This window comes from Pseudanabaena sp. PCC 6802, assembly GCF_000332175.1.
GTDB lineage: Bacteria > Cyanobacteriota > Cyanobacteriia > Pseudanabaenales > Pseudanabaenaceae > PCC-6802.
On the sequence record NZ_KB235914.1, the window covers coordinates 931,692 to 1,162,377 of the forward strand.

Here is a 230,686-nt window from a genome sequence, read left to right on the forward strand (position 1 = left end):
ACTGAGCGAGCCATCGCTCGGTAGAGGCGCTCCCCCTGATGAAACGCTTTACGACACGATTAAGTCCAGCGAAAGATATACATTTAACGATGAGATCCGCCTCCAACTCCTGAGCGAGTCGCCAGTTGACCTTTCCGATGTAGCTTCGACTGATGCCTATAAGGTTTCCAACACGGCTTGGAAGTACCCCATCGACACGGATAACAATGGTCTGTTTGACTCCATGGCTGTTTACAGCATCCAGTTCAGGGCGCGGCCTCTCACGGCTACATCAAGAGGTGTAGCTGTGACAGAAGCTCGCACGCCACCCATGGATGAAAACAATCTTACGGGTGAGTGTCAATTTGCTTCCGGTGGCGGTCAAGCATCGGGTTGGTTCAATCGCGGTGGCAAGCTCAAAAAATCATTTTTTGTCTATGCCGCTACCGTACCGATTACACAGCTACCCATGCCCGGTGCAACCGCCGATGTTAGTAGATACGAAATTTACAAGGGCAACCAGGGATTTAGCGCCTTAGAGTTGCAGCAAGACCGCGCTCGCGAAGGTCTCAACAATACGTCAGTGTGGTTTGAGAACGATCTGGAGCTTTCGCAAGCACCCGCTTTTCGACTGAATGGCAAGGTGTTTACTAACGCCAACCTGATGATCAGCGCGCGTCCGGGCGACTCCGCACAGTTCTACCAGATTAGCAGTCCTTTTTCTTGTCAATACAAAGAAGAAAATTCGCAAGTGTTGGTAGCAGGCAATGTGGTCTTTGGCGATGCCATGACTATCGATACCAGCACAATTAATCCAGTTGACTTTGACCTCTTCCAAGGTGAAAGTACTCCACCCACTAGCAATACTGCTGACACTAAAATTAATACTAGTACGCGCACCGTTAATAATACTGGGCCGGAAGCGGCATCCAATGACTTTGCTTACACCAGACGCCTCGATGCCCTGGTGCAAGCTGCCCAAGCCCGCACTGTAACGCCTAAATACCCCGACTCAGTACAAGATGACATCGATACCAACGGGGTCTTGGAAGCTGACGCGCTCAGAACCTATTTTAAAAATCGCTTGCGAAAAGTGCCATTTAAGGAAGTATCCTTCGGCAGTAGTGACTCTGTTATTTTGGGTGGCTGGAATTCAACAGGTTCTAATAGTATTGCTAGTTTCCTCAGTGGAACAGGCGGGACATATTCCGGCAGTTCGGTTAACAGCGGTAATGGCGTAGTAGATGTCGGTGGAGGCAAAATTGAATTCGTGCCACCGGAAAAGTGGGTAATCCCACCATATAATGCTGCTCCTGGAGGTTATGCCATCGGGCAGGGTGTTAGTTTTCCAGATGATACTGCCAACTTAACTTTTGCCACTGGTAACCTCCCAGCAACCGATCCAAATACAAGGAAGGCTAATTTTGACAAGCAAGATCGTTTGGGCGATCGCGTTTTAGTCGGCAATAACTTGCCAGCACTGTGGTACAAGTCCGACGAGGCGAACAAATTTGCGGACAGAACCATCGACTACAAGCTCGGTGATAACAAGAACTGGAGCGATACAGGTTTACCACGTACAATTAACACAAGGGTAGATACTCTCGCCGATCTGGGCGATCCAAGCCGAGGAGGTTATTGGGAAAAGCAAGCAGCCGCTTCACCTACATCTGCTGACGATCCTAGTAATATCGATGTCGCTAATCGCACTTGCTCTACTACTGGCGGTTGTAACGAGATTTCACCTGTGCGCGGCGGCTTGCGCGCGATCACTGGCGCGGGGATTTTCAGCCGTCAGACATCGCAGTCTTTTCTACCCGCACCACCCAGTTTGACCAGCGCTACCAATACTAAAATCGATGTGGTTGCTGGAATTGCGATAGACGAATCCAAGCTCAACGCCGATTCAACTTCCACCGATGCGACATTGAAGGCTGGTTTTGTGGTGTGGCCCGACTCCATGCCCATGACAGGTGCTGTGAAATGGAGTGGCAGTGCCTACCAGCGTTGGGATGGCAGTGCCTGGACTACCACAGGTGGTAGCAACACGGACTACAGCAATCCGCTCGATAGCACTGGGGTGGCAAAAAAAGGCGACCTGCAAATGCGGGCTACTGCCGTTTACCACTACAAAACCAGCGTCTACGATCCCCTCACGCCTGGTACGTATCAAACCCCAGTTGCCTGCGTCAGCAGCTACTACGATCCCTCCACAACGGACACAGCTAAAAATGGCAAATACGGCGTTACTAGCCTGCCATATAACTACGATGACAAGGGGCGATCTAACAATGGCATTACCTATGCAGTCGGTCAAACCGCTGTTAACATCACTAGCGGTATTGGCTATGAAAGCTCTGGTACTTACCAAGGGTTCTTTAAAAATGGCAGCAGTTATGGAGAACCAAACCCCGTTGGCACGACTGGGAACCTAGCTGCACGACTGGTTTATCAGGCAAACCTGGTCTATCCCAATGGCAGATTTGTCAACCCGCAGTTGCGCTCCGCATTGTACAAAGCTGCTACCACTGGTAGCGGCAGCATTGCCGCCGGTCAACTTTCCTTGTCAGAACAAGCAGCCGTGGACTCCAGTCTGTGCGCCCTGCAAATTTTGGATGGTACGCTCACGGTCAGCACAACACCCACTAGTGGAGTGAACGTACCGCACGGTACTTTCAAAGAATCTACTTTCCTCGACGGTAGAGAGGTAAAATCGCTCAATCAAGATGAATCTCTCAGCGGTAGCGATCCCAGTCTCTACGACCTCGAAATCGAGCAGCGCCAACCCATAGAAATTCGCGCTACAGATATTGACTTCAATCTCTTGCGCAGTAGCACCGTGGCGGGAGCGATTAATAATGACAGTACGAATGGCATTCCCACCGAATATTTATTGCCCTACAGCGGCATAATCTACGCATCTCGCGATGATGCTCTCGAAGATCTCAGCGACAGCTCGACTACGCTCGATTCGAGGGAACAACTCAGTCCCACCGACTTTCTTCTCGATCCCACCCGTCGCCCCAGTTCGATCAGACTGATTAATGGTTCCAGACTGTGGCGCGGTACTGGTACCTCGCAACCCCCTTGGTCGCAAGCTACCAGGGGCGAAAAGGGCTTGGTGCTTGCCACTAATCTGCCAGTGTATATCAAAGGAAACTTTAACCAGCACACCCAGCAAGAGTTTTCAACACCTCTAGCTGCTGACTGGGATAACTTCTACGATCGCAACGATCTCAATAATAACTTTGCCTGTCGTCCCAATTCTCCCAAGACTGGTTGTTCGACTGGTGACGAATGGCGGGCTGCCACCATCATTGCCGACGCGCCTACGGTTCTATCTGCCAACTCCGTTGATGGTTATCGCATTGATGGCGACTTCGATCTGAGGAATAATGCCGACACCTCATCGGTTAGCAGTACTGTCGCCCAAAGCCGCCTCAGAATGGGTCTGTGGAACAATAACTTTGTTGCCAATACTGACTATCTCAACAGTAATAACATCGGTACGGGTGGTAGCCCGGAACTGTATGCCGATGTGTTCCCTGGCGATCGCAAAACCACTTACCTTGCCAACGGTACCACCCCCGTACAACGGCGCGGTAATTCCTACGAGTACAGTATGGAAATTTGCCGGAAGCTGCCTGCATCGGAGTGCGGGCCTAATGACTGGACGGGTGTTGGCGCTGGAACGACCGTCATGCCTACCCTGGATGGCACTCCCACCGCCACCGAACCCTGGGGTACCGGATCTAATGCTACGCCCAGCAGCTCTTTGCGCTACATTCACCCGGACGATCTGCGCTTCCCGCGTCGCGTTCACTTTATGCGCAGTAGCGACTTGTTTGACGATGGCAGCAAAGCGCTGGTCATGACCAGTACTTGCGATACGGCTCAAGCTAGTTACCCAATTCCAATTGGAGTAACCAACGGCAATGCCGCATCTGGCGGCACGACCTATGGCTATCTCAATACAGCCACAGCTTGCGATGCGGCAGCAAGCTCCGCTTCTGCCAGTTCCGAATCTGCCAGTTCCGAGTCTGCGAGCGTTTCCTCGGCGAGCGTCGCCTCTGTCAGTTCTGCGTCTGCTAGCAGTGCCTCCTCTGTCTATGTATCAGCTAGCGCCTCCACCGCTAGCGAAAACTCTGCCAGTGTTTCTTCGGCCAGCCGATCTTCTGCGAGTTCTGCTTCTGCCAGTGTTTCTTCGGCCAGCAGTGCTTCGCGCAGCAGTCTTTCTGCTGCAAGCGCCTCTGCCAGTAATGCCTCGGCGAGCAGTGCCTCCTCCAGAGCTTCCAGCGTCTCGGCCAGCAGCGCCTCTGCCAGTAGTGCCTCTGCCGCTAGTCTTATCTCTGCTAGTGCTTCGCGTAGCAGTACCTCAGCAGCTAGTAGCGCCTCAATTAGTAGTGCCTCTTCTGCTAGCAGCGCCTCGCGTAGCAGTGCTTCGCGTAGCAGTGCTTCCGCTGCATCTAGTCTCTCAGCCAGCTCCCTCTCGCGCAGTTCTGTCTCTGCTAGTGCTTCACGTAGTGTTGCCTCTGCTGCCAGCAGTGCCTCACTTAGCAGTGCTTCCGCTGCATCTAGTCTCTCAGCCAGCTCTCTCTCTCGTAGTGCTTCAGCTAGCAGTGCTTCGGTCAGCAGTGCTTCCTCTGCCAGCAATGCTTCGGTCAGCAGCGCTTCCTCTGCCAGCAGTGCTTCGGCCAGCAGTGCCTCCTCTGCCAGTAGGGCTTCGCTGAGTGCTTCCTCTGCCAGTAGCGCCTCGCGTAGCAGTGCTTCGGCTGCCAGTGTTTCGGCTAGCAGTGCTTCGGTCAGCAGTGCTTCGGCTGCCAGTGCTTCGGCTAGCAACGCCTCCCGCAGCAGCGCTTCCTCAGCTAGCGTAGCTTCAGCTAGTGCATCTTCAGCCAGTTCGTCCTCGCGTAGCGCCTCGTCCGCCAGTTCGTCTTCGCTGAGTTCGTCCTCGCTGAGCGCCTCGTCTGCCAGTTCGTCTTCGCGTAGTGTTGCTTCTGCCAGCACCTCGTCTGCCAGTTCTTCGCTGGCAAGCTCGATCTCTAGCTCGGTTGCCAGCTCGCGGTCTAGGGCAGGAGCTATGTTGAGACCTCTGACGATCGCAGCAGTAAGCAAACCTAGCTTAGCGATCGCCAGCGGCGGCACCATGCCCAGGCTGCCAATTGCGGCCATGCTCCCTCGCGTCAACATGGATTTAACCAATCCTCTGGCAGCCCTGTATACAGGACCCAAATTGGATGGTACTAGCGCTGCTAAAGATGCGCGATCGGCTCCAGCCAAGGAATATCTAGGTATGACCACTGGCACCAATTCCTTCTTCGGTAAAACCACGCCTTCTACGGTTGCTAGAGCGCTGTGGTATAGAGTGGTAGGCGACCCCAATGACGACATTCTCAGTGGATCTTCTGATGCCTTGGGCGATCCTACTAAGGTGCGCTACGACTCTAGCACCACCAATCGCCCGCTGTATATCTACACGGCTGCACCTGGGGCTGGAAATAGTCTTTCCAAGAGTGCAGCTCCCAAGATATTACTTCCCGATACATTGAACTTTAATGTTGCTAGTAACATTGGTGAAGTAAGTACCTCCGGTACCTACAGTCTCAATGCCACCACTGCACTATCGGCATCGGACTATGCAATTTGTACGACGGGCGCGGGTTCCTATCTGAACAGAGCCAGAAAAACCGCAGATATTGCAGGTAGCGGCTCTTGCAGTGGCTTGACTCAGGCTACAACTTTCCTGGGTGGCTTGAGAAACATTTCTAGCGAAGGCACTGGCTTGCAAGCACTGAAAACTACTAGAGTTATTACCAAAACAAGCATTGCGACTGAAGAAATAGGTCTTGATGAAACTGATGGCTACCCAAATGTATCGGTAGTAGTAGTTAACATGCCAGCCACTATTGCCACCACGAGCGACGTGACATTAACGCTGAAGGATACTAGAACCACCAAGCCCAAAGACACCATGTTTGTTCTGAAGTTACCCAACAGCACGACCATTGGGAAAGCAGACCCAAATCCCTCAACCGCTGGTACTTCCGCTGCCTATGGCTTCAAGATGAAGCTAAATGGGGTCAGTCCGAACAACATTTTCTGGGTAGTGGGTACCAGTAGTTCGGCTACGCTCACCCTGGAAAACACCTCTAAGAAAGATGATGCTAGTGGCAATGCCATACACCGTACGGTTTTGATGGGTAACTTTATCGGTGATGGTGCAGCGCCTACGATCGAAAATAACGTTGAAATTAGAAACGGACGCTTCCTTGGGTTTAGCAACGCGCCAGTAGTAGTTTATCAAGAGGATACAACTACTCCGAAAACTGGCAGCCCTGCTGGTAGTAAGCCCTATCAAGATCCAAACGGCGATCCTAATGCTGCGATCGTCGCTATGACCAGCGATGCCGAACCGCTAGTTTTGCCTGTGCTTCAGGTACACGCACCAGAAGTTGCGATCTCTGCGGCTGGCACGACAACCCTAGCACAGGATGAAGGTGCAACCAACGACGAGGATGCCAGGTGGGTAGAAGTTGCCACCGATACAGAAGTAAATGCCTACTTTGTCGCTGGCAATACACCATCCCGCGCCTTTGTCACGTACTCAGCTTCAACCAACCCCGCTGGGTTCACTGCAGAAACAGGCGGTGGGTTGCACAACTTCATTCGTTATATGCAGAGTTGGAGAAATACTAACTCCCGGATTTCCGGTGGTTTTATCCAATCTCGTCGTAGTGTATTTGCGACGGCACCCTTCTCATCCACTGCTCCTTATACTAACCTCGCCACTGCTCAGGATAATGCTAGTGGTAACAGTAGTGCGATTACCAGCTTGTTTGGTGCTGCTTCTGATGGCATTACCCGGAAATACTATCAATCTCTGACAAACCAGGCGTTGCCTTTCTACCGTCCACCTCAAAGACAATGGGGTTATGATGTTGGGTTACTAACACAGCCTTCTGACCTGTTTGCGCTCAGGTTCTCCAAAGCTTCGCCCGATCCCAACGAGTTCTTCCGCGAAGTAGGGAAAGACGATCCGTATATCCAAAATCTGTTGTGTGCTTTGCAACCTGCTAATGCCACTACCACAGTTACCGATAGTGCTAGAAAAGGTATAGGAACCGATGCCGAAATTGCCGACTATACTGTACGTGCCCTACCTGGTGCTGTTACCTGCCCAACTCCCACATACAACCCGTAGTACGGAGATCGATTATGTTGATGATTAATCGGAAAAGCGACTTAGCCACCCAAGCGCGAGGGCAAAAACTCAAGCACGAGATTGGGAGATCGATCCGAATGCACATCGTTGCATCGTCTGAGGTACCTAAACAATCGGGATTTACGCTGCTGGAATCCCTAATCGCTATGGTTGTGGTCAGTACTTTATTGGTGGGCATCGCGCCCATGCTTGCTTTAACCGTTGCTGCGCGGGTGCAAGCTCGCAGAGTCGATCTAGCTACTCAGGCAGCCAGAGCTTACATGAATGGCGTGAGGGCAGGCTCGATTACCGTTCCCGCTGTCCCCAGCGGCGTGACTGCCACCACGACCGCCATCAATTTGTACAACGCTGCTGCTCCAACTACTGCACCTACAGATAGTTCGACCAGGGTAGATACCAATGGTAATGGATTTTCATTCGACGATCCTAACGATCTGGTCATTCAGCCAATTCGTAACGGGCAGACGGTCAGTACTACGGTTACAGAGGCTGATGTCAGAAAACGCGGATTCGATCTAGTAGTCAGGGTCTATCGTGCTGATGCTTTTAATTCTTCTGGAACTGCAATTAGTACGTTGCAGAAAAACTCACCTACTTCTAGCGCCACTGCTTCCCCCTTTACCGGCACTCTGGGGTCGCGGACGGCACCTCTAATAGTAGCCTCTGCGAATGCGATCGACTCTACAACTAACATGAGCGATTACGCCAACTGCAATCCTAACGATGCTGATGCTACTATTGCTGCCAGTTGCCAAAGTCGCCTTCTCGGACAATAAATAGATTTTGTGATTATTTTGCTGTTACTTCTGCTTTCACACTATGCTTTCATAATGAAACCGAACATATGAAAAGGATCTTTTTACAGCGACTATTACTAAGAACTGCCAGAGTTTCTAGAGGAACAAGTGGTTTCACGTTACTAGAGCTGCTGGTTTCTGCCATTATGGCGGTAATTATGGTAACAACGCTGATTACCTTTGCCACTAGCATTTTGGAAACAGATCGCAAAGAGCAGGCTAAAGTTGCCACCCAAGAAGAGATTCAGGCAGCGCTCGACTACATTGCCGATGACATGCAAGAAGCCGTTTATATCTATGATGCCGATGGTATAGCCGCAATTACTTCAGGTACCAATAGTGCAAATAAGTTGCCAACAGGCACTGACAAAACCCCTGTTTTAGTGTTTTGGAAGCGGACACTTTTAGAGCGAGACTCTGAAGTCACTTTAGCCATTGATGGGACAAAGAGGTTAGTTAAATGTCTTGGAGTAGCAACTCCTGCGGCTGATGGCTCTAATTGTTACGGCACCGATCAATTTGTCTATTCGCTAGTTGCTTATTACCTGGTGAAAGACGCTACCCCTAGTGCAACCTGGTCAAAAGCTGCTCGCATCGAAAGATGGGAGGTCAAAGATGGCATTGTCAATCCTAACTGTGCGTCTACGGATGCTACTTGTACTACTGGTGCAAGGCGCAGCGATGGATATCAAACCGTTGATACAAATTATTACTATGTCAAACCAGATAATGGTTTTGTAAGGTTCGATCTGAGTGCCCAAGCTACTACCCTATCAGGCAAAATGAACCTATGGAAAGAGACTGCGGCAGTTGCATTTAATTCCTATAGTGCTCAAACCCTAGTAGACTATATTGACGACACGCCACATGCCTCTAACCAGGATGACGGTAGTGGGAGCGGGATATTGAACATCCCTATTCGTTCCAATGCGACGGCTTTGAATTCGACTAATAATGCCAATTTGGACTGCGAAAGCAACGCAGCCGATAGTAAAGGTGGTACGGGTGGCGGTTCTGTGCGCGTACCCGCAGACTTTGGATCTGCAACTATTAATCCCACAGGCTTAACTAGCTTTTATGCTTGTGTAAATTCCAGGCTAGATCGCCCCGTGGCAAGGGTATTTATTCGAGGCAATGCGCTGGCGCGTTTGTTTGATGACAAGAGTTTCCGTCCGTTAGGCAATGCCAACAACAATACGTTTATTCCCACAGCTAATACCCTGATATTTGGCCGCAGCGTCGTCGTGCCCAATTAGTTCCTAACTAGAGTCCGATCGGCGGTTTAATATTTGGTTACGATTACAGGATAAGGAGAAATATTTTGAGAAACTGGCGATCGCTCATCTCCCATACTTAACAAAACTGCTATGGCAAAGTCAAAATCACCAACGGCAAAGCCTCCTAAAAAAAATGGTCAAAGGAAGACTAAAAATAGATGGTGGATAGCGATCGTCGGTGCTATTCTCCTAGCTGTTGCCATAGTAGCAGTCACCTACATCCAGTTCCCCTGTAGCCTGAGCGATTATTGCAAAAATCCAGATATAGCCAGAATTCTGACCGGACATCAGGGAGACGTGCGTTATGTCATTTTCAGCCCTGATGGCAAAACACTTTACAGTTCGGCACGGGATAATACAATTCGGGTTTGGGATCCGTACTTAGGTATTCAATGGCGCAAACTAGAGGGGCATACCGACTGGGTTTATGGGTTGGCAATTAGCCCAAATGGCAAACTACTTGCAAGCGGAAGCAAGGATAAAACGATCAAAATCTGGAATACCCAAACAGGAGAATTACTGCGTACTCTAACTGGGCATACAGATACGGTTATAGATTTGGCGATTAGCCCGGATGGCAAAACCCTAGCGAGCGGCGGTTGGGATAAAACTGTCAAAATTTGGGATCTAGACAGTGGTAATTTGATAAATACGCTGACAGGTCATACTGATATCGTTCCTGCTGTGATTTTTAGTTCCGACGGTAGCAGAATTGTTAGTGGTAGTAATCCAGAGATTAAGATTTGGGATACCAAAACTGGTCAGCTCCAAAAAACGCTAAAAGGGCATAGCAATCTGGTGCTATCATTGGCTCTCACTCCTGATGGCAGAAAAATAGCGAGCGGTAGCGATGATGCCACAATTAGAATTTGGGATCTCAACTCTGGGGAGCTTTTAAAAACAATTTCAGAGGTAAATAATGTTAAGTCTGTAGCGATTACTCGTGATGGGCAAAGACTGGTTGCTGGGAATACTCTTCCTACAGTTACAGTTAGGAATTTCAATACTGGCGATCTAATTAAAGATTTTAAGTGGCATGACAACATTGTATGGTCTGTAGCAATTAGTCCAGACGGTAAGCGGGCGGTGAGCGGCAGTCGAGATTCAAAAATTATCGTATGGAAATTAGATTAGTCAAATTCCAATAGCATTAAACAGGTATTTGGGAGGTAGTGTGATAAATGAATAATATATTGCGATCGCAACTTCTAAAGCACGTAGCTGCTAATAGTAAATCTAAAGCATCTGGTTTTACCATGATAGAGATACTAGTTGTGGTAATTATTATTGGTGTGTTGGCAGCGATCGCTGGCCCTAACTGGTTAGCATTTAACAACAGACAAAAACTCAACTCCGCCACTAATAAGGTATTTACTGCTCTGAAAAGTGCACAAAGTCAGGCTAAGAAGGAAAATCGTCCTAAAACAGTTACGATCGATGTAGCCAATGGTACGATTACATCTCCCAATGCCCAGGAATCGCTTGATAGTACAGTTAAGATAACTAGCATAACGAGAGATAATCCAACCGTTTCGATTATCTCTAGTAACCAAGCAACAATTCTATTCGATGAAAAAGGCACTCCATATAAATTGGATACTACATTTACTCCCAATACGCGTTCCAAAGACAACCTGATACCTATTCAAATCAAGCTAAAGCACAATTTGATCGGACAAGAGCAATGCGTAACTATTCGGACATTACTTGGCTCAGTTGATACAAATTGCTCTCTATAGCGATCGATAGACGTGAGAACTGACACCCTGTTCTATCAGTTGCTGAAAACCTTTCAATCGCTCCTGTTTGAGCTAACCGAGCAGCCAATTCCCAGTGTAGACGATTATGAGTTTGTTTCTGTCGAAGTAAAAGAAAAAGCGTTTCGATTTGATGGCGTTTTCTTACCCAAAACTGGCGATAAACCGATCGTCTTTACCGAGGTGCAGTCCCAGCGCAAAAACAATTTCTACAGCGCGTTCATGGCGGAGATTTGCATGTACCTCAGCCAGTACGAGCCAGAACAAAATTGGCAAGCGGTGGCCATCTTTGCCCGTCGCAGCTACGACCCTGGTGAAGCCGAGCATTTTCGCGAACTATTTGCCAGTAATCGGATTCGGCGGGTTTACCTGGATGATTGGCAGGAGCGCGAAACTGATTCCTGGGCAATTAAGATCGTGCAGTTAATCGTGACACCATCGGCGACAACTCCTGAATTTGTCGAGAACCTCAAGGCAGAGGTGGAGCAGAGATGTTTGCCAGAGCTAAAGGCGACTGTAGTAGAATTTATGGAGACTGTCCTAGTATATAAGTTCCCTCAGTTAAGCCGGGAGGAGATTCAAGCGATGTTTACATTAGACGACCTGCGGCAGACTCGGGTCTATCAGGATGCCAAGCAAGAGGGTATGCAGCAAGGTATGCAGCAAGGCATGCAGCAAGGCATGCAGCAAGGTATGCAGCAAGGCAGACAAAATGAGGCGCGATCGCTTTTATTACGCCAACTATCAAAAAAGCTTGGCATGCTAAGCGATCGCCACCAAACCCAAATTAATAATCTTACTCTCGCACAAATGGAATCTCTCAGTGAAGCGTTGTTAGATTTCAATGATATTACCGACCTCGATCGCTGGTTGAATGAGAGCTAGGAGCGCGATCGCCACATAACCACCATGACGATCTCGCAGTAATATGGATAAATACACACGTTAAAGTTACCAGATATCTTTTCCGGCTCCTCGATCGGGAAATCCAAAGACTGAATATAGATTGGGAGATTTTTTACGGTGATGTGGGGATTCGCACCAAACTGACTTATGCCCGAATTCCCGATATCGCCATTGTCGAAGGTGCAGTATGGAGATCGCTCGGCAATCGATCGTCTGCTGTACTGGAAACCCCGATGATATTAGTAATTGAGGTGGTTAGTCCTGGTGAAGAAAGTCGAGAGCGCGACTATCTCAAGAAAAAAATAGAATATCAGGACATGCAAATTCCTGAATATTGGATTATCGATCCACAACTAGCTCAGATTTCCATCTTGACGTTGATTAGTAATGTCGATACTCAAGATGGCGATCGCTATGACGAGAAAGTTTACAGAGGTGAAGATCTCATTCTGTCCCGCACCTTCCCCCAGTTAAAACTTTCTGTCGCCCAGATTTTAGGGTGCGATCGGAATTTTGTGTATCGAGCCTCTGAAACAGCGTAAATACGTACTTCAGGACTCAATTTACACAAAAATCTGAACACTCTCGATTTTACAAGCAGGCTCAGTATGACAGCCTATCAACAGTTATGCTAAGTTAGCTCTAGTAATGCGATCGCAACATAACCACCATGACGATCTCAACTGACATACTAGACCCCCTAAATACAATTGAATATCCCGAAGAGGACGATCTACCAATGGCAGAAGGCGATGCCCAGCGCGAGTATCTCAGCTATGCCACTATAGTATTGCGGATTTTCTTTCAAGCTCGTCAAGATGTCTACGTATCAGGTAATTTATTAATCTACTACGAAAAAGGCAATAAGGATGCGTGTGTTGCCCCAGACACGTTTGTAGTATTTGGCGTAGATAATCGCGATCGCGGTAGCTACAAAGTCTGGGAAGAAAACAACACCATCCCCGCATTTGTTCTGGAAATCACTTCAGCTGCAACTGCTGCAAGAGATAGGCGTGATAAACCCAAGCTATACCAAAAATTAGGCGTAAAGGAATACTTTCAGTACGATCCAACTGGTAAATACCTAAAAAATGACTTTTTGCAGGGCAAAAGTCTCAAACAAGGAAAATATTGGGATATCACTCCCTCTACTTTGCCAGATGGCTCTTTATGCCTATTTAGCCAAACCCTCAATTTAGAATTACGGTTATATCCAGACAAAGGCTTACGTTTCTACGACCCAATTTCTGGCGAACTGTTGCGATCGCACAAAGAAGCAGAACAAGCCAGACTGTTAGCAGAGCAAACCGCACAACTAGAGCGACAAGACAAGCTAGCAGAACGGCAACGAGTTGATAGGCTGGAAGCTTACCTGCGATCGCTTGGCATCGATCCCGATAAAATAGTATAGATTGATACATTTAGCCGATCGCGCCTCAAGGAGTAACAGCCGATGATTGAGATCGCTTCCCATCTCTTGCTTTAGAGCGATCGATCGCCGCTAAAAGGTGTTGAGCATTGGGGGGGACTTCAGCAGATAAGCAGTTTCCATTAAGCTGGACAAATCGGACTCAGCAAGAAGAACAACATTTTCCTTACCCTTACGGTTAATCACAACTATATTCCGCAGGCAGGTCGGTCACCTTTTCCAATAATTCAAAAAACTGTTTTCTTGCCTCGGTGGGAGTAGCAGTCTGAAATGCTAGCATAAACATGTACCTGAACCACGTACATAATATTATATTGCAATCCAAAATGATTTGTGCAAGCTAGCGGTCAGACATATCTAAGCCCATCTACTGGACAAATTTTGCAAACGGATGCAGAATAATTGGTAGATGTTTTGGGTATTGCATTGCTAAAGCAAATCGCTAGGAAGTTAGGGAGGACAAACCTAGAGGCAAAGCTAGGTAAGCATTTGCTGTTGACAGATGGATTTACCCTGATTGAGATTTTAGTCGTTATTGCAATTATTGGGATTTTGAGCGCGATCGCAGCTCCGGGGTGGTTGGGATTTATCAATAGACAAAAGTTAAGTGCCGTTCAAAATCGTACGTTTACGGCTTTTCGCACCGCTCAAAGTAATGCCAAGCGCGATAAACTCGTATGGCAAACCAGCCTCCGCAATGCCTTTGATGGTACGCTCCAATTAGCTATTCATAGACCTCTATCCAATACTCCCTCTGCTTCTGATATCAATGGATTACCCTGGATTGTCTTAGAAAATAGCGTTTCCATTAGAACATCCAATACTTGTCCCGCATCGCCTGTCCCTAAAAGCTGCACGACTATGCTGACTAAAACGGTAGCAGGTGCAGGGACGATCTACACGGTTCAGTTTGATAAAGATGGATTTCCCGAACGCGGTCTTAACGATCAACGCCGCGTGACTTTCGCCCTCAATGGCACTGAAAACGAACCAAATAGCCCCCGCGTGTGCGTTGTGGTATCGACTCTATTGGGTGCCATGCGAACTGGAGAGGGACAGGGCTGCGATCGCACTTAATTATAGCTATAGCCAACAGGCTGAGGACGGGGTGCAGGGGTTCCACCCCTGCGTGGGGGCGCAGCCCCCACACCCCCTGTCCTAACAGATCTGTCTATGGCTATAATTTCTCAAAGTCGTTACATAATAGTTGTTATAGCGCTTGTCAGATCGGAAAGAGTAGGGGGTTTGGGGGCGTTGCCCCCAAGAAGGGGGTTCTACCCCTTCACCCCAAAAATAAAACCTGTTCTCAAGTGAAAACCGCTATAAGGCACATATTTGCTTCGCGCTAGCTAGCGTCTGACCTATGATTGCTATAACTGCTAAAAAAATTACTTTTGCCGAATATTTAACCTACGATGATGGTACAGACAACCGTTATGAATTCGTGGACGGGGAACTCGTACTGATGCCCCCGCCCACTGGAAAACATGAGGACATCGTTCATTTTGTATTTTTAGCTTTTTATCAGGAGATCTTGCGGCTGGGGTTAGATTTAGTTCCCAAAGTCGGAAATACAGGTGTTCGCACTACTTCTAAGCGATCGAGATTTCCTGACGTTGTGGTCATAACTAAAGAGCAAAACCAGTCAATTCGTGATGTATCTTCCGTACTGGAGTCAGCTCCATTATTAGTTGTAGAGGTAGTTAGCTCGGGTAATCCCGAAAATGACTATCGCTATAAACGCTCGGAATATGCCGCTCTTGGCATTCAAGAATATTGGATTGTGGATGTTTTTCAACACAAAGTTTCTATCCTGTCTCTGGTGGATGGCTTCTATGAGGTTGCTGAATTTTTTGGCAGCGATCGCATTGTCTCGCAAGTCTTTCCAGAACTTACTCTAACTGCGATGCAGGTTCTAGAAGCAGGAATCCAGGCTAATGGCTATTAACATCCCCTTCACCATCAGCCACCGAAAAGCTGACGGCTGACGGTGGAGTGCTTGTTTAACCTTATGATTCGATCGCAGCAGTTTACAGCATAAATGCATGGGTGTAGTTAACCGAAATAACCTGTGGGCGACAATTGTCGCGGAAGAGTTGTATCGCTCTGGAGTACGTACGATCTGCGCCTCACCTGGTTCGCGCTCTGCCCCGTTAATTACTGCCTTTGCGGCGCACCCTCACCTTGAAGTGCTCGTGCATATTGACGAGCGTTCCGGCAGTTTTTTCGCCCTCGGTCACGCCAAACAAAATGCGGTGCCTGTAGCGTTACTATGTACCTCCGGCACTGCGGCGGCAAATTATTACCCCGCTGCGATCGAAGCATTTTATAGTGGAATTCCCTTAGTGATTCTCACCGCCGATCGCCCACCTGCCTTGAGAAGTTGTGGTGCGGGTCAAACCATCGACCAGATCGAGCTTTATGGCAACTACACCCGCTTCTTTTTTGAGGTTGGCGTACCGGGGGTGTCGGAGTTTCAACTGCGACATTTGCGATCGCTCGTCAGCCATGCCGTCGCGGTAGCAATTGGTGCGACCAAATTACCTGCGGGGCCAGTCCATCTAAATTTTGCCTTTGCCGATCCGCTCGCCCCCATACCCTTACCAAATGACGTGCCCGCAGATCTAGCAATATCCAGTCCTTTAGCCTGGTATGGCAGGGATGCACGTACAGATTCAGGCGCGTACAATCGCGTAATTTCTGGTAAGACCGTGCTGGGGACAGAGGAGATCGCCGCCATTGCCGCTCGAATCACGAATAATCCCAAGGGTGTAATTGTAGTGGGAGTTTACGATGCTCCGTCAGGTTTTAACGATGCCGTAAAAAGATTGGCTGAAGTGACTGGCTATCCCCTACTGGTAGAGGCGACTGGATGCGATCGCCGTGGAGCGATCGGCAGGTATGACAGTTTTCTGCGATCGCGAAAATTTGCCAGTCAATACGCTCCTGAATTGATAATTCGCTTCGGTGCGATGCCAACTTCTAAAGCCTATTTGCTGTGGTTGGAACAGCATATTCAATGCCATCAAATCATAGTGGGTAATGGCGACAATACCGATCCTACACATGGCTTAGTGCAGTTCGTTCATGCCGATACTACGATTTTTTGCGAACAGGTTTCCGACTACCTGAACTTGCATGCATTGCCAGGTTGGCAAGATAAGCAGTGGCGATCTGTCTTTGAGCAGGCGGAAGCGATCGCTGCCGATGCGATCGATCTTTTTTTGGCATCTGTGGATGTTTTATTTGAGGGCAAGGTATACGCCGAGTTGGCAAAATGGCTGCCCGATGATGTTTGTATTTACATTGGCAGCAGTATGCCTATTCGCGATCTCGATACTTTTTTACAGCCCCAACAACGCTTGTCCGTTCTGGCAAATCGCGGGGCGAACGGCATAGATGGTACGGTTTCCAGTGCTTTGGGTGCAGCATGGCGACACGCACAACCTGCGATCTTAATCTGCGGCGATCTAGCGTTTTATCACGACCTCAATGGTTTGATGGCGACAAAGCAATTCCAGATTAACTTGACGATTATTCTGATCGATAACAATGGCGGCGGCATTTTTGAACTGTTACCGATCTCTAATTTCGAGCCGCCGTTCGAGCAATACTTTGCAACACCGCATGGTCTGGATTTTGCCCCTATCGTCACTGCCTATGGCTGCGGATATACGCTAGTTGAGGATTGGCAGCATTTTAAGCAGTTGGTATTGAGATCTCTAACTCAAACTGGTACCCAAGTAATTGAAATTAAAAGCGATCGCAAGCGAGATAAACAACTGCGCCAGGAACTCTGGCAAAGTGCGATCGCTCAGATCGACAAACATTTGATTTGATTATCGTATGCATAGATAAAATCTAATGCATTGAGATTCTTGCATATCGTAAATTTGCACATCCCGATCGCTTCTCTTTGTATTTCGCAAATATATCTATCTTAAGTAGTAGATTCGATCGGGAAAATAGTTACTAAAAATAAGTCTTTAGATAGATTTAGAGCGATAAAATGCCAGATCGCAACTTATTTACAAGTAGTAATACTTGATGAATTTAATTATTTATAGTTCCTGAAATAGTCTATAAATTTACAGCAATACACTGCCATTCAGCCTCTATAGCAACTAGATAGGGCAATTCACAATCGTTTTTTATGCTTTTTATTAAGCCAAGATCGAGGGACAGGAAAAACTTAACTAATTTTATCAACTATTACAAATACACGGTGAGATCGTTAACTGGCAAGCATTTGCGCGGCCAGCATTTCTTGTGCTTAGATCGCTATTTGCCCATATCTATACCAGGGTTGAGTTGACAAAACTATAAACAAATGATTAAAGTTCTTCACAGGCGCTTAATTGATTAGTGAATAAGTGACTGAGTCACTTTAGTGTTTATTACGCTCATTATGTTAATTAATTCTGAGTCTAACCTTACCAACTACCTTAACTAACAATTCAGGGAGGTTTGTATGTGGATTGCCCAGATCGAGTCCTTGTGGGAAAGAGTCCCGCCATCAACCTATGACATCAGATCTACAAAAAATTCTGCCATAGGTGTTATCCAAAAAAGATTTATTAGCTTTATTAGCTGAAATCGAGCTGAGATTGCCAATAAGTATCCGATGCCTTTGGTGATTCTATATAGTCCGGATAACTTGGAATCAGTTCGTTCTTGACTTTCGATCGCTCGGTTTCTCTGACTGCGCGGGCAGTCATAACAGTTCGTAACAAGCAATATTGCTACAGCGGTATTGCGATCGCTTTGGATATCCTTATTACTCTTGCCTAAGAGTTCTTCAAGAGGCATCCTTAGCTCCAACAGGAAGGCGCAATCGCCTTCGCTAGCTCCATCACACAATTAATTATATTTGAGGTTATAGGGTATGTTGAATTTAAACAGGCAGCCCATTGCGCTAATTTCCGACCATGCCGATCCTGCTGCCAATATTGGTGCAGAAGAAGCAGGTGGACAAAACGTCTACGTGCGCCAAGTTGGCGAGAAACTGGCAGCTTTGGGCTGGCAAGTGGATATGTTTACACGCAAATCTAATCCCGAAGATGCGGATATCGTCGAACATGCACCCCACTGCCGCACGATTAGATTGAAAGCTGGCCCCTTAGAATTTATCCCTAGAGATAAGTTGTTCGATTACATGCCTGAGTTCGTGCAATCTTTTCGAGCTTGGCAAGCAAAGCAATCGATTAACTATCCTCTCGTTCATACTAACTACTGGTTATCGGCATGGATAGGCTTAGAACTGCGCAAGCACAGCCAGATACAACTAGTGCATACTTATCACTCGCTTGGAGCCGTAAAGTATCGCTCTGTGAACGATCTGCCCGCGATCGCAGATGTTCGCCTCAGCGTAGAAAAGCAGATTCTCGAACAGGCAGATTGTGTCGTGGCAACCAGCCCGCAGGAGCACGAAAACATGCGCGATCTGGTCTCGACATTGGGCAATATCGAGGTCATCCCTTGCGGTACCGATACCAGTAACTTCTATTTGATGCCAAAGTCTGAAGCTCGCGATCGCTTAGGTTTCGATCCACATGACAAGATCGTTCTCTATGTCGGTAGATTCGATCCTCGTAAGGGAATTGAAACTGCTGTAAGAGCGTTTGCCAAAATGCAACCCGAGCTTGATGCATTCAGATCTGAGAAGTTCAAGCTGGTTATCGTAGGCGGAAGTTCCCACGATCGCACCGATGGCATAGAGAGAGCTAGAATCGAGCAAATCGTGCGGGAAGAAGGCATATCAGAGCAGGTTGTATTTGCCGGTCAAATCGGTCACGATCTCCTACCTCTCTACTACTCTGCTGCCGATGCCTGTGTAATTCCCAGCCATTACGAGCCGTTTGGTTTAGTGGCGATCGAGGCGATGGCATGCGGTACTCCTGTGGTAGCTTCTAACGTCGGAGGGCTAAAGTTTACGGTGTTACCTGAAGAAACTGGCTTACTGGTGCCGCCGAAGGATGTAGCAGGGTTTGCTCGTGCAATCCAAAGGATTTTGGGTGATGAGGTATGGGCAAGAAAGCTGAGAAGACAAGCTTCTGCTAACGTCAGCCAGCGATTTAGTTGGAACGGTGTCGGCATTCAGCTTAGCAACCTGTATCGCCGCATGTTGGCGCAGTCGATCGCGCTAGAGCCTGTAAGTGCAAAGCTGTCCGGCCTCAGAGAAACCCCTGTCGTACCTTTAAAAGGCAAGACCGTGCGGACAAAGCTATCTGGTGCGGTTTAGCTGGCTAAGCTTTGGGGTATATTGTTTAGGAATGTACTACATGTCCTGAATCCTAAAAATCTAGATGAAGCCGACCGTCAGTCTGCTCAGTACGCATAGCTATGCAATTGATTCCCTCGCGATCGCTCTAGAAAAGTTACTGGAGCCTTGCGGGGGAATCGGTACTATGGTTAAACCCGGCGATCGCGTTTTGCTGAAGCCCAACCTGCTCACGGGCGCTCGCCCCACCAAAGAATGCGTGACTCGCCCCGAACTCATCTATTGCGTGGCAAAGATGGTGCAGGCAGCAGGCGGCAAGCCCTTTTTAGGCGACAGTCCGGCGTTTGGTAGTGCGATGGGGGTGGCACGGGCAAATGGCCTAGCAGAAATGGCAGCGGAGCTAAATTTGCCGATCGTAGAATTTCACGGACATCGCTATGAAACTGGCGGTGAATTGCAGCATCTCCGCCTCAGTAAGGAGGCAATGGGCGCTGACGTGGTAATTAATTTACCGAAGCTCAAATCCCACATGCAGCTTACTTTGACTATGGGGGTGAAAAACCTCTTCGGTTGCGTGCCTGGCAAGATGAAAGCCTGGTGGCACATGGAAGCAGGTAAAGACGTGCATAAGTTTGCCAATATGCTGATCGAAACCGCCCAGGCGATCGCGCCGCAACTCACGATTATCGACGGCATCATCGGTCACGAAGGCAACGGGCCTAGCGCTGGCGAACCGAGAGACCTGGGCGTATTGGGGGCAGCAACAGATGTTTTCGCCCTGGATCGGGCGATCGCCGCCATCCTGTGTGTCGATCCCGATCGAGTACCGACCATAGCCGCAGCCATCCGCATGGGTTTGTGTAGCGAACGCATTGAGGAGCTCGAGGTCGTAGGCGCAACGATCGAGCAATTGCGCGTTCCTGACTGGAAATTGCCAACGGAGATTATACCAATCGATTTTGGCTTACCTCGGATAATGCGATCGACCTTTAAGCATCTTTACATCAAATTTATTAAAGAGCCAATCAGTGCCTACGCCCGAACCTAGCTCCAAGCAACTTCCCACTTTATTAGTTGTAGAAGATGCCCCAGATAACCTGGCATTGATCGAGCAGATCTTTGACGGTTCAGATTACATCATTCAGTCGGCACACGATGGTATGGCTGCGATGGCGTGGTTAGAACAAAACATGCCAGACTTGATCCTGCTCGATCTGTCGTTACCAGCGATGGATGGTTGGGAAGTTGCCCGCCGCCTCAAAGCCGACGATCGCACGAAAGATATTCCCATTGTGGCAATTACTGCAAATGCGATGTTGGGCGATAAAGAAGCGGCGATCGCGGCAGGCTGCGACGACTATTTACCCAAACCCCTGGATATCGAGCAACTAGAAAATCGCGTCACGTATTGGCTGAGTAGATCGAGCGATCTAAACAAAGCTCGTTGACTCGTAGAAAATAGGCATTTGCCTTCACCCTTCCTGTATCCTCGTCAATCCATTGTTTCCGTAATAGTGCTCGATAAGCGGTGGCATTATCTGGTAGAGGGGCGAACTGGCTCATACTTGATTCAACCATTCCAACCACTGCAAGAGAATAGAGCTTGTCACTTCTCGTTCTATTGCATAATTGTTGCCTAACTCGTGATAAAGATAGGCTTGCTGGTCGGCGCGAGCAGGACAAATCAACCTGACTTCGCATTCTGGTTCTAACCTGCTCCATATCAGGCGAATGCTGCCTTGCTCATCTGTAGAAACCGATGCTTTGGGGAAGCGATCGCCCATTGCATCATAAGCCTCTACCACAAATCGCATTGCTAGCTTAAACGCAGCTTGACTTGGTTGTAGAATGCCATACTCATCTACCTCATCCTCTTCTAAGAGAGCGACGAGGCGTTTCAACGTCACTGTAATTGAACTACTGGATGGTTTTGTCGATTGAGCAATTGTCATATATAGCTATAGTCAACAGGCTTAGGACGGGGTGCAGGGGTTTCACCCCTGCGTGGGGGCGCAGCCCCCACACCCCCTGTCCTAACAGATCTGTCTATAGCTATAACATTAAGCCACATTGCAAATGGTATTTCACTTACTCATTTTCTAACTCTAAACATGCCAAAAGCGGATGTGTAGCCGTGCAAAAAGGTCGTACCGCCTACCGGCCCAATTTCTCCGCTACAGAAAAACCCGCCTACCGGGATGTTACCCATATATTTGCCGAATAGGGCGGAGTCAAAATTAGGCTTGCCATATAGCCGTTCTCCCCTCCCCAAGCAGGAAAACATCACAGCCGCACTGGGTGGGTTGGCACCAACCTGATTGTGGTAGCGGGTCAGTGCCTCTTCTAGATCTTCTTCGGAAGCTTTTGCATCCCGCAAATGCAACTGGATTCTCTGCCCGGGACGCATGCGATCGCCAACCGCAATCGCCCCAGTTTTAGGATCGACACCAATAATATTGCGAATGAGGAAGTCGCCTTGCTCGGGCATAAGTTTAAATTCATTCATCACCACGCCAATAAATAGCGAGTGCTGCGCCAGATCGCGATCGCTTGGGCTAAGCTCGCTAACCACATCTTGCAGTACTTCTAAGGGCGATTTATCGTCGAGTGCCAAAATAATATTGCGATCGCAGTCCGATACTTGTAAAGTCTGTCCGATAGGGCGGCATCCCTGCGCCACTACGGCATCAATTGTAATATCACCTTGTAAAGCTACCCCCACCAGACCTTGCCGATGCAACTTATAGTTGCCATTGCGATCGCTGCAAAACAGGGCATTGGCACCAAGACCGCCGCTGCTACCCAATCCCCCCACCTTGACGGCGCTAGGGTAGGCAAAATCAAGACCGCGCAAGAAATCAGTAATGGGGAAAGAGAAAGGATCGCCGAGGATCACAAAGCTAGGCTGTTCTCTCGGATCAGCACCGATTAGTGCTTGCCACGTATCCGGTGGGCTGTCTAGATCCGGTAATTCTTCCTCAACAATATGAAATGTCTCGATCTCCACATTTGGCAGGCTGGCGACCAGTAGTGACAGGGCTGGGAGCTGTTCCAGTTCCTGACCGTCGCCAACAATGCCGCCCCCCGAACAACCAACCAGATGCTTAATGTTAATTTTTTCTGCAACTAAAGGCAGCAAGCGGGGATATTCACTGGTAAAGGTATTAGAGACAAACAGAATACCCAAGTCCGGCGATCGCCCCTCTAAGCCACTCAGAACCTGCTGAGTAACCTCCTGTACGGCAGCTTCTAGAGATACTCTTGTAGATAGGCTACCAACCCATTTCATATACCCGTCCTTGCCAATTCTGCTAAAGTCAAACTGTGTTGTAAAGATTCGATAAGTCGCTGTGTAGCGAAGTCCTGTATCTTAAAAGAATATATAAGACCGACTCAAAAAACAAAAAATTAAGGGAGCAATTTTTATGCAAGATGCCGTAACATCTCTGATTGGCAACTACGATGCTATAGGCCGTTATTTTGACCGCAATGCGCTCGATCGCCTGCAATCCTATTTTGGCACTGGTGCTGCCCGTTTAAAAGCTGCATCGGTAATTACAGCTAATGCTTCTTCTATTGTGCGCCAAGCTGCCTCAAAGCTATTTGAGATCGTGCCAGATCTAATTGCTGCGGGGGGCAATGCTTATACAACTCGCCGCTATGCTGCTTGCTTGCGGGATATGGACTACTACCTACGCTATGCCAGCTATGCCTTAGTCGCTGGTAGTAATGACGTACTCGATGAAAGAGTTTTACAAGGATTGCGGGATACCTATAGTGCCTTAGGGGTGCCAATTGGTCCTACGGTGCGGAGCATTCAAATTATGAAAGATTTGGCGATGGAGTTAGCTGGTGAAAATGCGGATTGGTTGGCCGAACCATTTGACTACATGAGCCGCGAGCTAAGCGAAAAGAATGTTTAGGCCATAGCTATAGCTATAAGAATGCTGCTGTTTTTATAATTCTTTACAATGTATCTGGGGTAAGTGTTGCACTTGCCCCATGTTTGTACGTGCATTTTCAGGTTTAATATAGCCATAGATAGATCTGTTAGGACAGGGGGGTGTGGGGGCTGCGCCCCCACGCAGGGGAGGCAGGGCGGTCTTGGGGGTTCCCCGCTAGAGCCACTGCCGTGTAGAACCCCTGCACCCCGTCCTAAGCCTGTTGGCTATAGCTATAGATGCAATAAATGCAATAAATGCGCTAATTTCCGCTAATATTCAAAGCAAATTGCTGAGATTGCTGAGAGGCAGTAATTATGAGACAGACTAAACCTAAATTTCCTGGTATGTCTGTACTAACCCTTTTAGTTGGCTATGGTACGTTCGGGTGGCTCTTGGCCATCTATGGTGCCGATTGGCGCGTTTGGACAATTACTGGCGCGATCGCGTTTGGCATTGAGTGGTTTTTAGCATTGGTATGGGCTGTAGCAGCGATTTTGCTCATCTTTGCGGCTAAACCTCATGCCTTAGCCTTAGCGATCGGCATTAGCTTGATCTGGGCTTTACTAATGTATGTCGCCAGAATTGAAGTGCGAGCTTTTAGTAACAATAAAATCGAGAGTTTCTTTACCTTGGCACTAATTGCCGGTCTGGGTATGGCTCTGGGTTGGTTTACCGACAACACGTTTTTCCCCAGCATTGGCAAGGCGATCTTGAAAGTAGGGCAATAATTGTAGCGACTTCTGCATATTTCGATTTCTGGTTCTTTGTTTCGTTAGAGCACCCTTAAAGAAGTTTTAGAGGTTTTTATGATCGACCTCATTGAGTCTATTGTCAGTAGCAATGAGAAAAAAGATTTTCAACAATTTTTGCACCAGCTCAGACAACAGGAAAAACGCTACTGGCTGCGAAATGACATCTTGACAGCGTTTAACGAGTATTGCAGCCGTCTGGACAAGCCCGAACCGTTTTGCCGATCGTCTAATTTAGGACAACTGATCTATTACACCCAGGAAATTATCCTGGAGAGCGAGTGTTTTTGTTTGGTAGTGCGACCCAAGATTGCAACCCAGCAGACTTTTCGCCTGACGGACGATCTGGCCTACGAGCCAATGACCGTCCAGGAGTTATTAGATTTGCGCGATCGCCTGGTCAACTGCTACCACCCTGAAGAGGGAGACCTGCTGGAATTAGACTTCCAGCCCTTTTACGACTACAGTCCCGTAATTCGAGATCCCAAAAACATTGGCAAGGGCGTGCAGTTCCTCAACCGCTACCTCTCTAGCAAGCTTTTTCAGGCCGAGCAATCAGGCGAGAAATGGCTGGAGGCAGCCTTTAAGTTCCTGAGCCTGCATCATTACAATGGCTTCCAATTGTTGATTAACGATCGCATTCGCAACCAACGGCAGCTATCCGATCGCGTCAAGGCAGCTCTGGCTTTTATGGAGCGCTACCCGGATGCGGAACCCTGCGCCAACTTTCGCTTTGAGCTGCAGGTGATGGGATTCGAGGCCGGTTGGGGCAATACAGCGGGGCGGGTCAGAGAAACCCTGGAACTGCTCGATGCCCTGATCGACTCTCCTGACAATCAAACCCTCGAAACATTTCTCTCTCGCATTCCCATGCTCTTCCGCATCGTTTTAGTATCCGTTCACGGCTGGTTCGGTCAGCAGGGCGTGTTAGGAAGGCCGGATACGGGTGGGCAGGTGGTTTACGTTTTAGACCAGGCGAGGAGTTTGGAGAAGCAATTACAGGAAGACATGGTTCTAGCGGGTCTGGAAGGCTTGGGCATCGAACCCAAGATCGTTATCCTCACGCGACTCATTCCCAACAGCGACGGCACTCGCTGCAACGAGCGGTTAGAGAAAGTCTATGGAACCGATAACGTCTGGATTTTACGCATTCCCTTTCGCGAATTCAATCCCAACGTCACTCAGAACTGGATATCTCGCTTCGAAATTTGGCCTTACCTGGAGACATTCGCCCTCGATGCGGAAAGAGAATTGCTAGCCGAACTTCGCGGGCGACCGGATTTAATTGTAGGCAACTATTCTGATGGCAACTTAGTAGCGTTCCTGTTAGCTCGGAAGTTGAAAGTAACTCAGTGCAACATCGCCCACGCTCTAGAAAAATCCAAATATCTGTTCAGCAACCTTTACTGGCAAGATATGGAGGAAGATTATCGCTTCTCCCTTCAGTTTACGGCGGATTTAATCGCTATGAATGCCGCTAACTTCATCATCAGCAGCACGTACCAGGAAATTGTGGGAACTCCAGACAGTGTCGGACAGTACGAATCCTATAAGTGTTTCACTATGCCGGAACTGTACCATGTAGTGAGTGGAATCGAACTATTCAGCCCCAAGTTCAACGTCGTCCCGCCGGGGGTCAACGAGAACTTCTTCTTCCCCTATACCAACACTCAAGACCGACTCCTGGGAGAACGGGAGCGCCTGGAAGATTTGCTATTTACCCTCGAAGATCCGGATCGCGCGATCGGCAAACTTGAAGATCCCAACAAACGCCCGATCTTCTCCTTAGCCAGGCTGGATCGGATTAAGAACCTCACGGGGCTGGCAGAATGTTTTGGCAAGAGCGAGGCACTTCAGGCAACCTGCAACTTAATCCTGGTGGCGGGCAAGCTGCGAGTCGAGGACAGTAACGATCGCGAGGAGATCGGCGAAATTGAGAAGCTCTATCACATCATCGATTGCTACAACCTCCACGGTAAAATTCGCTGGTTGGGGGTGATGCTGCCCAAAGCTGACGCTGGCGAGATTTACCGCATTATTGCCGATCGCGGGGGTATATTCGTCCAACCTGCTTTGTTTGAGGCTTTTGGCTTGACCGTCCTGGAGGCGATGATTACGGGACTGCCGATGTTTGCTACCGAGTTTGGCGGCCCGAAGGAAATCATTCAAAACCGAGTCAATGGTTTCCTGATCAACCCCACCCATCCAGAAGAAATGGCGGAAACTATCATCGATTTTCTATCCAAGTGCGATCGCCATCCCGATTACTGGCAGGAAATCTCTCGGAGAGCGATCGAGCGCGTCTACAGCCACTACACGTGGAAAATCCATACTACTAGCTTGCTATCCCTGGCTCGGATTTACGGCTTCTGGAATTATACTTCCAAAGAAAATCGAGAGGAGTTGCTGCGCTATACCGAAACGCTGTTTTATCTTCTGTTTAAACCAAGAGCGCAATCCCTCCTGGAACAACACATGCAAAGATAAAAGCAACCTCATAACCTCATAATTGCAGTAGGGTGGGCAATGCCCACCCTACCAAGCTTCTTTAGTCAACCTGCAAGCTCAGCTTATGCCTCTACAGGTTCCTCTAAAGAAAGTTCAGTGGCGATCGTCACGGTCATGCTGGCAGGAGGAGTATTCATCTGTTCTCTGTACTTGGCAGCCATTTCTTCGGCACCAGCATAGACAATCTGAGGATCTCTGACCATATCACCTGCCTCGGCTTCCAGTTGCTTGGTCGATAGCGAGATGCGTCCGCGCTCTGCATCGAGGTCGATAATCATGACCTTGACTTCGTCGTTGACGTTGAATACGTTATGCGGCGTATCGATGTGATCGTGAGAGATTTCGGAGATGTGCAACAGGCCGCTGACCCCACCAATATCGATAAAGGCACCGTAGGGCTTGATACCGCGCACAACGCCGACTACAACTTCGCCAACTTCAAGCTTGTTCATCTTGCGCTCTACAAGGGCGCGGCGGTGGCTGAGAACGAGGCGGTTGCGGTCTTCATCCACTTCTAGGAATTTTAAGGGTAACTCTTCGCCAACTAATTCTTCCTTGACCTTGCGGGTACTGATGTGGGAACCAGGAATAAACCCGCGCAGACCCTCAATTCTGACCAGGGCACCACCACGGTTGGTGGCGAAAATTAAGGAACGGACGGTAGCATCTTCCTGTTGGAGTTGGCGCACTCTTTCCCAGGCACGCATGTATTCGATGCGGCGAATGGACAGCGTCAGTTGTCCTTCTTCGTTTTCATCGGTGAGAATGAAAAATTCGCGGGTGTCGTTGTTTTGCAATACTTCTTCGGGCTGGTCGATGCGGTTGATCGACATTTCCTGGATGGGGATATAGGCAGCAGTTTTTGCGCCGATATCAATTAGAGCACCTCTGGGTTCAAGACTAAAAACTGTGCCTGCTACAATGTCGCCGGGGCTGAAATGGTAGTCGTATTTGTCTAGTAAGGCAGCAAAATCTTCGTGTGTAAAGCTGACATTGGCAGTAGTTTTTGTCTTATTAACCATACTAAAGTTTTCCTAAATTATTCATCCTGTGTAAATGTGCTCCTCCAAAAATGTAATAGCAACTACATGGGCAGCGCGGTTTACATCCAACGTCGTACCTTGGTTACATCTGGGTTCCAGGTTAAACATAGATAGACATAGGTTTTTAATCTTAACATAAATTTAGCGTGTCGACATGCGTATTTCTGATATTTGCCGCGATCGCCAGCCAGTCACGATGCTATTCTAGAAACTTAAAGTTTTTCTAGCCTCGCCATAAAAAAGCCATCCATATCGTGGTGGTGCGGTATGACTTCAATCCATTGCGATGGCGTAAGAAATTGGGCGGCGGGATGCGTGGGGGCAACTTCCCCCAACTGCCAGTCGGAACGACCTGCTAAAAATTGCTGAATTACCAATTCATTCTCAACTGGGTGCAGCGTACAGGTGGAGTAGACAATACTGCCGCTTGGCTTCACCCATTTCGAAGCTCGCTCCAGCAATTCTATTTGGATTTGATGAAGCTTGTCTGGTTCATTGGGAGTTTGTCGCCAGCGAGCATCGGCGTGGCGGTGCAGCGTGCCCAAGCCCGAACAGGGTACGTCAAGCAATACCCGATCGCTTGAATTCTCAAAATCGGTAAACTTGCGGCTGTCTCCGTCACGGATTTTGATGTTGGTTAACCCCAGGCGATCGCAGTTTTGTTGCAGTTTTTGCAGGCGTTGGGCGGAGCGATCGCACGCCCAGATCTTCCCTTCATTGCCCATCAGTTCGGCAATGTGGGTCGTTTTACCACCGGGGGCGGCACAGGCATCGATTATGACCTCATGGGGCTGTGGATCGAGTAGCAGGGCAGCAAGTTGAGCGCTGGCATCCTGCACCGACCACCATCCTTCGTTATAGCCAGGTAGATCGGCGATCGCACCCGCACCTTGAGGCAAGCGCAAGGCATAGGGTATATGAGGCAGGGGTATAGCCGTTATGCCTGCTTTGGCAAATGCAGATAAGACTGTTTCTGGATGCGATCGCAGGCGGTTAACGCGCAGATCGATATGGGGCGATCGGTTGAACCATTGGCATAATTTCTCGGTTTCATCTGCGCCAAATTTGTCCTGCCATAGCTGTATTAGCCAATCAGGGAAACTATGTTTAATCCCCAACCCTTTATCTTCGAGATATGACCATAGGGTATCGTTTTGTTTGGCTGTGGAGATCGCTCGCAATACTGCATTCACCAAGCCAGCCAGCCCCGCGAGCTTGTTATGCTTGGCCAAGTCTACGCTGGTATTAACGGCGGCAGAAGGTGGAATCAGATCGAGAAAACAAATCTGATAGATGCCCAGTTGCAAAATTAACCGCAAATCTGGAGGCTGTTTGTGGGCGGGCTGACGGGCAAAGCGATCGATCAGGGCATCGAGCGTGCGTTGACGGCGGGTAACCCCGTAGACTAACTCGGTGGTGAGGTGGCGATCTCGTGGTGTCAGGTCTTGAGATTGACTGTGGGACTGGGATGGATTGTGCGATCGGCTCAAAACGCGATCGAGGGCAACGTCAGCATAAGCCCCCCGCTGGCTAATCGAACGGAGGGCTTCAAAAGCTAATTGTCTAGGACGAGACGACATTAGCGGTTTTCACGTAACAGCAAGAGCTGGACTAATTGCAAGACCGCATACAATGCCGTAGCGACATAGGTAAAAGCGGCGGCGTTAAGCACTGCACGGGCTGCCTGATTTTCTTTACCCTGGAGGATGCCATACTCATCGATCAGTTTCAAGGCGCGGCTAGAGGCATCGAACTCTACTGGTAGCGTGACTACATGGAACAGAATCACCGCCGTGAACAGGGCAATACCGATGTTGATAAAAATTCCACCCGCTGCACCGAGGAAGAAACCAACCAATACCAGCATTGGCCCGAGATTAGAGCCGATATTAGCAGCAGGCACGAGGGCGGCACGCAAGTTCATAGGTTTGTAGCCCTGGACATCTTGCAGGACGTGCCCGCATTCGTGGGCTGCCACGGCGGCGGCGGCAAGGGAGTCGGATGCGAAAATACCTTCAGACAGGCGAACAGCTTTAGCACCTGGATCGTAGTGATCGGTGAGTTCGCCCTGTACTGGTTCCACGGTGACATTGTGAACGCCCATGCGTCGCAGGATTGTTTTTGCCACTTCGGCACCAGTCATGCCCATACTGGAACGGACATCGGCATATTTACGATAGGTACCCTGAACCCGGCTTTGTGCCCAAAACATGAGCAGCATACCTGGAATCAAAATCAGATAGGACGGGTGAAATATCATATGTTCCCTCTTGCAACCTGTAATCTTAAAGAGTCGCTAAAAGCTCTGTTATTCAACGATTTGGCAGACGCGATCGCATTGACTTTAACAAAGACATTTTAACATCGACAACTCTTACGGTTGGGGGTAGCGATCGCCGTATTGAGGTGTGGTTAACCAACCAAAGCGCCGATCGAATGGCCAAAATCTGAGGCAGGCACGACCGATGATATTTTGCTTGGGCAGAAATCCCCAAACATGGGAGTCATTGCTAAAGTTACGGTTATCTCCCATGACCCAATATGCATTAGGCGGGACGGTCAAAGCTTGAATGTCGTACTTCGGGACAGCGGCGATATATGCTTCTGTTAGCGGACGATCGTTAACAAATACTTTCCCAGATTCTATCCTGATGCGATCGCCAGGTAACCCAATTATGCGTTTGATAAAGGGCTGGCTAGTATCGTCAATTGCTGGCGATTGGGGAGGGTAGAAAACGACAATCTCTCCCCTTTGAGGTTGGTTAAATAGGTAGGAGACTTTATCGACAATGATGCGATCGTTAACGAGCAGGCTCGGTATCATCGAGCCGGAGGGGATGTAGCGCGGCTCGGCAACGAAAATTCGTAAAATGAAGGCGATCGCCAGGGCAATGACAATGACCTGAATATTGTCCCGCTGACTATGCCACCAAGAAGTTGGTTTTTCAGCTTTGTCTTTTTCTAGTTTTTGTTCTGCAGTCATGTGGGGAAGAAAAGTGAATGCTTTAATACTGTGGTGTTATTAGTTCACCGGTGCGCCGATCGAAGGGCCAGTAACGCAAGTAGGCACGTCCAACAATATTTTCCTGCGGCAAAAAGCCCCAGACATGAGAGTCCTGGCTGTTGTTCCGATTATCTCCCATTACCCAATACTTACCAGGGGGCACTGTGAAGCTAGGAAGGTTGCCATCCTGGATGATGGTGCTGGGTTGAAAGCAGTTAGGGCATTGAACGGGTTCTTGGGCGGGCAAATCGTATTGAGGTGGTTGAGCAATGTACGGCTCGTTTAGGGCTTGACTATTCACGTAAACCTTACCGTTTTGAATGGAAATGCGATCGCCCGGCAAACCTATTACTCTTTTGATATAAACCTTTGAGGTATCTTCTACAGCGGGATTGGGCGGTGGATTAAACACAACGATTTCACCCCTCGCAGGTTTGCGGAAGTAGTAGGATAACTTTTCAATGATCAGGCGATCGTCAATCTGTAACGTTGGCTCCATCGAACTGGAAGGAATGTAGCGCGGCTCCGCTACCAGCCATCGCACACCCACAGCCAGTAAGACTGCTACACCTACGGTCGGGAGATTGTCTACAATCAGCTCTTTAAGCCGATCGCCCGTTGATTTGGGTACGCTGTTCTCGTCTGAGAGCCGATCGGAGGGTTGCTTAGAGGACATAAATTAATTTAGGCATTGCATGACATTTTAACTTTCGCGATCTCTAACATTATCAACGGTTATCTCTAACCCTGTTGCTTATCTCGATACCGCTCCCGGTACTGATATCGATTTCTCGCCTTCTAGCTCGAAGGCTTGGTGAACCACTTTCAAGGCAGTCTCGGCGACATTCTGGGCAATTACACAACTAACCTTAATTTCAGAGGTGGCAATCATTTCGATGTTGATGTTTGACTGGGCAAGTGCGTCGAACATCGTAGCTGCTACCCCCGTTGCTTTCATCATACCCGAGCCCACAATACTGACTTTGGCAATTTCGCGATCGGCGATCGCCTCGCCACACCCCAACTCTGACGCAGCTTGTTTGAGATAGGTTTCAGCGATTGCCGCATCACCAATAGGCACGGTAAAGGCTATTTCATTCACGTCCTGACTGGACTGGGACTGGATGATCGTGTCAACGCAAATACGGCGATCGGCCAGGTACTGTAATAGTTTAGCCGCTATGCCAGGTCGATCTGGCACCTGCCGTACTGCCAGACGGGCGCGGTTAATATCCAGGGCTACACCGCGTACAGGTGGTAAATCTGTGGGCTGGCTAGCTCGATCGCCGTGGCGATCGCTGACATCGGGCACGTTAAAAGATGACATCAAAGCCGCAATAGCGCGATCGCTACCAGCTTCATCAATTACACAACTAACTTTAATTTCCGATGTTGAAATCATTTGGATGTTTATACCAGCTTCAGCCAAAGCCGTAAACATCTGTACTGCAATTCCCGGTCTGCCGACAATTCCGACACCCACAATACTGACTTTGGCCACCCGATCGTCCACCACAATTGCCTTTGCACCCAGATCCAGGCTGCGAGTAACTGCTTCCGCCCGCTCTAGTTCCTGTTTTGGTACGGTGAAAGCAATATCGTTCACGTCTTTTGGCTCTTGTACGGCCTGGACGATCAAATCGACGTTGATACCTTGTGCCGCCAAAGCTTGAAATATCTGGGCGGCAATGCCGGGACGATCTGGCACCTGGAGCAGCGCTATTTTGGCTTGATCGCGATCGAGCAATACACCATCGACAAACCGATTTACCTCCAGTGCCATGCGATCGCCATTGCCCAAAGCTGATGAAGTCACGATCGTGCCCGGATCGTCCAGCCAACTAGAGCGGACAGCCATCTTGACCCCAAAATTACGGGCAATTTCCACCGATCGCGGATGCAACACCTTGGCACCCATACTCGCCAGCTCCAGCATTTCATCGCTGGTAATCTCCGCTAGCATCCGAGCCTTGGGCACGATACGCGGGTCTGTGGTCAGAATGCCCGGTACATCGGTATAGATCTCGCACAGGTCGGCTTCGAGGGCGGCGGCGATCGCCACGGCTGAGGTATCCGAGCCGCCACGTCCTAGAGTGGTAATTTCGGAAGTAACCTTTTTGGCAGCCATATCCTTGGCGACACCCTGAAATCCAGCCACCACAACCACCTCGCCCAGATCGAGGTGCTGGCGGATTAGTTCGGTTTCTACAAATAAAATACGAGCGCGGGTGTGACTGTGCTCGGTTACAACTCTAACTTGACTGCCCGTGAAGGATATGGCTGGTTGCCCCATAGATTGCAACGCCATAGTCAGCAGGGAAATGGTCACCTGTTCGCCCGTGGCAAGCAACATATCTAGTTCGCGCGGGTTAGGCGTTAGTGCTGCTGGTTCGACTAGAGGCTGATGCGACCGATCCGGGTCGTTCCGATCCTGGCGATCGCGATCGTCGTCCTGCTCCGGTCGATCTAGCGGTTGCATTACGGCTTTGGCAAGATTAATCAAGCCATCTGTGGTCTTCCCCATCGCCGAGACCACTACCAACACCTGGTGCCCTGCTTCTACGGTGCGCTTAACTCGACTAGCAACCGCCTGTATCCGCTCCGCATCGGCAACGGACGAACCACCATATTTTTGTACTATTAATCCCATTTTTATCGATCGTAAATTTCGCCATCTGTCAATTTTCCATATGCGCTATACGTACGGGCAGGTTTAGCTAGAAGTTCTCGATTTTTACCAGTGACGATCGTACAAAACCTGCCCCTACCCCAATGGATTAACCTTAAACAGGTACTCCCAGCATCTCCTCAACGGCATTGATGATGTCTTGAGGTTGCACGATCGTCAAGTTTTCCAGGGTTGTATTGTAAGGAGTCGGTACGTCTAACGAGGCAAGCCGCTTGACTGGGGCATCAAGCTCGTCGAAGAGGTTATCGTTGATGGAAGCAATGATTTCGGCACCGATGCCACCACAACGCATGTCTTCTTCGACAATAATGACGCGATGGGTCTTGCGCAACGATGTCGCGATCGCTTCCATATCCAATGGCTTCAGCGAAATTAGATCGATAACCTCGGGGTCGTAGCCCTTCTTGGTTAGGGTTTCCACCGCCTTGAGAACGTGATAGCGCATGCGCGAATAGGTCAGGATCGTGACATCTTTACCCGGACGCACGATTTCAGCTTTATCGAGCGGCAGCCAATATTCCTTATCGGGTAAATTTTCTTTGAGGTTGTACAGCAGGACGTGCTCGAAAAATAGAACAGGATTGTCATCGCGGATTGCTGACTTGAGCAAGCCTTTGGCATTGTAGGGCGTAGAGCAGGCCACAATTTTGATCCCGGGCACGGCTTGGAAATATGCCTCCAGGCGCTGGGAGTGTTCCGCACCAAGGTTTTTGCCAACACCACCAGGCCCGCGTACGACAACGGGAATCTTGAAATTGCCGCCGGACGTGTAGCGCAACATTCCGGCGTTGTTAGAAATTTGGTTAAAGGCTAGCAGGAGAAACCCCATATTCATGCCTTCGATCACGGGGCGCAAGCCAGTCATGGCAGAACCGATCGCCATGCCTGTAAAGCTGTTTTCGCAGATCGGCGTATCTAGCAAACGCAGGTCACCATATTTTTTGTAGAGATCTTTAGTAACTTTATACGAGCCACCATAGAAACCCACATCCTCGCCCATTACATAAACTGTGGGGTCGTGTGCCATCTCCTCATCTAATGCTGCTCTGAGGGCGTTAAAAAAGGTAACCTCTGCCATAAATTAAATTTTGAATTTTGTAAATTCCGTTGCTTGCAAATTATATCCCCTATGGGGTATCAGGATTGCTGTGTTAGCTATGGCCCGATGACAGATTGGCGATCGAGCGGGCAAAATAGGTTAATTACGACAAACGCGAGGGTACGCGATCGCTTTGGGTTTTCAGGGGAAAATAACGCGATGTGCAACTTTCCCCCATTGCCCTCACCCTAAACTCCTCTCCCAGAGCGGGAGAGGGACTTTGACCGATTTTGGCTCCCCTTCTCCCAAGATAGGAGAAGGGGCTGGGGGATGAGGGAGTACGTTAGTTGCACATTGCGTAAAGTATTAAAATTAATCCAGACGGGAATTATTTACTGAGCATTACAAGGTCAGTTATGTACAAAACTAAGTTGCAGAAGTCTTGAGGAGCTATAGCGGTTTTCATCTGAAAACGAGAAGGGGGTTTGGGGGCGTTGCCCCCAAGAAGGGGAGGCAGGGCGGTCTTGGGGGTTCCCCGCTAGAGCCACTGCCGTGTTCCACCCCTTCACCCCGTCAATAAAACCTGTTCTCAATTGAAAAACGCTATAGAAGCTTGCTTACATTATCTAGATTAAGTTCTACATTGACAAAACTTAGTTTTGGTGATTTCTATAGCAAAATAAATCAAAACTGCGATTAACGTGCTTAATTTGTAAATCTAAGCACCACATGAGACCAAAGTCAGTTCTTGCCACCAGATAGAGTTAACCATATGGGAAATAGTACACCGCCAGATCGTCAACGCGATAATGACTTTCTCGAAACAGAAGACGAGGATCTAAGCAATATTGATTGGTCAATGCTAACGGATTTGAGTACTAAGATTACTAACTCTAATTTGGATGCAGCGACAGCCAAACAATCACAGTCCAGTGCATCTAGTTCTCCTTTTGATTTACCCGGCTGGGCTGAGGAGGTGGAAGATACTGAGGCATCTTTAGCTGAAATGCTGGGTTTGGAAGGCTTAGATGATAGCACTCTAGAAGATGTCAGTGGCGATCTCGCAGCGGAATTGGGGTTGGAGAACTTCGACGATCGCTTTTCTGCTCGAGAGCGATCGGGCGATAATTTCGATCTCAACCTCGATTTAGATTCCCCTATTAATTTGTCTAGCAATTCGTCAAGTCATGAAAGTGCAGATGCAACGATAATTACTTCTAACCCGGTTAGCTCTAACCCAGCAGTTTCTGACCCGGAAATCTTTAGTAATGACGAGCCTGAGAGCGCTGGCTCGATCGACCCTGTGGATGAACTACTAGCAGAAGCAGCAAATATCTCTGACTTTCCCCTAGACGAAGATGAGAATCTAAACTGGAACATTACCGATCGGGATCTACAAGCTTACACCAATCCAGCCAATATCGGGTACAACACGTATACAACAGATGAATCTGGTTGGGGAGATGACTCAGGGGGCGATCGCGAAGACTACGCTTCCTACGAGTTCGATCCTGATTATGGAACCAATGCCAATGCCTCTGATGAGAAAAGAGCGACAGACGTACCAGATTACTACGCCGATGAAGTCGAGCCAGCATCTCTCGATCGATACGCAACTCCGTTATCAAGTCAAGACCAAAATCTGGATTTCGATCTTGGTAGCTCGGGCGATCCGTTTGCAGAATCACCTCCCATGCCCCAGGATATCCTCGGGATGCAACCAGCAGAAAATATGGCGATCGCGCCTGATAAACCTCAACAAGCTAGTAGATGGGAATTTTCAAGTGCGTCAGATGTAGGGATTGACGAGCTGGATATCGATCGCGAATTTAGCGATCTCGATGCTATGGATGAGAACTTTTCAGATAGTACTAAGATCGAGAACGATAGTAGATTTGGCAGCGAAAATGATGCCTCTGCGCGTTATTCCGCAGACTGGGAAGAAGAATTAAGTAGCAGTTACTATTCTGATGTAACCGAGCAAGAGTTAATGGAGGCTCTCCATCAGAACAGAGCAGATCGAGATCGCGGAATGGAATCTGCCGATATTGCCGACGACGATCTATTTGGCATCCCATCCGATTATGTAGAACAGCAGGAAGCCCTTGACGAAGAAGACAATACAGGTCTAGCTAACTCGATATCGCTGCCATCACCTCCACCATTGCCTCCGTTACCTTCCCTGCCTCCACTACCTCCTCTGGATCGAACTAATCGAACTCGACCAAGCAATAGTGCGACACCTCGTCAAGATAATCCTAGCACCAAAACCAGGCAGCAGAAGGATTTCGAGCAGTTCGAGTCATTCGATCTCCCTGACGTGGAGTGGGCGGAAACAATTAGTCCGAGGTTGGGAGAAAATACGGGATTGCGGGAAGAGCGCCCGTCAAATCCCATACCACCTCATATGGTTCCTAAGAACATCAAGTCCAATCCCGTTAAGGGATCGTCTGAGTATAAAAAGCAGTTGTCAGATAACATCAGCAACGATACGAGCTGGTCGGAAATACTCGATCGCCAGCCAGATATTTCTGAAGAGATGAATAATACTGGTTATGGGGCTGCTAATACCGTTAAACCCGATCGCAGCGCTTTCATACCAAACGCATCTAAACAAGATCGCCAGCCAGATCGCGATTTGCCTGTAGATAGCATAGGACAAATGGGAGCTTTTGATGATTATGACGACGATATAGACGATTATGAGATTCCCAAATTCACTCAAGCTAGCGATCTGTCGGATGCGGATTTTCAGCGTCGCGCTAAAAGAGGCATCAATCTAGGCGAGCTTTGGCAATATTATGGGGGATATCTAAAAATCCCAGCTATTGCCATTGGAGCGATCGCCGTGGTTTGGGGGATTTTCTCTATCCCACCGATCAAACGATTTTCCACAGAAATCGGTTTGAGAACTGGTCTGAATCGGAATGCAGCAGGTCAGGACTTAGCAGGCATTAACCTCAAGGGCAGCAATCTAGAAAAAGCTAACTTCGATAATGCCAATCTCGCCAGTGCCAATTTAGAAGCGGCTAATCTCAAGGGTGCTTCCCTGATTGGGACGAAGCTGAATGGTGCTAATTTGCAGAAAGCCGATCTAAAGGGGGCGAGGCTAGTCAATGCCAATTTAGTGCTGGCAAATCTAAGCAATGCCGCACTTAATCAAGCAGACTTGAGTAGCGCTAATTTAGCAAAAACCAATTTGACTAATGCCAACATGAGTGGAGCTTTATTGAAGGATAGCCAGATCGACCTGAACGATCCGAAGTCTCCGACCAAGATAGACGATGAAGATCTATTGATGTGGCAAATCGTGAACGAACCCAGGGGCAATCGCAATTTAGCAGGTATCAATATGACTGGATTTAACCTGAGTTCTGCCAAGCTGCAGGGAGCAAATCTAGTTGGGGCAAAGCTGGCGTGGGCAGATTTAAGTTTATCGGATCTGAGCAATGCCAAATTGGATGGGTCGGAGCTATCCGGTGCCAATCTCAACGGTGCTAACCTGAGAGGGGCTAATATAGCTAGTGCCACCTGGGCAAAAGATCGAACTCCTAAAACTGACGGTCAAACCACTTGTCCCAACGGCACTCCAGGGCCTTGTAAATTCTAGTGTTGCCAGTCATAAACTTGGCAACATGAGGGAGTGGGAGTTGACCTCCCAGAAGGGTTTCATCCCCTTCTGCCCCTTCAAAACTTTTGTTTCTGCGTACTATAGCCGTATGCAGATCTGTGAGGACAGGGAGGGGGATTGGAGGCTGTGCCCCCACGCAGGGGTGGAACCCCTGCACCCCATCCTAAGTCCGTTGAGTACAGCTATAATTTCATTAAAAAACGTCATGACCGAATCGGCATCCCCAAAAATTGCACTGATCAGCGTATCTGATAAAACTGGAGTCATCGATCTTGCCCGATCGCTAGTGGAGACGTGGCAATTTCAACTAATCAGTAGTGGTGGTACGGCAAAGGTACTGAAAGATGCCGGTCTGCCTGTAACCAGGGTGTCCGACTATACTGGCGCTCCCGAAATTTTAGGTGGTAGGGTCAAGACTCTCCACCCCAAAATACATGGGGGTATTTTAGCTCGTCGGGATCTTGCCGCCGATCGCGAAGATCTAGAGGCTAATGGCATAGCAGCGATCGCTCTGGTAGCAGTCAATCTCTATCCGTTCGAGCAAACTATCGCCAGGCCGGACGTATCGGTTGATGAGGCGATCGAGCAAATCGACATCGGCGGCCCTGCTATGATGCGGGCGGCTGCTAAAAATCACCAATACATAACCGTCCTTTCTAGCCCCAATCAGTACGATCGTTACCTCAAAGAACTTGCTGACCATCATGGGGAAACAAGTCTGGAATTCCGGCGATCGCTAGCCTTTGCCGCCTTTCAGCACACGCAGCTCTACGATCGGGCGATCGCTAATTATCTCGCCTCCCAAACGCGCGGTTGCTCCCAGTTACACTTGGCACAGTCCTATGATTTAAAAGGTATCGATCCCAAGCCTTTGCGCTATGGCGAAAACCCCCATCAAAACGCCACCTGGTATCAGGTAGGCGATCGATCCAGCGGCTGGTCGGCAGCGGCACAGCTACAGGGCAAAGAACTTAGCTATAACAATCTTTTAGATCTTGAAGCTGCCCGCAGTATCGTAGCGGAGTTTGTTGACGATCGCCCGTGCGCCGTTATTGTCAAGCACAATAACCCCTGCGGTGTAGCATTAGGGGATAGTTTAGTCGAAGCCTACCAAAAAGCTTTTGCAGCGGACTCAACTTCCGCATTTGGCGGCATTGTGGCGCTCAATCGCCCCCTAGATCCCGATACCGCCCAGGCCATGACTGCAACATTTTTAGAGTGCGTAGTTGCACCCAGTTGCCAACCGGAAGCAGCAGCGATCCTGCAAGCTAAGTCAAATCTCAGGGTGTTAGTCTTGCCCGATTTGACAACTGGCGCGCCAGAAACTGTGAAATCGATCGCGGGTGGTTTGCTAGTGCAGCAAAGCGACGATCTACCCGTCCAGCCCGACGACTGGAAAGTTGTTACCCAACTGCAACCGACAGTGGAGCAGATGCAGGAGATGATATTTGCCTGGAAAATCTGTCGCCATGTTAAATCCAATGCGATCGCGGTGACAGCTAACAGTACTACCCTGGGTATTGGTGCCGGGCAAATGAATCGGGTGGGTTCGGCTCAACTTGCGATCTCCCAAGCAGGCGATCGCGCTCGGGGTGGTATCTTAGCTAGTGATGGCTTTTTCCCGTTTGACGATACGGTCAGGTCGGCGGCGGCAGCGGGGATTAGAGCGATCGTGCAGCCCGGTGGCAGCATCCGCGATCGAGACTCCATTAGTGCCGCTGACGAGCTAGGCCTGGTCATGGTTTTGACCAACAAGCGCCACTTTTTGCATTAGTTTTTACGTAACGTATGTAAAGATGGCGGTTTTCTCGAATGGCAAAAACATAAAATATAAGCTTACGATCTTAACCTAGAGTCGATCTAACCTCTGCCTGTTAATCCTGGAACCTATGCAAAACTTTCGCAACTATTACGACATTCTTGATGTACCCAAAACTGCTTCTATTGATGATATTAAGAAAGCATATCGTAAGCTAGCTCGGAAGTACCATCCAGACTTAAATCCGGGTGATAAGATCGCTGAGGAAAAGTTCAAAGATATTGGTGAAGCCTACGAGGTACTTTCTGACCCCAACAAACGCAAGCAATACGATCAGTTCGGTCAATTTTGGCGGCAAGGCGGCTTTCAGGGTGGCAGGACTTCATCGCAGAGCGATTCTTGGAATCCAGATTACGATCGAGGCTACCCCAATGATGTTGACTTTAGCCAGTTCAGCGATTTTCAGGAGTTTGTCGATCAGTTATTAGGTAAGTTCCGCACGAACGAGCCGCCACGACCCAGTGGTTCTTCCACTTACAATAATTACAGATCGACGACGCAGGCTCCACCGCGCACCAGTACGCGCCGCGATGCCGAAGCACTACTCAACCTTCCGCTCGAACGGGCATTTGTGGGTGGACGGGAACGGATTCGTCTCGAAGATGGGCGATCGCTGGAAGTCAATATGCCAGCGGGCGTGATGACAGGACAGCGCATCAGGTTAAAGGGTCAAGGTCCTTCAGGAGGGGATCTCTACCTGAAGATCAATCTCCAAACCCATCCATTCTTTACCCTGGATGGCTACGATATCCGTTGCCAACTGCCCGTTTCGCCCAGCGAGTCGGTTTTGGGCGCGCAGGTGGAAGTCCCAACCCTGAGCGGTATAGTTAAACTCAACATCCCAGCAGGGGTAAAGTCCGGACAGCAGTTGCGATTGGCAGGCAAGGGATTCCCTAAGGACAATCGTACCTTTGGCGATCAATACGTTGAAGTTCAAATTGTCGTTCCCAAAAAACCATCCAATCGCGAACTCGAACTATACGAGAAACTACTAGAAATTCAGTCCTTCGACCCCCGCGAAAACCTGGCAAAAATGAAGTAATCGCAATTATTTGAAGTGAACGTTATAAACCGTTGGCTGAAAAGCGGGGGGGATTTCCACATCTGAAGTTGATTCCTCAGAGATGATTTTTACCTCATTTCTGAAGATGGCAAACTTAGTGGTGCTGGTTGATGAAATCAGCAATCTTGGCCCCTTGACCGTTCTGGCATCTACTATACTCGTGACGTTGGCAAATGCTGTCTTGCGGTCTGGCGAAACTCTTATTTTTACGTCATGATAGAGAAAGTCAAAGCTATCAATGTTGACAAAGCTTTCCTGCGTAGCTTGTCTTTGTTCCTCGGCACCTTTTAGAACCGAAACTATTTCCTTTGCCTTGCCAGCCGTCCACAGCCGCACCGTGTTCTTGGAAGTGGCAAAAGGGATTAAAAATTTGACTATCCCATCAACGTCTTTACGCTCGGTTGCTGCCACCATGTCATCGAAAATTTGTTGGATTTCAGCCTCGCTAATCTTGCGATCGCTGCGATCGGGAGACTCAATAAACAGTTGTTTGTTTTTCTCGACCGCGATCGCTGGAGCCAGACAAACCATCCCCATTGCAAGCGTCGCTGGCACAACTCCAATTAGCCGTCTAAAGTTCATGCGTTACTCCCAATTGTTGCCTAATATCGATAAAACTGCACTATATAAGAGCATACAGCAATACCAACCACACAACAAACCCGAGCTGGTGCTAGAATGGGCTGGCGGATGTAAAGTTTTTTAACAAATTACGACTAAAATAAATGCGAATTATTTTAATGACAGGTAAGGGTGGCGTAGGCAAAACATCCGTGGCAGCGGCTACTGGGTTGCGCTGTGCCGAGCTTGGCTATAAAACCCTAGTTCTGAGTACGGATCCCGCCCATTCCCTGGCGGATAGCTTTGACATGGAGCTAGCTCACGATCCTAGAGAGGTACGTCCAAATCTGTGGGGTGCGGAATTAGACGCGCTGCGAGAGTTAGAGGGAAACTGGGGGGCAGTTAAGCGTTATATCAGCGAAGTGTTGCAGGCGCGGGGACTGGAGGGCGTGCAAGCAGAGGAGCTGGCAATTTTACCCGGTATGGATGAAATCTTTGGACTGGTGCGGGTGAAACGACACTACGATGCCAAGGACTTTGAGGTATTGATTATCGACTCTGCACCCACTGGCACGGCGTTGCGGCTGCTATCGCTGCCCGAGGTGGCGGGCTGGTACATGCGCAAGTTTTACAAACCGTTACAGGGGATGGCACAGGTACTCAGTCCTGTATTCGAGCCAATTTTTAAGCGGGTTACGGGTTTCTCTTTACCAAACAAGGATGTGATGGATGCACCTTACGAGTTTTATGAGGAACTGGAAGCATTGGAGAAGGTGCTGACCGACAATACCACCACCACGGTGCGTCTGGTGACCAATCCTGAAAAGATGGTGATTAAAGAATCTCTCAGGGCGCATTCTTATCTCAGTCTCTACAATGTGGCTACGGATCTGGTGATTGCCAATCGCATTATCCCCGACACAGTTCAGGATGCTTTTTTCCAGGCGTGGAAGGAATCTCAAAAGGAATATTGCCAGCAAATTCATACTGATTTTCATCCGTTGCCGGTGAAACAAATTCCACTCTATTCTGAGGAGATGTGCGGGCTGGCTGCGCTAGAAAGACTGAAAGAGACTCTCTACGGCTCAGAAGATCCGACCCAGGTTTACTACAAGGAGAACACCCTGCGAGTGATTGAGGAAAACGGAAAATATCGCCTCGATCTCTATCTACCAGGCGTACCCAAAGAAAAGATTGAATTAACTAAAACCGCTGACGAGTTAAATATCCGTATCGGCAATCATCGTCGCAATCTAGTACTGCCCCAAGCTCTATCTTTATTACAGCCTTCAGGAGCCAAGATGGAAGATGATTACCTGAAGATTCGCTTCGCCTAATTGGCGATCGCATAGCTCAGATATCCCACCGTCGTCGCGATCGGCGATCGCTGCTAGCTCCCTTATTGTGTTATTGTCGTGAATTAATAGTCAAGTTCCTGGTTATAGCGGTTTTCAGATCGGAAGGAGTAGGGGGTTTGGGGGCGTTGCCCCCAAGAAGGGGTTCCACCCCTTCACCCCAAAAATAAAACCCGTTCTCAATTAAAAACCGCTATAGTGCTGATTTTTTGCTAGTTGTCCGTGCCTGCGATCGCATAGCTACCAAATACTTTTAAAGTTTCGGTAAACTCCAATAGTTCGTGCAGAGCCGATTGGACTCGTTCTTCTTCTACTGCTGCTTCAATATCGATAAAGAAGATGTAGTCGCCCAAGGTTTTTTTGGCTGGACGCGATTCAATACGGCTCATGTTAATGTTGCGATCGGCAAATACGGATAATGGGCGCACCAGCGCGCCGGGAATATTCTGTTTAGTACTGAAAGCAAGCGATGTATGCGTACCGCGAGTCGTCGGTGGGGTTAGTCCTAGAACCCAAAATCGCGTGCAATTGTCGGGGTAGTCGTTGATCGGAGAGGCTAATATCGGCAGATCGTGCAATTCGGCGGCGCGTTGCGAAGCGATCGCAGCTACGGTGGAGTCGTTAGCGACAAACTTTAGACCCTCCGTAGTTGAATCGGTTGGGATAATCTGTACTTGAGGAAGAAAGCGTTCTAGCCATTGCTGACACTGGGCAAGTGCTTGGGGATGCGAGTAGACAACCTTAACCTGGTTAACTTCTGAAGCGAGCGCAATCAGAGCATGGTTAATGGGAAGTTCTAACGCCTGTTGAATTTGCAGTTTATCCCATTGCCAAATACCATCTAGGGTCATCGTCACGCCGCCTTGAATCGAGTTCTCCACTGGGGCAACAGCAACATCGACCTCACCTGTAGCTGCGGCTCTCATAGCTTGCGCGATCGTGGGATAGGGACAGAGCTGGGAATTATCAAAGCGATCGTCTGGGTTGCTATAGCATAACTTTAAATACAGCAGCGCTGCTGCTTCGGCATAGGTACCAGGTGGGCCAAGGTAAGCAATTGATGGCATAAATAATGATGAAACATGCGAAAAGCGCCACTAATATAGCATTCGGATGAATCCGATCGCCATCAGCGGGGATGGCAAAAGCTAAGCAGACTTCGTTTGTGTAGGCGCGAATTTATTCGCCAGCGCCCATCAACTGTTGTCAGTCAACCAGCACCTCTTATAGCCGTAGACAGATCTGTTAGGACAGGGGGTGTGGGAGCTGCGCCCCCACACAGGGGTTCCACCCCTACACCCACCCCGTCCTAAGCCTATTGGCTATAGCTATAACTCTGAAAAATAGCAATTGTAGTGCTAGCTAAATTAGGTGGCGCATGATAGACTATCGCCCGAGTTTCTACCTCACGTCTTCGCTTGCAAATTTGGGTGCAATTAATGCTTATGCTGAGAAATTATGCTAAAAGTTTGTTCGTAGTTTTGGGGCTAGGTCTAGCGTCATTAGCTAGTACAACAACTGTTGCCGCCCAAAATTCTTCTTTCCCTCAGGATGCCGGAACTCCAAGCCCCAGCAGCTATAATGCGGCTAGTCAATATTTGGTCTACGTACCGAATACCGATCCCGCAACCGTACAGCAGGTTAAAGCGATCGCGCCCGAAGCTTTTCGGAGCCAGCTCAGTTCTGGTGAAATGGTGATGCAGATCGGTCGATTCAATAATATGAATCTGGCCCAACATCGAGTTGAAGAGTTAAAAAGTGCTGGCATCATCGCGCAGGTAACTCAAGTCTCAACCAAGTTGGCTACCGCACCGAGTAGTTTCCCAACCGCTACACATCCAACTGCAACACCACCAATTACCCAAGCCCCACTACCAAGCAATCCTAATACTGGCATACCGAGTCCTAGCGATAATGTCTCGGCACTGCCAGGAGTTCCTTCCACGCCGAATCAAGGTCAAACTATTGATATCTCCCGACCTGGGCAGACTGTCTCCCCAGATACTTCCACTGCTGTCAATCCACCACCAACACTTTCGCGCAATCGCTATTTCGTGATCGTGCCTTCCTCCGTAGAATCAGTGCTGCAAAAAGTGCGAACCATTGCACCAAATGCTCGCTTGACGGCTTCCGAACGAGGAACTTACATTGAGGCACAGGGATTCCCAGATCGCGGGAGCGCAGAGGCATTGAACACAACTATGCGATCGCAAGGGTTAGATTCTCGCGTGATCTATTTCTAGCGAGTTATAACAAGCGAGTCTCTATTGGCTACCCCTCTTTTCTTGAAGTCCGCGCAGGCGGACTTTGCTTGTGTAGCCGCGACTTTCAGTCGCCAGGCAATATTAGGAATAATTAACCCGGACTTAGTATTACAACCATTTTGTTAGAAGATATCGGTCATGGTCGATGAATCCCGATCTCCGATACAAAGCCTGAGCGTAGGTATTTTCGCGCTCTACCTCTAAATGCAAAGCTTGAATGCCTTGGGTCCGACAAATCTCCTCAGCCAACTTTAAACTCTTCTTTCCTACACCTTGTCCGCGATACTTCTCCTGAATATAGATTTCATCAACGAAAGCATCGCGCCCGCGAAACTCTAAGCTGAAACCAAATGTCACGACTAGATAGCCAGCGATCTCGTTGTTAATATAGATCAAGTGGATCTGACCATACGCATCGTTGTCAAAGATGAGTTTTAGTGTCGAGCGGGCAGCCTTTTCCTCGAAGGGTAAACGTTCGTGTGCGTAGAGTTCGCTCATCAAATTGACAAGTATCTCTGTATTTGAAGCAGATGCAAGCTTGAAGACAGGTTCCATATCTAAGAGTTTACCAGTAGTTCCTACGGGCGATCGCCATGCCAAACAAAATTTCCCTGCTGCTAGCTTCTATCTACCTATTTACAGGAGCTTCCAGCGCTTATGCCGATTCTAAAGATTGGCTCGAACTTAGTCGGAGTTCCAATGGCATCATCTATATGGGTAGCAAGCCGTCAAGAGTTCCGAAGCAACGAGATCTTGTCAACTACTCTGCTCTAATCGTACCCATCAAACCATTTGAAGGGGTGATGTACAGCGCCATGATTCAATTTCGAGGTTCTTGTAAAGCGCCCCAATTTACAAAAGTGCAGAGCGTATCAGCTTTTGATGCCAAGGGCAATCCTTTATTTGATGTATCTGCTACTTTACTCGGTAGCAAGGTATCTACGTTTGAAACTATGTCTCCTGGAAATGGTAACGATCTTTTGTTGCGCAAAGCCTGCGAGATGAGCAACAAGTAGGTTTCGAGCAATCAAATAAAAATAACGCTTAAGAAGCATAAAAGCCCTGCCAAGCAGAGCTTTTACTTTTGTAATTTGTCAGTGTATTAACAGGTTTAACGAACCGTCAAATCTAGCGGTGCTGAGTTTGCAATGGGCGTAACATCCAAAACCGCTGACTTGGCGGACTGCAAGAATTTAGTTTCTTGGACTGACTGGTTTGACGCTGTAAATAGCGGATTGGAGGCAATACCAGCAAGACTGGTAAATACCAGCGTCAAGACGATCGCTACTTGTAGCGGTCTCATGCCGATTGCCGACCAGGCTTTACCACCTGTGAGATCGGGGTAGTTTTGCACGGAAACAGACATCTCGGTAGGTTCCTTCACCACCATCATCTTGATCACGCGGATGTAGTAGTAAATGGAAACCACGCTCATGACTAGTGCCAAAATCACCAGACCATATGCTTTGGCTTGCCAGCCTGCCCAGAAAATATACAGCTTACCGAAAAAGCCTGCCAGAGGAGGAATGCCACCCAGAGATAGCAAGGAAATACTCAAAGCCAGGGTCAAGAGCGGATCTTTTTGATATAAGCCGCTGTATTCGCTAATCTGGTCGGTGCCCGTGCGCAGAGAGAATAGGATGACGCAGGCAAACGCTCCCATATTCATGAACAGATAAACCAGCGTGTAAAAAACCATGCTGGAGTAACCAGATTCCGTGCCAATCAGTAGACCGAGCATCACGAATCCTGCCTGCCCGATGGAGGAATAGGCAAGCATGCGCTTCATACTGGTTTGGGCGATCGCCACCACATTGCCCAGCACCATACTGAGAATGGTTAAAACTACAAACACGTAATGCCACTGCTCCGTGATGTTGGGGAACACCGTCACCATAAACCGGATCGCAAGTGCAAATCCCGCCACCTTAGAGCCAATCGACAGAAAAGCGACAACAGGCGTAGGCGAGCCTTCATACACATCCGGCGTCCACTGGTGAAAAGGAACTGCCGAAAGCTTAAAGGCAATACCCGCAACCACAAAAACCATTGCTAAAATTAAACTGATGCCGCTGTGTGGCAGCTTAGCTGCAATATCGATCAGGTTCGTCTCTCCACCAGAGAGGCCGTACAGTAAAGACATGCCATACAGGAATATGGCAGAGCTGGAGGCCCCAACTAACAGGTATTTCAGTGCAGCTTCATTAGAACGAGGGTCGCGCTTTGTATAGCCCGTGAGCAAATAAGAGGAAATACTCAGGGTTTCCAGGGCAACAAATATCATCACCATCTCGTTAGAACCAGCCAGGAACATACCACCTAAGGTTGCTGCTAACAGGATGTTGATATACTCAGCTAGCACGACTCTTGCTTGGTGCAGATAGCTGACTGAAATCAAAATTGTCAACAGGGCTGAAAGAGCAATGATGATACGGAAGATAATGCTGAGTTTATCGCCGTAGAAACTACCAATAAATGAAGCAGGATTATCTAAACTCGTCCATTGCCAATAGAGGGCAGCCACAGCTCCTACCAAACCAATGCTTGCCACGTAGGGCAGGAATTTAGCTGATTGGGCACTAGTGATAATCAGATCGATCGTTAGCACCACAACAAGCGTTGCAGTCACGATCAGCTCAGGTAATATGACACCAGCATTAAGCAGGGTGCTGAGATTTGCAAAATCCATTTTTTTTTAACTTTATCTCTCATCAAGCATTCTAGCTGCGAAGTGCGTCAATTTTTGCAACAAAAAGTAATAATTACCTAAATTTAAGGCACATGCAGGGATGCAATTATTCTATGGTTGGGATAGGGTTTGTTTATGGGGGTAACGAATCGCCAATGCGCCTTACCTCTGGTTAATTGCCTCGGATAAATGATCTGCTACGGCTTGCACGGAGGCGATCGCTCGTTCGTAGGCTAAACGGGTAGGGCCGAGCACGCTCACACTGCCCGCTACCGTACTTTCATTATTATTGAAATTACTGTAGGTGCAGGAAATCAAGGTACAGTTTTGAATTGGTTCCAGGCTGATTTCGGAGCCGATTTTCACCTTAACTCGCCTGCGATCGTTGGTTGAGTCTGGTTGCTCGAAAATTAATGGAAATAGATCGGCTTGATTTTCCTCTAGCAACTGCACGATCGCTTTTACCTGACTGAGCTGGCTAAACTCGGGTTGGCGCAACAATTCCGTCAAACCGCTGATAAAAATCTGCCCCATTTCCGGTGGGTTGCAAGCACGGGTTAGTTCTCGTAAGGGCTGCTCCAGGACAGTAGCGTATTTGCGAAATTGAGCGTCCAGGTCGAGCCAGTTCAGGTTAGCCAGGTCATGCCACTGGCGATCGCGTAAGTGCGCGTTTAAGAATTTATTGAGTATCTGCAGTTCCTCGCTTAGAGAACTGGTATCAGGAGAGGCAGGTAGATCGACTAACACCGAAGCCGTGTGATAGGAATCGCTAACGGCAACGATCGTGACTTTGCTAGCGTCGATCTCGATCAGTTGAATGTGGCGAATTTTAGAGGAATGTACGTGCGGAGCCGTGATTAGGGCAATACAGCCGCTCAATGTTGCCAAAATATGTGCCACGCTACGCAAGAGCATTTCAAGGCTGCAATTTTCCGTTAAATGCATCGACTGCGACAGTTGCTGGTGCATATGAGACGACAAATCGTCAGGGGGGCTAATTAGATCGTCTACGTAAACCCTATAACCCGAGTGTGAAGGAATTCGTCCGGCGGAGGTATGGGGTTGATAGAGTAAGCCAAATTTATCCAGCACACCCATAACATTACGAATAGTGGCAGCACTGATATCAAATTTATATTCCTCTACCAAAACTTTAGAACCAACTGGTTCAGCCGTAGCAATATAGTGATTCACCGTTGCCCAAAGCACCTTTTGTTCTCTAGTGGTTAAGTTTGCCTTCGTAATGTTTGAGGAGCTTTGCACCATTGAACGCACCATTAAAAATTGCCAAAAACAAAAAAATAATTAAAAAAGCTTTAATGATTAATAGAATAACCAGATTCGGTGGAAATTAGGTACTTGACGAACATTAAGAACTTTAAAATCTTAGGACTGCCGAGCGCGATCCCAAGCTCGACGCGAGCAAAAGTTGTGCTACGGTGTCAGTACGGTTTCAGCGCCTAAGATACTTAAATTATGCTCTTAATTATGCTTCTGAATACGTGCAAAAAAGCTACCATTAACTAACCGCAAGCAACTAGCAATAGAACCCGGCCAACTACGCTATAAAAAACACAGCAAGAAGGTATAACAACATTTAAGGGTCTTAGTAGGGAAAAACAGGTTTTTTAGATGAATAGAGACGATCAATCCACTCAAGTTCCACAACTCTACCTTTGGGCAGTAGGGCTAGATGTCGAAGCATTTCCCCCAGGCAAGATGTTGGGCGATCGCTACCTCATACACGATTCTCAAGTGGTAATCGACACGCAACAATACCGTTTACCTGAAAGTCCTGACGAGATTCCCTCCTATGTTGTCTCTTACCTGAAGCTGTCAAGATTGCCCCTGCACTTACCCCGACCCTATGGGTTATTGCGATGGGGTCAGGAACTTAGCTTATCTGAGGTTTTGCTCTTAGAAAATATCCCGGTCAGTGTAGATGGACATCTGCTGCCAACCTTAGCATCAAGTTGGGCAAAGGCTTCGGCATTAAGGCAAATCAACTGGCTGTGGCAAGTTTTGCAACTTTGGCAGCCTTTAGCCGAACAAAATATGACCCGGACGTTGCTCAAAAGTGACCTGTTGCGGGTGGATGGATCCTGGGTACGCCTGCTGGAATTGCAAGCCGACGTGACTGAGGCAGAACCTTCACAGTTAGGCGATCTGTGGAAAGAATGGTTACCTCAAGCGCAGCCGGAAATTGCCGAGTCGCTGGCCGATTGCGTTTATGCCCTGGCTCGCAAGGCTGTGGATGTCAATGAAGCGATCGCTCAGTTAGATGAATTGGCTAATGCCCAATTCCAAACTAAACCCTTCTCGGTGCGGGTTGCCAGCGGCACCGACCAGGGCCCCAGCCGCGATCACAATGAAGATACATGCTATCCCGATCCCAAGCAACAGGATCGAATGCAACACAATGAATTCCTGCGCGATCGCGTCGCTATCATTTGCGATGGCCTGGGCGGTCATGAAGGCGGTGAAGTAGCTAGCACCATGGCTATTAAAACCATCGAGCAACAGCTCCAAATTCTCTTACATCAAGTCGAGAGCGACTCAGAGCCGTTCTCTCCCGCCGCCTTTTCCAGACAACTGGAGTCAATCATCAGAGTCGTTAATAATCAAATCGTAGCGCTTAACGACCAGCAGCAGCGCCAGGCACAACAGCGCATGGGTACTACCCTGGTAATGGCGGTCATACCGCGCTCGCAGGGACAGGTCTGCAATCAAGTTTACATCGTCCATGTCGGAGATAGCCGGATCTATTGGGTAAGTCCGCAGAACTGCAGACAGGTTACGCTCGACGATGATGTAGCTACCCGCGAATCTGTTTTGGGATACAACTTTTACATTTATTCGCACCAGCGCGTTGATGGTGGAGCGCTAATTCAAGCTTTAGGTACCAGAGCTTCGGATAACCTCGTGCCCAGGATTCAACGCTTCCAAATTGATGAAGACTGCCTGCTCCTGTTGTGCTCCGATGGCTTGAGCGATTTCGAGCGCGTCAACGAACTATACGATAGCCACATTCGACCGATTCTGACAGATAACTTACTGCTGGGGTCGGCTTGTCGAAGTCTAATTAACGAAGCAAACACTCGTAACGGTCATGACAATGTTACTGTAGCTTTGATGCGCTGTCGTCTTACGCCGTTGGATCCCAATGATGATATACAGTTGGACAATGTTGAGGATAGCGTTCCTACGGAAATACCCAGCGTTCCCACCGTAATTCCGGCAGATTACGCAGTTAATAGCGAACCAAGTAGCAACGTTGAGAATTTTGCAGGCGATGTTAAAAGCGATGTCGAAGACATCAACCCCAAGGCATATCAAGCCACAGACATCCTTCCACAAAAACAAACGGGAGAATCCGAAGATATCAATCTGGACGAAACAGAGGAGGATGAAGATGATTCTGAAGACTCTAGCGCACCAGAGCAAACAAGTTTGATATCAATTATCCTCATCGTGGTAATTGCTTTTCTGATGGGCTGTGGTATCTTTGCTGCCATCCAGACCCCCTTTGTCAAACAGTTAATGCAACCTCAAAGTACACCTCAGGTTCCCCAAAAATAACACCTGACAAGAAAAGGATGGCTTTGGCAACCTCCATTCAACCATAAACTTATAACAAGGCACCACCACAACTCGAACCACTGCCTGCCGTGCAGCCATAGCAATAGGATGCCGTTTGCACTGTTGAAATTAGATCTAGATTATCCAACTCCAATAACTTGCTGATACTAAGTAATTCCCCATTCCCAGCCCTAGCTGGCAAACCCACCATCTGATTAAAATCGCAATCGTAGACATTACCGAGATAATCGATGGATAATTCATTCCGACACATCAAATTCTCAACTGTCTGTTCGTTAAAGTTGGACTCCAGAAACTCCAGATAGGGTTGATACAGGTTGAGGCGTTCTAGGTGTAACCCAGTGCGACCTATAGGCAAATTGGTAATCGCAAACAGGCGATTGAAGTCGATCCCGTAATGCTCCCGCAAGTGCGCTTTGTAGTCCTGCTCCAGTTTGCTTTGGTTAGGAGCAAGCGAGAACTTTGTCGATACAGGTAGTGGTGGATTGTAAACCAGATCGAGAACTAAATTCGGATTCGTACCATAACCCAGTCTATTAAGCCATTGGAGCGCTCGAATTGAGTCGTGGAATACGCCCTTCCCTCGCATTTTATCGACATTATCTTCCAGGTAGCAGGGTAGAGAAGCTACAACTCTTAGTTGAAGTTCGGCGCAATATTCCGGCAAATCGCCGTAGCCATCCTCAAAGTAAATAGTCAAGTTAGAGCGGACGATTACTTCTTTATTCAAGGCTCTGGCAGCGGCGGCGATCGCTCTAAATCCATAGTTCATCTCCGGTGCCCCCCCTGTGAGATCTACGGTTTGAATCTGGGGAAATTTTTGGATGAGGGTAATTAACTGTTCGCAAATCTGAGGCGATAACTCTTCTGTGCGCTTGGGGCTAGCTTCGACATGGCAATGATTGCAGGTAATATTACAGCGCCTACCGAGATTAATCTGCAAGACCGTTATCTTTTGTTTAGTGAGAGGAACACCGAGCTTTTGGTCAAATGGCGTGGTGTTATTTACTGTTTGCAAGTGCATTTCTGTTTAAGAATATCAATCTTGATTTGGATCTAAAGCCTGGAGGAGGGCTTCAAACTTAATCGCAGTTTCATCAAATTCGGCATCCAACTGCGAGTCAGAGACAATGCCTGCCCCTGCATAAATCCTGGCTTTGTTATCGCTAAAATATCCAGAGCGAATACCGACAGCAAACGCGCCTTCGCCATTACTATTCACCCACCCAATGGGAGCGGCGTACCAGCCGCGATCGCACACTTCCCACTCCCGCATCAGATGTAATGCCGTGGCTTTAGGATCGCCACCCACGGCAGCGGTGGGATGGAGTTGTGCCAGCACGTCAAACGCTGCCAACCAATTTGTATTAGCTAATTCCGCCACGATCGGCGTGTACAGGTGCTGCACGTTGGATAACTTCAGTAATTTTGGTGGTTGCAGAGGGTGCAGGTTAGCCCCCACCTTATGCAAGCAGTTGCAGATAGATTCGATCACGATTTCGTGTTCGCTGCGATCCTTATGACTGTTGAGGAGGCGATCGCCCAACTGCACGTCCGCATCGGCAGACGAACTGCGCTCGATCGAACCTGCCACTGCTTCGCTACTAAGCAGCAAGCCACCATCGCGGGTCTGAAATTTCAGTAACATCTCTGGCGTAGCTCCTAGAAATGCCGTTCCCATACCAAAATCAACCAAAAAAGCGATGCACTCAGGGTAGCTCTGTCGCAGGCGATCCAGTATTTCTAACGGATCGTAGTTTCGGCTGGCAGTCACCTCTAAGGCTCTTGCCAAAACTACTTTATCTAGCTTGCCGCACCGAATGCGATCTACCGCCTGCTGCACTATATCTGCCCAGGGCAAATCCCCGACGATTTCGGCAATTTGTAATTCACCGGGCAGTTGGTTTTGGGATGGATCGAGCAATTGACTGAGGGAGTGCGATTGGGCAAAGATCGCGCTTCGCGATCGCCCCGTTACCATCTTTGGCTGAAAATCTTGACGCAGGTAGGCGATCGATTGCTGCATCGATACTTCAATATCCTCTGGATCGTCCAGGGGATAGACACAATGATTAATCGTTAATGTCGGATCCGACAACGCACCGCCTGCATCTATTGTTGTTTGCCGCATCAACCATTGCGGAATAAACAGCTTCACCGCCGGAAACCCATACCAGGTTTCTCGATCGACATCATGGAAGGAAAACCCACCCAATACATAAGCACCCGGCAATACCCCCCGATCGGCTCCTGGCTCGACTAAATTAGGTTCCCCACCTACAACCGCATGGGTTAGATAGCGTTGGGCAAAACGCTTGGCCAGGTCAAATCTTAAATCTGGCTGCTCTAGAGTGGCAGCGCGATCTGTATCTGCAACCATACCGCCTGCCGCCAAAGTGAGTCCCTGTTCTGGCTGCTGCCAATAAAACCTGTATTGCCCCACCTTATGCTTGGCAGCTAGAAATGCTAGAGGGTCTACGTGCTGCCATGCCTGCGTATAGCTAAGGATTATCGGCTGCTCCAGATGCTTAGCGCGAGCGATCGCCACTCTAATCAAATCTTGCAGAGACGCGGGATGGGTGATAGGTTTGACGATTCGCTGCTCCAGTTGCATAAAAACATTTTAATGCCCATCCTGCGCAAGAATTCACTATCTACTGAAAAATTACCTACACCTATGCCCCAAATCCCGTCGGCTTAGCAAATTTATGCCAGATGGCAAGGCCACCTCGATCGTTACCCGCCGCCAGTTTGCACTGCTGGGGATGCCATTGCAAGCAAGTAATTTCCGAGGTCGAGGCATCAATTGACTGCTGCCAATCCGACGCATCTTGCCACAAGCTAATGATGCCATCCTCCCCGGCTGAGGCCAACAAATTTGTATGGGGTTGAAACTGCACCAGATTGACATTGCCAACATGCCCTCGCAGCACTTCGCCTTCCCAACCAATATTGGGGTTGGCGTGCTTGCGCCAAACTACCGCCTCATCGCCGCTAGTAGTCACCAAAATCGGCTCTGCTCCTGCCTGTAATTCAGACCAGGCAAATGCCCTGATCTTGCCCGGAAATCCTTGCATGCGCCAGGGTTGCGGGTCAAAGTTCCTACCCAGCCACTGGATCAACACCACAGTTTTATCGAGTGTATTAGCGGCCAGGTATTGCCCTGTGCTATCCCACGCTATAACGCCCGTAGCAGTGGGCATTTCAAAGTAAATCGGATCTTCGTACCAGTCCGATACCTGCCACATTTTAATACCCTGATAACCGCCGACAGCCAACCAGTCACCGCTGGGGTGCCAACTCAGCGCCAGTACGGATGAAGCATCAAAATTCACCGTTGTCACGATATCCTGACTTTCAGCACTCCAAACCTGGACGTATTTGCCCAAACTAAACGCGAATTCGGCGCGGCTGGGGTGCCAAGCCAGGCGATCGATCCATTCATTTCCCTGTTCTAGCGTAGTAACGAGTTGAAATTCATTATTTTCCACCTGCCACAAATAAATTTTGCCATTTTGACCCGCCGCCGCCAGCCATTTGCCATCCGCTGAGAATCCCACGCAGTCTATAGACTCATCAGTTGGCGATCGCAGAGCAGTCAATCTCTGAGCCAATGGCTTACTTTCCTGGTAAATGACAACCTCGCCCGCCGCTGTCGTCCCCGCCAGGAATTGTCCGTTGGGCGACCAGGCGATCGCCGTGACATATTCGCCCAAAGTCTCTTGCCACTGGGGTTTAGGCGTTAATATTTGCTGTTTCCTGGCGATCGGCATACTAGCAAGACGTGCAATATTGTGAGGTGCATTATTCACTGTAGCAGGGATAATTCGTATGGATTGGGTATTAACTATAGCAATCCTATTTCATGCGTAAATACCTGTAGGGGTTAGTGCCCCCGTGCCTACCCCATCCGCTGTGGCGATTCCCTTCAGGATGCGTACCGCCGTGGAGGGATTGCCCCTCCACGATGCGATCGGAATAATTTGCAAACCATTTAGGATTGCTACATCAAACTTCAGGCAGTTTGTAACGCGATATAACGGCTCAAATCAGCGGCGGCAGATAACCTTGAAGCACCAGCGTCTTTCGTCCGTTCGCTGCCACGCAGTGTTAGCTGGCGGTTCAAGGGAATAACTCAAAGTAATTGCAGTGACTTGGACGTATAATCGAAAAATCTCGGCGATCGAGCGTATAAACACGAGTAATATCAAGCCTTTCAGCTATAGCAACGATCGCCGCATCGGTAAAATCAAGCTGATTATCAGAATACTGCTCCAAGATCTGATGCACTCGTACCAAATCTTCTGTGGTCACAGACTCAACCTGAACCGCATCAGGTGTGATATTGGATACAAAACATCGCCTTGGTCAGTTAGCGCAAACAAAAAAGTGGTGTCGAGGAGTGCTGTCATGCCGTTTCACTCGGCTTGAGACTCCAGCCATAAATCGGATCGATTTCGTTACGTAGAATCTCCTCATCTCGTTCTGAAACATCAGGTTGTCCAGAGTTACCCAAACCTGCAATTGCAACTAGAAAGTTGGAAGCACTATTACTATAATCTCTTCGCAAAATTGACTTGTAACGAAGATAATCAAGAAAACTAGCAAGTTCAAGCAAAGCTTCATCAGGGAGGGTACTGACTACCTCAATTAGCTTTTGTCGTTCTACAATAATTCCGTCCATCGCTAAACCTTAAGGAAAGGGATTGTCCCTATTTTACTCCCTCACTGAAGGACATGGTCGATCCGACCATAGTTACCCAACAGACCAGTTCCAAGCACTGTCTCCGCTCAAAAAATGAGCCAGCTAACGTCCCCGTTCACCCGCCGCTAGTAATCTTTCGGATTCAGCGACCAACTTGATACGGTCGGCGTGCAACGGGATTGTTAGCAGTTGTTACACACAGACTGTTCGCGCTAAGGAACTCGCTATATGGTGGCTTAGTTCTACGGGTACAGCATTGCCAATCTGCCTCATTGCTTCTGTCCATGAACCCCAAATTTTATAGTCATCTGGGAAAGTCTGAATTCGTTTAGCCTCAAAGGTCGTGTAGTAGCGAACTTGACCATCTGGATATCGAATCATATTTTCTCCTCCAGGAACTCCATGATCTCCTGCTTTCAGTGCTTTAGAAGGCATGTCAATATAACTGCCAGTATGTCCAAGATATGATTTTGCACCCTCTCTAAGAACATGCTCACTGTCAAAACTACCTTCAAAATCAGGTTCTGGGAGATCCCCAATTTGATCTCTCACTGTTTTCCAAGGCTCCAAAGATGGTCTAAATAAAGTAGGCTGTTGAATCAGTCGATGAACTCTTTGCTGATTTCTTGTATCTAGGTGTTCAATTGCTGAAGGCTTGATCTTATGCCGTTCCCAATAATCATAGCTAACAAATTGCGACCATAGCAATGAATCCAAAGAGTGCGTTTCTTTTGGAAAAGCCCATTCTATATTTAAGTCTTCTCTTATACCGACGATGAAAACACGTTCACGGCGTTGTGGAATACCATAATTTGCTGCGTCTAGTAGCCGAAAAATTACATTATATTTAATGGAATCGAATTTCCCAGATGTATGGATTTTCTCAAGCCTTCTTAGATGATCTTCCCAGTTTTCTGAAGTTTTGGGCTGAACATCAGGATAAGTTAATCTTAGAATAATGTACTCAAAGTAACTATTAAATGATTTTCGTAAGAGTCCTTTGACATTTTCAAGAATGAAAATTTTTGGCGTATAAGTGCTGATGGCCTTGCAAGCATAAGGGAACATATCTCGCTGATCCATATTTCCTTTATGTTTTCCCCCCATTGAAAATGGTTGACAAGGAGGCCCTCCTGAAACTATGTCAATATGACCAAACTGCTCAAACTGGAATGAGCGAATATCTACATTATGAACAAGCTTGTTGCTGTAGTTATTTATCAGTGTCTGGCAGGCATCCTTATTGCATTCGATTAAAGCTTTATGCTTAACTCCAGAGAGTTCTAGCCCTTTTGCTAGTCCACCCGCACCAGCAAATAGCTCTAAGCAAGATATTTCAGGAATTTTCTTCATTTAAATTTCTTAAAAACTCTTCAATACTTTGGACAAGAATTTCTTTGTTTGCAGGTACTCCCTGACACTTTTCTGCCCAAGCACGTCCTGGATGACAGACATCCCAATCTGACTTTGCTTGCTCGTACCTACCCTTTCCAGGATCATGATTACCAAAACCATCAATCAAAGTATTCCATATTGGTTTGTACTTTCGGATTAGGGCTGCTTCGACAGTGCCTATCAAATCGCTTTCTTTCCCCTCAAGAATCATAAAACGGCAGAAAAAATCTGAGATATTCAAACCGTCCCCAATGTCGATGCTGCGGCTATGCTCTTTGATGCGATTATATAGCTCATAAACTTTAGCGTCTACAGAGGGTAATAGCCTAGATTGTCGCCATCCTTTTGGAACAGCCTTTCCAACATAAATTGGCATACGAAATTCAGTTCTATTTACCAAATGGAACTTTGAATAAATTCCAGATTTGGCAATGCAGTAGAGAGCATATACGCCTGTACCATGAAAACGCTCTGGAGTGGGAATTGAATGTACAGGTGTGCCATTAAAAAAACGTATTGTGTCTTTTATAACCTCATCAAGATCGGGAGAGACATAAACATGGTCAGAACGATGAAAAACATTCATGTTGGCTGAGGCTTGGAGCGATCACCATAAGGACGCTCTATTATACTTGATTTCCGTGATGCTGATAACTGATGGATCAAAGCCGCTCAAGCACTGAGCCAACGGGGTTTCCTAGACTGCTAACTATATTTTAGACTGATTTTTTCTACCTAAACACCTATTTAAGACGATTAGCCAGACTTTTTCTGCCTAACTACCCTGGATAGATGGTTAGCCAGACCTTTTCTACCTAACTACCCCGTAAAGGTGATTAGCCAGAACATTTCAGCCTAATCACCCATTTGGGTGTGTTAGACAGATTTTTTCTGGGTAACATCCCGTATAGGTGATCTAGATAGATAATTTCAGCCTAACATGACGACTACTGTTGAGCAACGCCCCAGAAAATTGTTGGATCGGGTTCGCGATGTTGTTCGCGCTAAGCACTACTCCTACCGAACCGAAGAAACCTACGTGCAATGGATTCGACGTTACATTTTGTTTCATAACAAACGTCATCCTTGTGAGATGGGTTGTGAGGAGGTCAATGCATTTTTAACCCACCTTGCAGTTGAAGAACACGTTGCGGCTTCTACGCAGAACCAAGCTTTATGCGCAATTTTATTTTTGTATCGTGAAGTTTTACAGCAGGAAATCGGACTGGAATTAAATGCCATACGTGCAAAGCGATCGCGCTATTTACCAACAGTGTTAACAACTGAGGAGGTTAGAGCAGTAATCTGTAATTTGTCTGGTGTATACCAACTGGTAGTCAAGTTGCTCTATGGCTGTGGTTTAAGGCTAAATGAAGCACTATAGTTTCGCCACGCATTTGCTGCAAAATGGCTACGATATCCGTACCGTCCAGGAATTGTTGGGGCACAAAGATGTCAAAACGACGACGATCTACACGCATGTCCTCAATCGTGGGGAGAGAGGCGTACGCAGCCCACTAGATGTATAGATATCCGGATGTGGGTATAGATTAAACTTCAGGAAGTTTGTAACGCGATACGATGCGCTTGGCATATTCCGGTACGTGTGCTTCTAATTTCTGGGGATAGTTGCGACGCACGTAGAGATAGTTGCGAATAAAGTGGGAATCAATCGAAAAACGTCCGTATTCCAATCCCTTGGGGCCAATTTTATTCACCACGAAACTAATTACCCACGCCAGCCACATGGGAATTGTGGTGGCGTTGTCGTAGGCGGCTATACCTTGCTGCACAGCAGCGGTGCGATCGCCGCTTGACATCACTGGTTGCGTAAATAACTTATCCTGTACCAGATCGAGCATTTCTTTACCCGTGTCGTTGCGCACCACAACCCACTGCCAACCAAACGGCGCGCCCATGTAGCCGACCACCAGATCGGCAAGGGAATTGACATAGTCAAAACAGGTCATGCAGGAAGGGGCAAATACATCCTTGAGTTCCTTAGTATTCAAGCCAAAAAACGGCACCTTCTCGATCGCGCCATCTTCGTGCTTAAAATGCACGTTGAAGTCCTGCATGAATTCGTAATGCACTACCGTCTCCGGCGATCGGCTGGTAGTTTCTAAGAATTTTTGCAACCCAGCCCGACTGACATTATCAACGCAGGGCGTACCCAGCACGTAGAGTTTTTCTAAGCCCAGTTGCTTTTCTACGGTACGCAACGCCTGAATTTGACAACCAACCCCAATTACCAACAAGCGCTTCATGCCTGAGCGCTCGACTTGTTCTAACACAGATAGGTTGGGCGATAGGGTGGGCTTATTCACCCTGGCTGCCAGAATCTCTTCCGGTGTGGTGGCAATAATAGGCGTGGGTTGAAAGCGATCGCTCTGGCTAGATTGCACGCACACCACCCCCTCAACTTTCCCTTGTTGCAGCATTTCAATCGCAATGCTGGACACAATTCCAGTCCACTGCGCGCCAGGGATCGGGTCTTTTTTGCGCGCTGCCATCATCTCCTGATGCACGCCAAAATACAGGTCGCGATCGCGATCTAGATCGCGGGTACGTCCGTGGGCTTCCACCTCCATCTCGCTAATGTGCTGCGTAATAAACGCACAGGCTTCCTTCACGTAGTGAATGTAATAAGTGTCACAGAGACCGCATTCACTACATAGAGCTTTAGCAGGGCGGCGCTTGACAGTGGGTAAGGCTTTGGCTTTGTGGTGAGCAGGAGTAACGGACATGGTCGAGGTAATTTTTGCTTACATGGCTATCTTAATGCAGTCTGGTACAGGGAGTTCGAGATCGCCAGAGGGATCTGCGATGCGCGCATCGCCCCTAACTTCTCAAACTGACCTGGAATTTCTCTTCCAGCATGTCGCGAATCTTTTGATGGACTGGATTAATGTCATCTTCCGTCAGCGTACGATCGCTTTTGCGATAGGTCAGGCGAAAAGCGAGACTGCGCTGTCCGGCTGGTACGCCATCGCCCACATATCGATCGAATAGCTGGACCGATTCTAATAACTCTCCACCAGCACGGGCGATCGCTTTTTGCAAGTCGGCAACAGACACCTTAGTAGCAGCAAAAAAGGCTAGATCGCGATCGCTCTTGGGAAAACTAGAAAAAGGTTGGAATACAGGAACGGCAAGCCGATCCATTGCCTCCAGGAGAACGTACAGATCTAGCTCGAACGCGTAGACCTCATCGGGCAAGTCTAGCTGCGATCGCAGTTGGGGATGAAGCTGTCCGAACGTTCCCAATCCTTGACCGGCAATCCATAAAGAAGCCGTGCGACCGGGGTGCAGGCGCGGATCTTTGTGGTCGGGCTGATATTCCACATTTACACCTAGCCTGTGGAAAACTGTTTCCAATACTCCCTTAGCGGCATACCAGTCCATCGGGCTGGAGTTATGCTGCCACGCCCCGACTGTGGGATCGCCGCCTAAAATGCCAGCAATGCGATCGGCTTCATCGGTTCCGGCTTCATCCGACCAGAATACGCGCCCAATCTCAAAGGCATTCAGACAACCATTACCCTGACTGAGGTTATAGACGCAGGCATCGATCAAGCCCGACATTAAGTCCACCCGCAAAGCGCTATATTCCACAGCCACGGGGTTATTGATCGTGACTTGCCGACTTGCATTAGGGCTGCAGAGTGAATTATGCATCACCTCGGTTAACCCCACACCACGAAAGCTTTCACGGATCTGACGAATCAACACCTGATCGACCGATAGATATCCCAGTTCCGTGCGCGACGGTAATGTCTCGCAGAATTTGTCATATCCATAAATGCGAGCGATTTCTTCGATTAGATCGATTTCGCGCTCGACATCAGCGTAGCGATAGGGTGGCACGGTCACGCTCCAGATCGTATCGTCGCCTTCTTGATTCGTCGTCGAATTGGGAGTTAATTCAAAGGAAAGCGATCGCAGCGTGGTTTCCACCGTTTCGGCGGATAAATCCTGTTCTTCATCGCTGTCGGTAGCAATGGTGCCTAAAACTTGTTGGGCGCGACTCAGTCTTAATTCAATTTTGCGGATCGTGGGACTGCGATAATCGACCGGACACTGCTCTACAACCTGACCGCCAGCCACATCCAGGATCGTTTTCACAGCCCTCGCACAGGCAATTTCCAATCCCGACTGGTTGACTCCCCTTTCATAGCGAGCCGATGCCTCTGTCCGCAAGCCTTGCGCCCTCGCCGAACGCCTCACCACCGCCTGGTCGAACAGGGCCGCTTCTAAAACAATATTTGTGGTGCGCTGCGATACCTCCGTATCCTTGCCACCCATGACCCCTGCGATCGCGATCGGCACGTCTCCTGAAGTAATCAGAAGATTATGCGGCTGCAGTTCGCATTCGCGATCGTCGAGAGTTTTAAGCTTTTCCTTCTGCTTGCCCTGCGTATTGGTAAATCTGACACCAATATCGATACCATCTTTCAAAGTATCGGCATCAAAGGCGTGCAAAGGCTGCCCCCACTCCAGCAAAATATAATTCGTCACGTCAACGATGTTGTTAATCGGTCGCATACCTGCCGCGTGCAACCGCCGCTGCAACCATAGAGGTGACGGACGTACTGTCACAGACCGAATCAGAGTACCAATATAAGCTGGACAAGCTTTGCGATCGGCAATACTCACCCATTTAGCCTTCGGGTTCTCAACTTTTAGCATTGGCGCATCGGGCAATGTTAATTTCCCTCCCGTCAATGCCGCTACCTCTCGTGCAATCCCAACCATACTAAGGGCATCGGCACGATTGGCAGTGGAGGTCACGTCCAGGATGACATCATCTAGAGCTAGCAGCGGCCTCACATCAGCCCCCAAAGTCGGCTGCCCCTCAAACTCGTAAATACCACTAGACTCTTTTTCCAAGCCCAATTCTGCCAAAGAGCAAATCATGCCCTCTGACTTGACCCCGCGCAATTTCGTAGGGCGTAGCTTCAAATCGACGTTGGGCAAATAAGTACCTACAGTCGCCACCGGCACGTACAGATCGGTTCTGGCATTAGCAGCCCCGCACACAATGCTCAAAGGTGCCTCTCTGCCAACATCTACGCTGCATACCTGGAGTTTATCGGCATTAGGGTGGCGATCGGCAGAGAGGATGCGCCCCACAACTACACCATCTGCCCAAGTTCGTCGATCTTCGATCGCTTCCACTTCAAAACCCGCCATTGTTAGTTTGTCAGCTAGATCTTCGGCAGGCAGATCGAAGCTTACAAGTTCACGCAGCCAATTTAACGAAATACGCATCTACTAGTTTCAGAAAAATTCTCAATGCCATTCATCCTAGCAGAATCGTTACATTGCCCCACAGGTTTACAGTCGCGGCGCAATCCTCGCTAAGCTTACCAAATGGTCGATCGGCGGACAAAAGTTTTTTATCGTATCCGCATTCACCAGTCAAAGTAAAGCACTCGTCGTAAAGATTTCGCAACCAATATTAACTTTATACCAATTTTTGTGAATTTTTATTACTATTCATATTTAGCACGAGTTAGCCTGTGGAAAACTTGTGGAAAAACCCTATTTTTCTGTGGGAAACCCCTATTTTTCTGTGGAAAAATCAGGCCAATCTGTGGAAAACTTTCTATAAGTATAAATACTCTGTGGAAAAAATGCCTACTTATCCACAGAGTTTTCCACAGGGGAAAATCTCTGTAAAGCCTAATTTGTCACGATCCCCGTTTTTTTCCACACTTTCCACAGCCCCTACTACTACTATTATTTAATTTATAAAAAAGAATTTTAGAATTTATAGTTTTGCGTGAAAAAAATTTTTTGAGGCTTCTAGTCAGAGCGAAGCAACAGTGATACGATAAGCTCCCTGCCATTGAGCTACTTAACCTCGATCGCACCAAAATCTGTCATTTGCGATTTGCATATGCGTCTTGTTTGCTCTCAAAACCAACTCGCTTCTAATCTTTCGCTAGTCAGCCGAGCCGTAGCTTCTCGTCCTACGCATCCGGTGCTTGCAAATATTTTGTTCAACGCAGATGCGAAGTTGCAGACGCTCGGTATGACAGCGTTCGATCTAAATTTGGGGATTCAGGTGACTTTTGGTGCGGATGTAACGGTTGGTGGCTCAACTACACTGCCGGCAAGACTTTTGAATGATATTGTCTCGCGCTTACCGGACGAAGACATCACCTTGAGTATTGACGATGACATTGCCACGATCTCCTGTGGTTCGGGTCGGTATGAGGTACACGGGCTACCCGTGCAGGAATTTCCAGAATTACCCAAAATTGATGCGGATGGGGAAACGACCTATTTGCCCGTGGAGTCGTTGCTGCTGGGGCTAGATGGCTCTTTATTTGCGGCTTCGACCGATGAAACCAAGCGAATTTTAACGGGCGTGCACGTAACTGCCAGTGCCGATCGATTGGAGTTTGCTGCTACTGATGGGCATCGTTTGGCAGTGGTGCAGACAAATTTCCTGCCTGCCGACGATCTACCTGTACCAGTGGATGAGAAAGCTCGCTTAGAGGTGACTATTCCGGCGCGGGCATTACGCGAACTGGAGCGCATGCTAAACGTGCAGACGGAAGGGGCGATCGCAGTTAGATTCGATCGATCGCAGATGATTTTCCAAAGTGCCAATCAGATTTTGACTTCGCGCTTGCTGGACGGCAGCTATCCCAACTACCGTGCCTTAATTCCCAGCCAGTTCGAGCGTCAAGTTACGCTAGAACGTAAAGTGCTGGTTTCGGCGTTAGAAAGAATTGCAGTTTTAGCCGATCAAAAAAACAATATCGTCAAAATTTCATTTAATACCACCGGTCAAGAAATTTCGCTTTCGGTGGAAGCCCCCGATGTTGCAACTGGCCGAGAGTCTTTACCAGCACAAATCTCTGGCGGAGATCTCGAAATTGCTTTTAATGTGAAATATCTCTTAGATGGACTGAAAGCGATCGATAGCAACGATATTCAGCTCAAGCTGAACAATCCCACCAGTCCCGCTATAGTTACCCCCATTGGTTCTGCGCAGATGACGTATCTGATTATGCCCGTGCAAATCCGTTCCTAGATGCCACTGCAGATGAGAGATCGATAAAGGTATGCCATCTGAGTAGCCGCGATCGCTAGCTCATTTCCGTGACGGACATAATGTATTTCTTAGTTTCTTCGTCTGAAGCTGAGAGGATGGATAGAAAAGCTTTTTTACTGAGCAGCAGCTCGTCGGGGGTAAAGGAAAAATCGACACCAATCGTTAGTCCGAGTTCCCCCATCAGAAAATCTTTAATAAAGCTGATTTCCCCGTCTTTGTCGTTGTTATAGCTGAACATTTTTGTTTCTCTGTTGTTACTTAAATTCTCGATCCGTGAGATTATTCTGTCATGGTTTTATGGCTATCGACTCCCCCTCCAGGATTACGCAAATGGGTTAAAATTATTTGCTCTCTTGGGTGATAGGAAAGCAGTTGTTTTTGGGTAGTAGTCGAACTGACCATTTGCATTGGCGCAAGTTTGAGCGATCTTCGTGCTGATTTGTATTTAAGGAGAGATATTGTATGGCCTACTGGTTGCTTAAAAGCGAACCAAATGTTTATTCCTATGCCGACTTAGAAAGGGATGGAACAACCGTGTGGGATGGTGTCAACAATAACCTCGCCCTCAAACACATCAGGACAATGTTACCCAAAGATTTAGCTTTGATATACCATACGGGCGAAGAAAGAAGAGCAATGGGAATTGCAGAAGTAATCAGCCAGCCCTATGCCGATCCTAAACTCAGCGATCCTAAGCGTGCGGTGGTGGACGTGACGGTAGTTAAGGCTTTGCCTCGACCTGTGACTCTTGCGCAAATCAAGCAAGATCCTGCATTTGAAGGGTTCGATCTGCTGCGTATTTCGCGGCTATCGGTCGTGCCTGTTTCGGAAGCCCACTGGCAGCGCATTCTAACCCTGGCTGGGGCTAATTAAAGTTCTGTTCGTATTGGATGTCCGTACTGACGATCGTGCGATCGTCGCTTTCGTGGAATTCCGGGAGTAACTCTCGCTTGATAACTTCTCCCAGAGACGCTTCGAGCGCCTCGGTTGCTTTTAGACAAGCATCGCCATGCCCGTCGATCGCGCGCTCTTCGAGCTTGCCATCCTTATCGATTAAAAACTCAATTCTTTGGTACTCAGACATGGCAATTTTGTTTAAACTCTGGCTTCTGTTTTAGAGTTAGTATAGACAATAAACAAGGTAGCAAATAGGACTAAGAACGTTATCCCGCCAACGATTGTAGCTAAGGCAAAGTTACTAATGCTAGAACCAACTTCTGTCGCCCTGTTAAAGTTAGGCGTAAAGACGGCTGCTGCCATACCTGTATAGTGCATAGAAAGTACCGCAAAACCCATGACAACTGCACTACCCATCTTTCCCCACATGGCCTGACGACCCGTGCGATCGCGGAAGAAAATAGCAATTTTCAAGGCGACAAAAGACACCACAATCGCAATGATGACTGACAGTATAAACAAAAAGGGATTGTAACTCGTATCTGCTTGCATCCTCATCGCCAGCATACCGATGTAGTGCATGCCCGCAATCGCAATTCCCATCGAAGCACTACCAATTAGCAAAAGGCGGTTGTCGATGATGGGGCGGCTCACAATGCTTAATGCCTGCGCCGATGCCACAATTGCAGCGATCAGCGAAACTACAACGATTAAAAAATCATAGCTAATAAAAATCGGTATAGCAAAGGCTAGCATGGCAATGAAGTGCATCGACCAGATACCCATGCCCATCGATGTCGAACCCAGTATCAGCCAGAACTTACGATCGAACCCCCTTTCATATGGTATTTGACCGGCCAGGATCAATGCTACGTAAGAAGCGAGCATTGCAATAAAAGCTGATAGTACGACAAGATAAGGATTGTATATTACATTCATAACTAATGCCTATTCTTAGACTAGGTGCTGAAGTTTAACATCTAATATACCCACAGCACGGAAATTACATAGCATTTTGCTTTTATAGCCATAGACAGATCTGTTAGGACGGGGTGCAGGGGTGAAACCCCTGCACCCCGTCCTAAGCCTGTTGACTATAGCTATAACTCCTAATAGTAAAAAGGTTGGTGGTATCTAACTGACCGAGTGTGCAAAAATCAGATGGGGAAGGCTATTTCCTGGCATATATACTTTCGGAAATAAGACTATGCACCAGGCTACACTCAGGCAAAAGCTATTGACAACTAAATGCTGTCCGGGCTGCTACTTAGAAGGGATTAATCTGGTTTATGCCAGTTTGAGGCATGCCGATCTAGAAGGTGTTAATCTCAGCGGTGCTAATTTAAGTAATATCGATCTGCGCGAAGCGGCGATTAACGATGCAGAGATGATTTATACCACCCTGGTCGGTGCTTACTTGATTGGTGCCAATCTCAGCGGGACTGACCTGAGCGGCTCGATGCTGGTGGGAGCAAACCTGCGCTTAGCCAATTTTGTCAAAAGCGATCTGAAAGGGGCAGATTTGCGTGAAGTAATTCTGAGGAATGCCAACTTGAGTCATGCTAACTTGACTGGTTGTAATTTAAGCAATTCCGATCTGATTCATGCCAACTTAGAGGGGGCCGATCTCAGACAAGCCAACCTGACTAATGCTGACTTACTCTATGCCGATTTACACGGTGCCAACCTCAGCGGTGCCAACCTCAGCGGTGCTAACCTCAGCGGTGCTAACCTCAGCGGTGCTAACCTGACAGAAGCAATTTTGCCTAAAGCCAGGTTGAGCAATGCGAACTTGAGCGATGCCTGCTTAGTAGAAGCAATTTGCGTGAAGGCAAATTTAATCGGTACCAACTTGAGCGGAGCGGATCTCAAAGGAGCTATTTTAACCAAAGCCGAAATTGCAGGCTCAGATTGGACTGGCGTTAATCTTGAAGATGCGATTATGCCTGGCAACAGCGATCGCAGCGAGGTTAAACATGACGATGCGGTGGACGACACTCTGACGCTTGTGACTGATGCTTCCCTAGTACGCGATCGCAGCACTTAACGATAAGATCGATCTAGATCGTATTTTTATTTCCTATGACTACAAGCTCAGAAGTTGATAGCGCTGTCGCCCAGTTACAGGGCAAGTCACCGCAGGAAGTCCTGGCGTGGGCTCTAGATAAATTTCACCCCCATGTGTCCTTGGCATCAAGCTTTGGTGCTGAGGATGTCGTCTTAATCGACATGATGGCTCGCATTCGCCCCGATGCTTGTGTATTTACCCTCGATACCGGTCGTTTGCCTGGAGAAACCTATGACGCGATCGCTGCGATCGCCAAGAAATATCCCCAGCTCCAGCTCCAGACCATGTTTCCTCAGACCGAAGCTGTAGAAAAGATGGTGCGAGAGCATGGCATTAATCTCTTCTACGACACTGTTGAAAATCGCAAACTGTGCTGTTATATCCGTAAGGTAGAACCGCTCAATCGGGCTTTGGAAGGCTTGCAAGCCTGGATTACAGGACTGCGGCGGGATCAAACTGACAATAGATCTCAGATGGAGGTAGTGGAATTGGATGCCGCAAGGGATATTCTCAAAATCAATCCATTAATTGATTGGACAAACGATATGGTTTGGGAATATATTCGCGCCAATGACGTGCCCTACAATGCTTTGCACGATCGCCACTATCCCAGTATTGGCTGCGCTCCTTGTACGAGAGCGATCGCGCCGGGCGAAGACCTCCGAGCCGGACGCTGGTGGTGGGAGCAAAATAACCAGGAATGCGGTTTGCATGTCAATGCTGAGGGCAAACTCGTTCGTGCTAAGGGGTAATCCTCCCATTCCTTGGCACCATTGGGAGATCGAGCAGGTGTTGTCCCATCTGCAATCGCAGCGAGAAGGATTGACCTACGTGGTGGCACGGCAAAGACTGCGGCGCTATGGTCGGAATCAAGTGCCGACCCAGCGCCGTATAGTGCAGATTGTCAGACAACCCTTGACTACTCCTTTCACATATCTGCTGCTGGCGATCGCTGCTGTAGCACAATATGTAAGTGGTGAAGGTTGGTACGTGCTGGGGTTGGGTATATTTCATGCGTGTATTGGCATGTGGTTGACTGCTAGAGCCATTCGCGCGCGCGAGGCTGCGCTACTGGGAACTCCAGATCGAGATCGTTCTCCTGCTATAGAAGAAGCCAGGGTAAGGCGCGATGGTCAGGTCGTATCGATTTCTGCCCGCGATCTGGTGGTGGGGGATATCGTAGAAATTCAAGCGGGCGATCGCCCCAGTGTCGATCTGCGCTTGTTTGAATCTGAAGATTTGCAAACCGATCGGACTGGCATTACTAGTAATGCCAGGAATGGCAGCATGTCTATTGTAGATAAGCAGGGGCAAACGGCACTACCTCTATCTACACCTGCCGTGGAACGCAGTAATATCGTCTACGCTGGCACTACAGTGACCTCTGGAAGAGGCGTGGGTGTAGCGATCGCCACGGGTAGCAGTGTGTACGGCTACAAAATCTGGCGGTGCGAGCAGCCCGTGTCGATGATGCACGATACGCTGCGTCGCCTGCGCCAAATTTGGTTTGTAGGAATTAGTATCGCGATCGCAATTCTGGTCAGGATATTCATCGATCGCGGCGAAACCGACTGGTATGAGATTAGTTTTCTCTGCCTGGCGATCGCGATCGGTACCTATCCGCAAAATCTGCTCCGCATCGCAACATTGATGCAATGGGTGGGAATTCAGAACCTGGCGCAAAAAGGTCTGTGGGTGAAGTTTCCATCTGCGATCGACGCGCTGTCACATCTATCCATAATTACTCCTATCCTTGACTCCAATCTAGAGCTTAGCATAGATAATCTCGATCGAGCGGGGATTAAATGGCATGGCTTAATTCGCGCTTCCCAAACTGATGCTGATGCTTTAGGGAAAGTGCTGGGTATTGAAGTTAGTAGCTACTTCGATCGCCCCCTGGAAACGATCCGGTTGTGGCAGTCAGGAGAGCGCATAGAGAATCAAAATGTTCGTCACAGCCGCCGTGCATCTGTTGCTGTAGTTGCTGAAGCAAACGACGATATTCCGTTGCTGCGACAGGCCGATGTCGGTATTTGCGCCCGTACTGCACCTCAATTAGTGCAAAATAGCGCGGGATTGATTTTGCCTGAGGCGCACTTTCACTATATTCCTCTCGCGATCGCGGCAGGGAGAAGCGTTGTCGATCCTCTGCAACGCATTGTCTGGCAGATCGCGATCTCTGCTGTGGCGCTTGTACTCCTGGCGATCGCGGCTGTCTATATTAAGGCTGCGATCGTGCCGTTGCAGATCGTTTGGGTTGGTGCGATCGCTACTCCTCTACTAGCGTTGGTATTGATGCTCGACCTCACGCCAACCAATATCATGACCAGACACTCAAAACAGTTTCAGTCGATATGGCGTAGCAACTATCTACATGTAGGCATTGCGATCGCCACGATTGCGATGACCGTGGGTGCAGTATTCTGGTTTAAGTACCAACAGAGTGCTTCAGGCATGTTGCAAGAAGCCCGCACTATGGCGTTTACCACCCTGGTATTCAGCCAGATCTTTTATACCTGTAGCTTGGTGCGCTCTAGCGTATTCTCTAACATCCCTCTCATGGCGATCGCCGCATTTTTAGCGATCGCTCAAGTTGCCATTATTAATCTGCCCGAAATGGGAGAATTATTTGCCACAACCCCTTTAAGTTGGACGGAATGGGCGATCGCTTCTCTAGCCGCTACCTCTATCTTTTGGGTGGAGGAAATTTTGACCTCGAATTAGAGCTATGACCTGTTTGATGCAGGGTAATGCGCCTTATGTGCGAACACGGTTGAGATGTATCGATCGAATGTATAGCTGTAGACAGATCTGTTAGGACAGGAGGTGTGGGGGCTGCGCCCCCACGCAGGGGTGGAACCCCTGCACCCCGTCCTAAGCCTATTGGCTATAGCTATAATTGTATAAAGTTTTAGGTTGAAGTCTTACACAGGAATATCTTAAATGTCATCGTTTATCGGTCACAGTTTGGCAGGGTTGACAACCTATGCCATGGCTCATCAGTTCCAAGCTGACCGTTCCAACCAGAGTAACCAGATTGATTGGAAATGGATACTTTGGCTGCTTGTGATTGATATATCTTTTAGGGCTGATGGCAAAATGTTGGCTAGTGCTGGGGATGACGGCTCTATAAGACCTTGGGATATTAGTAAAGATCGAAATCAAAATGGTCAGTTACTTTCAGGACATAGCAAACCTGTAATGTCTGTCAGCTTTATCCCTAACGGAAAACTACTGGCTAGTGGCAGCAAAGGTAAAACTGTTAGAATATGGCAACTTAGCTAGGTGAAAACAAAACATTATGTTAACCCTCAGTTATCCGCATATCGAAAAAAGCGATGGTCAGTCCGCACGGTTGCAACGCTTGCCGCGTATTAGAATTGCCCAAATTGTCATGGACTATATTGCCTATGGTTGGTCGGTAGAGGAGATCTGTCGTCAACACCTTTACTTAACCCTAGCCGAGGCCCATGCAGCAATGGGATACTATTTCGATCATCAAGAAGAAATTGACCAAGAAATTAGACAGGAATTACAGCAAGTACAAGAAAATACGGCTCAAGCATCCAAGTCACCTTTCTACATTCGTATGAAAGCTAAAGGACTGCTGTAAATGGCTATTGCTTTGTACATGGATGTTCATGTGCCTCAAGCGATTACTGAGCAGTTGCGTCGCCGAGGCATAGACGTATTGACAGCATTTGAGGACGGAACTGTAGAAATGCCTGACGATCGGCTTTTAGTAAGAGTGACGGAGCTTAAGCGTGTTCTCTTTACCCAAGATATTCGCTTTAGAGTTTTAGCCGAAACTTGGCAGATAGAAGGAAAACCGTTTTCAGGATTAATCTTTGGTCATCAACTTGGAGGCACGATTGGTCAATTTGTTAATGATTTAGAATTGATTGCTAATGCCTCTGAACCTGATGAATGGATAAATTCAGTTGAGTATATTCCCTTCAAGTCTCCCCAGATAAGAACGTGAACTATCCCTGCAAAACTGCGCCAGCCGTTAAAATGGGATGTTGTCGTATCCTGGCTCGTCGTCTGCTGCGGGTGGAGTGGCTTTGGGAACTGATGCGCTTGATGCCCTGGTAGATTTACTGCTGCGTGCGGTAGTACTTGCAGTAGCCGCACTGGCTGTACTCGCCGACAGTGCGCCGCTAAGCATGTGGATGCGCGAAGCGGTCATTTCGGCTCGCTTCTCTTTGTAGTTGCCGCGATCGATTACATTCATCCCCAAACGACCTTCGATGACAACGGCATCACCTTTGTGATATTTCTCCATAATTTCATCCGCCAAGCGGTTCCAACCGACTACCTTTAACCGCGAGGGAGCATCCTCTTCTCTAGAGCTAGAAAACTGTACCAGAAAAGAAGCGATTGAGTTCTGGTTGTCAGGTGTATAGCGCAGTTCCGGGTCGGAGACGATTTCGGCGAGGAGCGTAAACGAGTTCATGGCAACAAATTGAGAAACAGGTTCTTATAGCTTAGCGAATTGTTACTAAAGTCGCTCAGACAACAGTAATTAATTTAAGAAAACTTTAATTTCGCCGCTGGGTAACTAGATCGGCGCATTCAATTAAGCTGGCAGGCATGTGAGGGCCAGTTAAAATTACTTCGACCTGGTGGGGGCGCGATTGCAATACTTTGAGCACCTCTGTCTCTGCAACTAGGTCTAGCTCGATCGCTAAACTTAGCTCGTCCAGGACAAAGACATCATAGTGACCCATTGCGATCGCATCTTTAGCGTACTGCCACAGATCCAATACTGCTTGCGTCTCAGCCTCAGTAAGGTCAGGGGATTGCGGATCGATCTGGCGCTCCAGATTGCAGCGCACCCAATCGAGATTTTGCACGAGCCGTCGGGGATAGTTTGCACCTTGTCGAATACCGCCCTGAAAGAATTGCGCGACTAATGTGGGCTTGCCCTGTCCCGCTACCCTGAGTGCCTGTGCCATAACATCCGCATAAAACCCCCGTGTTGGCGATGTCACTACTTGCATCAATCCTCGCGAAGGCGTTACTGGTAAAGTCATCTTGGCGGCTGGGGAACTGGGCTTAGCGGTCTTGGCAGATTTTATTTGGGCAACCATATAGTTAGCGTACATACTGGGCTATTGCACCTATATAAACACTAGATATGGTTAGTCGTCAATAGTTATTAGTAGCTAGCGTTTTTAGTAGTCAGTATTCAGCGATTGGCTTTCAGAAAGACTTAAATTCTTCAAGTGCTTGGCAGAGCTACTCGTTCAGCCAGTCGAATATCTGACCTACGGTGATGCTAAAGGATGTGGCAAAGGAGGGGACGGGCAGGCGATCGCTTTTTTCCTCAAACACGGCTATGGTGCGATCTGCAAAATAAACAAACGCCAATTCCTCGGAGGATATTCCGCACGACTTTTGTTTGGCTTTGCTCGGGGGAGAGGATCTCAATCGTCCAATCCGGTGCAAGTGAAAAAACATTAGCAACTTTACCATCGCGATCGCGAGGAATACGATCCCAGGTAAAAATCGTAATATCCGGGACGATCGATTTGCCCCCAAACGTACAGCGCAGTTCTGAATAAGCACGGGCTATATGCTGGGGCTTGAGTGCGGTATTGATGGCGGGGACGAGATCGCTTTGGATCGTGCTGTGTTTTCCCTGTGGCATAGGCTTTTGGATAACCTGACCGTCAATAAATTCCGAAGCAGGCTTAGTTTCTGGAAGCTTTAGAAACTCATCGAGCGTTAAGGGTTTAGTAGGCGTTTGAACCATAGCATTTAGAGGTTAAGTACTCAAGTTCCTAGCGGGGCAGTACGTCATCTAAGCGAAGCTGAATCTGGGGTAGCAGCGGTGAAGTAATTGGCTGACCGAGGCGATACTGTTGCTGGCTGTAAACTTCGGCATTCAGTTGACAAACGGTAAATGTGGGTTGCTTGGGTTTGCCAATAAAGGCAATGCCACCCAAACCGCGATAATCGACAATCCAATATTCGGGGATGCCTAATAGCTTGCCACTCACAGTTTCATGAGGTCCTGTGGGTTCCATGTCAATTAGTTCTCCGTTGGCTAGCTCGTAACGGGGATTGCGGCAGTATTTGCCCAGGAATTCATCAAAGCTGAGGAGTTTGGACAGTGTGTAAGACATGTTTATACCTTTTGATGCCAGGCTAAATATATCGTAACCCCAACACATGCATTCACTGGCTCGGTAAATGCAGCATAATCTACAGAGGCGGAACCAGATTAGCCGCTACAGTAATTAGAAGATTTCTCGTAAATACAGTAATCCTAGCCCCATGAGTCAATCACCACAGCCCTGGAGTCAACGCTTTGAAACCGCGCTGCACCCTGCGATCGCCCAGTTTAATGCCAGTATTGGTTTTGATATTAATTTAATCGAGTACGACATTACGGGCTCGCAAGCACACGCGCAGATGCTGGCTAAGGTCGGGATTATCAGCGCCGAGGAAGGCGATGCCCTGGTGAAGGGACTGGAGCAAATCCGGCAGGAATATCGCCAGGGGCAGTTCAATCCCGGATTAGATGACGAAGACGTGCATTTTGCCGTGGAGCGGCGCTTGACGGAATCGATCGGCGATATCGGCAAGAAGCTGCATACGGCGCGATCGCGTAACGATCAGGTGGCAACGGACGTGCGTTTGTATCTGCGCGATCGCATCCGCCAGATTCAAGTCGATCTCAAAGCCTGGCAAGCAGCATTAATCGCTCAGGCGGAAAGGCATATCGACACGCTCATTCCGGGCTACACGCACCTGCAACGCGCTCAGCCACTCAGTCTGGCGCATCACCTCCTCGCCTATTTTGAGATGGCGCAGCGAGATTGGCAGCGCCTGGATGAAATCTATCACCGCGTCAATATCTGTCCCCTCGGTTCGGGCGCGTTGGCGGGCACGCCTTTCCCCATCGATCGCCATTTCACGGCTGAATTATTGCAGTTTGAAGCGGTGGGCAAAAATAGTCTCGATGGCGTTTCCGATCGCGATTTTGCGGTGGAATTTCTCTGCGCTGCTAGCCTGATTGTGATGCATCTCAGTCGCTTTTCTGAGGAGGTAATTTTATGGTCATCCCAGGAGTTTAGTTTTGTGACGCTGAGCGATCGCATCAGTACTGGCTCCAGCATCATGCCGCAAAAGAAAAACCCCGACGTGCCGGAATTGGTGCGCGGCAAGACAGGGCGGGTATTCGGGCATTTGCAAGCGATGCTGACACTTCTGAAGGGTTTGCCGCTAGCGTACAACAAAGACATGCAAGAAGATAAGGAATGTCTGTTCGATGCCGTAATTACGGTGAGAGCTTGTTTGGAGGCGATGACTATTCTACTCGCAGAAGGCATAGAATTTCAGCCGCAACGCCTTAGTGCTGCTGTGGCAGAAGATTTCTCTAATGCTACCGATGTCGCCGATTACCTCGCATCTAAGGGAGTTCCTTTCCGCGAAGCGTATAACTTAGTAGGTAAGCTGGTTAAAACCTGCGTCAGTGAGGGAATTTTACTCAAGGATTTATCCCTAGAACGCTGGCGATCGTTCCATCCTTTATTTGAGATGGATATTTTTGAGGCGATCGCTCCGGCTCAGGTAGTAGCGGTACGCAATAGCTACGGCGGCACGGGATTCGAGCAAGTACGCCAGCAAGTCATAGCAGCCAAAAATCTTCTTGTTTAACGTTTATAAAATCTTATGACTCACAATTTTAAGCTTGACAGGCCACTAGGGTTAAGTTAGCGTAGCTCGCCAACCGATATCGCGACGATAAATTAAGTCGCCACCATCTATGTGACTGACGGCTTCATAGACGCGGGCGATCGCGTCTTTGAGCGTATCTCCTGTTGCAGTTACACCTAATACCCGACCGCCAGAGGTGACAAGGCTATTGTTTTGCAGCTTTGTCCCGGCATGGAAAACTAACGCTCCTGCCTCTTCCGCTTTGCCAATGCCAGTGATGAATTCCCCCGTGCGGGACTTTTCGGGGTAGCCGTCCGCTGCCATCACTACGCATACCGATGCCCCAGATTTCCAGGCAACAGGCGGTATTTCATGCAAGCGCCTTTCCACGCAAGCCAGCATTAATTCATCCAGGGGTGACTCCAGTAAAGGCAGGATTGCTTGCGTTTCCGGATCGCCAAACCGGCAGTTAAATTCAATTACTTTTGGCTCGCCTGTAGGTGTAATCATCAAACCTGCATAGAGACAGCCGCGATAGTCAATGCCTTGCTTTTGTAAAGCAGCGATCGCTGGCTCCAACACCGCAGTCTGAATCTTCTCCATCAGCTCTGGCGTTCCCAAGGGGGCAGGGGCGTAGGCTCCCATCCCACCTGTATTTGGCCCTGTATCGCCATCGCCCAAGCGCTTGTGATCCTGAGCGGGCAGTAATGGCCGGATGGTTTGCCCGTCCGTAATCGCGAGGACTGACAATTCCTGACCTTCTAGATATTCTTCGATTAATACCGTTTCGCCTGCTGCGCCAAACTGACCGCTAAAGCAGCGATCGATCGCTATCTGGGCTTCTTCTAGTGTCATGGCCACGGTCACACCTTTGCCACTGGCGAGACCATCTGCCTTAATGACAATGGGCGCGCCCTGTTGCTTAACGTAGTCTTTGGCAACAGCAGGATCTGTAAATGCTTGACTGGCGGCGGTGGGAATTTTAGCCAACCGCATCAGCGACTTTGCCCAGGATTTACTGGACTCAATTTGGGCACCAGCCTTAGTAGGGCCAAAGATCGGTAGACCTTCTGCCTGAAAGTTATCGACTATACCCATTGCTAGCGGTACTTCTGGCCCCACTACGGTCAAGCCAACCCCTTGCACGCCAGCAAACCTTTGAATGCCATCCAAGTCATCGACAAACAGCGATACGTTACGGCATTTGGGCAAGGTAGCCGTACCACCATTGCCGGGAATGCAAAAAATTTGACTGACATTGGGTGACTGAGCCATCTGCCAGGCTATGGCGTGTTCTCTACCACCGCTACCTACAATTAATGCCTTCAATCTCGCACCTTCTCTAAATTCCACCTGTAAATTTTCCATTGACCCCTCCGCCTCCGGCACCTCCCCTTGCCAAGGGGAGGATGGGTGGGGTTATGAATTCGATACCATCTCTACCGCAAAACTATCTTTCTTTTCAAACTCAAATGGACCGGCGATCGATCCCCATACCCTTTCATCTGTAACCGGATCGTAACCGCGTTCCAGGCTAATAAATCTAGTTTCACTGATTTCAAACTCGCTGTTAAGGTAAGTTTCTTGCCCATCGCGAACTACGCAACACTTTTTACCTGGCTCGACCTTGACTTTAAAAATATTCTCAGGCGTGTGTTGCACTAACATATTGCAACCATCCAATAAGACGACATCATCCAGGCTTAACTGGGTTAACCGCTCGGGATTAACGCTAGCACCATAGTATTTGGGTTCGTCTTTGATTTTGTAGGTGACGATTTTGAGGCGCGGGTCGTCGGTTTCATCATCCCCGTCGGGCAGAATATGTAAAATTGCCGTGCGATAGGGTCTATGCATTGCATAATCGTAGGCTTGTTCGGAATACAGCCAGATGCCGCGATCGCTTAGCGGCTGTGGAAATTGTCTGATCCGGAGGCGAATATGGGCGAAAAAAGGAGGATTTTCGATCGCCTGCTCCCAGTTGCTAAACTCGCCTGACATCCAGGATGCCAGGGTTAGCATTTCTGATTGATGTGTTTTTAAAGCCATGTATTAAGGAAATTTCTCGTACGATAAGATTCTGTAGGGGCAATCCCCCTGCGAGCGCCCCGGTTTATTCAGGGCCATTAAAAAAAGATAGCCGATTTATATCCCCAAAATGAGGCGCGATCGCTAATATCTTCTAATATCTCGTGTAGTGGTACGCAATATCTGACAGCATCGGCATTTCCGGGTAAAGCCCTCGCACAATTTGGACGATCGCGTATATAAACGCTACGTTCACCGCTATGAAAGTAGCCGTAAAAATGGTTTGGGCAAACTCCACAAAGAAGGGAAGTCCAGCCATAATTTGCGCGATCAGGGACATGAGGAGTGAAACCAGGACAATGCAGATATCGATCATTAATGCCTGCATAGTATTAAAGCGAACGAAGTGCTTAATACGTCCGTTCCTAACCACAAGCAAAAATAGAACGAGCCAGACCACAAACCTGAGATCGAATAGGGGGGGAATAATTCCAAACGACAAAATTTGACCGATCTGAAAAAACAGAATGTAGCTGATTGCCAGTCCAGGGATTTGACTGAATAAGAATGCTCCCATGCCAATTACTGCTGACATGGGTAAAGCGTAGGGTAGACAGCTATACAGCCTTTCTATGGGACTCGTTCCTCCACGCCATGCCATAAATCGCGACCTTTTGCTAACTGGAGCTAAACTAGCATAATAGTTAATTTTAGACAGTTTTTCACAACTCTTGCCGATCTAAGATCGCTAGGTTATCGCGATGTACTACGTTTGCTTCCGTAACTTCGCCTTCTAAACCCAGCAAGCGCGGAATATCTTCTGACTTGCAGCCGAGAATTTTTCTAATTTCCGTACTGCCATAGTTAGTAATACCTCGGGCGAATTCTTTGCCAGTACGATCGCACAAACTCACTGCCTCTTGAGCGTCAAATTCACCCTCAACTGCGACGATACCTGCGGGTAAGAGCGATCGCCCTAACTTGGCTAGAGCTTTAACAGCTCCATCGTCGAGTAAGAGCTTGCCCATCGGTACCATGCCGTAGGCAATCCAGCGCTTGCGGGCATTAACGGTGCGGGGTTGCGGCTCAAATTGGGTACCGAGCGGCTCGCCCCGCAAAATCTGCCAGATCCGCTCTGGGGCATCGCCTTTAGTAATAGCGGTACGGACACCCGCTGCCGATGCGATGCGAGCCGCTGTTAGTTTGGTCACCATACCACCCGTGCCCCATTGACTCCCTACACCTGCCTCTACATCCAGGGTGGTCAGGCGATCGTGCGGTACGGTAACGATCGGTTTGGCATCAGGGTGCTGGCGGGGGTCGGCGGAATAGAGGCGATCCACATCTGTAAGCAGAAATAACCAATTTGCCTCCAACAAGCTCGCCACTAAAGCCGACAGCGTATCGTTATCGCCGAACTTGAGTTCGTCCACGGCGACCGTATCGTTTTCGTTTACGATCGGCACTACGCCCAGTGACAATAACTCTTGGAACGTAGCATTTACGTTAATGTAATGCTGCCGCTGGATCAGATTGGCACGGGTCAACAAAACCTGGGCGACGGGCTGGTGTAGGGCTGCAAAAAAATCATCGTAAATGCGCATCAAGCGGCTCTGCCCCACGGCAGCGATCGCCTGCTTCATTGCTATCTGTCGCGGTCTTTCTGTCAAACCCAGTCTGGCGCAACCCACGCCCACCGCCCCCGACGATACCAATACGACGCGATGCCCCTGACGTTGCAGATACACGACTGCTTCGACTAATTTCGCGATCGCCGATAGATGCAAATCGCCGGATTCCGGCTTGGTTAAGCTCGACGTACCAATTTTGATCACTATTGTTTGCGACTGCATAACAGCTTAAACGCGCTTTCTCCTGTCGTTGAGGTTCTCTCTACCTTTAGTTATCCTATAGTTAGACCGATATACTTTCCATGGGGATCTTTGTCACTTTTAATTTGACTATACATTCATAAGAATTTCTAGGAGAAATTATAGTGACAGACCAACAAAGTCAAAATATTTATGTTGCTGTGCTTATCTATGAGTCATCCTCAGAATCACCGCAATATAAAATGCTCTTTGAAGAAAGCTTCATGATTATAAAGGCTAGTTCTCTAGAGGAAGCAAAACAGAAAACTCATCAATATGCTAACGATCGTACATCCACGTTCAAAAATGAATCGGGTGTTTCAATAACATGGAGTCTAAAGCATGTTGTTGATGTCAATCAGGTTTTGTACGACGTTAATACTGATGGGGCAGAAATTTATGCTAGACACTTTCGTAACTATCAAGCATATTCAGAGTTTGAGCCGCTTCTGTCGGGAGAAGACCTGTAGCTTTACGCTTTGCTAGAAGGCTCGTCTCCCCATAAACACCGACCACATAGAAATTATTTGTGAATGCTTTAGATTTTTGGCGGCGGGTGATGGGCAACGTTATCCTACTCTCGCGATCGCCTCTTCTATCCCTTTCCTCGCGAAGATTTAAAATCCGTTGCCAATTAGAACGAATGGTGCCCAATAGTGGGGATATGAGAAATCGGTACTGCTGCCTTTGGATTTGCGATGGAGCAGGCTGAGTTGGGCTTGACGTATGGCAGCGGCTTTAGTTATCGGCGCTTGGGGCGTACTTTTAGCAAGTTGGGTGTAAAACTCTTCCATCAGCAAGCGCGTACTGGCATCATCCACTGCCCACAGGGAAGCGATCACGGCTTTGGCGCCGCCATTGAGAAAGTAGTAGCTGATACCGGCAATTTCCGTACCATCCTGTGTGGCTGTACCGAGGGCGGTTTCGCAGGCGGATAACACGACGAGATGGACTTTGGTGAGGTCTTGCAGCGCCGTTGGAATTTCTGGAATCGGCAATTTGTTGCCATCACCCAGCATCAAGTAAGAAGCATCGGCGCTACCGGGTTCAAATTTGCCATGCGTGGCGATATGCAAAATGCGATGACCGGAAATATTGTCGCGCAATGCCTTGCGGTTAAATGCCCGATCCAATAACTTGATACCGTTAAAAATCCCTTTAGTATCGCTAGCTGAGGAACGCACGATCGCATCGAGTTCGGCGGGTACGTTGGGTAGGGCGCTAAATCCAGGTACGGGTTGGGAGAGGCCAGCAGCGAATACGTTGGTGTTTTGCGTGCCCGTTGGTAAGCGATCGCTGGTATCAGTGAGGTCGGCGGAGACAACTGTGGAAATCGCGTATTTCTCGATAATTTCACGTTTACGCAATGAGATTGACTCGATATTGATAAGTTAAGTTGAAGTTGGAAAGCTATGCTGTTAAAAAGCAGAAGTTTTAAATTTATTTTCTAGATCCTTGCTAAGTACATGTTAGAAAGTCTGTTGGAGTTAAGATCGAGATACCTCGAAATGGATGAAGAATCAGCAGGTCTCGATAACAAACTTTGGCTCACTCATCCGCTTTGTCCAACTGTACAACTTGGTTGGTGATGGGTAGAACGGGCTAAATTTAGTCGTCCCTGGACTACCGGAGGGCTGCGATCCCGAGCGGACCGATCGCAAATTCGAGGCACGAGGAAAATTGGCGGTCGGGGTTCAGCCCCAGGGCTTGCGCGATCGCGGCGCGTTCTCCAGGATTGGACAATTCGCTCAGATCGATCTCTCCATCCCTAAGCTTGACATAGTTTTCGGCTATTTCTTGCTGCTGTTCGAGGCGATTTTTTGCTTCCCAGCCGCGACTCGTCAGGAGGGGATGCCCCGTCCGAACGTGGAAATATACCGCTGCCAGCCAGGACAGAACCGTTTCTACTCTTCCACTCCCAAATTTTAACCAGTCATAGGGACTCACGCGAACTGGCCGGGGGCCGTCGTAGCTTTGTTCGATGATGTCGTGCAGTTCTTCCAGTCCGTAGTCTGCGAGGACTGCTTGTTCGCCATCCATGAATATATTGTTTGGCGTAATCGCGGGATAGTAGTGTCCACCCAGGCGATCGCTCAGATAGTCTAAACCGCTAGCTAGGGATTGAAATGCCGTTACCAAATCGAGACCGGGAAGGGGATCGGGTACTTCCTGCTCGGGTCGGAAGCGATCGATCGCTCTTTCAGGGTAATACCTGCGACATATAATAAAGCAGCGCTGGCGATGCAGGTTATGATACCGCAACCAGGGAGCCACACCAGGAGTAGGAGGCATTGCTACTAGGGAGTCAAAATAGGGACAAAGCCGATCGACGCGATCGCGCAAATCGCTACCCGTCCAGAGATCGCGTTCTCCTTGCACGAAAGTAGAGTGAAGCTTGACAACCACTTCAGCCTTGGCATATTTTGCTCGACTAGTCTGGATATAATTACCCTGACTGCCAAGCTCGGCAATGAGTTGGTACCCCCCTGGAATTCTCTTCCCAAGCATGCAAGTTTTTCCCTTCGTTCGCTCTCATAACTAGAATGCCCAGATATGTAAATTTGCGATCTCGATCTGGAAAAAGCTACACCTGGTGTCCAGGAGGGCTTTAACTTGCGAACACGGGACCCATATCAATGTAAATCCTCATTTCTTGAAATAGTCCGTCCTTAAAGCGAATTACTTCGGAGCAGGGTACGGTAACTACCTTGTCATCCAGCCGCGTGTAGATTACTTCCATTTGGCATATAACATTATCTCCAGTCTCCCAAAGATTTTTGATGTCGTGCCTTACGGATTTCACTCGCGATCGAAAGCCAATCGATGATTCTCTAATTGCCGATCTACCATGTATGGGTGGGAAGTTACCAAATCGGTAGAAGGCATCTTCGGCAAAGAAAGCCGCAAAATCATCAGGCGATCTGACTTCTGTGAGAAACCGCCTGACAGTATCTGCATTTGTGGGTGCTGGCTCGGACATGATGATTCCTTAAATTATGTAAAAGCAGGAGTAGTATCGATATAAGCCTTCAACTCGCGCACCTTGCCATTGGCAAAATGAATCACGTCAACGCAGGGCAGCGTAGCAACTTTTCCATCCTTGCGGTTGTAAGTAACATTCATCTCGCACACAACCGTATCGCCAAATTCCCATATATTCAGAACATCATGGGTAACGGAATCAAACATATCCACTAAAGGTGTTGCCAGAGCGCGAATACCTTCAGGCCCAATTACTGGATCGAAGTTGCCCACCTTATAGATGGCATCATCGGTAAAGTATGAAACGTACTCATCCACGTTATTGACTTCCACTGCGGCATATGCGCGGTTAACTAAATCGATATTAGTTGTTGACATAAAATTTTTTCAGGTTTGCGATCTTCTACAAATTTTCTACAAATGATAGCTCTACGGATGTAGAGGTTATGCGGCGAACAAGGGTGAAGCATCCATGTAAACAAGCATTGCTCGCACTTTATCACCCGTCATGCGGAATACATCTAAACAAGGTAATACCAGAGTGGAATCATCAAGGCGAGTATAGGTGATTTCCAACTCGCAGACCACTGCATCGTCTATTTCCCAGATATTTTTAATACCAAAAGCAATGCCCTTAATATGGTCGAGATGGCTAGCTTTAATTGTAGCCTCAACTGCGGCTTTACCAACTGCGGCTGGGTAGTTGCCAAACCGATATTCGGCATCATCAGTTAGATAAGTTAAAAACTCATCCACATTCATTACTTCAAACAGCCCGATTAGATGTTTGACAATATCAATTTTTGACATGACTGCCTCTGAAAATTATTAATCGTGTAGTTTTTTTTTCTTCTTTGTAAATCTCTGCAAAGACTCGCTCAGAGATTAGCAAAATCAACTCAATTAACTAAATAGGGGATTGATATCCATGTATATCCGCAATTCTTTGACCTTATCACCTTCGAATTTGATGGTGTCGCAACAGGGCAAGGTATGTACTCTACCGTCATGACCGACGTAGGTAACTTCCATTTCGCAGATCATCGTGCCGTCGCTGGCTTCCCAAATGTTTTTAATGCTGTGGTGCAATCCTTCACATTTTTCGAGAAACCCCGACGATGAATCGGCAATTTCCTGAGGAGTACGAGCAGGTGGGAAGTTGCCAAACTGATAATAACAATCATCGGTATAAAACTTAATGAAGTTATTAACATTCATTGCTTCCCCGGCCAGAAACATCTTTTTGATAATATCTACCTTTTCTCCCGAAAACTTGGGCCACTTTTTAGTATGCGGCCACTCCCATGTTTCCCCTGCCATAGCCTCATTTCTCCTTAAAGTAATACATTATTTAATAATGTTGTAATGCGATTGAGATTGCGGTTGCGATCGCACATGCCTATTGTCATTCTAAACCTCCCCATATAGCCTAGCTTCTTAAGAAAATCTTTAGACAATCAGAGTAAATAAGCTGGAATATCTCCTGAAGATGTTGATTCATCGCGATCGCCAGGATTTATTCACAAATTTGACTGGTTAGCGATTTAATCTTTATAGATAATTAATGCAAATGTGGCATTGTCGTCCAAATTGCGTGACAGAAAAACTAATATAATGCTGAGAACATTTGCGAACAATTTCACGAGGAAATATGGCAAACGGTGAAGGGAAGAGAGAACTGACTGAGATCGCACGGATGTTGAAAGGCATTCATCACGTCGGTATTACAGTGGACAACATGGAGCAATCTCTTGAGTTTTACGTGGATCTTCTAGGAGGAGAGATTGCTGTTGGGGGTGAGGGGTTTGCAGGTGAGGCACTCCACCATAACCTGTTTCAAATCGAAGATTTAGAGGCAATGGAAAAGGGATTTCACCCCAAGACTATTGGCGTGCCTAACCTCAGAACTGGACAGGAAGAAGCACTCGACGTTAAGTTCATTACATTTGGCAATGTTTGCTTAGAGCTAATTTACTATCGAGATGCTAAAGCCAAGCCTCAAGAGTCGAGACCCTTTGCGCCCAGCCATCCTACCAGTACGGCCTATGTAATTTCCAGTCACCTCTCTTTCTTTGTCAGAGATGACATCGATCTCAGCGAATTTGCCGTGAAACTGGAGGAGGAAAGCCACAAGCGCGGCATGCATAAGGTGCGTTGCAATCGTATCGTCCACGTCAATTCTGAGGAAGAACGCAAGAAGACCGAGCTTAAATACAATTCCTATAAGTTCTGGCACGATCCCGATGTATCGGGTGAAGACTTTGGCGATTTCTACGGCTGGGGGCTAATTTATGCTAAAGGGCCGAGCGGCGAGCAATTAGAATTCAACCAGGTTACTCGTCGTATTAAGGGGCTGTATCAAGCAGCAGAAGAACGATACAGGCAAGCCAGATTGCCTTAGTCCAGTAATAGCTCGCGGTAGGGTGCAGTTAGCGGCAGCGTAACGCACGATAGCAGGGCTTATTCACCCATTCATAAGTCCTTCAATACTTTTCTCGGGGTAGTGCTGTATGCCTACCCCAATATTTTGGGATGGCATTGATAAAGCATCAAAATGCTCTCGCGATCGACAGTTCGCGATTTTTAACCCTTGATTAATCTATGAAAAATTCAAAAACCATAGATATTTTTCTTGTCATACCCACGAACAAATTTTATTCAGTTATCTTTATATTTCCTTAATAACCTTAATAAATGTTAGTAAAATGAAATACATCGAAATACATTTACTAAGTATTTTTTCTCATGACAGCCGAACAATTTCCCTGGCTTACCGCGATTGTTTTGTTCCCACTGGTTGCTTCGTTAGCGATTCCCGTGTTGCCTGATAAAAATGGCACGCGAGTACGCTGGTATGCCATGGGTGTAGCGATCGCTGACTTTGTCTTAATGTGCTACGCCTTCTGGAAACACTACGATGCCAACAGTGCGACTTTTCAACTCGCAGAGAAATATGCCTGGGTGCCTCAGTTAGGTCTCAGCTGGGCGGTTTCAGTTGATGGCATCTCCGTCCCCCTCGTACTCCTCGCGGGATTTGTGACGACACTTTCAATCTATTCGGCGTGGCAAGTTAACCTTAAGCCTCGCCTTTTTTATTTTTTGATGCTGGTGCTGTATTCAGCCCAGATCGGAGTTTTCGTAGCGCAGGATCTAATGCTCCTATTTATTGTGTGGGAGTTAGAGTTAATCCCGGTTTACCTGCTTGTCTCCATTTGGGGCGGGCAAAAGCGCCAATATGCAGCTACGAAATTTTTACTCTACACCGCTGCTGCTTCCATATTTATCCTGGTAGCTGCTCTAGCCATGGCTTTTTATGGCGGCGGCAACATGACCTTTGATATGGTGGAACTGGGCTTAAAGGATTACCCGCTAGCCTTAGAACTATTCCTATACGCGGGTTTACTAGTTGCGTTTGGTTTGAAGTTAGCTATTTTCCCGCTACATACCTGGTTGCCCGACGCGCACGGTGAGGCTTCTTCCCCTGTATCGATGATTTTGGCAGGCGTACTGCTGAAGATGGGCGGTTATGGCTTAATTCGCCTGAATCTAGAACTTCTACCAGACGCACATGTTTACTTTGCCCCAGTTTTAGTAATGTTGGGCGTAATTAACGTTGTCTACGGTGGATTTACCTCGTTTGCGCAATCCAATTTAAAGCGCCGTCTAGCCTACTCATCGGTTTCCCACATGGGATTTGTGTTAATCGGCATTGCCTCTTTCACCGATTTGGGTATCAATGGCGCGATGCTCCAGATGATCTCCCACGGCTTGATTGCTTCGGTATTGTTCTTCCTGGCCGGTATCACCTACGATCGCACGCATACGATGTCCATGAAGGAGATGGGCAGTCTCGGTCATTCTATGCCTAAAGTATTCGCCCTATTCACGATTGGCGCGATGGCATCGTTAGCCCTACCTGGCATGAGCGGCTTTGCTGGCGAGCTTTCTGTCTTTTTGGGCGTAACCACCAGCGACATCTACAGCTCTCCGTTCCGGACGGCTACAGTCTTTTTGTCGGCGATCGGGTTGATTTTGACACCCATCTATCTGCTGTCCATGCTGCGTCAGATTTTTTACAACTCCGGCTCCTTACCTACATGTGATGTGGCACCTGTATGCGACCTATCGGATCTGGAACTAAAGAGTCAGGGAGATCAAGAAGCGGTTTGCTTTGGCACGAGTTGTGTCCTCCCCACCGAAGCAGTCTATCAGGATGCCAAACCGAGGGAATTGTTCATCGCTGCTTCCTTCCTGGTGCCGATTATTTGTATTGGTCTTTACCCCAAACTGGCAATGCAAGTATATGACGCAAAAACGGTAGCTGTGAACGCACAAGTGCGTCAGTCGTACGCTCAAATTGCGCAAACAAACCCGCAAATTTATGCCAAAGGCTGGCGATCGGCACCAATCCTCGATCCCGAACTGGCAATCGTACCAGCAGCAGTCAGATAAAAGATCGGGTCAACAACTATAGCTATAGCAAGCTAGTTTTCGCTCGAAAGCGATCGCCGTTTTAAATGGCGATCGCTTTCTCTTTCTGTTAATAAAATTACCTGCTGAAAGCTCTTAGGCTCCCATAATCTCGTAGCCGCAGTCCGCGTAGAGAATCTGACCCGTAATGGCGCTAGAGAGATCGCTGGCAAGAAATGCTGCCACATTGCCCACTTCAGTTTGGCTGACCAAGCGGCGGAGTGGCGATACTTCCTCAACGTGGTGCAGCATTTTGTGAATATCGCCGATCGCCGCAGAAGCAAGCGTCCGAATTGGTCCGGCGGATATGCCATTGACACGAATATTTGAGGGGCCGAGATCGGCGGCGAGGTAGCGCACGTTCATCTCCAGTGCTGATTTAGCAATGCCCATGACATTGTAATTGGGTACCACTTTCACACCGCCAATATAGGTGAGGGTAATGACACTGCCGCCTGCTGTCATCAAAGGCTTGGCACCACGACAAAGTTGAATTAACGAGTAAGCACTGACATCCAGCGCCAATCTAAAGCCTTCACGGGAAATAGCGGTAAATTCGCCGGAGAGATCTTCTTTATTGGCAAACGCTAGGCAGTGAATCAGAATATCTAACTTTTCAAACGATTGCCCGATAGCAGCAAACATTTCATCCACCTGAGCGTCGTTTTGCACGTCGCAGGGCAGAAATAAAGCTGGAGACAACGGTTCTACTAGCTCAGCTACTTTGCCCTTGTTACGATCGCGATCGTCGGGTAGGTAGGTAATCGCGAGTTTTGCACCTGCGGCATGTAACTGTTGGGCAATACCCCAAGCGATCGAGCGATTATTGGCAATACCTGTCACTAAAGCGGTTTTGCCACTCAAATCCAACAAATTATTCATTAAAACTTAAATCCTAGAGAAAAGATCCGCCCAGACTGGGGGCAATAACACTGGCGATCGCCCTTTGCAGGATGGTAAGGACGAGGAACCCGAGCATAGGTGAAAAGTCTATGCCGCCCATCGGTGGAATCAGCGACCGAAACAGGTTGAGGTAGGGATCGGTAACCTGGCTGAGTGCGGCAAACGGTTGATTGTACCAATTAATATTGGGAAACCAGGTCAAAATAACGCGGATGAACAACAGTAGCAAATATATGCTTATGAATGATAAAACTGTGCGCAGGATAATTATTTCCATAATTCAACCTTTGGTAATACTAATTTTGCGTTTAGCTTAAACTCTGCCTACTTTATAGATTTTACAAAATCTTGAGGCTAACCTAAAACCTTTAATCGTCGTTGTCTACTTCAGTGTTGGAATTATTCACCAAGGATTTTTTTCTGCCATTACCAGTTGAAATCGATAGCTCGTTACTAACGGCATCGATCGCGGCATTTAACTGGGCGATTTTCTGCTCTAGACCTCGCTTAGCGCGATCGATGGGTTCTTCATCCAGCAAGCTGTTTTCGTCATCATCTATATCTTCGTCATCTTCAAGCTGACCGATCTCTTTATATTTAGGGTCGCTCAGCTTTGAGGCAATCAGCGCGCCCACTACGCCACCAGCGATCGCGCCTAAGATAAATCCACCAAAGAAGTTATCCGATTTGTCCGACATAGAAATTGCCTCGAAAGTCTTAAAAATTCATACTTGGGGGTTAGGGTCTGTTTTCTACGGTATGGGGTGCAAGATCCGTTGCTACCGAAGCGTCAATCTTAGCTTGTAGTTCGCTTAAGAGCTTGAGATTGGGCTGCCCGTCACCGCGAAAATCGCGATTATCTTTTAACCCTACCTCTATCATATTGGCTCGCTCGCGTCGAGCTACTTTGTCATGAGGATTGACCTCTAACCATTTGGTATATGCATCAAATGCATCATACCAGTAACCGTAGCGTTCGTAGATTCTGGCTTTTTCTAAATCTGTTTTTGCCTTGCTCAGCTCGGCGATCGCCGCAGGCTTATTTTCCATCCGAACTACCACATCAGGGAGCTGAACGAGATCGGGTGGTACTTGAATTCTCCATCCCCGATCTTTACCAAACTCTAGTTCAGGGGCTGTTATAGGTAAGGTATACCTATACAGTCCCGTTTTTGTAGAAGTTGCACTTGCATTGAAGATAGTCTTAGCTGCACCTACACCTTTGATGGGCGTTTTGTGCGGATCTTTGCGCAGCATGAATTCTTGATCGAAAGTAATAGCTTCTATCGCAGAATTACTGGAGAACGAAGTATTGGTAATTGCTGTATCTCTGGGGATTGAAGCAATGAACCAGTAAAAAGTGGGTTGTGCAGAGAGTGTAAGTGCTCCATCATCAGGTGCAAGAAATATTATCTTAGGTAATTCCCCATGAACAGGACGAGTACCTCCACTAGTCTTACCAGATTCTGGTAGAGAACCCAGGCCGTATTTACTGCGGCGATTTTGGGCAAGTGCCATATCGTTAGTTACTAATGCCATTGTCGCTGTTAGGCAAGCAGTAGCTATGGCGATCGCTGAGCGAGTTTGCAGTGAATATCTAAGTGCGAACATAACTGTACCTTGTATATCTACATTGTATTTGCGCGTTTACAGTTATTTATTGGGTTACTAAGAGGGTGTCGAAATAGCGTGCAGATGGGTTCCCAGCACTTCAACTATTGAATTTCATTGGCTATGAGCGGCTCCACGCCAGCTAAAGCTCGTACCATCCTCTGCTGACCAAAAGGCGTAGTCCGGCGGGGGCAAGATCGGAGAAACCTGTTTGGCTTCGACCGTAGGTATCGTCAAACTCACATATATGACGACACCAGATCGCTACGGTTTAGTTCAGTTGGAGCAGCCAGAATCCTTAAATCTTGTGCTGCATCTATGTATTTATAACCGTTTGGATGATGTCATAAATATAGTTTTTTGGGCAACATAAGAGTGTGAGCTGTGTCACTTGCAGGAGCGATCGGAAAGGATATTCTGCTACTACTCTTAAATATTCCTTACAGGCAACAAGTCTAAGTTGAAATACTCAGAGAATGTATCTAAATCAGCTCATCAATATCATGAAGATTTCTACTTTAACTTTTTGAATAAATCTGTAATAATATTTAATCCAGCAAGAATGTTCGCAAAAAGCCAATCCTTCATCTTAAATGATTAGTGTATGTCGATTAACAAATTCAATTGTTTGGTTTACAAAACTTAATCTTAATTTCTAAAAGATAAGCCTAAAAAGCAAAAAGTTTGGTACTGCTTCCAGCCTTCTGGATATTTAGAGATCGACAGATCGGGACCTCAGTCAAGAGTCAAAATTATGTCTAAGCAAACGACCCACACGACCGGCAAGACTACTGTTAGACAACCTGGTAAGCACGCAAGCATATCGGCAGATATGGTGCGTACCTATTTGCATGAAATTGGCAGGATTCCTTTGCTAACCAGTGAGGAGGAAATTATCTTTGGCAAACAGGTTAAACAATTAATGGATCTAGTCGAAATCCAGGAAAATTTCTCGGAAAAACACGATCGCCTGCCAAATAAGCAGGAATGGTCAGACGCTGCTAGCATGACTCCTGCTGCATTAGATGAAGCGATCAGGCAAGGAACTAGAGCAAAGCGCAAAATGATTGAGGCAAACTTGCGCCTGGTAGTGTCAGTAGCGAAGAAATACCAAAAGCGCAATCTTGAGTTGCTAGACCTGGTACAGGAAGGCACTCTAGGCTTAGAGCGGGCTGTAGATAAATTCGATCCGACCAAAGGGTTTAAGTTCTCTACTTATGCTTACTGGTGGATTCGTCAGGCAATTACCAGAGCGATCGCTCAACAAGCTCGTACGATCAGATTGCCAGTACATATTACAGAGAAGTTAAACAAGATTAAAAAAGCCCAACGCCAATTAGCGCAATCGCTAGGCAGGGTAGCTACAGCAGCAGAGGTAGCCGAAGCCCTCGATATTAAAACCGAGCAGGTACGAGAATGTCTATCTTTATCCCGACAGCCCGTCTCGTTAGATCTGCGCATTGGCGATAACCAGGATACTGAGTTAGCCGACCTCTTAGAAGATCAGGGTCATTCGCCGGAGCACTTTACTTTGAATGAGTCTCTGCGCGATGATATCGCCAATTTACTATCTGAGTTGCCACCCAAGCAACGGCAGGTAATGGTGATGCGTTATGGTCTGGAAAACGGACAAGAAATGTCGCTGGCAAGTATCAGCAAGCACATGGATCTAAGCCGCGAGCAAGTACGCCAGCTAGAACGGCAAGCTATGGACAGTCTCCGCAAGCGCAGAGCTAGAATGCAAGAATATATTGCGAGTTAGGCAATTTCCACAAACAATTTACCGATAGTTGTGGGGGCAGGGGTTCTGTTCCTACCCCGTGAAGGTCGTGATGATTTCCTATTTTCAAGGAGATTCACGACCTTATTTGCCGTGTAGGGATTTGATGGTTGGAGAGGTAATCCTTAATTTCGGCGATGCTGAGTTGACCGTAATGCAGCAACGAAGCCAGCAAAGCGGCTTCGGCTTTACCCTCGGTGAGGGCCTGCCGAATGTGCTCGCAGTTACCTGCCCCTCCAGAGGCAATTACTGGCACTTCCACCCGCTCTGCTACTTGCCGCGTTAGTTCTAGATCGTAGCCCGCCTGCGTGCCGTCCGCATCCATGCTGGTGAGTAAAATTTCGCCCGCACCCCGTTTTACCACTTCCTCAACCCATTCCAGAGCATCAATTCCAGTATTTTCGCGCCCGCCACGCACGTACACGTCCCAACCTGGTCGGGCAGGATCGTTGCGCCGACGGGCATCGATCGCTACGACAATGCACTGGTTGCCGAAGCGATCGCTACTGCGATCGATCAGGGTAGGATCTTGAACGGCAGCGGAATTAAGACTGACTTTATCGGCTCCCGCCCGCAATAGGTCGCGAATTGTCGCCGTATCCCTGATGCCACCGCCAACGGTAAGCGGAATAAATACTTGTTCTGCCGTGCGGTATACGACATCCAGGATAATATTGCGGTCTTCATGGGTAGCTGTAATGTCAAGGAAAACCAGTTCGTCGGCTCCGGCTTGATTGTAAGCTTGAGCCAGTTCGACTGGATCGCCTGCGTCTTTGAGATCGACGAAGTTGATCCCTTTGACCACTCGACCGGCTTTGACATCTAAACAGGGCAAGATACGTTTTGCTAACATCAATTAGAACTCACTCAGGTGGATATAAAGTGCAGATAAAATTGCGAAGCTATAAATTCAAGCAAGCTTTACAACAATTTTTAGCGACGATTGGCTTTTCTATTGTTACATCTCTGGGAGCGTTGCCAGTATTTCCCGCGCCAGCAGGGACGACATGGCAAGTTGGAGGGCAGCCCACATTGATATTTGCATATCCCGATGCCCAGTCTAATACGCGCATCGACCAACTCAACCGCCGACTAGCCGAAATTGTGGCAAACCTGAATCCCAGCCAGGTTTGGACGGTCGATACTTTCCCTGCACTAACTAAACTTCCCACCAAAGCACAAACACCCAGCCCCGTACTTAGATCGGTGACGATTCGGGTACAGGGGCAACCCTTACTAGAGGTAACGGAAGCCGATGCACAAGTTCACAATGCTGCCTCGGTAAACGAGCTAGCTACTACGTGGGTGCAGGCTCTATCCTACGCGCTCAACCAAACGACAGTGAAGCAGCGCCTGGTCGGTACGATTGGGATGCCCAACCAGATCGTCTATAAAGGCAAGACCTACTACCTGAACTCCGAGGCAGTGGGCGATCGCGGCTGGTTTCGCACGGACGGTCAGCGCGTTGCAGGCAAAGTCATCTTTTGGGAACTCCCACCCGACAAGAGATTGAGTACTGCCAGCAATCCCAATCGCAGTTTCACTGCCCCAGAATCTCCATCCAAGATCTACATCCTGAATCGCTACATGCAGTTTGTGCCGTACTCCAAGCTATAGTTAAAGTCTTACTCTATCTATCCACCTGCGTGTAACCAGGCGGGCATTTTAGCCGTGCGTCGGTATATTCGCTAGAAGCTGTGGGAGTGGGTGGGATGGCTTTTGTGGGGCGATTGCTCTCACACAGAATAGTAACACTTATAACATCAGATATATTTCTTGATTTCAGCACAAACACGGCACCAGTATAGCTTCTCAAACCATCTTTCTTGGCAATTCCCATTGTCTGCACCCGTTTATTATCCAATACTCTCACCCTGTAGGAATAATCATAGGTTTCTGATTTAATATCAAGCTGTAAATCTTCAATGCTAGATGAGAAACGATTTTTTCCTAAGAAGAAAACTTGCTGGCCTCTATTCAGCATACTAACTGAGTTCATTGCACTGGGAGACTGTCTGAGATCTGTGTAGCCAACTGGGCAGTTCAGTAGCGCATCGGTATATTCGCTAGAAGCTGTGGGAATGGGTGGGATAGCTTTGGTAGGGCGATCGCTCTCGCACAAAATAGAAATAGTTCCAATATCCTGTGTGTTTCTTATTTTCAATACAAACACGGCACCTGTGTAGCTTCTTAAGCCATTCTTCTTTGCAATCCCCATTGTTTGCACCCGTTTATTATCAGATAATCTAACCTTATAGGAATAATCGTCAGTTTCAGTATTTATGTGTATTTCCAAATCTTCAATACTGGATGAGAAACGATTTTTTTCCAAGAAGAAAGCTTGCTGACCTCTATTCAGAATGCTAACTGAGGTCACTGCACTGGGAGATTGCTTGGGAGCTGTGTAGCCAACGGGGCAATTCAGTTTGGCATCGGTATATTCGCTAGAAGCTGTGGGAATGGGTGGGATAGCTTTTGTGAGGCGATCGCTCTCGCACAGAATATCAACACTTGTAACATCCGATGTATTTCTTTCTCTCAAAACAAACACTGCACCTGTATAGCTTCTTAGACCATCTTTCTTGGCAATCCCCATGGTCTGCACCCGTTTATTATCAAATACTCTCACCCTATAGGAATAGTTATTGGTTTCCGATTTAATGCCAACTCCTAAATCGTCAATACTGGATGAGAAACGATTTTTCTCTACGAAGAAAGCCTGCTGCCCTTTATTTAGAGAGCTAGTGTAGCTTCTTGCCTCTGACTGTCTAGCTTGAGATCTTATCAGGTTAACTTCTTGTTCGCTGAGTCGGGAATCAGGAGAGAGAGTTGTACGATCGGATACTCTCTCTAATGAGAATAATGAGATTGAGAAATTTTCCCTGTTAAAGGAAGTTGGTCTAGGTTCGCCAGGTCCACTAATAGCCAAACGCAATTTGCCATCATTCGTCAATTCAAAAATTCCTAATTGAGTTTCTCCATACAAAGATAGATCGATGTAGTTATCATTCTGTTTTTGAAGTTGATATTTGAAGGGTATAGCCACACCAGTTTTGTGTTGTATCAGCATTTCGCCTTCGGGGGTAAAAATTATGTTTCGACCGTTTCCTTGCCATGTACCCAACAGCTTTTTACTGGAGGGGTTAGTTAATTCGTTGGAGTAAGCAACAGTGTTGCCGGGCGATCGCAAGATCGAACCCCATAAGCCAAAGCCAGCTAAAGCCGCCAGCAAACTCGAACCAGATACAATAAATGCCCACTGCCAAAGCCCGCGACGAGGATTGCTTTGAGGATGTGTCATAAATTAAAGCCCTAGGTACAGAACAAAAAGTTGCAAAGTATGCAGGAAGGGGGGCATGGAAATAAGCACATAACGCTGACACCCCACAAGAGCAATTATCCTACGCAAAGAAGCATTACGTCCACGCCTAATCGTCAGGCAGAAATTTTGTCGCGCTATCTGACTTGTCCCTTGCCTTTCAGGCGAATGCGGCTGCCCGATTTGGCTCCTGGCGGTATGCGAACTGTAACTGTTTCGTGCATTAGGGATTGCCAAAGCCACCGAGAGCGGATTGGCTAAAGCTGTTTGCACTCTGGCTCACTCGCACCGCTGACTGCGAGAAAACCTGAAAGGCTTTGCGAATCTCGGTATCTGAATTACCAGGCGTGAGAATCCAGCGATCGCGAATTCCCATTTCCTTAAATACCTGACGGAAATCTGTGTGTCCGCCATCATCAATGCCCATAGCCGCTACGATGTGGTTTTCAGCCATCAACATATCCTGCACGATCGCCGCAACTGTTTTAGCACTGGCTCGCGCGGAACCAGCATCGGCACCGTCAGTAATAATCAACGTCACGGTGCGGACGGGTACGCCATTATCGGCAAACTCCTGCGCTTTAGCCAGAACTGTTCCTAACAGCACGACAGTTTGGTCGTAGAGGGGCGTTCCCTGGTTGGGATTGTAGTTTTTCGTATCCATGCGTACCGCCTGGGACAGGGGGCAGTAGGGATAGAGAACGTGTCCGTTGAGATAGCGATTGTGCACTAGAATGCTATCCTTTTGATTCGATGCCGCAAGGGCATCGAGGACGGAATTATGACCGCCGCGTACAGCCTGCACGTTGCCGCCAAACTGAATCGACCCCGAATCGTCGGGCATAATCGTGACGAGCACGACTTCGCTCGCCATCACATCATCGACATGGATGCCCAATCCAGCCTGGATTTGAGCGCCAATGTCGATAACGTTGAGCGCTTGCATGGATTCATGGGAAAGCAGACCGTCTTCGTGGGCTGTTTGGAACAAATCGTTGATATTGGGTGCGTTCATAGTAGTAATTGGTAATTGGTAATTGGTGGTTGATAGTTAGTAGCTGTATTTCGCCATGAATCTTTCCGTAACGAATCGGAGAGATTCGTCCAGTCGTTCTAAGGTTTGTCTGGCGATCAATTCGGGTACCCCGCCGTAAAAAGCTTGGGCAATGCCACCTGTAATGCAGGTCAGCGTATCGGTGTCTCCACCGAGGGATACGGCGTTGCGAATGGCATCTTCAAAGTCGGTAGATTCTAGAAAGGCTCTAATTGCTTGCGGCACTGTCTCTTGACACGATTCGTTGAATCGGTAACTCGGTCTAATTTCATCGAGAGACTGGCTCAGATCGTAGCTAAAGGTAGCTTCTATGTAGGATTGAATGTCCTTCTGTTCGCTGCCAGTGCGGGCTAAGAAGATGGCTGCTGCGGTGGCTTGCGCGCCCTTGATACCTTCGGGATGGTCGTGCGTGACTTCTGCACTGCGTTTGGATTCTTGCAATACGGTTTCTAGATCGTCAAAGGCGAATCCCACAGCGCTGACGCGCATGGCCGAGCCGTTACCCCAACTGTTATAGGCCGTAGAACTATCAGATGAAGCCCAACGATGGAACATGCCTCCATAACCCGCACCGGGATATTTGCGGTAGTAGTCTTTGAATTTTTTGACGTATTGACCGCCATTGAGAATGGTGTCGGCAACTGCTACTGTCAGTACCGTATCGTCCGTAAAGAAGCACTTCGAGCCAAACAATGGGAATTCCTTCGTTTTGATATTGTGGAATTCGTAAATGGAGCCGATGATGTCACCGGCGATCGCGCCCAGCATAATTTTCTCCTTTATCTTCTAATTTCAATTTACAAACTCAAATCTGCCCAAGCGTCCAGAGCGTCGGTAGACTTCACCAGATGCATACCCGCATCGGCAAAGCGCTGGAATGCTGCATCGGCTTGCGGCGTGAAATCGACGATCCCAGGCACGACTACGGGCGAAGTACAGTCTTCTAATAGGTAAACTTTTTTCGCCAGTTTCGGATCTTGCGTCAGAATTTCCGTCAGCAGGTCGTCGATCGTCCAGGCGACGCAGTGGCTCTTGGCCTGACCTGCGATAATGACGGCATCGAATTCCAACAACTTCTGTAAAAAGCGGGTATTTTTCTGGGCGATCGGTCTGCCATCAGAGCCTTCGAGTACTTCAGGACGCAGTACCGAATAATTTTCCGTGAGTGGATTCCCTCCTTTAATTTCAAAGTTGGTCTGGCTGTTACGCGCCATATTATGAAAGAACATCGCTTCTTCTACGGCAGACACCAGCGCGTGTCCGATTCCTCCCAGCATGGAGTGATAGGGCCAGATCATCAGGGGATATTTCCCCTCATCGCTGAGCTTCTGGACGTAGTGCAATGCGTGCTTTTGCAATGCCAGGTAATTGCCTTTAGCAAGGCTGTAGGCAACAGCGGGATTGACTTTCCATTTCCCTTGCTTGACATCATCTAAGGAGATGACGGTAGCGGCGGGGATGGGATGCTCGCCTGCATCGTTAATCCAGAAAATGGGATGGAAAATCTGCATGGAGGTATGCGTATCCATCGTGGGAGCAATTTCCGTAATGGTGCCCAAATTGCGATAGATGAACTCGCACAGCCGTACGTTGTCTTCGACCGCACCCATGCCCGATCGCCCGCCCACAAACAATTCAAAATTGGGAATGCAGAAGGTATTTTGCACGTCGATCGCCATCAGGCAAATGCGAGTTTTATCCTTGGCCGCAGGCTGGATATTGTGTTGTTTTGCCCAGATTTTCGCTTCGGCAGCGCGATCTTGATAGGGCACTCGCCAGACTTCGCCGACTTTGGCGCGATCGAAGCGATCGGGAATGGGGAGTTGAGTGTTAGTTTGAGTATTCATAGTTCTAATGAAGTGGTAGTTATTGCCTTGGCAATAAAATAGAATGCAATCTATAGAGCAGCATAAATAATAGATGGATGCTTAAAGTAACTCCTAATGTGGGCAGGCAATCTCTGCAATTTCTGCAGTTGAGATAGCAATCTATGTTTTAATTGACCCAGGTTTCGCGTCAGAGGTTTGGCGTGAACTCCCTGTTTCACATCACCATTGAAATACTCTACTGGATTCAACTGCGGCGCATAGGAAGGCAAATAAAATAACTCGATCTCCTGGGAGTGCTGTTCTAACCATTGCTGCACGGGGCGCTCTCGATGGACGGGATGGCGATCCACGATCCAAAACAGTTTGCTTGAACGCTTGTCAATCAACCGTTGCAGAAATTCAATAAATACTGGGGCTGTCAAGGTACAGGTGTAAAGCATAAATTGAATCGTGCCTTGATTACTGATGCTAGCAATGAAATTCAACCGTGTCCGCTCGCGTTTACTAGGACGAATTTCAGGGGGATGTCCCTTGGGTGCATAACCTCGCCCTCCATACTCATCAGAACTGAGTCCCGATTCATCTCCCCACTCGATTTCGGCACCTTCTGCTTGTGCCCGTTGCTCAATCGCGGGATATTCTTCCTGTAACCAGTGTTTCACGGCAGCGGGGTCTTGCTCATAGGCACGTTCGATCGGCTTCTGGGGGCTGTAGCCCCATCGTTTGAGATATTCCCCCACTGTGCGTATCGGCATCTCCACTCCTAATTCTTGCTCGATTAGTATTTGCACGGCTTGTCTAGTCCACAAGGCGCTCTCGATCTGGTAATCCTCCGGGCTGTGTCCCCGCAGCATTGCTTCAATCGTTGTTTCCTCTGAGGCACTTAAACTGCGCCCTTCCCCTACCTCTCGTCCTCGTCGCTGCTGAAACAGGGCTGCTTCTCCGTAATCTTGATACGCCCACCACCACTCCGTAATCGTGTTACGATGAATCCCCAGGTACTCACTAATATCACATACTCGTTTCCCTTGTTCTCGCAACCGGATCGCTTGCTGTCGAAGGTAATTTTGCGTTTCTATCGATAGGTGTCGGCCATCTGGTTTATCCATGTCAAACCTCCTTGTGCCTTTACTTCTATTATCCTATGCTTTCTTTTTCATTGCCGGAGCAATAGTTGTGGAATGGATAGTAATAGAGTTACTATCGAGATCGTCTCAGATCTGTAATTTCATAGTGCCTTCCTCTAGGAAACTAAAATTCAAGCTATTTTGAGCAAGTGAATATCGCTGCGATTAACTACATATAATCCCTGCGACGATCCATACAGATGACAACTAGAATCGACAAATGATTCTGTATTCGGAAATTCTTTCACCCTCACGATTTTCCCTCCTTGCGGCTCCAGGCGCACGATGCCTTCGTCAGTGGCAGCGAGGAGAAAATTGCCCGCCGCAAACTTGCCGCGAATATTTGCCAGCCAGGAGGACTCGCTACCATCTATCTCCGCCGAGGCGATCGCTTCGCCATTGGTGCGAATAACATGTGCGCGGTGGTAAATTCTACCCTGCACCTGAATTGCCAGGAACAACCAGCAGAGATCGTCGCTAAAGACGCAATCCGCATCTACTAACTGTCCTTGCCAAATTGGCAGCTTGACCCTGTCATTTATACTATGTCCTCTGGTATCGAATACGAAAGCAACATGGAGATCCATCGCCTGATAGAATCCAAAACCAAAGCGAGAACCCACCCAGAATTGAGTTCGATTTGCCAGCACGTCCCCAATATACTCGGAACCTATGGAGCCTTCGCGCAAGAGCTGACCGTTATGCAACCAGTAGCAGCCGATCTCGTTGCAATCGCAGGCAGGCAAACCGCGATCGCGATCGACTGCTAATTTCAAAGGCTTTGCCCTCGATCCCAAAGAGATGACCTGACCGTGCTTGCCAACTAGCGTCGATTTCCCTTGCAACCAGAATCGCATTTCAGCGTCTAGATCTCCTGCAAGTACGGCACTACCATCTTCTCGTTGGAAGACACCGCGATCGTAGTAGAGCCAGTTCAACTCATCCCTATGTAACGCTGCCTCCAGGATTACGCCCGTAGTTTGGAAAATCCGCGTAGCAGTGACGGAATCTCTCACAATCTGGACTTGAAGTTCCCTATAGTTCCGCGCCACCAACTGACTGCCATGACAGACAGGACAGCGATCGCGAGCGCTTTCTATACCGCAGTTAGCACACTTATTCCAATGCAGATCCTCAAGCAAGGCGATTGGGAATGCACCTCGGCGATCGCGCTCGAAGCAGAGATGGAAGTAGTGCAGGAGATCGTCGGAGAAAACTCCGTAAGGAATGGCAGGTTTGGGATACTTGACCTCGGAATTAAAGATTGTAATTCTTTTCAGCGGGCGAGTCTCGTGCGGAATTTTATGCCCATCGTCTTTGGGCTTGTAAACGCCGCCGTAGGGATCGACAAACAACAGGCACTGCATTAACATGACTGTAAAGGCATACCAATCGGAATCGGGATTGTACGCTTCCTGCAAAACTGGCCTGCTTTCAGCGGGATCGCACAGTAAAGGATCGACAAATCGAGAGGTAAACATCTGACAGAGAAAGCGATCGTACTGAAACGAATCGACATCGATGAGATAAGCCCTATCTCGCAGCACCAACACGTTCAGATCGTTAAAGTCCCCAATCGTTACTTTAACAGCGTGGAGCTTCGACACCGTATCGTGTAAATCTTGAAAGATAGACATCACGGTTTCGTTCGCGATGCCGCTGGCGGTGCGGAAGTTGCGATTGCTATATTGCAGCAAAGGAGTTGCCCCTTTTAGCAAAGGCATCGTATAACCGATAATATTCTTTCCCTGTTTGTCCGTGGCGAGTTGCTCGGGCGCGATCGCTCGCTCGGGGAGATGCGATGGAAAAGATCGCAGCTTGGTCTGATGAGTGACTAAGCGATCGCGGGCGGCTTGTTGCTCGGCGGGCAACCCTTGATAGTCCGGGCAATCTGGTTGCTTAAAGACCTTCAGTGCCTTATTCCCCCCCATATCAAATACTTCTGCTTCTCCACCCTTCCCAATCGCTCGATTGGGACTCAACTTAATTCTTTTGCCATTGACATATACGTCCATTTCACGCACCCCCTTGTCATCAATTCTCAATTTTTAGCTATCGCTTGCCAACTTTACGCTGAATATCCGGTAACTCTCACCCCTACCCTGAGGGAGGGAGGAATAGAACCCTGTCGGGGGCTGCGCCCCTGCGATCTCAGTTTTTACTCTTTATCTTGCATTTTCCGCTTTCTAATCGCTATCAGTGTTGTATCGTCGGGTAAAAGACCGACTGCTTTAATCGAGCGGCGACCCTGCCAATCGATTTTGGTCGCTTCGCGGTTCATGCGCGATAACTTGCGGCGGATTGCGTCTTGATTGGCGAAATATCGATCTTCCAACCAAAACTGCGAAATCTCTCCCACTTTTTCCTGTTTGCCGGGTAAATTCATCGACTCAGCCGCACTAAAATCCTCCACGCCATCTGTTCCGATCAGAATCGATCGCACCTCCTCTGTGGGCAGGCGATCGCAAATCTGAAAGCCAATGGCATCGGGGCAGTACAGCCCGTAGGCCAAATACGGAGGAGCATTGTCGGGAAATGGGCCGATTGGGTCGATCTTCCCATTTACGGCAATTAGACCATCTCCGAGCGAGAACGTAACTGTTTCCATTGGTGTCACGATCGCGCCGACAATCGTGAATAAAAGATAATTGTTGACAACGCGATCGGTATTGCGATCGCGACCTCCCAGAGATTTTGCTAAATCGCGCAGTTGCCCTAGTAGATCTAGCTTAATCTTCTCCCAAAATTCCGCATCGACGCGATCGCAGAGATTATTGACAATCGCTTCGACTGCCAGCCGTGCGCCCAATTTTGCCCCTACTTCGCTATGCTCCCCACTACCACAACCATCGCAAACCACCGCAATCGTTGCTTTCTCTGTAGAAGTGCAGAAATAAGCATCCTGATTGTTCTTACCGACCGATCTGTGATGGTTACCCGCGATCGAGCCACTTGCTACTTCAAACAACGCTTGCATTGTCATATAGTGTAGGAATTACACTAATTAATATAGTGTGCTTTTAACACTAAGTCAAGTATTTTTTATTTATTTTTTCAAATTGCCTGCTGTTAATGTTTTGTAGAGATCGCTAGATAAAATTGCAGTAAGATCGTCCATTGCACGGCGATGCCACTGGCGATCGCCAGCAGCCCCCCGAGAAGCACCGATTAGGCAGACATGACTAACTGGCTACGTTGCTAAGTCCCGATAGCGGATCGGTAAATCGCGCAGAGTAAGCAATTTGAGGTTAGTTAGGGTGCGTCACCCGTAGCAGACGCACTACCGATGACCGATCGCAGTCATACCTAGATATCCCAGAGAACCGAGCGATCGCCCTTAGTTCGGTCTCCTTAAAGTTACAGTATGGGCGATGCAGACAGGGCGATCGCCCTAATCGCTCAATTCCTCGTTGTTTCTATCGCTCTTGAGGCTTAGAACTGATTGTCGATACCCCATAGAGAGAAGGGAATAGCGATCGCATTATAAACTATCTGCTCGAACCCTGTTTATATTGAAATAACACGTGTTTCAGCTTGGACATTCGATTCTAAGTTGGGAGTAACGCGAATTTCTACATTTCTGCCTAATGCATTAAGAAATCGAAAGAGGCGTTCTGTAGAAAAACCTGATAACTTACCACGCACTAGTGCTGATACTTTTGGTTGATCTATCCCTAAAAGTTTTGCTGCCTCAATTTGGGTAAGCTCTCTTTCTGAGATTAGTTCACTAATTTGATGGGCAAGTTCCGCCTTGATTAACAGTTCATCAGCATTAGGTAGTCCTAAGTCAGCAAATACATTCCCACTGCTTGAGTATACCTGTATTTCTTCAGCCATTTCGCTTCTCCTAGTTATTTTGCTTCAAGTATGCCTCGTAGCGATCCTTGGCACGTTTAAGACGAGTTTCAATCAGGTCTATATCTTGCTTAGGGGTAGCAATACCACTCTTTGACTTTTTTTGAAAGGCATGAAGAACATAGACGATTTCTTCAAATTTCACTGTATAGACTGCTCGGTAGGTATAGCGGTTTTCACTTGAGAACAGGTTTTATTTTTGGGGTGAAGGGGTTCAACCCCTTCTTGGGGGCAACGCCCCCCCCTTCTCGTTTTCATCTGAAAACCGCTATATCTCCATCATAGTCCTCAATAATTTCGAGAACGCTAGAACCCTTAAAGCCTTTGAGAAGTTTAGCATCAGGATGCTTTTTACCTAATTGAGCGCGGTACAAGGCAAAGCCCATCATTTGTTGAACTTCGCCAGGAAATTTCCGTAAGTCCTCAAGGGATCTGCTTATCCACTCAACAGGTTTTAATGAAGGATTCATAATGCTTTATTATGCCATTTTTAGCATATTATGTCGAATTAGATTAGGTAGTGTGCGTCTGCTACGCGTGACGCACCATGACCGATCGCAGTCATACTTTAGGAGAACTGAGCGATCGCCCTTAGTTCGGTCTCCTTAAAGTTACAGTATGGGCAATGCAGACAGGGCGATCGCCAATTCTATATCAGCAACATTGTTATTGACGTGTGTGGGCTTATCCAAAAAGTTTTGGTGGGCATTGCCCATCCTACTAGCTAGCTAGCTTTGAACCTGGCTCTCCTTCTCCCAAGACGGGAGAAGGGGGTGGGGGATGAGGGCTATCTTGCAAAACTGGGATGCACCCCAATAGAACTTAATTCACCATTGCTGCTCCTGGAATCAGAAGATTAACAATCAAAAAGCCTGTTGCAATTGTCACAAAAGAGACGCGATCGAAAAGACGAGAAAGTCCTACTCGATCTAGATTGGCATAAATATGAAGAGAAATTGTAGATTGCACCAGGGTCAAGAAAATCGTAATCATTCCTATCCCATTGACCATATCGAGTAAAGTTAGCGTTCCACTGTCGGTTACGAGGGAAGCAGATAACAAAGTATTAGCGACTGCTCCAAAGAAACCACCAACCCCCAAACCAAAGCGTGGATCGACCTCTGTGGGCGTTATAAAAAGAGCCAGCATTGAAATCATCACTGCGGCAAAGAGCCCGAGAAAGATTTTTAAGTAGGTGCCTAAACCAGGACGACTATTCCAAACGCCATAGATCAACTGGGAATAGGTTTTGCGAGTGTTGGATGGCAATCTAGGATCGCCAAAGTTTGATTTGTAAGTGTGGGGTTTCATGACGATACCCGTTTTATATACCTGATATCCTGGCATCTTGACCCGCGAACTAATCTGAGTATTCTCGGTATCGGGTACATATTCCAAATTTTGCCACTGCAAGTTACTCTCTTCTATAGCTACCGTTAAGAGATGATCGTCGATGGGAAAACGGGTGCTGTCAAAAAATTTGGCGATCTGCGCTCTAACCAGGTAAACCGCATAGTGTTCTCCCTTGATGACCTTATCTTGTAATTTCTGTTTGGATAAAATTTCCCCTTCCACGATATTGAAGGTTTCTCCGGGGTTAATGTCATCGCCCGTCCATCTAAACCAGATATAAAAAACAGGGGACCACTTAGAATCTAGAACTGAAATTGAGAAGATGCCATCTAGATATATGCCGACTTTGACTTTACGAGGATTTGCTCCGGCAGGTAGTGCATCAGCAGCAGTACGCCCCGGCTCAACTGCGCTGGCATCGATGCGGGCGTTGTGTCGGGCAATTGCAGCTTGTCTCAGTCCGGAGAGGGTATTGACACTAAAGAAGCTTAGGGCAATGAAAATAGCGATCAGAAGACCAGTCCAAAGGATAATAAACCGACGACCCGAAGTGGTGACAGCGCGATCGGACAATTTCATGAATGATTTACTCCTGTAGGGGTTCACTCTGCTAACATTTTAACTGGGGATAACCAACTTATCTAGTCTCTCACGATCCTCTAGATCCCTACTGTCTCTTAAATAATATTGATTTGAATCCAGCACAACATAAGCAACAACTACGAAAGCAGCTAATTAACGCAAGACAGAGCTTGCCATCGCACCTATGGCAGCAGAAGAGCGAGGCGATCTGTCACTACCTATCCGAGTGGGAACCCATCCATGCAGCGCAGGTAATTCTGGCATTTATGAGCCTCTATCAGGAACCAGATCTAACCTGCCTTTGGCAAGCATTCCCGCATAAAATCTGGGGCTTACCTCGCTGTCAGGGTAAAGAGCTGATCTGGCACCTGGTTAATGCCATCTATCTATCCCAAGAAACTGAAGTAGGAGCTTACGGTATTCCCGAGCCATTGCCTACTCTGCCGCTTGTAGATTTGACAAAAGTGGATGTAGTGTTGGTACCATCTGTAGCCTGCGATCGCCAGGGATATCGTCTGGGCTACGGGGGCGGTTTTTACGATCGCTTCCTCGCCCGTAAAGATATCTCTCCAACCCTTAAAACAGTCGGCATTACGTTCGCAAACTCTCATTTGGAGGGTCTACCTACCGAATCTTGGGATATCCCATTGAATGCAGTTTGCACGGAAGCTGGCATACAGATATTTTAAGCAGATGCCTCGCAATTCAGCACCTTCGCTAAAAATGCGAAGCGATCGCTTGCTTCTTCAATCAACTTTGTTGTCGGTTTACCCGCACCGTGTCCGGCTTTGGTTTCAATGCGAATTAAAACTGGCGCGTCTCCACTATGGGCGGCTTGCAGGGCGGCGGCAAATTTGAAACTGTGGGCTGGTACTACGCGATCGTCGCGCTCGGCAGTAGCGATTAATGTAGCGGGATAGACCGTGCCAGGTTTGAGATTATGGAGTGGAGAATAGGCATAGAGGGCGGGAAATTCCTCGGCATTGTCGGGAGAGCCGTATTCTGCCGTCCAGGCCCAACCAATCGTGAACTTGTGGAAGCGCAACATATCCATTACCCCAACAGATGGCAACGCTGCTCCAAACAAATCAGGACGCTGAGTCATGCACGCTCCTACCAGCAAGCCGCCATTACTGCCACCCGCGATCGCCAGTTTCGGCGTACTGGTGTAACGATTCCCAATTAACCACTCTGCGGCGGCAATGAAATCATCAAATACATTTTGCTTTTTGGCCTTTGTTCCAGCCTGATGCCAATCTTCACCATACTCGCCGCCGCCGCGTAGATTTGGCACGGCATAGATTCCACCCATTTCCATCCATACTAAGTTGCTAATTGAAAAGGCAGGGGTGAGCGATACGCCAAAGCCGCCGTAGGCGTATAACAAAGTTGGATTTTGCCCATCTAATTCGATTCCCTGTTTATGGGTGATAAACATGGGAACTTTGGTGCCATCTTTACTGTGATAAAAAACTTGCTCGGTCGTGTATTGAGTGGGATCGAAGTCAACTTGGGGGCGACGGAAGACCGTGCTTTCATCTGTTTGGAGATCGTAGCGATAAATAGTAGGTGGCGTGGTAAAGCCAGTGAAGCTGTAGAAAGTTTCCGTATCGTAGCGCTTACCGCCAAACCCTCCTGCCGAACCGATACCAGGTAATTTCACCTCGCGGATAAATTTACCGTCGAGATCGAAAATTTTGACCTGAGTCGCCGCATCTTTTAAATAAAATGCTACCAACTGATTGTTAATTAAGCTTACGCCTTCAAGGGTTTCCTCCGCTTGTGGGATGATTTCCCGCACCTGTTGGGGCGAGTTGATATCGATCGCGATCGCCCGACCGCGCGGTGCGTTCAAATCGGTGCGGAACCAGAAGACCGAGCCGTCATTGCCAATAAAACTATATTCGGCTTCAAATTGAGTAATCAATTCTACTACTTTACTCGGCTGAGTATCGGCCAGGGATGGACGCGCCTGGATATCCAGATAGAAAATTAGATTCTTCGGCTCGCTACCTTGCCAAACTGAGACGATCAGATAGCGCCCATCCTCTGTCACGCCACTATCAAAGCCCCATTCCTTTTGGTCGGGACGATGGTAGATGAGGATATCCTCCACCTGTGGCGTGCCCAGACGGTGATAGTAGAGTTTTTGGAAGTAATTAATAGTTTGCAGTTCGGCACTTTCAGGCCGATCGTAGCGACTGTAAAAGAATCCCTGGCTGTCATGCGTCCAGGATGCCCCCGAGAATTTACTCCACTCTACAAGATCTGCTAAATCCTCACCTGTCTCTACCGATCTAACTCGCCATTCTTTCCAATCCGATCCCCCGGTGGATAGAGCATACGCCATCAGCTTGCCGTCGTCGCTAATTGCTATGCCAGATAGAGCGATCGTACCATCGGGAGAAAGCTGATTCGGATCGAGCAGGATAGTAGGTTCTCCATCTAAGGACGTAAGCGTATAGAGGACACTCTGATTCTGCAAGCCATCATTTTTAAAATAAAAATAGCGATCGCCTTCTTTAAAGGGAATCCCATACTTCTCATAATCCCATAGTTGTGTTAGACGTTCCTGCAGGCGATTTCTGCTCGAAATGCCCTCCAGAAACCCAAACGTTACTTGGTTTTGTGCTTCTACCCATGCTTGCGTTGCCTCCGAATCCGCATCTTCTAGCCAGCGGTAGGGATCTTTAACTTCCATACCATGGTAGCGATCGACTACATCTACAGTTTGACTGGGAGGGTAATTAAAAGTTGGATTGAGAGATGACTGGGCGGGTTGCTCGGAGTTTGACATAGATATTCTCTTGGAACTGATTCTCGCAAACTATAACTCTTCTAATTCTTCTTCAGGCTTTCTTTGCTTCTGGCGATCGGGGATTCTGGCTTCATCAGACCACGCATTTTGAATCTCGCGCTTGCTGTCTTCATAATACTTGCTGTCTTCGTCATCCTCCTCATATCTGTAATCGTCCTCGCGCTTGTAATTCTCGCGCGGCGGGGGAGAGATAGGCTGTTGTTGCGCTCTTGCTTGGCGGCGAGGTGGAGGAGACACTGGCACTCTTTCGTCTGCCCAGTTGTCTTCTTCTTCTTCCCACATTTCTTCGCGTCTGTAGAGCGGACGTTGCTCCGATCGCGGTTCGGGGCGATATTCCCGCTTTTCGCGATAATCTTCGCGATAGTCTTCACGGTAATCTTGACGGGGCTGGGCGGGTGGATAATAACTGCTACGCTGTCCGGGGCCTAGAGCATTGCCTGAGATTGTGGGAGGTGGCAGATAGTCATCCTCGAACTCCTGTTCCCAAGGAGGCTTGCCTAAGCCAATGCGCTCTAATACTCCCTTAGTAAGCTGAGTCAGGCGTTCTTCCATGCCTTCCGTGACGATGATGCGATCGCGTCCCACGGCAATAATCTCGTTCACATCCAACTCATAGGTACTGATCAAGGTAGAAGGAATCAGCGGCGCTCCTACCGATGACAAAATTAGATAAAACAGATCGCCACTAGCAGGGTCAAATTTGAAGTCTCGAACTTTGCCCAGTAGCTCGCCCGATTCAGTCACTACCTGATTGCCAATTAGACTAGTGTAGCGATCGTCAACTTGTTCGTCTTCTAGAACCGATTCATTTTCGACCAGGATGGCATCCGGCCCTAAGAGGGCAACGTTATCTAACGCCATATAATAGGTTTCACCAATCCCTATGGGCGTACCGGGCACAAACCGATCGGCGACGCTGACCCCCATGACCTGCCTCCGATCGACATCCAGCCATATCTGCGTCACAATACCTAGCCGTTTAGCGGTAGATTTACTAATAACCTGGGTTCCTAAAATAGAACCGCGTTGGCAGATCGTTTCAGATGTCATCATGGCTTTCTATGATTCTTAAACTATCCCTAATGGGAAGATCGTATGGCTTGATTCTAGCAGACTGACGATCGCGATTATCTGTGCGCAAGTGGTGTATACGAAACTTCGTGCTCGCCTGTATAAACCTGGGTAGGGCGGAAGAGTCGATTGTCCGCCAATTGCTCTTTCCAGTGGGCTAGCCAACCGGGAACGCGGGCGATCGCAAATATAGGAGTAAACAAGTCCATCGGAATACCTAGTTTTTTATAGACTAATCCTGAGTAAAAGTCCACGTTTGGGTATATACCTCTTTCTGAAAGTTTTTCCATACCAACGTTTTCCATCTCCACCGCAATGTCATAGTAAGGATCGTGCCCAAATTTGTCGAACAGGATCTTGACTTGCTCCTGCAGGATTGTAGCCCTAGGATCTTTAACCTTGTATACCCTATGCCCAAACCCCATAATTTTTTCTTTGCGTTCTAGCTTGCGCTCCATATAGGGTCTGACATTTTCCACGGAACCAATTTCTTCTAGCATCCGCATCACCTGCTCGTTGGCTCCGCCGTGTAAAGGCCCGCTCAAAGTTCCGATCGCAGACGACAAGACCGTATAGGCATCGGTTAAAGTCGATGCCGTTACCAATGCTGAAAAGGTCGAAGCATTGACCGTATGTTCCGCGTGTAAAATCAAGCAAATATCAAATACACGAGCAGCGATCGGATCTGGTTCCACCTCATTGAGCATATAGAGGAAGTTGGCCGCATAGCTGAGGTCGTCCCTTGGTATCACTGGATCGTTGCCCAGCCGCATCATGTTAAAAGCGGCGACCATTGTCGGAATTTTGGCTAGCAATCTAGTGGAAGCACCATAGATAAAGTCCGCATCCTGCAAATCTGCTAACGGGTAAAACATACCTAATGCCGCTACACATGCCTGGAGCGCATCCATTGGGTGCCCGTTATCGGGGAAGCACTTAATCATGTCGCGAATGCGGTACTTAATACGCCGCCGATGCAGAACGTCGTACTCGAACTTAGTTATTTCGGTCTCTTTCGGCAGCTCGCCAAAAATTAGTAAATAACTAGTTTCCAAAAAGTTACTGTACTGGCATAGTTCCTTAACGTCGATGCCGCGATACTCCAATAAACCACGTTGCCCATCGACGTAGCTAATATTCGACTGTGTCGCGGGCACTCCTTCCAGACCTGGCTTATACTCACCAACAGCCATAATTTGCAACCTTATGCTAAAGATTCGATCTTAAATCTATCACCCGAGCGATCTCAGCTTAAAATGCTCGATCTAGGGCCATTAACTTAACTATTGTAGGACTTACGCATTGAATGCTGAAATTCAAGACCCCTCTAGCCCCCCTTTTTAAGGGGGAAATCTCAAAGCCCCCTTTTTAAGGGGGTTGGGGGATCTGTTTTGCGTAAGTCCTGTATTGTATAGCTTAGCTAACAGGCTCAGGGCGGGGTACAGGGTTAGAACGCAGCAGTGGCTCTAGCGGGGAACCCCCAAGACTGGTGCTTCACCTGCGTAGGGGTGCAGCTTCTACGCCCTCTGCCCTAACAGAGCTGTCCACGGCTATATATACGGCAAATTAACCTTAGTACTATGTAAAACAAGACACAGAGTCAAGGTTTTCCACGACTCTGTGCTCGTTGACTCTGTATTTTTTGTTAAAAAGTAACTTCTTAACTGGGTATCAAATCTAATCGCCAGTAATCTAGTCTTCGATAAGCTTTATGGGCTTAATTCTAGAGATTTACCAGAATTTATTACCACGGCTGCCGAATAGGCTAGCTTCGCCATTAGCTACTGCCTTTGACATATTAATAAAAGCCCAGACGACTACTAAAGCGAGTGGTGCAAGTACAACTAATAGTCTGAAGTCCATATGTAACTAACCTCTTAAAGGAGTATATGATTTTTCTTTAATTATGGCAGTTTCTGCCCGCGATCGCGCAATGCTGTTTACGACCACATAAAATTTTAGTCTATGGAATATTTACAGGCACTTGTCCTGGGACTAGTGCAAGGAATCACTGAGTTTTTGCCCATCAGCAGTACGGCACATCTAATCATCTTTACAGATATGCTGGGCTGGAAGACCCTGTGGACTAAACCTGCAATTGATGCCATCCAGTTTGGGAGTGTAATTGCAGTGATCTGGTACTTTCGCCAGGATATTCGCCAAATTCTAGGCGGTGGCTGGCTGGCGTTTCGCCAAAAAGACTGGGAGCGCGAGGAGTGGAAAATTCTGGCTGGAATTGCGATCGGAACTGTGCCAGTTTTAATTGGCGGTTTTTTTAAAAAGCGCCTCCCAGAGAGTACCCAAGCGATCCTGGATGGCGCGATCGTAATTGCGATCGCCTCCATTGTGATGGCACTGCTATTAGGTTTAGCAGAGCGGATTGGCACCCGCAAACGTCGTTTTAGTCAACTCCAAATTGTTGATGGTCTGCTTGTCGGGCTGGGGCAAGCTGTAGCGCTAATTCCTGGCGTGTCGCGCTCTGGTGCCACCTTGACCACAGCATTATTTCTGGGCTTAGAGCGCCAAACTGCTGCCCGTTTCTCTTTTTTATTGGGGATACCAGCTTTAGCGATCGCTACCTTAGTGCAGGCAAAAGATGCCGTGGGTAATTCCCAGCTATTCATGCCCCTGATTGTTGGAATTATTTCTGCGGCTATTTTTTCTTACATTTTTATCGCTTGGTTATTGCGCTATCTGCAAACCCAAAGTACGTGGGTGTTTGTCTGGTACAGGCTAGCCCTGGGTTCGTGCCTATTGCTGAGTATTGCTCTGGGACAGCTTAAGTAATCCTTAAGCTGTTTGTTTAGCGATCGCCGCTACACTGTAGTTGCTAACTGTAATGCTAATCGTAAGTGCTAGAGCGAATTAATTACTCTACTTCTTCATGCTGAAGTCGTTTTTTTGTGCCATATGCTAAATCTTGAGAATTTTCCCTGGCTCACCTTCAGTATTATTTTTCCAGTAATCATGGCACTGCCAATTGCCTTTATCCCTGACAAAGGTGATGGTAAGACCATAAGGTGGTATGCCTTAATCGTTGGACTAATAGACTTTGTTGCTATAGTCTATGCCTTCTGTACTAAATACGACTTTGCCACACCGGGACTCCAACTTGTGGAGAATTATGCCTGGGTACCGCAAATCGGTTTGAACTGGTCGGCAGGAGTTGATGGCTTATCGATGCCATTAGTCTTACTAACCGGCTTCATCACGACGCTGGCAATCTTGGCATCGTGGCCGGTATCGCTTAAACCGCGTTTGTTCTACTTTTTGATGCTAGCCATGTATGGCGGACAGATTGGCGTATTTGTCGTACAGGATATGCTGCTGTTCTTCCTGATGTGGGAGCTGGAACTGATTCCGGTTTACCTACTGCTCTCAATTTGGGGGGGATACAAACGCCAGTACGCTGCTACTAAGTTCATTCTCTACACGGCTGGCGGCTCGCTATTTATTCTAGTAGCAGGGCTAGCGATGGCTTTCTATGGCGGCACCACTACTTTTGACATGACTGCTCTGGCGGGGAAGAATTACCCATTAACCTTCCAACTTATAGCCTATGGTGCGTTTTTGATCGCCTATGGCGTGAAGTTACCTATTTTTCCATTGCATACCTGGTTGCCGGACGCGCATGGGGAGGCCACCGCTCCCGTACACATGCTCCTGGCGGGCATTCTTCTAAAAATGGGGGGCTATGCTCTTCTGCGCATGAACGCGGGGATGCTGCCCGACGCTCACGCTTATTTCGCCCCAGTTCTGGTGATTTTAGGCGTAGTCAACATTATCTACGCCGCTCTCACTTCCTTTGCCCAGCGCAGTCTCAAGCGCAAGATTGCCTATTCATCCATTTCGCACATGGGCTTTGTCTTGATTGGCATTGCTTCTTTTACGGACTTAGGGACGAGCGGCGCAGTCTTGCAAATGATTTCCCACGGTTTGATTGGAGCTAGCCTCTTCTTTTTAGTAGGTGCTACCTACGATCGCACCCATACCCTCATCCTGGATGAAATGGGTGGAGTGGGGCAGAAGATGCCAAAGATTTTTGCTATGTTCACGGCTTGCTCGCTGGCATCTCTGGCCTTGCCTGGAATGAGTGGCTTTGTGGCGGAGGTGATGGTGTTTGTTGGCTTTGCTACCAGCGATGCTTACAGCACTACGTTCAAGATCGTGACTGTAATCCTGGCAGCAGTTGGTGTAATTCTGACGCCCGTTTACCTGCTGTCAATGCTGCGCGAGATCTTCTACGGGGCTGAAAATAAAGAGCTAGTCGCCCATGAAGAATTAGTAGATGCCGAGCCCCGCGAGGTATTTATTATTGCTTGCCTATTGATCCCAGTTATTGGAATTGGTCTCTATCCGAAGTTAATGACCCAGGTCTATGACGCTACAACCACAAGTTTAGTAGCTGCCCTCCGCCAGTCAGTACCAACCTTAACTGGTAAAACCGACAAGCCACTGGCATTTCACAGCGACTTTAAATCTGCGCCAGTCATAACTGGGAAACAATCGTAGACGAGAGAACAACTAAATTGCTGGGAGCCTATATTATTTAAGGTGGCTCCCAGGATTAATCTAAACTGTGCGCGACATTCACTTAAAAAACTCGCTCTTCGACGTTAGGTTAGCTCAGCTTAAAGATGTTGCTTGCCTTGCTGATATCTTGACAACTAGTTTTTACTGCGATGACAAAGGTAGGTTTGCTCGCCTTAAACAGTGGCTTCAACCACTGATTCGTTGGGGCATTTCTTTAGATTTAAATCATCGTTTAACTGATGACAGCACCAGATACGCCTGTCTGGTTGCCGATCGCTTAGATCGGCCTGCGAGAGCGATCGCCACCGTAGAAATGGGTATGCGGTACGTTCCCCAGATAGGGCGCGGTATTTCTTTGCTGGACTGGCAGGCATCCCAGTTTCCCTACTTGTTTAACCTGGCCGTGCATCCGCAATGGCGACGACAAGGAGCTGCTATGCAGCTTTTAAGCTCTGCCGAACAAATGGCGGCGCGCTGGGGATTTCAGCAATTGTATTTACACGTACTGGAGAATAACTTACCAGCAAGGCAGCTTTATCAGGAATTTGGCTACCAGTTTTACAAAGTAGAACCCGGGCTAAGATTTTGGCTGGACTCAAAACCTCGCCGACTTTTGTTAAGAAAAGTAATTAATTAATTATTTCTGTAAAGTTACGTACAGTATACGCATAGCACAATTAGCTACCCTTGTATTCGTTACTTAAATATTCGTATACAATTTTTTGCGCTACAATGAGCGCTGACGGTTAAATGTTGTGGTGTGACATTACAGAGTCTATAAATAGTTATGAGTAAACCATTGAATTCATTATCAACAGAGGCAGAAAGCCTTACAAATCTTAAGAAAAGTCTTTATAACGACAGCCTTCAAAGTGAGTTTTTAGAATTACAGTCTGATATCGATACGCTTCTTCAACAACTGCAAAGCTTAAGCCGTCAGCGCCTCGCCCAATCTGGGAGTGTTCAATAATGACAATCGCATCAAGCGAATTTGTGGGCGAGATTACGGCTAAGGTTGAATCTAAATCGAATACTCCTACACTGCCACCCGGCACTACTCTTAGAGACATTATTAAAACCCTCCCACCCGAAGTATTTGTCAAAAATACGCCTAGGGCATGGTTGGGTGTGGCTTTTAGCTTGCTGGCAGTGGGCTTAGGCTATGCCAGTATTGCTTTTGCACCCTGGTATCTCTTACCCTTAGCATGGATATTTACGGGCACTGCCCTCACGGGCTTCTTTGTTTTGGGGCATGACTGCGGCCATCGCTCTTTCTCTCCAAAACTTTGGGTCAACGATTTGGTGGGGCACGTGTTGTTTTTGCCACTCCTTTACCCATTTCACCCCTGGCGGATCATGCACGATCGCCATCACAATCACACCAATAAGCTCGGTGAGGATAATGCTTGGTACCCATTCACCGCTCGGGAGTACGCCGAAATTAAGCCCTACGAGAGATTTTTCTACCGTTTAATTCGCGGTCGCTTTTGGTGGATTGGTTCGATTATTCACTGGGCAGTGCTGCATTTCGATGCCAGCATTTATCCAGAACGCCAGAGATCTCAGGTAAGATTCTCTGCTGGTTTGGTAATCGCTTATGCCGCGATCGCTTTTCCATTAATCATTGCGTTCGGTGGCATTGCTGGCTGGGTTAATTTCTTCTTAATGCCCTGGCTGGTTTACCATTTCTGGATGAGTACGTTTACAATCGTGCATCACACTATGCCCGACATTCAGTTTAAGGAAGGCGATCGTTGGAATGCGGCTCAGGATCAACTAACCGGCACCGTACATTGCGATTATCCTGCTTGGGTAGAGTGGCTTTGTCATGATATCAACGTACATATTCCTCACCATATTTCTACCGCTATCCCTTTTTACAATCTGCGTAAAGCACATAAATCCTTGCAGGAAAACTGGGGCGAGTATCTCTATACCACCAAGTTTTCATGGGAACTAATGAAGCAGATTGGGGACAAATGCCATATATATGACGAGCAAGACTGCTACCGTAGTTTTAAACAAGCAGGGTTTTGATCGGCAAATAATACTAATTTGATTAGCAAATAAAAAAGTTAGGCACGCGCCTAACTTTTTTATTTGAATATTATTTGAATATTTGCTAAGGCTAACCGCTCTCTAGCAATCTCCCAATTTCTGCATAAATGCACGAAGCTGCTCGCGAAATTCATCGGCATTGCTATCCTTTGATTTGTCCCAGGCTGACAACCATATGGGCGCAGGTAGATGCCCGACTGGAGCCGAACGATCGAAGTTGATGCCAGCCGTGCGAATCCAGGCATTGTCTATCCGCCAGGCCACGCGATCGCCAAACTCGCGCCACTGCTCTACGGACTTATCTTCCTCAACAATGGCACCAAATACACTACTGATATCATCTTCCTGCTGCAGTGCAGTTACGAGATCCGGTGGTGGCAGCAGGCTTTGCAACTGCGATGAAACGACGATCTCTTCGGTGCGATGCGCCAGAACTAGTTCCTGAGCTTGCTTCACTTCGCGAATTACCACAGGTGCCAGTACGCGAAAAGAGTTGTTGGGATTGCCAACTGCAGATTTTACAACTTCCAGCATGTCGCACCAAGGTTTGAGATCGAATTGATCGCCAGCTTGATACAGGCGATCGCAGATTAACTGTAGGTTTTGGCGGCTAGTGGGGCGATCTGGTTCCTTAAAGACCTGCAGCATATCTCGCAGTTTGGCTGGGATATCCTCTTGGAAGACCAAAGTCATCGCTCTTTCTTCCCCAGAGGTTCTGCCCACAGTGATCGGCTCGATTACCTGCCTTGCAGGAGGCGTTGTAACTTCTACAGTTGCCTTGCCATCCACCAGGTTGTTGAGATGGTCTTTGAGCTGAGCAAATAGCGGCTCAACATCAGACATAATTGCGTCGGCATCTTCTTTTCCCAGTCCAAATGGACCGCTCAAATGCTCTAACAGGTCTTTTAGCTTGTCAAAGCTTTGGAGAAATAATGTCTGTAATTGCTGATCGACATTAAGACCGTTGTTGTCTTTTATAACCTTGAAATAGTCTTCCAGGCGGTGAGAAATATGCTGCACGCTAGAAATACCAAGCATAGCTGCTCCACCTTTAATGGAATGGGCAGCTCTAAATACCTCATTTACCATCTCAGGATCGGTAACCATAGATTCCAAGTTAAGCAGTCCATTCTCTATGGTAGTTAAGTGTTCTAGGGCTTCTTCGATAAAATAGCCCATGATTTGATTTTGCTTTGCTGGATCCATAACGGCAAGCACCCTACGAGTAAATACAAGTGAAAATAACGTGTCAAACTTAACTATTAGTAGCTATTTAGTAATGGAAGCCGTATAGGCTTGCTTTTGCACGCTAAAACCAAAGCGTCCCAAACTGTGTTTTTGCCATAGCCGATCGATCGTTTGCAGATCTTGGCAAGGCAGTCGATTAATTTCCTCAACAGATAAATAACTGCCCTTATTCTTACTTAAAGCCTGACAGAGCAGGTCCCAGGTTTCCTGGTTGGCTTGTTGCCAATGCCCTCCTGACAACAATTGATTTAGCCTCGTATAATCTATACCTACAGCGGAGCTAAAAGTTTCCTGCTGCATCTGGCTAGCTGTATCGGATAGATTGGCCGTTGACTTAGAGCGTCTAAATTTAAGCACGAGCGCGCTATTACTACTGCTAGGGCTACCATTAAGCAGAATAACCTCACCCGTCTCCGAAATCTTAATCGCAATATCAACTTCGTCAAGCGTTAACCCACCCCGATCGCTCAGGTCAAAATGCTGAACTAGATCGATCAACTTATTGACATTTGCCGCGATTGCTTTGCCATCAACCGCTCTCACAACGGATTGACGATTGTAGCCGTCATTACTTTCCGTTCCCGTGTTATTAACAATCTCAATCAAAAATTCTTCACTACTCATAGCATTTAGTGACTAGTTGGGTAGATGGCTTACAGAATTCGCTCTCCACTAAGAGCTTCTGAGCGTGGCTCGTCCGACCTAATTTCACTGGGCGCAACGCTATCCAGTTCCTTAGGCTCAATTATATTGGGTATACTTAAAAGCTCTGCCTTATTAGAAGCAATTTTATCAGCGATCGCTTGTTTTGTAAGCGCATTAGTATAGGCAGCAACTATTGCCTGTCGATCTACCATACCAACCACACGGCTAGTAGAGTTGCGATCGACAACTGGTAGTTGTTGTAAGTCTCGCGTTGCCATACGTCTGATCGCATCGGCGAGAGACTCATCTGCAAAAGTATGCAACACCTCTTTAGTACAGATTTCTTGCACTGTTAGTAGTTTGTTGATTTGATGGCTCGAGTTAGGCATGGATAACGCCCTCTCAATGTCCCGTGTTGTAAGAATACCCAAAAGATGATGAGAGTCATCAACGATTAAGGCACTATGGAAATAACCGCTAGTAAATACCTGTGCTGCTTGTAGCATAGGCATAGAGTATTTAAATGTCAAAGGTTGTACGGTCATCACCTCTGCAATCTTAATTTGACGGAGAATGTCATCCTCTTCGGGCTGAGAGGACTTTTTCCCCCCTGAGCCTGCAATCTGGCGGGACTGTAACTGCTCTACTAGCCAGGCACAGAGACCCACTGCTGCCATTAGAGGTAGCACGATGCGGTAATCTCGTGTCATCTCAAACAAAAGCAGGACGGCAGTTAAAGGTGCCCTGACCGTACCTGCCAGTACTGCCGCCATCCCAACTAGGGCATAAGCAGGCGGCGCTGCAATAGGGATTGCATGTGGGAGAATCAATGCTAATGCCTGAGCGTAGGTGCTACCAAGGATCGCCCCCAGAAATATAGCAGGTGCAAATATACCGCCAACAAAACCACTGCCTAAGCTGATCGCCGTTAGCGCTAGCTTTGTAAATAGCAAAATTACCAATAGCCCCACCCCAAAATGAGCATCTTGCAGTAGCGATTCTACAGTTTCGTAGCCTATGCCCATAACTTCAGGAAACACTAGTGCTGTTGCGCCAATGCAGCCACCACCGATCGCCAGTTTTAGGGGTATAGATAGGTCTGCCATCCAAGCAAATCCGAGCGCTTTGCCAGCAAATACTTCCTGCGCCAGTTGCAGTGCTCGGGAAAATGCGATCGCCACCAAACTTGCTAGTAAACCCAGCCCCAAATAGAGCGGCAACTCCCAATAGCTGCGCACTTCATAAGCAGGTAAATTAAAAGCTGGCTGCCCCCCAAACCCAATTTGCGCTACCAGAGCAGAAACAACGGCGGCAATTACAACAACGCTGACACTGGAGTTAAAGCTAGACTTAGTATTACCAAAGGTATCGCCTAGCAATACCTCCAAGGCAAAAAACACACCAGCAATAGGAGCATTGAAACCTGCTGCCAGACCGGCTGCAGCGCCTGCACCTACTAAGAGCCGGGTTCGCTCTGTGGAAAACCGCAGTAACTGACCTAGCAAAGAACCAATATTACTCCCCAACTCTACGCTAGGACCTTCTGGACCTAGGGATGCCCCCGCTCCTAGGGATAAAGCTGCCGCTATTGTTTTGAGTGGAATTTGGCTGTAGGGCAATCGCCCCCCTTCCTTGGCAACTGCATATGATAGGCTCCCAAATCCTGCTTCGCTTTGTTGCAGGCGCAATCGCAGACTGCTAACTACCAAACCCCCAATAATTGGGATCGATACAATCAGCCAACTTCCGTAACTGGCAAGCCCAACTGCTAAATAATGCCAATAGAACTCCTGTGCCGCATCTATCAGCCATCGAAACAGTAAAACCCCAGTTCCGCTGCCCAGCCCCACCAAAATCGCCAGCACTAACATAATCGTGGCAGCAGAGGGCTGGAGACGGTTTAACAGTACTACTAAAGGACGCGAGAGCTGCATGACGGCTTCAGATTTAAGGGGGTAAGTTGTACGTTAGCAAAAAAATACAGTTGGGGTTTATCTCTAACATTTATGTTGCATCTCTTGGGTACATCCCCCGCCGCTTGCGGCGAACTAACTGCCGAGGCTAGCCTCAGGGGTTCGTACCTTTGATTGACTAACGACACCAAACCTCTCTACTCGTCAGGGAAACGATCCATATCCAGGTCCGGATCGATCTCAGTCGGTAGAACAACCTGCTCGCCGGGTTCGAGATTGGCGGCAGCGTCAATACTGGCTAAAGCTACTAGATCGATTTGCTGGCGATAGTAGTCAACGCTTTTGACCTGGACTTCAATGCGATCGCCCAAACTATATTGACGTTCGCTACGGCGACCGATCAGAACTGTTTGCGCCCGTCCGCCCTTGCTCTTGCCATTAGTTTGGGGAAATTCGTACCAGTCGTCTTTGAGCGAACTGACATGCACTAGACCTTCAACCAGTAAAGATTCGATCTCGACAAAAAAACCATAGGATTGAACTCCCGTGATAATCCCAAAGAAATTTTGTCCGGTTCTCGCTTGCATGATCTCGGCTTTGCGCAAACCTTCGAGATCTGTTTTAGCCTTGTGAACCAGGTTGTCTTGCTGGTTGAGCTTTGGCAAGATTAACTCTAGCTCGGAGACCACTTGACGTTCTCTTTCAGGTGGCAGCACGCTCCAACTAATCTGACCGTGACAGCTAGAGCTATGCAAATCTACGCTCTCTTTGCTGCGAGTATTGCGACGATCGCGTCCTTCTTGAAACACCAGATGTAGCAGACGTTGAATTAGCAAATCGACATAGCGATGTTGGGGAGCGATCGCGTGCACGTAGGGAAACTCCGGTGCTAGAGCAAGACCGAAGTGAGAACCAGGCTGCAAACTGTACTCTCCGATCTTTAACAATGACATCAACAGGTATTTCAAGATATCGCAACTGCTTTGCCTGTCTACCTGGGTCACCTGTGCTAAAAAGTTTTGGAAATCCTGAGATTGCAGGTGTTCCGGTTCCGCTAAACCGACAGATACGCCCATACTCTCGCAAAGCTTGAGCCAATCTGCTACCTTGCTCAATTCCGGCGGTGATTGAGTGCGAAATAGAGCCGGTACGCCCAAAGCTACCAAGTGCGTAGCGATCGCCCGATTCGCTAAGATAGACATCTCAGATACCATGCCGTAAATATAATTAGCCTCAGGTACGATTGGCACTCCTAAAATGCCCTCATCAGCTTCCTGCATAGGTGCATTGGGCAGAGTGATATGGAATGAGCCAAGACGATGTTGCTTGATCGATGTACCCAAATGCACGATATTACCGAGCAGATCGGCTAATTCCGCTTGCTTCGATTTAGCAGTGCCTTTTTGGGCGCGATCGTCGATAATTTCTTGTGCCTCGGCAAAACTCAATCTGGCATGAGTAGCGATCGCAGACGGGTAGATCTCAAACTCAGTTAAAACTCCATTACTATCTAGCTCGAACAACACCGACATGGTGAGATGCTCTGGCTGCTGCAGCACGCCAAGATCTGGGAGCATGGGGATAACTGAATCGTCTAGGAAAGAGGTTCGCACTCGAAGCCGAGCAGCTTCATCTAAAACAGAGCCAACCGCAATATAGGCCGCATAGTCAGGAATATGTACTCCCAGTCGCCAACCACCAGCCTGAGTTGACTCTAACGAAATCGCTGGTGCATTACCGATGGCGACAGTCATATTTTGACGCAGATCGAGCCTTTTCTTGAGATCGACTTTCCGCACCGCTTTGGGTAGGCTGTTGACCGCAGTCAAGACCTGACTGCTAAACTTGCGAGGCAAGTTATGCTTGCAGCAGACTAAATCTACATCAGGCGTAGATTCTGCATCATCGCCCAGCACCTGCAAGATCTTGCCTATGGGCAAGTGACTGCCTAAAGGAAACCTCGTCATCTCAAGATGAACCAATTTGTTCAATGCCACGCTTAGATCGGGATATTGTCTATCGGGCGCGAGATCGATCTCGAACAGCAAGCGATCGTCCAATGGTATGGCACGATACCCAGATTCAAAAGCCTTTACCTTAGCCAGAAGTGTAGGATTAGAACGCTCTACAATCAGTCGCACTTCACCCTCTGGACTGCGACGGCGCATTCCATCCTTAGTTACTTTCACCAGGACGCGATCGCCATTCCATGCAGTACTCAGCTTACTCTCTCGAATGTAAATATCCCCTGCACCCTCAACATCTTGGATCGCAAAGCAAAATCCTTTACTAGAACAACGCAATCGCCCCTCTACTAGGCCATCTTCTGCCAGACGGCGATAGCGACCCTTATCTTTTTCTAAGATGCCTACCCTTTCTAAGGCATCGAGTGCTACCTGGAGTTTGCGTATACTACCGTCATCGCCGATACCTAGTTTTTTTTCGATGACCTTAGGAGCGACAAATTTATCTGAGAGGCTATCTAGCAGTTGAGAGATCGAAAATTCCATGAGGTGTAAACTTGAAAGTAAAGTAACAGAACTTGAATGGCTTAATGACTTTAACGAGCTACAAAGTAATTACATAGTTAAATTACATAGTTACCAGGGATGCAACTCAAATCCCAATCGCTGTGTTTCTAACAGGTAACAACTTATATCCTTGAGAGTGCACAACACACACCATGCAGTAGCGATCGAGCTGATATTCAATTCTCAAGCATGCTGAGATTGTTATTACAAACACGCGAGCATACAACATGATATGACGAAAGCGAACAAAGAGGTGCCAGATTGCCACAGGAAAGCTTGTGAGGATAGCTCGTGCAAAGATCCCTAGGTGCTCGAGCATTTAAGTCTGGACGGATCTCTATGGTTTATGCCCGCTATTACTGCTATTACTCAGGTTGTACCTACTTAAAATCATAATCTAAAGGTTGCAGTGCTAAGTGGCAAACCTTAAACATATCTTTAACTAGAACCCTACTATCTTAAAAATATTCGGTTCTATAATGTTGATATGACCTTAGCTAACCGTTTGCCTATGCAAAATCTCAGTTGTTTCCTTAGTGTTGTTTCCTTAGTGTTATCAAGAAATAGGTTTTAAAACCCCGTACTTCTAGCACGGCTTTTTAAGGATCTTATGCTACGATACAACCACTCTAAATGCATAAGCAACACCGTAAAATCTAAACCGGGTGGTTTGGAGCGGAAGCAAGCTTAGCAGCTGAGCAGTTGTGAAAGCGTTTGTTAGTCCATCTTTATACCAATGAGTACGGTAGAGCATACCGGAACTTTCGGACTAGGTTAGAGTAAAGCTTGGGGAGAGGTGACCGCTACTTTTGGTTAGAGCAATCTTAATCAAAGCAATAAGTTGCCTCCTAGAACCAAGAATCCCAGCGCGTTTGAGCTGGGGAGTGTCAAGCGGTAAGTTAAAGGCCAGATTTTGGGTAAAACCAGAGTTACTTCTATAGACTTATTGAAGTAATGTGTTATATATGCTAAAAGTATCTACGGTGTGAGAGTTTGGGTAAAAATTATGTCTAAATTCAGTAAATTATCGCTTAGTTCAGTTTTATTTGTTTCAGCAGTCGCAGCATCATCCATGGTGCCAGGTGTAGTTAAAGCGCAAACTGTTGACAATACAGCTACCGTGCCAGCTACAACTGTGCCAGCTCCTGACTCAACAGTTAATGAGTCCAGCCTGATTCGTTCCATTGGTAAAGATCCAATGGTAAATCGCACGGCTCAGAACGCTGCTCCAGAAACTCAAGCTCAAAACGTGACCTCCGTGTCTCAGTTGAGCGATGTTAAGCCGACCGACTGGGCATTTACAGCCTTGCAATCTCTGGTAGAGCGCTACGGTTGTATTGCTGGTTATCCGGATCGGACCTATCGCGGTCAGAGAGCCATGACCCGCTTCGAGTTTGCTGCTGGTTTGAACGCTTGCTTGGACAAGATCAACGAAATTATCACCGCTGGTCTAGCTGATAAAGTCAGCAAAGAAGACCTGGCAGCGGTGCAAAAGCTACAAGAAGAATTTGCGGCTGAATTGGCAGCTCTGCGCGGTCGGGTAGATGCTTTAGAGTCAAAGACTGCTCAGCTTGAAGCTCAGCAATTTTCTACCACTACCAAGTTAAACGCCACAGCGATTATTGCTCCGTCCTTTGCGACAGATAGCAACGTCACTCTCAGCGGTCGCGTACGCTTAAACTTCGACACCAGCTTTACCGGTAAGGATTTATTGCGTACTCGCCTGCAAGCTGGTAACGTAACTCGTTTCGATCGCGTACCTGGTATCCTTTCCTCGACAGTTGCTGGTACGACAGCTACTGCTCGTTTGGGCTTTGATACTAACACCGACAACCAGTTCGAGCTAGACAAGTTGTTCTATCGTTTCCCGGTTGGCAACCAGGTCACGGCTTTTGTTGGTACCCGAGGTGTGGATTGGGATACCGTATTCGATACAGTTAATCCATATTTCGCTGATAGCGACAACGGCGCAATTTCCAGATTTGGTCGTTACGAGCCATTCATCTTCCGCGCTCCCCAGGGTGCTGGTGCAGCGATTAACTTCAAGTTCAACGATCAATTCGGTCTGAACCTGGCTTATCTAGCTAACCAACAGTTTGCTGGTAATGCGGTCGGTCAGTCTGGCTTGACCAATGGTGGCTACGGTGCAGGTGCTCAAATTGTCTTCTCGCCCAACAAAGACTTGAAGATCGGTTTAGCTTACATCCGCAGTTTCGAGCCTGGTTTTGAGATTGGTAGCAATACTGCCACTCTAGTTGATGTATCGGGTTCTACCGGTAGCGTGAATTCTAGAAGACCATTTGGTGCAGTTGATACCTCTACCGATCGCTATGGCGCTCAGTTAAGCTGGAAAGTTGCTAAGGGATTTGCCTTTGGTGGCTGGGTAGGCTTTGCCAACATGCGTCAAGAGTCTGGGATTGGTCGTAACAATGCTGATGCCTTTAACTGGGCAGTTAGCTTGGCTTTCCCCGACCTGTTCGGTGAAGGCAACGTGGCTGGTATTATCTTCGGTCAGCCACCTAAGCTGACATCCAACTCGATCGTTGCTCGCAGAGACGATGGCAGCACCACCTATCACTTGGAAGCACTTTACAGATGGAGACTTTCTAAGAATATCTCTATTACTCCGGGTGTATTCTTTATCTTCAATCCTGAAAACAACAGTGCTAACAACACCATCGTGGTTGGTACTATCCGTACAACCTTCTCCTTCTAAGGACAGTAGTTATCTGAGTTAGGTTAAGGTTTAACCACTAACACAGCTAATCCTTTAAACCCACCCTCTTAGCTATATAAGAGGGTGGGTTTGTTATTGCAGCAATCTAGATTTTTAAGGTGGGCAACCCCCACTACTAGAGCTTAGCATGGGCTTTTAAAAAGGCTAAAAGCCGACCGCCGATCGCTCTGTATTTAAAGTTTTATATTTTATGCCGTAAAGATAGTTCCTCTATACAGGCCAAAATCGATAAAATAAGCTACTGCATTCGGGAATGTAAAACATGGATGTGATTCCGGCACTTGATATTTTAGATGGACGTTGCGTAAGGTTGTATCAGGGGAATTACGATCGATCGGAGGTATTTGGGGAAGATCCGGTTGCGATCGCCCAGCGTTGGTACGATGAGGGCACAAAGTATTTACACGTAGTCGATCTCAATGGTGCGAAAGAGGGATCGCCGAAAAATCTACAGGTAATTGAGGCGATCGCTCGGTCTTTGCCGATTCACGTACAAGTAGGTGGTGGTTTGCGCGATCGCTCTAGTGTCAGTGCGGTTTTAGCAACGGGTGTGAGTAAGGCTATTTTGGGCACGATCGCGGTAGAGCAACCGCAGCTAGTTGCCGATTTGTGTGCGGAATTTCCCGGACAAATTCTGGTGGGCATTGATGCCAGAGACGGGAAGGTAGCAACGAGGGGATGGCTTACTACATCCGAGACGATCGCGTCTGATTTAGCTCAGCGCATGGCGCAAGTTGGGGTAGCTGGCATTATCTACACGGATATTTATCGCGATGGCACATTGCAGGGGCCAAATCTGGAGGCGCTCAAGCAATTGGTGCAGAGCATTGATATTCCTGTGATCGCTTCCGGTGGTATAAGCTCTATTACAGATTTACTCAGTCTGTTGGCTTTGGAGCCATTAGGTGTAACTGGTGCGATTGTGGGCAAGGCAATATATACGGGCAACATCGATTTAAAGGAAGCAAATCGAGCCGTTGGCAGCGGGCGTTGGCAGGACGTGCCACCGGATATGGGCACGGCGATCGCGTAACTGGATTGGCAAAAGCAACTGTTAAACACGCCGAGCCTGCGTAGAGAATTTCTGGAAAATCTGGCATATTTGTACTTAGTCCTTGCTTTTAGCCAACTAATTAAATAAGAGGTTGCCTTGTTCATTCCTTTAGCCCTGCTCCTTATGCTTGGGGTTGCCTTCGAGCAGCCTGCGATCGATGTTAACCCTGCTGTCAAACCTAATGTCAATAGGGAAACTTCTATACAAGCAGATCGGGGCGATCGCAAGCGCAATCCGATCTTTGCCCAGGCTCTAGCGCCAAAAGCAGTCAGCATGCCAAAAGCCGCTGAAATTTTACCAGCGGAGACGATCGCTGTCGGTTTTCTGAATTTTGATGCCGAAGCGTGGGCTAATTTAAAACTATTTAATCCCTTTTCAGAGAATCCACTGGGGATATTAGACCAAATTCTGGCATTGCCCAAGGGTAAAACATTTGTCAAAGACATCCAGCCCTGGATTAGCGATCGCATTGCCATTGCTCTGCCCCTACATCGTTAATTTCGGCATTACCCTGTTAATTCAGACATCCAATCGCAAAGCGGCGACGGCAGCGCTGGATAAGTTTGCGAAATGTGCAGATAAGACATCAAAAGGTGCGATTAAGGTATCGTCGCGGCGGGTTGTTAATTGGCCAGTTACTAGCTGGGAGGTAGCTGATTCGGACAACAAATCAGCATCGTTGAGCGTCATGGCTTATACATGGCTGGACGATCGGACGCTAATTATGACGACGGGCATGGGGCCGATGGCCGAGCTTCTGCCTCAGCCCAAAAATACACTCGATCGCGATCCTACGTTCAAAGCAGCGATCGCGGAGATGCCAAAGCCAAATTTTGGATATTTCTATATCAATGCCAAGTCAATCATTAAGCTAGTTGACGATGCCCTCACCCTCCGAGAAGAATCGAGGAATGAGATTCCCCAACCCATCGATCGCCTCTTGGGAATAATTCAGGGAATGGCGATCGTCTATTCCGCTACACCAGAGAAATTGCAATCGGATTTCTTCTTGGGGCTATCGCCACTCGAGCAGCGTTAGCAAGCGATCCCATCCGTTAAAGCGATAGTATTGAAGCTTAGAAGTGAGATCTATGATACAGATCGCAGTTGGAGGCGATCGCGATCGCAGACACAGTTCGGAAATTCTCTCTAAAGTAAAAGCAGTCCTCACATATCCCCCGAAGACCTATGCTTTTACAATCTACACTGTGCTGCCTCAATCCCGACTGTCCATCTCCGATTAACCCTGCTGGTAATGTTCACTGCCAGAATTGTGGGGTACTCTTAGTGGGCTTGTTGTATAATCGCTTCAAGATTGTCAAGCCAATCGGTAGGGGTGGATTTGGCAAAACTTACCTTGCTGAAGATGTCGATAATCTCAACAGTCGTTGTGTGGTTAAGCAACTGGCGTATCAGGGACAAAGCAGTTGGGCGACTAAAAAAGCAGTAGAGTTGTTCGAGCAAGAGGCGAAACAACTGGCTTTGTTGAGTGAGAATCATCAAATACCGAAGTTACTAGCTTATTTCCAGGATAGTAACCATTTGTATCTGGTACAGCAATTTATCGAGGGAGAAGATTTACTAAGACAACTAGAGCATCAAGGTCAGTATAGCGAAGTGCAAATCAAACAGTTGATGCTTGAATTGTTGCCAGTTCTGCAATTCATTCACGATCGCGATGTGATTCACCGTGATATCAAGCCCGAGAATATCATGCGTCAGGCTAAAGATGGTAAGTTATTCCTGATTGATTTTGGCGTATCAAAACTGATATCACCAACCATAACCGGAACAGGGAGCATTCTCGGTTCCCACGGTTATTCTCCATTGGAGCAAATCCAACAGGGTAAAGTAGTCTATGCCAGCGACCTTTTCGCTTTGGGCGTAACTTGTTTTCATCTATTGAGCGGCATTCATCCCCAGCACCTATGGGCAGAACGAGGCTACGACTGGACGAACGATTGGCAAAGATATTTGCCATTTCCCGTTACTGCCCCATTGGATTCCGTGCTGAATAAGTTGCTAAACAAGGACGTTCAGAGTCGCTATCAATCGGCAAATGAAGTCTTGAAAGATTTGAGATCGCCAGCATCGTCAACCTTACCAACTTCACCACTGCCGCCCAAAGCTCCTACAACCGTACTTAATCTCCCATCTCCGCCTCCTGCTACCTCTGTCAGCACATCTGCTGCGAGTGGGAAAAGATGGTTCAAGAAGCCAGCGATCCCGATCGGCATGGGAGTCGCAGCTATTGCTGCGGTTGGTCTGGCAATTGGCATTCCCAGGCTATTGCCAAATCGACATGCCACCACACCTGAAGTAGTGGAAATCTACAAACTTGCGAGTGAAAAATCCAGTCAAGGTAAAAAACAAGAAGCACTTGAGGATTTCAATAAAGTACTCGCACTCGATCCTAACTTTGCCAATGGCTATATCGATCGGGGTAACGCTCGCAATGACTTGGGCGACAAGCAAGGAGCGATCGCCGATTACTCCAAAGCAATCGAACTCGATTCGAGGTATGCCGATGCTTACATCAATCGAGGAAATATTCGCAGCGAATTAGGCGATAAACAAGGAGCAAATACCGATTACTCCAAAGCGATTGAATCAGATCCGAATTATGCTCTTGCCTATTACAATCGAGGCATTGTTCGCAGTGAGTTGGGCGATACTCAAGGAGCGATCGTCGATTACACCAAAACGATCGAACTCGATCCTAACTATGTCAACGCATACTATAACCGGGGCTTTGTGCGCGATGGTTTGAATGATAAGCAAGGAGCGATCGCCGATTACTCTAAAGCGATCGAACGCGATCCGAAGTTTAGCAATGCCTACCTCAATCGTGGCAATGCCCGCTCTATTTTGGGCGATTTACAGGGAGCGATCGCCGATTGTAATAAAGCGATCGAGGTCAATCCCAAGAATGTATCTGCCTACAATGCTCGGGCTGGGGTTCGCCTTAGTTTGAGAGACACTAAAGGTGCTGTTGACGATTTCAATAAAGCGATCAAACTCGACCCTAAAAATGTTTTCGCCTATATCTCAAGAGCTGACATCCGCATTTTCTATCTAAGCGATTTTCAAGGTGCCATTGATGATTCTAACAAAATACTCGAAATCGATAGAAATAATGCCCCTGCCTATATCGATCGAGGTAATGCATATTACAGATTAGGTAAATTGGATAAAGCGCTGGAAGATCTCAACCAAGCAATCGTCCTCAAGCCAGATCTGTATCTGGGATACCAGAATCGAAGTCTCATTCGCCTTGCTTTAGAGGATTTTCACGGCGCGCTTGAGGATAGCAACAAAGTAATCGAACTCAATCCTAAATTGCCTGTAGGCTATCTCAATCGGGGTGTCAGCCACTTTGCTTTAGGCGAACACAAAGCTGCAATAGAAGACTACACTAAAGCAATTGAACTTAAACCTGACCTGAACCAAGCCTACACCGGTAGAGGTGCGGCGCGTGCTGCCTTGGGCGATAAGAAAGGTGCGATCGAAGATTATCAAAAATCCGCTGGTCTTTATCTCAATGCGGGCAGGACAAAAGATTACCAGGATGCTCTCAATCGGGTTAAACAACTTAAGCAGTCGTAATGCCAGAAGTCGCGATCGCAATTCAAAATACTGTACTATATTCTCATTTCCAACTGGAGCGATCGCATTCTGGGAGATGCCAAGAAGCTTCTCGACGATCCCAAACTCAGCGTTTTGATATCGAGGTGATTTTATTGCCTTGGCAATAAAATAGAATGCAATCTATAGAGCAGCATAAATAATAGATGGATGCTTAAAGTAACTCCTAATGTGGGCAGGCAATCTCTGCAATTTCTGCAGTTGAGATAGCAATCTATGTTTTAATTGACCCAGGTTTCGCGTCAGAGGTTTGGCGTGAACTCCCTGTTTCACATCACCATTGAAATACTCTACTGGATTCAACTGCGGCGCATAGGAAGGCAAATAAAATAACTCGATCTCCTGGGAGTGCTGTTCTAACCATTGCTGCACGGGGCGCTCTCGATGGACGGGATGGCGATCCACGATCCAAAACAGTTTGCTTGAACGCTTGTCAATCAACCGTTGCAGAAATTCAATAAATACTGGGGCTGTCAAGGTACAGGTGTAAAGCATAAATTGAATCGTGCCTTGATTACTGATGCTAGCAATGAAATTCAACCGTGTCCGCTCGCGTTTACTAGGACGAATTTCAGGGGGATGTCCCTTGGGTGCATAACCTCGCCCTCCATACTCATCAGAACTGAGTCCCGATTCATCTCCCCACTCGATTTCGGCACCTTCTGCTTGTGCCCGTTGCTCAATCGCGGGATATTCTTCCTGTAACCAGTGTTTCACGGCAGCGGGGTCTTGCTCATAGGCACGTTCGATCGGCTTCTGGGGGCTGTAGCCCCATCGTTTGAGATATTCCCCCACTGTGCGTATCGGCATCTCCACTCCTAATTCTTGCTCGATTAGTATTTGCACGGCTTGTCTAGTCCACAAGGCGCTCTCGGATCTGGTAATCCTCCGGGCTGTGTCCCCGCAGCATTGCTTCAATCGTTGTTTCCTCTGAGGCACTTAAACTGCGCCCTTCCCCTACCTCTCGTCCTCGTCGCTGCTGAAACAGGGCTGCTTCTCCGTAATCTTGATACGCCCACCACCACTCCGTAATCGTGTTACGATGAATCCCCAGGTACTCACTAATATCACATACTCGTTTCCCTTGTTCTCGCAACCGGATCGCTTGCTGTCGAAGGTAATTTTGCGTTTCTATCGATAGGTGTCGGCCATCTGGTTTATCCATGTCAAACCTCCTTGTGCCTTTACTTCTATTATCCTATGCTTTCTTTTTCATTGCCGGAGCAATATCTATCAATGGGGCGAGCATCGCGCAATTAATCCTATGGGAGTAGGATGCAAGGTTACATAATTAGCTCGGAGTGCTAAACTCAAGGTTGTGGTCTTCAGCATAGCGGTGGAAGAATCGCATCACGCGATCCCATTCTCCATCGGAATCCACCTCAAACGAGCACTCTGCTTGAACCAGTTCGTCATCGTCAAACTTAAATTTCATACTGCGAGGGCTAACTTGAATATCCCCCTCTTCGTCACGTAGGAGTACCATTTCTATGTTGTTGGTAAAGCTACGTCCCTTCTCTAATGCAGCTAAACGGTTGAAAAACAAGACTACAATTTTTGCATTAGAACTACGCCGTTTGCGCAAGCTGATACTGGAAATTTCTTCGTTCAACCCATCAATAAACTGGACTGATGTAGACATATGCCCTCCTCCTAGCATGACTGTACTAGTCAGGCTATCTACTATTAGATTAGCAAAGAGTGCGGCCTCAGATGATGAGGAATTGTTAAGGCGATCGAGAGCGGTTTTGCTTAATTCTCTATCTCCCCCTATGCTAATCGATCGCAGGTAATTCTTTCGTCTCAATTACCTTCTTTTGGGCTAAATCTATCTCGGAGACAAAATTCTTGCCGCTCGCCTCGTAGATCGTCAATATACTTGTCTCGCTAATTCGGAAAGTATTGAGCAGCCGATCTATATTTGGGATGACTTCGGTATAGTTTGCCCCCGAAACATCAGAAACAGCAATGATTTTACGATCTTCCTCGGTCAAGCGGCGATCGCTATTTGTATCGGCTTTGACCGCAACATACCAAAGCCCTAAGGCTTGGACTAATTTACCATCCCGATCGTTTTTGCCAAACTTCTCAGCCCGAATAAAAAGGGAATTATTCTTGGGAACGAGACGAATCGCCGATTTATCCTTGACATTCAGAATCAAGTAATTGGTCGTCGAAGATGCACCCTTGGTATAGTAGCCGCGATCGCTTTCCTGTGCCAGTACTATGGCTCCTAAAAGATAGGGGGTACCCTCAATATTTTCAAACGCACCCAAACCTAACTTATTACTCTTGAGCGATGAATTATTAGAATCGGTAAGAATAACGTTACTAATACTGCGATCGCGAGTCGAGTACTTATAAATCTGATAGGCAACATACCCCATCAAACCGATCAGCAGAATGCCTCCCACAAAAACAATAAGCTTATTCACTACATGGATTGGGTCGGGACGATGGCTCATACTGAGAAGTATTTGTAAATTTTGTTTTCGATTATAGTCTAGTAGTTGAAGTCGATATAACGAGTTCGTCGCGATCGCGCTTAAATATTTACAAAGCGATGGGCTTACCAGAAATCTGGCGTTACAATCACCAGGGCTTGAAGATTTTGCAGTTATCTCTGGGGAATATGTAGAGTGCGAAGGTAGCTTGACATTCCCATTTCTTTCCACTGAAACTCTTGAAAGACTCCTCGAACGAGGCAAGCAATCGAAAAATCACAACAATCTAATTCAAGAGTTACGCACTTGATTGCAAAATCAGAAGAACCCACATAAGGCTTACCCTCAATAACTACCCAAGCCGCCCCATCAAGGCGATCGCCTTGATGGGGATGACAGATTAGGGATTTGCTCAGAAATAAAATACCAGCGCCTACGGTTGGGACATTATTTGTTGGCAATTCCCTTAGCATTTTAATGCTCGTTCGCAAAGAATTGAATTGCGTTGGTAACCGAACCGAGATATTCTTCATCCTCTAAGGTCTGAGCAGGTAGTTTGTTCTCATTTACTGCTGCTTGTACGAGGCTTTTAGCTGTAACTTTGCCAGACCGCAAATCGCTGGTAAACTGCCCAGAACTGGCAATTCCACTTTTTTCAAAGTACCCTTGATAGGCAAGGAAAACAAGATTGAAGGGCTTTAACTCAGGGCTAGACATTGCCACGTACCGAATAGATGGATTCGCCCCGATCGTTTGGGCATTGACGGTTGGAACTGCTGATGCAAGTAGTACTAAAACTGAAAGACTGCTAAGAAGAAGGCGTTGCATAGTATAAACTCCCTGTGTTGCTGGTTGTTTAGTAAATTCGATGGCTACTAGAATGCATTAACAAACTGAGTTAACCCCGATCGCTATATGAGAGTTCGTTCAGAATTTGCTAAGAAACCCGATCGCGATCGTTTCCGGTTTGAAAGGCTTAAGGTAGAGGAAACTGCTGTGTTATAAATGACTCAGCTTCAGTTACAGTCGCGATCTTCCCATCCAGTACTTGCTCTCGCAGCGCATTGAGCATGGTTTGGTAATGCCGTCCTGGTTTATAGCCCATGCGCTTCAGGTCTTGACCGCCAAGGGGCATTTTCATCAAATTCCATTCTCTCAAATAACGATATAGCAACCTGCAACTGACAGGCGTAGCAACTATTGCTAACATAACCACCTCGGTCGCGCTCGCTCGCTCCAGCAATCTCACCACTTGACTGGGTGATAAATTAGGCGTGAGTTGAGGTAAGAGGCGATCGCTCAAGTTGCGGAAATTTGCCAATCGATGTAACCCTGCTTGATTGAGATGTAGCCGCTTGGCGATCTCTACTGGGTCTGGATGAGGAGCGCTTGGCTGCGCCCCGCAAGCTAATGCAAATTCCAAGCGAACTTGCCAAATACTATGACGTTCTATCTCGCTATAGAAACGGGCAAAATGATATAGCCACGAGCCTAAACGTCTTAGTTGCCAAATCAATTCTGGAGAAAGCTGCAGATCTGGATGCAGGTAGTGTAATGCCCCCAGATCGTCTAACTGTTGTAGGGCTGCAATCCAATCTTTAGACTCCAGGACGTAACGGAACTCCTGCTTCAGTCTGGTATTTTGATATGCCCATATGCCTTTGCTGTTGTAGCCTTTGATTAACTGACTGGCGGATTGAGCGTATTCTCTTGTACGTGGGTCGAGATGGAATCCCAAACGCACGGCAAATCTGACTGCACGTATGATGCGAGTCGGATCTTCGATAAAGCTATTGGGATGTAAAATGCGAATCGTGCGATTCTCCAAATCTTCTAGACCGCCGAAAAAGTCGAGGATTTGCCCCGCTCGATCGCCATTCAAACGTAAAGCCAGGGCGTTAATCGAGAAATCGCGCCGATAGAGATCCTGCTGGATCGAACTGGCTGCAACCTCTGGCAAAGCCGCTGGATAGGGATAGAATTCCGTGCGCGCAGTTGCAATGTCAATCCACAAACCATCCGACCAGGTAAGTGCTGCCGTCTGAAACTTTCCGTGAATTTCCAATTTAGTTTTGGGATAAATCGATTGCAGCGATCGCGCTAGTTTGACACCCCAGCCTTCCAAATCTTTGCCGTTACCAACCAGGGGATGCTGGCCGTCAACAACTAGATCGAGATCGTCAGTGGCTAGATTTAACAACAAGTCTCGTACAGCACCCCCCACCAAATACAGTTGCAATTGCATCCGATCCGCTGCCAGAGCAGCCTGCTGTAAAATATCCCAATAGCGAGGAGCGAGCAGGTTGTGCAGTTGCACCTGCAAGCGATCTCGTACCTGAGCGATCGGCTGGGGTTCCGAGCTGAGTTGATGGAGGTGGCGCAATACATCCGTGCGCGTGACGATACCCACTAACTCATCATTGTCCAGAACTGGCAACCGTCCAATATCCCATCTCAACATCATGTTCTGAATTTCAGATAGAGGTGTTTGCGGCGCGATCGTCCGCACCGTAGTAGCCATGTATCCCCTCACCGGCGCATGACCAAACCCATGATGTAGAGCCAAATCGAGATCGCGTCGCGAAATCACACCTACCAGTCGATCCTGCTCGTTCACCACCGATAGACCAGAGTGGCCGTAGCGCAACAAAACTCGCTGTGCTTCATCGATTGTGGTATCGGGTCGAATTGTACGTACGGGTGAAGACATCAGCATTTGGGCAACAACTACCTGGGGAACGCGATCGCTCAGAGCCTGTTCGATCTCAGCCGCCAGTACCTCTAAATTTACGGGTCCGTCAGCGGTGACTTTCAAAGATGCCGACGCTGCTAAAGCATGACCGCCTCCACCATAGCGCTGCATCAGGGTATGTAGTTGCGCAAAGTCGTGGCGCGATCGGGCAATCATGCTAATCCGATCTACTTGCTGGGCGATCGCGATCAGGATATCAACTTCAGCGATCTCCATCAGGTGCTCGACCACTCCGGATAAACCAGTGATAAACTGCTCGCGTTGCAAAGGCCACACAGCAATTTGATATCCCTGTACGGTTTTAGTGCGTGCCGGTAATTCTGCCAATCCCTGCGTCAATACCTCCTGCATCAAAGGCGACATGGCATGGTCAATATAGGTGGCTAACACCTTGAGATTTACACCCTGCTGCATCAGCCATGCCAGAGCGATCGCATCCCGTGCTGTCGTATGGGCAAATGTGAGCGAACCGGTATCGACATGTATGCCTAACGCTAGGGCTGTAACTTCAAAGGGAGTAAGCTGAATCGCTTGCGCTTGCAAGCGCTCGACAATCAAAGTACAGGTCGATCCAACTGGTTCTACGCACCGACTTGAGACATTAAAAGTACTTGCATCCGATTCGGAACTAAGGGGATGGTGATCGTAAATATGTACTTCCACTCCTGGTTGGGATAGCCATTCAGCAGCTTTTCCCAAGTAGCTGGGCGATTGCGTATCGACAAGTATAGCGCGCTTAATGGATGCAGGATTGACCGATCGCATCTCGATTAGAGGATATTCATCGCGATACAGGGATAAAAATTCCCGCACAGGTACTTGCATACCACCCGTAAGCACGATCCGTGCCCCTGGGTACAGCCTTGCTGCACCCACTGCGGCACCAAGTGAATCAAAATCCGCCGTAGCGTGACAAAGAATTATATCCATCAACCCAGAGTCATAGTCATGTAAGTAATCTCCGGCGATCGCTATATTGACGATAAAGCGATCGTAGCAGAGGCAGCGCAGAAAATTACATACATCAGGGTAATAAGCAATTACGCCAGCAGCGATCGCGCTGGAAAGATCGAGTAGAGGTAGCGATCGAGACGCGATCGTTTACGATCCTTGCCAAATAGCTGCTTACTTCTCATCAATCGCTTCCACCATCCATCTCTTCATGTTGGTTGAAAGCTAGCAAAAGAGTAGTAAACGATTGGTAAAGGAATAGTAATGGAATCGTAAAGACATCAAATTTGCTGCATGTGGAAATCTGTGGGGCATCAGTTAAAAATATCGAGAAGCCAGCGAAGACGAAATATCAAGGAGAAAGTTTCTGAAGTATAAATATATTTAAAATAATCATTGTATGGAATGGCAAAACCGCCTTTCTACAAGGTTTTTATGATTTAATCGCGATAAGGAGCGATTGCTTTTTCCAGGAATCATCTATTCCTTAAGGAAGATGTGAAGGGATCCGCTACTGAGAAATAATGACTCCCAGTTTGGCAAGCTAGCAATCTTCATTTGCTCAATGTCAACATTTCATATTAGTGGGAACACACTTGTGTTATAGAGATTTGTTCGGTGTCTTTATGCCACCCACTTTTGTGAAATACGAATTAGGTAGCTATCTGATTCAAATAAAAATCTAACTGAGCGATCGCAATCTCTCTTTCTAAATTCAGGATCGCTCGTTAGATAGCTAAACAGCATGACGGCATGCCCTTGAGCATTGCTGCACCACCTTAAAAGAACACTCCTCGGTTAGTGGAGGTTAAGTCACACCCACTAACATTACAAGTTGCGAGGACAAACTCTGAAACTCTAAACTTCGTTCTGAGTTTGTGCGGTCAGTTCGCATGGGAAATTTGCTCGATCGTAATTAGCGCTTGCAAATCTCTGCACCAAGGCTTAGCCGAACGCTATTCCATTTGCAAATTCTGAAATTACTTTTGAGGAATGAAAAGTTATGACAACAAACGCTAATTTTGTCAGCGAAGTGCTGAGACTTACGAATGAATTCCGCGCTCAAAATGGCTTGCCCCCGCTTAAGTCGAACGCGGAGCTGCAAGCCTCAGCACAGGGACATTCTCAAGACATGGCATCAGGCGACTATTTTAGTCACACTGGCAAAGATGGCTCTTCACCCTGGGATAGAGATAAACGGGTTGGTTATGCTGCCAACAGCATGGGCGAAAACATCGCAGCCGGTCAAACTACTCCCCAAATCGTCGTTCAAGGATGGATAGATAGTCCTGGACATCGCGCTAACATGCTAAATCCCAGCTTCACCGAGCTGGGAGTTGGCTACTATCTCCTGGAAAATGACACTGGGAGTGTAAATTACAAGCACTACTGGACTCAGGAATTTGGCAGCGGCGATACCGATCCAAGTAGCAATATACCCCCCGGTTCAAATTCAAATCCGAACCCGAACCCGAATCCAAATCCGAACCCGAACCCAAACCCAAATCCGAACCCAAATCCGAACCCAAATCCGAACCCGAACCCAAACCCGAACTCAGATTCAATTATTACAGGCACGAATGGAGATGATACCCTGAAGGGTGGATCCCGTGACGAGTATTTCTATGGATTGAGCGGTAACGATCTGATCCGGGCTGGGGGAGGTAAAGACCTCATCTACGGTCAGAGAGGGAATGACACCCTCTATGGTGAAGATGGAGCCGATCTCCTGATTGGCGGCAGCAATAAAGATCGCCTTGTTGGTGGTAATGGCGACGACCTTCTGCTTGGCACTAGATGTGTTTCCGACCCAGGAAATGGTCGAGGAGAGATAGATGTCCTGACTGGAAATGCTGGTCGCGATCGCTTTAGCTTAGGTTTGAGCAATAACCCGAAAGCCTTTTACGATGACGGCAATTCTTCATCCTCAGGATCTAAAGACTATGCTTTGATTACTGACTTCAGTCTTAAGGATGGGGATGTCATCGATCTTAAAGGTTCGGCAGGCGACTATCGCTTGAAGGCTTCTTCTAGCGGATTACCCAGTGGCACTGGCATCTTCCTCAAGAACTCAGGAGAGGATGAGCTGATTGGAATTGTCCAAAATGTCGATTCGCTCTCCCTGACAAGCCCAGCATTTAATTTTGTTTAAGATTAAATGCCGTGGTTAAGGTTAATAAGTAAGCATGGATCAATCTTCTTTAACGTCAGTTCTACAGACCTCATGTTTCTTTAGATTCTTTCCCAAATAGCTGCTTGCCGCCCAAAAACCACCATAACTGAGCGCTAATTAGGGCAACCCCTCCCACCGTAACTGCAATTTTGAGTGCGAGGGGTTGCTCAATACGCCGAAATTGATTTAACGGAGGACTAGATTGATGCGATCGCAAACTCGATCGCGCATCCATCTCCTGAGACATCCCAGTCCCGAATATTGCTGATGGTGTTGCAAATAATATTAAGAATAATCCAACCCCAATACCTGTAATGTTGCGCATACTGTTTTGCATGGACTAACTCCTGAGAAATTTAGCGAAAGAGAGAAGGACGGAAATTGCGCAGGCGCAGGGCATTTGTGACGACCGAAACTGAACTAAATGCCATCGCCGCCCCAGCGATAATGGGGTTGAGCAATAGTCCAAACGTGGGAAAGAGAATCCCTGCGGCAATGGGAATGCCCGCTACGTTGTAGATAAAGGCAAAGAAAAGATTTTGCTGGATATTGCGGATCGTGGCGCGGCTGAGTTGAATGGCCGTCACAATGCCTTGCAGATCGCCTGAAATGAGGGTGATATCGCTAGCGGCGATCGCCACGTCCGTCCCCGTACCGATCGCCATACCCACATCCGCCTGCGCCAGCGCTGGAGCATCATTGATGCCATCTCCCACCATTGCCACCAGTTTACCTTCTGCTTGTAATGCCTTTACTTGCATCGCTTTTTGGTCGGGGCGGACTTCAGCACGCACCCGCTTAATTCCAATTTCGCGGGCGATCGCGTCGGCAGTGGCTTGATTATCACCCGTTAGCATCACTACTTCAATTCCCATTTTTTGTAAAGTGCTGACCGCAGAGCAGGATGAAGGTTTTAAGCGATCGGCAATCCCAATTAAGCCGATCGCTCGTCCATCGATCGCCACCCATACAACCGTTTTGCCGCCAGTTTCCCAAGCCGCTTGATATTCCAGCAGCGATTGCGTGTCAACCCCCATTTCATCAAACCAGCGGCGCGTTCCCACCTGTACTAGAGACTCATCTACTTGACCCTGCACGCCGCTACCCGCGATCGCGAGGAAATCCGTCACTGCCATCCAATTGGAGCCACTATTAGATTCATGAGCTGGCGCGATCGTGTTGGCATATTGCACGATCGCCTCTGCTAGGGGATGTTCGGAATGGCGCTCTAGTGCTGCTATCAGTTGCAATAGATAATTTTTGTCGTGCCGATCGTCCGGTACAGCCCAAAAATCTGTCACTGAGGGTTTTCCCTGGGTCAGCGTTCCGGTTTTATCGAGTACGATGGTCTGAATTTTATGGGCTAGCTCCAGACTGGTGGCATCTTTAATCAGAATGCCGTTGGCTGCGCCTTTACCAGTGCCCACCATCACGGATGTTGGTGCTGCCAGCCCCAAAGCACAAGGACAGGCAATAATCAGCACTTCCACCGCCGTAATCGTAGCCAGCGTCAGATTTCCCATGACATTAAACCAAATCACAAATGTGCCGATCGCGATCGCGATGACCGCAGGCACGAACCATCCCGTCACCCGATCGGCTAAACGTTGAATAGGAGCCTTGGAACCCTGCGCATCCTGAACGAGTTGCACGATCTGCGCCAGCACCGTATCTTTCCCAACTCGCCGCGCGCGAATTTGCAAACTGCCAGTTTTATTCAGCGTTGCCCCAATTACTTCATCTCCTACCTTTTTCTCAACGGGAATGCTCTCGCCCGTCACCATCGACTCGTCAACCGTGGAATAACCAGCGATCGCTTCGCCATCTACAGGAATTTTCTCCCCTGGTCGCACCAGCACGACATCATCTATTTGCACTGCCGCAATAGGGACATCAACTTCTTGGCCGTTGCGAATCAGTCGGGCGGTTTTGGCTTGCAATCCCATCAGTTGCCGAATTGCTTCCGAAGTTTCCCCTTTAGCGCGATTCTCCAGCAATTTCCCCAAGAGAATCAGTGCAATCACGATTACGGCTGCCTCGTAGTAAACTGCAGGTTGCAAACCCTGCGCTATAAAGAAACCGGGGGCGATCGTAACGGCGAGCGAATACAGGAAAGCCGCACTTGTTCCTAAAGCAATTAGGGTATCCATCGTTGCGGTGCGGTTCTTAAAGGCTTTCCAAGCGCCGATGTAGAAAGAACTCCCGCCCCAAAACTGAATTGGAGTCGCGAGAAGGAGTTGCAACCAGGGATTGTGCAGCCAGCCAGGGATAAACGGCAGCGACAATCCCGTCATCATCGGCAACGAACCGATCGCTAAGATGGCACCAATAAAGGCTCCCAGAGCGACCTTGCGCGTCAAACCTCTTTGTTCGGCTAAGCGCACCGTCCTTTCTATATCCTCAGAATCGATGGCACTGGCCTCTAGCAAAATGGCGCGATATCCGGCTGCTTCGACTGCTTGTTGCACGATCGCAGGATCGGTTTCTCGGGCGTTATATGTAACTGTCGCCTGTTCTAAGGCAAAGTTGACATTACCGCTAACTACACCCTTAACTTCGCGAATGGCTGACTCAACCCTGTTAGCACAGGAAGCACAACTCATGCCCAACAGTTTTAGAGTAATGGTGGGTAGGCTTTTTGTCCGATCTGCGGCTCCTGGTTTGGCACTGTAACTGGCGGCTGTCTGTCTCATCTACTCTGAACCTCCATGCTCATGCTTCTCTGTAAATTCGGACAAATTTCACCCGATCGCGATGCTGCAGGAGTCCAATCGCTCAATAACTCCCCGATCTCGGCACGCAGGGTTTCTAATTCCTGGATGCGGCGATCGATTTCAACGAGCTGCCGTTCCAGTTTTTGCTTAATTTCATCGCAAGGAATATTGCCGCGATCGTACACCTGGAGAATTTCTGCAATTTCTTGCAGGCTTAAGCCCAACTTTTGCAGCTTTTTAATTGAGGTCAGGCGCGCGATCGCCTCGGGAGGGAATAAACGAAATTTGCCCTCGGTTCGACCGGATGACTTCAACAGGCCGAGTTCTTCGTAATAGCGAATGGTCTTAATCGGCACGTTGCTCAGTTCTGCGACCTGTCCGATTTGCAGTAACGTTTGGGCTTGCGCAATTACAGCTACCATAGTTTCCTTGGGAATTGTTCAAACTCGCTCGACTACATTATTTTTACACTCTCCAGTCAACTGGAGAGTCAAGCAGCGATCGCATTTAATTTTGTACTTAATGTTTCGATCCTCATACTTCTAGGTTGGCAATGCCCACCATACCGCCAATACTTCAATTATCCCCAACTAATACAGAGATAAGCTAGATCGATCTCAAGGGTGATATTAAAACGTAGTCATTACGACTATGATTTATACAGAATAGAATTGTTCAATATAATGCAATTACTTGGGAAGTCAAACTATGGCAACAGAAATATTAAGCCGTCCCCAATCGACACAAGAAGATCGACGTGGTGTCAAGATCGTCGGCATTGGCGGTAGTCTTCGAGCTAATTCGCATACATATCAGGCATTAAATCTAGCCTTGCAAAAGGTAGCAGCGATAGGTGCAAATGTGGAATTACTGGATTTACGCGAGCTAAATCTCCCGCTATGTAATGGCGACAGCGACTATACAGATAATCCCCAGGTAATGCACCTGCGCCGCACCGTTACTCAGGCCGATGGCATCATCCTTGCTACGCCCGAGTATCACGGCAGCGTCAGCGGCGTGCTGAAAAACGCACTCGACTTGATGAGCTTTGACGAACTGTCAGGTAAAGTCTTCGGCCTCATCAGCGTTCTGGGTGGAGAGCATAACAGCAATTCCCTCAACGATCTGCGCACGATCGTGCGGTGGGTACACGGTTGGGTAATTCCAGAACAAATTGCGATCGCTAAAGCCTGGCAAGCCTTCGATAGTCAGGGCAATCTCAAAGATACCAAACTCGACCAAAGATTTGACAAGTTCGCCCACAGTCTGGTGACAAATACCGCCAAACTCAGAGGGATAGAGATTAGCAGTTAGCTTCCAGCAGCCAGGTCTTCAATCCTGGCTATGCTGAGGCGGCAAGGATATCCAAGAACCACTGTTCGAAGCGATCGCCCAGTGCCTGCAACGAATATTGCGTGTCGGCTTGACGGCGGCAGGCGTATCTATTAATGCGTGGCAGCGATTCCACCGCTTCGCATAGCCCTTCTATGCTATCCGGTTCCACCAGAAACCCGGTCTCTCCGTGGCGCACAATTTCGACGGAGCCGCCTCTGGCGTAACTAATCACGGGTACGCCGCAGGCGAGCGCTTCGATCGCCACATTCCCAAATGCCTCTACCCACTTCGGTGTCATTAATAGTGCCTGACACTTACCCAAAATAGCTTGTAGTCCTTCCGTGGCATGGAATCCCAAGTAGTTTAATTTTGCTTTGGGATGATCTTTCTGGACGTTATGCCAGTAGTCCTCATCCTGCATTTTACCCAGGATGTTAATCTCAAGACCCGTTTCTTCTGAAACCGCTGCCGCATCTTCCAATCCTTTTTCCGGCGAGATGCGAGCTACCCAGGCTAGCTGTAGCTCTGGCTCAGCACAAAAATCATAGGCGTTGATATCTATCCCACTATCTAATATACGAAAGTCAGCCAATCCTTCAAAGGTATGGGCTTGGGTGCGGGTATAAACTCCCAAAGTGCCAGGATGGGAATGGGATACTTGAGCGATCGCCAGATCGATGCAGTCCAGGAGCGAACCCATACTGACAAAGTGGGCGATCGGCGTGTAAAAAAATGGTGTTAGATAAAATGGCAGCCAGTCGTAGGCAAAATTGACAATCAGGTTGTAACTATTTTGCATAGTGCGAGCGTATGCCCACATATTCGTCAATACCGAGTTACTAGGGAAACTCACCGGATCGGTACGGGATTGCTGCTGCGCAAAACTATGGACTTCGCCAGGAATAGTAACGATTGGAATAGTCTCCGACTGAGAACCCACACAGGCAGCCAGATGGACTGTATGCGATCGCCGCATCAATTCCATCGCCACATTTTGAATGGTCAGTTCCACACCGCCACCAATACCAGAACTAAATGCCCCTACAGGAGTTGAGATAAATAATAGCTTCATAGAGAACCGATAATTTCTTGTTTGACCTCATACCATAACTTACCGAAATTCGGATGCTGCTTGTAAACAAGCAAACGATTGTCTAGCTCTTGACATTGTGCCTCTGTTAATTCAACTTTGCTGGGATCGGCAGCAATACTCTCCCAAATACTTTCAATTAGCTCGAGTCGTTCTGAGATACTAAGTTCTAAAATTTGATTGAGTAATTGGGGTGCCATAGCCTTACTGAGATATACCCGATTTGTTTTAGTTAGCGATCTGGAAATTACTATTGATAATTCTCACGGAATCATCGGGATCGGCAATCCAATAGCTGGTGTTGAATTCGTAATCGGCACTCGGTCTGCCGGGTAATGTCAGAGTTTTGATGCTATTTGGTTTTAACGTCAGGCTAAATGTTGATAAGGCGATAATTTCATCCGTATTGAGATCGGTGTCGATGTACTGGCGCATTGTATCTGCTAGCTGAGGCAATCTGAATACAAGCCAGGGATCGGATAGCTTTTTCTCGATCGCTTTTAACAAGATTTGCTGCCGTTTGATGCGTCCGATGTCGCCTTCTTCATCGTGACGAAATCTAGCAAATCCTTCGGCTTGCTTGCCGTTCAGCGTTTGCACGCCAGGTTGCAGATCGATACTGAGTTTTTGGGTTTTGTCTTCGTAGCGCATGCGCTTAGGTACGTTAACTTCCACGCCGCCAAGCGCGTCGATTAAAGCCACTAAGCCTGACGTATCAACTCTGGCATAGCGATCGATCTTAACGTTGTAGAGGTTCTCTTTGACGGTGGCGATCGCTAAATTACTCCCACCAAACACATTGGCAGCATTAATTTTTTCCACCCCATACTGCGGAATCTGCACCTGGGTATCGCGGGGAATTGATAATAGGCGCAGCGATCGCGATGTGGGATCGAATCTAACCAGGAGCATCGTATCGCTGCGTCCGTTAAATGCCTCTGGGGAGTTAGGCTTAGCATCCGGTACGCGATCGATACCCATAATCAAAATTTGATATGGCTGGGACAATTTGCGTCCTAAGCCCTCCACAACGATCTCTTGCAGGCTGCGTCCCCTAATTAGCCCGCCCCAGTCAAATGAAGTCAAGGGAGCCAACCTGGCGAGCATAATGCCCGCTGTTACAGAGATCGTAAAGGCGATCGCAAGCAATACTTTCCCAAAGCCAAAGCGACGACGCGGACGCTGCTTGATCCCAGTATTTTTTCTACTTAAAGTCTTTGTCATCCTGATGGGAAGCTAAATGTTGTTGCATAAGATGTTGTCAGCTCGCCTGTTGGTTCTATAGATTTCAATCCGCAGCTAAATCTGGCATTGGCTCAGTTGCACGTTTCAGTTACACATTGCCCCCGCCTCTTTATAATTAATTCACAATACTACGTTCACATTAATTCACTATAACCTCAGGCAACAATTATGCAAGCAGTAATCATTGCGGGTGGTAAGGGCACGCGCCTCAGACCGCTAACCTATGGGTGCCCAAAACCTATGTTGCCTTTACTAGATCGGCCTTTTTTAGAATGGATGATAGAGCGCTGTCGGACGGCAGGCATTACCGATATTTTGCTCAACGTTCACTATCAAGCGCAACAGGTGCAGTCCTACTTTGAAGATGGCGATCGCTTTGGCGTAAAAATTCGCTACATTGAAGAGTCCACTCCTCTAGACACGGCTGGTGCTATAAAGCTGGCCGAGCCATATTTTACGGGAGAATCATTGCTAGTCTTCAATGCCGATATCCTCACCGATTTAGACCTGCAAGCTGTCATAAAGTTCCATCGCGATCGCGGCGCAGCCGCAACCCTGACGCTTACCCGTGTCAGCGATCTTACCCCATTTGGTCTGGTGGAATTGGGCGATGATTCTCAGGTACTGGCATTCCGCGAAAAACCTACACCGGAGCAGGCGGTAGTCTTTATGGAAAAGGGGATCGACACGATTAATGCTGGTACGTATGTCTTAGAACCAAGGATTTTCGATTCCTACGTGGTTGGAGAACCCCTCAGTTTTGAACGGGTTGTATTTCCGGGAGTGTTAGAGCAGGGCTACAAAATGATGGGGTTTATCTGGGATGGCTATTGGTTAGACCTGGGTACGCCCGAAAAATATTGCCAAGCACATCAGGATATTTTGGAGGGTAGAATGCCCTACGATTTAGCTGCTACTGCAACTTCACCTGCACCCGGAGTGTGGGTTGCCAGGACTGCTACGGTCGATCCCGCTGCTCGGTTGATTGCCCCCTGTTATGTCGGCGATCGCGCGGCGGTAGGCACTGATGCCCATATTCCCGCCAATACGGTGGTTGGCGCGAACTCGATAGTCAACCGCCCTATCAGCGCGGGCATCTATTCCCAAGGCTCGATCTTGATTTAGGCACGACAACATATGGCGGAGCGCCTGCAAAAAATTATTTCCCGTTTTGGCATTGCTTCGCGGCGCGAAGCCGAGCAAATGATTCTGGCATCGCGGGTACGGCTGAATGGCACGATCGTGACTGAACTTGGCATAAAAGCAGATCCAGCCAGCGATCGCATAGAAGTTGACGGTAGGTTAATTAACCAGGCGCGTTCTCCCCAAAAAATCTATTTACTCCTAAATAAACCTGTGGCGACGATCTGTACCCGTCGCGATCCGCAGGGCAGGCGAACCGTGCTGGACTTGCTGCCACCGCAATACCAACATCTCTACCCAGTGGGGCGGCTTGACTATAACAGCAGCGGAGCTTTACTTCTGACGAATGATGGTGACTTTGCTAACAGCCTCGCCCATCCCCGCCACCACATAACTAAAACCTATGAAGTGTGGGTGCGCGGTCAGATCGATCTCGAGGTACTGCAAATCTGGCAGGCTGGGGTTGAGTTAGATGGCAGGTTAACCCTACCCTGCGAAGTGACAGTTTTGACGCGAACCTCAGATCGCACCCAGTTGCAGATCGTGCTAAAAGAAGGGCGCAATCGCCAGATTCGCCGTATCGCCGAGCAGTTAAATCATCCAGTTATGGCATTACATCGCGTGGCGATCGCTGAAATTAACCTCGGCAACTTACCTGTAGGGAAATACCGCCACCTCACTAAACCAGAAGTCCAGCAAACTGGATGGCTGATGGGATAAAAGCACGGTTAAGATTTGTGGCATAATAGGGCTGTTCGTAAAAAACGGCTGTAGCTGGAATCTGTTACGAACACGCCGAGGGGCGCTCGGTGTCAGGACGCGGAGACCTCTGCGATCTGCAAGTCAGTGAAGCGTTAAGCCCGCACTGTATGCGTAGCATTAGTGACGGGAGTCGTCACTCTAGTTTGGAGTGAAGCTAGTTGAGTGCTGTGAATACTAATTCTAACCAGTCAAGTAAATTAGCCGAGATCGGAGCGCAACTCAAACAAATGCGCGAGTCAAAGCGCATGTCTATTAGTCAAGTTACGGCGAAAACCCTAATCGCAGAGCGCCATTTGCGGGCGATCGAGGAAGGGAATCTGGATTCGTTACCCGAGCCGATCTACGTCCAAGGATTTATTCGCAAGTACGGTAAGGCACTAGGTCTAGAGGGTTTAGCAGAGGATTTCCCAGTGACCAGCGAACCAAGCCCTCAAAACTGGTCTAGTTCCCCTGCGGCGGAGCTAAGACCATTGCATTTGTACGCGCTCTATATCCTGATCATTGCTGGTGCGGTGAGTTTGCTGGCATCACTCCTGAACCCATTGTCTAACAATCGCGTCAACGAAGGTCAGACAAATCTGAGTCCATCAGCAAGGGTTGCTACCAATGCAGGTCAAGGGAATCAGGCTAAGCCCAAACCAACACAAGGCCCAACCGTGGCGACTAAGCCTGCTCCTAAGCCAACCCCTGCCCAACCTAATGCCCAGTCTAATGTCAAACCTAAGCCTAATGCTCCCACTAATGCTCAAGCATCTAACGATAGCAACTGGGCTGACTTTAGCAATCTAGTTAATGCCAGCAGTAACGTCAATCCCGCCTTCAATTTCTCAGGAGATAAGCCTGTCAACGTCGGGATTGCCATGACCAATCAGTCATGGTTGCGCGTAACTGTAGATGACAAGATTGATTTTGAAGGCATTCTATCAGAAGGTACGCGTAAATCCTGGTCTGCAAATCAAAGTATCGTGGTTCGTGCTGGTAATGCAGCGGCTGTATCTGTTACTTTTAACCAGACCCCTTCCAAGGTATTGGGTGCCGAAGGTGAGGTAGTAGAGCAGACATTTGACAAAAACAAGCAGACTAACACTTCTGAGAGTTCAGATAGCAACAATACCACTCCTACTACCAGTCCATCTGACAATACACCAACCGCCCCCCGATCGCCCCAATAAACGAATTGGCAATTGTAGCTCTAGTTACCTTGTCTTTGTCCTTTGGCAAAATCTTCGGGGTTGAGGTTGGACAGAAATTCACGAAAGGCACGGCGTTCGGCTTCATCTGCATCTTGATCTACAGGTATGGATGCCTCTGAAATTACTTCCTCAACTACCCAGATCGGACAGTTAGCTCTTAATGCCAAGGCGATCGCGTCGCTAGGTCGAGCATCGATTTCCTTAACCGTATCCCCCTGTTTTATGCTCAGTACTGCAAAAAAAGTGCTATTTCTCAGCGAATGAATGACAACTCGCTCGACTTTCAGCGACCACGCATCCAGTGCATTAATCAACAGATCGTGGGTCATAGGGCGGACTGCTGGCTTGGGATCGAGCGCTGTAACTATAGCTTTGGCTTCGGCCTCACCAATCCAAATCGGTAAAGCGCGGCGATCGCCTGCATCCCGCAACAAAACAATCGGATTACGACTGACAGCATCAATAGCGATCCCAGCAACCTTCATCTCAATCATCGCAGTTATGCCTCTTGCACGTAGCTAGACTTGACACTAAGAACTTTCCCCTGAATGTGGGACATCACAATATGCTTTACGTTCCCATTTCTTCGGTTGGATAGTATGCTCTCGTGATGGTGAATTATATCACCCCAGATTATTTAATCTGATGAGTACTTATCCCAAGACAGCAATACTGTCACAGGGGGCGTTTAAGTCGATTATAGCTCGATTATAGTAGTGCGGAAGTGACAGAAATCATTAGTAGGACTAGCATTATTGCTATAGACGATCGCGCCTGTGCTAAGTTAGGAATCTGCAAGGCAATGCCCCATACTACTAATTACTTAAATTTATTACCGCTACAGTATTTATGACCCACGAACCGGTGGCTTTGACAACGCCACTCTACTACGTTAATGATTTGCCACACATTGGTAGCGCCTATCCAACTATAGCTGCCGATGCTTTGGCTCGCTTTTATCGCTTAAAAGGACACCCTACCCTATTCATTACGGGCACGGACGAACACGGTCAAAAAATCCAACGGGCAGCCGAAAAGCACGATCTTACGCCTCAGGAGCATTGCGATCGCGTAGTAGCATCATTTAAAGCGCTCTGGAAAAAATTAAATATTCGCTACGATCGGTTTTCCCGCACCACCGATCCCCGCCATCACGCGATCGTCAAAGAATTCTTCCAACGCGTCTATGATGCTGGCGATATCTACCTTAGTCAGCAAACAGGTTGGTATTGTGTTGGTTGCGAAGAATTTAAAGAAGAAAGAGAACTGCTTAGCGATCGTCACTGCCCTATCCACACTAATATCAGTTGCGAGTGGCGAGATGAAGCCAATTACTTTTTCCGACTATCTAAGTACCAAACTCAGCTAGAAAAACTGTACGAGGAGCAACCGGACTTTATCCAGCCAGAAAGTCGGCGCAATGAAGTATTAGGCTTTGTTAAGCAAGGTTTAAAGGACTTTTCGATTTCCCGCATCAACTTAGATTGGGGCTTCCCAGTCCCGCTCGACCCATCGCACACGATCTACGTCTGGTTTGATGCCCTTTTGGGGTACATTACTGCCTTATTAGAGCCAGATGCTGAGCCTACTTTGGCAGCAGCGGTCAAGTATTGGTATCCCATAAATCTTCATATTATTGGTAAAGATATACTGCGATTTCATGCAGTTTACTGGCCTGCCATGCTAATGTCTTCAGGTTTGCCAATTACAAAGCACGTATTTGGGCATGGTTTCCTGACTAAGGACGGCCTCAAAATGGGCAAAACATTAGGTAATACAATAGATCCATACGACCTGGTAGATCGCTATGGTGCCGACGCAGTTCGGTATTACTTTCTGAAGGAAATCGAGTTTGGTCGAGACGGCGATTTCAATGAGGAAAGGTTTGTGGCGATTTTGAATGCGGATCTGGCTAATAGCTTGGGTAACCTCCTGAACCGCAGTTTGGGTATGGCCGCCAAATATTGCCGACAGGAAGTACCCGCCTATGGTGCTAGCAGTGTATCGCACCTGATTGAACCCGTAATTCGGTTGGCCTCAAACCTGGGCGATCGCGTTAGTCAGGCGTATATGAGCTTGGACTTTCGGCAAGTCTGCGAAGAGATCCTGTCACTTGTGTGGAGTTGCAACAAGTTAATTGACGATGCCGCACCCTGGCAGCTTTATAAGGCTGGCAAGCAGGATGAGGTTAACGCTTTAATTTACGCATTATTAGAGGCTATTCGGATAACCACTTTTTTACTTTCACCAATTACCCCGAGTTTAAGTCAAGCAGCTTACCAACAGTTAGGGTTAGAGTTTAGCGAAACTCAGCCCCCTATATGGGAGCACTCTACATGGGGAATACTTAGGCCAGGCAGCCTGCTGCTTAAGCCCACTCCGGTTTTTGCTCGCATAGAATCAGCAGTAACCACCAACTGAATAAAAATATGTTAAGCTGTTAAGCACATATACTCAAAAATTTATTAAAAATATACTTATTTTAACAATTTGAAAAATTTTGGTTATGCAGTCCTAGCGAAGTTTAGTTTTAGGATTAACAAATTTTAAAGCTGGATGGTAAGCGTTAAATCGTAAAAAACTTTGTCTAGTTCACTAAAGCCAACTTTATATAGGAAAAACAATGTTAAATTTCGATCATAGCGATTCGGCTTTCACGCCCGAACAGGTCATGGAGAATCGAGGGCGAGTGGCCATCTTTATAGATGGCTCAAACCTCTTTTACGCAGCTTTGCAGTTGGGTATAGAAATTGATTACACCAAGCTCTTGTGGAGATTGACTGAAGGCTCTAGATTGCTAAGGGCATTTTTCTATACAGGTGTCGATCGCACCAATGAAAAGCAGCAGGGGTTTTTGCTCTGGATGCGCCGCAATGGTTACCGCGTCATTTCTAAAGAGCTAGTGCAATTACCTGATGGGTCTAAAAAAGCCAACCTGGATGTGGAAATTGCGGTTGATATGATGGCTTTGGCAGGTTCGTATGACACTGCCGTCCTGGTTAGCGGTGATGGGGATTTGGCCTATGCCGTGGACGCTGCTAGCTATCGAGGGGTACGGGTGGAAGTAGTCAGCTTGCGATCGATGACGAGCGATCACCTTATTAACGTCGCCGATCGCTATGTAGACTTAGAAGCAATTAAGGAAGACATCCAGAAAGTTTCAAAGCCTAACTCGGGCTACTCCTTTCGGCCAATGACAGGAATAGCTGCCCTCGATAGCGAAGGCTAATTTGGAGAGTTCTAACTAAGCTAAGAACTCGTTTAACTAAACAGTTCAGACAGTTGAAATTTCCTTTTCTTTCTCCGCCAGGATACGATCGACGTTCTTAATATATTTCTCTGTCAGCTTATCGATCTGATCGTGGAGTTTTTTGGCTTCGTCCTCGGATATTTCTTTAGCTTTTTCTTGCTTGCGCGTAGAGTCAATGGCATCGCGGCGCACGTTCCGGATTGCCACTTTGCCCTCTTCAGCTAATTTGGCAACGGTTTTTACGAGTTCTTTGCGACGCTCGGTAGTAAGTGGGGGGATATTCAGGCGAATACTACTGCCGTCATTATTGGGGGTTAAACCGACATCAGACTCAGCGATCGCGCGTTCGATTAGTGCCATACTACTGCGATCGAAAGGTTGAATCGCGATCGTCGAGGCATCGGGTGTAGTCACGTTAGCTAAGGACTTTAATGGAGTTGGAGCGCCGTAGTACTCCACCATTATCCGATCCAGCAAAGACGCGCTGGCTCGACCGGTGCGCACGGTATTAAAGTTTTGCTGCGTGGCTTCGACAGCCTTTTGCATGCGCGACTCAACATCAGTTAACTTCACAGGAACCTCCGACATAAGTACCTATTGATTCTCCCATGACAGCGCGGCGAATGTTACCAGGAACACAAAGATCGAAGACTACGATGGGAATATTATTTTCCTTACAAAGTGTAAATGCAGTGATGTCCATGACTCGTAAGTCATCTGCTAGAACGCGATCGTAGGTAAGGTGCTGATAGCGCTTGGCATCGGGGTTGAGTTTGGGATCGCTGTCGTAGATCCCATCCACCCTGGTAGCTTTAAATATTACTTCAGCGTTGATTTCAGCACCGCGTAGAGCAGCAGTAGTATCGGTGGTAAAAAATGGATTGCCCGACCCTGCGCCAAAAATTACAACTAGCTTATTTTCCAGATGGCGGATAGCTCGGCGGCGAATATACGGCTCTGCTACTTCTTGCATGGCGATCGCCGTTAGTACCCGCGTCTGAATCGGATCGTCAAGGTGTTCTAGGGCATCTTGAAGGGTGAGCGCGTTCATGACGGTCGCAATCATGCCGATATAGTCAGCCGTGGCTCTATCCATACCAGCCGCCGCACCCTGCATACCGCGAAAAATATTACCGCCGCCAACGACAATTGCTACCTCTACGCCACTACGCACGATTTCCGCTATTTCGAGACTGATAGACTGCACGATAGCAGGATCTATCCCAAAGCTGCGATCGCCCATTAACGCCTCGCCGCTAAGCTTGAGCAGAATACGCTTATATTTAACGTTCATAGTAGATGATGTAGCTTCCTTCGATTACCTGACAACCTTTGATTTCAAACCAATCAGTAACATAGAGGGTAGCTCATGTTAATTTGACACAATAAACCGACGCAACTTGGGTTTGCGTCATTAAAATTTTGTCCATCATAGATTAGCACCGATCGAGCGCTATCTTAAGTAAAAATTACTGGTAGTTAGTCGTGGGATTAGTACTGGTAGTGGTGTATCGTAGAGCACTATTCTTCATATTGGGGCATGATAGTTGTATAGACTGCATAAATCTATTGCATAATTTCAAATTACATTAAATGCCGAAATCTGGCGATGCTGAGTATCTTGGTAAGGTCTATCTGGTAGGGGCTGGCCCAGGAGACCCGGGGTTGATGACGCTAAAGGGCAAAGGGATCTTAGAGCTTTGTGACGTGGTAATCTACGATGCTCTGGTCAGTGCCGAAATTTTGGCTATGGTTAACCCCATTGCGGAGCGGATTAACGCAGGTAAGCGGCGCGGCAACCATTCACTGCCACAATCGGAAACCACGCAATTGTTAATTGAAAAAGCCAGGCAACATGCCATTGTAGTCAGGCTGAAGGGAGGCGATCCGTATATCTTTGGGCGTGGGGGCGAGGAGATGAGCGACCTGATTGCGGCTGGCGTTACCGTGGAAGTGGTACCTGGGATTACAGCAGGGATTGCGGTGCCTGCCTACGCGGGGATTCCGCTTACTCATCGCGGTTATAGCTCGTCGGTGACATTTGTGACAGGGCATGAAGCAGTGGGTAAATATCGGCCTCATGTTAATTGGCAAGCGATCGCTTGTGGCTCGGAAACCATTGTTGTTTACATGGGGTTGCACAACCTGTCCGAGATTATTCAGAATCTGATTGACGCTGGCTTACCACCCCGCACGCCGATCGCGCTGATCCGCCAGGGTACGCGAGCCGATCAAAGCGAACTAGTTGGCAACCTGAGTAATATAGCGGATCTGGTCGCAGCTACAGGATTTGCTCCGCCCGCGATCGCTGTAATTGGCAAGGTAGTCGAGCTGAGGGATTTATTAGCGAGCGTTTAACTCAACCGCCACAGCCACCTTTAAGCGAAGAAAATGAGGTCTGGGCGAGAAGTTTGACCGCAGGTGCTTAGCCATAATTTTGGATTTATAGCTATAGCCAATAGGCTTAGGGCGGGGTGCAGGGGTGGAACCCCTGCGTGGGGGCGCAGCCCCTACACCCCCTGTCCTAACAGATCTGTCTGCGGCTATAAATCACCCTATTGGCTTGTTTTGATTCAGTGCTGGTTGGGGAATGATACTTACGCGATCTAGATTTTGTTACGATTTAGATCTAAACAGTTAAATCTTGACATATACGCTAACCAAGGAGTGTAAATACTACGAATCCCACCTACATTTTGTACCATGCTAATTGTTTTGATGGTTTCGGTGCGGCTTGGGCAGCGTGGAAAGCGTTAGGCGATCGCGCTACATATATTCCCGTCAAACATGGTAATCCTCCGCCGGAGGTGCCCGCAGATGCCAAGGTTTTCATTCTCGACTTTTCCTATCCCAAAGACATGTTGCTCGATTTGCAGCAGCGCGTGGCAGGCTTAACGCTGTTGGATCATCACAAAACCGCCCAAGAAGATCTATGCGGCCTGGATTTTGTCATTTTCGACATGCATAAGTCAGGGGCAATGCTGGCATGGGAGTACTGGCATCCCGGTACGATCGTACCCGATCTGATTGCCTACATCAGCGATCGCGACCTGTGGCAGTTTACCCTACCCAAAAGCCGCGAGGTATTTGCAGCGATTTGCTCGTACCCAATGAACTTTCAGGTGTGGGACGACTTTGACATCGATACGCTCAAGCAGGAGGGAGCAGTAATTATGCGCCTCCAAACGCAATTGGTCAGTAGCATGTGCGATCAAGCGATCTTCAAAGAGATTGCTGGTTATCGCGTACCTGTGGTCAATGCTTCTACCTTCTTTTCCGATGTGCCGCACGAATTGTGCTTGCGCTATCCCGACGCACCATTTGCGGCTTATTATTTCGATCGCGGTGATGGAAAGCGCCAGTGGGGGCTAAGATCGATTGGGGAGTTTGATGTCAGCGCTATTGCCAAGCAATTTGGCGGTGGCGGTCACCTCAACGCTGCTGGATTTACTGAAGGCTAATTCCCGATCGCTGTTGCTTTGAGAAAACATGGGTAATTCTTTTGGACATTTGTTTCGCATAACTACTTACGGTGAGTCGCATGGCGGCGGCGTAGGTGTGATCGTGGATGGCTGTCCGCCACGCATAGAAATTAGCGAAGCCGAGATCCAGGTCGATCTCGATCGCCGCAAGCCAGGGCAAAGCAAAATCACCACACCCCGCAAGGAAGAGGATCGCTGCGAGATTTTATCCGGTGTATTTGAGGGCAAAACCCTGGGTACGCCCATTTCAATCCTGGTGCGCAACAAAGATGCCCGCAGCCAGGACTACAGCGAAATGGCGACAAAGTTTCGCCCTTCCCATGCCGATGCCACCTATCAAGCTAAATACGGTATTCGCAACTGGCAGGGTGGTGGTAGAGCCTCTGCCCGCGAGACAATTGGACGGGTAGCGGCAGGCGCGATCGCCAAGAAAATTCTGCGCCAGTACGCCGGAGTCGAAATTGTCGCCTATGTGAACCGCATCAAAGATGTAGAAGCCGCGATCGATCCCAACACGGTCACTTTAGAACAAGTCGAAAGCAATATCGTGCGCTGTCCCGATCCCGATGTGGCAGCCAAAATGATCGATTTAATCGAGCTAGTCCGTCGCGATGGCAACTCCATAGGCGGCGCGATCGAGTGCGTCGCCCGCAACGTTCCCGTTGGCCTGGGCGCGCCGGTATTCGACAAGCTAGAGGCAGACCTAGCCAAGGCGGTTATGTCTTTACCCGCAACTAAAGGTTTTGAAATTGGCTCTGGTTTCGCGGGCACTTTTCTAACCGGACGCGAGCACAACGATGAGTTTTACATGGAGGGCGATTCCCAAGGGGATGCACCTCGCCGCATTCGCACTCGCACCAACCGTTCTGGCGGCATTCAGGGCGGCATTTCCAATGGCGAAAATATCCTGATCCGCGTCGGGTTTAAGCCTACCGCCACGATTATGCAGGAACAAAAAACCGTGAGTATAGACGGAGAGGACACCACGCTCACCGGACGCGGACGGCACGATCCCTGTGTACTACCCCGCGCCGTCCCAATGGTGGAGGCAATGGTGGCTTTAGTACTGTGCGATCATTTACTCAGGCAAAAGGCAATTAGTAGCTAAACAAGGGATATACGAGCGCATGTTTCGCCTGCAAGCAGCAAGTTACCAAGAGGAGCGCAGCAATACGATTGATGGATAAAAAGAATATCCGACTCGTTCTGCATATTGGAATTATCCTCACCTGCTAGCTCGAAAAACCTGTTCGGCAGTCAGATGCAACTCTGGAAAAGTTGGAGATACTATTGGAGCATCGCCTTTAAATTGACACACTTGGTATTCCTCGTCAATTAATTGATGAACCGATATAGTAGGTTCCTTGGACTCTCCAATAAAATTGCGTCCCCCCAAAGCTGCATAGTCAACGATCCAGTATTCGGGAATGCCCATTTCTTCATAGTCAGCACGTTTTTTAAAATAATCATCTCGCCAATTGGTACTCACAACTTCAACAATTAGCTTGACCGATCGCGCATTTTCAATAATCGATTCGCTTTCCCAACGCAATTCGGAGACAAGGGCTTCCCGATCTAAGACTATAATGTCTGGCTCGTAGCCAGATTTTTCACTGCTGGGTTTGACTATAGACTCTCTAGGGATTGTCCAAATTCCTCTCCTCCCAGCTTGAACTATAGCCAGGATTAATTCCTCGATAAGGAAGCCAGTTACATTTGAATGTTTTCCCGTAGGCTTTGGCATCTCGACAATTACCCCATCATGCAGTTCATAGCGCACTCCAGTGTTGGGATACCACTCAATAAACTCTTCAAAGGTTACTGATGTCTTTAGAACTGGAACCATAAGCTATCTCGGGTGACTATTATAGTCTAGCGCGATCCTGAGAAAGCGATCGCGCTCCTCGTGCAGTCATCAGACAAAAGTCTAGAATAAAAAGTAACGTTGCGCCATTGGTAAACTGGTGGCGGGTTCGCAGATTAGCAGTTCGCCATCAGCGCGCACCTCATAGGTTTCTGGATCGACTTCCATCTGTGGCAAGGCGGTGTTTAGTTTCATATCCTGCTTGCTCAGTTGCCGCGTTCCCTCTACTGCCACGGTTGGTTTAGCTAGTTTCAGATGACTGAGGGTATCTCTTTCTAATGCCATCTGCGAGACAAACGTCAGAGAAGTTGCCGATCGTGCGCCACCATAACTGCCAAACATGGGTCGCATATGTACGGGCTGAGGCGTGGGAATACTGGCATTGGCATCGCCCATCTGCGCCCAGGCGATCGCGCCACCTTTGATTACCATTTCTGGCTTCACGCCAAAGAAAGCGGGTCGCCACAGACATAGATCGGCTAGTTTGCCTGCTTCGATCGAGCCGACATGCTGGGCGATGCCGTGAGCGATCGCGGGATTGATCGTGTATTTGGCAATGTAGCGCTTGGCTCTAAAGTTATCGTTTTGCGATGATGCTTCCACTGTCCCCGCTTGGGGAGAAGCGAGAAATCCGCGCTGCACCTTCATCTTGTGCGCGGTTTGCCAGGTGCGAATAACTACCTCACCTACTCGGCCCATTGCCTGAGAATCGGAGGAAATCATACTGAATGCGCCCAGATCGTGCAGGATATCCTCGGCGGCGATCGTTTCGCGGCGGATGCGCGATTCGGCAAAGGCAACATCTTCGGCGATCGCGGGATCGAGGTGATGGCAAACCATCAGCATATCGAGATGTTCGTCCAGCGTGTTCAGCGTATAGGGGCGAGTGGGATTGGTAGAAGATGGCAGTACGTTCGCCTCGCCGCACAGCTTGATAATATCGGGAGCGTGGCCGCCTCCTGCCCCTTCGGTATGGTAGGTGTGAATCGTGCGCCCCTTGAAAGCTGCGCGGGTTGTCTCTACAAACCCAGCCTCATTGAGAGTATCCGTATGAATTGCCACCTGGACATCGTAGCGATCTGCGACGCTCAAACAAGTATCGATCGCTGCGGGTGTCGTCCCCCAGTCTTCGTGCAGTTTCAGTCCCATCGCTCCTGCTTCGATCTGCTCCACCAGAGCTTCGGGCTTGCTACTGTTCCCCTTACCCAGGAAACCTAAATTCATGGGGAAAGCATCGGCAGCCTGCAACATGCGATAGAGATTCCAAGGCCCAGGAGTACAGGTGGTGGCATTGGTGCCAGTGGCAGGGCCTGTGCCGCCGCCGATCATAGTGGTGATACCGGAAGCGATCGCGACTTCGATCTGCTGCGGACAGATAAAGTGAATGTGGCTGTCAATGCCACCAGCAGTGAGAATTTTTCCCTCTCCGGCGATTACCTCCGTGCCGGGGCCGATGATAATATCAATCCGATCTTGTATGTAGGGATTGCCAGCTTTCCCAATCTTGTAGATCCGTCCGTCTTTAATGCCCACATCAGCCTTGACAATTCCCCACCAATCGAAAACGATCGCGTTGGTAATTACCACGTCTACGGCACCGCCAGCATTGGTAATCGGCGATTGCCCCATGCCATCGCGGATGACTTTCCCGCCCCCAAATTTCACCTCATCGCCGTAGGTGGTGTAGTCCCGCTCTACTTCGATAAATAATTCCGTATCTGCGAGGCGGATGCGATCGCCCACGGTGGGACCAAAGGTTTCGGCATAGGCGCGGCGATCCATTCTGTAACTCATGTGTTTTACTTTCCTTTCAGGTGAAAAATATAGACAAAATCAATGCTACGGCGAATGCCGCTGCCAAAATAAATGTTAGAACTAGCAAATATGCCATCGGAAACAATGCGATCTTTAAAGGGGAGCAACACGGTTTCTATTAGCCTTGTCAAAGAATAACCAAACAGATCTTCAAAAGGAATATAGAACGACATTACACCGTAAGCTTTGTACGGTTCCTTAGTACTGAGAAAAACTGTGTCTCTCTTGAGATATCGATAAACGTAGAACTTTCCCTCAATAAACCCCTTCCAGCTTCTAATTATGGCTGCATCCTCAGTTGAAAATTCGCTGCCATGATTTTTCAAGAATTCGTCTATCAATCCAGGTGTTTGATATAGCTTGTCTCTGACTTTGCGACGCTCTTCAACGGGATAACCATTAACATCAGCAGCAGTTTTGATGCCGGAAGTAATATGCAATTTATTGTTGACAAATGCCAATAACGGTTTAAAAGACCTGAAAAATTGCTCGATTTCTGTTTCTGGCAATTGCATAGTCAACCTCAACCTAATTCGGCAAATAATCGGGATCTAAACTTTGTTCGATCGCAAATGGAGGTTCTAAAGGGAAAGTATCCATTGGTAAACCAGTTTCCAAAGGTGCCATTTTTCTGGCATTCTGATAGCATTCATCGAATACTGCCTCGATCGCTCTGTTAGACATCCAGGCGATCGTTTACCAGGTTGTTAAAACCATATACTTCGCGGCTGCCCGCAAATGGTACCAGAGCTACTTCTTTCTCATCGCCTGGTTCAAACCGAACGGCTGTCCCGGCTGGAATATCCAGGCGCATTCCTTTTGTTACCTCGCGGTCAAACCTGAGCGCTGTGTTAACCTCGTAAAAATGGTAGTGGGAGCCGACCTGAATGGGGCGATCGCCTGTATTTGCCACGCTGACGCGAATTTGCGATCGCCCTGCATTTAGCTCAATTTCACCCTTGGGCGTAATAATTTCACCTGGAATCATAAGCTATGTTTATTTATTCCTAGTTGGAACGGTTTAGTAGCCGTTTAGACTCATAACCTACGACAAGCTTGCCAGATTGGTTGTCAAAACGCAACTCCGGTTGACAAATATATTGCGATCTTCTCACTTGCTGGGAGAAAATTGTTGTAGAAGGAGTAGCACCTGGCTAATCTCAGCACGCAAGATCCCGATCTCGTTCTCAATTGTATTGAGGCGCTCTATAACTAATGTTTCAAAATTACTAGTAGGTGCTACCTTTTGTGGTAGTGAAATGCTTATTTTCTCAACAAGGGTATCCCAACTCTTAGCCTTTACTCCAAAGTGAGATGTGGCTTCGCGTAGAGTTTTATATTTTTTCTTGAGGCGATCGACAGTATAAGTATTTGTTGCTTCAGGTAGCCGAGCTTGATTTTCCAAATTTTCCTTTTCTAAGTCTTCCTCGACCATGTCAACCACTTCATCAATTAGCCTGTCATGGTTTTGAGCGATTTGAGCTGCAGCTCCTAAGATACGTGAAGTAACCTTTATTTGCAGATCGGTTTCCTGTCTGAGTCGATCTGCAACTTTGCGAACTTGCTCTCCCAAAGTTTCTGTCTGCTGAAGATGCTTAATAGGTGATGTTTTAGAGTTCATGAGTTCCTTTTTTATTCAGCAATAATCTCTCGAATTGCAAGCCAAATGCGCTTAAATTTCTGTACTAAGCCTATAGGATTATTACGCGGCTCATCTTCTACTGAATCAACCAGTTTTTGAATGCGATCCATACGCTCTGCTAGGTTATAGAGATGATCTACTGCTTCATCCTTTCTCTCTAATGACTCGTGTAACAGAACGGTCATTTCAGCAATTTCCTGTTTTAGCCGTTCGTTTTCTCGTTTGCGCCGAGTTTCCCATCCCTTGATGCCAGCTTTCGATTTCCTTTCAGTTTTAAGTTCTACTTGAGCTTCATTATATAGAGTCAAATATTTTGAACGTTCTGCATCTACCTCTTGATATCTAGTCAATAACTCAATTGCCTTTGTCTTCTCTTCCTCATAAAGACTAAGAGTTAACTGATAGCTTTCCTTTAATTGAGTAGCTTCCACCTGCAAAGTTTCAAACTTCTGCTGAACGTGAACGAGTTGCGTAGTAGCTTCCTCGCTTTCACGTACGCGTTGTTGCAACTCATCTCGCTGAGCGCGGACATTTTTTAATTGTTGGCTTAGTTCGTGAGGAGAAGAAGGCTCTTCTCGACGAGAACGAGGGTATTTCCTTTCATTATCGTAATTGTCATCTCGGCGATCCGATCTCCGCATTATCTCTAGCCCCAATCAACTTTCTAATTCACTCAAACAGCAAGCTCGATCGAAATTTATATAGCGGTTTTCAGATCAGAAAGAGTAGGGGGTTTGGGGGCGTTGCCCCCAAGAAGGGGTTCCACCCCTTCACCCCAAAAATAAAACCCGTTCTCAAGTGAAAACCGCTATACTTGACTTAACTCTGACCAACTATTAATAGCTTACCCATTAAATTTAGCCCGATCGTCTTGAATATACCCAAACATACAAAGAATATTGCAATGCGCTAAATATATAGGTTCAAGCCACATTGCCTACCAGTAGCCACGATCGCAATACCTCAGCTACAGTCCAGGCTTGAGCGATACAGCCGCGTGGAGTCATGGGGGCATCGCCGTCAAAGATTTCGCTGAGGCTGCCCATGCCGTGTGCCATGAGATGATTGGCCATTGGTTGTAAGAACGATCGCGCCCGATCTCGATCGCCATAAACTTTAAGGTGCGCCTGCACGAACGCACCGATTAGCCAGCCCCAGGTCGTACCCTGGTGATAAGCACCGTCGCGCTCGTACTGTCCGCCGCCGTAATAACCTTGATATTGTGGGTTCCCAGGTGCGAGCGATCGCAGTCCGTGGGAAGTCAGCAAAAAGCGGGCGCAGGTATCGACTACAGCGCGTTGCCGATCGGTTGTCAGTAAAGGTGTTGTAGGTAGGGATACCGCAAAAATCTGGTTGGGGCGCAACGTGTCATCGTCGCCAGTTGGACTATCCAGGACATCGTAGCAATAACCCTTAGACTGATTCCAGAAGCGCTGGAAACCTTGGGCGGTTTGCTCTGCCATCTGGGCATATTGAGTTTCTGGCTGCTCTAATTCCTTCGCGATCGCCGCCATTATTTGCAAAGCGTTGTACCACAGTGCATTGATTTCCACGGGTTTGCCCATACGAGGTGTAACCACCCAGTCACCCACCTTCGCATCCATCCAGGTCAGTTGCATGCCGATCTCGCCCGCATATATCAAACCATCGCGATCGAGATGGATGTTGTAGCGAGTACCGCGTCGGTGCCATTCGATAATCTCTTGCAGGGCGGGATAGAGTTCGCGTAACAGTTCGTCATCGCGCGTAGCAGCGTGATAGGCACGAATTGCTTCAAAGTACCAGAGCGTGGCATCAACGGTATTGTATTCAGGAGTCTCGCCTGCATCGGGGAAGCGATTGGGTAACATACCGCGATCCAGGTATCGCGCAAATGTGAGCAGAATCGAACGGGCGATTTCGGGGCGGCCTGTCGCCAGAGTTAATCCGGGCAGGCTAATCATCGTATCGCGCCCCCAGTCGCTAAACCAGTGATACCCCGCCAGAATGGTTTTACCATCGGGGCGATCTGGGATGGGACGACTGACAATAAACTGGTCGGCGGCTAGAACTAAGCGATCGATCCAAGCTGGTGTTGTCTTGGATGCTAAAGACAAATAGTTGGCGGCTTGCCAGCGCTTGAGCAGAGAGCGTTCGTAGGTGCGCTTCTCCTCCAAAGTAGTTTGGATCTGAAAGTTGGGTTGAGATTCCGTACTGGCGATAATTGTAAGGGATTCTCCCGGCTGTAAAGTTGCCTCAAAAGTAGCGACGTGCAGGTGATCTTCGCGATCGCGCAGACCTCGATAGCGTTCTATTGCCAAGTCAAACCCCCTATACCAATTGTGACAAATGCTGAGACTGCTGCGATCGCAAAAGAGATAGAATGGCACGGCTGTAGGGTCAGCAGTCACACAGACACCGCGATTGACTGGAATCGCTTGCATTTGCCAGCCTCCCACCGTATCGCTATGGTAGTCGCGATAGTTAATCAATGCTTTAATCGATATTGTTAGCGTTGTGCTGGCTCGATGTAGGTAATAGCTGATATAAGATGTATTTTTCCCCTGCTCCATCCATATTCGCTTTTCCAAGAGAGCATCGGCGCAAGCATATCGCCAGGTTGGGATCGTGCCCTCAAGCGCAAAGCTTTCGATCTGAAGATAGCCGTGCGGATCGACTACATCACCCACCCAACGATTGGTGTAGAGGCTATATTGCTGGCGATCGTACGAGACAGTTTCATCTAGCTTGGCAAGCAATAATGTTCGCCCCAGTGGCGGTTGCAGGGCGGCAACTAGCAAGCCATGATAGCGACGGGTCAGTAAGCCTGTGATCGTGCCGGAGGCATACCCACCAATACCGTTAGTAACCAACCATTCCCGACTGGAGGCAGTGTTAAGATCGCCGCAAATTTCCCGTCCAAAGTTAACGCTCATAGGTTTACCGCAGTAAAGTATTCGGTGCAGAATTGCCATTATGCAACTAAAGCATCGATCCCAAAAAGTAGCACTATTAAGCCCAAAATGTCTCTTTTTTTGACAATTGATATTCGATTAAGTTGTTATATTCATGACTATGATTTCAATCGGAATCTATCGCTTAATCTAGGAATTATAGCCATAGACAGATCTGTTAGGACAGGGGGTGTGGGGCTGCGCCCCCACGCAGGGGTGAAACCCCGGCACCCCGTCCTAAGCCTGTTGACTATAGCTATATCTATTGGTATTGGTTAATATTTTTTGCGTGCAGAATGTGGAATTTGTGCGGTTATATGGACAATGTATAGAGCATTACCTGGAAAAATCTAAAGAGAGTGATATAAAGGTTATTGGGCAAAAGTTGGTATCTGATTTGCGGTTTACGTGCCAGCTCTAAGCACTGACTTTCAGCCCCCCAATGAGAGTTGAGACGAACTTTCTTATCTAACATAGACACTGCTTTGTCGCTATAGCGGTTTTCAGATGAAAACGAGAAGGGGGTTTGGGGGCGTTGCCCCCAAGAAGGGGTGGAACCCCTTCACCCCATCAATAAAACCCGTTCTCAATTGAAAAGTGCTATATACAAGGCCACGTTTTGTTGCACTTAGAAATTTTTAATCATTTCTTATGCTCAAGGGCTTTATGAAAAATATGCCTCTTGGCTATGTTTTCTACGGCTTGGATAGGAGCGTTGTAAAGGGAACTGCCAAAAAACTACAAGACGAAGTATGACACCTTTTTTCGATTCCGCTAAACCTGACCCGCTAACCAACTATTTGCCTCCCACTTCCCTCCCTGATGTTCCCGATTCTCGTTTAGCGATTTTAGCCCGAGGTGTTAACGTCAGCAGGTGGTTTGCAGGTGCCGCTAGCTTAAATCGTTTTAACAATTATCTTTCTGATGAGAATCTCAAATTTATTCGCGATCTGGGATTTAATCATATCCGCTTGCCAATTAATCCTAAGCTTTTGTTCCAAGAGGACAAACCGACCGAGCTTAATCCTGAGATGCTTCCATTTGTGGATAAAGCGATCGCGCGCATCCAAGTACATGGAATGGCAGTAATTGTAGACATACATCCCTGGGGTAAAGCCGGACATGAATTTCAAAGACGATTGATGGCTGAAGACTCTTTTGCCGATAAATTCACGCAGTTTTGGGGAGCATTGGCAAAACACCTTAGTACGACAAATCCAGAACTAGTCTTTTTAGAAACGATTAACGAGCCGTTTCATTTCATTGGTAATGGCTCATCCTACGATCGAGCCACCGCAGACCGTTGGGAGAAGATCCAGGCTCAGATCCTGCACGTTATGCGTCAGAATGCCCCACAGCATACCCTAATTGCCAAAGCCCTTGGAGATGGCTACAAACCATTACTAGATTTAAAACCAGTTGCAGATGGAAATGTTGTCTATAATTTTCACTTCTACTCTCCATTTATTTTCACGCATCAAGGTGCCTCATGGGTTGATAGTTCCATCGCCTCGCTTGAAGGGGTTCCATATCCATCTACACTGGCTTCTGCTCAAGATGGGAACAAGGCTAAGCCTGACATATTAACCAATTACGTCAATAGGGGGAACTGGAACTCCGCACGGATTGATTCGATCGTCAATCAAGTGGCTAGTTGGGCGTTGAACAATCAGGTACATGTTACAGCCAACGAATTTGGCGTGCTACGCAATTCTGCTCCTCATAGCGATCGCCTTAACTGGTTTCACGATGTATCCACCTCTCTTTCCAGGTATGGGATAGGAGAAACCTTATGGAGTTATGAGGATCCTTTCGGTTTAACCTATGTTGAAAATAAGCAGAAAATATTCGATCGAGGTGTTGCTGATGCGATCGGTCTGAAAACTGATTCGCTGCAAACCCCCTTAACCTTGTTCTCCCCCTAGAAATATCTTATACCAATTTAAATTGTTGTGGTTACGGATAGGGGGTGGGGGCAACGCCCCCAAGAAGGGGAGGCAGGGCGGTCTTGGGGGTTCCCCGCTAGAGCCACTGCCGTGTTCTACCCCTTCACCCCGTTCGATCTGTCGTATTTACTGTTCAAATTGGTATTAACTGGAGTTTAGACTAAAAAGTGGTAAAAAGCAGCCAGCCATTGCAGACTGACCGCTTGATGATGGAAGCTGAAAAGACTATAAAATCAACAGCTTCATCATGATTAGTTTGGATAAACTTGAGCAATTTCGCAAGTACACGTACGAAATTATAGGGAACGGGAGAGATGCGCTGTTCGACTTGATGGATGCGGTACTGACGAGTCGGAGTGTTTCATCGTTTGTGGAACTTTCGTTAAGCCCATTATTTCGGAGGGAGTGGTCGAGTATCTATGAAGCACTGCAAGATAGTCATCCTCCACGTGAAGACTTGATGAAGCAATACATACAGCAAATGCCGGCAGCAGAGGTGACGATATTGGCGGGCGACCATACAGCCTGGTCGCGTCCCTATGCGGTGACATTACAAGAACGCACCTACGAACATCAACCTCAACCGGGAGTAGGAAGCAAACCTGTTACGGTGGGGCAAGGATACAGCACAATTGCCTGGATTCCAGAGTCAGAAGGGAGTTTTGCCTTACCGTTGCGGCATGAGCGGATCACCAGTTTCGAGAACCCGATTCAGAAAGCCGCTAGTCAGTTACGCTTGGTTTGTGCGGAAATTCCTGGGACTGTGCTTTTCCTGGGGGATGGCGAGTATGGGTGCGCACCATTTTTGCAGCAAACAGCAGACATCCCGTGTATCAAGCTGCTCAGGCTACGCCCCAACCGGGTTCTGTATCATGCCCCAAAGGATTACGAGGGGCATGGGCGACCCCATAAGCATGGAGAGAAATTTAGCCTCAAAGACTCTGACACTTGGTCTATTCCCCAAGCAGACATCACAATTGCAGAGCCTAAACTGGGACGATTGCAAATTCGTCGATGGCCAAACCTGCACTTAAAGCAAGCCGCAGACCATCCCTTTACACTCATTCTGGTCGAACGTCTTGATATGCCTGAATCGAAACCCCTGTGGTTGATTTGGGTCGCTAAAGACGAGCCAATCTTGAGTGAGGTATGGCAAAAATATCTGCGCAGATTTGCCATTGAGCATTGGTATCGCTTGGTGCGTCAACGTCTCCATTGGACAATCCCTCAGCTTTCTACCCCTGCTCAGATGGAGACTTGGTCGGACTTGATGCCTTTACTTACTTGGCAATTGTGGCTCGCTCGTGAACTTGTCCAAGACTCTCCTCTGCCTTGGCAGAAACCGATGACTAAATTGTCTCCTGGTCGAGTTGCAAATGCTTTTGCTTTAGTTTTGGTCAGGATTGGCTCTCCTTCCCCTGACCCTAAACCTCGCGGTAAGTCTCCAGGTTGGCCTCTTGGGAAAAAACGAACCCAACGGATTCGTTATCCTACTGTCAAAAAACGCTATGCCAAGCCCCTCAAAAAAGCTTCCGCTGCAACTGCTTAGCTCAACTTCTTCCCTTTTATCCTCTCTCTCGCTAGTTTCTATCTAGCGAGATGCTTCTTGTTGCCTTTTAGTCTAAACTCCAGTATTAAGGAATAGGGTGCATCTTAAGTTTGTAGGTTCATACCCCCACCCATCCTCACCTTGCTAAGGGTGAGGTGCCAGAGGCGAGGGGGTAATTGCAAAACTGGGATGCTCTCAAGGAATACAAAACCTACACGAGTAGGATTTATTCCCTACTTTTTCACAATTTCCATCTATGCTTCATATAGTTGTAGACAGATTGGTTATTAAGGGGGTAGGGTCTACATCACCCAGGCAGGGGTAGAAACCCTGCACATCGTCCTGAGCCTGTTAGCTATAGCTATAAAATTAAGAGCTACTACTAATTGTAGGTAGTGGTGAAGATCCCTTGCACATGGAGCTTAATGCAATACCTAGTAACCACAAATAAGGATCGCGTTCCTAAAAATGCGCAAATTTTTGTAGTAGGCAATGCACCAGTAGGTTGGGTGCCAAAATCGGGGGATTTTCATTGGAGTAGCGATCGCCCGCGTGAGCCTGGCGAATCGGATCGAGTAAAATCCGTTATCGCAGTAATGCCCACTCTGAAGTCCGGTTCGAGTGACACAAACCTGCTGCAATACTTTCGTCGATCGCGAGCGAAGCAAGATCTAACGCAATTAAGGCAATGCCTCGTATCAACACAAGTAGCTTTTGATGCTTGCGTTGCTGCAACATGGTTGCAAATCGATCGGGAGCAACAAAAAGCCAATCGCGATCGCCTCATAGCTATTGGTTTGGATCGCGAACATCTGTCGGAGTATCCCGAACTTTTACCTCTGAGCAACTTTGCCTCACAAGTACGGGCTGCATTACGCCAGGAAGAGCTAAAACTTCTCGACAAAGTAGGAGAGCTATTGGGTGCTGCCGCTTTCTGGTCTGGGGGAACTGTGTGGCTAAAGCATCGCGAGCTTGAGGGTGAAATCACGCATATTCACATGAACGATCGCTGCGTGGAGGTGGATTGCGGTGCGGATGGAACGCACCTTGCCAATTATTGGGATACTACTTTCCCTAGCGATCGCTCGCGTTGGTCGGACTTTCAGACCGAAGCCCATGATTCCCTAGTGTTTAGAGTGCAAGCTGAATGGTTGATTGCCGCCTGCCGAGGCGATCGCCAGTGGCCGGGAAAAAAGGAGGAAATTGCGATCCCTCAATCTGAGTCAGAATCTCTATCTTGAGGAATCAGAGCTTGGCTTTTAGATTGTCCCACCAGCGACTCTTTTTCCGGTGGGTTCTAATGGTGCCGTGGCAGGACTTTGGGTAACAAAGATACCTGTAGTTTTTGTCCCTTTTGGTGGCACTTGAGGCGGGTTGATACTTACAAATACGGAGCCATTAGTATCGGTATTAAACTCGCCACAAAAAATGGTTTGATTATTCTCCAGCGATAACCACAGGCGGTAGACTTCGCCCGCAGGTAATGATGGTAAATCCCTGAGAGATAGCACAACCTGCTGCCATTTCCCCTTTTGGAATAATAATGTCCCAGTGGAATTATTCTCTTGACCCGTAAGCGCGACCAGGCGACTATCATTCCTTTGCAGAAGCGCTGCCACTTTTTCCACATTAGAACTCTGCGCTACGGACAACTCTTGCCTCAGGCGGAAGTTGTCAATGCCAAGTAAAACGGCGATCGCAGCTGCGATCGCCGCCACGATTTTGACCCAGAGCATAGAGGGGCGATTGGTTATTGCTGCGCTAGACTGGCGGCGCAATACACTAGTAGCCGCAGCATCGAGCGTCTTTTGCCGCAGGCGATCGGGCGGTTGCATGGGAGGTGTACCGAATGAAATCATGCCCATGGTTTCTTGGAAGATCCTGAGTTCCTGGCGCAGTTCGGGATTTAGCAATAGCATGCATTCCATGCGCTCCATTTCCTCTGGAGTGAGGTCTTCCAGTACATAGCCCGCCGCTAATTGTTGAAATTCTTCTGAGTATCTAGAAAGTGTCATAATCTTTTCCCCCAATTTATCCGCACATACCTTGTAACAGTTTTCTTAACGCGATAATGCCTTGGCGCGATCTATGCTTGACTACTCCCAAGGATAAATTTAGTTCCTGCGAAATTTTGGCTTGACTCATACCCTTGTAATAGTTCATTTCTAGAATCTGCCTATGCTCGGATGAAATTTGCCGCATTGCCTGCTGCACCGCCTCTTGGCATTCCTCCATCGAAGCTTGCTCTAAAGGCATTGGATCTGATGATTCTTCCGTTACGGTCTTTTGCCAACGCTCCAGGAAATTTTTGGTGGTATTGCGCTTGCGGATTTTGTCTAGCGCGCGCGATCGCGTCAGTAAGCCTATAAAGCTTTTGAGCGACCCTCTAGACGGGTCGAAACTATCCTGCTGCCAAAATGTCACAAATATATCTTGTGTTAGGTCTTCTGCCTCCTGAGAGTTGCCTAATATTTTATAAGCGACACTGTAAACCAGACCGACATAGCGATCGTATAGCACCTCAAGTGCTTTATGTTGCCCTGCTCTCAAACTCCGAACTAGATCGGCATCCGAGGAATCAGTTAATCCCATACAAACCAACCCATACAATTGTTTACGTACAACACACCTGTATCATATTGGGCAAAACTGACACTTTTCTCTTTGGAGATCGTAACTAATAGACCGGCAACCAGAGTAAATCTAGAAAGATTTCTTTAGAGATCGTAGTTAATATTAACAATTGCCTCTAAGCCACTCGATCGCAAGCAGTCACAACCCTAATGTTAGTACGCGATCGCTCGGAAGATGGATCGCTGTTTTTGCGCGTGAATTTGAGGCGATCGCGCAAGGATATAAGCAACAGCTATTATTCAGTTAAATTCATTTGTCCGCGATAGCCTGTAATGAGACGATCGCCATTTTTGAGGATGTGAATTTCCATGCGATCGCTTGCCCAGGTGAGGCGATCGTGGAGTGCGGGGTTAAACAGGTGTACGCGTTGATTGCGGGAAGAAACCAGGGAGTCTGGAGCGTGAATTGCCAGCGATTCAACATAAGGGCCATCCACTAAAATATCCAGTTCCTGTAGCAATTCTCCAGCACCTGCTGGGGCGCGCGTTCCTTGTAGTTCTTCTAGTGTAAATCCGGTAAAGGACATCACATTCAGTCCATGTGCCTTCGCTTGACGGGCTAACTGTGCTAGAGCAGGAGCCTGCCAAAAGGGTTCCCCGCCAGAGAAAGTTACGCCTTCATTTCTGGGATTGCTCAGGATACTCTCCAGCAAGGCATCTACGGTAATTAGTTGATTCGTTTCAAACGGCCAAGAACCGGGATTGAAACAGCCAGGACATGCGCGCAAGCAACCCTGTACCCAAACTACAGCACGACATCCCGGCCCGTTTACCTCTGAGTTATCCACATATCCCATGATATTCAGATAACCAGGTGGAATCTCCATCAATGCCCGATCGGCTTTATTGCTAACATTTGACATAGTCTCATCTCTTCGCAACTATTTAGTGTCAAGATGCACGATTCAGTTATGAGTCGTTGTTAGGGATAGCGGACAAAGCGCCATTGCTACGTCCGCTATTCCAATAACTATGATACTGCATTTATTAACGCCGCCTGTTCCAACCTGCCCAAACTGGAATACCATCCTTGTCTCGCAAAGTCAGCACCCGATCGCCTTTTTTTACTTCTGCGGCAATCAGGGTTGGTTGTTCGCCAAATACTGTCCGCGAACCTTTTACCTCGACCGTGTCGTGCAACTGAATTTGAACTGCTCGATTGTCAATGTACCAGGCTGGGCCGAGATGAACTGTAATTTCCTCTCTGGTTTGAGTTCTCACTCGTAAATGAATACCGCCCGATATTTTCCCAAAGGTCGCAGTATCTACGCCGATTACCTCACCCTGAATGGTTTCAACGGTAGCAGGATCGTACGTTCGCCAGGACGGGTTTCCCATCCTCCAGCCACCACCTCTACCGCTGTAAGGCTGAGCAAATCCAAATGGAATAATTGCCAATGAACTGAACATCATGACCGCAATAACGAGTAAACTAAATTGCTTTTTCATAATGACCTCTATTAAGATTATGTGAGATATAGCACTTTTCAATTGAGAATGGGTTTTATTGATGGGGTGAAGGGGTAGAACACGGCAGTGGCTCTAGCGGGGAACCCCCAAGATTGCCCTGCCTCCCCTTCTTGGGGGCAACGCCCCCAAACCCCCTACTTGTTCCGATCTGAAAATCGCTATAAATACAAGGGATTTGTAAAAGCTTAATGAATTAACTGATTCAGGTTGTAATCTTGCTTTACGGAAAGAGGCTCCACTAGTGATAATCCCACGATGTGCAATCCCAAACGTTCAAACCAGGGAACGGCTGTACCAAAGCGCATTTTCATCAGAAAATATTGCTCGAAGGCTTTTTTCATCCAACCCACCCAAGTGCCTCGAATCGCTATGGAACGATGGCGTTTTCCTAAGATCGGATCGGGTAGCACGGGATCGGCTAGGAAGAGAATTCCGGTATTGCCAAAGTCTGCAAAGCAAATCGCTTCTAGAGTTGGAGTGACTAGCCGGGCAGAAATTGCACCTACTTCGATCGCAATGTTGTGCGCGACTGCCATTCCCATTGCTTCAGTCATCTGTCCGGTTTTGGGAACGCCCACGGGTAATGGAGTCTTCTCGGGTGGTTGAAGTTGTACGATTACACCCACTGAGTAAATAGAAGGATAGTTGGGATGCTGGTAAGTAGGCAAAGTCGGCATAAATCCCTTTAGAGCCGTTAAGCCTGTGGTTTCCCTTAAAAATCGAGGGCCGCGAAAAGGTGGCAACAGCATGGAGTAGGCAAATGGTAGCGTCCGTCCATCTGCTAAATGTATCTGATTGGGTTCAATGGTGGCGATCGCAGTGTTATCCATTACCTCTATATTGCGTTCTGCCATCAGTTCTGTAATGAGTTGAGCGGAGTTTGCCATGCCTCCAATGCCGAGATGTCCTGCATACGGTTCTGGCGTGACGAAGGTAATCGGTACGCGATCGCGCAGACCTAACTGCCGCAATTGATAATCGGCTAACAAGGCAAATTCGTAGGCGGGTCCAAAACAACTAGCTCCAGGCACGGCTCCAACAACCAGCGCGCCTGGATGCTGCAAGAACTCTTTCCATGCTACTTTTGCCATTTGTGCGTGGTGGGGATTGCAAACCGATTGCGTGTAACCAGTTTCAGGTCCCAATCCTGGCAGCGCATCCAGTGCGAGTTCCGGTCCAGGGGCCACAACCAGGTAATCGTAAGCGATCTCGGTTTCTCCTGCCCAAATCAATTGGCGATCGGGATCGAGTTTCTCTACTTTGGCTTCAACCCATTCAATATTTCGCGCAGTTAGCCGAGGCTTCAACTTAACCTGAATAGATTCCAGCGGAATTGAACCAAAGGCTACCCAGGGTAATGACGGGGTAAAGGTAAAGGTTGGTGCATTTGAGATAACTGTTACTTGATGTTGGCGAGGTAGGAGATGTCGGAGTTCGTAGGCAGTTGGTAAACCACCCAAACCCGCACCAATTACGACAATATGAGCCATGGTGAAGAACCTCTTACAATCAATTGGACAATGGCTGACGTAACGTTTCGAGTTGCTGGAGTTGCTGAGACTGCTCTCGCAGTCGAGATTCCAGCCCTCGGCAAACAAGTTCGCACAGATCGAAGATCGATGGATCGGCAATGGCGTAGTACGCGCTAACTCCGTGAGGCTGGCGTTTGACCATGCCCGCCTGGGTAAGAATTTTCAAGTGTTTCGAGACGTTGGCTTGTCCTAATTTAGTGGCATCCATAATTTCGGACACGTTTTTAGTGCCGGATCTAAGCGCGCATAGCACTTGTAAGCGGCTGAGTTCTGAAAGCACTTTGAAATAATCGGAGACTTGGGCGAGCGCAGAAGCAGAAAGTTCAGACATAAAACTAAATGCAAGAAGAATTTTTTCGATCTGGGTTGCTTATTTTGGTTATATTACTATATAGTAGTATAATTGGTCAACTCAAAAATTTAACTGCTGATTATTGCAGGTAATTTGACGATTGGCTTGCTGAACTATTCAAGGCTGCGTTCGCAAGTTCAACGTCCAAAGTTAGCCAATTTAGATAACCGATCTTTTTACATGAGGAGAATCGCAATCGATGGACAGTAAAGTTATAGCGGTTTTCAGATGAAAGCGAGAAGGGGGGGTGGGGGCAACGCCCCCAAGAAGGGGTTCCACACCCCAAAAATAACACCCGTTCTCAAGTGAAAATCGCTATAGGAGTTGTTGAGAAGTGTCTAAGAAGTTCAAAGACGAGCGATCGCAATTCATTGCGAATTGCTTGCCTGCTAGTTCCGGTAAAAATCTTCCCAATGTGAGATATGGAAATTGTTTTCAACCCTGGCGAACTAGAGTTACTCGCAAGTCGATTTAAGATCCTGGCAGAACCTGCTCGACTGCAAATTCTAGCGACTCTCTGCGATCGAGAACTTACCGTGCAGGAGATTTGCGACTGCACTGGACTCCACCAGGGTAATGTCTCCAAACACTTACGACTGATGAAGGACACGGGTGTGGTGGCATGTCGTCGTGAAGGAATATGGCGCTATTACCGAGCGATCGATACCGAATTGTTGACGCTCTGCTTTTATCGGCAACAGTTACTCGAGCGGTTGAAAGGATGACCGATATTCGATAGTAGGAGGAATTGGAATAATGCTGAGATATACTTCTTATAGAGAGGAATCAAGATGAGATGTCGTACTCGAAGAATCTTTTCCTGGTGGCTCTTGTTGGGTGCGATCGCATTGGGCATTCTCTTGGGTTTAGGAATGCTGAACCCACCTGGTGCTGCCGCAGCCATCCGACAACTCGAAGAAGCACCGGGACAAATCGTTTATCAGTCTCGCCAAACCCTCAAAGATTCGCATGGAAATAGTTGGCAGGCGATCGCGTTTAAGCGCATTCGCCCTAATGGGCAAACTAGCTTCGATCTGCGACTGGTGGGTTTCCCAGATGTCGTTGAGATCGATCGCTCCCAACCGCTAATCTTAACCAGTGCATTGGGTAAAACATTAATCGCAATGGATGATTCCAGTCACATCTTTACTGAAACCACCAAGCCCGAACCTAATGTCGGTCAATATGACCTTCAACCATTATTACCGCAACTGGAGATAGGGGTTCCTCTAAAGCTAACGTTGCCCAGTCTAAGCGGTGAAGCTGCGATCTTGCCAGTCTCACCTTTGGCGATTGAAGAATGGCAAACCGTTGCCAACCTCGAATAATAGTTCCACATTATCCCACTTTGTAAGAATCAACATGGAGAGAATTCAATGGTAGACTTATTTTCACCCGAATGGATGCAAGCGTTTGGTAAACAGTGGAATGCCGAACCAGAGTTAGCAGACGCACTAGCTAAAATCCACTTTAACTCCGCGATCGGCTATGGCTTTGTGGACGATCCAGAGCCGATAGGCGTTCTTACGGTGCAGGAAGGGCGGGTTACTTCTGCAGGGGCGTACAACGAACAGCCTTTGAACTGGGATCTACGAGCCGATCTCCAAGACTGGGAGCAGTGGAAAACTAAGGGGTTGAACATGGTAGGGTTGGGTATGGCATATATGAGCCGTAAGCTGCAATTCCGAGTAGGAGATTACGCCGCTATGATTAAAGATCCTCGAATGGCGAGGCCATTTATCAAATCATTTACAGTGATGAGTAGGGTATAGCGTGCGGTACCGTAGCCCTTCAAGGAGAAAACAATGACATACAGTACCTCTGATAAATCAGTTGATGAATCACTAGATAAATCAGTTGATGAACCGCTAGATAAATCAGTTGATGAATTGCTAGATGGATCGCTAGGTCGAACAGTTGATGAAGCGATTGATGGATCGATCGAGCAAAAACAGCCTCCTTCGCCAAAGCCGTCACGGAAGAGGTGGGGGCTGTGGCTGGGAGGTGCATTGTTGCTAGCAGGCGGAGTTTGGGGTATTCTGCAATTCAACCGTTCGACCCATGCACCAGATGCTGTGTCCGTTCCTGCGATCGCAGTCGAGACCCTGACCGTTCGCTCCCAACCCATCGTTAGTACCCTGGAGCTTTCCGGTACGATTCGCCCTGTAGAGCAGGCAACCCTGTCAACGCGGGTGATGGGACGGATTACCCAGTTGTCTCTAGAATCTGGCGATCGCTTCCATAAAGGAGATATTCTTACCCGTATTGATGTTATGGATATGACTGCCCAAACCACTCAGGCGCAGTCGGCTGTTGCCCAAGCTCGGGCGGAAGTAGTTCGCGCCCAGGCAAGCCTGAACCAATTAAAGTCCCAAAAACTGGAGGCTGAGGCAGCCCTGCGATTGGCACAGATCGAACAGTCTCGGATGGCGCAACTGCAAGTCGAAGGAGTAGTCGCCCAATCTCGACTAGACGAGGCGAACACCGCCCTGGATACAGCCAGAGCTAGAGTCGCGCAGGCAGAAGCAGGTATCCGACAGGCGCAAGCTGCGATCGACCAGGCTCTCGCTGCGGTGAACCGAGCGGAGGCCAGCGTGACCTCAGCATCTGTAAGCGAAAGCTACGGAAAGGTAATTGCCCCCTTTGATGGGGTCGTGGTTCAGAAGCTAGCTTACGAAGGTGAAATGGCGGCTCCCGGTACGGCATTGCTGAAAGTCGAAAATCCAGACAAACTCCAGTTAGAGATTTCTGTACCTGAAGGGAACTTGCGTTTCGTGCGCGTTGGGCAACCAGTCAAAGTAAGGGTCGATGCTACCAATCGAGACATCAATGCTAAGATTCAACAAATCGTTCCGGCAGCAGACCCCAACTCCCGCAGTTTCCTGGTTAAGATCCCTCTGAGCAATTCTGCTAGCTCGATCTCTGGGATGTTTGGGCGAATTGACCTGCCATTAGGCGAAAAACAGGAAGCAATTCTCATCCCTACCACCGCCCTGATGCAGCGGGGGCAATTACAAGGGGTTTATGTGGTGGAAACTAACGAATCTCAAGCGATTGCTGTTTTGCGCTGGGTGAAAACCGGGAAAGTGCAAAATGGACGAGTAGAGATCGTGGCAGGATTGACGGCAGGCGATCGCATTATTACCAATAACATCGCTCATATGGCCGACGGACAGCCTATCACTTTTAGCAATTAATCCACACGACCCATGACTTTTACTATCTAGAGTTGCTCGCAAGTTTTTATTCTATAAGGAGATTGAGAAATGAGCGCGATCGAAGTTGAAATATTAGGAACAGGTTGTAAGAAGTGCCAACAATTGGCAGCAAATGCTAAAGAGGCGATTGCTAAACTCGGCATTGACGCTGAAGTAATACACATTACAGATGTAGTTGAAATCACTAAGCGGGGAGTCATGTCTACTCCAGCATTTGCAGTGAATAAGACCGTAATTAGCCAGGGGCAGATCGTTTCTCCCGATCGAATTCAGCAGCGCCTTCAGGAACTCATATCCTAACCTAGTTAAGGAGTCAACTGATGTTCGATCCGTTTTATCCATTTGACTGGCTTGCAACTCAACTGGTAGTGCAGTTATTTCGCTTGCCGATCGATTCTCATTTAGGGTCTAGTCTCCATTTCTTTTTCTATGACGTTCCTAAAGTGTTGACTCTGCTGATTGTCATCAGTTTTACCATTGGCACGATCGAAGGACTGCTACCACCGGAAAAGGTGAAAAATTGGCTCAGTGGGAAGCGCACAATTCTGGGAAATATCATGGCAGCAACAGTAGGGATTGTCACACCCTTTTGCTCCTGTTCGGCGGTGCCGCTATTCATTGGATTGCTGGAAGGGGGCGTTCCGGTTGGTGTGACCTTCTCCTATCTAATTTCGGCTCCCATGACGAATGAAATTGCGATCGCCCTACTATGGGGATTGTTTGGCTTAAAAGTTACGCTCATCTACATTAGCTTTGGGGTGACTTTAGCCATCTTCTCTGGTTACATCATCGGACAATTAAAACTCGAGCATTGGGTTGAACCCTTTGTCTGGGAGATGCAAAAGGTGCGATCGCTAGAAAATGTGAATGGCAATAGTCCATTGCCAACCCAAATCAATTGGAAACATGAATTTCAGCAAGGCTGGTACGCAGCTAGGGAAATTTTGCAAACAGTCTGGCTCTACGTTGTAATTGGGATTGGAGTCGGAGCTGTGATTCATGGACTTATTCCTACTGAGTTAGTCGTTCAATGGGCGGGGCGGGGCAACCCCTTCGCAGTCCCGATTGCTGTCCTCATTGGTGCTCCTCTTTATGCCAATATTGCGGGCGTTCTCCCGATTACCGAAGCGCTGGTCAATAAAGGGATGCCCCTGGGGACGGTTCTGGCTTTCACCATGTCAGTCACAGCCATCTCATTCCCAGAAATGGTAATTTTGCGAAAAGTCCTATGTCCTCAGTTTCTCATTGTGTTTGCCAGTCTGGTTATTATTGGCATTATCACCATCGGATATCTGTTTAATGCTGTGATTTAAGGATAAACTAAATCATGAATAGCGAACCAAAGGGTCATCAACATGCCTCTCTGCAACATCATAAGCTAGGCTTCGTCGGTAACTTAGCCAAAAAATTTATCGACTCCAAACTGACCCCACTAATTATCCTAATGGCATTACTGTTAGGAATTGGCGCAACTTTGATTCTACCACGGGAAGAGGAACCGCAAATTACCGTACCGATGGCAGATGTGTTCGTGCAAATGCCTGGAGCATCGGCAAAGGATGTCGAGCAGCGCGTCACCGCGCCGATGGAAAAGTTAATCAAGGAACTGCCTGGCGTGGAATACGTCTACTCTACTTCGCGCCCTGGATCTTCTCTAGTAATCGTGCGATTTCTTGTGGGACAGAATACAGAAGATTCTATCGTTCGGCTTTACAACAAACTCTACGCTAACTTTGACAAGATTCCCCCTGGCGCTTCGCAACCGTTGATTAAGTCCCGCTCGATCGATGACGTACCTGTTCTCACTCTGACGTTGTGGGGAGAGCAGGCTACTGGCGCAGAATTGCGACAAATTGCGACTCAACTGGACGAACAAATCAAGCAGATACCTGATGTTTCCGAAACTACGATTATTGGAGGGCAGAAGCGACAACTCCGAGTCGACCTCGATCCAATTCGACTAAATGCGTTTGGATTGACACCGCTCGAAATCTCGAAGGCACTTCAGTCTCAGAATACCGAACTTGCTAGCGGTGCTTTAAGTAAAAATAATCAATCGTTTCTGGTCAGAACCCAAAGTTTTATCCGATCGGCAGTCGATGCCGAAGGACTGACGATCGCCGTTGCCAACAATCGGCCCGTCTATTTGCGGGATGTAGCAACGGTTACGGATGGCTTGGAAGAACCAGCTAGCTACGTATTTTTTGGGCGAGGAAGTACGCGATCGGAAGAACATAAAAACAAAAAGGAGCAAGCTACTGAAAATACTGGCGAAACTGAAGCTGTGACGATCGCGATCGCTAAACGCGGTGGAGCCAATGCCATTCAAGTATCTCATCGGGTTTTGCACAAACTGGAGCAGATCGAGCGTAATTACATCCCTAAGAACGTACATTTGACCGTTACTCGCGACTACGGCGAAACAGCCGCCGAACGTTCTAACGAACTGCTGTTTCACATGGCCATCGCGATAGGTTCCGTCACTTTGCTGATGTGGGTTGCGATGGGCAAGAAAGAGGCAATTGTCGTTGCAGTATCAATTCCCGTGACATTGTCGCTAACCCTGGCCAGCTTTGTTTTTTATGGATTTACGCTCAATCGGGTGACGTTCTTTGCTTTAATCTTCTCGATTGGGATTCTGGTAGACGATGCGATCGTGGTCGTCGAAAATGTCGGTCGTCATCTGGAACTACCAGCAAATAAAACGCGCTTGAAACTATCTGCCAATCGCCGTCGCACCCTGAAACAGATCGTACTGGAATCTGTGGATGAGGTTGGGAATCCCACAATTTTAGCAACTGCGACAGTAATTGCGGCAATCTTGCCCATGGCTTTTGTGGGTGGCTTGATGGGACCCTATATGCGCCCAATTCCGTTGGGAGCTTCTGCTGCCATGATCTTTTCGGCACTGGTCGCCTTCATTGTCGTTCCCTGGACGACGATGCGGGTATTCACTGGCTCCAGTCATGCCGATCGCGATCGCGCAGAAGATGTCCTGAGTCGAATGTATCGGCGCTTTATGTATCCTCTGGTGCATTACCCGAAGCGGGGAACGACTTTTTTGATCGCAACGGCACTAGCTCTAGTGTTGATTGTAGGCGGTTTGGCGGGATTTCGTTTAGTCATTCTCAAAATGCTACCCTTTGACAATAAGAGCGAGTTACAGGTAGTGATCGATATGCCTGAAGGTTCGACGCTCGAGCAAACTGCTAAAGTAACCAGAGAAATGGGTCAGTATCTTGTCACTATCCCTGAAGTAGTCCACTATCAAAGTTATGTCGGTACGGCTTCGCCCTATAACTTCAACGGCTTGGTGAGGCATTACTTTTTACGCTCGGGATCGAATGTTGCGGATATTCAGGTGAACTTTTTGCCTAAAGGCGATCGTCACCTGCAGAGCCACGATATTGCCAAAACCATGCGCCCTAAATTGAAGGAAATTGCCGATCGCTATGGTGCGCGCCTTCAGGTCGCTGAAATTCCACCTGGCCCTCCCGTGCTGCAAACCCTGGTGACCGAAGTGTACGGCCCCGACTACAAAGAACAAATCGCCCTCGCCAAGCAAATTTATCAGTTGTACCGCTCGACCGATGGTGTAGTTGATGCGAACTGGTATGTAGAAGCGCCACAGACCGACTATCGATTGGCGATCGATCGCGAGAAAGCCGCGCTGAACGGCATTACTGCCGCCCAAATTTCAGAAGTCTTGCAAATGTCGCTTTCCGGTCAAAATGTCGGACTGTTACACGACGAAAATGCCCGCGAGGATGTGGCGATTCACTTGCGCTTCAGCCAGTCGAGTCGCACCAGTCTCGACGATCTGAAATCTCTTAATCTCAAGGGAGCGAGTGGGAATTTAGTGCCGCTGAGCGCGCTGGTAAAGACGGAAACTACCACGGCAGATACCAGTATTTATCACAAAAACTTGCAACCTGTCGTGTATATTTTGGGCGACGTTTCCGGCAGGGTAGAGAGTGCGGTCTATGCCATGCTCGACCTGCAACCAAAGATCGACAAGCTAATTCCTGCGACAGGGGCAAAAATCCAGACCTACCTCACCGAACAACCCCAAAACACCGAAACCTATGCGATTAAATGGGATGGGGAATGGCAAGTCACCTATGAAGTCTTCCGCGATCTTGGCATTGCCTTTGCAGTGGTAATGGTGCTGATTTACGCGCTGGTTGTGGGCTGGTTCCAATCGTTTACAACCCCATTGGCAATCATGGTAGCGATTCCCTTCTCGCTGGTTGGAATTATGCCCGCTCACTGGCTGATGGGATCGTTCTTCACGGCAACCTCGATGATTGGCTTTATTGCTGGCGCTGGAATTGTCGTGCGTAATTCGATCATCCTCGTAGATTTTATCGAATTACGCCTGCAAGAAGGAATGCCCCTGGAAGAAGCCGTAATCGATGCTGGAGCAGTACGATTCCGTCCCATGTTACTAACTGCCGCCGCTGTAATTGTGGGATCGGCAATTATCCTAACTGACCCAATTTTCCAGGGATTAGCAATCTCACTGATGGCAGGTGAAGTTGCATCGTTGCTGCTATCGCGATCTGCGGTTCCGATTCTTTACTATAAACTATGGCATCATCGAAAATCGAACTATAAGAATTTCGAGCGCGATGAGGGTAGCGAGACGATCGCTCGCCTCGCGCCATCATCCGATCGCCCGATCGGTTCATCATCTCAATACCCGTTAGAGTAATCATGCAACCCATCCATATCTCCTACTTCTCTGATGTTCTCTGTATTTGGGCATACATTTCTCAGATTCGTCTTGATGAATTGGTGACAAATTTTCAAGACAAGATTGCCATCGACTATCACTTCGTTTCGATCTTTGGCAACGCCCGCGAAAAGTTAGAAAATCGCTGGCGCGATCGCGGTGGTTTACAAGGGTATAGCGAACACGTTCGGGAGGTGGCAAAAAAATTCGACCATATTACCGTTCACCCTGATATTTGGACTAACGTTGCGCCGCCTTCATCAATGTCCTGTCACCTGTTTCTTCATGCCGTTCAGTTACTCGAAATGAAGGGGATAGTCGAACCATCAGAAAAGATGTTCGAAAAGGCAACCTGGGCGTTTCGGGAGGCATTTTTTACCAAACTGGCAAACGTCTGCGATCGCGAGGTGCAGTATAAAATCGCTCAGGAGCTAGAGTTGCCGATCGCCGCCATCCAGGCTCAGATCGATAGCGGCGAGGCCCATGCGCTGCTATCTAAGGACTTTGAGCAGGCTAAAGAGCATACCGTTACCGTCAGTCCCACCCTGATTTTTAATGAAGGGCGACAACGGCTCAATGGGAATGTGGGTTACCGCGCGATCGAAGCCAATATTCGGGAGTTGCTGCACAATCCACCTGATGAAGCATCCTGGTGCTAACTATGCATCAACTCATTGTCTGCTATAGCACTTTTCAATTGAGAACGGGTTTTATTGATGGGGTGAAGGGGTTCCACCCCTTCTTGGGGGCAACGCCCCCAAACCCCCTACTCTTTCCGATCTGAAAACTGCTATAGCGCTTTTATCGCCGCAGACAGATCTGTTAGGACAGGGGGTGTGGGGGGCTGTTACCCGACACGCAGGGGGGGCACCCCGTCCTGAGCCAGTGGCTATAGCTATAAGTGGCATTTGGGACTAAAATCCAGTAATATTTATGCATTATGTAACTATGCTGAATTATGCAATTTCAAACGCCAGCGCAAGAAGCTTGCTACGATAAGATTGCCCTGTGGATGCGGGAAATCTTTGGTAAATTTCCCTGTGCCAGACAAGATGTACCAGGATTAGGTCTGTTTATGGGATCTGCCCTGGTGGAAGTACTGATTTTTCCCTGGGGTGAGGACGATGCCACGATCAATGCTCGTTCCTATGTAGTTACAGATATCGAGCGGAAGCCAGATTTGATGCGGTTCTTGTTAGAGGAAAATGCCAGGATGATCTTTGGCGCGTTTGGACTTGATGTCAACGGCGATATCATTTTCGAGCATTCAATTGTTGGCTCCACCTGCGATAAGAAAGAGTTAGAATCCTCAGTACGCGCCGTGCTAGAAATTGCTGACGAATATGATGATAAAATTGTAGCCCAATGGGGCGGGCAGCGGGCGCTAGATCGGATCAGGTAAAAATTGAACCACCTTGAAGGCGTTGATAGTGACGGTCGAATTCGGCCTTGAGTTGTGGGAAAGAATCCAACGTTGGGTCTTTTTTGATTATTCTCTCAGCAGCTTCTCTGGCAATTTGATAAATCTCTTGACGCGCAGCTTCATCGGACAGGCGATCGTCGATCGAGAAGCCAGAATGTCCCGATTGCTCCGTACCCTCATCTTTACCTTTGCCGCGCATCTGAAAATCGCGCTCCGCGATGAAAAAACCATCTTGGGATTGTTCTAAAACTCGCAAGCGTTCCTGCGCAGCTTCGGTCTTGGAACCGCTCATCAGCAAGCAATAGGATTGGGCAGCACCGCGCCCTACACGACCGCGTAGTTGGTGCAACTGGGCTAAACCGAATCGCTCGGCATGTTCGATCGCCATGACCGAGGCATTAGGAATATCAACTCCCACTTCTACTACGGTGGTAGCAACCAGAATTTGAGTTTTGCGATCGCGAAATTGCGTAATCGCCTCGTCTTTTTCTGCCGAAGTCATCTTGCCGTGCAATAAGCCCACCTGGAAGTTCGGAAAGACAATGCTCTGAAGATGCTCTCGCTCTTCAACGGCGGCTTTGACATCTTCCATTTTCTCTGATTCTTCTACCAGCGGTAACACCACATAAACCTGATGCCCCTTAGCGATTTCGCGACGCATTAGTTCGTAGGCATCGCGGCGCTGGCTGGGTCTGAGGATAGTTGTCTGGACGGGCTGACGACCAGGGGGGAGTTCGTCAATGATGCTGACATCGATTTCAGAGTTGGTGAGATAGAGCGTGCGGGGAATGGGCGTAGCAGTCATAATCAGGACATGAGGATCGACTCCTTTTTGGAGCAAGCGCGATCGCTGATCGCGACCAAACCGATGCTGTTCGTCGATAACAACTAATCCTAATTGATTAAAATCTACACTATCTTGAATTAGAGCATGCGTGCCGATTACGAGCGGCAACTCCCCTGTTGCCAGTTGTCGGAGAATCTCCTTCCGCTTTGATGCCTTTGTAGATCCGGTAAGTAACTCTACAGGAAGGTTGAGCTGACTAAACCAATCGACAATTTTGCGATAGTGCTGTTCGGTTAGGACTTCTGTGGGAGCCATCAGCGCAGTCTGATAGCCTGCCTCGATCGCGCTCAAAAGCGCGTAAACCGCTACGATCGTTTTACCAGAACCGACATCACCCTGTACGAGGCGATTCATGGGGGTATCGCCTTGCAGGTCGCCGCGAATTTCCGCGATCGCCCGTTGCTGTGCCCCCGTGAGTTGAAAGGGCAGAATCTTGTCTAACTGCTCGATCAGTTGGCTTTGGGGGACAAAATGAATCGCTTGTTGCTGTTGTCGCCGATAGAGGGATACGAGGCGGCGATAGAAGTACTTATCGAATGAGAGGCGAGCGATCGCGGCATCTAATTTCTCGCTATCATCGGGATAATGTATCTGCGCTACGGCTGTGGATAAACCGATGAGATTATAGTCCTGTTGCAATTTCTCTGGGACTGGATCGGGAAGTTTATGGGCAACTGGGAGGCATTGGATGGCAACGCGACGGATGAGTTCGGGGCTGACTCCTTCTGTGAGTGGGTAAATCGGCACGACACGACCAATCCGATCCGACTCAATTCTATCCTGGGTGTGTTCCAGGACTTCAATCTCAAATTGTTCTAACGTGAGACCGTATTTGCCGCGCTTGACCACGCCTGAAGCTGCCACCGTAGAGCCTTGAGGATATAAGCGTTTTTGTTGCTCTTGCCAGCCGCGATTGCTATAGCGCTTGCCCGTCCAGAAACGATTCAACTTGATCTGTCCCGTACGATCCCGCAAGATAATCTCGACAATGGTTAAATTGGGATTTTTGGGACTGGTAAAGCAGTTAAAGCGGTGGATCGTACCAATCACGGTGACGGTATCGCCGTCGTTCAGGTGGGTGATCGCGATCTGCCGCGCGTAGTCGATGTGATCGCGAGGATAGTAGTGCAGGACATCTTCTACCGTGTATAGTTCTAGACGCTCCAGTCTAGCAGCCACGTGCACTCCCACCCCTTCAACGTATTGCAGTGGCGTGTCAAGGGAGAGCGATTTTCTCGTAGTTGTGACTAGTGCCTCGGTTTTAGGTTTTTTCTCTTTTAGGGGTGGCGGGGAGGACTCAGCAATCTCGCGGCGGCGCACTTCGTAGAGCAATCGTCGGGTTTCCGCTACGAGATGCTGGCGATCGCCTAGAGGTAATTCGTTGTATTTGCTGTAGGCACTGGCGAGGGTATAGGCGCGATCGCGTTCGGATTGTTCCCACTGCTCGTCATCCACAGCATCTCCTAAGCTCTGGTGTAAAAATTCGGCGAAATAATATTGCTTGCCCTGCAAGTTATTGAACCCTCTTTCTGCTTCCACAGTCAGAGCTTGTTGCAAGCGATTTATGTTTATGGATTCAGGACTTTCCATCAAGAGATTCAGACAACTCAGAGAATGGTTAAATAGGTATCAGTAGAGCTAATAGGCAAAAACTTTAGCGTTTGATGCTTCAGATCGATTTCAATGCCCAAAGTTTCGAGCGGAATTACACCCAATAGGGCATTTTTACCGCCAGGCAGTTCGAGACATTCAAACGTGCCTTCGCGATCGCCTAGAAATATTTTGGCATCTTGAAAGATGCGAGCTTTGCTAATGCCCGTTGCAGTGGTTACATCAACCTCTTTCAGCAGCTTTAAACCTAGCTTGGCGATCGCGTCAGATGGCAAGCATAACGTCGTCGCTCCCGTATCGATTAGTACATCTTCTAGCACGATGGATCGGATTTGGTCGGGCGCGATCGTACCATCCTCAAACCGAATTTGGTCGGCACGATTGGTTATTGTTAGGGTAACCAGAACTTTGCCCATTTCTTGTTCGATTGGTAGTGGCATTTCTACCTCCTCGCTCCCAACGGTGTTTCTGCATAACTAGGATAACGCATTAACTTGCTTCCTAGGGCGACCGCCCTTTTTACCATTTTCCCGCGCCGCCTTTGATTTTGCCTTTGAGGTTGACTGCCCTCCTTTCTTACCCAATTCTGACATCCATATCTTTGTGCCGAAGATACCTGCCACAAGCCCTGGGATGCTAAAGTCTGCATCCAGGCTTTCCCAATGAACGCTGCTACCAGAAGCTGATATCCACACATCATCGAGCTGCTCTGGCGTAGCATTTTCTAGTCCTTGCGCTAATCGCGGCGGAAAGCTAAAAATTGCACCATTCTTTAATTTAATTGCGATCAGATCGGCAGAGCGATCGTAATGCACCGATTCAGCGCGAACCTCCGTAGCATTAGCTTTCTTTGCTGCGGTCTTCGCCTTTGCGATCTCTGCCCTTAGATTCTCTTCGGTCAGTTCTTTTTCCCAATTTGGAAATATCATGTATTTCTTGCCATTTATGCAATAGCATCTCCTGATTTGTGGCTACTAATTTCAATGCCTTGACTATGTCCTTATCGCTCATTGTCTCGTCGGCAACCACCACAGAAGGGCGTTCGGTTTCATTACCAATATTTATCTTTGCTTCTGTTTGGTTGGTGTCGTTCTTCCTGCCCTTAAAAACATGGACGTGGGCTGGCTCATGGTCGTTCGTGTAGATATAGACAAAGAGGTTGTTCTTTATATCTTCGAGTACTTTGGGCATAGATTAATAGCCTTATTCCAGATTTTTTCTTCATAGACACACCCACCGCTAGACTACCTAATTGATTGGAAACACAGATCGTAGTATATCCGAACGCTTGGGTTTTTTCAAAAGATTTAACCCGATATACCCCTACAAGCCCCTGCACTCATGTGCGGGCTAAGAGCTAAAACCCGCTAAAACGGGTTGAACAGCCCCCATCCATAGTCTGCTTTAGCCGACTTTAGCTTTGAGCCAAGAAATTGATTTCTTGGCACCCGATCGCTGGACTCATGAACAAACCGCATCAAAATTAATGAGCAACACGTATATCGACTAAACCAAGAAAATAGCTAAAATTAAAGATTAGTAACTTAAGTTGCAGTACCCGCCATGACTAACCTTTTTCTCGAACGCCTTCATAGCAGCGATCGCCCCGTTATTTTATTTGATGGGGCAATGGGTACATCTCTACAAATGCAGAACCTAACTGCTGATGATTTTGGCGGAGCAGAGTACGAGGGTTGCAACGAATATTTAGTCATAACCAAGCCTGAGGCGGTGGCTAAGGTGCATCGGGATTTTCTGATTGCGGGTGCCGATGTCATCGAGACAGATACGTTTGGCGGTACCTCGATTGTTTTAGCAGAATACGATCTAGCCGATCGCGCCTACGAGTTGAGTAAAAAAGCAGCAGAACTAGCAAAATCCGTTGCAGCGGAATTTTCGACACCGGAAAAACCTCGCTTTGTTGCGGGTTCGGTTGGCCCTACAACCAAATTGCCTACTCTGTTGCACATCGACTTCGATCGCATGAAACACTCATTCATCGAACAAATCGAAGGTTTGTACGATGGCGGTGTGGATTTGCTCATTATCGAAACCTGCCAGGACGTATTGCAAATCAAAGTTGCCTTAAATGCTGTCGAAGAGGTATTCAAGCGTAAAGGAACGAGATTGCCCGTCGTGGTCTCAATTACGATGGAACAGCAAGGCACGATGCTGGTTGGGACAGATATCAGCGCTGCTTTAACGATTTTAGAACCATATCAGATTGACGTTCTCGGCTTGAATTGCGCCACCGGCCCCGATCGCATGACCGACCATATTAAGTATCTTGCCGAGCATTCCAAATTTGCCGTTTCCTGTATTCCCAATGCTGGGCTACCGGAGAATGTAGGCGGTAAAGCCCACTACCGACTCACTCCTGGCGATCTGCGCGGACATCTATCACATTTTGTTGAGGATTTAGGCGTACAGGTAATTGGTGGTTGTTGCGGTACGACTCCGGCTCATATCAAAGAATTAGCAGAAATAGCCAGGACGCTTAAGCCCAAGCAACGGCATTACAACTACGAACCATCAGCGGCATCTATTTATAGTTCTCAACCTTACGTGCAGGATAATTCCTTCCTGATCGTGGGAGAGAGATTAAATGCCAGTGGCTCGAAGAAATGTCGCGATATGCTGAATGCCGAGGACTGGGATGGTCTGGTGGCACTGGCGCGATCGCAGGTAAAAGAGGGTTCCCACGTTCTCGATGTCAACGTCGATTATGTCGGGCGTGACGGCGTGCGCGACATGCACGAACTCGTCTCGCGACTCGTTACCAATATCACGCTGCCCTTGATGCTGGATTCGACAGAATGGGAAAAGATGGAAGCGGGACTGAAGCTGTCTGGAGGTAAATGTTTGCTGAACTCCACCAACTACGAGGATGGCGAACCGCGCTTTTTAAAAGTCTTAGAACTGGCGAAAACCTATGGGGCGGGTGTGGTGATCGGTACGATCGATGAGGATGGGATGGCGCGTACGGCTGACAAGAAATTTGCGATCGCTAGTCGCGCCTACGACCAGGCCACGCAGTTTGGCATTCCGCCCCACGAGCTTTTCTTCGATACGTTAGCACTGCCAATTTCTACAGGAATTGCCGAAGATCGGCGCAATGCTGCGGAGACTATTGAGGCGAATCGTCGCATCAAAGAGGCGATGCCCGACTGCCATATTATTTTGGGGGTTTCCAATATCTCCTTCGGTCTGAGTCCTGCTTCTAGAGTCGTGCTGAATTCTGTCTTCCTGCACGAAGCTCAAAGGGCGGGGATGGACGCGGCGATCGTCAACCCCAGTAAAATCCTGCCTCTCAACCGCATTGAACCGAAGGAGCTAGAAGTAGCAAGGCAGTTAGTTTACGATGAACGCCAGTTCGAGGGTGATATCTGTACCTACGATCCCTTGGGAGAATTTACCACGCTGTTTGAGGGCGTGAGTACCAAGCGCGAGAAATCTGAGGACTTGAATTTGCCCGTCGAGGAAAGATTGAAACGGCATATTATTGACGGCGATCGCATGGACTTAGAAAAACAACTCGCAGAAGCGCTCGAACAATATGCCCCATTGGATATCATTAATAATTTCCTCCTGGATGGCATGAAAGTTGTCGGCGAGCTATTCGGATCGGGACAGATGCAGCTACCGTTTGTGTTGCAGTCGGCAGAAACCATGAAGGCAGCAGTGGCCTATCTAGAGCAATTCATGGAGAAGGCCGAAGGTGCAAATAAAGGAGTTGTGGTCATCGCTACTGTCAAAGGCGACGTACACGATATTGGCAAGAATCTCGTAGATATCATTCTTTCCAATAATGGCTATAAGGTAGTCAATCTCGGCATCAAACAGCCCGTAGAGAATATCATTAATGCCTACGAGGAACACAAAGCTGACTGTATTGCCATGAGCGGACTGCTGGTTAAATCCACGGCATTCATGAAAGAGAATTTGGAGGAATTCAACAGTCGTAGCATTGATATACCTGTAATCCTTGGTGGAGCGGCGCTGACACCTAAATTCGTACATGAGGATTGCCAAAATGCCTATAAGGGGCAGGTCGTGTACGGCAAGGATGCTTTCTCAGACCTGAACTTTATGGATGCCTACATGCCAGCTAAAGCTGCGGGTCAGTGGGATAATATCAAGGGCTTTTTAAACGGTCATGGAGAGGCATATGCAGCGACTATCTCTGCTTCTGCATCGACTAAAGCAGAAAAAGAAGCGATCGCAGCAGATAAGCCAGTTAAAGCAGATCTGCCTGAGGACACCAAACGTTCTGAATCAGTTGCGATCGATATTCCCCGTGCCACTCCACCGTTCTGGGGTACGCGCATTCTCACAGCCGCCGAGATTCCCTTGGAGGAAGTATTTTGGTATCTGGATCTGCAAGCCTTAATTGCCGGACAGTGGCAGTTTCGCAAGCCCAAGGAACAGTCCAGGGAAGAATACGATGCTTTCTTAGCAGAAAAAGTTTATCCCGTTTTGGAGGAATGGAAGCAGCGCATTATCGCCGAGCAATTGTTAGAACCAAAGGTCGTGTATGGATATTTTCCCGTCCAAACGGAAGGTAATGATGTCTATGTTTACGATCCTGCCCAGGTTGAAAAGCAGTCGCTGGCTGAACTAACCCCCATTCAGAGCTTTAAATTTCCTCGTCAGCGTTCCATGCGGCGGCTTTGTATCGCCGATTTCTATGCTCCCAAGGAGACTGGTATTGTCGATGTCATGCCGTTACAAGCTGTAACTGTGGGGCAGATCGCAACGGAGTTCGCGCAGCAGCTATTTAAAGCGAATCAGTATACTGATTACCTCTATTTCCACGGGTTGGCGGTACAAATGGCTGAGGCGCTGGCGGAGTGGGTACACGCTCGCATTCGCCGCGAATTAGGATTTGGAGCAGAAGATCCGAATAACATCCGCGATGTTCTGGCACAGCGCTATCGCGGTTCGCGCTATAGCTTTGGCTATCCCGCCTGCCCCAACATGCAGGATCAGTATAAGCTTCTAGACTTGCTCGATGCCAAGCGCATCGACTTGATAATGGATGAAAGCGAACAACTCCATCCCGAGCAGTCTACCACCGCCCTGGTTGCCTATCACCCTGAAGCGCGTTACTTTAGCGCTTAAGTTCTTTGTCCGCGCCCATTTGCCATCTCTCAAATACATCTATATTAGAGGTGACAGAGATAAGTCTCTCTATCTTTATATTTCCTGGGAAATCTATAATTTTTCTGGAGATTTCGGCTGATGCCTGACTTCAGCAGTAAACTGACGAAGTGCTAGAACAATTCAATGAAAATTTAGTAAATCTCTTTTTTTGTGGAGGATCTAAATCTATGTCGCATTCTGAACTATACAAGGGCGATGCTAACGATGAAGTAAAGCAGCTCCAAACTATGTTGGGAATTAACGCCGATGGTATCTTTGGCGACCAAACCGAAGCGGCTGTGGTTAAATTTCAAAGCGAACAAAACCTCGATGCTGATGGTATTGTAGGTGCAATGACATGGGCTGCACTTGAAGCTAAAGCAGCTAAAACTGCCGCTAAGCCTGAAGCTGAAACTGGTGCATTTCAGGGCATGAGTGGCTTTGGTGGGGCTTTGGACAGCTAAACTCGATCGCCACCAACTAAATGTTTTTGGCTTTATTCCTCTCAAAATTCCTATCCGGAGAAAAAGCGCAGAAGAGACTATTTGGTTTCAAATCTGTGCTTTTTTACGTGTATGCCACCAGATGCATGAGATATATTGGTTTAAGCACGTCGATATCATTATCGATGCGCTAGATCGCGTAAGCTTAGGGGGTAGGTAGTCTATGACGCTTAATTATCGAGCTGCTTTAGAGGGCGCAATCGATCGCTCTCCTCTCACAATCGCTCCAAGTGGTTTGGTCTTAGATGCGATCGCCCTTATGAATGGTGTGCAGGACGACACAGGGGGGGGACCTAGCATAGGTTCGCGATCTGGTTGCGTACTCGTAGTTGAGGATAGACGTTTATTAGGAATATTTACTGAGCGGGACGTGGTGCGACTCATTGCTTCTGGTAGAGAGTTGGCTGCAGTGAAAGTTGCTGAAGCTATGCAACAGCCAGTAACCATCAAAGAATCTGAGGTTAAGAACATCTTCACAGCACTGTCGTTACTGCAACAGCACCGCATCAGTCATTTGCCTGTAGTGGACGATCGCGATCGACTAGTCGGTATTGTGACTGAGACCAGCCTATTGCAAGCATTAGGGATGGAGGCAATCGCAGGTACAATTGAGAATTTACCGCAGCAATCGCAAGAGCGCTTGACTGAACTAGAGCAAATTAACCAACAATTGTGCGATGAGGTTCTTTCTGGTCAATTGACAGCAGATTCTCTGCGATTTAGCCAGGAGCGTTTGCAACTGGCGCTAGAAGGATCTGGAGATGGCTTATGGGACTGGAATATCAGTACGGGGGAAGTATATTTAAGTCCGAGGTGGCTGGAGATGCTGGGCTATGCAGCAGATGAGTTGCCTGGCGATCTAAGTACGTGGGACAAATTGATCCACCCAGAAGATAAATCCTGGGTTATGGATACGTTGAACGCTCACTTAAAAGATCGATCGTCTCCCTATGCCTTTGACTATCGAATGCTGACTAAATCGGGTGAGTGGAAATGGATTGCTAATTTCGGTAAGGTTGTAGCCTACGATCGCGATGGCAAACCCTTGAGGATGGCGGGAACCCACAGAGATATCAGCGATCGCAAGCAGATAGAGGAGTCGTTGCGAGAGAGTGATGAACGCTGGCACCTGGCATTACGCGGCAATAATGACGGGATTTGGGACTGGAACGTAAAGACAAATGAAGTCTTTTTCTCAGAGCGGTGGAAAGAAATGCTGGGCTATGAAGATTGTGAAATTGCCAACCACCTTGATGAATGGGCAAAACGCGTTCATCCAGACGATTTGGGTTGGGTAATGCAAGCCGTACAGGATCATTTTGCGAAGAAAACGCCATATTACAGTACCGAGCATCGGGTGTTGTGCAAAGATGGCACCTATAAATGGATTCTGGATCGCGGACAGGCTCTGTGGGACGAAGCGGGCAACGTGGTGCGGATGGCAGGCTCTCATACCGACATCAGCGATCGCAAGCAAGCAGAGGAAGAATTAAGGCATCAAAGTGCAGAGCTGATGCGCTCTAACGCTGAGTTAGAGCAGTTTGCCTATGTTGCCTCCCATGACTTGCAGGAACCCCTCCGCATGGTGGTCAGCTATCTCCAACTCCTGGAGCGGCGCTATAAGGACAAGCTAGATGCCAGTGCAGACGAGTTCATTGCCTATGCAGTCGATGGTGCTAGTCGGATGCAAACTCTGATTAACGACCTGCTAGAGTATTCGCGCGTCAACACTCGCGCTCAGCCCTTTGTTCCGATCGATTGCGCTCAAGTTTTGGAGCGCGCTCTAACTAATTTGAAGATGGCGATCGCCGAAAGCAGTGCCGTCATTACCTGCGATCCCTTACCGAAAGTCATGGCCGACCCTACCCAACTCGCGCAGTTATTCCAAAATCTGATCGGTAATGCGATCAAATTTCGAGGCGAACTAGCACCGCAAATTCATATTGGTGCAAAGCGCAACAGCGATCGCTGGGTATTCTCAATAAGCGATAATGGCATTGGGATCGAGCCGCAGTACGGCGATCGTATTTTTGCCGTCTTTCAGCGACTGCACAATCGCGTAAAGTATAAAGGTACAGGTATTGGTCTGGCGATCTGCAAAAAAATAGTAGAACGCCATGGGGGCAGCATTTGGGTTGAATCCGCGCTAGATCGCGGTTCAACCTTCTACTTCACCATTCCCGATCGCACAGAAGTAACGTAGGAGCGAGCGCATGGATAATAGTCCAGTTAGTAGGTTATTTGAGGTTTTATTAGTTGAGGACAATCCTGGGGATGCTAATCTCACCAAAATTGCACTCGAAGATGGCAAAATCCGCATCAATTTGCATACTGTTGAGGATGGGGTAGAAGCTTTAGAATTTCTACGCAGGCAGGGCAAATATACCAACTGCGATCGCCCGGACTTGATCCTGCTCGATCTGAACCTACCCCGGAAAGATGGGCGGGAGGTATTATCAGAAATCAAGGCCGATGAAAACCTCAAACGGATTCCAGTAGTTATTCTCACTACTTCTCAGTCCGATGAGGATATTCTCCGAGCCTACAATCTTAGTGCGAATTGCTATATCACTAAACCTGTAGATTTCGATCGCTTCGCTACAATTGTCAGATCGATTGAAGATTTCTGGTTTACTATCGTCAAGTTACCCTCAACCTAACCAACGCAATGATGACAATCGTAAATCGTCCCATGCATGTCCTGCTGGTTGAAGATAACCCCGGTGATGCTCGCCTGCTAGAGGAGTTTTTGAGCGAGGTCGCATCAGTGCGATTCAATTTAACCCACGCCGACTGTCTGGAAAAGGCTGTAGCATATTTAAACGAGCAAAGCTTTGATGTCGCTATCCTCGATCTATCGCTCCCAGATAGTCAGGGATTAGAAACTTTTATCAAAGCTCGAACGCATTCTCCCACTACACCCATCATTGTATTGACGGGTTTGGATGATGAAATACTGGCAATTAAGGCGATGCAGGAGGGGGCGCAGGACTATTTAGTCAAGGGGCAAGTAAATGGCAACATGCTGGCTCGTTCCATGCGCTACGCGATCGAGCGCAAGCAAGCGGAATTGGCAAGACAGCAGGAAATTAAGCGGGAAAAATTAATCATCGCAATAGCACAACGGATTCGCCGATCGCTAAATCTAACTGAAATTCTCAACACGACAGTTGGGGAAGTGCGGCAATTCCTCCAAGCAGATCGCGTGCTGATCTATCGGATATTGTCACATGGGGTAGGCAGGACGATCGCTGAGTCTGTTTTACCGGAATACCCAGCCATCCTGGGCATGTCATTCCCAGAAGAAGTACTCCCACTGGAATATCAGGAGTTATACCGTCAGGGGAGGATGCGCGCGATCGAGGATGTCAAAGCAGAGGATACGGGATTAACTCCCTGTTTGCTAGAGTTTGTCGAGCAATGGTGCGTCCGCGCTAAACTAACTACGCCGATTCTTGTGAACGACTCTCTGTGGGGGCTATTGATCGCCCATCAATGCAGTCAGCCACGACAGTGGCGATCGCTTGAGATCGAGTTAATGCAGCAGTTGGCAACACAGTTAGGTATTGCGATCCAGCAGTCAGAACTCTACCAGCAAGTGCAGTCAGAACTCGCAGAACGGCGACAATCTGAGCAAGTCATCCGCGAACAAGCGGCATTGCTCAATATCTCCACAGATGCAATTTTAGTTCGGGATCTGCAACACCGTATCCTGTTTTGGAATAAAGGCGCAGAACGATTATTGGGATGGCTGGCAGATGAGGCGATCGGCAAAGATGCGAATCAAATTCTGTATAAAGAAATTTCCCCTCAACTGAAACAAGCTCTAAAGATAGTGATGGCCGAAGGTAAGTGGCAAGGAGAACTACACAAAGTCAGAAAAGATGGGAAAGAGATCGTCGTGCAAAGTCGATGGACATTGGCACGAGATGCCCATGGCCATCCTAAATCCATTCTCACGGTTGATACTGATATCACAGAAAAGAAGCAACTGGAAATGCAGTTCCTCCGCGCTCAACGCCTGGAAAGCCTTGGCACGCTTGCCAGCGGTATTGCTCACGATTTGAATAATGTCCTCGCTCCGATTCTAGCAGCCTCCCAACTAATACAAGCAAAAGTACGAAAAGACGACCCAAATCGACGAATGCTAGAAATTATTGAAACCAGCGCCAAACGCGGTGCAGATCTGGTGAAGCAGGTGCTATCGTTTGCCAGGGGTGTAGAGGGCGATCGCGTACATTTGTCAGTCAAGTATTTGATTTCGGAAATAGAACAGATTGTCAAACAGACATTTCCTAAGTCCATCGATTTTTCTGTAGATATAGTCAAAAATCTTTGGGATGTCTACGGCGATGCCACGCAACTGCACCAGGTACTGATCAACCTGGTTGTCAACGCTCGCGATGCCATGCCCTCTGGAGGTAATCTATCCGTTGCTGCTGAAAATCTATTTGTAGATGAAAGCTATACGCGCTTGTATATCGACGCTCAAGTTGGGCGGTATGTTGCGATCGCGATTGCGGATACTGGTGTGGGGATCCCACCAGATGTGCTGGAGCGCATATTCGAGCCTTTTTTTACAACTAAAGCCTTTGGTAAAGGTACGGGACTGGGTCTTTCAACCGTCCTTGGCATCGTTAAAAGTCACGGAGGCTTTATCAACGTCTTAAGTCAAGTGGGTCAAGGTACGCAATTCAAGCTATTCCTGCCTGCGGTGCCTGCTAGCAAAATCTTCCCAACCGCAGAACCGGAGTTCCCCCTCGGGCAGGGAGAACTGATCCTGGTCGTCGATGATGAAGCGTCAATTCGCGAGACGATTGAGATGGCTTTGACAACGCATAATTACAGGATCGTCACCGCTAATAATGGGATAGAGGCGATCGCTCAGTACGTTGCACATCAGCAGGAAATTGCCGTTGTATTGATGGATATGATGATGCCAACGATGGGAGGCGAGACTGCAATTCGTACTCTACAAAAAATGAACCCACAGGTAAAGATTATTGCCAATAGTGGCGTAGCCTCAATGGAAGCATTAGCACAGACCACGGGTAATGGTATACGCGCCTTTTTACCCAAGCCCTGCACTACCCAAGAATTACTCACCACGATTCGTAAAGTCATTAACAGCTAGTGCGTAGTGCGTGCTGCTACGAGGCGCAACGTGTCTTCGCTATAGCGGTTTTCACTTGAGAACGGGTTTTATTGACGGGGTGAAGGGGTGGAACCCCTTCTTGGGGGCAACGCCCCCAAACCCCCTTCTCGTTTTCATCTGAAAACCGCTATAGCTATACGATTTGATATCGCAAATACAACTCGTTGTCGTGGTGATAAATCGATTGCAATTGGAGATGCGGAAGATTCTCGCCGCCCATACCACCCATACCATAACCATCACCTGCGATCGCCGTGATGTTCTCGATCCCGCCCACTAATCGCGGCGACACGGTCAAAAATATCTCATCGCTCCATCGCCGCGAAATCAGCGCATAATTCAGCGATGGTCCCCCTTCCACCAGGAGCCACTTAATTCTCAGCCGCTCGCACATAAAGTGCAGCATGAATGCTAGATCTTCTCCTTGTCGATTTACATCTTTGGGCAATCGCACCACTTCCGCTCTTAAGCTCAAAGCCTCCTCTGCCTCCCGACTTGCCGATTCGCCCAGAAACACGACTCGGAGATTGCGATCGGCTTGCCAAAACCGATGGTCTAAAGGTAAATCGCCACTATGACTGACTACCATGCCCAAGGGTTGAGGTCGATTGGGAAAATCGCGCGATCGCTCTTCGCTGAGGTGCTCCGGCACGGTAGGGATAAATGGATCGACCCTCAGCGTCGCTCCTCCCACCAATACTGCATCCACCTGCGCCCGCAAGCGTTGCATGAGAAGGCGATCGCTTCTCGAACCCAATCCCTCTAACCCACCCGGACTGGTTGAGGCTTTCCCATCCACGCTAGAGACCATATTAAATACGATGTAGGGTCTATGCAGCGCGCGATCGCCCTGCACAAAAGTTACACCTGTCGTAGGAAAAGCTAATTCGGCATGGGTATAGATCTGGTCGGAGGGAGTGGATTGGTTGGACGTAGTAAAAAGGCGATCGAACATAAATTAATTCCATTTGCAAATTGCTCGTTGGCACGCCACAGGTAAGGGCAGGTTTGGCTAGAAGTTATTGCCTTTTAGCAATAGGGCTTTGGCAAAACCTGCCCCCTACATTGCTATAGGCTAACCGCGATCGCCAACTCTATCTCACTATAATCGCTCGTTCTCAAGAAATTGCCCGCGACCTGTTGCCCGTTCACAGTCATGGATGACACGCCTGAATTTTTGCCATTGGGATTCGCAACCTGCAATTTTAATGTCTTGCCTCGGAATTTCCGATATGCGGTAAACCCTTGCCAATGGGAAGGAATATGCGGATCGATAGTCATGCCATCTAAAGTAGGATTGAAACCAATAATGTAGTCGATACCAATGCGCAGCATCCATACCGCCGTACCAGTTAGCCAGGAATGGCTGGCTTGTCCCTGGGTGGGATGGTCGGGACTGGTGACGTATTCTGCATAGACGTAGGGTTCTACTTCATAGCGATCGATATCCCGAGCAGAATTAATCGGCATCATGCGCTGGTAGATATCAAAGCCAAGATCGACATCGCCATTAATTAAACTCGCCAGCACAAACCAGGACGAAGCATGGTTGAAAACAGCCCCGTTTTCCTTTTTGCCTGGGACGCAACGACTAATCAATCCCACATTATCCTCAATCTCAGTATAGGAAGGATAAACAATCTGCATTCCATAGGGAGTAGTCAGGTATTTGCGACAGGAAGCTAGAGCTTTATCGGCTCTCTGCTTCGGTGCCAGACCAGAAATTACCGACCATGATTGGGCATTGAGAAAAATTTTGCCTTGCTTGTGGGCAGAGATGCCAATCGGTTTGCCGTTATCGCGAAATGCCCGCAAATACCACTCGCCATCCCAACAATGCTCGTTTGTGGCTTTACCTAAACTCTCATAGATCTGCTGAAACTTTTCCAAACGATCGCGATCGCTCCTTAGCTCTAATACTGGAAATGTCTTGCGCAGAACGTAGCCCAGGAAAAACGCGCCCCAGACTGTCTCGCCCTTACCCTGCGGCCCCACGTGGTCGAGCGTATCGTTCCAGTCACCATTGCGAATTTTAGGCATTCCATGCTCGCCTAGATTCGCGATCGCGTAGAGCAAAGCCCTCACCATATGCTCGTAGACGCTACCTTCGCCTTCGTCGTGATAGGCTACTACTTCATCCAGAATAGAGAAATCCCCGGTTTCATTCAGATATTCTACTAAACCAAAGGGAATCCATAGCGGTGTATCGGAGTGATTGGTGCGTTCGCCTGTATTGGTTAATTTAAAAAAGTTATGCAAAGTCGAGCCATCTTGGAATTGAAATCGCAGCGCATTTAAGAGGCGACTTCGGACGCGATCGCGATCCACCATCACGACACCGAGGATATCTTGGAACTGGTCGCGCAAGCCCGTACCGAATAATAGTCCGCCGTGATAGTAACCAGCATTTCTCGCCATATCAAACGTGGCAGCAGCCTGATACTGATTCCACACGTTTAACATCGCGTTGAATTTCGGATCGGGCGTATCGACATGCACTACATCCAAATGCTTATCCCATTTCGCCTTAAGCTCGGCAAAGGCGCGATCTATGACTTCGAGATTGCTCAAATCTGCTGTCTCGATAGGGGATTGAGAATTCTCTTTGGGAGCGATCGCGCAAATTACGGCAAAATTTACTTTACCAGAGGCGGGTAGGACTACGCGAGACTGCAAGGCGGCGATCGGGTCGCCTGCGGTAATTTCGGTATTCTGCATCCGGCTCTTCTCTACGGCCTCGGGGTTGGCTTCCGATCGCCAGCGCCCGATAAAGACATCCAGGCTGCTATCAAAGCCGGAGATGGGCAGCGTTTGCGTGAAGTAGATGCGATATTGCCAATCGATATTCGGTTGTGCCACCGACACTTTTTTGTTCAACACCCAGTAGCGACGGGTGGCAACCAGCGATCGCAGATCGGCATCGAAATGGATATCGGTAAAGTGCTTGTCGTTGGGTTGATTGATCAGATCGTTGAGTGCGTTGCCCATGAGCAATTCGGTAAACGAGTACACCTCCAGATTGCGATCTGCACCAGTTAAGTTAGTTAATTCGACCCGCCAAATTTCAGCATCCACATCTGCGGGCACAAAGTAGGTAATCTCACCGCGAATGCCATTAATTTCTGTGACGATCCTGGTATAACCTTGACCGTGATGGCATTCGTATTTATCGTAATTTAAATCTATCGTCGGTGCCCAACTCAAAGACCAATACTGGCTTGTCTTTGTATCCTTCACCATGACATAGCGACCGGGGCGATCCCACGGCAGGCAGTTGTAGCGCATGCGCGAGATGCGATTATCGCGAGGCGAGTCAAGAAAGCTGAAACCACCACCCGTATGGGAAATCAAGCTAGTGTAATGACCGTTCCACATGTAGTTAAACCAGGGTCGCGGCGTGCGGGGATTGGTAATGATATATTCGCGATCGTCGTCGGAGTAATAACCGTAGGTATTAGCTAGTTTCATGGAGATTTCTGACAGAGGATTTTAACTAAGCGTGCAATTGTCATAATGCCACAGTAGCAACAGAGCGCTCGATCGCAACGCCATCCAATTCTTGACCGATAAATACCAGACGAGTTTGTCTCGATTCAGAGGGTTGCCAAGGGCGATCGTAGAAATAGTCAAATCGCGAACCTACGGCTTGCAAAACCAATCGCATAGATTTCTTGGGCACTGCTACAAATCCCTTAATACGGTAGATTTCCTGCCGAGCGACTAGCTGCTCCAACTGTTTGACCAGGGCTGAAGGTTCAAATTCCCGATCTAGATCGAGATGAATTGAGTTAATACCATCATCGTGTTCGTGCTCCTCTTCATAGTCATGATGGCTGGGACGGCTCTCTAAGTTATCCTCAACGGCGGCATTAAATCCTAAAAGAAGACTGGGATTAACTTCTCCTTGTTTGCAGGGAATAATTTTCACAGTTTCTGGGAGTTCTTGCCTCAACCATTTCTGCACTTTCTCCTGCGTAGTGCCATCCACCCGATCTACTTTTGCGAGCAGAACTAGATCGGCACAAGCTAACTGATCTTCAAATAATTCCTCAATGGGAGTTTCGTGTTCTAAATTGGGATCTTCCAGGCGCTGAGCGTTAATGGCATCCAAATCTGTCGCAAATTGTCCGTTCGCTACTGCTTCGCAATCTACCACGGTCAACACACCATCAACTGTAGCGCCCGTACGTACCGTTGGCCAGCGAAATGCTTGAATTAGCGGCTTTGGTAGGGCTAGACCCGAAGTTTCGATCAGGATGCAGTCCAGGCGATCGCGTCGCTTTAACAACTCTTGCATGGTGGGTAGAAACTCTTCCTGCACCGTACAGCACAGACAGCCATTATTTAATTCCACAATATTACTAGCGATATCGTTCGCAGAGTCATCGTCATCGCAAACTTGACAAGAACGTAGCAGTTCGCCGTCGATACCAATCTCACCGAACTCATTCACTACTACAGCAATGCGTCTACCCTGATTGTTTTGCAAGAGATATCGCACCAAAGTAGTTTTTCCAGCTCCAAGAAAGCCAGTAATTACAGTTACGGGAATTTTATGCATGAGAATTTTAATTTTATACCAATTTGAACGATAAAACTGTCACGACATTCCAAGCGATGGGATGTCAAAAAATCTAGCGCAGATTGGCCGCAACTTTTCGCAGAGGTGGAATACGAGCCAGTATTCCTTTCTTCAGTGGCGCGGGACGCTCTGACCAAGGCAAGATCCCATCATCGGCACGATAGTACTTACCAGCACATTCCAAAATTGCCGCAGTCGTGGCCTCAAAAGTTTCGGGATCGAGCGACAGATCCCCAAATAAATAGGTATGCTTACCATCCCCAGTCAATGCCACAGCGCAGGGATGACTGCAGGCACTCATGCATTCTACAGCGCGGATGGGAAATTCTTCCCGTAGCTCCCAATCTCGATGCAGTTGGGTTAACTGCTCCAGCATTACCTGTCCGCCACTAGTACCAACGCGCTTACCATCTTGCCAGATACTAGCGCAGGTCGTACATACAAACAAAGCATGTTGATTTGAAATTTGATTTAACGCAATTCGATTTGACATAGAGAATTTATCTGTACCTCGCAGATATTTAACTTGCAGTCTCAATCGCTCAAATTTGGCGGGCATCCTGACTTTTTCAGCACGGACTGAAATCTACAGTTGCGGGACAGTGTCGGATTTACGCCGAACTTTCCCCATTACTTCTAGCGGCTGTCTCCCGCGAGAACCAAATTGCGATCGCTATTCACTGTAGCTCATTTTTAACCCTCCGTGCGGCTAACTCGGGGCAGGGGGCTAATTGTAGACGTGAGTTCGACGAACTCCGGAAACGATCTGCTAATGTTGATGCAACCAATAACGAGAAATTTTAAGATAAGCCCTGAGTGACCAAAAAGTTAGTGAATGTATTGGAAACGTCCCAGGATGTGTTGCAATTGCAACTGGTGTCATACCAAAATATCCTGCATAATTGCTCTGTGGCGATCGCGGCTGGCAGCCGCACGGGGATAGTAGGAGCATCGGGGTCTGGGAAAACCACCCTTCTGCGATTGCTGAATCGCCTCATCGATCCAACCTCTGGCAAAATTTATGCCTGGGGAAATGATATTAAACAACTGCCCGCGATCGATTTGCGCCGTCGGATTATGTTAGTCGCGCAAGAACCAACCTTGCTAGGTATGCCTGTGGCTGAGGCGATCGCCTATCCCCTCAAGCTAGTCGGGATGCCCAAAAAACAAATTCAAGATCGCCTGGATCTGTGGCTGGACAAACTTCAGTTTGACTCTAAGTTAGTTCAACGCTCGGAACTGCAACTGTCGGTAGGGCAACGGCAATGGGTCGCGATCTCTCGGGCACTGGTCGCTGAGCCAGAGATCCTATTACTAGACGAACCAACTTCTGCGCTCGATCGCTTTCGAGCGGGTCTTTTGCTAGATATTTTGCAGGAATTGACTCGATCGCAACCACCAACAACAGTAGTAATGGTGAATCACCAGTTAGATCTAATGGCAGACTGGTGCAGCCATCTGGTGCAATTGCACAGAGGTAGTCCAGTCAGATCGCAAACTGCATCGGAAGTTAATTGGCAAGCAGTGCAGCAAGATATGCAGAATATGCAACAGGATATGCAATCTGAGAGCAATGTAGAGACCGACGAGTGGGAATAATTTAGTCTTGCAGCTATCGTAAATCAAACTATAAAGATATATTAAATAAGTATTAAAACTTAGTTGTTTGCTGCCAAATTGTCGATGGCGTTAAAACTGATTACTGCTATATCAACTAATCCTTAACTAATGAAGCTATTTGTCTACCACACCCCCGAACTAGCGCCAGACAACGAAATACCAGAGTGCGCGATCGCAGTCGATATTTTACGTGCTACTACTACGATTACTACCGCTTTAGCTGCTGGGGCAGAAGCGGTGCAGGTTTTTGCCGATCTAGACGAACTAATGCAAACTAGTAATTTGCATCCTGCCCATTTAAGGCTGAGAGCAGCGGAACGTGGGGGCGGTACAGTGGAAGGATTTGACTTAGGTAACTCGCCATTTGACTATACGGCAGAGGTGGTAAAAGATAAGCGAATTTTTATGAGTACGACCAATGGTACTCGCTCGCTCCAACGCGTTAAAGCTGCGCCAACGGTCTTGGCCGCTGCCATGATTAATCTTGGTTCCGTATTGAATTATCTCAAACAGGCGCAACCCGAAACGGTTTGGATTGTTGGCTCAGGTTGGGAGGGCAGTTTTTCTTTAGAGGATACGGCTTGTGCGGGGGCGATCGCTAGCGGTTTGGATGGCTCGTGCGAATGGGGAAATGATGAGGCGATCGCGGCATTATCTTTATATCGCCAATGGAGCGATCGCTTAGAGGAGTTATTCCTTGCTGCTAGCCACGGCCAGCGCCTATTACGCCTCAACTGTAGTGCTGATATTGCCTACTGTGCCAAAATCGATCTGGTCAAAATTTTACCCAAGCAAGCATCCCCTGGCGTTTTAGTAGCATAATCTCAAAAATATAGGAGACAGAATGCGATCGCGTTCCATCTCCCAGTTAATTGTCTAATTGTCTAGTTGTCTAATAGTTGATAAATTTGAGTTCCATCAGGAATGCTATCCATCGATCGGACTAGCTTTTCCTCCCATTTGACTGACTCCACCGCCAAACTCTTCGCCATAGCCTTCTTCACCATGTTCGTTGATATCCATACCTTGGAATTCAACTTCTGGTTTGACGCGCAGGCCGACTAGAGCCTTAACAATCTGTAGGATGATAAAAGTACCGATCCCAGCAATTAAATAAGCGACGACAACGGCAATAATTTGCGTGACAACTTGTCCGGGTTTGCCAGCAATTAGGCCATCTGCGCCCGCCGAGTTAACAGCTTTCACGGCGAAAACTCCGGTTAGAATTGCGCCCACTGTTCCACCCACACCGTGAACGGGATAGGTATCTAAGGCATCATCAATTCCTAACTTAGATTTGAAGCTAATTGCAAAGAAGCAACATGTAGCAGTAATACTGCCAATTAGAATTGCACCGATGGGGTTAACAAAACCTGCGGCAGGAGTAACTCCAACTAAACCCGCGACAGCTCCAGTGGCAGCGCCAACAGCCGTTGGTTTGCCCTTTAGCACCTGTTCTAGAATCAACCAGGTTAACATTGCTGCTGCTGTAGCTGAATTGGTAGCGACGAACGCAACTGTTGCTAAGGAGCCAGCCCCCAAAGCACTACCGGCATTGAAGCCAAACCAACCAAACCAGAGCAACCCGGCTCCCAACAGAATAAAAGGGACGTTATGAGGAGCAGTGAGCCGATCTGGATAGGTTCTTCGAGCGCCAATTACGATCGCTGCAACCAGTGCGGAAACTCCGGAGCTAATATGCACGACCGTACCGCCGGCAAAATCTAAAGCACCTATGCCACCGTACAAACCGAGCATGCCTCCTTTTGCCCATACCATGTGTGCTAGGGGACAGTAGATGAGGGTTGACCACAACAGCATGAATAACGTGTAAGCTTTGAAGCTAATCCGCTCGACGATCGCTCCTGAGATCAAAGCAGGCGTGATGATGGCAAACATCGCCTGATAGATCATGAAGGTTTGGTGTGGAATGGTAGCAGCATAGGAAGTGACGGCATCATCGGGGGTGAGTTTGGGAAGATAAGCACTGACATCAATACCAACGCCATTGAGAAATAACCATTGCAGCCCTCCGATGAAGGATGTCCCTGGTGCAAAGGCAAGGCTGTAGCCCCATAATACCCAGCTTACGCCCACAATTCCCATGAGCAAGAAGCTCATCATCAAGGTGTTCAGGATATTGCGCTTAGCAACAAATCCACCGTAGAAAAAAGCTAATCCCGGAGTCATTAGTAAAACTAGAGCAGAACACAGTAACATATAACCGTTATCCGCCGAAGTCTGCGCTGCGCTAGCAGCAGTACTAGCAGCAGTAATCATCTCTTCTAACTTTTTGGGATCGGCTTGCGCGAGTGCTGGAGCGAGCGGCAAGCTGAATATCAGCCCAAAAGTTGCGAAGATAATTTTTAATATTTTCTTAGGCATTTTCTGTATTTTGAAATGGCACAGTTAGTAACCAGGTAATCTAAAAATTTCACCAATTAACAGTACAACCTTTTGTATCTATTCATACAGATTTCTAATGTTAAGTTTTTGCTAAGAATTTACTAGTTCAGGCGAAGGGAGTAATCCCTATAATTTCGCTGAGAGGGCGTTTAAAAAATCTTCTAAATCTCTACATTAGCCCCTGTCCCCAACCTTGGAGGATTCTGAAGCTCGAATCTCTTCAAAATTGGGAGATTTATGGGTTGGGGACAAAGTATCATCAATTTCCCAACTAGGCTCTAATAACTACGTAAATGAGATATATTGCTGACTCCCATCTACTATCGATTGAGATGAAGTTTTAGGATTTAGATTTGCCAAGATTTGCATGAATGTTGCCAGTGAATTGCAAGTTGATGTTCGCGCTGACCGCGCGAAAGATGGACGAACGAGGCTCAACAAGAATGCGTATATATACTTAACAAAAAGTTGTTTTTGCTGGATAATGTTTAGGTCGTACTATTCAAAACACAAGTCTAGGAATCTCATGCAGAAGTTGTTCTCGCTGTTTTTAGCTTTGATATTAAGTGTTACTATGCTATGCGACGCACCATACCCTGCCTATGCACGGGTAAGCATAAGCTCTATTATGCACGCAGGTACTTCTACACTAATTCCAATGGCTCTATTTTCATTTTCAGGACAACGACCCCATAATTTGGGAGTTAACGCAAATCTGCTGGCACCTTGCCCCAGTACGCCGAATTGTGTCTCTAGCCAAAGCTCCGATCCTAAGCATGCAATCGAGCCTCTAAGCTATCGCTCCTCGCCAGAGCAAGCTTTTCAGAATCTAAAAACAGCAATTCAAAGTTTGGAAAGAACCAAAATTATTACTGAAAGCGAGAATTATCTCTACGCTGAATTTACAAGCTCGCTGATGGGTTTTGTTGATGATGTTGAGTTTTATCTCAATAAAGAAAAGAATGTCATTGAAGTGCGTTCGGCTTCTCGCTTAGGAGAATCAGATCTGGGTGTCAATCGCAAACGAGTGGAGACATTGCGTACAATACTGCAAAACTTGGAAGCTTAGGAACTAGCGCTTGAGTTCGCCAATTTAAAAATTAACGATGATGCGTTACGGCGATCGCCTAACATATCCTTGATGTTGAAAACAGTACCTGTAGGTATAATTGCAAAATTGTCCTATCCTGTTACGATCTAGTAATTATAGCTATAGCCAGTAGGCTTAGGGCGGGGTGCAGGGGTTTCACCCCTGCGTGGGAGCGTAGCCCCCACACCCCCTGTTCTAGCAGGTCTGTCTAACGCTATATTTTCTAGAGTTTTAAGAATCTTCCATACAGGAGTCCACTATCATGACTAAAACCAAAGTTGCCACCACTGCTGATGTCAGCACTGACAAGGTTCTAAAAGCTAGTGCCAACGGTAAATCTGTCATTGTGGCTAAAGTTGGCGACAAGTATTGCGCGATCGCGAACAAATGCCCTCACCTTGGACTTCCATTAGCCAAAGGTAAATTTGAAAACGGCGTAATTACTTGCCCTTTCCACGGCTCCAAGTTTGAAGTCTGTACTGGCAAAAATGTGGAGTGGGTAGAATCCATAGTCGGCATTCCCCTGCCTGGGGTCGCCAAGAAAATGATGGCTATGGGCAAATCCCCTAGCGATGTGGCTAGTTTCGCTGTTACCCAGGAAGGCGAAGACCTGTTTATAGATGTGTAATCCAAAATAAAGAGGCGATCGCTACCGCCTCTTTTCTATTCAGTATTCAGACGTGCTGGATGTGAGACCGCCCAAAACTAGGCAACGATTACTATGTGAGTAGTAATCAACGCATTACCAAACTGTGGCGCGACCTGAGCGACCTGAGTGAACCTAGTGCCAGTACCACCACCATCCTGGTCGTAGTAGAGACCACCACCAGCGTTGTCGTAGTAGAAACTAGAAGTGCCAATTGGAGCAGGAGAATTTTGTCCTTCCACGCCACCTGCTCCAGTGCTAAGGAAGAAGCTAGCTGGAGCAGGATCAATAGCTTTTTGACCGGCAATGAGCGAACCACCAAAACCAGCCGCGCTGATCAGGATGCGGTCAAATTCCGTTACGGGCTTGAAGTCAGCGATCGTATCGATAACCCCGGGCTGGAAGACATCGAGTACGAAGTTGTCGGTACCAGAACCACCAGTTAGGGTATCAAAACCTTGACCGCCAATGAGCGTATCGCCCAGCCCAGGCGCACCGTTAGGAGTGGTGGGAGCACCAGTAGCGGTGGCACTAGCGTTACCATTGAGGATGTCGTTATCAGCAGCACCAAATGCGTAGTCATCGCCAGCGTTACCAGTGACGGTATCGTCGTTGACCGTGGTCAGCAATTGGATACCATTAGCTGTGGTAGCTGCAATCGGATCGTCGGTGAAGGTATCGGCGGTAGGACTACCAATGAGGTTTGCGCCCTTGATGTTCGCACCAGGTGCGCCTTGACCGACGGTGAAGGTGGATGTCGCACCATCACCAGTGTTAACGGTGTCGTTGGTGGTGATGAACTGACCGTTGACTGCAAACAACTGCGCGCCAGGAGCTAACAGTGCGTCCTTCGTCACGCCCACAACTGTAATAGTTTGGTTGGCAGGGGTGCCGTCGCTTGCCGTGCCTGCAATCGCGATTACCGCTGCGCCAGCCGAGTTGGTCGTAACGCTGACCGTAGCATTTCTGTCTAATTGGGAAATCGAAATCGTGTCGCCCGTGGCGAAGTCGAAGATTGTATCGGAACCACCGAAACCACCTCTGCTTCTGACGACTTGCTCGGCACCCGTGAAGGCTACCAGGTCTTGAGGTACCGCACTGAAGAATTGGAACTGATCGTTACCCGCACCTAAACCACTGCCGTCTCCACCAAACATGTTGTCGCTGCCTCGCCCCCCAATCAGGGTATCGTTACCAGCGCGACCGAGATCGGAGTCGCCGATCGTGCGATCGCCACCATTGCCAGCAATCACTACGTCGTTACCGAGGTCGCCGTTCAAGGTGTTGGAGTTGGAGACGCTACCGTAGAGCGTGTCATCGCCTTGCCCCCCAAACAGAGTGTTGCCGCCATTGGTAGAAGCAATCAACAAATCTCCATCTCTATTTCCGCCCAAGTCAAAAGAGTGCCTTAAAACTCGATACCTGCTTGGGCTTTAACCCCTTGTTCGCGAAATGGATGCTTTACTAGTTTCATTTCTGTGACTAGATCGGCATAGTCGATCAACTCCGGTGGCGCGCCTCTACCAGTCAAGATGACGTGGGAGTTGGGAGGCTTTTGCTCTAATCCCGCAATTACTTGGGTAGCGGTAAGGTAGCCTAACTTGATGGCTACGTTAATTTCATCCAGCAGCACTAATTGGATTTCAGGATTTTGAACGAACGTTAGTGCGGTTTCCCATGCTGACCTTGCATGGGCGATATCGCGATCGCGATCCTGCGTCTCCCATGTAAACCCTTCTCCCATCGCCAGAAAAGTAATGCGATCGCCCCAACGCTCGAATACAGCTTTCTCCGCAGGACTCCAGGCACCTTTGATAAACTGCACGATCGCGACTTGGTAACCGTGGCCTAGCGATCGCAGCACCATCCCCAGTGCCGCCGTAGTTTTGCCCTTACCATCACCAGTATGGACGATAATCAAACCTTTTTCTAGCTGGCGTTCCGCCAAACGTTGCGCCTGAACCTCCTGGCGGCGCTGCATTTTCTGGCGATGTTGTTCGGCTGTAATTTCAGACATGGGTCATTTAAATGCGAGTATGGTTCTATTTCCTTTTCTAAATGCTACAGCTTAGCAGGAGTTGGTAATGATTTTAGATGAGTGAGAAATTGCATTAGTTCGCTATCTGTAAGTTGCTGGCGCGATCGCTTCCGAAAGGTTTTTTGTAAATAATCGCGTCCCATATTGCGATCCCAACCCAAGCGTTCCATTTCTACATCTATTTGGGCGATCGGATCGGAGAGATCGACCGGACTGGTGGTAAATGGCGCTGATGGTGGATCTGCCACAGGTGTGGTGACAGAAGGTTTTACGGGTAATGGAGTGGGAGTCCTGGGCGTTTCCGGTGGTTCGTAGTCCGGTTCTTCGTAGAAAGTTGGCTCGGTTTCGTAGTCGCGATCGTGGTAGTTGGAACCAAGCTCGGCTAGATCTAGCTGTTCGGTAAAGTGCATTGCTGCCTGGGTTGAAGAGGGTAGGGCTTCGGTATTTTTCCTGGGCAGAGCGTTGGTGGTCGCATTATTCAGGCTATTCAAGTTGTGCGCTTGCTGCGGCATCAGCGTTGCTTTCATGTCGTAGCGATCGTCAAAGGAAAAGCCCGCCATCATTAAGGCACGTTTCACAGCTCGATCCTCTGTCACCTCAATGTCGGTATCGGCAGCGGTAGCTGTGCTGAGCACGATGCCGCCATGCTCGACTGTGGCACGAAATACGTGTAAGCCGTCTACCTTAGCTAACATCTCAGTTTTGATGCTGCCCTGTGGGTATTGTGCGCGAAATTGGGCAAACATAAGGATTAATTCGTGGGTGAAGACATAAGTTTCACTAATTTAAGCTGGCGGGGGAGAGCTAGTCTAAAAATTGCCAAAGGGCGAGCTGTAAAACTAAAAGACTCGCTAGAGCTATGACAGTGTTGCGGATTTTATTTAGGATGGGTTGGACTTCATAGGTAACGAGCAAGCGTTCCTTGATTAAGTCAGTTTCGGGTTTTGGCCAGCGTTGACCGTCATACCATCCGGTTTCCTCATAGAGAACTGTAGAGCTTTGCAGGCGATCTTTAATGTATACCCAGCCCAAAAGCAGGCGCAGCAGAGGTAATGCTAACCCCACCGTAGCCCCCATGCTGCTCAAACCAAGGAATTGTCCCAAATGTCGGCCAGGAGAAAAACTGACTGCTGCAACCGGCCCCGTGACTATCCACCAGGCTAGCCAGATTGCAACCAGAGTCTTGACGTAGGCAAAGCGATCGAGGGTGGCCCAGCGGAAGAAAAATGATTCCTTGAGGGCAACATACTCGTTTACAGGTCTTTGTTCCTCCGGGACAGGACAGATCATATGCCCAAACGTTGGTAGATTTGATCCAGGTTTTTCATATGCTTCTGCGGATCGAAGCACGATCGCAGTTCCTCGGCAGAAAGTAACTGATTAACTCGCTCGTCGTTACTAATTAGGTCGCGGAAGTTTCCTTCCGGCTTATTCCAGGCCTGGTGGGCGCACTTTTGCACGATCGCGTAGCTATCTTCCCGACTCAAACCCTTGTTAACCAGGGCAAGTAAGACTTGCTGGCTGAAGACCACACCACCATAGCAGTTGAGATTGCGCTCCATATTGTGAGTGTGTACTAGCAGATGTTTGACCAGATCCGTTATCTCGGACAGCATAAAGTGACTGAGGATGCAGGCATCGGGCAAGATCACCCGTTCCGCCGCACTGTGAGAAATATCCCGCTCGTGCCAGAGTGCCACATTTTCTAAAGCAGTGGTGGCATAGCCCCTCACCACCCTCGCCATTCCCGTCAAGCGCTCCGAGCGGATGGGATTGCGCTTGTGCGGCATTGCCGAAGAACCCTTTTGTCCGGCGGCAAAAAATTCTTCTACTTCCAGGACATCCGTGCGCTGGAGGTTGCGGATCTCGACCGCAAAGCGCTCGATCGATGCCGTTAGTAGGGCTAATACTTGCAAAAACTCCGCATGGCGATCGCGGGAAATCACCTGTGTAGAGGCGCAATCCGGCTTTAGCCCGAGTTTTTGGCAGGCGATCGCCTCAAGGCGCGGATCGACATTGGCATAGGTACCCACCGCCCCGGAGATCTTTCCCACTGCCACACTTTTAGACAGGTTAACCAGGCGATCGCGGTGGCGCAGTACCTCAGCCAGCCACCCCGCTAGCTTAAACCCAAACGTAATCGGCTCCGCGTGGATACCATGCGTACGTCCGGCCATAATCGTGTAGCGATGCTGCTGCGCCTGATAGCGAATTGCCTGTACCAGAACCTCTACTTGTTCCAGAATAAGATTGAGGCTATGTACCATTTGTAATGCCAGGGCCGTATCCAGAACATCGGAACTAGTTAGACCCAGATGAATGTAGCGCCCCGCATCCCCCACATGTTCGTTCACGTTAGTGAGGAAGGCAATGATATCATGGCGCACTTCTGCCTCAATTTCGGCAATTCTTTGGGGATCGAACTGTGCTTTTGCCTTAATTTCATCTACCGCTGCGGCTGGGATGTATCCCAGTTCCGCACTTGCCTCGCAGACAGCAATTTCAACATCAAGCCAGGTTTGATATTTGTGGCGCTCAGTCCACAGCCGACCCATTTCCGGTAAAGTATATCGCTCTATCAAAGTTAAATTTTGTTAAAAAAACGGATTTTATGACTAGACAAGTTTGACACTCCCCATGCCTACGCACCACTTTGCACCTTGCTTGTGGCACTAAGTCAGGGGATTCCTGGCTCAACGAAACCACTTAAACTAGAATCCTTAGCTAGTTTTTTTAAGTGGTTGATTACCTTTTCCACTGCTATCAAGTTTAGCATAAGGTATTAGCGACTTCAGTCGCTAATACCTTACGTTTTCGTGTCTAAAATCCAGGGGCTTTGGCTTGTTATCTCGGAAGGGGCGGTGAACCATTGCTCTCTCCTGCCTTGAATGGGGTTACTTACTACTGCAGCCCTTCTCCATTTCCTGAAGTTGACACTAGTGACGGTTGTGCGCCCCTTTAGGACAAATTAACCTTTGAGATATGCGTTTACTTTATCGATCAGTTCAGATGTGGCAAATCCCTTAGTAAGATAGTCCGTTGCTCCCAGACGTTTTGCTTCGTTGCTCCACTCCTCCGATAACCGCGACGAAATAACGAGAATGGGGAAGTTCATGTCGTTGCGGCGACAGCGATCTATGAGCGTAAATCCATCCATCCCAGGCATCTCAATATCGGTAATGACAATTGCAGGGTAGTTATGATTTTGGAGCCAGTTCCAGGCATCTAAGCCATCATTACAGGTCTGAACGGTAAAGCCATAGGCAGTTAAGCTAGCTTCCATCCGCCTTCTCATTAAAGCAGCATCATCGACGACAAGGATGGTTTGAGTTAACGGTGCCGTGCTTGGAGCTTTTTGCTCTACCGGAACCTGGGGAGATGCGATCGCGGCGGTAGATGCAGGTGCAGCGATCGCGCTCTCTTTGGCAGTGTTGGATAATAAATACTCTGCCAGTAGATTAGGTTCCAATACTGGGATCAAACTGCCATTAGACTGCAAGCTAACTCCCATCATCCCCACTGGTGCAACTAGTGGATGCGGTAGCGGGCTAATCAGAATATCGTCTTGTCCTAGCAGATCGTCGGCAACTAGCCAGGCATCTCGCTGACTGGTGCCAGCAGCAATTGCAGAAGAGCGCACGCGCAGACAGATTGACGTTGCAGTAGGAGCATGGGCAACAACTCCTTCTTGCCAATATTCCAACAAGTCAAGCGCTGGCATTGTGACTCCTTCTAGCTCGACCTGCCAGCCATAGGCAAGCTGTCGATCGAGGGTAGGAGCAGTTGAGAGGTTGCCCCACAGAGTTGTGGTAATTATTTCATCGGTGGGGATGGCAAACGTGCGATCGCCTGCCCGTACCAACACGCACCGCACGAGCAGTTGCGGTACGGGAATTTGCATGTTAAATGTCGTACCTGCTCCTAGAGTGGTGTTAAGGCTCAAACGACCGCCAAGGCGAGTAATTTGAGTAGCAACTACATCCATGCCCACACCGCGCCCTGATATGTCGCTAACCGTGCTTTGAGAACTAAATCCCGATTGACAAATTACAGCCAGGATGTCGGCAGGGGTATCGGTACGGGTCAGCGGCAATCGTTTCGATTGGGCGATCGCGCGAATTTTGGCGGGATCCATACCGATACCGTCATCTTTGACATCGAGTAAATAGGAATTTCCCTGCCGTTTGAGCGCAACTGTAATCGTACCTTGTGATGGCTTGCCAGCATTGGCGCGATCGCTCGCCGATTCTAATCCGTGATCGTAAGCATTGCGAATCAGGTGCAGTAGAATTGGCTCCAGGGTTTGGGAAGTGCCGGCATCCAATTCGATTTGCTCGCCTTCTATTACTAATTGGGCAGGTTTGCCAAAGCGAGTGACTAAATCCCGTAGAATACCTCTAGCACGCAATCCCAGGATTCTGAAAGGAATCAGGCGACTTTCTTCTACAGTCTGTTGTAAGTTCAAAACATTGCGTTCTAGCTGTTGCAGGTTATCTGAAGTTTGCCGCGCCGATGCGGTGACCTCAGCTCCCAACTCTGACAGACGCAAGCTGGTTTCCAACAAGCGGTTGACAATCGAGTAACCTTGACGGTAGCGCTCTAAGGTTGGTGTAGATTCACCGATCTTACCTGGCTCGGTATCGGTTAGTAGGGCATAGTCATCTTGCAACTGACGCAGCCGCGTAATATATTCGGCACTGTCTTGGGCTAGTGCTACTAGCTTAACCAACTGCAACTCTAGAGCTTGATACGAACCCTGACTAGAACGGGTAGATAGCAAGGTTGAGACCAGGTACTGTGCCGAGCGATCTAGTCTTTCCAGGGGTACGGGGATCTGGGCTTTAGCCGCCAACTCCGCTGCTTTGTCCTGTTGCTTGGTTGGTTGGCTCCAATCCAGCACGTCAGCAGCACTGACATCAGGGTTAACGGTGCTGGTACTGGTAGGGATAGCAGCAGGTTCAAGAGCGCGCGACGGAATGGGCGAGGCGATCGCAAAATCGCTCGGCTGGTCGCGATCGGAAGAACTGGGAATGACATCAGGCTGCGCTGTGACTTCTGTAACAGGTGTGGGAGCAGAAGGGGCTGAAACCCCTAGTTTTTGAGCTACAGATGCTGATAGTTTCCCGCCCTTGCGAGCGCAATCTTTTAGCAAGCGCAGGTAGGGTGGCCATTTAGCTTGCCAGAAGTCATTTTCTGGGTGGCTCAGCAAGCTCTGGCTGCGCCGCAGGAGTTTCGTCCAGCCAGGTTCAAACTCTAAGTCTTTACCAATTTGCAGGAGTTGCTGGAGGGTCTGCTTGGCAATTTTAAGCGTGGCATTTGGGACTTTGCCGCGATCGCCCAGTTGTTCGACTGCCATCTCCAGGTTCAACACCACCAGATCGAACCCTTGTTCGGCAAATTCGTGGAATAACTGGGTACGTTCGTTGGAATCTGGCAGGTAAACCTGTTGAACGATCTGACGCAGCGTTGCGATGCGATCTACACTGGGCTGCACTACGGCTAGGGCTTGCTCCCCTACTGCTTGCACTTGCAGGCTGCCGGTCAATAGCTCTCCTGCTTCTAACAGCACTTGGGAAAGTTGGCCATCTTCAAGGGGAGGCGCAATCTGCAAGTAGCGCAAATCTGAGAGTAAATCTTCCAATACGGTGGCAACGTAGAGAATCCCATCGGCTCCCACGGTTACGGCCCCGCCTTTGATGGTATGAATGCAGCGGTATAGCTCCTGGATATCGGCGGTCCATGATGGTGCTTTGAGTTGTTGGGCGAGACTCATGTAGTCATGTAGATACGTTTGCGTATCTACATCAAACATACTGCGCAGCTCTTGCTGTAACTGTGCCTCAGCTAGGTCTATGGGGCTAAGTGCAGCCTCGGATGTAGGTAGGGAATTTACTTCAGGCATGGCTTGAGGTATGGAGTAATTGCGATGGGTAGAAGGCAGGACTGAACGAAAACAGATCCCCCTAAATCCCCTTTAAAAAGGGGGATTTAGAATCTCATTTCCCCCTTGGAAAGGGGGGGTAGGGGGGATCTAGGTTTCAGCATTAAAGTGAGTAAGTCATAGGAAGAATTTGGACATAGAAAATTTAGGCTTGCTTGGCAGTTATCCATTCGCGATAACTGATGTCTCCATTTAGAACTTCTATTGGCATATTTCTTTCAGGCGATCGCTCGCTCCCATTTATTTCAGGTTCCGGATTGCCAGTTGAAACCATAAGGAATTCTGTTTCCATCTCAGAACCGACCATTTTTGATGGTAGACGGAAGAACTGCACCCTCTCTAACAAGGTGTAAGCCAGTTTATCCATCCACTCAGCTTGTTCGCGGGTAAGGCGAGACTGGAGTTCGGTTTTTGTAGCAGCAACCGCAATATTTTCGACAGCACCCAGCGTAGTCTGGGCGGCGGTGGCGATCGCTTGCGAAGACTGGGCTAACTCTTGTTCTGCTTCAGCCACTCGCTCGGTTACAGATTTGATAATTTCAAATACCTGGCGGGAGCGGTCTACGTTCTGCGTAAACTGACCTACAGAGCTACTGATATCTTGTACGTCCTGGCTGACCCCAGATACCACTGTTTGGATTTGATCCGTGCGCTGTTGCAGGACGATCAAACTCTGGTTGGTTTGGGTTGCCAGGTCGTTGACCTGAGTCGCCAGGGTTTCAAATTCGCGAGCAATGCTGGCAAATTGTTCGGGATCGCGTTCGTCAGAGGCGCGAGTTGCCACCATGGAAGCGTTGAGCGCCAATACGCGAGTCATAGCAGCCACCTTTTTCTGGTCGTTGGAAAACTGGCTGGCTAAGGTTACGTAGTCAGTCAGCAGTTGCGACCGTCGCACAATTTGCTCGGTGTTTTGTTGGAGGAAGCCGATCGCTTTTGCCATCGCAGCGATCTCTGTTTGCCCTTGGGCAACAGCCATCTGTGCGTCTTGTACTGCTTCTTCAGATGCTACAACTTGTTGTACGGTATTTTGGGTAAGATCCGTGACGTTTGTCATCAAGGCTTGCACCTGTCCCACGGATTGAGCCTGTTGTTCTATCTGTTGCGTGGCAGTGGTAGACAGTTGCTTCAAGTCATCAGCACTTTTGGTGACCTGCTGTGCCGTAGATAACACGGTTGACATCACTGTGGCGAGTTCTTCAATCAGGCGGTTGAGCGTGTCGGATACTAGACCCGTAGCGCGATCGCTGACTTCAGCCTGCACTGTCAGGTCTCCGTCTTCTAGAGCGGACACCACGTCCAGAATCTGCCCAACGTCAGATTGCAAAGCTTCGCTCTCTTGTAACATCTGAGTTTGCAGTTCGATGGTTTGGTTACTAGTTTGGGCTTCCTCCAGGAGGGCTTTAATCCGGCTGGTCATCTGATTGAGGTTATCGCCCAACACCGCGATTTCATCCTCACCTTTGACATCTACTCGCGTATCGAGATCTCCCATTCCCACTTTCTGCATAGCCTGCGTGGTATCGATGATTGGGCGCGTGACTCGACGGGCTAGATAGGCGGCGATCGCTGCGACAACTAACGCAGTTAGACCAGTTCCCAGCAGCAGCGTAGTCAGCAACTGCCGTTGCGGCGCAAAAGCAACATCTGTATCAGTTGCAATTAAAGTACCCCAATTTAGTCCCGGTGCACCTGGCAGCTTGACGGTAGGTGCATAGGCAATCAGTTGTTTGGCATTATCAAGTTTGTCAACAGTAATCAAACTGCCTGCCTTACTCTGGCTTTGTAACGTACTCAAGCCCGCAAAGTCGTCAGCCGCCTTTCTCCCTATTTGATCCTTTTCATCAGCTAAGAAAAACTTGCCTGTACTATCTATAACATGCAGTTCCTCACCTTTAATGCCAAATCCCTTGGTAATCTCTTCTAATCGGTTAATTGGGATACGAGCGCGGACTATGGCGATCGTCTTACCCGTTGCTTGTTCTTTAATTGGTGCTGCTAAGTGGATAGACACTTTGCCAGTAGATTTTGAGATCTCCGGATCGCTAGCGACGGGATTAAAGCTTTTGAGGGCTTCCTGAAAGTACTTCTGGTCTTTGTGGTTGCCTAGAGGTTCACCGATTGTTTGGGCAATTACATTACCTTCTAGGTCAAACACTGCAATGCTGTCATAGATAAGATAAGCGTCAAGGAACCGATTCAGTGCAGCTTGCTTGTTCTGGGGTGAGGTGATTGCCCCTATTTTGGGATCTTTGAACATTTGCAAATCTGCCATGATTTGGATATCACCGTAGCGGTCATACATAAAGCGATTTAGCTTTTCTGACAGATCTACCGCACGACTTATCTCAGCTCGATCGATCTGTGCAGTAATTGATTTGTTGGCATAGTAGTAGCCGATCGCCCCAGTCGCAACTACAGGTAGAGTACCAATCGCGATCGCCGCCAGTGTAGCTTTGATCCGAATGCTCGACCAGAAAGAGCGTTTACTCGATCGGGCGGGGCGATCGCGATCTTCCATTTGAGATTCATCTGCTTGAGATGGAGTTGCTTCTATTGAAGAAGGCTCCAGATCGTCGATTTGCAAAGATGTAGGTGAAGAAGTTGTTGTCATAATGTTTGTCTCTGATGATGGGGGTGACACGAAACCAAGGATAAAGTTCTATATTGTAGGAATTACCAACCCGCGATCGCCTAGGTATGCGATATCTCAGCTTGCTCGATCGCTTCTTCTGGCAAACGGAAGAATTGCATCCGCGTGAGTAGTTGTTCTGACAAATTACCCATCGATTCTGATTGCGCCTGTGTTGTTTGAGTCAGTTGCGCGGTACGTTCTGCGAGTTGGGCGATATTGCGCATCGCTTGAGCGGTTGACTGGGAAGTTTCCACAATCTTTTGACTGGATTGTCCCACGGCATCACCTACTTGCACTACTTGCTCAGTTGTAGTTTGCACGTTATGAAAAGCCTGGTTAGATTCAGTTACAATCGTGTCGAAACTGGCAACTAGTTGAGCCAGATCCCTCACTTCCTTGTTAACAGCAGAAATGAGTTCGTGCACTTCCGTCGATTGTTGTTTTAGCCCAGATAGTCCGGCAAATGCTTGTTTAGACAACTCGCCAATCTGATTGGCGATCGCTTTGAACTCCAAGCCGGATTTGCGGAATTCCTGCGGATCTTTTTGTGCTAGGGCTTTAGCACCAAGCTGGTCGGCACTCAGCGATAGCATCTGCGTCATAGAAGCCACCTGACTTTGTTCCTGGGCAAAGCGATCGGCCAGGTTGACGAATGCTTCCAGCTCTTTAGTGCGTACGCTAATTGCGCCCATCCCCTGCTGCAATAGTTCAAACCCGTGGCTAAGGCTACTGATGGAGACTTGCCCTTTTTCCACAGCACTGCGGGCAGCGAGCAGTGACTGGTTTGTTTTAATCACGTTCTCCAATGCTTCTTTGGCGATCTTTTCTACATCTTCAGTCAGGTTTAATACCTCAGCGATCGACTGTGACTGTGCATCTGAGTTGTTTGCCACGATGCCGTTCATATCTTCCAGGTTCTTGGCACCTGCGGTCACCTGCCGGGCGGTTTGCAGTACCTGCCCTAGGGTTTGGGCTAATTCTTCGATCAGGCGGTTGAGCGTGTCAGATACAAGACCCGTGGCGCGATCGCTGACTTCAGCCTGTACGGTCAGGTCTCCCCCTTCTAGCGCCGATACCACATCCAGGATATGTCCAACGTCAGATTGCACAGCCTCGCTCTCTTGCAACATTTGAGTTTGCAGTTCGATGGTCTGGTTGCTGGCCTGGGCTTCCTCCAGCAGGGCTTTAATCCGGTTGGTCATCTGGTTGAGGTTATCTCCCAACAGCGCGATTTCATCTTCGCCCTGCACCTCGACTCGGGTATCGAGATCTCCCATACCCACCTTCTGCATGGCTTGCGTGGTATCGAGAATCGGTCGCGTGACTCGGCGAGCTAGATAAGCGGCGATCGCTGCCACCAGCAAGACCGTTATACCAGTACCGATTAGTAGCGTAGTCAGTAATTGCCGTTGCGGTGCATAGGCAACATTTGTATCAATTGCAAGCACCGTACCCCATTGCAAATCGGGAAAGTTGGGAATCTGGGCAATGGGTGCATAGGAAACCAGTTGTTCGGCATTATCGATCTTATCAACTGTGACGAAGCTACCCGCCTGCTTTTGCGTCTTCAACACACTCAAACCACGAAAGTCATCGATTGCGCTTCTACGAAGTTGTTCTTGTTCCTTGGCGATGAAAAACTTGCCACTAGCATCAAAGACGTGAAACTCTTCAGATTCACTTTCAAATCCTTTGACAATTTCATCTAAAGCGCTCACTGGCATACGAGAACGAACTACAGCGATGACTTTATCTGTGCCCTGCTCCTTGACTACAGTAGCAAAGTGGATGACCAACTTACCAGAAGATTTTGAGATCGAGGGCTGACTGATAACAGGAGCAGAACTCTTGAGGGCAGCCTGAAAGTAATCGCGGTCTTTGTGATTGTCCAGCGGCGTGCCTTGAGATTGGACAATGAGATTGCCTTCGAGGTCGAACACGGCAATGCTGTCATAAACTCGATAGGCTTCCACAAAGCGATCCAGCGCTTCCTGTTTGTTTTTTTGAGATATAATCTCTCTGACTTTGGGGTCTCTCAAGATCGGGAGGCTAGACATAATCTGAATATCCCCATAGCGCTCGAACATGAAGCTGCTCAACCTGGTAGATAATTCTTGAGCGCGTTCTGTTTCAGCGCGGCTAATTTGGGTGGAAACCGATTGGTTGGCAAAGTAGTAGGCGATCGCTCCAGTCGCAACTACAGGTAGAGTGCCAATGGCGATCGCCGCCAGTGTAGCTTTGATCCGAATGCTCGACCAGAAAGAGCGTTTACTCGATCGAGCGGAGCGATCGCGATTATCTGCTTGAGATTGCTTTTCTATTTGAGACTGTTCGATTCCTGCTAGAGATGGCTCTAGATCGGTTGGAGTTAGTGCGGTAGGCTTTGGAGAAGTTGTCGTCATAATGATTCTCAAAGGATGATTTAGCTTAGGAACAAAGGGACTTGGGGAAATGAAGTTATAGCGATGCTGCTACTTCGGCGAAACTGGGAATTTTATGAGATTCTGATGAGTTCTCCTCTGCGTTCTCTGATGGCAATTGCGCCCAGTCGGCTGGCTGGCCAGCGGTATCATTATCCTGAGCCATCTCAGTGGGTAGCTGGAAGAACTGAATCCGCTGGAGTAGTTGTTGGGATAGATTCTCCATTTGCTCGGACTGCGATCGCGTCGATTGCGTTAGTAAGGCGGTCGTGTTGGCGAGGTTGGCAATATCCTGCATTGCTTTAGCGGTTGCTTGGGCAGCTTTAAGCACCTCCTGGTTGGATAGCGTTACCGCTTCACCTGCCTGTACGACCTCACCAGTAGTCGTCTCAATGTTGCGGAACACCTGGTTTGACTGTTCTACACCCTTGGTAAAACCATTTACCAGGCCGCCCAAACCCTGGACTACAGTATCGATGCTAGATACTACGGCGTTAATTTGCGAGGTGCGTTGCTGTAGCGATTCCAAGCCAGTATTGGTCTGTTGAGCCAGATTACCGACCTGACCGGCGATCGCTTCAAATTCCCGTGCCACCACCCCAAACTTTCTGGGATCTTTTTGTTCGGAAGCGCGGGCAGCTACTAGCGTGGCGTTGAGAGCCAGTACTTGAGTCAGCGATGCAATCTGACTTTGCTCTTGTACGAACTGTTCCGCCAGACCGACGAATTCCCCTAGAGTCTTCATCCCCTGCACGATCCGATCCGTACCTTGGCGCAGCACTTCAATTCCTTCGTTTAGCTCGACGATCGAGGTTCGGCCTTGTTCCACCTCAGAACGAGCCTCCTGCAAAGCGCGGTTGGTCAGATCGACTTGCTCCCCTGCATTTTGCGATGACTGCTCTACTTGCTCGGTTAAACTTAATACCTGTGCTACCTCTTGGGCCTGGCGATCGGCGTTAGTTGCCACAATTTGAGCTAAATCCTCCAGGTTAATTGCCCCGGCAGAAACCTGTTGGGAAGTGGTTTGTACCTGCCCCAACACCTCACCCAACTGCTCTAGCAAGCGGTTAAACGTATCCGCTACCAGTCCAGTAGTTCTGTCGCTCACTCGGGCGCGGGTAGTCAAATCCCCATCTTCTACCGCCGATACAACGTCGAGTAAATCGCCTACTTCACCTTGTAGTAATTGACTTTCTACTGCTAGGGAGAGGAGGTTCGCGATCGACGTGACAAAGCTTTGCTCTTCTGCTTTCCATTGTCTTGGCGTTCCTACCTGTTCGCAGCGAACCGTCCCAATTGTCCGACCTGCACTTTGGATGGGAATATCCAGCATCGATACAATATCTAGAGGCTTCAGGTAGACTTCTGCAAGTTTACTGGTAGCGGGATGAGTATATGCATCATCGGCAACGATACTAGGCTCGCGTTCCAGCGTTTGGAAGTAGGTTGGGAAGTCAGCAGTTTTTAATTCTATTCCCTTTGTATGTTGTTCGGTTTGGCTGTCGAACAGATCGAAACTAGAGAGAATGTTGCGGTCGTTGTTATAAAACCAGACGCTAACCCGCGCAATGTTAAGCGTCTTTGCAGTTGCCTCTGTAAAGGCTTTAGCGGCAACGCTCACATCCCCAATCAGCAAACCATCGTTTTTAGCTAGTTCTCTCAAAGTATCGTTTTGCTGTGTCAGTTTTTCTGCGTTCTGGCGCTGAGTTTCAAGCAAAGTTTGAATCTGACTAGCCATCTGGTTAATGTTACTACCCAAAATCGCTAGTTCGTCGTTACCTTGAACTTGAAGGCGAGTATCCAGATCGCCTTGACCCAATTTTTCCACCGCCGATGATGCGCGGACAATTGGTTGGGTGAATCGGTTAGCGAGCAAAACCGCCAATGCTCCTACTAAGATCGCCGCAACTCCAGTACCAATCCCTAAAGTGCGCAATAAGTCTTTTTGGGGCTTGAAAGCAACATCTGTCGAAACTGACTGCAAGGCACTCCAATTTAGCAGTGGCAGGCTGCCAAATTTAGGCATGGGAGTATAGCCAAGCAGTTGTTGCGTATTGTCTAGCTGGCGAACGGTGACAAGGCTACCTGTTTGTCCCTTGCTAGTCAATGCATCTAATTTAGAGAAACTGGTTGTCAGATCTTTGCCTAAAATATCTGGTTTGCTGGAAATAAAGATTTTTCCTGAGGCATCAGCAATATAATAGTCGTTACCAGCTTCAGCAAAGGTTTTGGTGACATCATCGATGAATGTAATGGGTAAGCGAGCGAGTGCCACTGCGATCGGTTTGTCAGAACCTTTCTCTTTTACGGGAGCGACGATGGTTATGACTTTATTCTGAGTAATTTCCGATTCTTCGGGCTTACTAATATAGGGAATCTGATTGTCGAGTAATGACTTGAAAACCTCAAAGGAGGAAATGTCTGGAGTCGGAAGACCATTTGTAGAGTTAACAATTAATTTGCCGTTTAATCCGTAGATGGCAATGCTGTCATAGACTTCATAAATTTCTGCTAGTTTATCCAGGGCTTCTTGCTGACCTGTAGTCGTTGCTATGGCCTGGAGTTTAGGATCTTTGAGAATTGGCAGACTGGCAATGGTTTGAATATTGCTATAACGGTCAGCCATAAAGCGGTTAACTTTTTCTGATAGTAAATCCGCCTTCTTTTTTTGGTCAGCAGTAATTTGTTGAGAGATGGATTGGTTAGCAAAGTAATAGGCAACGCCCCCGATCGCGATTACAGGCAAAGTCCCGATCGCCATTGCCAGGAGAGTAGCTTTAACGCGAAGGCTCGACCATATAGATCTCTTAGAGCGCCGATCGGGTCGATCGGATGAAAGCGATCGCTCGATCCGATCGTCGATCTGTGGATTGGATTCTAGAGAAGAATCTCGATCGAGCGCTGAAGTAGTGATAGATTCTGAAGAAGAAGTTGAAGTCATAGGGGTTACCTGGGCGAGGTGACTAATAAATAGAAAGAGGGTAGTTTGGGAAATCCAGGAGATTAGCGATATTGAGGATAATGCCAGCGGGAAGTACTAGTGGAGATTCAACCAGATGTAAAATAAGCTCAAATAAACAAAAGCCAAGCCTAATTAGACTTAGCTTTTATCCATCTCTGCGGTTGCCACAGTTGCTCATCCAGGATTTCTGGTCGAAATAGGCGCATGTCGAGATCGCCTTCAGATGATTTGATAGCCTGATTAGGCGCGAACAAATTGGATGGAAGTTGGGAAAGAGAGCGACTGCCTAAGACTGCATCTACAACCAGACCTAGATCGGCTAGATCCCCAGCAGCGCTGCTGAGCCTCACAACTGTTAAACTGCTTCTGGCGATCCCGGTCATCGGTATGCCAAAAACCTGGCGGAGCGAGACGAGAGCGACAATTTTTCCATCGTAATGGATCGCGCCCAAACAAGCTGGATGGTAGAAGGGGACGGTCAAAACCTGAGACTGGGAAAAGATAGTAATATCTGCAATTATTGAAGATGGGAATACAAAAGTGAATCGATCGAGACGTGCCAGCATATAGGTCTGAGCGTAGTCGCGATCGCTAAAGTCATCTGTATTTGCAGAATTTTCTCCAGTTACCCAAGCATCCGCATTGGCGATCGACTCTGAAGTATTCATCATTTAACCTTCGCTAAAACTTGCGCTAAGCTTTCTGGTGTTACAGGCTTGACTAAATAATCATTTGCGCCCGCTCGCGTAATGCCATAATTGACCTCCACGGGAGTTTTTTTACTGGAGCAAAAAATGACGTACTGTTGTGCCGTTTTTGCGTTAGAGCGCAATTCTCTCAAGAATTTGTAACCATCGCGCTCGGGCATGATGATGTCGAGGAATATTGCTTTGTAGTCCTTTTTAGCAATTAATTCGCTAGCCTCAGCCGAACTAGTACAAGCATCGACTAAATGTCCTAAACCTCCCAGAAGAGAGGTCAACAGATGCCTGTCTACTGTACTATCATCAACAACCAAAACTTCCATTAACTCTTTACTCCTTGTTGTACTTAACACTCTCGATCGATTATTCCCAAGAATTTATGAGATCGACTCATGTATCCTGGATTTAAACTTTAAGCAGATGTTCTTAGAAAGGGAGCGGAATAGTAGAGTAATCGATATAGCTAAATAGTTGCATTAGTCGTACTATATCCGATCCCAAATCCTGTTTAGTTAATACCCCCTTTTACTTGAAGTCTGCCTTCGCGGAATTTGTTCGCGTGCCTTTCAGTCACCAGTCAATAGATTGTGCGATCGCAGAACTCATGTAAATAGAGATCTTCTGAAAAGGGAGACTATGGAGAAATCTCAAACTTTGAATTTAGCGATCTGCGCCTGGATGTATGCTTCAGGATTAGCAGGGTCGAACGTGTCAAATTTTAGCTTCTCCACGCGCGTCCCCTCTGCAGGTGGATTTAAGCCTAGCCCTTTAGACACATCTCTAACTAAATCTGTCAGGTAAATTTGTTGGGCAAGTTTATCGTAGTCGGCTTGCTCTTTTGGCATCTGCCGCCAGCGCACCATCTGCGACATAATCCATTTGGCAAAGCTCTGCCACGGAAAAGGTTCGAACAGAACGCTATCGGGTGCGTTGACCTTATTACCCAGTCCGTCATCAAACTGGCCTGTCAGCGCTGCTTTAAGTGCAGGTTCGGGTATACCTAAAAACTCAGGCTTAGCCAGTACTTGCGCCACTTCTTCCCGATTGTTGAAGTCGTTAGCGTAGGCCGATCCTTCCACAACAGCAGTCGTGAGAGCGCGGAAAGTATTGGGGTGTGCGTCAATCCATTTTTGGCTCGCACCAAACGCACAGCAAGGGTGCCCAGACCACAAGTCTTTAGACAGTAGGTGGAGGAAGCCGATCTTCCTGGCAGTAATCGCCACTTGCGCCACGCTATTTGGCAGTAAAAACCCATCAATTTGTCCTACGGTCATCTTAGAAATAGCTTCCGGAGGAGGCATAGGAATAATCTTGAGATCCTTGTCTGGGTTCAAACCGCCAGTGGCAACGTAATAGCGCAGCAGCAGGTTGTGGATAGAAAAAACAAAGGGAACGCCAATTTCCAACCCCTTGAAGTCAGCCGGACCTTTGACTTTTCCTTTGTGCTTATTGGCCAGCACTAGTGTATCCCCGTTATTATTTTGCACGCAGGCCAGTTTCACCGATGTGGGCACCGAACCTAAACCTACAGTCATAGCGATCGGCATGGGTGAGAGCATGTGGTAGGCATCCAATTCACCAGCGATAATGGAATCGCGAACGGCTGGCCAACCTTTCATTTTGACTAGATTGACCTCTAGCCCGTGCTTCTTGTAGAAGTCCTTCGCCTGCGCCATAATCAAAGGAGACGCACAGCTAATCGAGATAAATCCAACACTGAGAGGTCCAGATTTCTCTAACTTGCCAGTTGCTGGCTGTGGAGCTTGAGTCGTTTCCTGACTCGGGCAGCCAGTAAGGGTCACAACTGCCGCCGCCGCTGCTACTTTGATCAAGAAATCTCGTCGCCGAAAATGACTTGCCCTAATGGCATCGCTCATAAATTCAGTAGCGTAGGGGCCGAAGGCGGCAGCCAGGGCTTCCTCTACTCCCCCTGCCAACCCAATGAGATCGCCGCATATCTGCTTTTGCTCTGGAGTTCCCCCCAGTGCGAGCGCGATCAAATCTGCTTTCATCTCTGCATGACTCAGAGATTCACCAAAGGAAAGCGAGGGATCGCTATACAACCCCATCTCGACAAAGTCATCAATCAGATCGATGGGATCTTGAGGCATCTCAGAGACAAACTTCCAATGCTCGTCCTCTACATGAGATCCCCCGCAGGAACATTTTACCAAACTACTCAAAGAGTATGACCTATTCCCCGCGATCGCTTCTAAGATGTTCATAGTATATTGCTCATTGAAGTTAATTTTAAATTTACATCGTTTTCAAGGATTAAACTATTAAATTTCATCCACTTCCATCTGTTAAGTTCTCAATTTATCTATTTATTAACTGATTTTGTGTGGAAATATAATCTCTCTCAATCCGCATGTAAACCAATAGTAAATGGTTGTAGGGGGGGTATAGCCTCCGTTCTGGTTCTGGTTCCCTCTCCCCGAGGGAGAGGGGTTAGGGTTCCAGGCTCTTCCACTTAAGGTCAGTTATTAAGAGCGAACTAACTCGGAACTTCCAAGGTTCGGATTAAACAAGCGCCATCCCAATTGCTACCCAGCACCTAGGTGCTTTATTGAGGCATTATTCTAGATCGTGCGATTAAGCGACTTTCTGTAAAGCTTGAGATACGCTTTCCGCAGTAGCAGGCTTTGTGATATAATCGTTTGCCCCGGCGCGATTGACACCGTAGTTGACCTCTACGGGAGTTTTCTTGCTAGAGCAAATGATTACGTGTTGTTTAGCGGTGCGATCGTTAGAACGCAGTTCTCGCAAAAACTTGTATCCGTCTTGTTCTGGCATCACGATATCGAGGAAAACAGCTTGATAGTTGCCTGATAAAATTCGCTCTAAAGTACCAACGGCACTCTCACAGGCATCAACCTGATGGCCTAAGCCTTCCAAAATCGAGGTCAAAAGGTGTCTATCAACCGCACTATCGTCAACAACTAAGAATTTCATGTTTACTCCCTAATTTACTTGTTTATTTGCAATCGAAGTTTTCAGATTTTGAAAGCGGGCAATCGAAGATCGGGAAATGATAGCGATCGCCTTCTTGACCTTTACATACGAACTCTAAAAGAATTCAGTAGTAAACTCTACACATCTCAATTGCAGCAACTAACAGCTTTTGCTGCGATCGACTTAAAGTAATAATGCCTCATTCGACTCAACGGGAGCCATTTCCTGTAACATTCCATACAAATCGCTACGAAAAGTCGGAATTTCATGAGTGCTTTGCGGTTTGGAAAGAAACTTGCAATTAGCCCACTGAGCGCGCCACTGGTTAGAAAGGGTTTTCTCCGCTGTGAGCAGGACTAGCGGTATCGCAGCTAATTTAGGTTGGCGGCGAATTAGTTTGATCAAGTCAAACCCAGTAGCCCCAGGCATATTAATGTCTAGGAATATTACCGACGGATTTGAGTTACACATTTCCTGCACGGCGGTGAGTGAGTTATGAGAATGACTAACCCGATATCCCCATTTTGTCACCAATTGGCGAAACTGCTGAACTAAAATTGGCGAGTCGTCCACAATAAATATTTCCGGCTGAGAACCTGTAGCATCATCTTCTCCCTCTCCCTTTTTAGCTGATATTAAACCTAGCTTGAATATTGGAGCCAGCATTTTGGCTACATCCAATGTGTCTTTGCTCATATATAGAGCGATATCGTTCATGGAGCGATCGTCCACAACTAGGTTTTTCAACTGTTGTTTTTGACTATCCGTTAGCTTTGACGCATCTACTTTTTTGAGGTCGATTGTCAAAGCTCGATCTGGTGAAGGTATGTACCTGAACAACTGAGCCCACTGCTCGTGCCGCTTTGCCGATTCCATTAATAAGCTTTCTATATCAAACCCGCGAATAGGAGCGTTAATCAGTAAGGATTCGTCGGGGATAAAATTAGCTTTTCCGGCTCTGTCATATAAATAAGTGTCAAAATCCGCTAAGGTCTTGAGTTTTAGAGCTTTGAGTACATCATCTTGAGTAACCAGCTTCATATTCATGAGGCGTGTCATGCACTTACCAGTTGGTAAAGCCCCATCCATAAATAGCTCTACTTCCATTTCCTCAAAAGCTTGTTTGGAAGCTGGGCTGCGCAACTGGAATATAAATCGTTGCAAAGTAGAGCTTAAAGCTTTCCAAGATAAAGGCAGCGTACCTGAGAACACGACCCAACCTCTCACGATTGCCAGGAACAGAGTTGGCGTTGTGTCGTTATTATTACTGTCTAACTGAATGCGCCAGTATCCTGTGAGTGTCTCATTACAAGACTTACGAAGCTGCTCCGCAAGCTCTGAAGCCTCAAAAGAGAAGCTTAAAGAATCTTGTAACATTTAATTCCTCCGTGTTGTGATACCATAAGTCACCTGAATGCCAAAAGAGAAGTTTAACAATAGACCGACCGTTGATAGGCTGGTCGATCAACAGTCAGCATGTATAAATACGAAATAGACAAATAAGAACTATTTATGCTTGTTATTCAGTGGAATTGTTCATCGTTCGTTGTTCGGTAGTTAAGAGAATATTTAATTTAGCAAGCACTCCTATGGGATGTAGTGTAACTAGGTTGGTGGAGAAAACTTAATATCCCTCACAGCCTGAGTGCGGTTAACAATTAAGGTACTTAGAATGCTGTTACGTGACTTTAAATCCCTGCTGTCGGTTAGTTTTGACGATCGGGGGTTAAGGTATATTTAAAGAGAGATTTGTTTTGATGTCCCCCATAATTCGCTAAATTCACTAAATGTAGCTTAGACATAGCTTCAGTTAATTGTGATGTTGATGACTTTACAAAAATCTTACAAAAATAATATACCCAAAAAAAAACCGACCCTATCATTCCTACCTGGAATATTTTCTTGGGACTGCGATCGCTTTTTTCTCCTAATCTGCCCTAATATTGCCGAATTCCTCCACATACATTGCAAACGCAGTATTTTACTACAGCAATAGTAAAGAAACAGGAAACTTTTGTAGATTTTATTTCTCCAGGCGCACGGCGTACCATTGCCACACGCCATCATCACCACAGTCAAGATCGCAGGCGGTTTTGACCAGTCGCTGCACCTGTTCTTCAATAGTAGGAATATTTTGTAAATCGTACGGTAAATTATCTTGCATTTTTGCTAGTAAGTTGGCGAGAATACTCTCCAGCTCAGGCAGGTTCGCAAACTGTTCGGTCATGCCAGGTGCAAGCACGACGTAATTATCTTCGTAATACATCATAGAATCTGGCATATTCTGTGACTCCTGAAATACCCTGTTGTTAACATCTTGCCATGATTAATGAACTTAGCAACGAACTCAACGATCGACTAAGCACAGTTACCAATGAACTTGCTAGCGAACCAATCAAGGAACTTAGCGATCCGTTTAACGACGATCCTGACAAACTTACCAATAAAGTCGCTAGCGAACCAGTTAACGAACCAGTTAGCGAACCAGTTAGCGAACCAGTTAGCGAACTAGTGAATCGACCAACTAATGAAAAACCCAATGAGCCAGGTGTAAATCCGCTTAAACAAAAGATCGAGGCGATTTTATATTTGAAAGGGCAGGCTATGAGCCTGGACAAAATTGCTGAGTATGCTGGCTGCGATCGCCCCACAGTAGAGGAAGGTTTGCTCGATCTGCTGGCTGACTACACTCACCGCGACAGTGCCCTCGAAATTGTGGAAACCAATGCGGGATTTGCCCTCCGGCTCAAGCCAGAGTTTACCGATCTAGTGCAAAAGATCGTTCCCGCCGATCTCGGACGCGGCGAACTGAAGACGCTCGCAGCGATCGCGCTTAAAAGTCCGATCGCTCAAGTAGATCTAGTAGACTTGCGCGGTTCTAGTGCTTATCAGCACATCCAGGAATTAGTGGCTCAAGGATTTGTGCGCAAGCGCAGGCAGTCCGACGGTCGCTCCTATTGGCTGAACGTAACCGATAAGTTTCACCAATATTTCGAGCTAAAAGATTTGTCGGAACTAATTTGATCGTGGATATATCAAATTAGTCTGTATCAAAATTTACATTACCTCTCATTATTTTTAATTTCCCCAGTCAGGAGATATCCCAGCTAGAATATCAAGCACGATTTATTCTATTTATACCTGCGGTTAACAATGGATATCAAAGCTTGGAGTATAGCCGTCACTAGTGCAACCATTGTCTGTGGCGCGATCGCTTACCTGGTTCTGGCACGACCGTTTTCCCCATCGCCAACCGACAATCCCCAACCCTTATCGACAGATTTCTCTAAAGATAAAGATATTGCCACAAGCAATCCACAGGTTGCGGGGAAAGTCGAGCGTTCCGCCCACCTCGAACGGGAAAAATTAGGGCGATCGCTATTTCAGTCCATGCTGAAGTGCGTTAGTGGCAAAGTCCCCCAAGCCTACAAACAGCCTCCTGAAGCTATTCAAGCTGCCTCCATGCATTGCTTTATGACTGTAGTCGTTCTAGATCCCAAGGGCAAAGTGCGCGCCGACGCAGAAGAGCGCCTCAATGCGGTCGTGAAGGCATCCGGCATAAAGGTCGAGCCACCAAAAAGCAATGGGCAAGCGTCAGTGCCATTGCAACAGTTACCCGGTAGTTCTGTATTTACAGTGCCAGTTGCGATCGCGGGAAAATCTCAGACCTTTCTTTTAGATACGGGGGCTTCTTCCTCGATCGTGGACACTGAAACGGCAAAGCAACTGGGGATTAAGGGGACAAAATTTCCCAACGAACTCATGAAGTATTTTGTAGTTGGGGATGACTGTTCCAATGTCAACGCATCTATGCATATCCTGCCAACGCTATCTGTAGATCGGGCAACGGTCGCTGGTCTATCTGGCATGGGACTATCCCGGACAGCTATCCCAGGTAATTTGGCGGGTGTATTGGGGATGGACTTCCTCAGCGGGTTCGACCTGGAACTCGATCCGAAACAGAAAACATTGAAGCTATTGCCCTCATCAGCATCGCGATCGCCAGGTAATAGTAATGTTATTCCTTTGACGGGCAAAATGGGGGTCATGACTGCCCAAGTGCGGATCGACGAGCGGGGGCCATTCACTTTTGCACTCGATACAGGTGCAGATGTCATGGTAGTATCCCAACGCACGGCACGGAAACTAGGGCTAGGTCTAGATAATGCTGAAGAGATTGATGTTCAGGGCTTTTGCGGTCGTGAAAAAGGCAAAAAATCTCGCTTTCAAAGTTTTGAGATGGGCGGACAGAAAGTCGGACAGATTGATGTCATTATCCTCAACAACGATCTATTAGATTTACTTGGAGTAGAAGGCATTGTCGGACAAAGTTTTTTAAATCGCTACCAGCAATATTGGGAATTTGGCGATCGCGGCGTGCTGGGATTTCCTGCCCAAGGGAGCCTGGTTCTGACCAAGCTGCCATAATCCGCACGAATTATTCCTTATTGCCTGGCGACCAGAAGTCGCGGCTATACAAACAAAGTCTGCCGTCGCAGACTGTAGAAAAAGGGGTTAATACCAAATCTACTTGTCTTAGCTACACATTCGATCCCCCCTAGCCCCCCTTAAAAAGGGGAATCAACTCATAGTCCCGCTTTTTAAGGAGGATTTAGAGGGATCTTGATTTGTAGCGCCACTTTCCAGAATTGGTATATACAGATCCGGATTTGGTATCACTTAGGATTGCTATATATGTCTACATATAGATATATATGCCTATATATTTCTTAATATTGCGAATATACCTTTGCAGACACGCTAATTTGAGGCGCTTTGTTTGGCAATGTTGGTGCAGTTGTCAAGATCGCGAAGCCCATAACCTTAAGAAATGTACTGAAAGTTACAAATTTAGCGATTTAGCTACTATAGATATAAATTACTAGACACGAGTTTGTGCAGGAGCAACACTATGATCGCCTCATTAATTGCCTTTGTCCTATCTGTACTGGCTATAGTTAGTATCTCTTTTGTGCTGAGCTACCTGGTTTGGGCCGATCGCAGCCATACTCCAGAGGTGGTAGCTGCAGAAGCCAGTCTGTTTTTCCAAAAGGTAGAGAGTATCTTGCTAGCCTTTTTGATTGGTGGGATCGCATGTGCTGTATTTTTGACGCAAATGCAGTGGCAGTAGCTTTTGGATCGTTCTGGCAGAGCGACATTATCCGTATTTGTAAATCTTTCCAACTCCACCAAGGTTTGCGAGTGGTAAATAAACGATGACCCGCTCGCGATCTAGTGGCAGGGTGGGTATTAGAGCAGTAATCGCTAATCTGCCGCGCCTGCTCCAGTTAGTTTGGGCGGCATCGCCACGATGGTTAGTGCTTAGCTTGACGCTGACACTAGTGGATGCGGTTATGCCTGCCGTCCAGCTCTATGTAACTAAATTAATTGTCGATCGCGTAGTAATTTATATTGGATTAAATACCGGATCGAATGCTACAAGTAGCTTGGATTGGTCTTCACTGGTGAGTTTGGTGGGACTCGCCTTTATACTGAGATTATGGCAAGATACCCTTCAGCAGGTAAATAGCTATGCCACTCAGGTCTTAAGCGATCGCTTTGCACTCTATGCGAACGGCGTTCTACTGCGACAGGCGATGCGCTTAGATCTAGCTCATTATGAATTGCCGGAGTTCTACGACATTCTCAGCCGCGCTCAACAAAGCGGCAGTAATTATCCCTTGCGAGTTCTCAATACATTGACCAATCTGATCGGACAATGTGCGGGATTTATAGGGTTGCTTGCGCTATTGCTGCGATTTAGTCCCCTCGTGATGCTGCTGCTATTTCTGAGTGCGATTCCAACATTTTGGGTGGGAGTAGATTTTTCCAGTCGGCGCTTTTGGATGCTGCGTCACCAAACACCAAGCAAGCGACTGGCCGATTACTTTGGAGACGTGCTAACGGAGCAGGAATATGCCAAGGAAGTGCGACAATTTAACTTAGGCGATTATTTGGTCAAACAGTACGAGGAAATTCGCGATCGCTTTAACCAGGAGTCGCGATCGCTGGCAGGTAAGCAAGGGCAAGCCAAATTGGCGATTGGTGTTCTGGCTAGCTCTGGGTTTTACGGTGCCTATGGCCTGGTAATCTATCAAGCAGTACGCGGTGCGATCACGGTGGGAGATTTAACCATGTATGCTGGCGCGTTTCAGCAAGCCCAGACAACTTTGCAGGGCATTTTAACCAACATCGCTCTCATCTACGAATACAATCTCTATGTATCTCAGTATTTTGAATTTCTCAACTTGCAACCGCAGGTAGTGGAATGCCCTTCTCCTCAAGCTTTTCCCACACCTATCCGTCGTGGCTTAGCGATCGAGGATGTCAGCTTCACTTATCCAGGGGCGAGCGAACCGACACTCAGGCATATCAATTTGACGGTCAAACCCAACGAGTGTATTGCCCTGGTAGGAGCAAACGGTTCTGGGAAGACTACGTTATTGAAGTTATTAGCGCGGTTTTACGATATCGATGCTGGCAAGATCGCGATCGATGGGATTCCCTTATCGGAATTTGCGTTAGAAGACTTACGCGCAAACGTGGGCGTGTTATTTCAGGATTTCGCCCGTTACGCCCTTACAGTCACCGATAACGTGGGGTTTGGCAATCTCAAAGAGCATCACAACCAGGAGCGCATTCGCCAAGCAGTTACGGATGCAGGGGCAATCGAGATAGTGCGGGATTTAGCGAATGGTTATGCCACCACCCTGGGCAAAATCTTTACGGGTGGGACGGAGTTATCCGGCGGTCAATGGCAAAAGATTGGTTTATCCAGAGCATTTATGACATCAGCCCAGATTCTGATTTTGGATGAACCGACAGCAGCCGTCGATGCGATCGCCGAGCACGATCTCTTCCAGCGCTTCCGTCAATTGACTCAGGGCAAAATGACCTTCCTTGTCAGTCACCGCTTCTCCACCGTCCGCATGGCAGATCGGATCGTAGTTTTAGATAAGGGAGAGATTGTCGAAGTAGGCAGTCATACCGAACTAATTGCTAAGCAAGGGATATACGAGCGCATGTTTCGCCTGCAAGCGGCCAGTTACCAGGAAGAACGCAACGATTCATACAAATGAACTTTTAGAGGTCTGTCGAACTCGCAATTACAGAATTATAGCCATAGACAGATCTGTTAGGACAGGGGGTGTGGGGGCTGCGCCCCCACGCAGGGGTGGAACCCCTGCACCCCGTCCTAAGCCTGTTGGCTATAGCTATCTCTCGATCTTGCTTGTAAGATCGCTTGACGTAATGCTTGCGCAGTGCGATCTATGTCAGACTCAGTTGTAGCTCGACCCAGAGTTAAGCGAATTGCACCTAAGGCTTGGGCTTGACTGTAACCCATTGCCAGGAGGGTTGCGCTCGGAACCAAACTACCACTGCTACAGGCGGAGCCAGAACTAATGGCGATTCCAGCCGCGT

General features: G+C 48.1%; 203 protein-coding genes, 5 pseudogenes and 1 riboswitch (2 of these 209 only partly in view). Of the genes and pseudogenes, 87 read left to right on the plus strand and 121 right to left on the minus strand.

Annotated features, from left to right (window positions below):
- The 8 genes from hpsA to PSE6802_RS0109690 form a co-directional block, all read left to right on the plus strand.
- Nucleotides 1-7,180: the 3' portion of a hormogonium polysaccharide biosynthesis protein HpsA gene (hpsA, locus tag PSE6802_RS30920; RefSeq protein ID WP_019499854.1), read on the plus strand. The gene continues 347 nt to the left of window position 1, outside the view; the window shows 7,180 of its 7,527 coding nt (coding positions 348-7,527); its start codon lies off the left edge, out of view; the stop codon is at nt 7,178-7,180.
- Between the two features lie 14 nt (nt 7,181-7,194).
- Nucleotides 7,195-7,977 carry a prepilin-type N-terminal cleavage/methylation domain-containing protein gene (locus tag PSE6802_RS28415; protein ID WP_019499855.1) on the plus strand — a complete coding sequence of 261 codons (783 nt, stop codon included), beginning with the start codon at nt 7,195-7,197 and terminating at the stop codon, nt 7,975-7,977.
- A gap of 68 nt (nt 7,978-8,045) precedes the next feature.
- The gene (gene hpsC / locus PSE6802_RS28420; RefSeq protein WP_156815479.1) at nt 8,046-9,254 is read left to right on the plus strand and encodes a hormogonium polysaccharide secretion pseudopilin HpsC; all 1,209 of its coding nucleotides are present in this window, start codon (nt 8,046-8,048) and stop codon (nt 9,252-9,254) included.
- Between the two features lie 111 nt (nt 9,255-9,365).
- Complete coding sequence (locus PSE6802_RS28425) at nt 9,366-10,409, plus strand: WD40 repeat domain-containing protein (RefSeq protein ID WP_019499857.1); 1,044 nt, start codon at nt 9,366-9,368, stop codon at nt 10,407-10,409.
- A gap of 47 nt (nt 10,410-10,456) precedes the next feature.
- The gene (locus PSE6802_RS30925; RefSeq protein ID WP_019499858.1) at nt 10,457-11,014 is read left to right on the plus strand and encodes a pilus assembly FimT family protein; all 558 of its coding nucleotides are present in this window, start codon (nt 10,457-10,459) and stop codon (nt 11,012-11,014) included.
- Between the two features lie 12 nt (nt 11,015-11,026).
- Nucleotides 11,027-11,917 carry an Rpn family recombination-promoting nuclease/putative transposase gene (locus PSE6802_RS0109680; RefSeq protein WP_019499859.1) on the plus strand — a complete coding sequence of 297 codons (891 nt, stop codon included), beginning with the start codon at nt 11,027-11,029 and terminating at the stop codon, nt 11,915-11,917.
- Between the two features lie 110 nt (nt 11,918-12,027).
- A complete protein-coding gene (locus PSE6802_RS28435) occupies nt 12,028-12,480 on the plus strand; it encodes a Uma2 family endonuclease (RefSeq protein WP_412973441.1) in 453 nt (150 codons plus the stop codon).
- Nucleotides 12,481-12,608: 128 nt separating this feature from the next.
- Nucleotides 12,609-13,349, plus strand: a complete 741-nt coding sequence (locus PSE6802_RS0109690; RefSeq protein WP_019499861.1) for a Uma2 family endonuclease — start codon at nt 12,609-12,611, stop codon at nt 13,347-13,349.
- A gap of 90 nt (nt 13,350-13,439) precedes the next feature.
- Here the strand turns inward: PSE6802_RS0109690 and PSE6802_RS35790 are convergent, their stop codons facing one another.
- Nucleotides 13,440-13,553, minus strand: a complete 114-nt coding sequence (locus PSE6802_RS35790; protein ID WP_225902662.1) for a type II toxin-antitoxin system Phd/YefM family antitoxin — start codon at nt 13,551-13,553, stop codon at nt 13,440-13,442.
- Between the two features lie 303 nt (nt 13,554-13,856).
- Between PSE6802_RS35790 and PSE6802_RS34735 the strand changes: the two genes are divergently transcribed.
- The 3 genes from PSE6802_RS34735 to menD all read left to right on the plus strand — a co-directional run bounded on the left by PSE6802_RS34735 (nt 13,857) and on the right by menD (nt 17,206).
- Complete coding sequence (locus PSE6802_RS34735; RefSeq protein WP_162139219.1) at nt 13,857-14,444, plus strand: type II secretion system protein; 588 nt, start codon at nt 13,857-13,859, stop codon at nt 14,442-14,444.
- A gap of 286 nt (nt 14,445-14,730) precedes the next feature.
- Nucleotides 14,731-15,315 (plus strand): Uma2 family endonuclease, encoded by a 585-nt coding sequence (locus tag PSE6802_RS0109705; protein ID WP_019499863.1) that lies wholly within the window; start codon nt 14,731-14,733, stop codon nt 15,313-15,315.
- Nucleotides 15,316-15,412: 97 nt separating this feature from the next.
- Nucleotides 15,413-17,206, plus strand: a complete 1,794-nt coding sequence (gene menD / locus PSE6802_RS0109710) for a 2-succinyl-5-enolpyruvyl-6-hydroxy-3-cyclohexene-1-carboxylic-acid synthase (protein WP_019499864.1) — start codon at nt 15,413-15,415, stop codon at nt 17,204-17,206.
- A gap of 747 nt (nt 17,207-17,953) precedes the next feature.
- Here the strand turns inward: menD and PSE6802_RS35305 are convergent.
- The gene (locus PSE6802_RS35305; RefSeq protein ID WP_263970338.1) at nt 17,954-18,085 is read right to left on the minus strand and encodes a hypothetical protein; all 132 of its coding nucleotides are present in this window, start codon (nt 18,083-18,085) and stop codon (nt 17,954-17,956) included.
- A gap of 167 nt (nt 18,086-18,252) precedes the next feature.
- On the opposite strand from PSE6802_RS35305, the gene PSE6802_RS0109720 reads away from it, so the two are divergent.
- The 3 genes from PSE6802_RS0109720 (at nt 18,253) to PSE6802_RS0109730 (ending at nt 21,035) form a co-directional block, all read left to right on the plus strand.
- Complete coding sequence (locus PSE6802_RS0109720) at nt 18,253-19,608, plus strand: glycosyltransferase family 4 protein (RefSeq protein WP_019499866.1); 1,356 nt, start codon at nt 18,253-18,255, stop codon at nt 19,606-19,608.
- Between the two features lie 64 nt (nt 19,609-19,672).
- Nucleotides 19,673-20,635, plus strand: coding sequence for an Npun_F2552 family protein (locus PSE6802_RS0109725; RefSeq protein ID WP_019499867.1), 963 nt, complete (start codon nt 19,673-19,675; stop codon nt 20,633-20,635).
- Nucleotides 20,616-21,035, plus strand: a complete 420-nt coding sequence (locus PSE6802_RS0109730; RefSeq protein WP_019499868.1) for a response regulator — start codon at nt 20,616-20,618, stop codon at nt 21,033-21,035. The genes PSE6802_RS0109725 and PSE6802_RS0109730 overlap by 20 nt, the downstream gene beginning before the upstream one ends.
- Nucleotides 21,036-21,146: 111 nt before the next feature.
- Here PSE6802_RS0109730 and PSE6802_RS0109735 read toward each other — a convergent pair whose 3' ends face one another.
- A complete protein-coding gene (locus PSE6802_RS0109735; protein WP_019499869.1) occupies nt 21,147-21,539 on the minus strand; it encodes a hypothetical protein in 393 nt (130 codons plus the stop codon).
- Nucleotides 21,540-21,679: 140 nt separating this feature from the next.
- Nucleotides 21,680-22,876, minus strand: coding sequence for an FIST signal transduction protein (locus PSE6802_RS0109740; protein ID WP_019499870.1), 1,197 nt, complete (start codon nt 22,874-22,876; stop codon nt 21,680-21,682).
- A 136-nt stretch (nt 22,877-23,012) separates the two neighbouring features.
- Between PSE6802_RS0109740 and apcB the strand changes: the two genes are divergently transcribed.
- From apcB to PSE6802_RS0109755, 3 genes are all read left to right on the plus strand, one after another.
- On the plus strand, nt 23,013-23,510 hold the full coding sequence (gene apcB / locus PSE6802_RS0109745) for an allophycocyanin subunit beta (RefSeq protein ID WP_019499871.1): 498 nt from the start codon (nt 23,013-23,015) through the stop codon (nt 23,508-23,510).
- A 335-nt stretch (nt 23,511-23,845) separates the two neighbouring features.
- On the plus strand, nt 23,846-24,259 hold the full coding sequence (locus PSE6802_RS0109750) for a hypothetical protein (RefSeq protein ID WP_019499872.1): 414 nt from the start codon (nt 23,846-23,848) through the stop codon (nt 24,257-24,259).
- 78 nt (nt 24,260-24,337) lie between these two features.
- Nucleotides 24,338-26,767, plus strand: a complete 2,430-nt coding sequence (locus tag PSE6802_RS0109755; protein WP_019499873.1) for a sucrose synthase — start codon at nt 24,338-24,340, stop codon at nt 26,765-26,767.
- Between the two features lie 83 nt (nt 26,768-26,850).
- Here PSE6802_RS0109755 and PSE6802_RS0109760 read toward each other — a convergent pair whose 3' ends face one another.
- From PSE6802_RS0109760 to PSE6802_RS0109790, 7 genes are all read right to left on the minus strand, one after another.
- On the minus strand, nt 26,851-27,810 hold the full coding sequence (locus PSE6802_RS0109760; RefSeq protein WP_019499874.1) for a 30S ribosomal protein S1: 960 nt from the start codon (nt 27,808-27,810) through the stop codon (nt 26,851-26,853).
- Nucleotides 27,811-28,043: 233 nt separating this feature from the next.
- Nucleotides 28,044-29,411 carry a 16S rRNA (cytosine(967)-C(5))-methyltransferase gene (locus PSE6802_RS0109765; RefSeq protein WP_019499875.1) on the minus strand — a complete coding sequence of 456 codons (1,368 nt, stop codon included), beginning with the start codon at nt 29,409-29,411 and terminating at the stop codon, nt 28,044-28,046.
- Nucleotides 29,411-30,091, minus strand: a complete 681-nt coding sequence (locus tag PSE6802_RS0109770; protein WP_026103198.1) for a zinc metallopeptidase — start codon at nt 30,089-30,091, stop codon at nt 29,411-29,413. Before PSE6802_RS0109770 ends, PSE6802_RS0109765 begins: the two co-directional genes overlap by 1 nt.
- Nucleotides 30,092-30,205: 114 nt before the next feature.
- Complete coding sequence (gene lepB / locus PSE6802_RS0109775; protein ID WP_019499877.1) at nt 30,206-30,814, minus strand: signal peptidase I; 609 nt, start codon at nt 30,812-30,814, stop codon at nt 30,206-30,208.
- 22 nt (nt 30,815-30,836) lie between these two features.
- Nucleotides 30,837-31,511: a signal peptidase I gene (lepB, locus tag PSE6802_RS28445; RefSeq protein WP_019499878.1), complete on the minus strand. Its 675-nt coding sequence runs from the start codon at nt 31,509-31,511 to the stop codon at nt 30,837-30,839.
- A gap of 78 nt (nt 31,512-31,589) precedes the next feature.
- Nucleotides 31,590-33,485 (minus strand): aspartate kinase, encoded by a 1,896-nt coding sequence (locus PSE6802_RS0109785; RefSeq protein ID WP_019499879.1) that lies wholly within the window; start codon nt 33,483-33,485, stop codon nt 31,590-31,592.
- A 133-nt stretch (nt 33,486-33,618) separates the two neighbouring features.
- Nucleotides 33,619-34,602 carry a pyruvate dehydrogenase complex E1 component subunit beta gene (locus PSE6802_RS0109790; RefSeq protein ID WP_019499880.1) on the minus strand — a complete coding sequence of 328 codons (984 nt, stop codon included), beginning with the start codon at nt 34,600-34,602 and terminating at the stop codon, nt 33,619-33,621.
- 733 nt (nt 34,603-35,335) lie between these two features.
- Here PSE6802_RS0109790 and PSE6802_RS30935 point away from each other — a divergent pair.
- From PSE6802_RS30935 to PSE6802_RS0109805, 3 genes are all read left to right on the plus strand, one after another.
- Entirely contained in the window at nt 35,336-38,173 is a 2,838-nt protein-coding gene (locus tag PSE6802_RS30935; protein WP_019499881.1) for a pentapeptide repeat-containing protein, read from the plus strand.
- Between the two features lie 226 nt (nt 38,174-38,399).
- Nucleotides 38,400-39,968: a bifunctional phosphoribosylaminoimidazolecarboxamide formyltransferase/IMP cyclohydrolase gene (gene purH / locus PSE6802_RS0109800; protein WP_019499882.1), complete on the plus strand. Its 1,569-nt coding sequence runs from the start codon at nt 38,400-38,402 to the stop codon at nt 39,966-39,968.
- A 115-nt stretch (nt 39,969-40,083) separates the two neighbouring features.
- Nucleotides 40,084-41,055, plus strand: a complete 972-nt coding sequence (locus tag PSE6802_RS0109805) for a DnaJ C-terminal domain-containing protein (RefSeq protein WP_019499883.1) — start codon at nt 40,084-40,086, stop codon at nt 41,053-41,055.
- Between the two features lie 6 nt (nt 41,056-41,061).
- Here the strand turns inward: PSE6802_RS0109805 and PSE6802_RS0109810 are convergent, their stop codons facing one another.
- The gene (locus tag PSE6802_RS0109810) at nt 41,062-41,658 is read right to left on the minus strand and encodes a Cif family virulence factor (protein WP_019499884.1); all 597 of its coding nucleotides are present in this window, start codon (nt 41,656-41,658) and stop codon (nt 41,062-41,064) included.
- 143 nt (nt 41,659-41,801) lie between these two features.
- On the opposite strand from PSE6802_RS0109810, the gene PSE6802_RS0109815 reads away from it, so the two are divergent.
- Nucleotides 41,802-42,974: a TRC40/GET3/ArsA family transport-energizing ATPase gene (locus tag PSE6802_RS0109815; RefSeq protein ID WP_026103199.1), complete on the plus strand. Its 1,173-nt coding sequence runs from the start codon at nt 41,802-41,804 to the stop codon at nt 42,972-42,974.
- Nucleotides 42,975-43,204: 230 nt separating this feature from the next.
- On the opposite strand, the gene pheA is transcribed toward PSE6802_RS0109815, so the two are convergent.
- Entirely contained in the window at nt 43,205-44,059 is an 855-nt protein-coding gene (pheA, locus tag PSE6802_RS0109820; protein ID WP_019499886.1) for a prephenate dehydratase, read from the minus strand.
- Between the two features lie 378 nt (nt 44,060-44,437).
- Here pheA and PSE6802_RS0109825 point away from each other — a divergent pair, with 378 nt between their 5' ends.
- Complete coding sequence (locus tag PSE6802_RS0109825) at nt 44,438-45,235, plus strand: hypothetical protein (protein ID WP_019499887.1); 798 nt, start codon at nt 44,438-44,440, stop codon at nt 45,233-45,235.
- 129 nt (nt 45,236-45,364) lie between these two features.
- Here the strand turns inward: PSE6802_RS0109825 and PSE6802_RS0109830 are convergent, their stop codons facing one another.
- Nucleotides 45,365-45,856: a GNAT family N-acetyltransferase gene (locus PSE6802_RS0109830; protein WP_202950697.1), complete on the minus strand. Its 492-nt coding sequence runs from the start codon at nt 45,854-45,856 to the stop codon at nt 45,365-45,367.
- On the opposite strand from PSE6802_RS0109830, the gene PSE6802_RS0109835 reads away from it, so the two are divergent.
- Nucleotides 45,850-46,272: a hypothetical protein gene (locus PSE6802_RS0109835; RefSeq protein ID WP_019499889.1), complete on the plus strand. Its 423-nt coding sequence runs from the start codon at nt 45,850-45,852 to the stop codon at nt 46,270-46,272. The genes PSE6802_RS0109830 and PSE6802_RS0109835 overlap by 7 nt on opposite strands.
- Nucleotides 46,273-46,367: 95 nt before the next feature.
- Here PSE6802_RS0109835 and PSE6802_RS0109840 read toward each other — a convergent pair whose 3' ends face one another.
- Both PSE6802_RS0109840 and hrcA read right to left on the minus strand, forming a co-directional pair.
- The gene (locus PSE6802_RS0109840) at nt 46,368-47,945 is read right to left on the minus strand and encodes an NAD(P)H-quinone oxidoreductase subunit N (protein WP_019499890.1); all 1,578 of its coding nucleotides are present in this window, start codon (nt 47,943-47,945) and stop codon (nt 46,368-46,370) included.
- A gap of 162 nt (nt 47,946-48,107) precedes the next feature.
- Nucleotides 48,108-49,223 carry a heat-inducible transcriptional repressor HrcA gene (gene hrcA / locus PSE6802_RS0109845; RefSeq protein WP_019499891.1) on the minus strand — a complete coding sequence of 372 codons (1,116 nt, stop codon included), beginning with the start codon at nt 49,221-49,223 and terminating at the stop codon, nt 48,108-48,110.
- Between the two features lie 354 nt (nt 49,224-49,577).
- On the opposite strand from hrcA, the gene PSE6802_RS0109850 reads away from it, so the two are divergent.
- The gene (locus PSE6802_RS0109850) at nt 49,578-51,524 is read left to right on the plus strand and encodes a PP2C family protein-serine/threonine phosphatase (protein ID WP_019499892.1); all 1,947 of its coding nucleotides are present in this window, start codon (nt 49,578-49,580) and stop codon (nt 51,522-51,524) included.
- A gap of 49 nt (nt 51,525-51,573) precedes the next feature.
- On the opposite strand, the gene arsS is transcribed toward PSE6802_RS0109850, so the two are convergent.
- The 7 genes from arsS to PSE6802_RS0109880 all read right to left on the minus strand — a co-directional run bounded on the left by arsS (nt 51,574) and on the right by PSE6802_RS0109880 (nt 58,231).
- A complete protein-coding gene (gene arsS / locus PSE6802_RS0109855) occupies nt 51,574-52,569 on the minus strand; it encodes an arsenosugar biosynthesis radical SAM (seleno)protein ArsS (protein WP_019499893.1) in 996 nt (331 codons plus the stop codon).
- A gap of 15 nt (nt 52,570-52,584) precedes the next feature.
- Nucleotides 52,585-54,159 (minus strand): isochorismate synthase, encoded by a 1,575-nt coding sequence (locus PSE6802_RS30940; RefSeq protein WP_019499894.1) that lies wholly within the window; start codon nt 54,157-54,159, stop codon nt 52,585-52,587.
- Between the two features lie 61 nt (nt 54,160-54,220).
- The gene (locus tag PSE6802_RS0109865; protein ID WP_225902663.1) at nt 54,221-55,357 is read right to left on the minus strand and encodes a WD40 repeat domain-containing protein; all 1,137 of its coding nucleotides are present in this window, start codon (nt 55,355-55,357) and stop codon (nt 54,221-54,223) included.
- Between the two features lie 310 nt (nt 55,358-55,667).
- Nucleotides 55,668-55,859 carry a PIN domain-containing protein gene (locus PSE6802_RS31875; RefSeq protein WP_019499896.1) on the minus strand — a complete coding sequence of 64 codons (192 nt, stop codon included), beginning with the start codon at nt 55,857-55,859 and terminating at the stop codon, nt 55,668-55,670.
- 94 nt (nt 55,860-55,953) lie between these two features.
- Nucleotides 55,954-56,229, minus strand: a complete 276-nt coding sequence (locus PSE6802_RS0109870; protein WP_019499897.1) for a hypothetical protein — start codon at nt 56,227-56,229, stop codon at nt 55,954-55,956.
- A gap of 213 nt (nt 56,230-56,442) precedes the next feature.
- Entirely contained in the window at nt 56,443-57,603 is a 1,161-nt protein-coding gene (locus PSE6802_RS0109875) for a DNA cytosine methyltransferase (RefSeq protein WP_019499898.1), read from the minus strand.
- On the minus strand, nt 57,587-58,231 hold the full coding sequence (locus tag PSE6802_RS0109880) for an Eco29kI family restriction endonuclease (RefSeq protein WP_026103201.1): 645 nt from the start codon (nt 58,229-58,231) through the stop codon (nt 57,587-57,589). The genes PSE6802_RS0109875 and PSE6802_RS0109880 overlap by 17 nt, the downstream gene beginning before the upstream one ends.
- A 354-nt stretch (nt 58,232-58,585) precedes the next feature.
- Here PSE6802_RS0109880 and PSE6802_RS28460 point away from each other — a divergent pair.
- Nucleotides 58,586-59,174 (plus strand): annotated as a pseudogene (locus PSE6802_RS28460) (phage integrase N-terminal SAM-like domain-containing protein).
- Nucleotides 59,175-59,195: 21 nt separating this feature from the next.
- Here PSE6802_RS28460 and PSE6802_RS0109890 read toward each other — a convergent pair.
- On the minus strand, nt 59,196-60,392 hold the full coding sequence (locus PSE6802_RS0109890) for a Coenzyme F420 hydrogenase/dehydrogenase, beta subunit C-terminal domain (RefSeq protein ID WP_019499902.1): 1,197 nt from the start codon (nt 60,390-60,392) through the stop codon (nt 59,196-59,198).
- 94 nt (nt 60,393-60,486) lie between these two features.
- On the minus strand, nt 60,487-62,916 hold the full coding sequence (gene pheT / locus PSE6802_RS0109895) for a phenylalanine--tRNA ligase subunit beta (protein ID WP_019499903.1): 2,430 nt from the start codon (nt 62,914-62,916) through the stop codon (nt 60,487-60,489).
- 631 nt (nt 62,917-63,547) lie between these two features.
- Between pheT and dnaN the strand changes: the two genes are divergently transcribed.
- Nucleotides 63,548-64,693, plus strand: a complete 1,146-nt coding sequence (gene dnaN / locus PSE6802_RS0109900) for a DNA polymerase III subunit beta (RefSeq protein ID WP_019499904.1) — start codon at nt 63,548-63,550, stop codon at nt 64,691-64,693.
- 55 nt (nt 64,694-64,748) lie between these two features.
- Here the strand turns inward: dnaN and PSE6802_RS0109905 are convergent, their stop codons facing one another.
- Nucleotides 64,749-64,952, minus strand: coding sequence for a hypothetical protein (locus PSE6802_RS0109905; protein WP_019499905.1), 204 nt, complete (start codon nt 64,950-64,952; stop codon nt 64,749-64,751).
- 224 nt (nt 64,953-65,176) lie between these two features.
- Between PSE6802_RS0109905 and PSE6802_RS0109910 the strand changes: the two genes are divergently transcribed.
- Complete coding sequence (locus tag PSE6802_RS0109910; protein WP_019499906.1) at nt 65,177-65,587, plus strand: EVE domain-containing protein; 411 nt, start codon at nt 65,177-65,179, stop codon at nt 65,585-65,587.
- On the opposite strand, the gene PSE6802_RS0109915 is transcribed toward PSE6802_RS0109910, so the two are convergent.
- Nucleotides 65,580-65,798 (minus strand): DUF2997 domain-containing protein, encoded by a 219-nt coding sequence (locus tag PSE6802_RS0109915; RefSeq protein WP_019499907.1) that lies wholly within the window; start codon nt 65,796-65,798, stop codon nt 65,580-65,582. The two genes, PSE6802_RS0109910 and PSE6802_RS0109915, sit on opposite strands and share 8 nt — an antisense overlap.
- Nucleotides 65,799-65,809: 11 nt before the next feature.
- Nucleotides 65,810-66,550 (minus strand): MHYT domain-containing protein, encoded by a 741-nt coding sequence (locus PSE6802_RS0109920; protein ID WP_019499908.1) that lies wholly within the window; start codon nt 66,548-66,550, stop codon nt 65,810-65,812.
- A gap of 268 nt (nt 66,551-66,818) precedes the next feature.
- Here PSE6802_RS0109920 and PSE6802_RS0109925 point away from each other — a divergent pair, with 268 nt between their 5' ends.
- From PSE6802_RS0109925 to PSE6802_RS0109950, 6 genes are all read left to right on the plus strand, one after another.
- Nucleotides 66,819-67,658, plus strand: coding sequence for a pentapeptide repeat-containing protein (locus tag PSE6802_RS0109925; protein ID WP_019499909.1), 840 nt, complete (start codon nt 66,819-66,821; stop codon nt 67,656-67,658).
- 35 nt (nt 67,659-67,693) lie between these two features.
- Nucleotides 67,694-68,431 (plus strand): phosphoadenylyl-sulfate reductase, encoded by a 738-nt coding sequence (locus PSE6802_RS0109930; protein WP_019499910.1) that lies wholly within the window; start codon nt 67,694-67,696, stop codon nt 68,429-68,431.
- On the plus strand, nt 68,397-70,403 hold the full coding sequence (locus PSE6802_RS0109935) for a cation transporting ATPase C-terminal domain-containing protein (protein ID WP_019499911.1): 2,007 nt from the start codon (nt 68,397-68,399) through the stop codon (nt 70,401-70,403). The genes PSE6802_RS0109930 and PSE6802_RS0109935 overlap by 35 nt, the downstream gene beginning before the upstream one ends.
- Before the next feature lie 219 nt (nt 70,404-70,622).
- Complete coding sequence (locus PSE6802_RS0109940; RefSeq protein ID WP_019499912.1) at nt 70,623-70,964, plus strand: WD40 repeat domain-containing protein; 342 nt, start codon at nt 70,623-70,625, stop codon at nt 70,962-70,964.
- A 16-nt stretch (nt 70,965-70,980) separates the two neighbouring features.
- Nucleotides 70,981-71,292, plus strand: a complete 312-nt coding sequence (locus PSE6802_RS0109945) for a DUF433 domain-containing protein (protein WP_019499913.1) — start codon at nt 70,981-70,983, stop codon at nt 71,290-71,292.
- The gene (locus tag PSE6802_RS0109950; protein WP_019499914.1) at nt 71,293-71,661 is read left to right on the plus strand and encodes a DUF5615 family PIN-like protein; all 369 of its coding nucleotides are present in this window, start codon (nt 71,293-71,295) and stop codon (nt 71,659-71,661) included. It abuts the gene before it with no gap.
- 27 nt (nt 71,662-71,688) lie between these two features.
- Here the strand turns inward: PSE6802_RS0109950 and PSE6802_RS0109955 are convergent, their stop codons facing one another.
- The 4 genes and pseudogenes from PSE6802_RS0109955 to PSE6802_RS31880 form a co-directional block, all read right to left on the minus strand.
- The gene (locus tag PSE6802_RS0109955) at nt 71,689-72,135 is read right to left on the minus strand and encodes a single-stranded DNA-binding protein (RefSeq protein WP_019499915.1); all 447 of its coding nucleotides are present in this window, start codon (nt 72,133-72,135) and stop codon (nt 71,689-71,691) included.
- Nucleotides 72,136-72,220: 85 nt separating this feature from the next.
- Nucleotides 72,221-72,787 (minus strand): cob(I)yrinic acid a,c-diamide adenosyltransferase, encoded by a 567-nt coding sequence (locus tag PSE6802_RS0109960; RefSeq protein WP_019499916.1) that lies wholly within the window; start codon nt 72,785-72,787, stop codon nt 72,221-72,223.
- A 133-nt stretch (nt 72,788-72,920) separates the two neighbouring features.
- Nucleotides 72,921-73,437: pseudogene (locus PSE6802_RS28470) on the minus strand (Uma2 family endonuclease).
- 28 nt (nt 73,438-73,465) lie between these two features.
- Nucleotides 73,466-73,810, minus strand: a complete 345-nt coding sequence (locus PSE6802_RS31880) for a Uma2 family endonuclease (RefSeq protein ID WP_019499918.1) — start codon at nt 73,808-73,810, stop codon at nt 73,466-73,468.
- A 151-nt stretch (nt 73,811-73,961) separates the two neighbouring features.
- Here PSE6802_RS31880 and argH point away from each other — a divergent pair, with 151 nt between their 5' ends.
- Nucleotides 73,962-75,347, plus strand: a complete 1,386-nt coding sequence (gene argH, locus PSE6802_RS0109975) for an argininosuccinate lyase (RefSeq protein WP_019499919.1) — start codon at nt 73,962-73,964, stop codon at nt 75,345-75,347.
- A 51-nt stretch (nt 75,348-75,398) separates the two neighbouring features.
- On the opposite strand, the gene purD is transcribed toward argH, so the two are convergent.
- The 4 genes from purD to proB form a co-directional block, all read right to left on the minus strand.
- On the minus strand, nt 75,399-76,715 hold the full coding sequence (gene purD / locus PSE6802_RS0109980) for a phosphoribosylamine--glycine ligase (RefSeq protein WP_019499920.1): 1,317 nt from the start codon (nt 76,713-76,715) through the stop codon (nt 75,399-75,401).
- A gap of 51 nt (nt 76,716-76,766) precedes the next feature.
- Nucleotides 76,767-77,396 (minus strand): chromophore lyase CpcT/CpeT, encoded by a 630-nt coding sequence (locus tag PSE6802_RS0109985; protein ID WP_036945612.1) that lies wholly within the window; start codon nt 77,394-77,396, stop codon nt 76,767-76,769.
- A 133-nt stretch (nt 77,397-77,529) separates the two neighbouring features.
- A complete protein-coding gene (locus tag PSE6802_RS0109990) occupies nt 77,530-78,036 on the minus strand; it encodes a Tic20 family protein (protein WP_026103206.1) in 507 nt (168 codons plus the stop codon).
- Nucleotides 78,037-78,097: 61 nt separating this feature from the next.
- The gene (gene proB / locus PSE6802_RS0109995; RefSeq protein WP_019499923.1) at nt 78,098-79,228 is read right to left on the minus strand and encodes a glutamate 5-kinase; all 1,131 of its coding nucleotides are present in this window, start codon (nt 79,226-79,228) and stop codon (nt 78,098-78,100) included.
- Between the two features lie 143 nt (nt 79,229-79,371).
- On the opposite strand from proB, the gene PSE6802_RS0110000 reads away from it, so the two are divergent.
- Nucleotides 79,372-79,716: a DUF4288 domain-containing protein gene (locus PSE6802_RS0110000; RefSeq protein ID WP_019499924.1), complete on the plus strand. Its 345-nt coding sequence runs from the start codon at nt 79,372-79,374 to the stop codon at nt 79,714-79,716.
- A gap of 147 nt (nt 79,717-79,863) precedes the next feature.
- Here PSE6802_RS0110000 and PSE6802_RS0110005 read toward each other — a convergent pair whose 3' ends face one another.
- From PSE6802_RS0110005 to PSE6802_RS0110030, 6 genes are all read right to left on the minus strand, one after another.
- Nucleotides 79,864-80,613: a CHAT domain-containing protein gene (locus tag PSE6802_RS0110005; RefSeq protein WP_019499925.1), complete on the minus strand. Its 750-nt coding sequence runs from the start codon at nt 80,611-80,613 to the stop codon at nt 79,864-79,866.
- Between the two features lie 256 nt (nt 80,614-80,869).
- Nucleotides 80,870-81,754 carry a hypothetical protein gene (locus tag PSE6802_RS0110010; RefSeq protein ID WP_019499926.1) on the minus strand — a complete coding sequence of 295 codons (885 nt, stop codon included), beginning with the start codon at nt 81,752-81,754 and terminating at the stop codon, nt 80,870-80,872.
- 100 nt (nt 81,755-81,854) lie between these two features.
- Nucleotides 81,855-82,226: a nuclear transport factor 2 family protein gene (locus PSE6802_RS0110015; RefSeq protein WP_019499927.1), complete on the minus strand. Its 372-nt coding sequence runs from the start codon at nt 82,224-82,226 to the stop codon at nt 81,855-81,857.
- A 14-nt stretch (nt 82,227-82,240) separates the two neighbouring features.
- Nucleotides 82,241-82,606 (minus strand): nuclear transport factor 2 family protein, encoded by a 366-nt coding sequence (locus PSE6802_RS0110020; RefSeq protein ID WP_019499928.1) that lies wholly within the window; start codon nt 82,604-82,606, stop codon nt 82,241-82,243.
- 66 nt (nt 82,607-82,672) lie between these two features.
- Complete coding sequence (locus tag PSE6802_RS0110025; protein WP_019499929.1) at nt 82,673-83,038, minus strand: nuclear transport factor 2 family protein; 366 nt, start codon at nt 83,036-83,038, stop codon at nt 82,673-82,675.
- A 93-nt stretch (nt 83,039-83,131) separates the two neighbouring features.
- Nucleotides 83,132-83,548 carry a nuclear transport factor 2 family protein gene (locus tag PSE6802_RS0110030; RefSeq protein WP_019499930.1) on the minus strand — a complete coding sequence of 139 codons (417 nt, stop codon included), beginning with the start codon at nt 83,546-83,548 and terminating at the stop codon, nt 83,132-83,134.
- Between the two features lie 331 nt (nt 83,549-83,879).
- Here PSE6802_RS0110030 and PSE6802_RS28475 point away from each other — a divergent pair, with 331 nt between their 5' ends.
- Both PSE6802_RS28475 and PSE6802_RS0110040 read left to right on the plus strand, forming a co-directional pair.
- A complete protein-coding gene (locus PSE6802_RS28475) occupies nt 83,880-84,629 on the plus strand; it encodes a VOC family protein (RefSeq protein ID WP_019499931.1) in 750 nt (249 codons plus the stop codon).
- A 344-nt stretch (nt 84,630-84,973) separates the two neighbouring features.
- Nucleotides 84,974-86,680 carry an NAD(P)H-quinone oxidoreductase subunit 4 gene (locus PSE6802_RS0110040; protein WP_019499932.1) on the plus strand — a complete coding sequence of 569 codons (1,707 nt, stop codon included), beginning with the start codon at nt 84,974-84,976 and terminating at the stop codon, nt 86,678-86,680.
- Between the two features lie 114 nt (nt 86,681-86,794).
- On the opposite strand, the gene fabI is transcribed toward PSE6802_RS0110040, so the two are convergent.
- From fabI to PSE6802_RS0110060, 4 genes are all read right to left on the minus strand, one after another.
- Nucleotides 86,795-87,571 (minus strand): enoyl-ACP reductase FabI, encoded by a 777-nt coding sequence (gene fabI / locus PSE6802_RS0110045; protein WP_026103207.1) that lies wholly within the window; start codon nt 87,569-87,571, stop codon nt 86,795-86,797.
- A 22-nt stretch (nt 87,572-87,593) separates the two neighbouring features.
- Nucleotides 87,594-87,878 (minus strand): YggT family protein, encoded by a 285-nt coding sequence (locus tag PSE6802_RS0110050; protein ID WP_019499934.1) that lies wholly within the window; start codon nt 87,876-87,878, stop codon nt 87,594-87,596.
- 91 nt (nt 87,879-87,969) lie between these two features.
- A complete protein-coding gene (locus PSE6802_RS28480) occupies nt 87,970-88,299 on the minus strand; it encodes a ssl2009 family thylakoid membrane protein (protein ID WP_019499935.1) in 330 nt (109 codons plus the stop codon).
- A gap of 40 nt (nt 88,300-88,339) precedes the next feature.
- A complete protein-coding gene (locus tag PSE6802_RS0110060) occupies nt 88,340-89,212 on the minus strand; it encodes a DUF928 domain-containing protein (RefSeq protein WP_026103208.1) in 873 nt (290 codons plus the stop codon).
- A 211-nt stretch (nt 89,213-89,423) separates the two neighbouring features.
- Between PSE6802_RS0110060 and PSE6802_RS34740 the strand changes: the two genes are divergently transcribed.
- On the plus strand, nt 89,424-89,585 hold the full coding sequence (locus PSE6802_RS34740) for a hypothetical protein (protein ID WP_225902664.1): 162 nt from the start codon (nt 89,424-89,426) through the stop codon (nt 89,583-89,585).
- 381 nt (nt 89,586-89,966) lie between these two features.
- Nucleotides 89,967-90,974: an RNA polymerase sigma factor, RpoD/SigA family gene (locus PSE6802_RS0110065; RefSeq protein WP_026103209.1), complete on the plus strand. Its 1,008-nt coding sequence runs from the start codon at nt 89,967-89,969 to the stop codon at nt 90,972-90,974.
- Between the two features lie 94 nt (nt 90,975-91,068).
- Here PSE6802_RS0110065 and hisF read toward each other — a convergent pair whose 3' ends face one another.
- Nucleotides 91,069-91,845 carry an imidazole glycerol phosphate synthase subunit HisF gene (gene hisF / locus PSE6802_RS0110070; protein WP_026103210.1) on the minus strand — a complete coding sequence of 259 codons (777 nt, stop codon included), beginning with the start codon at nt 91,843-91,845 and terminating at the stop codon, nt 91,069-91,071.
- A 41-nt stretch (nt 91,846-91,886) separates the two neighbouring features.
- On the opposite strand from hisF, the gene PSE6802_RS0110075 reads away from it, so the two are divergent.
- Complete coding sequence (locus tag PSE6802_RS0110075; protein ID WP_156815481.1) at nt 91,887-92,609, plus strand: hypothetical protein; 723 nt, start codon at nt 91,887-91,889, stop codon at nt 92,607-92,609.
- 13 nt (nt 92,610-92,622) lie between these two features.
- On the opposite strand, the gene PSE6802_RS30950 is transcribed toward PSE6802_RS0110075, so the two are convergent.
- The 11 genes and pseudogenes from PSE6802_RS30950 to PSE6802_RS0110130 all read right to left on the minus strand — a co-directional run bounded on the left by PSE6802_RS30950 (nt 92,623) and on the right by PSE6802_RS0110130 (nt 104,108).
- Complete coding sequence (locus PSE6802_RS30950) at nt 92,623-94,293, minus strand: type IV pilin-like G/H family protein (protein WP_019499940.1); 1,671 nt, start codon at nt 94,291-94,293, stop codon at nt 92,623-92,625.
- Nucleotides 94,294-94,534: 241 nt separating this feature from the next.
- Nucleotides 94,535-95,326: a hypothetical protein gene (locus PSE6802_RS0110085; protein WP_019499941.1), complete on the minus strand. Its 792-nt coding sequence runs from the start codon at nt 95,324-95,326 to the stop codon at nt 94,535-94,537.
- A gap of 36 nt (nt 95,327-95,362) precedes the next feature.
- Nucleotides 95,363-96,133, minus strand: a complete 771-nt coding sequence (locus PSE6802_RS0110090) for an ADP-ribosylglycohydrolase family protein (RefSeq protein ID WP_019499942.1) — start codon at nt 96,131-96,133, stop codon at nt 95,363-95,365.
- Nucleotides 96,134-96,162: 29 nt separating this feature from the next.
- Nucleotides 96,163-97,212 carry a cysteine hydrolase family protein gene (locus tag PSE6802_RS0110095; protein WP_019499943.1) on the minus strand — a complete coding sequence of 350 codons (1,050 nt, stop codon included), beginning with the start codon at nt 97,210-97,212 and terminating at the stop codon, nt 96,163-96,165.
- Between the two features lie 50 nt (nt 97,213-97,262).
- A complete protein-coding gene (locus PSE6802_RS0110100; RefSeq protein WP_019499944.1) occupies nt 97,263-98,303 on the minus strand; it encodes an IS630 family transposase in 1,041 nt (346 codons plus the stop codon).
- 149 nt (nt 98,304-98,452) lie between these two features.
- Nucleotides 98,453-100,336, minus strand: coding sequence for a hypothetical protein (locus tag PSE6802_RS0110105; protein ID WP_019499945.1), 1,884 nt, complete (start codon nt 100,334-100,336; stop codon nt 98,453-98,455).
- A 143-nt stretch (nt 100,337-100,479) separates the two neighbouring features.
- Nucleotides 100,480-101,298, minus strand: a complete 819-nt coding sequence (locus tag PSE6802_RS0110110) for a protein phosphatase 2C domain-containing protein (protein ID WP_026103211.1) — start codon at nt 101,296-101,298, stop codon at nt 100,480-100,482.
- A 530-nt stretch (nt 101,299-101,828) separates the two neighbouring features.
- Nucleotides 101,829-102,158 (minus strand): helix-turn-helix domain-containing protein, encoded by a 330-nt coding sequence (locus PSE6802_RS0110115; protein ID WP_019499947.1) that lies wholly within the window; start codon nt 102,156-102,158, stop codon nt 101,829-101,831.
- A gap of 10 nt (nt 102,159-102,168) precedes the next feature.
- Nucleotides 102,169-102,342, minus strand: a pseudogene (locus PSE6802_RS30955) (type II toxin-antitoxin system RelE/ParE family toxin); the annotation flags it as partial.
- Nucleotides 102,343-102,448: 106 nt separating this feature from the next.
- A pseudogene (locus tag PSE6802_RS28490) lies at nt 102,449-102,646 on the minus strand (type II toxin-antitoxin system RelE/ParE family toxin); the annotation flags it as partial.
- 352 nt (nt 102,647-102,998) lie between these two features.
- On the minus strand, nt 102,999-104,108 hold the full coding sequence (locus PSE6802_RS0110130; RefSeq protein ID WP_019499949.1) for a hypothetical protein: 1,110 nt from the start codon (nt 104,106-104,108) through the stop codon (nt 102,999-103,001).
- Nucleotides 104,109-104,221: 113 nt separating this feature from the next.
- On the opposite strand from PSE6802_RS0110130, the gene PSE6802_RS0110135 reads away from it, so the two are divergent.
- Nucleotides 104,222-104,800: a 5-formyltetrahydrofolate cyclo-ligase gene (locus PSE6802_RS0110135; RefSeq protein WP_026103212.1), complete on the plus strand. Its 579-nt coding sequence runs from the start codon at nt 104,222-104,224 to the stop codon at nt 104,798-104,800.
- Here PSE6802_RS0110135 and PSE6802_RS0110140 read toward each other — a convergent pair.
- From PSE6802_RS0110140 to PSE6802_RS31885, 4 genes are all read right to left on the minus strand, one after another.
- Nucleotides 104,797-106,908, minus strand: a complete 2,112-nt coding sequence (locus tag PSE6802_RS0110140; protein WP_019499951.1) for a prolyl oligopeptidase family serine peptidase — start codon at nt 106,906-106,908, stop codon at nt 104,797-104,799. The two genes, PSE6802_RS0110135 and PSE6802_RS0110140, sit on opposite strands and share 4 nt — an antisense overlap.
- Before the next feature lie 30 nt (nt 106,909-106,938).
- Nucleotides 106,939-107,982: a PRC-barrel domain containing protein gene (locus PSE6802_RS0110145; protein ID WP_051050568.1), complete on the minus strand. Its 1,044-nt coding sequence runs from the start codon at nt 107,980-107,982 to the stop codon at nt 106,939-106,941.
- 74 nt (nt 107,983-108,056) lie between these two features.
- Nucleotides 108,057-109,193, minus strand: coding sequence for a citrate synthase (locus PSE6802_RS0110150; RefSeq protein WP_019499953.1), 1,137 nt, complete (start codon nt 109,191-109,193; stop codon nt 108,057-108,059).
- A gap of 538 nt (nt 109,194-109,731) precedes the next feature.
- Nucleotides 109,732-109,863: a photosystem II protein Y gene (locus PSE6802_RS31885; RefSeq protein ID WP_071592276.1), complete on the minus strand. Its 132-nt coding sequence runs from the start codon at nt 109,861-109,863 to the stop codon at nt 109,732-109,734.
- A gap of 102 nt (nt 109,864-109,965) precedes the next feature.
- Here PSE6802_RS31885 and PSE6802_RS0110155 point away from each other — a divergent pair, with 102 nt between their 5' ends.
- The 5 genes from PSE6802_RS0110155 to PSE6802_RS0110170 all read left to right on the plus strand — a co-directional run bounded on the left by PSE6802_RS0110155 (nt 109,966) and on the right by PSE6802_RS0110170 (nt 114,570).
- The gene (locus tag PSE6802_RS0110155) at nt 109,966-110,787 is read left to right on the plus strand and encodes an undecaprenyl-diphosphate phosphatase (RefSeq protein WP_019499954.1); all 822 of its coding nucleotides are present in this window, start codon (nt 109,966-109,968) and stop codon (nt 110,785-110,787) included.
- A gap of 123 nt (nt 110,788-110,910) precedes the next feature.
- A complete protein-coding gene (ndhD1, locus tag PSE6802_RS28495) occupies nt 110,911-112,512 on the plus strand; it encodes a photosynthetic/respiratory NAD(P)H-quinone oxidoreductase subunit D1 (protein WP_019499955.1) in 1,602 nt (533 codons plus the stop codon).
- Between the two features lie 67 nt (nt 112,513-112,579).
- Nucleotides 112,580-113,170: a GNAT family N-acetyltransferase gene (locus PSE6802_RS0110165; RefSeq protein ID WP_019499956.1), complete on the plus strand. Its 591-nt coding sequence runs from the start codon at nt 112,580-112,582 to the stop codon at nt 113,168-113,170.
- 150 nt (nt 113,171-113,320) lie between these two features.
- On the plus strand, nt 113,321-113,503 hold the full coding sequence (locus PSE6802_RS33335) for a hypothetical protein (RefSeq protein WP_156815483.1): 183 nt from the start codon (nt 113,321-113,323) through the stop codon (nt 113,501-113,503).
- Nucleotides 113,503-114,570 (plus strand): fatty acid desaturase, encoded by a 1,068-nt coding sequence (locus PSE6802_RS0110170; RefSeq protein WP_019499957.1) that lies wholly within the window; start codon nt 113,503-113,505, stop codon nt 114,568-114,570. The genes PSE6802_RS33335 and PSE6802_RS0110170 overlap by 1 nt, the downstream gene beginning before the upstream one ends.
- 102 nt (nt 114,571-114,672) lie before the next feature.
- On the opposite strand, the gene PSE6802_RS0110175 is transcribed toward PSE6802_RS0110170, so the two are convergent.
- From PSE6802_RS0110175 to PSE6802_RS0110190, 4 genes are all read right to left on the minus strand, one after another.
- The gene (locus PSE6802_RS0110175; RefSeq protein ID WP_019499958.1) at nt 114,673-115,797 is read right to left on the minus strand and encodes an Hpt domain-containing protein; all 1,125 of its coding nucleotides are present in this window, start codon (nt 115,795-115,797) and stop codon (nt 114,673-114,675) included.
- A 63-nt stretch (nt 115,798-115,860) separates the two neighbouring features.
- A complete protein-coding gene (locus PSE6802_RS0110180; RefSeq protein WP_019499959.1) occupies nt 115,861-116,463 on the minus strand; it encodes a GUN4 domain-containing protein in 603 nt (200 codons plus the stop codon).
- Between the two features lie 29 nt (nt 116,464-116,492).
- The gene (locus tag PSE6802_RS0110185) at nt 116,493-118,418 is read right to left on the minus strand and encodes a chloride channel protein (protein WP_019499960.1); all 1,926 of its coding nucleotides are present in this window, start codon (nt 118,416-118,418) and stop codon (nt 116,493-116,495) included.
- A gap of 176 nt (nt 118,419-118,594) precedes the next feature.
- Nucleotides 118,595-120,907: a ribonuclease R family protein gene (locus tag PSE6802_RS0110190; RefSeq protein ID WP_019499961.1), complete on the minus strand. Its 2,313-nt coding sequence runs from the start codon at nt 120,905-120,907 to the stop codon at nt 118,595-118,597.
- 1,027 nt (nt 120,908-121,934) lie between these two features.
- Between PSE6802_RS0110190 and PSE6802_RS0110195 the strand changes: the two genes are divergently transcribed.
- From PSE6802_RS0110195 to PSE6802_RS28500, 6 genes and pseudogenes are all read left to right on the plus strand, one after another.
- The gene (locus PSE6802_RS0110195) at nt 121,935-123,644 is read left to right on the plus strand and encodes an iron uptake porin (RefSeq protein ID WP_019499962.1); all 1,710 of its coding nucleotides are present in this window, start codon (nt 121,935-121,937) and stop codon (nt 123,642-123,644) included.
- A 283-nt stretch (nt 123,645-123,927) separates the two neighbouring features.
- The gene (gene hisA / locus PSE6802_RS0110200; protein WP_019499963.1) at nt 123,928-124,698 is read left to right on the plus strand and encodes a 1-(5-phosphoribosyl)-5-[(5-phosphoribosylamino)methylideneamino]imidazole-4-carboxamide isomerase; all 771 of its coding nucleotides are present in this window, start codon (nt 123,928-123,930) and stop codon (nt 124,696-124,698) included.
- A gap of 117 nt (nt 124,699-124,815) precedes the next feature.
- Complete coding sequence (locus PSE6802_RS0110205; RefSeq protein ID WP_156815484.1) at nt 124,816-125,217, plus strand: DUF3352 domain-containing protein; 402 nt, start codon at nt 124,816-124,818, stop codon at nt 125,215-125,217.
- Nucleotides 125,153-125,758, plus strand: a complete 606-nt coding sequence (locus PSE6802_RS31890; protein ID WP_083901684.1) for a DUF3352 domain-containing protein — start codon at nt 125,153-125,155, stop codon at nt 125,756-125,758. Before PSE6802_RS0110205 ends, PSE6802_RS31890 begins: the two co-directional genes overlap by 65 nt.
- A 149-nt stretch (nt 125,759-125,907) precedes the next feature.
- A pseudogene (locus tag PSE6802_RS36090) lies at nt 125,908-125,967 on the plus strand (hypothetical protein); the annotation flags it as partial.
- Between the two features lie 39 nt (nt 125,968-126,006).
- Nucleotides 126,007-128,325 (plus strand): serine/threonine-protein kinase, encoded by a 2,319-nt coding sequence (locus PSE6802_RS28500; protein WP_019499968.1) that lies wholly within the window; start codon nt 126,007-126,009, stop codon nt 128,323-128,325.
- A 162-nt stretch (nt 128,326-128,487) separates the two neighbouring features.
- Here PSE6802_RS28500 and PSE6802_RS28505 read toward each other — a convergent pair whose 3' ends face one another.
- The 7 genes from PSE6802_RS28505 to PSE6802_RS0110255 all read right to left on the minus strand — a co-directional run bounded on the left by PSE6802_RS28505 (nt 128,488) and on the right by PSE6802_RS0110255 (nt 134,490).
- On the minus strand, nt 128,488-129,303 hold the full coding sequence (locus tag PSE6802_RS28505; protein WP_225902665.1) for an IS630 family transposase: 816 nt from the start codon (nt 129,301-129,303) through the stop codon (nt 128,488-128,490).
- Nucleotides 129,218-129,529: a helix-turn-helix domain-containing protein gene (locus tag PSE6802_RS34745; RefSeq protein WP_225902666.1), complete on the minus strand. Its 312-nt coding sequence runs from the start codon at nt 129,527-129,529 to the stop codon at nt 129,218-129,220. Before PSE6802_RS34745 ends, PSE6802_RS28505 begins: the two co-directional genes overlap by 86 nt.
- Before the next feature lie 126 nt (nt 129,530-129,655).
- The gene (gene psb28 / locus PSE6802_RS0110235) at nt 129,656-130,006 is read right to left on the minus strand and encodes a photosystem II reaction center protein Psb28 (protein ID WP_019499970.1); all 351 of its coding nucleotides are present in this window, start codon (nt 130,004-130,006) and stop codon (nt 129,656-129,658) included.
- Between the two features lie 133 nt (nt 130,007-130,139).
- On the minus strand, nt 130,140-130,829 hold the full coding sequence (locus tag PSE6802_RS0110240) for a hypothetical protein (RefSeq protein WP_019499971.1): 690 nt from the start codon (nt 130,827-130,829) through the stop codon (nt 130,140-130,142).
- 152 nt (nt 130,830-130,981) lie between these two features.
- Nucleotides 130,982-131,281 (minus strand): hypothetical protein, encoded by a 300-nt coding sequence (locus PSE6802_RS0110245; protein WP_019499972.1) that lies wholly within the window; start codon nt 131,279-131,281, stop codon nt 130,982-130,984.
- A gap of 1 nt (nt 131,282) precedes the next feature.
- Nucleotides 131,283-131,636, minus strand: a complete 354-nt coding sequence (locus PSE6802_RS0110250) for a hypothetical protein (protein WP_019499973.1) — start codon at nt 131,634-131,636, stop codon at nt 131,283-131,285.
- Between the two features lie 148 nt (nt 131,637-131,784).
- The gene (locus PSE6802_RS0110255; RefSeq protein ID WP_026103213.1) at nt 131,785-134,490 is read right to left on the minus strand and encodes a CBS domain-containing protein; all 2,706 of its coding nucleotides are present in this window, start codon (nt 134,488-134,490) and stop codon (nt 131,785-131,787) included.
- A 1,024-nt stretch (nt 134,491-135,514) separates the two neighbouring features.
- Here PSE6802_RS0110255 and PSE6802_RS0110270 point away from each other — a divergent pair.
- Nucleotides 135,515-136,663, plus strand: a complete 1,149-nt coding sequence (locus PSE6802_RS0110270) for a CAP domain-containing protein (protein WP_019499977.1) — start codon at nt 135,515-135,517, stop codon at nt 136,661-136,663.
- A gap of 70 nt (nt 136,664-136,733) precedes the next feature.
- Here the strand turns inward: PSE6802_RS0110270 and PSE6802_RS34750 are convergent, their stop codons facing one another.
- From PSE6802_RS34750 to PSE6802_RS0110285, 3 genes are read right to left on the minus strand one after another with little or no spacing between them, the layout of a single operon-like run.
- On the minus strand, nt 136,734-137,021 hold the full coding sequence (locus PSE6802_RS34750; RefSeq protein ID WP_019499978.1) for a hypothetical protein: 288 nt from the start codon (nt 137,019-137,021) through the stop codon (nt 136,734-136,736).
- 19 nt (nt 137,022-137,040) lie between these two features.
- Nucleotides 137,041-139,377 (minus strand): heavy metal translocating P-type ATPase, encoded by a 2,337-nt coding sequence (locus PSE6802_RS28515; RefSeq protein WP_019499979.1) that lies wholly within the window; start codon nt 139,375-139,377, stop codon nt 137,041-137,043.
- Nucleotides 139,374-139,820 (minus strand): heavy metal-responsive transcriptional regulator, encoded by a 447-nt coding sequence (locus PSE6802_RS0110285; protein ID WP_019499980.1) that lies wholly within the window; start codon nt 139,818-139,820, stop codon nt 139,374-139,376. The genes PSE6802_RS28515 and PSE6802_RS0110285 overlap by 4 nt, the downstream gene beginning before the upstream one ends.
- A 286-nt stretch (nt 139,821-140,106) precedes the next feature.
- Here PSE6802_RS0110285 and PSE6802_RS0110290 point away from each other — a divergent pair, with 286 nt between their 5' ends.
- A complete protein-coding gene (locus PSE6802_RS0110290) occupies nt 140,107-140,712 on the plus strand; it encodes an NADPH-dependent FMN reductase (protein ID WP_019499981.1) in 606 nt (201 codons plus the stop codon).
- A 28-nt stretch (nt 140,713-140,740) separates the two neighbouring features.
- On the opposite strand, the gene PSE6802_RS0110295 is transcribed toward PSE6802_RS0110290, so the two are convergent.
- The 3 genes from PSE6802_RS0110295 to PSE6802_RS0110305 are packed head-to-tail and all read right to left on the minus strand — an operon-like array spanning nt 140,741 to nt 143,047.
- Nucleotides 140,741-141,805, minus strand: coding sequence for a glycosyltransferase family 4 protein (locus PSE6802_RS0110295; RefSeq protein ID WP_019499982.1), 1,065 nt, complete (start codon nt 141,803-141,805; stop codon nt 140,741-140,743).
- A complete protein-coding gene (locus tag PSE6802_RS0110300) occupies nt 141,802-142,023 on the minus strand; it encodes an addiction module protein (protein WP_019499983.1) in 222 nt (73 codons plus the stop codon). The genes PSE6802_RS0110295 and PSE6802_RS0110300 overlap by 4 nt, the downstream gene beginning before the upstream one ends.
- Nucleotides 142,024-142,051: 28 nt before the next feature.
- Nucleotides 142,052-143,047, minus strand: coding sequence for an LCP family protein (locus PSE6802_RS0110305; protein WP_019499984.1), 996 nt, complete (start codon nt 143,045-143,047; stop codon nt 142,052-142,054).
- Nucleotides 143,048-143,236: 189 nt separating this feature from the next.
- Here PSE6802_RS0110305 and PSE6802_RS0110310 point away from each other — a divergent pair, with 189 nt between their 5' ends.
- The 3 genes from PSE6802_RS0110310 (at nt 143,237) to PSE6802_RS0110320 (ending at nt 146,145) form a co-directional block, all read left to right on the plus strand.
- Nucleotides 143,237-144,193, plus strand: a complete 957-nt coding sequence (locus tag PSE6802_RS0110310; RefSeq protein ID WP_019499985.1) for a sugar phosphate nucleotidyltransferase — start codon at nt 143,237-143,239, stop codon at nt 144,191-144,193.
- Between the two features lie 12 nt (nt 144,194-144,205).
- Complete coding sequence (locus PSE6802_RS0110315) at nt 144,206-144,931, plus strand: pseudouridine synthase (protein WP_019499986.1); 726 nt, start codon at nt 144,206-144,208, stop codon at nt 144,929-144,931.
- 209 nt (nt 144,932-145,140) lie between these two features.
- The gene (locus PSE6802_RS0110320; protein ID WP_019499987.1) at nt 145,141-146,145 is read left to right on the plus strand and encodes a RodZ domain-containing protein; all 1,005 of its coding nucleotides are present in this window, start codon (nt 145,141-145,143) and stop codon (nt 146,143-146,145) included.
- Between the two features lie 20 nt (nt 146,146-146,165).
- On the opposite strand, the gene PSE6802_RS0110325 is transcribed toward PSE6802_RS0110320, so the two are convergent.
- The gene (locus tag PSE6802_RS0110325) at nt 146,166-146,660 is read right to left on the minus strand and encodes a bifunctional nuclease family protein (RefSeq protein ID WP_019499988.1); all 495 of its coding nucleotides are present in this window, start codon (nt 146,658-146,660) and stop codon (nt 146,166-146,168) included.
- Between the two features lie 355 nt (nt 146,661-147,015).
- On the opposite strand from PSE6802_RS0110325, the gene metG reads away from it, so the two are divergent.
- Entirely contained in the window at nt 147,016-148,587 is a 1,572-nt protein-coding gene (metG, locus tag PSE6802_RS0110330; RefSeq protein WP_019499989.1) for a methionine--tRNA ligase, read from the plus strand.
- Nucleotides 148,588-148,789: 202 nt separating this feature from the next.
- Complete coding sequence (locus tag PSE6802_RS0110335; protein ID WP_019499990.1) at nt 148,790-149,395, plus strand: LabA-like NYN domain-containing protein; 606 nt, start codon at nt 148,790-148,792, stop codon at nt 149,393-149,395.
- 45 nt (nt 149,396-149,440) lie between these two features.
- On the opposite strand, the gene frr is transcribed toward PSE6802_RS0110335, so the two are convergent.
- The gene (gene frr / locus PSE6802_RS0110340) at nt 149,441-150,004 is read right to left on the minus strand and encodes a ribosome recycling factor (protein ID WP_019499991.1); all 564 of its coding nucleotides are present in this window, start codon (nt 150,002-150,004) and stop codon (nt 149,441-149,443) included.
- A complete protein-coding gene (gene pyrH, locus PSE6802_RS0110345) occupies nt 149,976-150,710 on the minus strand; it encodes a UMP kinase (protein WP_019499992.1) in 735 nt (244 codons plus the stop codon). Before pyrH ends, frr begins: the two co-directional genes overlap by 29 nt.
- 299 nt (nt 150,711-151,009) lie before the next feature.
- On the opposite strand from pyrH, the gene cobA reads away from it, so the two are divergent.
- The 3 genes from cobA to aroC all read left to right on the plus strand — a co-directional run bounded on the left by cobA (nt 151,010) and on the right by aroC (nt 154,006).
- Entirely contained in the window at nt 151,010-151,774 is a 765-nt protein-coding gene (gene cobA, locus PSE6802_RS0110350; RefSeq protein WP_019499993.1) for a uroporphyrinogen-III C-methyltransferase, read from the plus strand.
- Between the two features lie 338 nt (nt 151,775-152,112).
- The gene (locus PSE6802_RS28520) at nt 152,113-152,877 is read left to right on the plus strand and encodes a hypothetical protein (RefSeq protein ID WP_019499994.1); all 765 of its coding nucleotides are present in this window, start codon (nt 152,113-152,115) and stop codon (nt 152,875-152,877) included.
- A gap of 28 nt (nt 152,878-152,905) precedes the next feature.
- Complete coding sequence (aroC, locus tag PSE6802_RS0110360; RefSeq protein WP_019499995.1) at nt 152,906-154,006, plus strand: chorismate synthase; 1,101 nt, start codon at nt 152,906-152,908, stop codon at nt 154,004-154,006.
- Between the two features lie 117 nt (nt 154,007-154,123).
- Here aroC and PSE6802_RS0110365 read toward each other — a convergent pair whose 3' ends face one another.
- The 8 genes from PSE6802_RS0110365 to PSE6802_RS0110400 form a co-directional block, all read right to left on the minus strand.
- A complete protein-coding gene (locus PSE6802_RS0110365; protein ID WP_019499996.1) occupies nt 154,124-154,744 on the minus strand; it encodes a Uma2 family endonuclease in 621 nt (206 codons plus the stop codon).
- An 81-nt stretch (nt 154,745-154,825) separates the two neighbouring features.
- Nucleotides 154,826-156,556 (minus strand): urease subunit alpha, encoded by a 1,731-nt coding sequence (ureC, locus tag PSE6802_RS0110370; RefSeq protein ID WP_026103216.1) that lies wholly within the window; start codon nt 156,554-156,556, stop codon nt 154,826-154,828.
- A gap of 5 nt (nt 156,557-156,561) precedes the next feature.
- On the minus strand, nt 156,562-157,092 hold the full coding sequence (locus PSE6802_RS28525; RefSeq protein WP_019499998.1) for a hypothetical protein: 531 nt from the start codon (nt 157,090-157,092) through the stop codon (nt 156,562-156,564).
- 13 nt (nt 157,093-157,105) lie between these two features.
- The gene (locus tag PSE6802_RS31895) at nt 157,106-157,261 is read right to left on the minus strand and encodes a DUF29 family protein (RefSeq protein WP_019499999.1); all 156 of its coding nucleotides are present in this window, start codon (nt 157,259-157,261) and stop codon (nt 157,106-157,108) included.
- Nucleotides 157,254-157,565 (minus strand): urease subunit beta, encoded by a 312-nt coding sequence (locus PSE6802_RS0110385; protein WP_019500000.1) that lies wholly within the window; start codon nt 157,563-157,565, stop codon nt 157,254-157,256. The genes PSE6802_RS31895 and PSE6802_RS0110385 overlap by 8 nt, the downstream gene beginning before the upstream one ends.
- A 123-nt stretch (nt 157,566-157,688) precedes the next feature.
- Nucleotides 157,689-158,198, minus strand: coding sequence for a hypothetical protein (locus PSE6802_RS0110390; protein WP_019500001.1), 510 nt, complete (start codon nt 158,196-158,198; stop codon nt 157,689-157,691).
- A gap of 11 nt (nt 158,199-158,209) precedes the next feature.
- Entirely contained in the window at nt 158,210-158,860 is a 651-nt protein-coding gene (locus PSE6802_RS0110395; RefSeq protein ID WP_019500002.1) for a hypothetical protein, read from the minus strand.
- A 282-nt stretch (nt 158,861-159,142) separates the two neighbouring features.
- Nucleotides 159,143-161,134 (minus strand): amylo-alpha-1,6-glucosidase, encoded by a 1,992-nt coding sequence (locus PSE6802_RS0110400; protein ID WP_019500003.1) that lies wholly within the window; start codon nt 161,132-161,134, stop codon nt 159,143-159,145.
- Nucleotides 161,135-161,904: 770 nt separating this feature from the next.
- Between PSE6802_RS0110400 and PSE6802_RS0110405 the strand changes: the two genes are divergently transcribed.
- From PSE6802_RS0110405 to PSE6802_RS0110415, 3 genes are all read left to right on the plus strand, one after another.
- Nucleotides 161,905-163,077, plus strand: coding sequence for a glycoside hydrolase family 5 protein (locus PSE6802_RS0110405; protein WP_019500004.1), 1,173 nt, complete (start codon nt 161,905-161,907; stop codon nt 163,075-163,077).
- Between the two features lie 268 nt (nt 163,078-163,345).
- Nucleotides 163,346-164,647 (plus strand): NF041680 family putative transposase, encoded by a 1,302-nt coding sequence (locus PSE6802_RS0110410; protein WP_019498766.1) that lies wholly within the window; start codon nt 163,346-163,348, stop codon nt 164,645-164,647.
- 425 nt (nt 164,648-165,072) lie between these two features.
- Nucleotides 165,073-165,888: a hypothetical protein gene (locus PSE6802_RS0110415; RefSeq protein ID WP_019500005.1), complete on the plus strand. Its 816-nt coding sequence runs from the start codon at nt 165,073-165,075 to the stop codon at nt 165,886-165,888.
- A gap of 18 nt (nt 165,889-165,906) precedes the next feature.
- Here PSE6802_RS0110415 and PSE6802_RS0110420 read toward each other — a convergent pair whose 3' ends face one another.
- The 6 genes from PSE6802_RS0110420 to PSE6802_RS0110445 form a co-directional block, all read right to left on the minus strand.
- Nucleotides 165,907-166,662 (minus strand): anti-sigma factor, encoded by a 756-nt coding sequence (locus PSE6802_RS0110420; protein ID WP_019500006.1) that lies wholly within the window; start codon nt 166,660-166,662, stop codon nt 165,907-165,909.
- A 16-nt stretch (nt 166,663-166,678) separates the two neighbouring features.
- On the minus strand, nt 166,679-167,239 hold the full coding sequence (locus tag PSE6802_RS0110425; protein WP_019500007.1) for a sigma-70 family RNA polymerase sigma factor: 561 nt from the start codon (nt 167,237-167,239) through the stop codon (nt 166,679-166,681).
- Between the two features lie 277 nt (nt 167,240-167,516).
- Nucleotides 167,517-168,143 carry a 4Fe-4S single cluster domain-containing protein gene (locus PSE6802_RS0110430; RefSeq protein WP_019500008.1) on the minus strand — a complete coding sequence of 209 codons (627 nt, stop codon included), beginning with the start codon at nt 168,141-168,143 and terminating at the stop codon, nt 167,517-167,519.
- Nucleotides 168,144-168,267: 124 nt separating this feature from the next.
- Nucleotides 168,268-168,729, minus strand: a complete 462-nt coding sequence (locus tag PSE6802_RS0110435) for a hypothetical protein (RefSeq protein WP_019500009.1) — start codon at nt 168,727-168,729, stop codon at nt 168,268-168,270.
- A 206-nt stretch (nt 168,730-168,935) separates the two neighbouring features.
- Nucleotides 168,936-170,240, minus strand: a complete 1,305-nt coding sequence (locus tag PSE6802_RS0110440; protein WP_019500010.1) for an NAD(P)/FAD-dependent oxidoreductase — start codon at nt 170,238-170,240, stop codon at nt 168,936-168,938.
- A 19-nt stretch (nt 170,241-170,259) separates the two neighbouring features.
- Nucleotides 170,260-170,613, minus strand: a complete 354-nt coding sequence (locus tag PSE6802_RS0110445) for an ArsR/SmtB family transcription factor (protein WP_019500011.1) — start codon at nt 170,611-170,613, stop codon at nt 170,260-170,262.
- Nucleotides 170,614-171,056: 443 nt separating this feature from the next.
- Between PSE6802_RS0110445 and PSE6802_RS0110450 the strand changes: the two genes are divergently transcribed.
- From PSE6802_RS0110450 to PSE6802_RS0110490, 9 genes are all read left to right on the plus strand, one after another.
- The gene (locus tag PSE6802_RS0110450; RefSeq protein ID WP_019500012.1) at nt 171,057-171,359 is read left to right on the plus strand and encodes an ArsR/SmtB family transcription factor; all 303 of its coding nucleotides are present in this window, start codon (nt 171,057-171,059) and stop codon (nt 171,357-171,359) included.
- Between the two features lie 66 nt (nt 171,360-171,425).
- Nucleotides 171,426-171,962: a DUF3122 domain-containing protein gene (locus PSE6802_RS0110455; protein ID WP_019500013.1), complete on the plus strand. Its 537-nt coding sequence runs from the start codon at nt 171,426-171,428 to the stop codon at nt 171,960-171,962.
- Nucleotides 171,963-172,010: 48 nt separating this feature from the next.
- Nucleotides 172,011-172,406 carry a hypothetical protein gene (locus PSE6802_RS0110460; protein WP_019500014.1) on the plus strand — a complete coding sequence of 132 codons (396 nt, stop codon included), beginning with the start codon at nt 172,011-172,013 and terminating at the stop codon, nt 172,404-172,406.
- 33 nt (nt 172,407-172,439) lie between these two features.
- The gene (locus tag PSE6802_RS0110465) at nt 172,440-173,831 is read left to right on the plus strand and encodes an efflux RND transporter periplasmic adaptor subunit (RefSeq protein ID WP_019500015.1); all 1,392 of its coding nucleotides are present in this window, start codon (nt 172,440-172,442) and stop codon (nt 173,829-173,831) included.
- Nucleotides 173,832-173,900: 69 nt separating this feature from the next.
- On the plus strand, nt 173,901-174,152 hold the full coding sequence (locus PSE6802_RS0110470; RefSeq protein ID WP_019500016.1) for a thioredoxin family protein: 252 nt from the start codon (nt 173,901-173,903) through the stop codon (nt 174,150-174,152).
- Between the two features lie 20 nt (nt 174,153-174,172).
- Nucleotides 174,173-175,165: a permease gene (locus PSE6802_RS0110475; protein WP_019500017.1), complete on the plus strand. Its 993-nt coding sequence runs from the start codon at nt 174,173-174,175 to the stop codon at nt 175,163-175,165.
- A 14-nt stretch (nt 175,166-175,179) separates the two neighbouring features.
- On the plus strand, nt 175,180-178,566 hold the full coding sequence (locus PSE6802_RS0110480; protein WP_019500018.1) for an efflux RND transporter permease subunit: 3,387 nt from the start codon (nt 175,180-175,182) through the stop codon (nt 178,564-178,566).
- Between the two features lie 2 nt (nt 178,567-178,568).
- Entirely contained in the window at nt 178,569-179,246 is a 678-nt protein-coding gene (locus PSE6802_RS0110485; RefSeq protein WP_019500019.1) for a DsbA family oxidoreductase, read from the plus strand.
- 299 nt (nt 179,247-179,545) lie between these two features.
- The gene (locus tag PSE6802_RS0110490; protein WP_019500020.1) at nt 179,546-179,989 is read left to right on the plus strand and encodes a T3SS (YopN, CesT) and YbjN peptide-binding chaperone 1; all 444 of its coding nucleotides are present in this window, start codon (nt 179,546-179,548) and stop codon (nt 179,987-179,989) included.
- Here the strand turns inward: PSE6802_RS0110490 and recG are convergent.
- Genes recG through PSE6802_RS28530 form a run of 4 tightly spaced genes read right to left on the minus strand, consistent with a single transcriptional unit; the run spans nt 179,982 to nt 183,659 of the window.
- Nucleotides 179,982-182,447, minus strand: coding sequence for an ATP-dependent DNA helicase RecG (gene recG, locus PSE6802_RS0110495; protein ID WP_019500021.1), 2,466 nt, complete (start codon nt 182,445-182,447; stop codon nt 179,982-179,984). The two genes, PSE6802_RS0110490 and recG, sit on opposite strands and share 8 nt — an antisense overlap.
- Nucleotides 182,448-182,464: 17 nt before the next feature.
- Nucleotides 182,465-182,908, minus strand: coding sequence for an aspartyl protease family protein (locus tag PSE6802_RS0110500; RefSeq protein WP_019500022.1), 444 nt, complete (start codon nt 182,906-182,908; stop codon nt 182,465-182,467).
- Nucleotides 182,909-182,944: 36 nt separating this feature from the next.
- Complete coding sequence (locus tag PSE6802_RS0110505) at nt 182,945-183,397, minus strand: DUF2442 domain-containing protein (RefSeq protein WP_026103217.1); 453 nt, start codon at nt 183,395-183,397, stop codon at nt 182,945-182,947.
- Nucleotides 183,309-183,659 (minus strand): DUF4160 domain-containing protein, encoded by a 351-nt coding sequence (locus PSE6802_RS28530; protein WP_019500024.1) that lies wholly within the window; start codon nt 183,657-183,659, stop codon nt 183,309-183,311. Before PSE6802_RS28530 ends, PSE6802_RS0110505 begins: the two co-directional genes overlap by 89 nt.
- 372 nt (nt 183,660-184,031) lie before the next feature.
- Between PSE6802_RS28530 and metH the strand changes: the two genes are divergently transcribed.
- From metH to PSE6802_RS0110535, 5 genes are all read left to right on the plus strand, one after another.
- Nucleotides 184,032-187,589, plus strand: coding sequence for a methionine synthase (gene metH / locus PSE6802_RS0110515; protein WP_019500025.1), 3,558 nt, complete (start codon nt 184,032-184,034; stop codon nt 187,587-187,589).
- A gap of 209 nt (nt 187,590-187,798) precedes the next feature.
- Complete coding sequence (locus PSE6802_RS30960) at nt 187,799-188,074, plus strand: peptidoglycan-binding domain-containing protein (RefSeq protein ID WP_083901756.1); 276 nt, start codon at nt 187,799-187,801, stop codon at nt 188,072-188,074.
- A 202-nt stretch (nt 188,075-188,276) separates the two neighbouring features.
- The gene (locus tag PSE6802_RS30965) at nt 188,277-190,316 is read left to right on the plus strand and encodes a PAS domain-containing protein (RefSeq protein WP_019500027.1); all 2,040 of its coding nucleotides are present in this window, start codon (nt 188,277-188,279) and stop codon (nt 190,314-190,316) included.
- 10 nt (nt 190,317-190,326) lie between these two features.
- Nucleotides 190,327-190,773, plus strand: a complete 447-nt coding sequence (locus tag PSE6802_RS0110530; RefSeq protein ID WP_019500028.1) for a response regulator — start codon at nt 190,327-190,329, stop codon at nt 190,771-190,773.
- A gap of 11 nt (nt 190,774-190,784) precedes the next feature.
- Nucleotides 190,785-193,247, plus strand: coding sequence for a response regulator (locus PSE6802_RS0110535; protein ID WP_019500029.1), 2,463 nt, complete (start codon nt 190,785-190,787; stop codon nt 193,245-193,247).
- A 154-nt stretch (nt 193,248-193,401) separates the two neighbouring features.
- On the opposite strand, the gene PSE6802_RS0110540 is transcribed toward PSE6802_RS0110535, so the two are convergent.
- From PSE6802_RS0110540 to PSE6802_RS0110555, 4 genes are all read right to left on the minus strand, one after another.
- Nucleotides 193,402-194,223 (minus strand): RibD family protein, encoded by an 822-nt coding sequence (locus tag PSE6802_RS0110540; protein ID WP_019500030.1) that lies wholly within the window; start codon nt 194,221-194,223, stop codon nt 193,402-193,404.
- A 113-nt stretch (nt 194,224-194,336) separates the two neighbouring features.
- The gene (locus PSE6802_RS0110545) at nt 194,337-196,736 is read right to left on the minus strand and encodes a glycoside hydrolase family 94 protein (RefSeq protein ID WP_019500031.1); all 2,400 of its coding nucleotides are present in this window, start codon (nt 196,734-196,736) and stop codon (nt 194,337-194,339) included.
- Nucleotides 196,737-196,776: 40 nt separating this feature from the next.
- A complete protein-coding gene (gene cobW / locus PSE6802_RS0110550; protein WP_019500032.1) occupies nt 196,777-197,829 on the minus strand; it encodes a cobalamin biosynthesis protein CobW in 1,053 nt (350 codons plus the stop codon).
- A gap of 73 nt (nt 197,830-197,902) precedes the next feature.
- Complete coding sequence (locus tag PSE6802_RS0110555; RefSeq protein ID WP_071592337.1) at nt 197,903-198,343, minus strand: DUF1636 family protein; 441 nt, start codon at nt 198,341-198,343, stop codon at nt 197,903-197,905.
- A 40-nt stretch (nt 198,344-198,383) separates the two neighbouring features.
- Nucleotides 198,384-198,529: riboswitch (cobalamin riboswitch) on the minus strand.
- A 137-nt stretch (nt 198,530-198,666) separates the two neighbouring features.
- On the opposite strand from PSE6802_RS0110555, the gene PSE6802_RS0110560 reads away from it, so the two are divergent.
- Both PSE6802_RS0110560 and PSE6802_RS0110565 read left to right on the plus strand, forming a co-directional pair.
- Complete coding sequence (locus PSE6802_RS0110560) at nt 198,667-199,449, plus strand: ABC transporter ATP-binding protein (RefSeq protein ID WP_019500034.1); 783 nt, start codon at nt 198,667-198,669, stop codon at nt 199,447-199,449.
- 129 nt (nt 199,450-199,578) lie between these two features.
- Nucleotides 199,579-200,292 carry a 2-phosphosulfolactate phosphatase family protein gene (locus PSE6802_RS0110565; protein WP_019500035.1) on the plus strand — a complete coding sequence of 238 codons (714 nt, stop codon included), beginning with the start codon at nt 199,579-199,581 and terminating at the stop codon, nt 200,290-200,292.
- Between the two features lie 105 nt (nt 200,293-200,397).
- Here PSE6802_RS0110565 and PSE6802_RS0110570 read toward each other — a convergent pair whose 3' ends face one another.
- A complete protein-coding gene (locus PSE6802_RS0110570; protein WP_019500036.1) occupies nt 200,398-201,855 on the minus strand; it encodes an ammonium transporter in 1,458 nt (485 codons plus the stop codon).
- Between the two features lie 679 nt (nt 201,856-202,534).
- Here PSE6802_RS0110570 and PSE6802_RS0110575 point away from each other — a divergent pair.
- Both PSE6802_RS0110575 and PSE6802_RS0110580 read left to right on the plus strand, forming a co-directional pair.
- Nucleotides 202,535-202,945, plus strand: coding sequence for a DUF1499 domain-containing protein (locus PSE6802_RS0110575; RefSeq protein ID WP_036946027.1), 411 nt, complete (start codon nt 202,535-202,537; stop codon nt 202,943-202,945).
- Nucleotides 202,946-203,228: 283 nt separating this feature from the next.
- The gene (locus tag PSE6802_RS0110580) at nt 203,229-203,594 is read left to right on the plus strand and encodes a Rieske (2Fe-2S) protein (RefSeq protein ID WP_019500038.1); all 366 of its coding nucleotides are present in this window, start codon (nt 203,229-203,231) and stop codon (nt 203,592-203,594) included.
- Nucleotides 203,595-203,671: 77 nt separating this feature from the next.
- Here PSE6802_RS0110580 and PSE6802_RS0110585 read toward each other — a convergent pair whose 3' ends face one another.
- From PSE6802_RS0110585 to PSE6802_RS0110655, 15 genes are all read right to left on the minus strand, one after another.
- Nucleotides 203,672-204,982: a calcium-binding protein gene (locus PSE6802_RS0110585; protein WP_225902667.1), complete on the minus strand. Its 1,311-nt coding sequence runs from the start codon at nt 204,980-204,982 to the stop codon at nt 203,672-203,674.
- 38 nt (nt 204,983-205,020) lie between these two features.
- Nucleotides 205,021-205,629, minus strand: coding sequence for a cob(I)yrinic acid a,c-diamide adenosyltransferase (cobO, locus tag PSE6802_RS0110590; protein WP_019500040.1), 609 nt, complete (start codon nt 205,627-205,629; stop codon nt 205,021-205,023).
- Between the two features lie 44 nt (nt 205,630-205,673).
- Nucleotides 205,674-206,396: a hypothetical protein gene (locus PSE6802_RS0110595; RefSeq protein WP_019500041.1), complete on the minus strand. Its 723-nt coding sequence runs from the start codon at nt 206,394-206,396 to the stop codon at nt 205,674-205,676.
- 58 nt (nt 206,397-206,454) lie between these two features.
- Nucleotides 206,455-206,940, minus strand: a complete 486-nt coding sequence (locus PSE6802_RS0110600) for a CGLD27 family protein (protein ID WP_019500042.1) — start codon at nt 206,938-206,940, stop codon at nt 206,455-206,457.
- On the minus strand, nt 206,937-208,232 hold the full coding sequence (gene purB / locus PSE6802_RS0110605) for an adenylosuccinate lyase (RefSeq protein ID WP_026103220.1): 1,296 nt from the start codon (nt 208,230-208,232) through the stop codon (nt 206,937-206,939). Before purB ends, PSE6802_RS0110600 begins: the two co-directional genes overlap by 4 nt.
- 386 nt (nt 208,233-208,618) lie before the next feature.
- On the minus strand, nt 208,619-211,552 hold the full coding sequence (locus tag PSE6802_RS0110610) for a response regulator (protein WP_019500044.1): 2,934 nt from the start codon (nt 211,550-211,552) through the stop codon (nt 208,619-208,621).
- A gap of 184 nt (nt 211,553-211,736) precedes the next feature.
- On the minus strand, nt 211,737-214,202 hold the full coding sequence (locus PSE6802_RS0110615) for a methyl-accepting chemotaxis protein (RefSeq protein WP_019500045.1): 2,466 nt from the start codon (nt 214,200-214,202) through the stop codon (nt 211,737-211,739).
- Nucleotides 214,203-214,282: 80 nt separating this feature from the next.
- Nucleotides 214,283-216,625, minus strand: a complete 2,343-nt coding sequence (locus tag PSE6802_RS0110620; RefSeq protein ID WP_019500046.1) for a methyl-accepting chemotaxis protein — start codon at nt 216,623-216,625, stop codon at nt 214,283-214,285.
- Nucleotides 216,626-216,680: 55 nt separating this feature from the next.
- Nucleotides 216,681-219,584: a methyl-accepting chemotaxis protein gene (locus PSE6802_RS0110625; RefSeq protein WP_019500047.1), complete on the minus strand. Its 2,904-nt coding sequence runs from the start codon at nt 219,582-219,584 to the stop codon at nt 216,681-216,683.
- Between the two features lie 149 nt (nt 219,585-219,733).
- Nucleotides 219,734-220,276: a chemotaxis protein CheW gene (locus PSE6802_RS0110630; protein WP_083901686.1), complete on the minus strand. Its 543-nt coding sequence runs from the start codon at nt 220,274-220,276 to the stop codon at nt 219,734-219,736.
- Entirely contained in the window at nt 220,273-220,632 is a 360-nt protein-coding gene (locus tag PSE6802_RS0110635; protein ID WP_019500049.1) for a response regulator, read from the minus strand. The genes PSE6802_RS0110630 and PSE6802_RS0110635 overlap by 4 nt, the downstream gene beginning before the upstream one ends.
- A gap of 324 nt (nt 220,633-220,956) precedes the next feature.
- Nucleotides 220,957-222,534, minus strand: a complete 1,578-nt coding sequence (locus PSE6802_RS0110640; protein WP_036945614.1) for a CmpA/NrtA family ABC transporter substrate-binding protein — start codon at nt 222,532-222,534, stop codon at nt 220,957-220,959.
- Nucleotides 222,535-222,904: 370 nt separating this feature from the next.
- Nucleotides 222,905-223,264, minus strand: a complete 360-nt coding sequence (locus tag PSE6802_RS0110645) for a response regulator (RefSeq protein ID WP_019500051.1) — start codon at nt 223,262-223,264, stop codon at nt 222,905-222,907.
- A gap of 183 nt (nt 223,265-223,447) precedes the next feature.
- Nucleotides 223,448-224,641: a response regulator gene (locus PSE6802_RS0110650; RefSeq protein WP_019500052.1), complete on the minus strand. Its 1,194-nt coding sequence runs from the start codon at nt 224,639-224,641 to the stop codon at nt 223,448-223,450.
- Nucleotides 224,642-225,287: 646 nt separating this feature from the next.
- A complete protein-coding gene (locus PSE6802_RS0110655) occupies nt 225,288-225,545 on the minus strand; it encodes a CRR7 family NDH-1 assembly protein (RefSeq protein WP_019500053.1) in 258 nt (85 codons plus the stop codon).
- Between the two features lie 41 nt (nt 225,546-225,586).
- Between PSE6802_RS0110655 and scpB the strand changes: the two genes are divergently transcribed.
- The 4 genes from scpB (at nt 225,587) to PSE6802_RS0110675 (ending at nt 230,343) form a co-directional block, all read left to right on the plus strand.
- Nucleotides 225,587-226,288 carry an SMC-Scp complex subunit ScpB gene (scpB, locus tag PSE6802_RS30970; RefSeq protein WP_019500054.1) on the plus strand — a complete coding sequence of 234 codons (702 nt, stop codon included), beginning with the start codon at nt 225,587-225,589 and terminating at the stop codon, nt 226,286-226,288.
- A gap of 129 nt (nt 226,289-226,417) precedes the next feature.
- Nucleotides 226,418-227,692, plus strand: a complete 1,275-nt coding sequence (locus tag PSE6802_RS0110665) for a retropepsin-like aspartic protease (RefSeq protein ID WP_019500055.1) — start codon at nt 226,418-226,420, stop codon at nt 227,690-227,692.
- 484 nt (nt 227,693-228,176) lie between these two features.
- Nucleotides 228,177-228,395 (plus strand): hypothetical protein, encoded by a 219-nt coding sequence (locus PSE6802_RS0110670; RefSeq protein ID WP_019500056.1) that lies wholly within the window; start codon nt 228,177-228,179, stop codon nt 228,393-228,395.
- An 85-nt stretch (nt 228,396-228,480) separates the two neighbouring features.
- Nucleotides 228,481-230,343: an ABC transporter ATP-binding protein gene (locus tag PSE6802_RS0110675; RefSeq protein WP_019500057.1), complete on the plus strand. Its 1,863-nt coding sequence runs from the start codon at nt 228,481-228,483 to the stop codon at nt 230,341-230,343.
- Nucleotides 230,344-230,459: 116 nt separating this feature from the next.
- Here the strand turns inward: PSE6802_RS0110675 and PSE6802_RS0110680 are convergent, their stop codons facing one another.
- Nucleotides 230,460-230,686 carry the final stretch of a cysteine desulfurase family protein gene (locus tag PSE6802_RS0110680; RefSeq protein ID WP_019500058.1) on the minus strand. It continues 934 nt past the right edge of the window, so the window shows 227 of its 1,161 coding nt (coding positions 935-1,161); its start codon lies off the right edge, out of view; the stop codon is at nt 230,460-230,462.

Coding starts and splice junctions, on each gene's coding strand:
- PSE6802_RS28415 (WP_019499855.1), top strand. CDS start 7,195: ATGTTGATGATTAATCGGAAAAGCGACTTAGCCACCCAAGCGCGAGGG.
- hpsC (WP_156815479.1), top strand. CDS start 8,046: ATGAAAAGGATCTTTTTACAGCGACTATTACTAAGAACTGCCAGAGTT.
- PSE6802_RS28425 (WP_019499857.1), top strand. CDS start 9,366: ATGGCAAAGTCAAAATCACCAACGGCAAAGCCTCCTAAAAAAAATGGT.
- PSE6802_RS30925 (WP_019499858.1), top strand. CDS start 10,457: ATGAATAATATATTGCGATCGCAACTTCTAAAGCACGTAGCTGCTAAT.
- PSE6802_RS0109690 (WP_019499861.1), top strand. CDS start 12,609: ATGACGATCTCAACTGACATACTAGACCCCCTAAATACAATTGAATAT.
- PSE6802_RS0109705 (WP_019499863.1), top strand. CDS start 14,731: ATGATTGCTATAACTGCTAAAAAAATTACTTTTGCCGAATATTTAACC.
- menD (WP_019499864.1), top strand. CDS start 15,413: ATGGGTGTAGTTAACCGAAATAACCTGTGGGCGACAATTGTCGCGGAA.
- PSE6802_RS35305 (WP_263970338.1), bottom strand. CDS start 18,085: ATGACTGCCCGCGCAGTCAGAGAAACCGAGCGATCGAAAGTCAAGAAC.
- PSE6802_RS0109720 (WP_019499866.1), top strand. CDS start 18,253: ATGTTGAATTTAAACAGGCAGCCCATTGCGCTAATTTCCGACCATGCC.
- PSE6802_RS0109725 (WP_019499867.1), top strand. CDS start 19,673: ATGAAGCCGACCGTCAGTCTGCTCAGTACGCATAGCTATGCAATTGAT.
- PSE6802_RS0109735 (WP_019499869.1), bottom strand. CDS start 21,539: ATGACAATTGCTCAATCGACAAAACCATCCAGTAGTTCAATTACAGTG.
- PSE6802_RS0109740 (WP_019499870.1), bottom strand. CDS start 22,876: ATGAAATGGGTTGGTAGCCTATCTACAAGAGTATCTCTAGAAGCTGCC.
- apcB (WP_019499871.1), top strand. CDS start 23,013: ATGCAAGATGCCGTAACATCTCTGATTGGCAACTACGATGCTATAGGC.
- PSE6802_RS0109750 (WP_019499872.1), top strand. CDS start 23,846: ATGAGACAGACTAAACCTAAATTTCCTGGTATGTCTGTACTAACCCTT.
- PSE6802_RS0109755 (WP_019499873.1), top strand. CDS start 24,338: ATGATCGACCTCATTGAGTCTATTGTCAGTAGCAATGAGAAAAAAGAT.
- PSE6802_RS0109760 (WP_019499874.1), bottom strand. CDS start 27,810: ATGGTTAATAAGACAAAAACTACTGCCAATGTCAGCTTTACACACGAA.
- PSE6802_RS0109765 (WP_019499875.1), bottom strand. CDS start 29,411: ATGTCGTCTCGTCCTAGACAATTAGCTTTTGAAGCCCTCCGTTCGATT.
- PSE6802_RS0109770 (WP_026103198.1), bottom strand. CDS start 30,091: ATGATATTTCACCCGTCCTATCTGATTTTGATTCCAGGTATGCTGCTC.
- lepB (WP_019499877.1), bottom strand. CDS start 30,814: ATGACTGCAGAACAAAAACTAGAAAAAGACAAAGCTGAAAAACCAACT.
- lepB (WP_019499878.1), bottom strand. CDS start 31,511: ATGTCCTCTAAGCAACCCTCCGATCGGCTCTCAGACGAGAACAGCGTA.
- PSE6802_RS0109785 (WP_019499879.1), bottom strand. CDS start 33,485: ATGGGATTAATAGTACAAAAATATGGTGGTTCGTCCGTTGCCGATGCG.
- PSE6802_RS0109790 (WP_019499880.1), bottom strand. CDS start 34,602: ATGGCAGAGGTTACCTTTTTTAACGCCCTCAGAGCAGCATTAGATGAG.
- PSE6802_RS30935 (WP_019499881.1), top strand. CDS start 35,336: ATGGGAAATAGTACACCGCCAGATCGTCAACGCGATAATGACTTTCTC.
- purH (WP_019499882.1), top strand. CDS start 38,400: ATGACCGAATCGGCATCCCCAAAAATTGCACTGATCAGCGTATCTGAT.
- PSE6802_RS0109805 (WP_019499883.1), top strand. CDS start 40,084: ATGCAAAACTTTCGCAACTATTACGACATTCTTGATGTACCCAAAACT.
- PSE6802_RS0109810 (WP_019499884.1), bottom strand. CDS start 41,658: ATGAACTTTAGACGGCTAATTGGAGTTGTGCCAGCGACGCTTGCAATG.
- PSE6802_RS0109815 (WP_026103199.1), top strand. CDS start 41,802: ATGCGAATTATTTTAATGACAGGTAAGGGTGGCGTAGGCAAAACATCC.
- pheA (WP_019499886.1), bottom strand. CDS start 44,059: ATGCCATCAATTGCTTACCTTGGCCCACCTGGTACCTATGCCGAAGCA.
- PSE6802_RS0109825 (WP_019499887.1), top strand. CDS start 44,438: ATGCTGAGAAATTATGCTAAAAGTTTGTTCGTAGTTTTGGGGCTAGGT.
- PSE6802_RS0109835 (WP_019499889.1), top strand. CDS start 45,850: ATGCCAAACAAAATTTCCCTGCTGCTAGCTTCTATCTACCTATTTACA.
- PSE6802_RS0109840 (WP_019499890.1), bottom strand. CDS start 47,945: ATGGATTTTGCAAATCTCAGCACCCTGCTTAATGCTGGTGTCATATTA.
- hrcA (WP_019499891.1), bottom strand. CDS start 49,223: ATGGTGCGTTCAATGGTGCAAAGCTCCTCAAACATTACGAAGGCAAAC.
- PSE6802_RS0109850 (WP_019499892.1), top strand. CDS start 49,578: ATGAATAGAGACGATCAATCCACTCAAGTTCCACAACTCTACCTTTGG.
- arsS (WP_019499893.1), bottom strand. CDS start 52,569: ATGCACTTGCAAACAGTAAATAACACCACGCCATTTGACCAAAAGCTC.
- PSE6802_RS30940 (WP_019499894.1), bottom strand. CDS start 54,159: ATGCAACTGGAGCAGCGAATCGTCAAACCTATCACCCATCCCGCGTCT.
- PSE6802_RS0109870 (WP_019499897.1), bottom strand. CDS start 56,229: ATGGACGGAATTATTGTAGAACGACAAAAGCTAATTGAGGTAGTCAGT.
- PSE6802_RS0109875 (WP_019499898.1), bottom strand. CDS start 57,603: ATGAAGAAAATTCCTGAAATATCTTGCTTAGAGCTATTTGCTGGTGCG.
- PSE6802_RS0109880 (WP_026103201.1), bottom strand. CDS start 58,231: ATGAATGTTTTTCATCGTTCTGACCATGTTTATGTCTCTCCCGATCTT.
- PSE6802_RS0109890 (WP_019499902.1), bottom strand. CDS start 60,392: ATGTCCGTTACTCCTGCTCACCACAAAGCCAAAGCCTTACCCACTGTC.
- pheT (WP_019499903.1), bottom strand. CDS start 62,916: ATGCGTATTTCGTTAAATTGGCTGCGTGAACTTGTAAGCTTCGATCTG.
- dnaN (WP_019499904.1), top strand. CDS start 63,548: ATGCGTCTTGTTTGCTCTCAAAACCAACTCGCTTCTAATCTTTCGCTA.
- PSE6802_RS0109905 (WP_019499905.1), bottom strand. CDS start 64,952: ATGTTCAGCTATAACAACGACAAAGACGGGGAAATCAGCTTTATTAAA.
- PSE6802_RS0109910 (WP_019499906.1), top strand. CDS start 65,177: ATGGCCTACTGGTTGCTTAAAAGCGAACCAAATGTTTATTCCTATGCC.
- PSE6802_RS0109915 (WP_019499907.1), bottom strand. CDS start 65,798: ATGTCTGAGTACCAAAGAATTGAGTTTTTAATCGATAAGGATGGCAAG.
- PSE6802_RS0109920 (WP_019499908.1), bottom strand. CDS start 66,550: ATGAATGTAATATACAATCCTTATCTTGTCGTACTATCAGCTTTTATT.
- PSE6802_RS0109925 (WP_019499909.1), top strand. CDS start 66,819: ATGCACCAGGCTACACTCAGGCAAAAGCTATTGACAACTAAATGCTGT.
- PSE6802_RS0109930 (WP_019499910.1), top strand. CDS start 67,694: ATGACTACAAGCTCAGAAGTTGATAGCGCTGTCGCCCAGTTACAGGGC.
- PSE6802_RS0109935 (WP_019499911.1), top strand. CDS start 68,397: ATGCTGAGGGCAAACTCGTTCGTGCTAAGGGGTAATCCTCCCATTCCT.
- PSE6802_RS0109940 (WP_019499912.1), top strand. CDS start 70,623: ATGTCATCGTTTATCGGTCACAGTTTGGCAGGGTTGACAACCTATGCC.
- PSE6802_RS0109945 (WP_019499913.1), top strand. CDS start 70,981: ATGTTAACCCTCAGTTATCCGCATATCGAAAAAAGCGATGGTCAGTCC.
- PSE6802_RS0109950 (WP_019499914.1), top strand. CDS start 71,293: ATGGCTATTGCTTTGTACATGGATGTTCATGTGCCTCAAGCGATTACT.
- PSE6802_RS0109955 (WP_019499915.1), bottom strand. CDS start 72,135: ATGAACTCGTTTACGCTCCTCGCCGAAATCGTCTCCGACCCGGAACTG.
- PSE6802_RS0109960 (WP_019499916.1), bottom strand. CDS start 72,787: ATGTACGCTAACTATATGGTTGCCCAAATAAAATCTGCCAAGACCGCT.
- PSE6802_RS31880 (WP_019499918.1), bottom strand. CDS start 73,810: ATGTCTTACACACTGTCCAAACTCCTCAGCTTTGATGAATTCCTGGGC.
- argH (WP_019499919.1), top strand. CDS start 73,962: ATGAGTCAATCACCACAGCCCTGGAGTCAACGCTTTGAAACCGCGCTG.
- purD (WP_019499920.1), bottom strand. CDS start 76,715: ATGGAAAATTTACAGGTGGAATTTAGAGAAGGTGCGAGATTGAAGGCA.
- PSE6802_RS0109985 (WP_036945612.1), bottom strand. CDS start 77,396: ATGGCTTTAAAAACACATCAATCAGAAATGCTAACCCTGGCATCCTGG.
- PSE6802_RS0109990 (WP_026103206.1), bottom strand. CDS start 78,036: ATGGCATGGCGTGGAGGAACGAGTCCCATAGAAAGGCTGTATAGCTGT.
- proB (WP_019499923.1), bottom strand. CDS start 79,228: ATGCAGTCGCAAACAATAGTGATCAAAATTGGTACGTCGAGCTTAACC.
- PSE6802_RS0110010 (WP_019499926.1), bottom strand. CDS start 81,754: ATGCTTGGGAAGAGAATTCCAGGGGGGTACCAACTCATTGCCGAGCTT.
- PSE6802_RS0110015 (WP_019499927.1), bottom strand. CDS start 82,226: ATGTCCGAGCCAGCACCCACAAATGCAGATACTGTCAGGCGGTTTCTC.
- PSE6802_RS0110020 (WP_019499928.1), bottom strand. CDS start 82,606: ATGTCAACAACTAATATCGATTTAGTTAACCGCGCATATGCCGCAGTG.
- PSE6802_RS0110025 (WP_019499929.1), bottom strand. CDS start 83,038: ATGTCAAAAATTGATATTGTCAAACATCTAATCGGGCTGTTTGAAGTA.
- PSE6802_RS0110030 (WP_019499930.1), bottom strand. CDS start 83,548: ATGGCAGGGGAAACATGGGAGTGGCCGCATACTAAAAAGTGGCCCAAG.
- PSE6802_RS28475 (WP_019499931.1), top strand. CDS start 83,880: ATGGCAAACGGTGAAGGGAAGAGAGAACTGACTGAGATCGCACGGATG.
- PSE6802_RS0110040 (WP_019499932.1), top strand. CDS start 84,974: ATGACAGCCGAACAATTTCCCTGGCTTACCGCGATTGTTTTGTTCCCA.
- PSE6802_RS0110050 (WP_019499934.1), bottom strand. CDS start 87,878: ATGGAAATAATTATCCTGCGCACAGTTTTATCATTCATAAGCATATAT.
- PSE6802_RS28480 (WP_019499935.1), bottom strand. CDS start 88,299: ATGTCGGACAAATCGGATAACTTCTTTGGTGGATTTATCTTAGGCGCG.
- PSE6802_RS0110060 (WP_026103208.1), bottom strand. CDS start 89,212: ATGTTCGCACTTAGATATTCACTGCAAACTCGCTCAGCGATCGCCATA.
- PSE6802_RS0110065 (WP_026103209.1), top strand. CDS start 89,967: ATGTCTAAGCAAACGACCCACACGACCGGCAAGACTACTGTTAGACAA.
- hisF (WP_026103210.1), bottom strand. CDS start 91,845: ATGTTAGCAAAACGTATCTTGCCCTGTTTAGATGTCAAAGCCGGTCGA.
- PSE6802_RS30950 (WP_019499940.1), bottom strand. CDS start 94,293: ATGACACATCCTCAAAGCAATCCTCGTCGCGGGCTTTGGCAGTGGGCA.
- PSE6802_RS0110085 (WP_019499941.1), bottom strand. CDS start 95,326: ATGAACGCACCCAATATCAACGATTTGTTCCAAACAGCCCACGAAGAC.
- PSE6802_RS0110090 (WP_019499942.1), bottom strand. CDS start 96,133: ATGCTGGGCGCGATCGCCGGTGACATCATCGGCTCCATTTACGAATTC.
- PSE6802_RS0110095 (WP_019499943.1), bottom strand. CDS start 97,212: ATGAATACTCAAACTAACACTCAACTCCCCATTCCCGATCGCTTCGAT.
- PSE6802_RS0110100 (WP_019499944.1), bottom strand. CDS start 98,303: ATGGATAAACCAGATGGCCGACACCTATCGATAGAAACGCAAAATTAC.
- PSE6802_RS0110105 (WP_019499945.1), bottom strand. CDS start 100,336: ATGGACGTATATGTCAATGGCAAAAGAATTAAGTTGAGTCCCAATCGA.
- PSE6802_RS0110110 (WP_026103211.1), bottom strand. CDS start 101,298: ATGCAAGCGTTGTTTGAAGTAGCAAGTGGCTCGATCGCGGGTAACCAT.
- PSE6802_RS0110115 (WP_019499947.1), bottom strand. CDS start 102,158: ATGGCTGAAGAAATACAGGTATACTCAAGCAGTGGGAATGTATTTGCT.
- PSE6802_RS0110130 (WP_019499949.1), bottom strand. CDS start 104,108: ATGAAATTGTCCGATCGCGCTGTCACCACTTCGGGTCGTCGGTTTATT.
- PSE6802_RS0110140 (WP_019499951.1), bottom strand. CDS start 106,908: ATGTCAAACTCCGAGCAACCCGCCCAGTCATCTCTCAATCCAACTTTT.
- PSE6802_RS0110145 (WP_051050568.1), bottom strand. CDS start 107,982: ATGATGACATCTGAAACGATCTGCCAACGCGGTTCTATTTTAGGAACC.
- PSE6802_RS0110150 (WP_019499953.1), bottom strand. CDS start 109,193: ATGGCTGTTGGTGAGTATAAGCCAGGTCTGGAAGGAGTGCCCGCGACA.
- PSE6802_RS31885 (WP_071592276.1), bottom strand. CDS start 109,863: ATGGACTTCAGACTATTAGTTGTACTTGCACCACTCGCTTTAGTAGTC.
- PSE6802_RS0110155 (WP_019499954.1), top strand. CDS start 109,966: ATGGAATATTTACAGGCACTTGTCCTGGGACTAGTGCAAGGAATCACT.
- ndhD1 (WP_019499955.1), top strand. CDS start 110,911: ATGCTAAATCTTGAGAATTTTCCCTGGCTCACCTTCAGTATTATTTTT.
- PSE6802_RS33335 (WP_156815483.1), top strand. CDS start 113,321: ATGAGTAAACCATTGAATTCATTATCAACAGAGGCAGAAAGCCTTACA.
- PSE6802_RS0110170 (WP_019499957.1), top strand. CDS start 113,503: ATGACAATCGCATCAAGCGAATTTGTGGGCGAGATTACGGCTAAGGTT.
- PSE6802_RS0110175 (WP_019499958.1), bottom strand. CDS start 115,797: ATGGATCCAGCAAAGCAAAATCAAATCATGGGCTATTTTATCGAAGAA.
- PSE6802_RS0110180 (WP_019499959.1), bottom strand. CDS start 116,463: ATGAGTAGTGAAGAATTTTTGATTGAGATTGTTAATAACACGGGAACG.
- PSE6802_RS0110185 (WP_019499960.1), bottom strand. CDS start 118,418: ATGCAGCTCTCGCGTCCTTTAGTAGTACTGTTAAACCGTCTCCAGCCC.
- PSE6802_RS0110190 (WP_019499961.1), bottom strand. CDS start 120,907: ATGGAATTTTCGATCTCTCAACTGCTAGATAGCCTCTCAGATAAATTT.
- PSE6802_RS0110195 (WP_019499962.1), top strand. CDS start 121,935: ATGTCTAAATTCAGTAAATTATCGCTTAGTTCAGTTTTATTTGTTTCA.
- hisA (WP_019499963.1), top strand. CDS start 123,928: ATGGATGTGATTCCGGCACTTGATATTTTAGATGGACGTTGCGTAAGG.
- PSE6802_RS34745 (WP_225902666.1), bottom strand. CDS start 129,529: ATGGATAAACCAGATGGCCGACACCTATCGATAGAAACGCAAAATTAC.
- psb28 (WP_019499970.1), bottom strand. CDS start 130,006: ATGTCTACATCAGTCCAGTTTATTGATGGGTTGAACGAAGAAATTTCC.
- PSE6802_RS0110240 (WP_019499971.1), bottom strand. CDS start 130,829: ATGAGCCATCGTCCCGACCCAATCCATGTAGTGAATAAGCTTATTGTT.
- PSE6802_RS0110245 (WP_019499972.1), bottom strand. CDS start 131,281: ATGCTAAGGGAATTGCCAACAAATAATGTCCCAACCGTAGGCGCTGGT.
- PSE6802_RS0110250 (WP_019499973.1), bottom strand. CDS start 131,636: ATGCAACGCCTTCTTCTTAGCAGTCTTTCAGTTTTAGTACTACTTGCA.
- PSE6802_RS0110255 (WP_026103213.1), bottom strand. CDS start 134,490: ATGGATATAATTCTTTGTCACGCTACGGCGGATTTTGATTCACTTGGT.
- PSE6802_RS0110270 (WP_019499977.1), top strand. CDS start 135,515: ATGACAACAAACGCTAATTTTGTCAGCGAAGTGCTGAGACTTACGAAT.
- PSE6802_RS34750 (WP_019499978.1), bottom strand. CDS start 137,021: ATGCAAAACAGTATGCGCAACATTACAGGTATTGGGGTTGGATTATTC.
- PSE6802_RS28515 (WP_019499979.1), bottom strand. CDS start 139,377: ATGAGACAGACAGCCGCCAGTTACAGTGCCAAACCAGGAGCCGCAGAT.
- PSE6802_RS0110285 (WP_019499980.1), bottom strand. CDS start 139,820: ATGGTAGCTGTAATTGCGCAAGCCCAAACGTTACTGCAAATCGGACAG.
- PSE6802_RS0110290 (WP_019499981.1), top strand. CDS start 140,107: ATGGCAACAGAAATATTAAGCCGTCCCCAATCGACACAAGAAGATCGA.
- PSE6802_RS0110295 (WP_019499982.1), bottom strand. CDS start 141,805: ATGAAGCTATTATTTATCTCAACTCCTGTAGGGGCATTTAGTTCTGGT.
- PSE6802_RS0110300 (WP_019499983.1), bottom strand. CDS start 142,023: ATGGCACCCCAATTACTCAATCAAATTTTAGAACTTAGTATCTCAGAA.
- PSE6802_RS0110305 (WP_019499984.1), bottom strand. CDS start 143,047: ATGACAAAGACTTTAAGTAGAAAAAATACTGGGATCAAGCAGCGTCCG.
- PSE6802_RS0110310 (WP_019499985.1), top strand. CDS start 143,237: ATGCAAGCAGTAATCATTGCGGGTGGTAAGGGCACGCGCCTCAGACCG.
- PSE6802_RS0110315 (WP_019499986.1), top strand. CDS start 144,206: ATGGCGGAGCGCCTGCAAAAAATTATTTCCCGTTTTGGCATTGCTTCG.
- PSE6802_RS0110325 (WP_019499988.1), bottom strand. CDS start 146,660: ATGATTGAGATGAAGGTTGCTGGGATCGCTATTGATGCTGTCAGTCGT.
- metG (WP_019499989.1), top strand. CDS start 147,016: ATGACCCACGAACCGGTGGCTTTGACAACGCCACTCTACTACGTTAAT.
- PSE6802_RS0110335 (WP_019499990.1), top strand. CDS start 148,790: ATGTTAAATTTCGATCATAGCGATTCGGCTTTCACGCCCGAACAGGTC.
- frr (WP_019499991.1), bottom strand. CDS start 150,004: ATGTCGGAGGTTCCTGTGAAGTTAACTGATGTTGAGTCGCGCATGCAA.
- pyrH (WP_019499992.1), bottom strand. CDS start 150,710: ATGAACGTTAAATATAAGCGTATTCTGCTCAAGCTTAGCGGCGAGGCG.
- cobA (WP_019499993.1), top strand. CDS start 151,010: ATGCCGAAATCTGGCGATGCTGAGTATCTTGGTAAGGTCTATCTGGTA.
- aroC (WP_019499995.1), top strand. CDS start 152,906: ATGGGTAATTCTTTTGGACATTTGTTTCGCATAACTACTTACGGTGAG.
- PSE6802_RS0110365 (WP_019499996.1), bottom strand. CDS start 154,744: ATGGTTCCAGTTCTAAAGACATCAGTAACCTTTGAAGAGTTTATTGAG.
- ureC (WP_026103216.1), bottom strand. CDS start 156,556: ATGAGTTACAGAATGGATCGCCGCGCCTATGCCGAAACCTTTGGTCCC.
- PSE6802_RS28525 (WP_019499998.1), bottom strand. CDS start 157,092: ATGCAATTGCCAGAAACAGAAATCGAGCAATTTTTCAGGTCTTTTAAA.
- PSE6802_RS31895 (WP_019499999.1), bottom strand. CDS start 157,261: ATGTCTAACAGAGCGATCGAGGCAGTATTCGATGAATGCTATCAGAAT.
- PSE6802_RS0110385 (WP_019500000.1), bottom strand. CDS start 157,565: ATGATTCCAGGTGAAATTATTACGCCCAAGGGTGAAATTGAGCTAAAT.
- PSE6802_RS0110390 (WP_019500001.1), bottom strand. CDS start 158,198: ATGAACTCTAAAACATCACCTATTAAGCATCTTCAGCAGACAGAAACT.
- PSE6802_RS0110395 (WP_019500002.1), bottom strand. CDS start 158,860: ATGCGGAGATCGGATCGCCGAGATGACAATTACGATAATGAAAGGAAA.
- PSE6802_RS0110400 (WP_019500003.1), bottom strand. CDS start 161,134: ATGAGCGTTAACTTTGGACGGGAAATTTGCGGCGATCTTAACACTGCC.
- PSE6802_RS0110405 (WP_019500004.1), top strand. CDS start 161,905: ATGACACCTTTTTTCGATTCCGCTAAACCTGACCCGCTAACCAACTAT.
- PSE6802_RS0110410 (WP_019498766.1), top strand. CDS start 163,346: ATGATTAGTTTGGATAAACTTGAGCAATTTCGCAAGTACACGTACGAA.
- PSE6802_RS0110415 (WP_019500005.1), top strand. CDS start 165,073: ATGCAATACCTAGTAACCACAAATAAGGATCGCGTTCCTAAAAATGCG.
- PSE6802_RS0110420 (WP_019500006.1), bottom strand. CDS start 166,662: ATGACACTTTCTAGATACTCAGAAGAATTTCAACAATTAGCGGCGGGC.
- PSE6802_RS0110425 (WP_019500007.1), bottom strand. CDS start 167,239: ATGGGATTAACTGATTCCTCGGATGCCGATCTAGTTCGGAGTTTGAGA.
- PSE6802_RS0110430 (WP_019500008.1), bottom strand. CDS start 168,143: ATGTCAAATGTTAGCAATAAAGCCGATCGGGCATTGATGGAGATTCCA.
- PSE6802_RS0110435 (WP_019500009.1), bottom strand. CDS start 168,729: ATGAAAAAGCAATTTAGTTTACTCGTTATTGCGGTCATGATGTTCAGT.
- PSE6802_RS0110440 (WP_019500010.1), bottom strand. CDS start 170,240: ATGGCTCATATTGTCGTAATTGGTGCGGGTTTGGGTGGTTTACCAACT.
- PSE6802_RS0110445 (WP_019500011.1), bottom strand. CDS start 170,613: ATGTCTGAACTTTCTGCTTCTGCGCTCGCCCAAGTCTCCGATTATTTC.
- PSE6802_RS0110450 (WP_019500012.1), top strand. CDS start 171,057: ATGGAAATTGTTTTCAACCCTGGCGAACTAGAGTTACTCGCAAGTCGA.
- PSE6802_RS0110455 (WP_019500013.1), top strand. CDS start 171,426: ATGAGATGTCGTACTCGAAGAATCTTTTCCTGGTGGCTCTTGTTGGGT.
- PSE6802_RS0110460 (WP_019500014.1), top strand. CDS start 172,011: ATGGTAGACTTATTTTCACCCGAATGGATGCAAGCGTTTGGTAAACAG.
- PSE6802_RS0110465 (WP_019500015.1), top strand. CDS start 172,440: ATGACATACAGTACCTCTGATAAATCAGTTGATGAATCACTAGATAAA.
- PSE6802_RS0110470 (WP_019500016.1), top strand. CDS start 173,901: ATGAGCGCGATCGAAGTTGAAATATTAGGAACAGGTTGTAAGAAGTGC.
- PSE6802_RS0110475 (WP_019500017.1), top strand. CDS start 174,173: ATGTTCGATCCGTTTTATCCATTTGACTGGCTTGCAACTCAACTGGTA.
- PSE6802_RS0110480 (WP_019500018.1), top strand. CDS start 175,180: ATGAATAGCGAACCAAAGGGTCATCAACATGCCTCTCTGCAACATCAT.
- PSE6802_RS0110485 (WP_019500019.1), top strand. CDS start 178,569: ATGCAACCCATCCATATCTCCTACTTCTCTGATGTTCTCTGTATTTGG.
- PSE6802_RS0110490 (WP_019500020.1), top strand. CDS start 179,546: ATGCAATTTCAAACGCCAGCGCAAGAAGCTTGCTACGATAAGATTGCC.
- recG (WP_019500021.1), bottom strand. CDS start 182,447: ATGGAAAGTCCTGAATCCATAAACATAAATCGCTTGCAACAAGCTCTG.
- PSE6802_RS0110500 (WP_019500022.1), bottom strand. CDS start 182,908: ATGCCACTACCAATCGAACAAGAAATGGGCAAAGTTCTGGTTACCCTA.
- PSE6802_RS0110505 (WP_026103217.1), bottom strand. CDS start 183,397: ATGATATTTCCAAATTGGGAAAAAGAACTGACCGAAGAGAATCTAAGG.
- PSE6802_RS28530 (WP_019500024.1), bottom strand. CDS start 183,659: ATGCCCAAAGTACTCGAAGATATAAAGAACAACCTCTTTGTCTATATC.
- metH (WP_019500025.1), top strand. CDS start 184,032: ATGACTAACCTTTTTCTCGAACGCCTTCATAGCAGCGATCGCCCCGTT.
- PSE6802_RS30960 (WP_083901756.1), top strand. CDS start 187,799: ATGTCGCATTCTGAACTATACAAGGGCGATGCTAACGATGAAGTAAAG.
- PSE6802_RS30965 (WP_019500027.1), top strand. CDS start 188,277: ATGACGCTTAATTATCGAGCTGCTTTAGAGGGCGCAATCGATCGCTCT.
- PSE6802_RS0110530 (WP_019500028.1), top strand. CDS start 190,327: ATGGATAATAGTCCAGTTAGTAGGTTATTTGAGGTTTTATTAGTTGAG.
- PSE6802_RS0110535 (WP_019500029.1), top strand. CDS start 190,785: ATGACAATCGTAAATCGTCCCATGCATGTCCTGCTGGTTGAAGATAAC.
- PSE6802_RS0110540 (WP_019500030.1), bottom strand. CDS start 194,223: ATGTTCGATCGCCTTTTTACTACGTCCAACCAATCCACTCCCTCCGAC.
- PSE6802_RS0110545 (WP_019500031.1), bottom strand. CDS start 196,736: ATGAAACTAGCTAATACCTACGGTTATTACTCCGACGACGATCGCGAA.
- cobW (WP_019500032.1), bottom strand. CDS start 197,829: ATGCATAAAATTCCCGTAACTGTAATTACTGGCTTTCTTGGAGCTGGA.
- PSE6802_RS0110555 (WP_071592337.1), bottom strand. CDS start 198,343: ATGTCAAATCGAATTGCGTTAAATCAAATTTCAAATCAACATGCTTTG.
- PSE6802_RS0110565 (WP_019500035.1), top strand. CDS start 199,579: ATGAAGCTATTTGTCTACCACACCCCCGAACTAGCGCCAGACAACGAA.
- PSE6802_RS0110570 (WP_019500036.1), bottom strand. CDS start 201,855: ATGCCTAAGAAAATATTAAAAATTATCTTCGCAACTTTTGGGCTGATA.
- PSE6802_RS0110575 (WP_036946027.1), top strand. CDS start 202,535: ATGGCTCTATTTTCATTTTCAGGACAACGACCCCATAATTTGGGAGTT.
- PSE6802_RS0110580 (WP_019500038.1), top strand. CDS start 203,229: ATGACTAAAACCAAAGTTGCCACCACTGCTGATGTCAGCACTGACAAG.
- cobO (WP_019500040.1), bottom strand. CDS start 205,629: ATGTCTGAAATTACAGCCGAACAACATCGCCAGAAAATGCAGCGCCGC.
- PSE6802_RS0110595 (WP_019500041.1), bottom strand. CDS start 206,396: ATGTTTGCCCAATTTCGCGCACAATACCCACAGGGCAGCATCAAAACT.
- PSE6802_RS0110600 (WP_019500042.1), bottom strand. CDS start 206,940: ATGATCTGTCCTGTCCCGGAGGAACAAAGACCTGTAAACGAGTATGTT.
- PSE6802_RS0110610 (WP_019500044.1), bottom strand. CDS start 211,552: ATGCCTGAAGTAAATTCCCTACCTACATCCGAGGCTGCACTTAGCCCC.
- PSE6802_RS0110615 (WP_019500045.1), bottom strand. CDS start 214,202: ATGACAACAACTTCTTCACCTACATCTTTGCAAATCGACGATCTGGAG.
- PSE6802_RS0110620 (WP_019500046.1), bottom strand. CDS start 216,625: ATGACGACAACTTCTCCAAAGCCTACCGCACTAACTCCAACCGATCTA.
- PSE6802_RS0110625 (WP_019500047.1), bottom strand. CDS start 219,584: ATGACTTCAACTTCTTCTTCAGAATCTATCACTACTTCAGCGCTCGAT.
- PSE6802_RS0110630 (WP_083901686.1), bottom strand. CDS start 220,276: ATGATGAATACTTCAGAGTCGATCGCCAATGCGGATGCTTGGGTAACT.
- PSE6802_RS0110635 (WP_019500049.1), bottom strand. CDS start 220,632: ATGGAAGTTTTGGTTGTTGATGATAGTACAGTAGACAGGCATCTGTTG.
- PSE6802_RS0110640 (WP_036945614.1), bottom strand. CDS start 222,534: ATGAACATCTTAGAAGCGATCGCGGGGAATAGGTCATACTCTTTGAGT.
- PSE6802_RS0110645 (WP_019500051.1), bottom strand. CDS start 223,264: ATGAAATTCTTAGTTGTTGACGATAGTGCGGTTGATAGACACCTTTTG.
- PSE6802_RS0110650 (WP_019500052.1), bottom strand. CDS start 224,641: ATGTTACAAGATTCTTTAAGCTTCTCTTTTGAGGCTTCAGAGCTTGCG.
- PSE6802_RS0110655 (WP_019500053.1), bottom strand. CDS start 225,545: ATGCCAGATTCTATGATGTATTACGAAGATAATTACGTCGTGCTTGCA.
- scpB (WP_019500054.1), top strand. CDS start 225,587: ATGATTAATGAACTTAGCAACGAACTCAACGATCGACTAAGCACAGTT.
- PSE6802_RS0110665 (WP_019500055.1), top strand. CDS start 226,418: ATGGATATCAAAGCTTGGAGTATAGCCGTCACTAGTGCAACCATTGTC.
- PSE6802_RS0110670 (WP_019500056.1), top strand. CDS start 228,177: ATGATCGCCTCATTAATTGCCTTTGTCCTATCTGTACTGGCTATAGTT.
- PSE6802_RS0110675 (WP_019500057.1), top strand. CDS start 228,481: ATGACCCGCTCGCGATCTAGTGGCAGGGTGGGTATTAGAGCAGTAATC.